The following is a 230,686-nucleotide window of genomic DNA, read 5'->3' as shown; positions in this document are numbered from 1 at the left end:
TGCGCCAGCTCCAGCACGCTACGCTGTTCTCCCTTTTGCAACGCCTGCTCCATCATCGTATTACGCAGCGAGTCGGGCGTGACCAAAAAGCGCAATTGTCCCCGTTTTCCGCGTCCTGAGCGTGCTTCCCATACCAGCCAGCCCGCCTCCTGTGCCTGGCGTAGCAGCGTACGGACATGGCGCTCGCTGCAAAAACAGCGTTCAGCCAGTTCGCCGACGGTGACCGACTGCGGCTCTCCGTTTGAGGGCTGCCAGAGGCGTTGGTACTGATTCAATCGATTCAAAAGTCGCATTTGCACTTCATCCTTCGGGCAACATAAACCCGGAACAATTCGTTTTATCTATTCACTATTACTTCCGTATATCTCAGGTGATACTGAACCACAAGTTAACCGCGTCACAGTGTGGAGAAAGAAATGGCTCGTCTGGCTGCATTTGATATGGATGGCACCCTGCTGATGCCGAATCACCATTTAGGTGACGAAACACTCTCGACGCTGGCGCGCCTGCGTGAACGCGACATCACCCTGACGTTTGCCACTGGCCGCCATGTGCTGGAGATGCGTCATATCTTAGGGACCCTCTCGCTGGACGCATTTTTGATAACGGGTAACGGGACGCGTATTCATTCGCTGGAAGGGGATGTACTGCATCGTCAGGATCTGGCACCCGAGGCAGCAGATATCGTCCTGCATCAGAAGTGGGATACCCAGGCCAGCATGCATGTCTTCAATGACAATGGATGGTTCACCGGGCAGGAGATCCCGTCTATCCTCAAGGCGCATGTGTACAGCGGATTCCGTTATCAGGTCGTGGATGTGAAACGTATCCCCGCGCATCAGGTGACGAAGATCTGCTTCTGCGGCGATCATGACGACCTGATACGCCTGCGCATTCAATTGAATGAGGCGCTGGGTGAGCAGGCAAATCTCTGTTTTTCCGCCGTAGACTGTCTTGAAGTGCTGCCGCTGGGCTGTAACAAAGGCTCCGCGCTGGCGGTACTGAGTGACCATTTAGGTTTTTCTATGGCTGAGTGCATGGCATTTGGTGACGCGATGAACGATCGCGAGATGCTGGGCAGCGTAGGGCGAGGTTTGATTATGGGCAACGCCATGCCGCAATTAATTGCTGAGCTTCCTGATTTACCGGTGATTGGACATTGTCGCAATCAGGCAGTATCGCACTTTTTAACACATTGGCTGGATAATCCGCATCTACCTTATTCCCCCGAATGAGAGATCCCTTCCAGCAAGCCAGACCATTAGGTCTGGCTTTTTTTTGCCGGTTTACTGGGTATTCAGCAGTTGGGTGATTTCCGCTTTCCATGGTGTCAAATCGCCAATATGCGCATTAACCCACTCTGGGTTGTAGTAGGTCTCAAGATAACGTTCGCCGCTGTCGCACAGTAGCGTTACCAGTGAACCTGTTTCTCCAGCCTCACGCATGCGGGCGGCAAGTTGCAGCGTACCCCACATATTGGTCCCGGTTGAAGCACCGACTTTGCGGCCCAACTGCGTTTCCAGCCAGTGCGCGGTAGCGACGCTGGCGGCATCCGGCACGCGCAGCATTTCATCAACCACGTCCGGAATGAAAGAGGGCTCGACGCGCGGGCGACCGATACCTTCGATTTTACTGCCCACCGGGCTGCGTAATGTGGCGTCACGCGCCTGCCAGTATGGCAGAAAAACAGAGTTTTCCGGATCGACCACCATCAGCCTGGTGTCGTAACCCTGGCAGCGAATGTAGCGCCCAATGGTTGCTGACGTGCCGCCGGTTCCGGCGCTCATCACAATGTGGCGGGGAACGGGATGTGGCTCGCATGACATCTGGCGGAAGATACTGTCGGCAATATTGTTATTGCCGCGCCAGTCGGTAGCGCGCTCGGCGTAGGTGAACTGATCCATATAATGGCCGTTGAGTTCACGGGCCAGCTGTTCAGACGCGGCATAAATTTCGCAGGCGCTTTCCACGAAATGGCAGCGACCGCCGTAAAACTCAATCTGCTCAACTTTGCGTTTTGCCGTGCAGGACGGCATGACGGCGATAAACGGTAGCCCCAGCAGGCGGGCGAAATAGGCTTCAGAAACCGCCGTGGAGCCGGAAGACGACTCAATAATGGTGGTGCCTTCTTTGATCCAACCATTGCACAGTCCGTACAGGAACAGTGAACGCGCCAGTCGATGCTTCAGGCTACCGGTCGGATGTGTACTTTCATCTTTCAGGTACAGCTGAATCCCCGGGAACGCCGGAAGTGACAGGCGGATAAGATGAGTATCTGCGGAGCGTTGATAATCCGCATTGATTTCATTGATGGCGTTTTTAACCCAGGAGCTATTCATCATTAATATCCATTTGTCATTTTGTGCCTAGAGTAACGAAAAGCACGGAAAAAATTGTTGCCATTTAGCCTTTAAAATAGAATGTAGGGAGAAAATTCTTCTCTGTGGAGTGGATATGTTAGACAAAATTGACCGCAAGCTGCTCAGCTTGCTGCAACAGGATTGCACCCTTTCTTTGCAGGCACTCGCAGATGCCGTTAATCTGACAACCACCCCCTGCTGGAAACGACTCAAGCGACTTGAGGATGACGGCGTTCTGCTTGGCAAAGTCGCGCTGCTGGATCCCGAAAAGCTGGGACTTGGGTTAACGGCCTTTGTGCTGATCAAAACGCAGCATCACAGCAGTGAATGGTACTGTCGCTTTGTGACTGAAGTGACCGGGATGCCAGAGGTACTGGGATTCTGGCGCATGGCCGGGGAGTATGACTACCTGATGCGAGTGCAGGTCGCCGACATGAAACGCTATGATGACTTCTACAAACGGCTGGTGAACAGCGTGCCGGGGTTGTCGGACGTTACCTCAAGCTTTGCGATGGAACAGATTAAATACACAACTGCTCTACCTATTGAATAATTCTCCCGGCGCTCATTGTCGGAAATCATGTCAGGACATAACGCGTGCGATTATTTGCTCAATTAAGCTGGTACTTTCGCCGGGAGTGGCGTCGCTACCTCGGGGCAGTGGCCCTGCTTATCATCATCGCTATCCTTCAACTTATTCCGCCTAAAGTGGTCGGTATTATTGTTGATGGCGTGACGGCTCAACGCTTCACGACCGAACGCCTGCTAATGTGGGTTGGCACAATTGCGCTGATTGCGGTGGTGGTCTATTTGCTGCGCTACGTCTGGCGCGTGCTGCTGTTTGGGGCATCCTACCAGCTGGCAGTTGAGCTGCGCGAAGATTATTACCGTCAGTTGAGCCGTCAACATCCTGAATTTTATCTGCGCCATCGCACGGGCGATCTGATGGCGCGCGCCACCAACGATGTTGACCGGGTGGTGTTCGCCGCCGGAGAAGGTGTGCTGACGTTGGTCGACTCGCTGGTGATGGGCTGTGCGGTGCTTATCGTCATGTCTACGCAAATAAGCTGGGAGTTGACGCTATTTGCCTTGCTACCGATGCCGGTGATGGCGCTGATGATTAAGCGTTACGGCGATCGGCTTCATAATCGCTTTAAGCAGGCGCAGGCGGCATTCTCCAGTCTCAACGATCGTACTCAGGAGAGCCTGACCAGCATTCGCATGATTAAAGCCTTTGGTCTGGAGGACCGGCAGTCGGCCTTATTTGCCGCAGATGCGCAGGATACCGGTAAGAAAAATATGCGCGTCGCGCGCATCGACGCCCGCTTCGATCCCACCATTTATATCGCTATTGGTATGGCGAACCTGCTGGCGATTGGCGGTGGAAGCTGGATGGTGGTTCACGGTTCGCTGACGCTCGGTCAGCTGACCAGCTTTATGATGTATCTCGGTCTGATGATTTGGCCGATGCTGGCGTTGGCGTGGATGTTTAATATCGTCGAGCGCGGTAGCGCTGCCTACAGCCGTATTCGCGCCATGTTGGCGGAAGCTCCCGTGGTTAATGATGGCACGGAACCCGTGCCGGAAGGGCGCGGGGAACTGGCGGTTGCGATTCGTGAGTTCAGCTACCCGCTGATGGCGCGCCCGACGTTGGAAAACGTTAATTTCCAGCTTAAGCCTGGGCAGATGCTGGGTATTTGTGGGCCGACCGGTGCGGGAAAAAGTACCATTCTGTCGCTGATCCAGCGCCACTTTGATATTACCCAGGGCGACGTGCGCTTTCATGATATTCCGCTGACGCGCTTACAGCTTGATAGCTGGCGCAGTCGGCTGGCGGTTGTTAGCCAGACGCCGTTTCTGTTTTCGGACACCGTCGGCAACAACATTGCACTTGGACGCCCGCAGGCGACGCAGGCCGAAATCGAACATGTGGCGCGCCTCGCCAGCGTGCATGAGGATATTTTACGTTTGCCGCAGGGATATGACACCGAAGTGGGCGAGCGGGGCGTGATGCTCTCGGGCGGGCAAAAACAGCGAATTTCTATTGCCCGAGCGCTGCTGCTTAATGCGGAAATTCTGATTCTTGACGATGCGCTGTCGGCGGTAGACGGCCGTACCGAACATCAGATCCTGCATAACCTGCGCCAGTGGGGCGAGGGAAGAACGGTTATTATCAGCGCCCACCGCTTGTCGGCGCTGACAGAAGCCAGCGAGATTATCGTGATGCAGCACGGACATATTGCCCAGCGTGGCGACCATGACACGCTGGTCCAGCAACCCGGTTGGTACCGCGATATGTATCGCTATCAGCAGCTGGAAGCGGCGCTGTCTGATGCCCCTGCGTTAAATGAGGAGGCGGCGAATGCGTAGTTTTGGGCAATTATGGCCGACGCTGAAACGGCTGCTGCGCTATGGTTCACCGTGGCGAAAACCACTGGGCATTGCGGTGGTGATGCTGTGGGTGGCGGCGGCGGCAGAAGTCAGCGGTCCGCTGCTGATAAGCTACTTTATTGATAACATGGTGGCGAAAAACAATTTGCCGTTGGCGATGGTGGCTGGTCTGGTTGCGGCTTATGTCGGTCTGCAACTGCTGGCGGCGGGACTGCACTATGCGCAGTCACTGTTGTTTAACCAGGCTGCCGTCGGTGTGGTGCAACAGCTACGCACGGATGTAATGGATGCTGCGCTGCGCCAACCGTTGAGTGAATTTGACATCCAGCCCGTCGGACAGCTTATCTCTCGTGTAACCAACGATACCGAAGTGATCCGCGACCTGTACGTGACGGTCGTGGCGACGGTACTGCGCAGTGCGGCTCTGATTGGTGCCATGCTGGTGGCGATGTTTAGCCTCGAATGGCGTATGGCGCTGGTGGCGATGGCTATATTCCCGGCGGTGATGGTGGTGATGGTGATTTATCAGCGCTACAGCACGCCGATTGTGCGCCGCGTTCGTGCCTATCTGGCTGATATCAACGATGGCTTCAATGAAGTCATTAACGGTATGAGCGTGATCCAACAGTTTCGCCAGCAGGCGCGCTTTGGGGAGCGCATGGGCGAGGCCAGCCGTTCGCACTATATGGCACGCATGCAGACCTTGCGGCTGGACGGTTTTTTACTGCGTCCGTTGCTGAGCCTGTTTTCCGCCCTGATCCTCTGCGGTTTACTGATGTTGTTCAGCGTGACCTCTGGCACGTCCATCGAGGTTGGCGTGCTGTATGCGTTTATCAGCTATCTCGGGCGTCTGAACGAGCCGCTGATTGAGCTGACGACCCAACAATCTATGCTGCAGCAAGCGGTTGTCGCCGGTGAGCGCGTCTTCGAACTGATGGACAGACCGCGTCAGCATTATGGCGATGATGATCAGCCGCTGAAGAGTGGCAACATTGAGGTTGATAACGTGTCATTTGCTTATCGCGATGACAATCTGGTGCTGAAAAATATTAGCCTGTCCGTGCCTTCACGCAGTTTTGTGGCGTTGGTTGGGCATACCGGTAGTGGCAAGAGTACGCTTGCCAGCCTGATGATGGGCTACTATCCGCTGACGCAAGGGGAGATCCGTCTGGACGGGCGCCCCCTCTCCTCGTTGAGTCACGGCGTCTTACGTCAGGGCGTCGCGATGGTGCAGCAGGATCCGGTTGTGATGGCGGACACCTTCCTGGCAAACGTCACGCTGGGCCGCGATATTTCTGAAGATCGAGTGTGGCAGGCGCTGGAGACCGTACAGCTGGCTGAGCTGGCACGCGGTCTGAGTGACGGTATTCACACCCGATTGGGCGAACAGGGCAATAATTTGTCCGTGGGGCAGAAACAGCTGCTGGCATTGGCGCGGGTTCTGGTTGAAACGCCGCAGGTACTGATTCTGGATGAAGCCACCGCCAGTATTGACTCCGGCACGGAGCAGGCCATTCAGCAGGCGCTGGCTGCTGTGCGCGAACACACTACGCTGGTGGTGATTGCCCATCGACTCTCCACGATCGTGGAAGCAGACACCATTCTGGTGCTGCACCGGGGGCAGGCCGTCGAGCGCGGCACACATCAGCAATTACTGGCGGCGCAAGGCCGCTACTGGCAAATGTATCAGCTGCAACTGGCCGGTGAAGAGCTGGCGGCCAGTGCGCATGAGGATTCCATTATTGCCTGATGGCGCAGTGCGTATCAGGCCTACGGCTAAATTGGTTCGAGAAGCATCAACAATCTGGTGCAAAAATGTAACGCACTATGCACCGTTATAGTGCGTTTTTTCTTTTTCTACCCCGGCCGTGCCCTGCGAGCCTGAATCACCCCGCGTTTTTCATTTCTGGCACACCCCTTGCAATATTCATCCTGTGTATCTGCAGCCACTACTGAATTCTGACTGGAGGGGATCTATGAAGCTGGTTACCGTGGTAATCAAACCGTTCAAACTGGAAGACGTCCGTGAAGCACTGTCTTCTATTGGTATTCAGGGGCTGACCGTCACCGAAGTGAAGGGCTTTGGTCGACAGAAAGGCCATGCCGAGTTGTATCGGGGAGCCGAATACAGCGTCAATTTTTTACCGAAGGTGAAGATTGATGTGGCGATTGCCGACGATCAGCTTGATGAGGTGATCGACGTCATCAGCAAGTCGGCCTACACCGGAAAAATTGGCGACGGCAAAATTTTTGTCGCCGAGCTGCAACGTGTGATTCGTATTCGTACCGGCGAAGCCGACGAAGCCGCACTGTAACTTCTGGCACACAGTGATAGGAAACCAAAAAATGAAGATAGCAACGATGAAAACGGGTATCGCTTCACTGGCACTGCTGCCGGGGCTGGCGATGGCAGCGCCAGCCGTCGCGGACAAAGCTGATAACGCCTTTATGATGATATGTACCGCGCTGGTGTTGTTTATGACCATTCCGGGCATCGCGCTGTTTTACGGCGGTTTGATTCGTGGCAAGAACGTTCTGTCGATGCTGACGCAGGTGACGGTGACGTTTGCACTGGTCTGCATTTTATGGGTGGTGTATGGCTACTCGCTGGCCTTTGGCGAGGGGAATAGTTTCTTCGGCAACTTCAACTGGGTGATGCTGAAAAACATTGCCCTGACGGCGGTAACGGGGAGTTTCTACCAGTACATTCACGTTGCGTTCCAGGGCTCATTTGCTTGCATCACCGTTGGACTTATCGTTGGGGCGCTAGCTGAACGCATTCGCTTCTCTGCGGTACTGATTTTTGTGGTGGTATGGCTGACGCTGTCCTACATTCCGATTGCGCATATGGTCTGGGGCGGTGGTCTGTTGGCCTCCCATGGCGCGCTGGATTTTGCGGGCGGGACGGTGGTGCATATCAACGCCGCGATCGCCGGGCTGGTGGGTGCTTATCTGATTGGCAAGCGTGTGGGTTTTGGCAAAGAGGCTTTCAAACCGCATAACCTGCCGATGGTCTTTACCGGGACCGCAATTCTCTACATCGGCTGGTTTGGTTTTAACGCAGGTTCTGCGGGGACGGCAAATGAAATCGCTGCACTGGCCTTTGTGAATACCGTGGTGGCGACCGCTGCTGCCATTCTCGGCTGGATCTTCGGTGAGTGGGCGCTGCGCGGTAAACCGTCGCTGCTGGGGGCGTGTTCTGGTGCCATTGCGGGCCTGGTTGGCGTGACCCCTGCTTGTGGTTACATTGGCGTCGGCGGTGCGTTGATCATCGGGGCAATTGCCGGTCTGGCGGGACTGTGGGGCGTGACGATGCTGAAGCGCTTTCTGCGCGTTGATGACCCGTGCGATGTGTTCGGTGTGCACGGCGTTTGCGGCATTGTCGGCTGTCTTCTGACCGGGGTGTTCGCCGCCAGTTCGCTGGGTGGCGTAGGTTTTGCTGAGGGCGTGACCATGGGGCATCAGGTGCTGGTGCAGCTCGAAAGCGTGGCGATTACCATTGTCTGGTCCGGTGTGGTGGCCTTCATCGGCTATAAGCTGGCGGACATGACGGTAGGGCTGCGCGTACCGGAAGAGCAGGAGCGCGAAGGGCTGGATGTGAACAGCCACGGTGAAAACGCCTACAACGCTTGATATTTCACTCTGCCGGATGGCGCTAAACGCTTATCCGGCCTACGACAGACGTAGTCTGTAGGCCGGATAAGACATCAGTTGCGATTGCGCATCACCCCTTCCTGTACGGTAGAGGCAACCAGCACGCCGTCCTGTGTATAAAATTCCCCGCGCACAAAGCCCCGTGCACCGGAGGCAGAGGTGCTCTCGACGTTATACAGCAACCACTCATTGATATTGAAAGGACGATGGAACCACATCGAATGGTCGATAGTGGCTATCTGAATCCCTTTCTCCAAAAAACCAATTCCGTACGGTTGTAGCGCCACAGGCAGGAAGTTCAGGTCGGAGGCGTAACCCAGCAGATACTGATGCACGCGTAGGTCGTCCTGCACCGTACCGTTGGCGCGGATCCACACCTGGCGTGCTGGTTCGGCGACATGGCCTTTGAGCGGGTTATGAAACTCCACCGGACGCACTTCCAGTGGGCGGTCATTGATAAATTTCTCTTTCAACAGCGGCGGCAGCAGATGCGCCACTGAACGGGCAATTTCGGTTTCGGATTTCAGCGCGTCGGGCCCAGGTGCGTGCGGCATGGTTTTTTGATGTTCAAAGCCATCTTCCGGCGCCTGAAAAGAGGCGGTCATGTAGAAAATGGGCTTTCCGTTCTGGATGGCGGCAATGCGGCGAGCGCTGAAACTGTTACCATCGCGCAGCACTTCGACATCGTAAATTATCGGTTTTTGGCTATCGCCAGGACGTAAAAAGTAGCTGTGAAAGGAGTGCACCAGCCGCTCTTCCGGCACGGTTTCTTTAGCGGCATACAGCGCCTGTCCGACGACCTGCCCGCCAAAAACCTGGCGTAATCCTAAGTCTTCACTTTGGCCGCGAAAGAGTCCTTCTTCAATTTTTTCCAAATTCAACAATGTCAGCAAACTTTTTAGTGCCAGACTCATAGGTGCTCTCCAGGTCATGTCGATGTCGCAGCGAAGTAGGCAGAGTATAACGCAATTTTGAAAGTGGTCCGATGGGTGCAATTGTCTGAATTACCGGTCGATTGCAGGCAAAAATAGCTACTTTGTGCCACACTTAGTCACGTTATGTTTTTGTTAACCACTCTTCTGGCGAGGAAAGTTCTCGCTGGTGCATTGACGATAAGGAGAATTTAATGAAACTCGTGCACATGGTAAGTGGTTTAGCCGTTGCGGTCGCGCTGGCGGCCTGTGCTGATAAAAGTGCAGATATTCAGACGCCTGCGCCAAGCCCTACTACGTCAATTGCTGACACACAGTCAAAAATTCAACAGCCGAATGTTTCTGGTACGGTGTGGATCCGCCAGAAAGTTGCGCTGCCACCGGATGCCGTACTGACCGTCACACTGTCGGACGCTTCGCTGGCGGATGCCCCGTCAAAAGTCCTGTCGCAAAAAGCGGTGCGTACTGAAGGGAAGCAGGCGCCATTTAGCTTTGTGCTGCCGTTTAACCCGGCAGATATTCAGCCGAACGCCCGTATTTTGTTGAGTGCAGCCATTATGGTGAACGACAAACTGGTGTTTATTACCGATACCGTGCAGCCGGTTATCAACCAGGGCGGTACCAAGGCCGATCTGACGCTGGTTCCTGTTCAGCATACGGAAGTTCCGGTTCAGGCCAGCGGTGGTGCGGCAACTACGGTGCCGTCAACGTCTCCCACGCAGGTGAATCCGTCTTCAGCCGTCCCTGCACCTACGCAGTACTAAGACTGGCATGACCCTCTCCGCCAGGGGAGGGTTAATACACCCAGCGATAACGTTGTAAATCGATGTGCCCACTTCCCGAAACCGCCACCCCTTCAGCCAGCAATGCCTGACGCTGGCGCTGTAAATCCGGCCCGGTCAGCGATATAGCACCATGGCGATTAACGACTCGATACCACGGCAGGGTGCTGCCTTCGGGAAGCCGTTTGAGGACGCCGCCGACCTGACGTGCTGCACGCGGAGATCCGGCAAGTCTGGCGACATCACCATAGGTAGTGACGAATCCTTCGGGGATTGAGGCGACAATTTGCCAGACGCGTTGGGGGAAAGAGTCTTGTATATCCATCATTTATTCCTGCGCTAATTCCCCAGCATAATCTGGAATGGCGGGTGAGTGAAGCCGCATTGCACAAGAAAACAGCATCTGGTGCTGGATGGGTTGCAATTACACGGTGCAGCAGTGATAATGCGCCTGCGCGTTGGTTAACAACGCTCTCAATGGGGGCTCTGTTGGTTCTCCCGCAACACTACTCTGTTTACCAGGTCAGGTCCGGAAGGAAGCAGCCAAGGCAGATGACGTGTGTGCCGGGATGTAGCTGGCAGGGCCCCCACCCAATTCTGCCGTTCGGCAATCTTTTTCACCTTTCCTCGTCACTTAGATTATTTTACGTATTTTCCCATGACTTGCCTGTGAACGCAGAGTGTCCCAGATCGGCTGCAATGTGTTGAAGGCGGCGCGCATCGTGTCATCCGGCAGCGCGAAGGGCATGCGTAAGAAACGATCGAATGCACCCGCTAACCCAAAGCGCGTTCCGGTACCTAACTGAATACCGGCGCTGTCGGCGCGAGTGGCAAACAGCGTCGCCAGCGTATCGGGCAATTCTACCCAGAAAGATAACCCGCCCTGCGGTTGGGTAAATTGCCATTCCGGGAAATGCGATCGCATCAGAGTATGGCACTGGTCGCGTCTGGCGGTGAGCAGTTGTCTTCTGTCCGGGAGAAACTGCGCGGCGTTATCCAGCAGCCAGCCGGTAGCGAGCTGTTCCAGCACCGGAGAGCCTAAATCGAACGTGTCGCGGGTTTGCACCAGTGCGGCAATAGTCCGTGATGACGCCCGCACCCAGCCAAGACGTAATCCTCCCCAGAAACTTTTACCGGCAGACCCCAACATAATGATGGGTGAATAGCGATTGAAGGCGGCAAGCGGCGGTGGTGGCGGGGCGTCATACCACAGATTGACCATGGTTTCGTCCACCACCAGCGTGGTGTGCGTTTTGGCGGCGATATCGGCCACCACCTGGCGTGTGGCGGCGTCCATGCAACGTCCGGTAGGATTGTGAAAATCCGGCATCAGGTAGGCCATGCGTGGGGCGGTTTGTGCGATGGTGGCGACAAGACCCGCAGTATCCCATCCCTGTTCAGGCAGCGACACCCCCACGGGTCGGCAGGAGGCCCCCTGAATCGCCGCAATAGCGAGCGGGTAAGTAGGATGATCAACCACTACGCGATCGCCTGGACCGGTAAGCAACCGCAGGATCAGCGCCAGCCCGCTGACTGCACCATTGACCACCATAACCTCATCCGGCTGCGTGGGTAATCCGCGTTCGCAGTAATGCCGGGCAATGGATTCGCGCAAAGACGGTAGCCCCTGGGGCAGATACCCGGAACTTAATAGATGCTGCGGTATGGCAAACAGCGCCTGCTGGTAAGCCTGATGAATTTCGGGACCTGCGCTGAGCGCGGCGGTGGACAGATCGAGTGCGGTACCGGTGACGGTGCGAGTCGGTACATGGCGAATATGTTCCGGCAGGATCACCCGTGAGCCGCTACCCTGGCGGCTTTCCAGATATCCTTCTTCCCGCAGCTGTGCCATTGCGCTGGCGATAGTTGTTCGGCTGACTTCCAGCACCGTAGCAAGTTCGCGCTCGCCGGGAAGCCGGCTATCCAGCGCCAGCCGGCCATCCAGTATCAGCAGACGCAAGGCTTCGGCCAGCTGTCGCCAGATTGGGGTACGTGAGGGACTCTCCTGCCAGTGCCCGAGCAGGCGCTGGAGAGACTGACTTCCATAACGACGAGATGACATTGCAGTCCACTTTTTGGAAACTGGTCATTAATCATAGTGCCAATTGCGTTGAAGATGAAGACTGTCTGCGCAGGGAGAGGAGAAAAGCATGCTGCGTCGTTTACTGCAATTGTTTATCGGGCTGACGCTTTACGGCGTGTCGACGGCGATGTTTGTGCGTGCGGATTTAGGCGCTGATCCCTGGAACGTTTTTCATCTGGGTGTGGCAAATCTGTTGTCGATGAACATCGGCTTGGTGATTATTGCCGTGGGCGTATTGGTCCTGTTGGCATGGATTCCACTACGCCAGCGTCCGGGGTTTGGCACATTAAGTAATGTCATTATGATTGGGCTGGCGGCTGATGTGGCGCTGATGGTAATCCCGGGATTTGAATCCCTGTTTGCCCGCAGCGGTCTGTTGGTATCTGCGGTGATACTGAACGCCTTAGCGACCAGTCTGTATATCGGTGCGGGGTTCGGTGCTGGCCCACGTGATGGTCTGATGACCGGCATTCACGCGCGTACTGGTTGGCCGGTGAGGCGAATTCGAACGGCCATCGAAGTGTCGGTGTTGTTTATCGGTTGGCTACTCGGGGGAACCCTGGGCGTTGGTACGGTGCTGTATGCACTGGCGATTGGTCCGCTCATTCAGCTTTGCCTGCCGTGGTTTCGGCATCAGCCGCAGTCACGCATTCGGGTTCGGAATGAACCTACGGCATGATCGCGGGCTGACGACTAAACTTAATCTCGACTGACGCGGCCAGAATTGGCTTGCCGCGCAGTAAACTTCGGAGGCTTTTCTCATGAAGTATGTTGATGGTTTTGTGGTTGCCGTACCCGCTGAAAACAAGGAGGCGTATATCGCGATGGCGGCAAAAGCGGCTCCGCTTTTCAAGGAGTTCGGTGCATTGCGCGTGGTGGAATGCTGGGCAGACGATGTCCCTGACGGCAAATTGACCGATTTTCGCATGGCGGTAAAAGCGCAGGATCATGAAGAAGTGGTATTCAGCTGGATTGAGTATCCTTCAAAAGAAGTCCGTGACGCGGCGAATCAGAAGATGATGTCCGATCCCCGAATGAAGGAATTTGGCGAATCGATGCCCTTTGATGGCAAGCGCATGATCTACGGTGGATTCTCGCCCATTATGGATGACTGACGTGACTGGCTGTGCGGCGTGCCGCCAGCCATCTCAATCTTTTCGCATGTCGGCTACAGTCGTGTCTCCGCCCACAGGATAAACTCTGCCTTTGGCAATGCCTTACTGTATAGCCAGCCCTGGCCGTACTGCACGCCATGCAGTCGTAGCCACTCTTCCTGATTTTTCGTCTCGATACCTTCTGCCACCATTTCCAGCTTCAGCGTTTTTGCGATCTCGATAATATGCGGCGTCACGTTGTTGTATCCCAACGCATCCACGAACGATTTGTCGATCTTCAGAATATCGACATCCAGATCCTGCAAGTAACTGAGACTGGAATAACCGGTGCCAAAATCATCAATGTAAATCGAATGGCCGGCCTGGCGGTACTTGGCGATGAACGGAGCGCTGGTTTTCGGATCGGCAAAGGCGCGTTCTGTGAGTTCGAGTGCAATTTGCGACGGGTTTATCTGATAGTGATTCACCTTCCGGCTGAGCAGACCTGGCAGCGTTTCTGATGTTAGATTATCGGCTTCAAGATTGATGGAGATATGCTGCTCCGGATGGTGATGAAGCCATTTGCCCAGATCGTCAAACACGCTTTCGATAATCAGGCGAGTGAGAGGGGTTGTCAGGCCGGTCTGCTGTGCCAGCGCGACGAAAATTTCTGGTGAGAGAAAACTGCCATCGGGCTGCGGCCAACGGGCCAGCGCTTCGGCACCTACCACTTTCCCGGTACGAAGAGAAATGATCGGCTGATAGTACACCTTAATTTCACGGCGCTGGATAGCCTCCTGCAACTGATGATGGGGAGACTGCAAACGACGTAAAATACGCAGAACAAAGGCGGCGGTCAGCAGACCGATAAGAATTCCCGCCGGGAGCCAGATAAGCGCCTGTCGGTGCCATATTTTTTTCAGCGGCAGCGTAGATGCCCAGCTGACGACGGTAATACCTAATGCAGGGAAGGGGCGGGCGTTGTAAATAACGCCCTCTTTTTGCAAATGCGTAGTGGCATTATCTTGTTGAAAATTTTGCAAAATATCTTCTGGTAGCGTTCCGCTACTGGTGACAATCCTGCTTTTATCGGCGCCAATAATGGCGACATCAATCGGCCACGAACCAAACGGAACAACGTCAATGAACGTGGCGGGATCGACCATCACCACATAGTTTTCGCTGCCTAATGCAGCCATAAAACGCTGGATACCTAAGTCGTTATCCGTGGTTAACCAGGCACGGTAGCCATCCTCGGTGACTTTCATCGCCGCAGGGAAGGCGACAGCACGGCTTTTATTCTCGAGGGAAGAGCATTGCGGGACGTTGTCCTTGAGGTACACCACTTCCTGAATGTAACGATAGCTGTATGACAAACGACGCATTTCCAGTAAATGTTCCGTTCCGCAAGGTTCTCCCTTGAAGGTCTCAATCTGGCGTAATGCTTTTTTCGCCTGCTCGCCGACCCTTTCTGTGCGCAAAGCAACCCGGCTGGTGTAAGAATCAAGCTCGTCCATAAATTTAGTTTCAACCTGACGATACGCCAGCCACAGACTCAAACCCACTGGCGCAAGGATGGACAGAATCAGTATTCCGGTCACCAGGCTGATCAAATGTCGTGTTGTCACAGTGATATCCTTATTTACACAGCGTAGGGAAAGTATATCCGAAAGTGAAAAATCTATTCGAATGACCTAATAGATTTAAGAGGGGTATTTCCAGATTAATTACCCACTGTGTAAATGAGGTTGAGCCAGGGACGAGAGTAGTGTACTTTATTGTTATGTTATAATGTAACAATTAGAGGTTGCTATGAAACCGGATATCCATCCTTTTTATCGTACTGTGGTATTCCACGACACCAGTGCCAATGAGTACTTTAAGGTCGGTTCGACCATCAAAACGGAACGTGAGATTGAATTTGAGGGGCAAACGTATCCCTACGTGACCCTTGATATTTCGTCTAAATCACACCCGTACTACACCGGGAAGCAGAAGACGTTCGACAACGAAGGCAGTGCGGCGCGTTTCCAGAAACGTTTTGGCCATTTTATTGGCACTAAGCGAGGTTAATATGCAGGTTCTTAATTCACTTCGAAGTGCCAAACAGCGCCACCCTGACTGTCAGATAGTCAAACGCAAAGGGCGTTTGTATGTTATCTGCAAAACGAATCCGCGATTTAAAGCGGTGCAGGGCAGGAAGAAAAGACGTTAGACATTTTGCCAACATTTCAGGGAAACCAGTGCGTGCCAGCGGGTACGCACTTTTTTATTGGCTGGTCGGCAAGCTACTGACCGGCAGCTTCTGCGCGAGTTAGCGTGAAGACGTCGTAGAAAGAGAGTTCGCCTTTCCGCGCCATCATTTTTTGCAATTGGGCTTTACGTTCGCCATCCACCCGCGGTGAATGCAGAATGGTCTCGATAAGCGCTGGCGGAACAAAACGGGTGTTATACCATTCGCCGTTATAGCAGACTCTGAAGTCCAGCACGTCGATGTCTTCGAAACGGTAACGCGGCGCGACGTCAAAAAAGAAAAAACCATTGAGGATGACAAACAATACCACCAGCAGCCACACTGAATCGACCAGCGTTTCTGATTGCAGCATAACCGCCAGCGTGGCGAACCAGGCGACATACATGCCAATAAACAGTCCCGGATACTTGCGAATGAAGCTGATGCTAAAACGCGGTCTGTTATCGCGCTTTTCGCGCACATTTAAGTCGTCAATTGTTTCGGTGAGCAGGCGCTGTATTTCTGTCATCTCTTGCCTTCGTGATGTCTTCAATATTCAGGTGGGATCGACCCATTTTAAGAGGGGATAGTGCCTGAAAAAAGTAACAGATTAACCACAATTTAGCATAACAGTTACATTTGAACGTATAGCGTTTTGATGAGGCGCGCAGGATTGCCGCCTACAACGGTGTTTTTGACCCAACAGGTTATGCAGGACAGTCTGCATCTTCTGTTTGCCGAACGTTCATTATGGCAAAACAATAAAACGCAATGCGCACAGGGGAGCGTTCCCATTACCTTATTGTGATCGAAGTCACCTGATTTGAATTAAATAACTATTGTAAATATGAGGAGGTGGTCAGCCAGACAAACAAATCTAACGCGATACCTGACTTAACCTCGTGAACAATTAGCGAATAAATTTCCAAACGGAAGTTGGAATCTTGTCGTACAGCTTATTCATCGTCAATTCAGCAAGGCGATGATCTGCTGCTGAGTAAAATACAGCCAGTTCATTGTCGGACAATTCATATTTATTTTTCTCAATAACGCGCTCGAGCGTGTCAATTGTCTGGCAGCGTCGAAGACGCATCAAATAATCTGTTTTAGTTAATGGTTTATCAGACATAACTCTTACCTATGATTGTAATATTTTTTAACAAGACAAACTAACAGGATTAGCCCTGGTGGCATTGACAAAACAGCGAAACAGTCGATTTCCGGACTTTCGCCATTTCTGCAAATCCTGCGTATTAATACCATAATTGCTGAACAACATAAAAGTGTCATCCAGGTATTCATCAATCTGCGCAATCAGCTTATTGTCCTCATTGTACTTAATTTTATAATTAAGTGCGAAGGTTGCAATATGCTCTATCAGTTCGTTGAGCTGCAGGCTGGTTGCTGAAGTCGGGTCATTAACCCAGCCATGGTTGCTTTGTTCAAGGTTTGCAAGACAGTCATGATACAAGGTTTCGCAGAGAAATTTAAGCTGCGCGATATCATGCCGTTTGGGTGAGTACTCGTCCATAGCGCATCCCCTTCTTAGTGGTTTAAACTAACCGAACACCTTCGGGGTGGATACAACAAACTACCTGAAACTTGCCCGTGACGCCTGATGATTTAACTATAATCTACTCTAAAAAAGATTTCATCGTCATATCATGAAAAATTACAATTGCGTAAAATTATGATGTGGCACCCTTTTTACATTTTACCTTAAAAATGAAGGTATTCGAAATGGAACAACTTCTTTATTGTTCGGGCAATCATCAGGTTAACGGAGTTAGCTTTAGCAATCAAAGGCAACCTCTAACAATGCAGATTAGCTGCTAGGATTAATCTTAATAATTATTCAGGTAAAATAAGAAACCTCAAGAATTCTTAAGAATAGCCTTTAAGCCTACAGGGATTATATCGCTTATTCACTCGGCAGAAAATAAACGTAATCACAATAAGTGATTTTTATGATTTTTCCAGAAAAAAGGCCGCTTGCGCGGCCTTTTCATTAGCGATGAATCAATGGTGATCAACCGGGTGGCTGTGTTCAACATCTTCATTCTTGCGGCTAAAGCGGCGGCGAACCACCACAAAGAACACTGGAACGAAGAAGATAGCCAGTACGGTTGCTGTAACCATCCCGCCCATTACGCCAGTACCAACGGCGTTCTGCGCGCCACTCCCTGCGCCGGAGCTGATAACCAACGGCATAACGCCAAGAATAAAGGCCAGCGAGGTCATCAGGATCGGACGTAAACGCATACGAACTGCATCCAGCGTCGCCTCGATCAACCCTTTACCCTCTTTATCCATCAAGTCTTTGGCGAATTCGACGATCAATATCGCGTTCTTCGCCGACAACCCAATGGTTGTGAGCAGGCCTACCTGGAAGTAAACGTCGTTAGTTAATCCGCGGAACGTCGCGGCCAGCAACGCACCGATAACCCCCAGCGGAACCACCAGCATAACGGAGAACGGAATTGACCAGCTCTCGTACAGTGCTGCCAGACACAGGAAGACGACGATCAGTGAAATGGCATACAAGGCCGGAGCCTGGTTGCCAGACAGTCGTTCCTGATAGGACATCCCGGTCCAGTCATAGCCGATACCGGACGGCAGTTTGCTTGCCAGTTGCTCCATCATTGCCATGGCTTCACCGGTACTTTTACCCGGTGCAGCCTGGCCTAAAATTTCCATGGAAGGCAGACCGTTATAGCGTTCCAGTCGCGGTGAACCATATTCCCAACGTGAGGTAGAGAAGGCGGAGAACGGTACCATTTGTCCATCGCTACCGCGAACGTACCAGTTTCCAATATCTTCCGGCAACATACGGTATTCCGCTTCAGACATGACGTAAACTTTCTTCACGCGACCACGGTCGATGAAGTCGTTCACGTAGCTTCCGCCCCATGCTGCACCCAGCGTTGTATTAATATCACTAATGGAAACGCCCAGCGCCTGCGCTTTTTCCTGATCGATATCGATCTTGAACTGCGGCGTATCTTCCAGGCCATTAGGACGAACACCGACCAACAGATCCGGATGCTTGGCCACTTCACCAAACAGCTGGTTACGCGCCTGTGTTAGTTTGTCATGGCCCAAACCCCCCTGGTCAATCAACTGGAAGTCAAAACCAGTTGCGGTACCCAGTTCGACAATCGCGGGCAGGTTAAAGGCGAAGACCATCGCATCTTTAATCTTCGAGAACGCCCCCATCGCGCGAGCGGTGATTGCCTCGACCTTGTTCTCATCACCCGGACGTTCGCTCCAGTCTTTTAACGACACGAAGGCAATACCGGTGTTCTGACCGCGTCCCGCAAAACCGAAGCCGTTAACGGCAAATACCGATTCAACGTTATTTTTTTCTTTGGTCAGATAGTAATCCGTCATTTCGTCCAGCACCTTCTGGGTACGCTCTTGCGTAGCACCTGCAGGTAGCTGAGCCATGGACAGGAATACCCCCTGGTCTTCATCCGGCAAGAAGGAGCTTGGCAGGCGAACGAACAGATAAGCCATGCCGACGACAATGATCAGATACAGCGCCAAATAACGACCCGTACTGCGCAGAATGCCGCCAACGCTGTCGGTATAGTGGTTGGTGCTCTTATCGAACATGCGGTTAAACCAGCCGAAGAAGCCTTTTTTGCCTTCTCCGTGATCGCCCTTAGCGATCGGTTTGAGCATGGTGGCACAAAGAGCCGGCGTCAGAATCAACGCCACCAGTACTGACAACGCCATTGCAGAAACAATGGTGATGGAGAACTGACGGTAGATTGCCCCGGTAGATCCGCCAAAGAATGCCATCGGGATAAATACCGCTGACAGCACCATCGCGATGCCCACCAGTGCGCCCTGAATCTGGCCCATTGATTTACGCGTCGCTTCTTTCGGCGGCAGTCCTTCCTCCGCCATAACGCGCTCAACGTTCTCGACCACCACGATGGCGTCATCCACCAACAGGCCGATGGCGAGCACCATCCCGAACATCGTCAGGGTGTTTATCGAGAAGCCGAAAATGGCCAGCACTGCAAAGGTACCCAGCAAGACCACCGGTACGGCAATGGTCGGAATCAACGTCGCGCGGAAGTTCTGCAGGAACAGATACATAACCAGGAACACGAGGATGATTGCTTCCACCAGCGTTTTCACCACTTCGTGAATTGAGATTTTCACGAACGGCGTGGTGTCATACGGGTAAACAATTTTCAGGCCTGATGGGAAGAACGGCTCCATCTTCGCCAGTTCAGCGCGGATGGCGCTAGCGGTATCCAGGGCGTTAGCACCTGTCGCCAGTTTGATACCCAGACCGGAAGCCGGTTTGCCGTTAAACTTCGCAATGATGTCGTAGTTTTCGCCACCCAACTCCACTTTCGCCACGTCACGCAGACGAACCTGAGAACCGTCCTGATTCACTTTCAGCAGAATTTTGCTGAATTCATCGGCAGAGGTCAGACGGGTTTGCGCGATGATTGACGCGTTAAGCTGCTGGCCTTTCACCGGTGGCGTACCACCTAACTGACCGGCTGCAACCTGGGCGTTCTGCGCTTTAATGGCGTTGATCACATCAACCGGCGTCAGCTGGAAGTTGTTCAGTTTGTTCGGATCCATCCAGATACGCATTGCGTACTGGGAACCGAACAGCTGAACGTCACCCACACCTGAAGTACGGCTGATGGCGTCCTTCATGTTAGCGCCCACGTAGTCTGAAATATCTTCCTGGGTCATGGTGCCGTTGGTGTTGATAACACCGACAACCATCAGGAAGCTACTTGAAGACTTCTCTACGCTAACCCCTTGTTGTTGAACTTCCTGAGGCAGTAACGGCATCGCCAGCTGCAGTTTGTTCTGTACCTGCACCTGTGCGATATCCGCATCCGTACCTGACTGGAAGGTAAGGGTGATCTGCACGGTACCCGTGGAGTCACTGTTGGAGGACATGTACATCAGGTTATCGATACCGTTCATATTCTGTTCGATAACCTGCGTAACAGTATCCTGTACTGTTTTCGCATCAGCGCCAGGGTAGGTCGCGGAGATCGTCACTGCAGGCGGTGCAATAGTTGGATATTGCGCTACCGGCAATTTGAGGATCGCGAGCCCCCCTGCCAACATGATGATAATGGCGATCACCCACGCAAATATGGGGCGATCGATAAAGAAATTAGGCATGTCTTAACGGCTCCTGTTTAAGTTAAGACTTGGACTGTTCAGGCTGGCTACCGCTTGCGGCTTGCTGGTTGTTATCCGCGGTGACTTCCTGCGCTTTTACCTGCGCGCCTGGACGTACTTTTTGCAGCCCCGTGACAATCACGCGGTCGCCTGGCTTAAGTCCTTCTGTGACCAACCATTTATCGCCAATTGCTTGTGCTGCCACAATCTGGCGGGTTTCCACTTTGTCATCAGCACCGATAACTAACGCGCTGGCTTCACCGCGCGGTGTACGGGTTACGCCTTGCTGCGGAACCAGTATTGCCGTTGGGTTGATCCCTTCTTCCAGACGAGCACGGACGAACATACCCGGCAGTAAGGTGTGATCCGGGTTAGGGAAGATGGCGCGCAGCGTGATAGAACCGGTGGTCTGATCAACTGTCACGTCAGAAAACTCCAGCGTACCGGACTGCGGGAATTTAATGCCGTCGCTGGTCACCAGTTCCACTTTCGCTTTACCGTTCTCTTGCTTCAGCTTGCCGTTCGCCAGCTCTTGTTTCAGTCGCAGGAAATCGTTGCTTGATTGTGTGACGTCGACATAGATCGGATCCAACTGCTGTACGGTTGCCAGCGCGGTCGCCTGACCGTTTTGCACCAGGGCACCTTCCGTAACGGCAGACTTACCAATACGGCCGCTAATTGGCGACGTGACTTTGGTATACGCCAGGTTAATACGCGCCGTTTCTACTGCGGCTTTCGCGGCAATAACGGCAGCATTTGCCTGTTGCGCATCGGCCTTGGCGGTATCGTATTCCTGTTGACTGATGTACTTGGTACCCAACAGTTTCTGATAACGATTCACCGTCAACTGAGCGATATTAGCTGCCGCCTGCGCTTTAGCCAGATCGCCTTTTGCACTTTCATATGCGGCCTGGTAAGTAGCAGGATCAATCTGATAGAGAGACACACCCGCTTCAATGTCACCGCCTTCTGTGAAATTACGCTTCAGGATGATGCCGCTAACCTGAGGGCGAACTTCTGCAATGCGGAAAGCACTGGTGCGACCCGGGAGTTCAGTTGTTATCTGTAGAGGTTCAGCTTTGAGCGTCACAACTCCAACCTCTGGCATCTGCTGGCCCCCTTGTTGGGCCTGTTTGTCGTCACATCCTGTTAGCGCTAAGCTGCCTGAGAGCATCAGAACGACTGCCAGAGGCGTTAACCCTCTGTTTTTGTTCATATGTAAACCTCGAGTGTCCGATTTCAAATTGATCAATGGCTTAAAGCCTATAAACCCATTGCTGCGTTTATATTATCGTCGTGCTATGGTACATACATTCACAAATGTATGTAAATCTAACGCCTGTAAATTCACTAACATATGGCACGAAAAACCAAACAACAAGCGCAGGAAACGCGTCAACACATTCTCGATGTTGCTCTGCGTTTGTTCTCGCAACAAGGGGTCTCTTCCACCTCGCTTGCAGAGATCGCAAAAGCCGCTGGCGTCACGCGTGGTGCAATCTATTGGCATTTCAAAAACAAGTCGGATTTATTCAGTGAAATCTGGGAGCTGGCAAAACCCAATATTGATGAACTAGAGTCTGAGTATCAGGCAAAATTCCCTGACGATCCACTATCAGTATTAAGAGAAATTTTAGTTTACGTTCTTGAAGCTACCGTGACAGAAGAACGCCGGCGTTTGCTGATGGAGATTATATTCCACAAATGCGAGTTTGTCGGGGAAATAGCCTCTGTTCAGTTGGCACAACGTAGCCTGTGTCTTGAAAACTATGATCGCATCGAGCAAACCCTTCGCAACTGTATGAACGCAAAAATGTTGCCGGAGAATCTGAACACGCGTCGTGTGGCGGTGTTACTGCGCAGCTATCTTTCCGGCATTTTAGAAAACTGGTTATTTGCACCAGAGTCTTTTGATCTGAAAAAAGACGCGCGTGAATATGTCGCTGTGCTGCTGGAAATGTGTCTGCTGTGCCCTACGCTTCGCGTGCCTGAGACCTGCTGACCAGAGGGTTTCACTCCAGGAATTTTCCTGGACATTTTCACCCCTGCTATTTTGTCCATCACAGCCGTGATATTCTAGCTGCTTGACTATTTTCGGTCACTTTTCTGGTTAGAAACATTCATCCTCATGACTATGTTGCAGCTTTATAAACGTTCACAGCATCTCATTGCTATTACCATTATTTTCTTCATTCTATTGCTGTCTTGCCAGTCATCAGCATTTGCGCGAGCGCAACAGAATGGCGAACTGCCGACGAAAGCGGATATTCAGAGCCAGCTAGACACGCTGAATAAACAAAAAGACCTTTCTGCGCAGGATAAATTGGTTCAGCAGGATCTTATCGATACCCTCGCCACGCTCGATAAAATTGAGCGCGTGAAGGACGAGACCGTTCAACTACGCCAGAAAGTGGCCCAGGCGCCGGAAAAAATGCGCGAGGCGACGGCGGCGTTAAATTCGCTCAGCGATGTCGATAATGACGATGAAACGCGAAAAACACTGAGCGCGCTCTCTCTGCGACAACTCGAGTCGCGCGTCGCCCAGGTGCTGGATGACCTGCAAAGCGCGCAAAACGATCTGGCCGCTTATAACAGCCAACTGGTCTCGTTGCAGACGCAGCCTGAGCGCGTGCAAAACGCGATGTACACCGCCTCGCAGCAAATGCAGCAAATCCGCAATCGCCTGGATGGAACCAGCGTTGGCGAGGCGGCATTACGCCCCAGCCAGCAGGTGCTGCTTCAGGCGCAGCAGGCATTGCTGAATGCGCAAATCGACCAGCAGCGTAAAAGCCTGGAGGGCAACACGGTTTTGCAGGATACCCTGCAAAAACAACGGGATTACGTGACGTCCAACACCAACAGGCTCGAACATCAGCTCCAGTTGCTGCAGGAAGCGGTGAACAGCAAACGTCTGACGTTAACCGAAAAAACCGCGCAGGAAGCAGTGACGCCAGATGAAGCGGATCGTATCCAGACCAATCCGTTGGTAAAACAGGAACTGGATATTAACCATCAGCTTAGCCAGCGCCTGATTTCCGCCACGGAAAACGGCAACTCACTGATGCAGCAAAACATTAAAGTCAAAAACTGGCTTGATCGTGCGCTGCAATCGGAACGCAATATTAAAGAACAAATCGCTGTGCTGAAGGGCAGTCTGCTGCTGTCGCGCATTCTGTATCAGCAGCAGCAAACGCTGCCGTCGGCAGACGAGCTTGCTGATATGACTAACCGCATTGCCGATCTGCGTCTGGAGCAATTTGAAGTTAACCAGCAGCGTGATGCGCTGTTCCAGAATGATGCCTTCGTTGCCAAACTGGAAGAAGGGCACAGCAATGAAGTGAACGGCGAAGTTCATGATGCGCTGCTGCAGGTTGTGGATATGCGCCGTGAACTGCTGGACCAGCTGAATAAGCAGTTGGGAAATCAGCTGATGATGGCGATTAACCTGCAGATCAACCAGCAGCAGTTAATGAGCGTGTCGAAGAACCTCAAGAGCATCCTCACTCAGCAAATTTTCTGGGTTAACAGCAACCGCCCAATGGACTGGGATTGGGTGAAATCCTTCCCGCAAACGCTCAAAGACCAGTTTAAATCGATGAAAATCACCGTGAACTGGGAAAAAGCCTGGCCGGCGGTGTTTATCGCATTCCTGGCCGGTTTGCCGCTGCTGTTGGTAGCCGGGCTTATCCGCTGGCGCCTGAAGTGGCTGAAAGCGTACCAGGCGAAACTCGCCGCCGCGGTGGGTAACTTGCGCAATGACAGCCAGCTCAACACACCTAAAGCGATACTGATCGATCTGATTCGCGCCTTGCCCGCATGCCTGATTATCCTTGCCGTGGGCTTGATTCTGCTGACTATGCAACTGAACGTCAGCGATCTGCTATGGGCATTTAGCAAGAAAATGGCCGTCTTCTGGCTGGTGTTTGGCCTGTGCTGGAAGGTGCTGGAAAAAGACGGCGTGGCGATCCGCCACTTCGGCATGCCCGCGAAACAGACCAGCCACTGGCGTCGCCAGATCGTGCGTATTAGCCTGGCACTGCTGCCGCTGAATTTCTGGTCGGTGGTCGCTGAGCTTTCGCCTCTCAATCTGATGGATGATGTGCTTGGGCAGATTGTTATTTTCTTTAACTTGCTACTTATTGCCTTCCTGGTATGGCCAATGTGTCGTGAGAGCTGGCGTGATAAGGAATCGCACGGTCTGCGCCTGGTGACGATAACCGTATTGTCGATTATTCCGATCGCGCTAATGGTGCTGACGGCGACCGGTTATTTCTATACCACGCTGCGTTTATCCGGTCGCTGGATTGAGACTGTGTATCTGGTGATCATCTGGAACCTGCTGTACCAGACGGTGCTGCGCGGATTGAGCGTTGCGGCGCGCCGAATTGCCTGGCGTCGTGCACTTGCCCGTCGTGAGAACCTGGTGAAAGAAGGGGCCGAAGGCGCTGAGCCGCAGGAAGAACCTACCATTGCGCTGGAGCAGGTCAACCAGCAAACGCTGCGTATTACCATGCTGCTGATGGTGGCCCTGTTTGGCGTGCTGTTCTGGGCTATATGGTCCGATCTGATCACCGTGTTCAGCTATCTCGACAGTATCACGCTCTGGCATTACAACGGCACAGAAGCCGGTGCCGCGGTGGTGAAAGATGTCACTATGGGCAGCCTGCTGTTTGCGATTATTGCCTCAATGGTGGCTTGGGCGCTGATCCGCAACTTACCGGGTCTGCTGGAAGTGTTGGTGCTGTCGCGCCTGAAAATGCGCCAGGGCGCATCGTATGCGATCACCACAATCCTCAACTACGCGATCATTGCTATCGGTGCGATGACGGTCTTCGGGTCGCTCGGCGTATCGTGGGATAAATTGCAGTGGCTGGCCGCGGCTCTGTCGGTCGGTCTCGGTTTTGGCTTACAGGAAATCTTCGGTAACTTTGTCTCGGGTCTGATCATTCTGTTCGAACGCCCGGTGCGTATCGGCGATACCGTCACGATTGGCACTTATTCCGGGACAGTCAGTAAGATTCGTATTCGTGCGACCACCATTACCGACTTTGATCGCAAAGAAGTGATCATCCCGAACAAAGCGTTTGTGACCGAGCGACTGATCAACTGGTCGCTTTCAGATACCACCACGCGTCTGGTGATCCGCATTGGGGTCGCTTACGGTTCAGATCTCGATAAAGTGAAGAAAGTGCTGCTGCAGGCGGCAATGGAACACCCGAAAGTGATGCACGATCCTGAGCCAGCCGTGTTCTTCACCGCCTTCGGTGCCAGCACGCTGGATCACGAACTGCGTCTGTATGTCCGTGAACTGCGCGACCGCAGCCACACGGTTGATGAACTTAACCGCGCGGTTGACCGCTTGTGCCGTGAAAACAACATTGATATCGCCTTTAACCAACTCGAAGTGCACTTGCACAACGCCAAAGGGGATACTGTGACTGAAGTTAAGCGCGACATCATCAACGGTGATGATCCGACGCCTTCAGTAGGCTAATAGGAAATGTGATTGCCTGATGGCGCAGCGCCATCAGGCAATCCTGCTACCGTTCTTTTTTGGATGATGTGAGCTGTTTCGTTTCATAATCCCGCTTAACGATCTCTAGTGCTTTCAGCACGGTTTCAGGCGCAACCTGATTCTCTTCAAGTAAGACAATCAAATCGACGGCCAGTTTGACTTCGTCCGGGGCGCTTTCAAGTGACATACATTCTCCGACGATTAACGGGTGATACGTGCGAGCACGTTTTCTATTCTTTCCAGCGCATGGCGACAGCGTGCCAGACGCGCCTCGAAGGCTTCCACTTCTCGTAGCAGGCGCTGCTGCTCCTCAAAATTAGTTGCCCGAGCCAGTTGAGCCTTACGTTCGCGTGTCATCTCGACCAGTCGGCGCTCATATTCCTGATGTTGAACGCGTTTGCGCTGCCAGCGGGCAAGCCCTGGCGACGCGCTGTCCCATTCTCTGAGCGACCAGGTGGCGGTCTCACGGGAAATGGCTTCCAGTTGAGACGCTAAATGTTCAGCCAGCCAGGCTACCTGGGGACGCTGCTGGTGTTCAACGGCATGGCGTAACGCGCTCAGGTTAGCATCGGCTTCATCCAGGCAGGCCTGTAACCGTGTGCTGCGGGTGCGAAAAAGCTGGCGATCGAAGCGGGCGCTAAGCGTTGCGTGATGCGCAAGAGGGGCGCAACGCTGCCGCAGGCTGTTGAGCTGGCTTTCGAGCGTCTGAAGCAGCAGGGCGGTTTTCACGATAACACTCCGATGAAAATGAGAACCGTTATGCTAAAGTAGCGATTCTCTGTGTTAAGTATTGATATTATGCGACGCATTATTCTAATCATCATTGGCTGGATAGCGGTAGTGTTAGGCACGCTGGGTGTGGTTTTGCCCCTGTTGCCCACAACACCGTTTATGCTGCTGGCCGCCTGGTGCTTTGCCCGCTCATCGCCGCGTTTTCACGATTGGCTACTGTACCGTTCATGGTTCGGCGGTTATCTGCGCCACTGGCAGAAACACCGTGCGATGCCGTCAGGGGCAAAGCCGCGCGCCATTGTGTTTATTTTGCTGACGTTTGGCGTTTCGCTGTGGCTGGTTGAGATGATGTGGGTACGCGGACTGCTGTTGGTTATTCTCGCGTGCTTGTTGATTTTTATGTGGCGGATCCCGGTGATTGATGAAGAGCAACAAAAGCACTGAAGCATAATAATCGCTGTTGCAATTGTCTCCCGCAGCCAGTAAATTTGACCGTTTTCGAGCACGGGCGCAGGCGGTCAAAGGTTAAACAGATGTAACCTTTGCTCTTTATATATACACAAAGTCATTCAAGACGCGTCGAGGATGAAGTATATAGTGCGCCGTGAAGTAATACCGTATCAATCAGGCACAAACTTATGACCGCAACTGCACAGCAGCTTGAGTTTCTCAAAGATAGCATCAAAAGCATCAACGACTACCCAAAACCGGGCATTCTTTTCCGCGATGTCACCAGCTTGCTGGAAGACCCGAAAGCTTACGCACTCAGCATTGAACTGCTGGTTGAGCGTTACAAAAATATGGGTATCACGAAAGTTGTCGGCACCGAAGCGCGCGGCTTCCTGTTTGGCGCACCAGTCGCCCTGGGGTTGGGCGTTGGGTTTGTTCCGGTGCGTAAACCCCATAAACTGCCACGCGAAGTGATTGCTGAAAGCTATGAGCTGGAATACGGCACAGATCAGCTGGAAATCCATGTTGATGCTATCAAACCGGGCGACAAAGTTCTGGTTGTAGACGATCTGCTGGCGACCGGCGGAACCATCGAAGCGACCGTGAAGCTGATCCGCCGTCTGGGTGGTGAAGTGACCGATGCGGCGTTCATCATCAATTTGTTCGATCTGGGTGGCGAACAGCGCCTGGAAAAACAAGGGCTGACCTGCTACAGCCTGGTCCCTTTCCCGGGCCACTAAGTCGGACTATCTTTTTTGCCATTTTGGCCCCGGTCAGTGCTCAAAATCCTCACGTACTACGTGTACGCTCCGGTTTCTGTGCGCTGCCCGAAACCAAACTGACTGCAACGATAACGCCCGAATATAACGTGTCAACCTCGCCGTCGCTGCGAGGTTGTGTTAGCATTACTCCCCTGTGAATCCACCCTCCAGCCTTTCAGAGCCTGCCAATGAGTTATCAGGTCTTAGCCCGAAAATGGCGCCCACAAACCTTTGCTGACGTCGTCGGCCAGGAACATGTGCTGACGGCACTGGCTAACGGCTTGTCGTTAGGGCGTATTCATCATGCTTATCTTTTTTCCGGCACCCGTGGCGTCGGTAAAACCTCTATCGCCCGTCTGCTGGCGAAGGGGCTCAACTGTGAAACCGGCATTACCGCCACGCCTTGCGGGGTGTGTGACAACTGCCGTGAAATCGAGCAGGGACGTTTTGTCGATCTGATTGAAATTGACGCCGCGTCGCGCACCAAGGTCGAAGATACCCGTGACCTGCTGGATAACGTCCAGTACGCGCCCGCACGTGGACGCTTCAAAGTCTATCTGATCGACGAAGTGCACATGCTGTCGCGCCACAGTTTTAACGCCTTACTGAAAACGCTCGAAGAGCCGCCAGCGCACGTTAAGTTCCTGCTGGCGACTACCGATCCGCAGAAGCTGCCGGTCACTATCCTGTCGCGCTGCCTGCAATTTCATCTTAAAGCGCTGGACGTTGAGCAGATCCGCCATCAGCTTGAGCATATCCTCAATGAGGAACACATCGCCCACGAACCGCGTGCACTGCAGCTGCTGTCGCGCGCGGCGGACGGGAGCCTGCGCGATGCGCTAAGCCTGACCGATCAGGCGATTGCCAGCGGCGACGGCCAGGTCTCTACTCAGGCGGTGAGTACCATGCTCGGTACGCTTGACGACGATCAAGCGCTGTCTCTGGTTGAGGCGGTGGTTTCCGGGAATGGCGAACGCGCCATGACGCTGGTTAATGACGCTGCCGCGCGTGGTATTGAATGGGAAGCGCTGCTGGTTGAGATGCTGGCGTTGCTGCACCGGATTGCGATGGTTCAGCTCACGCCTTCCGCGCTCGGTAGCGATATGGCCGCCATTGAACAACGTATGCGCGAACTGGCGCGGACCGTGCCGCCGACCGATATTCAGCTGTATTACCAGACTCTGTTAATTGGACGTAAAGAGCTGCCGTATGCGCCGGACAGGCGTATGGGCGTAGAAATGACGCTGCTGCGGGCGCTGGCTTTTCACCCGCGCGTCCCGCTACCGGAACCCGAAGTCCCTCGCCAGTCGTTTGCACCCGCGGCTCCTACCGCGATCATGGCACCGACACAGGCCCCGGAGCAACAACCTGCGCCTGCGCATCAGGACGTGCCGTTGTCTGAGGCAACCAGCCAGGTGCTGGCTGCGCGTAGTCAGCTGCAGCGTGCTCAGGGAGCGACCAAAGCAAAAAAGAGTGAACCGGCAGCCGCATCCCGCGCGCGGCCGGTGAATAATGCTGCGCTGGAAAGACTGGCGTCGGTGACGGAACGCGTTCAGGCGCGCCCGGCGGCCTCTACGCTGGAGAAGGCACCGGCGAAAAAAGAAGCCTATCGCTGGAAGACGACCAATCCGGTTGCAGAAGTCAAAGAAGTTGTTGCCACGCCAAAGGCGCTGAAAAAAGCGCTGGAACATGAAAAAACACCGGAACTGGCGGCAAAACTGGCGGCGGAAGCCATTGAACGCGACCCGTGGGCCGCGCAGGTCAGTCAGCTTTCATTGCCTAAGCTGGTGGAGCAGGTGGCGCTCAATGCCTGGAAAGAAGAGAATGGCAACGAGGTTCGCCTGCACCTGCGTTCCACGCAGCGGCACCTCAATTCCAGCGGTGCGCAGCAACGACTTGCTGAAGCATTGAGCAGCTTAACGGGCTCAGCGGTTGAATTGACCATCGTTGAAGATGATAATCCTGCGGTGCGCACGCCGCTGGAGTGGCGTCAGGCCATTTATGAAGAAAAACTTGCGCAGGCGCGTGAGTCAATTATTGCGGATAATAACATTCAGACGCTGCGTCGTTTCTTCGATGCGGAGCTGGACGAAGAGAGTATTCGCCCCATTTGATCGTAAGCCATTTTCCATGGTTTTATGGTTGTCATCCCTTAACGTGATTGAGAGAGAAGCCTATGTTTGGTAAAGGCGGTCTGGGTAACCTGATGAAACAGGCCCAGCAGATGCAAGAAAAAATGCAGCAGATGCAGGAAGAAGTGGCCAAGCTGGAAGTGACCGGCGAATCGGGAGCGGGTCTGGTGAAAGTGACCATCAACGGCGCGCATAACTGCCGTCGTGTAGAAATCGACCCAAGCCTGTTGGAAGACGACAAAGACATGCTGGAAGATCTGGTTGCTGCGGCATTCAACGATGCGGCTCGTCGCATTGAAGAGACCCAGAAAGAGAAAATGGCCTCCGTTTCCTCTGGTATGCAGCTGCCGCCTGGCTTTAAGATGCCGTTCTGATGCAAACCAGCCCGCTGTTAACTCAGCTTATGGAAGCACTGCGCTGCCTACCGGGCGTTGGCCCGAAGTCAGCGCAGCGCATGGCGTTCGCGCTACTTCAGCGCGATCGCAGCGGCGGGATGCGTCTGGCGCAGTCGTTAACGAAGGCGATGTCGGAAATCGGCCACTGTGCTGATTGCCGCACCTTCACAGAACAAGAAGTATGCAACATCTGTGCGAATCCGCGTCGCCGGGAAAACGGCCAAATTTGCGTGGTAGAGAGTCCTGCGGACATCTACGCCATTGAGCAAACGGGGCAGTTTTCCGGCCGTTATTTCGTGCTGATGGGACACCTGTCGCCGCTGGATGGCATCGGGCCTGATGATATCGGGCTTGATCGTCTGGAGCAGCGACTGGCGTCTGAGCACATCAATGAAGTGATCCTGGCGACCAACCCGACGGTCGAAGGCGAGGCTACCGCCAACTACATTGCCGAGCTGTGCATGCAATATGACGTTGAAGCCAGCCGTATCGCCCACGGCGTACCGGTTGGCGGTGAGCTGGAAATGGTCGATGGCACCACGCTGTCGCACTCTCTTGCCGGGCGTCATAAGATTAAATTCTGAACAAACGGAAGCCGCGACGGCGGTTTCCGCTTGAAATTATCATTCCCTGTCCCCATTTCACTCTCAACGTGTTTTTACCATTAAAAATGGCATTGTTGAGGTAGATCTACATGAAAGGACAAGAAACTCGTGGTTTTCAGTCAGAAGTAAAACAGCTTCTGCACCTGATGATCCATTCTCTGTATTCCAATAAAGAAATCTTCCTGCGTGAGCTTATCTCTAACGCCTCCGATGCGGCAGACAAGCTGCGTTTCCGTGCGCTGTCTAACCCGGACCTGTATGAAGGTGACGGTGAACTGCGCGTGCGTGTCTCCTTCGATAAAGATAAGCGTACGTTGACCATCGCCGACAACGGCGTGGGGATGAACCGCGATGACGTTATCGATCATCTGGGGACCATTGCTAAATCCGGTACCAAATCTTTCCTCGAATCTATGGGTTCCGATCAGGCGAAAGACAGCCAGTTGATCGGCCAGTTCGGGGTGGGTTTCTATTCTGCATTTATCGTGGCTGACAAAGTCACCGTGCGCACCCGTGCAGCGGGCGACAAGCCGGAGAACGGCGTGTTCTGGGAGTCTGCGGGCGAAGGTGAATACACCGTGGCCGACATTACTAAAGACGATCGCGGCACCGAAATCACCCTGCACCTGCGTGAAGGGGAAGATGAGTTCCTCGATGACTGGCGTGTACGCTCCATCATCAGCAAATATTCTGACCATATCGCCCTGCCGGTAGAGATTGAAAAACAGGAAGAGAAAGACGGTGAAACCGTGGTTTCCTGGGAGAAAATCAACAAGGCGCAGGCGCTGTGGACGCGTAACAAGTCGGAAATCAAAGACGACGAGTACAACGAATTCTACAAGCACATCGCTCATGACTTCACCGACCCGCTGACCTGGAGCCACAACCGTGTGGAAGGTAAGCAGGAGTACACCAGCCTGCTGTACATCCCGTCGCAGGCTCCGTGGGATATGTGGAACCGCGATCACAAGCACGGTCTGAAGCTGTACGTCCAGCGCGTGTTCATCATGGACGACGCCGAGCAGTTCATGCCGAACTACCTGCGTTTTGTGCGCGGTCTGATAGATTCCAACGATCTGCCGCTGAACGTGTCCCGTGAGATCCTGCAGGACAGCACCGTCACCCGTAACCTGCGCAGCGCGCTGACCAAACGCGTACTGCAGATGCTGGAAAAACTGGCGAAAGACGATGCAGAAAAATACCAGACCTTCTGGAAACAGTTTGGCCTGGTCCTGAAAGAAGGTCCGGCGGAAGACCACGCCAACCAGGAAACCATCGCCAAGCTGATGCGCTTTGCTTCTACGCACACCGACTCTTCTGCACAGACCGTGTCGCTGGAAGACTACGTGTCGCGGATGAAAGAAGGACAGGAGAAGATTTACTACATCACCGCTGACAGCTATGCGGCGGCGAAGAGCAGCCCGCACCTGGAACTGCTGCGTAAGAAAGGCATCGAAGTTCTGTTGCTGTCCGATCGCATCGACGAATGGATGATGAACTACCTGACCGAGTTCGACGGCAAGCCGTTCCAGTCCGTTGCTAAAGCTGACGAGTCTATCGACAAACTGGCGGATGAAGTCGACGAATCGGCAAAAGAAGCTGAAAAAGCGCTGACTCCGTTCGTTGAGCGCGTGAAAAACCTGCTGGGCGATCGCGTGAAAGAAGTGCGCCTGACGCACCGTCTGACCGACACACCGGCTATCGTAACCACCGATGCGGACGAAATGAGCACGCAAATGGCGAAGCTGTTTGCCGCTGCGGGCCAGGCCGTGCCGGAAGTGAAATACATCTTTGAACTCAACCCGGACCACGTGCTGGTTAAACGCACGGCGGATACCCAGGATGATGAGCAGTTTAAAGAGTGGGTTGAACTGCTGCTGGATCAGGCGCTGTTCGCAGAACGCGGCACGCTGGAAGATCCTAACCAGTTTATCCGTCGCATGAACCAGCTGCTGGTGTCCTGATAGCGGTTGCGTTATGTGATGCCGGATGGCGCTAACGCTTATCCGGCCTACAAAATCTCGTATACCGTAGGCCGGATAAGGTATTTACACCGCTATCCGGCATTTTCTCTTCTTATTTTCAATTTTCCCACCGTTAAACGTTTCAGCGTCAAGCGCCTTTCTTGAGCCAATTGCGTGATGGTGGTATCGTTTAGCGCTTTTTTAAAATATCGACAACCTTTAAGGGGATTTTCGTAATGCGTATCATTCTGCTTGGCGCTCCGGGCGCGGGTAAAGGGACTCAGGCTCAGTTCATCATGGAGAAATATGGTATTCCGCAAATCTCCACCGGTGATATGCTGCGTGCTGCCGTGAAATCTGGCTCCGAGCTGGGCAAACAAGCGAAAGACATCATGGACGCCGGTAAACTGGTGACCGATGAGCTGGTGATCGCGCTGGTCAAAGAGCGTATTACACAGGAAGACTGCCGTAATGGTTTCCTGCTGGACGGCTTCCCACGTACTATTCCGCAGGCTGACGCCATGAAAGAAGCGGGTATCGTTGTGGATTACGTTCTGGAATTCGCGGTACCGGACGAACTGATCGTTGACCGTATTGTTGGTCGTCGCGTTCACGCGGCATCTGGCCGTGTTTATCACATCAAATTCAACCCACCTAAAGTTGAAGGCAAAGACGATGTGACCGGCGATGAACTGACCACCCGTAAAGATGACCAGGAAGAGACCGTGCGTAAGCGTCTGGTTGAATACCATCAGATGACTGCCCCGCTGATTGGTTACTACCAGAAAGAAGCTGAAGCGGGTCAAACCAAATACGCGAAAGTTGACGGTACGCAGGCTGTTGCCGCTGTTCGCGCTGACCTGGAAAAAATCCTCGGTTAAGTTTTAGCGTTGTGAACCCCTTATCAGGCCTGCCATTATCTCGTAGGCCTGATAAGCGCAGCGCCATCAGGCAATCGGTGCCGGATAGCGGCGTAAACGCCTTATCCGGCCTACCGGTATCGTTAGCGCCATCAGGCATATTCTTACCTCTCGCAGCAATTAGTTCTTCTTCCTCGCTTTTCCGCTACAATTATCAACAATTTGAATCAATACGAGGCGGTAATGCGTCAGACGAAAACCGGTATCCTGCTGGCAAATCTCGGCACCCCCGATGCCCCCACACCCGAAGCAGTTAAACGTTATCTGCGCCAGTTTTTAAGCGACACACGCGTGGTCGATACTCCCCGTCTGCTGTGGTGGCCGCTGCTGCGCGGAGTGATCCTGCCGCTGCGCGCGCCGCGCGTCGCGAAGCTATACCAGTCAGTCTGGATGGATGAAGGCTCGCCGCTGATGGTCTACAGCCGCCGTCAGCAACAGGCGCTGGCAAAATGCCTGCCGGATACGCCGGTTGCGCTGGGGATGAGCTACGGTTCCCCCTCGCTGGAAAGCGCGGTCGACGAACTGCTAGCGAGCGGCGTTGAGCACATTGTGGTGTTAACGCTGTATCCGCAATACTCCTGCTCAACGGTGGCCGCGGTGTGGGATGAACTGGCGCGCATTTTAGCGCGCAAGCGTGCGATCCCCGGCGTCTCCTTTATTCGCGATTACGCAGACGACAGCGCGTATATTGATGCGCTGGCCAAAAGCGCCCGTGATGCGTTTGCCCGGCACGGCGAACCCGATTTACTGCTGCTTTCTTACCACGGTATTCCACAGCGCTACGCTGATGAAGGCGATGATTACCCGCAACGCTGTCGCGACACCACGCGGGAGCTGGTGTCGGCGTTAGGGCTGCCGCCGGAAAAGGTGATGATGACCTTCCAGTCACGCTTCGGTCGGGAACCATGGCTGACGCCGTATACCGACGAAACGCTCAAAATGCTGGCGGAAAAAGGAACCCGACATATCCAGGTCATGTGTCCGGGATTTGCTGCTGATTGCCTTGAAACGCTGGAGGAAATCGCCGAGCAAAACCGAGAAATTTTCCTCGAAGCGGGCGGGCAGAAATACGAATATATTCCGGCGCTGAATGACGCACCGGAACACATCGAAATGATGCTGAAACTGACCGCTGCCTATCGCTAAAGCTGCGCTCTGAAGAAACGCGCGCCATCCCGCAAGGCATCGTCGGCGGTTTTCATCATCCGCGAGTAATGCAGGAAGGCGTGCAGCGTGCCGAGGTACATTTTGTACTGACAGGGCTGCCGATGCGCCTGGAGCGTCTGGAACAGTAAGCGGCTGTCGTCAATCAGCGGGTCAAACTCTGCACTGGCGATAAAACACGGCGGCACATCGCGGGTGAGATCGTTGTTAAATAAACAATAGTACGGCGACTCGCGGTCATCGACGCTGCGCAGATAGGCGTCTTCGTACATCTGCAGATCGTCTCGCGTTAAGCTATCCCATTCTCCACCCATCAGTCGTCGGCTGATCGAATCCCGTAAACCGTACAGCCCGTACCACAACAGCACGCCCGCGACCTTACCGCAGGCAATTTGCTTATCGCGTAGCCACAGTGCGCTGGCAAGCGCCAGCATGGCGCCTGCGGAATCACCGGCAAAACCGATATTCTCTACGTTCAGCGCATAGTCAGCGGCATGGTGATGAAAGTACTGGCAGGTCGCGACAATTTCTTCGATGGCCTGTGGAAAGCGCGCTTCCGGCGAAAGTGAATAGTCGATGCCAATTACCGTGCAGCGCGTGTAACTCGCCAGCAAGCGCATAATGCGATCGTGCGTATCCAGATTACCGAGAATAAAACCGCCGCCGTGCAAATAGTACAGCGTGGCCTGGCTATGGGGTTGGGGGGAGTAAATCCGCGTCGCCACCGGGCCGCACGCGGTAGAAATGACGCACTCCCGGGTACTCATCTGCGGAGCATCGGCATTCCAGAACTGACGCTCATGTACGTAGTGTTGGCGTTGGGCAACGAAATCATCCGCGGCGGGCCACGGCGGCAGGTCATCGCGATGAAAGTTCACCACGCTTTTCATTTCGTCTGAAATAAGGTCGAGGACGGGGATCTTGTTTTCCGGCTGCATAAAACGCTCCTTGTAAAAGGTGATGTATTGTAGAAATTAACGGCAGATAAACTGCGATCTCACCGCCCGATATTGAAAATTAGCACCGCATCGCGCGCGCAGGAGGGAATGTGCTACCATGCATCGCTCAGTTAACCACCCGTAAAATCGACCATGAAATTTCCCGGCAAACGCAAATCCAAACACTATTTTCCCGTCAGCGCGCGCGATCCGTTGCTGCAACAAATTCAGCCTGAAAACGAGACCAGCGCCGCCTGGGTCGTCGGTATCGACCAGACTCTGGTGGATATAGAAGCCAAAGTCGATGACGACTTTGTGAAGCGTTATGGATTAAGCGCCGGGCATTCTCTGGTGATTGCTGATGATGTTGCTGAGGCGCTCTATCAGGAACTGGTGCGTGACAATTTAATCACCCATCAGTTTGCGGGCGGAACCATCGGTAACACCATGCACAACTATTCGGTACTGGCGGATGACCGCTCTGTATTGCTGGGCGTCATGTGTAGCAACATTGAGATTGGTAGCTACGCGTATCGCTATTTATGCAATACCTCCAGCCGTACCGATCTGAACTACCTGCAGGGCGTTGACGGGCCGATTGGTCGCTGCTTCACGCTGATTGGCGAATCCGGCGAGCGTACCTTCGCCATCAGCCCCGGTCACATGAACAAACTGCGGGCAGACAGCATTCCCGAGTCGGTGATTGCCGGTGCCTCTGCGCTGGTGCTGACCTCATATCTGGTGCGCTGCGAACCGGGCGAGCCGATGCCGGAAGCGACCATGAAGGCCATTGAGTTCGCCAAAAAGCACAATGTCCCGGTGGTGCTGACCTTAGGAACCAAATTCGTTATTGCGGATAACCCGCAGTGGTGGCAGGAATTCTTGAAAGAGAATGTCTCCATTCTGGCGATGAACGAAGAAGAAGCCGAAGCGCTGACCGGCCTGAATGACCCGCTGCTGGCATCTGACAAAGCGCTGGATTGGGTGGATTTGGTGCTGTGTACCGCCGGTCCGGTGGGCCTGTATATGGCTGGGTTTACGGAAGATGAGGTCAAACGCAAAACGCAGCATCCGCTGCTGCCGGGCGCTATTGCCGAATTCAACCAGTACGAGTTCAGCCGCGCGATGCGCCATAAAGACTGTATCAACCCGTTGCGCATTTATTCGCACATTGCCCCGTACATGGGTGGCCCTGAGAAAATCATGAACACCAACGGCGCGGGTGACGGTGCGTTGGCGGCCTTGCTGCATGATATTACGGCAAACAGCTACCATCGCGGCAATGTGCCGAACTCCAGCAAGCACAAGTACACCTGGCTGACCTATTCCTCGTTAGCGCAGGTGTGTAAATATGCCAATCGCGTGAGTTATCAGGTGCTGAACCAGCATTCACCGCGCCTGACGCGCGGATTGCCGGAGAAGGAAGACAGCCTCGAAGAGGCTTACTGGGAGCGTTAAGCGGTATTGCGCGACATTGCCCGGTGGCGTTATTGCTTACCGGGCCTGCATAATGCGGTGTACCCGCAGGCCGGATAAGCGCTAGCACCATCCGGCACACAACATTAACTGGCGGTAGCAACGTTACCCGCTGGTGGCGTTTCAATAAGTTCCAGCATGGTGCGCGCGATTTCACGTTCACCCATCACCACCTGATTAGCACCGCGCTCGGTAATGTATTCCACTTCATCGTCATAATGCGCGCGGGCGATAATCTCAATCGTCGGGCACTTCTCACGCGCGGAAGCCACAATCTCACCGGCTTCATAACCATTCGGGATGGTCAGCAGCAGCCAGCGCGCACAGTCCAGATGCGCCAGGTTCATGATCTCTTCGTTGGCTGCATTGCCCAGTACTGCGCGGATCCCACGTTCACGTAGCTCGTCCACGCGAGTCCGCGACGTTTCGATAACCACCAGCGGGATACCCGCAGCCATCAGTTTTTCACCTAACAAGCTACCGACGCGGCCAAAACCGACCAGCAGGGCATGATTACAGATATCGACCGGGATTTGCTTCTCTTCTTCGATAGCTTCTTCCAGCGTCTGCTCTTCCAGCGTTTCGGTTTTTGCGAGGTATTTTTCCAGCACGGCGAACAGCACTGGATTTAGCATGATGGACAGGATGGCCCCGGCCAGCACCAGGTTTTGTCCCGCCTGTGGTAACAGGTTAAGCGCCATGCCAAGGCCGGCGAGGATAAAAGCAAATTCGCCAATCTGCGCCAGGCTGGTGGCAATGGTGAGCGCTGTGCGCTGAGAGTGACCGAACAGGCGCACCAGGAAATAGGCGGCGAGGGATTTACCAAAGATGATAATTGCCAGCGTGCCCAGCACAGCCAGCGGTTGCTGGATCAGGACCAATGGGTCGAACAGCATGCCGACGGAAACAAAGAACAGCACCGCAAATGCATCACGCAGCGGCAGGGTGTCATGCGCCGCACGGTGGCTCAGTTCAGATTCGTTCAGCACCATACCGGCGAAGAACGCGCCCAGTGCGAAGGAAACATCGAATACTTCTACGGCACCAAACGCGATACCTAATGCGAGTGCCAGTACCGACAGGGTAAACAGTTCACGCGAGCCCGTGGCGGCGCTACGGGCCATGATCCACGGCACCAGGCGACGACCGACCAGCATCATAATGGCGATAAACGCGATTACTTTACCGATGGTGATGCCCATATCAACGGCCAGTGACGCAAAGCCAACGTTGTCTTTTTCCAGCATACCGGCGATGGCTGGCAGGAGAACCAGCGTTAGCACCATCATCAGGTCTTCAACAATCAGCCAGCCAATGGCGATCTGCCCGCGCTGGCTGTCAATCAACTGTCGTTCTTCAAGCGCGCGCAGTAGCACCACGGTACTGGCGGTAGACAGACATAATCCAAAGACGATACCGACCATCAGCGACCAGCCCAGCACAGCTGAAAGCGCCATACCCAGCAGCGTCGCCACGGCTATCTGGGCTATCGCACCGGGAATGGCGATGGACTTTACCGCCATTAAATCCTTCAACGAAAAGTGTAGCCCCACGCCGAACATCAGCAGGATCACGCCAAGTTCTGCCAGTTCCGGCGCAAGCTTGGTATCCGCAACAAAACCAGGTGTAAATGGACCGGCCAGAACGCCCGCTAACAGATATCCCACCAGAGGAGAAATACGCAGTTTATTGGCAAGCATGCCAAATATAAAAGCGAGCACAAGGCCGCCAACAATGGTGGTGATAAGCGGGGTGGCGTGATGCATTCCGTCTCCTTTGATTGCTGTGGTGATCCTGAAAACCCTAATTACGAGTAATAGTTTATGACAATTTTAATGTTTATGTTTATGAATAATTATTGAAATTTGATGAAAACAGGAATTTAGTCGTAAAAAAGCACGGATCGGATAACTGCGGGGGGGAGCATAGAGCAAACGCTGATGGTCACTGTAAGTGATGGCGGCCAAAGTTTACTTTTGGCCGCCATAAAATCAGGCTTTATGTCGGTTATCAGGTAAGAATATGGTCAGTATCCCCAGAAGAGGCAGGAAAGCACATATTTTATAGACCAAATCAATACTGGTATGGTCGGCAACCAGCCCTAACACCGCGGCCCCTAAGCCGCCCATGCCAAAGGCAAAACCGAAAAACAGCCCAGAAACCATGCCGATACGCCCCGGAAGCAGCTCCTGAGCGTATACCAGAATGGCAGAAAAGGCCGATGCCAGGATAAAACCAATGATCACGGTTAAAATCCCGGTCCATTCCAGCGTTGCATAGGGTAAAACGAGGGTAAACGGCGCTACGCCGAGGATAGAGCCCCAAATGACATATTTTCTACCGATTTTATCACCTAGCGGTCCGCCAATAACCGTCCCTGCCGCAACGGCAAACAGGAACGCAAACAGGTGGAACTGCGCATTTTGTACCGATAATCCGAATTTTTGCATCAGATAAAAGGTGTAATAGCTGCTGATGCTCGCCATATAGAAGTATTTGGAGAAAATCAGCACCAGCAGGATGCTAATCGCCAGCACCACCTTGTTGCGCGGTAGCGGGTTAACGATGGCGACTTTCGGCTTACCTTTACTCATCCGATGTTGGGCCGAATACCAACGGCTGATTTGCGCCAGTACCACAATCGCTAACAACGCGGCCAGCACGAACCACGCTACATTACCCTTACCGTATGGCGCGATGATGACAGCCGCCAGCAATGGCCCCAGAGAACTGCCGAAGTTACCGCCCACCTGGAAAATAGACTGGGCCAGACCATGGCGACCGCCGGAAGCCATCCGTGCCACGCGAGACGATTCCGGGTGAAACACCGATGAACCTGTGCCGACCAGCGCAGCGGCGAGCAGCACCATATGGAAATTACCGGCCATTGCCAGTAATACCAGTCCACTCAGCGTGAAGCACATGCCAATAGGCAGTGACCATGGCATCGGATATTTGTCTGTCCAGTAACCTACCACCGGTTGAAGTAACGAGGAGGTGAGCTGGAAAGTCAGGGTAATCATCCCGATCTGCATAAAGCTCAGCGAGAACTCTGACTGCAACAGCGGATAAATCGCCAGGATCAGCGACTGGATCATATCGTTGAGCAGGTGAGAAAGGCTGATCGCCCCTAAAATGCCAAACGAGGTGCGTGCTTTTTGCGACGGCGCAGCAGAGCCGGGGAGCGGTTGAGCGGTTTGATTGGTAGCCATAGGTCCACTTCAGTAATGATGAGACAGGAACAGGTGTAATTATTATCCGACTAACATACCTGCGGAAGGTGTTTGAAGGAAGTCTCATTTCTGAAAACATTTTCGGCTATTATTTCATATCATTGTAATTTCAGCGGTTGATATTGGGTCAGGGAGAGAAGCATGAAATTTTTGAAACGGGGCGTGACGCTGGCATTATTTGCCGCCTTTGCGCTGGCAGGTCAGCCTGCTCAGGCTTACGAAAAAGATAAAACCTATAAAATAACCATTCTGCATACCAACGATCATCACGGCCACTTCTGGCGCAGCGAATACGGCGAATACGGGCTGGCGGCGCAAAAAACGCTGGTGGACGGTATTCGTCATGAGGTGGCAGCCGAGGGCGGAAGCGTCCTGTTGCTTTCCGGCGGTGACATTAATACCGGTGTACCGGAGTCCGATCTTCAGGATGCTGAACCGGATTTTCGCGGCATGAACCTGATTGGCTATGACGCGATGGCGGTGGGAAACCACGAATTTGATAATCCACTGACCGTGTTGCGACAGCAGGAAAAATGGGCCAAATTCCCGCTCCTCTCCGCCAACATCTACCAGAAAAGCACCGGTGAGCGTTTATTCAAACCCTGGGCCATCTTTAAGCGTCAGGATTTAAAAATTGCCGTTATCGGTTTAACCACCGACGACACGGCGAAAATTGGCAACCCGGAGTTCTTCATCGATATCGAGTTCCGTAAACCTGCGGATGAAGCCAAGCTGGTGATTCAGGAACTCAATATGGGTGAAAAGCCCGATGTCATTATTGCCACCACGCACATGGGGCATTACGACAACGGCAACCACGGCTCCAACGCTCCAGGCGATGTGGAAATGGCGCGTAGCCTGCCCGCAGGCGCGCTGGCGATGATTGTGGGTGGTCACTCACAGGATCCGGTGTGCATGGCATCGGAAAACAAAAAGCAGGTGGATTACGTACCAGGTACCCCGTGTGCGCCAGATAAACAAAATGGTATCTGGATCGTCCAAGCGCACGAGTGGGGAAAATACGTAGGCCGCGCGGACTTTGAATTCCGCAACGGCGAAATGAAAATGGTCAACTACCAGCTCATTCCGGTAAACCTGAAGAAGAAAGTGACCTGGGATAACGGCAAAAGTGAGCGCGTACTTTTCACCCCGGAAATCGCTGAAAACCCGCAAATGCTTTCCCTGCTAACGCCGTTCCAGAATAAAGGCAAAGCGCAGCTGGAGGTCAAAATTGGTAGCGTTAATGGGCGTCTGGAAGGAGACCGCAGCAAAGTCCGTTTTGTTCAGACCAATATGGGGCGTCTGCTACTGGCGGCGCAAATGGCGCGCACCGGTGCTGATTTTGGCGTGATGAGCGGTGGTGGCGTCCGTGACTCCATTGAAGGCGGCGATATTACCTATAAAAGCGTGCTCAAGGTTCAGCCGTTTGGCAACATAGTGGTCTATGCCGATATGAGTGGTAAAGAGGTGGTTGACTATCTGACCGCCGTCGCGCAAATGAAGCCGGACTCGGGGGCCTATCCGCAATTTGCCAACGTTAGCTTTGTGGCGAAAGACGGCAAGCTTAACGATTTGAAAATCAACGGCGAGCCCGTCGACCCGGCCAAAACCTATCGCATGGCGACGCTGAGTTTCAACGCCACCGGCGGTGATGGCTATCCGCGAATTGATAACAAACCGGGTTATGTGAATACCGGGTTTATCGATGCGGAAGTATTGAAAGAGTATGTGCAGAAGAATTCACCGTTGGATGCCAGTGCGTTTGAGCCGAAGGGTGAAGTTAGCTGGCTGTAACTGAGCGCAGTGCCGGATGGCGGTGCAAGCACCTTATCCGGCCTACGAGTCAATGCGGTTTGTAGGCCTGATTAGCGTAGCGCCATCAGGCAATCATTCCAAAACAGGTTAATCGCGGCGTGCGATATCGGCGAATTTCGCATCCAGAATTTTGGCCAAATCGTCCGCCGCCAGTTCAATATCCAGCCCGCGTTTGCCGCCGGAAACATAAATGGTGTCAAACGTCCGGGCGGGGGCGTCGATAAGCGTCGGCAATCTTTTTTTCTGCCCTAATGGGCTGATGCCGCCCACCAGATAGCCGGTGGTACGCTGCGCCACCATCGGGTCGGCCATGTCGACCTTTTTCGCGCCCAGCGCCTTGGCGACCTTTTTCAGATCCAACTGTCCGGCTACCGGCGTGACGGCGACGGCCAGATGTTTCATATCGCCATTCACGGCAACCAGCAGCGTTTTATAGACCTGATCTGCATTCAGACCCAGTTTACGCACCACTTCATCACCAAAATTAGTCTCTGACGGATCGTGATCATAGGTATGGATCTGGAACGAAATGTTGTTTTTTTCGAGTAAGTTAACGGCGGGTGTCATAGCAATTTTTCCTGGCTCAGACAAAATACGACTAAAGCATACGCCTGATGGCGGTCGAAAAAATAGTACCATCTTGCGCAATAGTATTGGCAGGATGCTGACTTTGAGCGACAATCGACCTACACCGATGCTTTAAGCGTCGGCATAATAATAATGATGAAATTCCTCTTTGACGGGCCAATAGAAATATTGGCCATTTTTTTATCGCAACATCTCCGGCAGATTCCCTTCTCCATAAAGATGCAGTGCGCCTACTGCCACCACATAATGGCCTGCGGGCAACGCGTTAAGCTTGTCCCGCCATGCCTCATTTCGCTGGTGCATCAGGACGTCATATAACGACTGACTGAACGTATTGGGTAACGTGAGATCGTTATTCTGCGGCGGTGTTTTTAACCACCAACCCATCATCTGTTGCAGCAGACGGGCATTGGTATGCCAGTGTGTCAGGGTATCGTCCAGCAACGCCAGACCGTTATCCGGTAGCTGACACAAAAGATCGATTTGGCTGGCAGCACCTTCCAGCTCGATAACCGGCTTTTGCACCTGCTTCGCCTGTTTCAGCAGTTGGTAATCAATTCCGTATTCCGCACGTAACCCCAACTGCTGCGCCTGGGTTGCCTGCAATATCATGGCGATTTGCCACAAAGGTTGGGTGGAAAACAGGGAAGGGGAAATGCCCAACTCAGCGCTGACTTTTTGCACGTGGCGGAGCTGCTCGTCGCTGATGCGGTCTTCCAGAGCGGCAAACGTGGGCAGGTTAGCAAACGGCGCATCGTCACCGGAAACATCGGCTTCGACGATCAGCGCATCGGCGCGGTAGAGCTTTTTCAGGAGTTTGGCGGGCAGAGGGGCCATTTCACGGCTGCCCATATGAATACTGCCAATCAGATGAAAATGGCGATCGCCGGGCAACGAGATGTCGATAGCAGGCCAGGTATAATGGTGACCGCGTAGTGCAGACCATAATGCTTTTACCCGGTATAACAGATCCATACGACCTCCCGTTGAAAAATCCCATGCTAGCGCGTGGTCCAGGAAGGTGCAATGCGTGAATCGCCGGATGGCGACGCGAAAGCGTCTTATCCGGCCTACGATATCACCTGCATTTTGTAGGCCGGATGAGCGTTAGCGTCATCCGGCACAGGGTTACTCTTTGGGTTTAAAGCGCAGCAGTCGGTTTGCGTTGCTTACCACGGTGATGGAAGAGAGCGCCATCGCCGCCCCGGCCACCACTGGGTTAAGCAGGGTACCGGTAAACGGCCACAGGATCCCGGCGGCAACGGGAATACCAATGCTGTTGTAGATAAATGCGCCGAGCAGATTTTGCTTCATGTTCCGCAGGGTGGCCCGCGAGATAGACAGCGCATCCGCCACGCCCATCAGGCTATGGCGCATCAGCGTAATCGCCGCGGTTTCAATGGCGACATCGCTGCCACCGCCCATGGCAATCCCTACGTCGGCCTGGGCAAGTGCTGGCGCATCGTTGATCCCATCACCGACCATCGCCACCTGATGTCCCTGGCTTTGCAGGCGTTTAATCGCCTCTGCTTTTCCGTCCGGCAGAACGCCCGCGATCACCTCGTCGATGCCTGCTTCTTTGGCAATAGCGTTAGCGGTGGTTGGGTTGTCCCCGGTGAGCATCACCAGACGATACCCGGCGCGGTGCAAGCGCTGCAGTGCCGCCACGCTGTCGCTGCGCAGCGGGTCACGTACCGCGAGCAGTGCGGCCGCTTTGCCGTCAATCGCCAGCAGCACCGGAGTCGACCCCTGAGTGGCTTGCGCGGTGATTTCAGCTTCCATCTCTGTGGTGATCACCTGCTGTTCATGGAGCAGCGTCTGGTTGCCCAGCAGCAGCCTATGACCTTCCGCTTCACCGCTAACGCCTAAGCCGCGCAGCGTACGGAACCCATTGACCTGCGGCAGGGCCGCATCGCCGGCTTTATCCAGAATCGCGCGGGCCAGCGGGTGGCTGGAACCCTGTTCAAGGGCTGCGGCCAGACGGATGGCCTGCGCTTCATCGATATCACCGAAAGTTTTGATGGCGACAACCTGCGGTTTCCCTTCGGTCAGCGTCCCGGTTTTATCAAACACCACGGTATCAAGCGTACTGGCACGCTGCAGCGCATCGGCATCGCGGACCAGAACACCAAACTCTGCGGCACGACCGACCCCGGAAATAATCGACATCGGTGTTGCCAGACCCAGCGCACACGGGCAGGCGATAATCAGTACGGTGGTGGCAATCACCAGCGTATAGACAATCTGCGGTGCCGGGCCAAAGAAATACCAGATTGCGGCGCTGACCAGCGCAATCACTACCACCACCGGAACGAACACCGAGGAGATGCGGTCAGCCAGCTTGCCAATCTCTGGCTTGCTGCTTTGCGCCTGACGGACCATGCGAATTATGCGCGACAGGGTGGTATGGCTGCCGACAGCGCTGGCGCGAAACAGCACGCTGCCATCCTGAACCACCGTACCGGCGTGGACGCTGTCGCCTTCGCCTTTTTGTTGTGGGATTGGCTCGCCGGTGAGCATGGCTTCATCCAGCCAGGCTTCGCCTTGGGTGATATCACCGTCCACCGGGACGCGGTCACCGGTGGTCAGGCGCAGTAACATGCCAGCCTGAACATCGGCCAGTGGGACGTTTTTTTCGCCTTCTTCTGTTACCACGCGCGCGGTCGGTGGCGTGAGGTCGAGCAGTTTTTCCAGTGCTTTGGAGGAGCGTTGACGGGCGCGCGCCTCCAGCATATGTCCGAGGTTAATCAGACCGATAATCATCGCACTGGCTTCATAATAGAGGTGGCGTGCTTCCATCGGGAACCATTGCGGCCAGAGGTTAACGCTCATTGAATAGAGCCAGGCCACCCCGGTTCCGAGCGCCACCAGGGTATCCATGGTGGCGGTGCCGTTCATCAGGCTTTTCCATGCGCTGCGGTAAAAGTGACCGCCTGCGAAGACCATCACGGCGAGCGTCGCCAGACCGATGACCAGCCACAGGCTACGGTTATCGGCGGTGACCATCATGTTATCGCCCATCATGCCCCACACCATCACCGGTACGCCCAGCAGCAGCGCAACGGCTGCCTGCCAGCGAAAGCGTTTCATGGTGGCAACGGCCGTTTCCTGCTGGCGTTCACGACGTTTAACATCGTCTTCGATGGCTTCAGCACCGTAGCCGGCCTTCTCTACGGCCTGGACTAATTCTTCGGCGGAAGCGCTGCCCATTACCAGCGCAGTACGCTCCGCCAGATTTACCCGTGCCTGCGTGACGCCCGGTACGTTTTGCAACGCATTTTGTACCCGGGAAACACAGCTGGCGCAGCTCATGCCGCTCAACAACAACTGTTGGCTGTCATCTTCAGCCGTCGCTACCGGAAGCTCAGAAGAGACCGCTGTCAGCGCTTCCGACGGGATTGATGACTCCGCCAGCGGTTTAGCCTTTGGGTGGCTTAACTCTGCGCCATAGCCAGCTTGTTTGATGGTTTCAATTAACGCTTCGGCGCTGGCGCTACCGGTAACGTGTGCTTCGGTAACAGTGACATCCGCTTGCTCAACGTCCGGACGTTGTTCGAGACTTTCTTTGACGCGTTTAACGCAGTGACCACAGGACAATCCGTCCAGGGTCAGGTCGATGGTTTGAGACATAACAATAATCCTCTATGATTGGTCGGTGGTTTATTGACCTTGGCAATCGTTTTGACTAACTGTTATAAAGGTTAAACCTTCCATCAAGGGGAAGGTCAAGGGGGAAGATGTGAATATATCCGATGTTGCTAAAAAAACCGGTTTAACCAGTAAAGCTATCCGCTTTTATGAAGAGAAAGGGCTGGTGACGCCGCCGCTGCGCAGCGAAAACGGATACCGCACCTATACGCAGCAACATCTGAACGAACTGACGTTGCTGCGTCAGGCGCGGCAGGTTGGCTTTAACCTTGAAGAGTGCGGTGAGCTGGTAAACCTGTTTAACGATCCGGCACGCCACAGCGCAGATGTGAAAAAGCGCACCCTGGAAAAAGTGGCGGACATTGAGCGGCACATTAACGAACTCCAGGCGATGCGCACACATTTGCTGGCGCTGGCGGACAGCTGTCCCGGCGATGACAGCGCCGAATGCCCGATCATCGATAATCTCTCCGGCTGCTGCCACCACAAAGCGAAGGCCTAAAGGCGAGGCGGTTGCAGCATAAAGACCACCGTGCCGCGATACCACGGTGATGTCTCCAACTGCGCTTCCGCCTGCACATCCCGACTACCGTGTTGTACCAGCCCGAGCTTAAACGGAATGCGTAACCGGGTGAGTGCGGGCAGATACGCCTGATAATTGGCTACCGTGTGACGTCCCTGATAGCTTTGCACCACCAGTTCATCAACCGGTAGCGCATTCAGCGTGGCGACATCGCCGGTCTTGGCCCAGTCCAGCAGTCCGGTTACCCCAAGAGCGAACTCCGGCGGCAGCTGTTGGCGCAGCTGTTGCAGAAATCGGGCGTAATCGGCGAGCTGATGGGTTGCCGCGTCAAAATCAACCTGTAGACCGACCACGTGGTTGCCTGCGGCCTGCCAGCGCTGCAACAGCCGCACGATACGTGCCGGGATCGCATCCGGTACGTCGAGGGTAGTAAAACGCACGGTCAGCCAAATTGACGGAAAGGTAAGGCGGCTGACCGGCAGACCCAGACGCTGAAAAACCACCTGGCCCGAGCGGGTCAGCACTTCCCCCTGGTGCAGATACACCGTTTGCGCGTCCCGCAGCTCGTCGCTGGCTTTTACCCCGGACCATAACCAAAAGGCCTGATGTTCACGGGCAGCTACCGTTTCTGCGGCCTGAGCCTGTCCGCTCAGCAGCGCAATTACCAGTAGTATTTGAGTTTTTGCGCCCACGGGCTTCCTGGATACTGCGTCTTCAACTGTGTGTACCAGTCTTTACGCTGCGACTTGTCCACCTCTTCACCGCCGCATTCGTTATAACCCGATGGTGCATAGCACATGATGGCCCGGTACAGCGCAAAACTCTTGTCTTCGACTTCTGCGTTGGGGGAAGCGATCACCTGCTGATAATAACGCTGGCGGTCAAACTGCCCGAACGGCTCTTTGCGTGAGATGGCCGTGCCCAGCACGTCGTTACCGGCACTGTCTGCCTGCAGATCCACATGGGTTTGCGAAGTACGGAAGAATTCCCCCAGACAGTTCAGCGCGTGGGCATCATCCGCTTTTTTGCTTAGCACAGTGACCGTTTCATCGAGGCTACGGCAGGTGTAACCGGCCTGGGCGGCGTCGCCGTTCCAGTCAAAGGTACTCAGATTCACATCAGCAAACGACTCGCCAATCACCGGTGGCGTAATCGCGCCAGCCAGCTTTTTGTCATTCAACCAGTCGCTAAAACGATTCTCGGTGAGATCGCGTACCAACAATGTATGCAGGGCGATGGTGCGTTCTTCGTTGCTGGGGCCGCGAGTGGCCTGCTGGCGCAGCAGCTCTGGTGTTGCCTGTGCTTTTAACACCTGCGAACGAAAACGCAGGTTCGTCACCGCGCTGTCCGGGGCGAAAATAGACGCAATGTCGCCGCTGTAAACCAGCGTTGCCGCCAGCTTGGCCTGTACATACTGCTGCTGTTCGGGGTCCTGACTGATTTTCAGTAGCTGCTGCCAGAACGCGCGGGCGGCGGGCCACTGCTGTTGCCCCATCAGCGCTTCGCCGTACATCACCTGCTCACTGAAGGCGAGAATGTCGTGTGCGGGGAGTTTTTGCGCCGGGGTCACCGCCTGCACAATGGCCGCGTAATTGCCCGTTGCCATCCACAGATTCAGCTGTAGATCCTGCCACAGGGCGAGTTTGCCCCCCTTTTCAAACACCGGTTTGCTGGCATCAAGCTGGGCCTGCGTCAGCGTCGGTTTGTTGTCGTTGTTCAGACGCAGCGCGCGCAGCAACTCGATATAGCTGACCAGCGGCGCGTCGGGGAAGGCCTCCACCACGGGGCCTTCAAAGAATTGCATACCGAAAACATTATCGTATTCGATGACCGTATCGCGCAGCTGCTGTGCGTCGGTTGTCTGCTGGAAGGCTTGTTCATACAGCCCAGCCAGCGGCGGCCATGCCTGCAAATACCAGTTAATCCGGCGCAGCATGCCGCGTGCGGAGTCGGCGTACAGCCCTTGGGGAAATCGCTGCAGATAGGCCTGCGCCAGCGTTTGAGCCTGAGTAGCGTCTTCGCGGTTAATTTTTGCGATATCAAAATCGCCGAATTGGCCAATGCTGTTCTGACTGCTCTTGTTCAACGCGGTGCGCATCAGCATGTATTGCGCGGTTTCTGCCAGCCACGGACTACTGCTGGTGGCTAGCTGCGTGAAATCCTGTTCGGCAGTGACGTAGTCGCCTTCATAGAAACGGGCGGCGGCGATCAGATAGGTTTTGTATTGTTGCGCAGAGGCGTCGGCAGGGATGGTGGCAAGCGAGGATGTAATTTGCTCAGCGCTCGCGCCGGACAGTAGTCCCAGGCGTGCCCGGGCTAACGCCTGGCGTTGTTCAGCTGTTAACGTAGTATCCGCCAGCAGTGCGGCAAAGAACTGGCTGACGCTGGCTGTCGTATTCGACACATGGCGGTTCTCATGCTCTGCGTCGTCGGCGTTTGTCTCTTCGACGGTAATCTGCAGTTCGGCCATCTGGCGGGCAAGCGCATCATCTTTGCTTTGCACTGGGGCGTCGGCTGGCGGCGGAGATATTTCATCCCACTGTGGATGATATGCAAAATAGTAATCGCGGGAGCGGGTAACATCCGCAGGCAGTGACTGCACCGGCAGGGTGAATGATTTTTCCTGGCTCAACAGACGCAGCAGGTTATCACGGGTGTCGTTTTCCGGGCTGAGTACCGGGATGCCTTTCAGCAGACAGCTCGCATCGCTCCATTTGCAATCTTCCATATCAAAAGAGGCGAATGCCTGTGGGGCACCCGCCAGCAAGGTACACACGGCAAAGGCGAGGGATGTCTTCCTGACCATAATCTTTATTCCTGTCATTATGTGGGTTATAAGGCTCTGATAATCAGGGTAATGCCTTCAACGGCAATCACCTCAACCTGTGTTCCTGCACTCAAATCGTCACGCGCGCTGACCGGCCAGGAGCTGTCTCCCACGCGCATATGTCCGCGCCCGTTCACCAGCGCCGTTTCCAGCACAAACCGGCGGCCGACCAGTTGCTGTCCGCGCTGGTTGAGATGGCTGTCTGCCGGTTTTTGTTCCTGCACACGCTTTGCCAACCACTTCCACCACAGCCAGGCTGCCAGCAGCGTTAAGACGGCGAACATCGCGCCCTGCCATGCCCAGTCGAGCGGCAATAGCCAGACGACCAGACCGGTGATGACTGCCGCCACACCGCTCCACAGCAGATAGCCGTTGCCGCCCAACATCTCAGCGGCCAGTAACAGACCGCCGAGGCTGAGCCAGAAGAGGTGTGGATGAACCAGAATCATCGCAATCATGATTTGTTCCGCTCGCTGGCGCTGTCCTTAATCAGTTCGCTAATACCGGCAATGGAGCCCATCAGGCTGCTGGCATCCAGCGGCATCATCACCACTTTGCTGTTATTGGACGAACCGATTTGTTGCAGCGCTTCGGTGTATTTCTGTGCCACGAAGTAGTTCACGGCTTGAATATCCCCGGCGGCAATGGCCTCAGACACCATCTGCGTTGCACGGGCTTCAGCTTCGGCGGAACGTTCGCGCGCTTCGGCCTGCAAGAACGCGGACTGGCGTTCACCTTCCGCTTTCAGGATTTTCGACTGCTTCTCACCTTCGGCCTTGACGATTTCGGCCTGGCGGATCCCTTCGGCCTCAAGAATATAGGCGCGCTTGGTTCGTTCGGCTTTCATCTGGGCGTTCATGGCGTCGATAAGCTCGGCCGGTGGGCGCACATCGCGGATTTCAATACGGGTAATTTTGATGCCCCACGGGTTGGTGGCTTCATCAACGATATGCAGCAAACGCGTATTGATGTTGTCGCGCTGGGAAAGCATTTCGTCCAGCTCCATCGAGCCGAGAACGGTACGGATGTTGGTCATCGTCAGGTTGATGATCGCCAGTTCCAGATTGCTGACTTCATACGCCGCTTTTGGCGCATCGATCACCTGAATAAAGCACACCGCATCGATGGATACGTTGGCGTTATCTTTGGAGATAACTTCCTGCGACGGGATATCGAGAACCTGCTCCATCATATTGATCTTACGACCAATCCTGTCCATGAACGGTACCACGAGGCTTAAGCCTGGCTGTAGGGTTTTGGTGTAACGACCAAAGCGTTCCACCGTCCACTGGTATCCCTGAGGGACGATTTTGACGCCTGCGCCAACAATCACCAGCGCGACAAAAATGAGAATGGGGATGAAAATGAGCATCGATAAAACCTCCTGTTACGCTGTCCTTTACTGCCTGATAAGTCAAATTATACCCGATTTATCAAGGTGGCTCCCCAATAATAAATTACAGGGATAGACTGTCTGCACGAAAGCGGTGAAAAGGGAATGATAATGGAAGAAAGCAGTATTTTGCTCCAGCTCAACGATGTCGGCTGGCAGGCGGGTAACACGAAGATTCTCAATAATATCTGTTTTAATCTCCACGCCGGGGAATTTAAGCTTATAACAGGCCCATCCGGCTGCGGTAAAAGCACATTGCTGAAGATTGTGGCCTCGTTAATTAGCCCAAGCAACGGTGAGATCCTCTTTGAGGGAAAGGAGATATCCACGCTCAAACCCGAAGCGTATCGACAGCAGGTCTCGTATTGTGCGCAAACCCCCGCATTGTTTGGCGACACCGTTTACGACAATCTCATTTTTCCGTGGCAAATTCGGCATAAACACCCACAAGAAGAGGCATTTCTCGACGATCTGGCGCGCTTTGAGCTGCCCGAGACGATCCTCAAAAAAGGCATCAATGAACTGTCCGGCGGTGAAAAGCAACGCGTCTCGCTCATTCGTAATTTGCAGTTTTTGCCCAAAATTCTGCTGCTCGATGAAATCACCAGCGCGCTGGATGAAACCAATAAGCGGAATGTAAATGAGCTTATACATCGCTACGTTCGCGAGAAAAATATGGCGGTGTTGTGGGTGACGCACGACAAAGATGAAATTAATCATGCGGATAATGTCATAACCCTCCAACCGCATGCCGGAGAAATGCAGGAAACACGCAATGAACGAGCATAATATTACCAATGAGTCGCTGGCATTAGCGATGATGCTGGTGGTGGTGGCTATTCTGATTAGCCATAAAGAAAAACTGGCGCTGGAAAAAGATATTCTCTGGAGCGTATGTCGGGCGGTTATCCAGCTTATTATCGTCGGCTACGTGCTGAAATATATCTTTGGCGTGAATCACAGTATTCTGACCTTATTGATGGTGCTGTTTATCTGTCTTAACGCCGCCTATAACGCGCAAAAACGCAGTAAATATATCGGCAACGCCTTTATCTCGTCGTTTATTGCAATAACGGCAGGGGCCGGACTGACGCTGGCGGTACTGGTGCTGTCAGGCTCCATTGCGTTCACGCCGATGCAGGTGATCCCGATTTCCGGCATGGTTGCGGGCAACGCGATGGTGGCGGTCGGGCTGTGTTATAACAATCTGGGCCAGCGATTTAACAGCGAACAGCAGCAAATTCAGGAAAAGTTGAGTCTCGGCGCCACGCCGAAGATTGCCTCCGCGCCGTTAATTCGCGACAGTATTCGTGCGTCGTTGATCCCAACCATTGATTCCGCGAAAACCGTCGGTCTGGTGAGCTTGCCGGGGATGATGTCGGGGTTAATCTTTGCCGGTATCGATCCGGTAAAAGCGATCAAATATCAGATTATGGTGACCTTCATGCTGCTTTCTACCGCCAGCCTGTCGACCATTATCGCCTGCTATTTAACCTATCGGAAGTTCTATAATTCGCGTCACCAATTAGTCGTAACGCATCTGAAGAAGACGTAATGTGAAGCCGGATGGCGGCTACCGCCTTATCCGGCCTACGGGATCGGTATTTGTAGAATTTGTAGGCCCGATAAGCGCAAGCGCCATCGGGCAACATCACGCGGATTAGTACAACAACGCGTACAGCTGACGACGATACTTCGACGCCAGCGCATCGCCGGTGCCCAATGCGGCGAGGATCTCCTGGAAGGTCTTACGCGCCTGGCCGTCAGCGGCAGCAAGATCTTTTCTCAGGTGGCTGAACAGCAGCTCCAGCGCTTCTTCGTTACGTCCGACCTGATGCAGTTGGATCGCCAGTTGGGTGGCCAGTGTGGCATCCTGCGGGTTGTCTGCTACCTGCTGCTGCAACAGTTGGATTTCCGGCGTGTCCGCTGCCTGCTTAAGCAGTTCAATTTGGGCGACCAGACCCTGATAGCGGGTGTCCTGATCCTGTAACGGAATGGTTTTCAGCACCGCTTCGGCATCGTCGGAGCGGTTCAGGGCGATTTGCGTTTCTGCCAGCAGCAGGCCAATTTCGCTGCTCTGGTTGGACATCTGCCAGGCTTCTTTCAGCAGCGGCAGTGCGTCAGCGTGGTTGCCAGCTTCAATGAATTCGATGGCCTGGCGTGCTTTCAGCTCTTCTTCACTTGGCAGGACTTTCTCGAGCAGCGCACGGATCACCTCTTCCGGCTGCGGACCCTGGAAACCGTCCACCGGCTGACCGTTCTGGAATAGATACACCGTTGGGATGGCACGCAGGCCAAACTGCGAGGCGATCATCTGCTCGGCGTCGCAGTCCAGCTTGGCGAGAATAAACTGACCGTTGTACTGCGCGACCAGGCTTTCCAGCACCGGCGTCAATTGCTGACAGTGCTGGCTGCGTTCAGACCAGAAATAGAACAGGACCGGCGTGGTCATCGACAGTTCAAGGGTCTGCTGCAGGTTAGATTCGTTAATATTGACAATATTTTGTACGGACATGGAGTCACTCTCTATTCGTCGATTTGTTTTTACATGGGGGCAGACGCGCTGGCTTCAACTCAGCCCTGTAAAATTTTGTCCATTACGCGACCTGGCAACAGGCGCTTTAACAGCATGACTGCCCAGGTCACCAGGGTGACGGGGTAGCGCAGTTTCGGTTTATCGCTCTCAAAAGCATGACGCACTTTGGCGACCACGGCCTCAGGTCCTAACGTAAACCGTGCGGCAATACCGGGGTTTTCTACCGGGGAATCGCTCTGTGTCTGGTTAACGTTCTCGGTGAAACGGGTGCGGATAGGGCCGGGTTCAATCAAGCTGACTTTGATGCCGCTGTGGCGTAACTCCATACGCAGTGCATCGGACCAGGCTTCCAGCGCGTATTTGCTGGCGGCATAGGCCCCACGTCCCGGCGTGGAGATCAGGCCCATCACCGATGACGTCATCACAATACGCCCTTCGCCGTGGGGCACCATGGCGGGCAGTAGGCGCATGGTCAACTGATGCGCACCAAAGAAGTTGGCGGAAAACTGCTGTTCCATCTGCTCACGGCTGATGGTCGGCAGCGGGCCATACACGCCGAATCCGGCGTTATTAAAGATCCCATACAAACGATTATCGGTCAGGGCGATCACCTCATCGGCTGCGCGATCCACGCTTTCTGTAGAGTCCAGATCCAGCAAGATGCCGGTGAATCCCATGCCGTTCATGCGTGTGACATCGTCGGGTTTGCGGCAGCCTGCCAGAATTTGAAAACCCTGGCGCTTTAGCTCAAGCGCGCTTTCCAGGCCGATTCCACTGGAACATCCTGTTATTAAGACCGATTTTTGCATAACTTTACCTGTCAGGATCTCCGTTGTTTTACGAGTCGTGATTTACTAGAGGTGTGAGATGTTGCGCCATCCAGTCGGCAATAAACGGCTGGGCGTCACGATTAGGGTGGATACCATCATCCTGCATCCATTGGGGTTTCAGATAGACCTCTTCCATAAAAAAGGGCAGCAGAGGAATATCAAACTCGCTGGCGAGCTTTGGATAAACTGCGCTAAAGGTTTCATTATAACGGCGACCGTAGTTGGCTGGCAGACGAATTTGCATCAGCAGCGGTTCGGCCTTTGCCGCTTTGACGTCGTGTAAAATTTTACGCAAGGTTTGTTCAGTTTGCGCAGGTGAAAACCCGCGCAGGCCGTCATTGCCGCCCAGTTCGACCAGCACCCAGCGTGGCTGGTGTTGTTGCAGTAATGCGGGCAGACGCGCCAGGCCCTGTTGTGAGGTGTCGCCACTAATGCTGGCATTCACCACCGATGTTTTGTTTTGCCATTTGTCATGCAGCAGCGCTGGCCACGCTGCGCTGGCCGACATTCGGTATCCGGCACTCAGGCTGTCACCCAAAATTAATAACGTGTCCGCCGCGGCGGCGCGGAAAGTTAACAGAACCAGGAACAGGAAGGGCAAATGCCAGCGGAAAACATTGTTGAAGTTCATCATCTTAAGAAATCCGTCGGTCAGGGTGATCAGGAGCTATCCATCCTTACCGGAGTTGAACTGGTTGTCAAACGCGCCGAGACCATTGCGCTGATTGGTGAGTCGGGTTCGGGGAAATCCACGCTGCTGGCGATCCTCGCCGGGCTGGACGATGGCACAAGCGGCGAAGTCAGCCTGGTCGGGCAACCGTTGCACAGTATGGACGAAGAAGCCCGGGCGCAGCTGCGCGCGCAGCATGTCGGCTTTGTCTTTCAGTCCTTCATGCTCATTCCGACCCTCAACGCACTCGAGAACGTCGAACTACCCGCGTTATTGCGCGGGGAAAACAGTGGCAGCAGTCAGGCTGGAGCCAAAGCTTTGCTGGAGCAATTGGGGTTAGGCAAACGCCTTGACCACCTTCCGGCCCAGCTGTCCGGCGGGGAGCAGCAGCGTGTGGCGCTGGCGCGGGCGTTTAACGGACGCCCGGACGTGCTGTTTGCCGATGAGCCGACGGGCAACCTCGACCGGCAAACTGGAGACAAAATTGCCGATCTGCTGTTCTCTCTCAACCGTGAACACGGCACCACCCTGATTCTGGTCACGCATGACCCGCAGCTGGCGGCGCGCTGCGACCGGCGTTTACGTCTGGTTAACGGGCTGCTACAGGAGGAGGCATGATTGCACGCTGGTTCTGGCGCGAATGGCGCTCGCCCTCATTATTAATTGTCTGGCTGGCACTCAGCCTGGCGGTGGCCTGCGTGCTGGCGCTGGGGAATATCAGTGACCGCATGGAAAAAGGGCTGAGCCAGCAAAGCCGCGAATTTATGGCGGGCGACCGGGCGCTGCAAAGCTCGCGGGACGTGCCGAAAGCCTGGATTGACGAGGCGCGACAGCGCGGCCTGAAGGTGGGCGAACAGCTGACCTTCGCCACCATGACCTTTGCCGCCGATACTCCGCAACTGGCGAACGTCAAAGCGGTGGATGACGTGTACCCCCTGTATGGCGCGCTGCAAACCAACCCGCCAGGGCTGAAACCGCAGCCCGGTTCAGTGCTGCTGGCCCCGCGTCTGATGGCGCTGCTCAATTTGAAAATCGGTGATGCCATTGATGTCGGGGACGCCACGCTGCGTATTGCTGGCGAGGTGGTACAGGAGCCGGATTCCGGGTTTAACCCATTTCAGATAGCACCGCGTCTGATGATGAATCTTGCCGATGTCGAAAAAACGGGGGCCGTCCAGCCTGGAAGCCGTGTGACCTGGCGTTATAAATTTGGCGGCACGCCGCAGCAGTTGGAAGATTATGAAAAGTGGCTGTTGCCGCAGTTAAAACCGGAGCAGCGTTGGTACGGGCTGGAACAAGATGAAGGCGCGTTGGGGAAATCTCTCGAACGCTCGCAACAGTTCCTGCTGCTGTCAGCACTGTTAACGTTGCTGCTGGCGGTTGCCGCCGTTGCCGTGGCGATGAATCATTACTGCCGCAGCCGCTACGATCTGGTGGCGATACTAAAAACGCTCGGTGCGGGCAGGGCGCAGCTACGCAAGCTGATTGTCGGCCAGTGGCTGATGGTGTTGGCGTTGTCCGGTATCACCGGCGGGGCGTGTGGTCTGCTGTTTGAACGCATACTGGTGCTGCTGCTCAGGCCCGTTTTACCGGGTGAATTGCCGCCTGCCAGCCTGTGGCCGTGGCTGTGGGCGTTCGGCACCATGACCGTCATTTCACTGCTGGTCGGGCTGCGTCCCTATCGTCTGCTGCTGGCCACGCAGCCGCTGCGGGTGCTGCGCCGCGACGTGGTGGCCAACGTCTGGCCGCTGAAGATCTATTTGCCCGTGGCGACGATCGTGGTGGTTGCGCTGCTGGCCGGGCTGATGGGCGGAAGCATGCTGCTGTGGGCGGTGCTGGCCGGTGCGGTGGTGCTGGCGCTGCTGTGCGGCGTGCTGGGCTGGATGCTGCTCAACCTGCTGCGCGGCCTGACGCTCACCTCGCTGCCGCTGCGTCTGGCGGTCAGTCGCTTACTGCGCCAGCCGTGGTCAACGCTGAGTCAGCTGTCGGCCTTTTCGCTCTCTTTTATGCTACTGGCGCTGTTGCTGGTGTTACGGGGCGATCTGCTCGACCGCTGGCAGCAGCAAATGCCACCGGAAAGCCCGAACTACTTCCTCATCAATATTGCCACTGAACAAGTGGGGCCGCTGAAGGCGTTCCTGTCCGAGCATCAGGTGATCCCTGAGTCGTTCTACCCGATTGTGCGGGCGCGTCTGACCGCCATCAATGACAAGGCAACCGAAGGCAATCAGGATGAGTCGCTAAACCGCGAACTGAACCTGACCTGGCAGGATACCCGTCCGGATCATAACCCGTTAACCGCCGGAAGCTGGCCGCCAAAAGCAGGTGAAGTGTCGATGGAAGAAGGGCTGGCGAAGCGACTGAACGTCAAACTTGGCGATCGCGTGACCTTTATGGGTGACACCCAGGATTTCAGCGCTACGGTCAGTAGCCTGCGTAAGGTGGACTGGGAAAGCCTGCGGCCTAACTTCTTCTTTATCTTCCCGCAGGGCGCGTTGGACGGGCAGCCGCAAAGTTGGCTGACCAGCTTCCGTTGGGAAAATGGCAACGGCATGCTGACGCAGCTTAACCGCGAGTTTCCGACCATCAGCCTGCTGGATATCGGCGCGATCCTCAAACAGGTTGGCCAGGTGCTTGAACAGGTCAGCCGGGCGCTGGAGGTGATGGTGGTGCTGGTTACCGCTTGTGGCATGCTGCTGCTGCTGGCACAGGTGCAGGTCGGCATGCGTCAGCGGCATCAGGAACTGGTGGTCTGGCGGACGCTGGGGGCGGGCAAGAAATTGCTGCGCACCACGCTTTGGTGCGAGTTCGCCATGCTGGGGATGGTCTCCGGCCTGGTCGCGGCCATTGGCGCAGAAACCGCGCTGGCGGTTCTGCAAACCCGCGTGTTTGATTTCCCGTGGGAGCCTGACTGGCGGCTGTGGGTCATCTTACCGGTTTGCGGGGCGTTGCTGCTCTCATTATGCGGTGGGTGGCTCGGCGCACGTCTGCTAAAAGGCAAGGCCCTGTTTCGTCAGTTTAACAATTAATTCATTTTAGTGATGATTACGCACCGGTTTTTACACCGGTGCGTATTTTTCGTTTATCCCGCACAAATTGATAACTCCTTGATATTTAACCGCACGGAACAATAAAAACCCGCCAACACGCGAGTATTAATAAACGTTAATATTTGCGTGCTGAATAATTGGCGGGCTATCTATCAAGGTAAAACAATCCATGACTATAAAAAAAACAGCGCTGGCGGTATCGATCGGCGCAGCAGTGGCATTAACGACGTTCGCCGCCCAGGCGGAAATCACCGTCCTGAAACAAGATCCGCAGGCGGGTAATCCGCTGAGCCGTCTTAACTTCACCGTCGGTGGCAGTATCCGTCCCCAGTTCCAGAACATGGCGGGCGACGATGGCAAGAATGGCTACAAGCGTAACGGTTTCGATGGCGGTACCCGTTTCCGCTTTGCCGCAGACTACTATCTGTTTGATGACATCAGTTGGGTGAGCTACTACGAACTGGGCGTTAACTTCCCGGCGATGTTCGACTGGGATAATCACCATGCAGACGGCGCCAACGACACCACGCGTCGTATGTTGTACACCGGGCTGAAGAGCGCGACCTGGGGTACGCTGACCTTCGGTCAACAGAACAGCATTTACTATGATGTGGTCGGTGCGAAAACAGATATCTGGGACTACGACATGATCGGTCAGGCACCAGGTAACGGGATTAATGGCGACTACGATGGTTCATATCGTACGCGTAAATCACTGAAGTATAAGAAAACCGTGGGCGATGTAGATCTCTATGCCTCTTATCTTTTCAGCGATGATTACAACCCGAACAACGGTCTGCGCTACAAACGTAAAGGCGGCGGCTCGCTGGGTGCCGATTACCACATTACCGATGACTTAACCTGGGGTACGGCGTGGAACTACACCCGTGCGGAAATGCGCGGCAATGGCAGCAAAACGTACGATCAGAACATCGTGGGTACTGCGCTGAGCTGGAAACCGGACAACTGGACCTTCTCCCTGGGGGGCGGCTGGTATCAAAACTTCATGACCACCAAGAAAGTGTCGGTTAACGACTATTTTGCCGGTGACGCGTGGGGTCTGGAATATTTTGCCGGTTACACTTTCCCGGTTGGTCAGTATGCGCTGAAATCCGTTCAGCCTTACTTTATGGGCGATCGTATTGAATACGTGAATGGCCGTAACTACCTGCGCACCGACAACGGTGTGGGGATCAGCTTCCAGCTGGACTACGGCTTCCGTGTAGATTACGAACACGTCTTTACCTCCAGCACCGACAACCTGGGCGACATGAACCTGGTGCGTCTGCGTTACGATTTCTAATCGAACACCTGCCAAACGGAATGCCCGACGCGCGTGTGCTATCGGGCCTACGAGAGCAGCGTAATCGAGTTATTTGTAGGCCGGATAAGGTGCTTGTGCCGCCATCCGGCTTTTTTCATGCCTTCCCCTTCAATTACACACTCTGCAACATCATGAAATAATTTCAAGGACAGCAGGTTGTGATCTGTGTCATGTTAACAATCAGCCTGTTAGGCAGGTCAACAACAACAACGCCGCATGAACGGCGTGAGATACCACATCACAACGTTAAAATGGAGAGATTATGGGATTGCGCCACAATTTACGCATCGCGACCGGAGCATTATTACTGGCCTGCGGCTTACAGTTTGCTCACGCCAATAGCGATCCACAGACTATCGTTTTCGGCGTCGCGCCGGGTCCGTATGGTGACATGGTAAAACAGGCTATTGCCCCGACGCTGAAAGAAAAGGGCTACAAGGTGGTGGTGCGCGAATTCAGCGACTACGTCCAGCCCAATATGGCGCTTTCCAACGGTAGCATTGACGCTAACCTGTTCCAGCACTCGCTGTACTTTGACAAATTCACTGCCGACAAAGGCCTGAAGCTGAGCAAACTGATTGTGGTCCCGACGGCCGGAATGGGGTTCTACTCACATAAAATCAAAAGCCTGGATGAGCTGAAAAAAGGGGACGTGATTACGCTTTCCAACGATCCCACCAACCTGGCTCGCGGGCTGCGCTTCCTGCAATCTATCGATTTGATCACCATTAAAGATAATATCGATCCCACTAAAGCTTCCGAGCGTGATATCGCCAGCAACCCGAAAGGGCTGATTTTCAAACCGCTGGAAGCTGCGCAGTTGCCGCGTACGCTCGACGGCGTGACCGGCGCGCTGGTCAACGGTAACTTCGCCGTTGCCGCAAAACTGGATCTCGCGAGTGCGTTGAAGCAAGAGCACCTGGATGAAAACCTGAAAAACATCATCGCGGTACGCAGTGAAGATGCGGATAAACCGTTCGCCAAAGACATTGTTGAGGCGGTGAAATCACCGGCTTATCGCGCGGTGATTGACGACCCGAAAAATATTTACAGCGCCTTCCAGAAACCGGAATGGATGTCGGCAGCCCAGTAATCGCTGCGCCAATGGGTTAACAGGGCAGCGATGACTGCCCTTTTCGCATTTCTGAGGTGGCTATGATTGAGATAGAGAAGGTTTGCGTGGACTTTACCGCAGGCCGTGGGCCGTCAACCCGCGCGGTGGATGACGTCAGCCTGCGGATCGGCGCAGGCGAGATATTCGGTATTGTTGGGACCAGCGGCGCGGGAAAAAGTACCCTGCTGCGTACCCTGAACGCCTTAACGCGCCCGAGCGAGGGACGCGTAAAAGTGAATGGCGTGGAAATCTCCGCGCTTGAGGGACGTCAATTACGCAAGGCGCGTCAGCGTATCGGCATGATCTTCCAGCACTTTAACCTGATGCATACCCGCACCGTGGCGCAAAATGTGGCCTTCAGCCTGAAGGCTGCAGGCTGGGAGGGCAGTAAAATTGCCCCACGCGTGACGGAGATCCTGGCGCTGGTGGGTTTGTCTGATAAGGCCAACCGTTATCCGGTGCAGCTCAGCGGCGGGCAAAAGCAGCGTGTGGGTATTGCCCGTGCGATTGCCAACCACCCGGATGTGCTGCTCTGCGATGAACCGACTTCGGCGCTGGATCTGGAAACCTCCGCTACCATTCTGGCACTGCTCAAGCAGATCAACGCCCAACTGGGGATCACGATCGTCCTGATCACCCACGAGATGAACGTGATCAAATCTATCTGCGATCGCGTGGCGGTGATGTCCGGTGGCAAGGTGGTGGAATCCGGCGAGGTGTTTGATGTTTTTGCCCATCCGCAGCACGCGTTTACCCAACAGCTGGTATCACACACGCTCAACCTGACGCTACCGGATCGCCTGCGGCAACATTTGCCGGGGCAGCTGTTAAAAATTCTGTTTATTGGCGATTCGGCAGAACAGCCGGTGCTGTCCGAGGTGGCGGTGAAATTTGGCGTGGCAGTGAATATCCTACACGGCAAAATTGAATATATTGGCGAGCGGGCGCTGGGGATTTTGGTGGTGCAACTGACCGCGCCGCATAATCCTGCGGCGGTCGATGTCGCCGTGGAGCACATTCGTCAACGTACCGCACAGGTGGAGGTGATTCGTGGATGATTTATTGCCGGATTTGACGCTGGCGTTCAATGAAACCTTCCAGATGCTGAGCATCTCAACGGTGCTGGCAATTGTTGGCGGCCTGCCGCTGGGTTTTTTAATCTTCGTAACCGACCGTCATTTATTCTGGCAGAACCGTTTTGTGTATCTGCTCAGCTCCGTGCTGGTGAATATCATCCGTTCGGTGCCGTTTGTGATCCTGCTGGTGCTGCTGCTGCCGTTAACTCAGTTTCTGCTCGGCAATACCATCGGGCCGATTGCGGCGTCGGTACCGCTGTCGGTAGCGGCGATTGCATTTTATGCCCGACTGGTGGACAGCGCCCTGCGCGAGGTCGATAAAGGCATTATTGAAGCGGCGGAGGCCTTTGGCGCCAGCCCGATGCGCATCATTTGTACGGTGCTGTTACCGGAAGCCAGTGCCGGCCTGCTGCGTGGGTTGACGATAACGCTGGTCAGCCTGATCGGCTATTCCGCGATGGCCGGGATTGTTGGTGGCGGCGGCGTTGGTGACCTGGCGATTCGCTTCGGTTATTACCGCTACGAAACCCAGGTCATGATCGTCACCGTGGTGGCGCTGATTATTCTGGTACAGGTTGTTCAGGTGCTGGGCGACTGGCTGGCGAAACGCGCGGATAAGCGCGACCGGCATTAATGCGTCTGAACCCAGTCATTCACCTCCTGCCATGTGCCGCGAAAGACAATTTTCGCGGCTTTCTTCTCTAACTGGTAACGATACATCGGATCGTAATATTCGTTGAGTAACGGCACCAGCCAGCCCATGTGACCGTCGGTGCTGCCGCTGGCCTGTTGCTCGTTCAACGCGACGTCGAGCAGCTCGGTCAGTTCCGCAAAACGTTGTAACCCTAAACGACGGCGGATGGCGAACAGACCGTGGTGCAGGTATTCGCTGTATTCCTGCCAGCCCTGGGTTTCCCCGTACGCTTGGGTGAAATCGTGGTGCATGCGCACGAAATACTCTTCACGCAGTCGTTCGAGGCGCAGTTCAAAGGGATCGTCGACCACCGCAATCGTGGCCTGAGTCATGCGCTCGCGCAAGCACTCGGGCAAATGATTGGCGCCAATCATGCGGCCTTCATCTTCCAGCACCCAGCGATGCAGGTCCTGACGGCTGTCGGTTTTCAGCATCTCGACCGCCAGCAGGTTTTCAAAACTGGCCTGGCTCAGTTGCGGCTCAACCGTGCGACCAAAAGAAGAGCCGCGATGGTGCGCCAGACCTTCGAGATCCACGCCGTTTGGCTGCAATTGCACCAACTGCGTTTTACCGCTGCCGGTACAGCCGCCAATTAAGACAATTGGTTTTTGCACCAACTCTTCAGTTATTTGTATCGCAGCCTGACGCAGGGCTTTATAACCGCCGCTGACCAGCGGGTAGTCAATGCCGGATTCACGCAGCCATTGCTGCACAATGTGTGAACGCTGACCGCCGCGTGCGCAGCATAAAATTCCCTCAGGGTGTTGGCGACAGGCCGCTTGCCAGGCATTCATTCGCTGCTGGCGGATGTCACCGCTCACAAGCTGATGTCCCAGTGCCAGTGCAGCGTCCGGTCCCTGACGTTTGTAACAGGTCCCGACCGCGGCACGTTCGTCATCGTTCATCAGGGGAAGGTTGATTGCACCCGGCATCGCACCTTGTTGAAACTCAACGGGGGCGCGTACATCGATTAAGGGCGTACCGGCGAGCAGAATCGCGCGATAGTCCGTTCCATCGTTCATGTTCAATCCTGAAAATACAAAACAGCAATGGAGGGGATTTTACGCGCCAGAGGAGGGGCCGGGGAAGGACAAATTCCATTCCCCGGCATTAATGGCTTATTTCAGTTTGGACTGTGCCCAGATAATGCCGCTGGCATATTCCGGCGGTAGCAGGGGAATCAGTGCTTCCAGCGTGGCGCTCAGGCGAGCGGTATCGTTGTCGGTCAGGTTCAGGTGACCAACCTTACGACCTGCGCGCACCTCTTTGTCATACCAGTGCAGATGCATCAGTGGCAGTTTCAGCCAGTCATAATTCAGGTCGCTGCCAATTAAATTCACCATCACTGACGGACTGTTCACCACCGGCACAGGTAACGGCAGGTCGGTAATGGCGCGCAGGTGAAGTTCAAATTGGCTGATGCTGGCGCCGTTCTGTGTCCAGTGTCCGCTGTTGTGTACGCGCGGGGCCAGTTCGTTGATCAGCAAGCCTTCCGGGGTGATAAAACACTCCATCGCCATTACGCCAACATAGCCCAGCTCGTGCATGATGGCAGACAGCATCGCCTCGGCCTGATCCTGCTGTTTGGCATTGGCCTGCGGGAACGCGACGCTGGTGCGCAGAATGCCGTCCTGATGCAGGTTATGAGTCAGCGGATAGAAGACGGTGCTGCCGTCGTGGGCGCGGGCGCCAACCAGCGATACTTCGCCGGAGAAGTTAATACCCTGCTCGACGATACACTCGCCGTAGCAGTCATCCGGCAGTTGTTCTGTTTCGTGGGCGCGTAAACGCCACTGCCCGCGACCGTCGTAGCCGCCGACGCGGCGTTTGACGATCGCCAGCTCTCCCAGCGTTTCAAATACCGCAGACCATTCGCTTTTGTCTGCCAACAGCTGCCACGGCGCGGTAGCCAGCTTCAGTTTGTCAAACAGCTGTTTTTGCGTCAGACGGTCGGCAATAATCGGGAAAATATCACGGTTGACGAACGCCGGATGGCGCGCCAGTTCGCGGGTTAGTGCGGTTTCCGGCCAGCGTTCAATCTCGGCGGTAATCACGCTTTGCTGAAAGGGAACGGCAGCGGGTTCGGCATCCAGCCCGACGGGCCAGACCGCAATTCCCAGCGGCTCACCGGCCTGGCGCAACATGCGTCCTAGCTGACCGTTGCCGAGTACGCAAACCTGCTTCATGCCGCACCTCGCGGGTCCGGGTTCTCCAGTACTTCGTCGGTCTGTGCTTTACGCCAGTCATGCAGACGCTGATGCAGTTCTTTATCGTGTGTCGCCAGAATTTGTGCCGCCAGCAGGGCCGCATTCGCCGCGCCCGCTTTACCAATCGCCAGCGTGCCCACCGGAATACCGCGCGGCATCTGCACGATGGAGTACAGGCTGTCTACGCCGCTCAGCGCTGCGCTTTGCACCGGAACACCTAATACCGGTACCAGCGTTTTGGCGGCAATCATACCGGGCAGATGTGCTGCGCCGCCTGCGCCTGCAATAATCACCTGATAGCCGTTCTCTTCAGCACTTTCGGCGAAGCTAAACAGTCTGTCGGGGGTGCGGTGGGCAGAGACCACTTCAACGTGGTGCGGGACATTCAGGATTTCGAAGATTTCGGCGGCGAACTGCATGGTAGCCCAGTCGCTTTTGGACCCCATCACGATGGCGACACGCGCCGGATTATTGCGGGAAGACATGCGTCTGAAAACTCCTGTGGGTGTGCTTCACACTGCGTTAGAGGCCACAGAGAATAGCATAATTCACCGCCAAGGAAAACGATTGCGCAGGAGGAGGGAACGCGTAGTTATCCCTCTTTATTTACACATAACGCAAAGGGTGACTGCAGGTTTCCGATTAACCACGCATTACCTGACGGACTCAGGTGCATTTGTCTACTTGTTCCTTTCTGAGCATAAAAGAAGCTATTTCTAAATAACTCATCGTTTGCGGTATCGCGCGCGTTCTTCATATATTCCACATTATAGATTGAAATCTCGTTTGGGGAGGTTATTTCATAATCAAACACGGCCATTCGCGAGATGGTTTGTACATTGCTACCCGTTTTGATATTTCCTGATAATATTACTTTACCATTGTGATCCTTACCCAGACGAAAGTTCATTTCAATAGTAGAGATAAAGATGGGATCTAGATGATCGTAATGTATAATTGTTGCACAGTTAATATCTAAACCGGGAGTCTGGTATCGATTGAATATAAATCTGTAAAATGAGAATGCTAATAGCAATAACAGCATAAAGGGGAACAGCCATTTTTGTTTATATATTACTTTCATGACCGCTCCAGTAATAGTTCAGGCAAGATATATAGTTTCTATCTTTAGAGGTGCAGCGACTAATAAATACACGCCCTTCTTTACCATACAAATAAGATTCAGAAGCATGGTAAGTAAAAGAAGCACCGGTAAGACATGATATATTTTCTCGTCTAACGAGTTCCAGAAACAATCTTTTTTTCTTCTCTGTAAGTGAAATTGAATTTTTCTGAATGGTGTAGACTGGACACGTTTCATAGTTAAATAAAAAATATCTCGGGGTATCTTTTATGTCTGCGGTTCGGTTCTCGGGATACCAGTATTTCTCTGTTAACATGATAATGCTCATTATTACAATAATTAACGATAATATTGTGTATCTGAATCGCTGATAGGGTGTTTGTTTTTTTTCTACCAGATCGCTACGGCTTTCTTCTGCTTGTTTGCTTATCTGTAGGGTGTTTTCCTGTTGCAATACCGTTTCAGACTGAGAGAGGCTTTCAGGAATATCATTATCGATAATCTGGACGTCAATATTACGGCTGAACATAAAACCAACCCGGGGTACGGTCGTAATACATTCGGCAGAAATACCTAAACGGGAAAAACATTTTCTGAGTTCGGATATGTATTTATTCAGTGTATGATTTGATGAACGCAGACCATGGGCATCCCAAACATCATCAAGCAGTTCATTACGGGTCAGGACTTGTCCATGGCGATTAAGAAGACATGCCAGGAGTCGGTTCATGGTGAGGGTCAAAATGACAGTTGATTCCTCATCGCCCAACGGCCATATTGAGCCATCCTCAGTACGATATTTTATCCGTTTATCAATCAAATAAACCATTCCCGCCTCTCCGTGCCTCATGGTGACATAATGGCTTAAACCACCTGCATTCCTCGTGCTGTTTTCTTATCAGCATTGATGTTGGCATGATAGCACATTTAGATAGCCCTCACATTTTCGTAGTTAAATTGTTTGTACTTTAACTGTATTTAAGTTTATGTGTCTGTAAATGCTTAAATTTTCGATACAAGTATCTTATTGCGGCATTGAGTTGTTAGGATTAGTCGTATAAGTAAATGAGTAAGGACTGAACGGTTTTAGCTGAGGGCGTGTCTCTAACGTTCACACTTCTCGCCACGCCTGAGTTAGTGCGTATAAGGAGCAACACAATGACAATCACCAGACCACTCGGGAGAACAACTCAGGTTTTTGATGGTCTCTTTAAGTCTTTCAGACAAAGGTTTTTATCTGCTTTCATTGTTAATGAGTTGTATTGTTGTTATGAGGTATAAAATTCTGTCGAAAAACACATATATAAAATTAGCATTTAGATATGTGCTTAAAAAGTGTGATTTTAACTACAAAATATGCATTGTTGATATCGACTCGTTTTATTCGTTTGGTGAGTTATTGGATGTTATTGAGTATATGGATATTGAACAGAATGTCTTTCTGATGAAAGGTATTAGCGTTCATTCTAAGGTTCTGGCACCTATTACAGCTTTTGATCGAGATGATGGTTTGAGTGAAATATTGTGTTGTATCAAGAATGGCCGCTCGATGACCTGGACAGATATTGAAGATTATATAGCCAGGGTGCAGGAACTTTCCATGATGACTGAAAAAGAGAAGAAGATTGCTATTGCAGTTGCGCAGCATTCGAATATATCTGCAGTGGCAACATTTCTTAATGCGAATAACAAGACGGTTTATTCGCGAGTGGGAGTGATCGCCCGCAAACTCAATCTACAACATGTTACTGAAGTCAGGCAATTTATCGGAATTGAAATAGCTTAGTTTATAATGTGTAAATAATGGTTGACGGTATCGCGGCCATGCTGGCCAACTTTTATATAAACGACGTAATTATATCCTTTCTGTCAAGGAGGGGATGGTGCATTCCTTTTATACAGGTATTTTAATGTATGCGAAATTTTTTTCGACGTTTTGTTTGGATTAATATAATAACCCAGTTCTTATTCCCCGTGACGGTTGCGTTCACGCCAGCGATTGCTGGTACGGGAAGCGAACGGCGATTTCTTAATACACCATCGGCAAATTCTACAGTAGATATTCCAACCCAGGTGTATATTCTCCAGCCTGGCGAAAGTGTGGATTCCGTTGCGGCGAAATTCAACATGAGTACGGATGCGCTGAAAAGACTCAATCAATTACGTACTTTTTCGCGCGGTTTTAATGCATTGCAGGCGGGTGATGAACTGGATGTGCCGTTAACCCCGTTTCCTGAGATAGCCTGGGGTGAAAACGACCCGCTCCCTTCAGTTGACAATGAACGCGAGAAAAATATTGCCGGAATTGCGTCCCGCGCCGGGAGCTTTTTGGCTAACAACCCTGATACGGATGCGGCCGTTACCCTGGGCAACAGCATGGCAACCACCGCGGCCAGTAGTGAGGTGCAGGAGCTCCTGAACCGCTTCGGAACCGCCCGCGTGCAGCTGGAGACTGACAAAAAACTGTCGCTGAAAAATTCTCAGCTTGACCTGCTGGTTCCACTTTACGATCGGGGGGATAGGGTGGTGTTTACCCAGGGAAGTCTCCATCGTACGGATGACCGCAACCAGTCGAATCTGGGGGTGGGGATTCGTCACTTCATCTCTGATTATATGCTGGGCGTTAATACGTTTGGCGACTATGACCTCTCCCGCGAACATGCCCGCGCCGGTATTGGTGCGGAATATTGGCGTGACTTTGTTAAATTAAGTGCGAATGGTTATTTCAGACTCACCGGCTGGAAGGATTCCCCGGATGTCAGAGATTATGATGAACGCCCGGCGAATGGCTGGGATGTTCGGACACAAGGCTGGTTACCGTTTGCTCCGCAACTGGGGGGGAAGCTGACCTGGGAGCAGTACTATGGCAAAGACGTTGCACTATTCGGAAAGAATAATCGCCAACGTAACCCGTTTGCGGTCACGGCCGGCCTTGAATACACGCCGATCCCGTTACTGAGTTTAAACGCTGAGCAGCGTCAGGGGCAGTCGGGCAAAAATGATACCCGTATGGGGATCGGTTTTAATTATCAACTGGGTATGCCGTGGCATCAGCAGATCGATCCGTCATCAGTGGCGGCAATGCGTAGTCTGGCTGGCAGCCGATACGATCTGGTTGATCGTAACAACAATATTGTTCTTGAGTATCGTCAGCAGGAAGTGCTGCGTATCAGTTTGCCGGATGTTACAGAGGCGCGCTCTTCAGAGCTGATCCGTATTCCTGTTACCTTGCACAAGGATAAATATGGGCTGAAAGAGACGCAATGGACGTCATCGCCAGGATTCGTAGAGCAGGGAGGGACCCTGCAGAAACGTTCAGAAAGAGAAATTGACGTTCGTATCCCTGCTTATACCCAAGGGACACGTAGTGGGGCTGCGCAGGAATACACGCTGACTGCGGTAAGCTTTGATAATAAAGGTAATCGTTCGAATACAGCCAGCACAATTATCCGTGTTAGCCCCTCTCACCACGAGATGGGGGAACTTGTCGTCACGCCGAAGAGCCCCGTTGTCGCAGATAACAGCAAGTTTGTTTCACTGACGGCCGCCGTAAACGATGAGTCTGGTTTAGGCGTGCCTGGGCAACAGCTGACTTTCAGCGTATCGGGCCTGACGGATGAGAATAACAACCCCTCGGCCACGCTTTATACCGATACGCAATCGAACAGCAAAGTACTCTCTGTTACCACGGATGCGGATGGAAAGGGAACGGTTATGCTACGCAGTAAGGTAGCAAAAAAGGGTTCTGTGACGGTCACAACGGATGACGGGAGTACCAGGGAAGCACAGGTATTATTTGCCGCTGATGCTAATACTGCAATGATCAGTGGTCTGAACGTGACCAGAAATCATGCTCATGCGGATGGTTTAAGTTCGAACGAAATTGAAGCTGTTGTTCTGGATGCGCAGGGTAATCCGCTGGCGAATTTTACCGTTGAAGCGGATGCAGATAATGATGGTGTGGTCGATACATCATTGTTAACCGATGCAAAGGGTAAAACGACGCTGAAGATCACCAATGAGCGTGCCGGAGAAACGAATGTTGCCGTTCGCTCAGGATCGGCAACGCGAGCTGCGTTGTCGACTACGGTGCACTTTGTCGTAGACAAATCAGCCGCGCATATTGCTGAAGGTGATCTGAGGGTTACGGCGGGTGCCAAAGCCAACGGAATGGACAGCAATGCGGTAACGATAAAGGTGACGGATACCCGGGGAAATATTGCCGGGGGGGTGATCGTGGATATTAGCGCCGTTGGCGAAACGGCGGAAGCGACGGTTACGGCAGACACGTTTGCAAGTAATGATGAGGGTCTGGTGAATGCGATTATCAGAACTCAGACTGCCGGAGAGTATAAGGTCAACGCATCTATACGTGAATCCGGAAGTTCAACCGACACGACAACGCACTTTATCGCCGACCAGGACTCCGCCAATATCACCGACAGCAATCTGACTGTCGCTTCCGGAGCGAAGGCGGACGGGCAGGTAGGCAACACCGTAGTGGCGCTGGTGACGGATGCGCAGGGCAATCCGGTGGCAAAGGCCGACGTGACGTTCACGGCCGATAATACAGGGGCCTCGTTTGCGCCTGCGGTGGTGACCACGGGCGATGACGGCAGGGCCAGCACCACGCTGACCAGCACCGTGGCCGGGAAAATTATCGTGACGGCAACGGTAGGCAATAATGCCGCCAGCAAGGAGACGGCATTTATCGCCGACCGGGACACCGCCAACATCACCGACAGCAACCTGAGCGTCACCTCCGGAGCGAAGGCGGACGGGCAGGCAGGCAACGCCGTTGTGGCGCTGGTGACGGATGCGCAGGGCAATCCGGTGGCAAAGGCAGAGGTGACGTTCACGGCCGATAATACAGGGGCCTCGTTTGCGCCTGCGGTGGTGACCACGGGCGATGACGGCAGGGCCAGCACCACGCTGACCAGCACCGTGGCCGGGAAAATTATCGTGACGGCAACGGTAGGCAATAATGCCGCCAGCAAGGAGACGGCATTTGTTGTTGGAGAGGCGGCGTTCTCGAGGTCAGAAGTGGCTGTGGATAAGGATACCTATACCTCTGGTGATGATGTTGTTGTGACCGTAACACTTAATGATGAGCATGGAAATGCTGTTATTAATCAAGTGGATAAGCTGAGTTCGAGTACCGTTGACGTAAACAATGCAACCATAAAAGAGGGAAGTAGCTGGCAGGACGAAGGGCGTGGGAAATATATCGCGACGTTCACCGCCGTGAAGGTGACGAGTAGTGCTACCGCAAAGCTTCAGCTTAGCGACTGGGACACTGGCGTGACGTCGCTGCCTTATAGCATTGTTGCCGGAGAACCTGTTGCCTCAACGTCAACATTAACCCGCAACGCTAATGGTTATTTGGTGAATCAAGAGATGATATTCACCCTAATTCTACGAGATGGAAATCGAAATGTGGTCAGGATGGACCCTGAGAGCGTTTTAAGTGATGCAACATTCAAAACGCCTGGTTCAGATACCGTAATAAATAAACTGGAGATGAATAGTAATGGTTCTTACTCATTCACGATAACGGCGAGCGTTAAAGGTGAAGATCTACAGGCATCATTTAGACTCAATGGCTGGGCGTCAGATATTGTTACAACAAATTATGATGTTATGCCAGTTTTTCGTAATGTGAGGGGACTCCATAGCAGAGATACAAATATGGGCTTGAATCACCCCAAAGAGGGTTTCTACGGTGCTCAGTTTGTCCTGGACTTACAGGGGGGCGGCGATCGCACGGATTATAACTGGCGTACCAATGCGGATTGGGCAACGGTTGATGGGAGCGGCGTGGTGATGCTAAAAACGACGATAGCAAGCCATCAGGCCAGGGAGGTCACTGTGACGGCCACACCTAAGAATGGGAAAACGTTTGGCATTATTCGCCATACCTTCAAACTTGATAGATGGATTTCGGTTTATGACAATGAGGTATTCTATCCCGATGCCCTGGAAGCATGTGCTTCACTGAACATGAGACTCCCGGCAGATGCGAGAGATGGTTTTAGTGATTTCTGGGGTACTAAGTCTAAATATGAGCAATCTGTAATTCCGTCTCATATTTATCTCGATAGCGTACGTTTTTGGATAAAAACGACTAATAATGCAGCCCCCTATCTGTGGGTACGTTATCTTATTAACGGAGTCTATTCCGGGGGGGCAGGAATATCTGCTAAATCACGTTTCCTGTGCATTGAGGATTTCTAAATATACAGGGAACTGACGACGTAACCATCACACCTCCCTACGTTATGTGGGGAGGTGTAGTCAGTTCTGTTTGGCCAAACGGCTAAAGTCTGACAATTAGCGTCTTCGTGGTAAAACGGTGGCGAGATGAGGATGAGGATGAGGTACTGAGTTGTTGCGACAGTGAGCGAACATTTTGCTAACCGGAGCCAGATTGTGTGATGTATTTAAAATGCAAACGCGATCAGCTCAACGTCGTCGGGCGTGACCTTAACCATCGAACCTTCGCTGTGCCACGCACCTAATACTACGCGGAACGCAGGTTGTCTATTGGCAGCCAGTTCATGCACCGCCGGGCGATGGGTATGCCCGTGAATTAACCACTGGACCTGGTGTTTTTCCATCTCGGTAACCACGGCCTGCGGATTCACATCCATAATTTCCAGCGATTTGCTGCTGTTGGCGGCTTTGCTGTTGGCGCGCATCTTTGCGGCAATGCGTTGGCGAACAAACAACGGCAGAGCAAGAAACAGTGTTTGTAGCCAGGGCTGATGCACTTTAGCGCGAAATGCCTGATAACCGGCATCATCGGTACACAGCGTGTCGCCATGCATGATCAGCACCTTGCGGCCATACAGGTCGAGCACTTTTTCCTCGGGTAACAAGGTCATGCCGCTCTCGCGGGCAAAACGCTTGCCGAGCAGAAAATCACGGTTGCCGTGAATGAAGAAGCAGGGGACGCCGGAATCAGCCAGCGATTTTATTGCGACGGCGATTTCATGGTGCAGCGGAGTGGGGTCATCGTCACCTATCCAGGCTTCGAACAGATCACCAAGAATATACAGCGCATCGGCTTTTCGTGCTTCACCGGCTAAAAAACGCAGAAAACCGGCGGTAATCGCCGGTTCTTCCGTGCAGAGGTGAAGATCTGCAATAAACAGTGTCGCCACGATTACTCGCTGACGGTCACGTTTTCGATAATAACGTCTTCTTTCGGTACGTCCTGGTGCATGCCGCTGCGACCGGTAGAAACGTTTTTGATTTTATCAACCACGTCCATGCCTTCAACCACTTCAGCAAATACACAGTAACCCCAGCCCTGCATGCTTTCGCCGGAGAAGTTCAGGAAGTCGTTGTCGGCAACGTTAATGAAGAACTGCGCCGTTGCGGAGTGCGGAGCCTGAGTACGGGCCATCGCCAGCGTACCACGGGTGTTTTTCAGACCGTTGTTGGCTTCGTTTTTGATAGCCTCTTTGGTTTCTTTTTGCTTCATGCCAGGCTCAAAACCGCCGCCCTGAATCATGAAACCATTAATCACACGGTGGAAAATGGTGTTGTTATAGAAACCTTCGCGGCAGTAGTCCAGGAAGTTTTTAACTGTTTCAGGCGCTTTATCATCAAATGTTTTGATTACGATATCGCCGTGATTAGTGTGGAAAGTAACCATTTTTGCATCCTGTTCCGATAGAGTGGTGCTTCGACCCTGGTCAGGGTCAGTGTTAGGGGTGTGTTATAGCATAACCGCAAGATTCGATCACCTTGCAAAGTGTGCTGCTTCGGGGCCAATTTATAGGTATTATAGGGCTTTGTTATCCACACACGTCTACACGGAATCTTCGATGTTAAAAATCTTTAATACACTGACGCGCCAAAAAGAGGAATTCAAACCTATTCATGCCGGGGAAGTCGGCATGTACGTGTGTGGTATCACCGTTTACGATCTCTGTCATATTGGTCACGGACGTACCTTCGTCTCTTTTGACGTGGTTGCGCGCTATCTGCGCTTCCTCGGCTATAAGCTGAAGTACGTGCGTAACATTACCGATATCGACGACAAAATCATTAAACGCGCTAATGAAAATGGCGAAAGCTTTGTGGCGTTGGTCGACAGGATGATCGCGGAAATGCACAACGACTTCGACGCGCTGAATATCCTGCGCCCGGATCTTGAACCACGTGCGACGCATCATATTGCGGAAATTATTGAAATCACCGAACAGCTGATCGCCAAAGGTCACGCTTACGTGGCTGATAACGGCGACGTGATGTTCGACGTGCCGACCGATCCGCACTACGGTCAGCTGTCGCGCCAGGATCTGGATCAGCTGCAGGCGGGTGCCCGCGTGGATGTGGTGGATGTGAAACGTAACCCGATGGACTTCGTGCTGTGGAAGATGTCCAAAGAGGGCGAGCCGAGCTGGCCGTCCCCGTGGGGAGCAGGCCGTCCGGGCTGGCACATCGAATGTTCTGCGATGAACTGCAAACAGCTGGGCAACCATTTCGATATTCACGGCGGCGGCTCTGACCTGATGTTCCCGCATCATGAAAACGAAATTGCCCAGTCCACCTGTGCGCACGACGGCGAATACGTCAACTACTGGATGCACTCCGGGATGGTGATGGTTGATCGTGAGAAAATGTCCAAATCACTGGGCAACTTCTTTACCGTGCGCGACGTGCTGAAATACTACGACGCCGAAACCATTCGCTACTTCCTGATGTCCGGCCACTATCGTAGCCAGCTGAACTACAGCGAAGAGAACCTGAAGCAGGCACGTTCTGCACTGGAGCGTCTGTACACCGCGCTGCGCGGTACTGACAAATCCGTGGCTCCAGCCGGTGGTGATGCCTTTGAAGCGCGTTTCATTGAAGCAATGAACGATGATTTCAATACGCCGGAAGCCTACTCGGTGCTGTTTGATATGGCGCGTGAGGTCAACCGTCTGAAGGGTGAAGATATGGCGGCGGCTAACGCCATGGCCGCGCATCTGCGCAAGCTGTCCGGCGTGCTGGGCCTGCTGGAGCAGGATCCGGAAGCGTTCCTGCAAAGCGGTGCGCAGGCGGATGACGGTGAGGTCGCTGAGATTGAAGCGCTTATCCAACAGCGTTTAGATGCCCGTAAAGCGAAAGACTGGGCGGCGGCCGACGCGGCACGTGACCGTCTGAACGAGATGGGTATTGTGCTGGAAGATGGTCCACAAGGCACCACCTGGCGTCGCAAGTAATTCTCTCAATTGCCGGATGGCGGCTAACGCCTTATCCGGCCTACGATGGAATGATCGGTAGGCCTGATAAGCGTAGCGCCATCAGGCACTATTAGTGACGTCTGTACCACCACAGCACACCCATCATGACGGCTCCCGGCAGCCACACCCACATTAATTCCGAGATAATCACCTGATGCCCATACGGCGTGGCGTAGCGTGACAGCGCGAACGGCGCAACCTTAATCACCTGCCACGGCGCAAAGAAGCGCTCATCTGACCATGGCCACAGCCAGCCAACGCCTTTACCTCCGGTGGTCACCGAATCCAGCAGGCTGTGTGACAGCAACGACACCGTCAAAAATAACCAGCAGCGAACCAGCCCGGCTTTAAACCATCGTCTACCTATCATGATGCACAGTAACGGCACCGCGAAGGCGAACAGTAGCGAGTGGGTAAATCCGCGGTGACCGAATACGTTGCCGTAGGCAATACCGAACTTAAACGACAGGACGTCGGCGTCAGGCAGCATTGCCAGTACAACCCCGGCAAACAACAAGCGTGGGGGAATGACTTTGAGCCCCAGACCCAATCCTAAACAAAGAGGTACAGCTGCGTGGGTAACGATGGTTGGCATGATAGTCGCTTCGTATAAGAAAACGATAGGCTAACAGCCTGGCGTGAAGTGAAGGTGAAGTTAATTATCTGAAAATCAGGGGGAACGGACCGGATGTGGTGTGAACCGCCATCCGGCCCTGGGATCATGCCACGACGTTAATGCTTTGACCTTCAAAGCTCACGGTCTGTCCGGCAACGATTTTGCAGCGTTTACGTGTTTCTACTACTCCATCGACCTTCACTAACCCTTCGCCAATGGCAATTTTTGCCTGGGCGCCGCTTTCGCTCCAGCCTTCCAGCTTTAGCAGATCGCAGAGTTCAACGTGTGGGTGTTTACCCAGTGAAAATGTGGCCATCTTAAACGTCCTTTACATCATGGTATTCAACGCACGCCTGAAGCGTGTTTTCGATAAGTGTGGCGACCGTCATCGGGCCAACGCCACCCGGCACCGGTGTAATATACCCGGCGCGCGCAGCGGCATCTTCAAAGACCACATCGCCAACAACCTTGCCATTCTCCAGACGGTTGATGCCGACATCAATCACAATCGCACCTTCTTTGATCCATTCACCGGGAATAAAACCCGGTTTGCCGACGGCGACAATCAGCAGGTCAGCATGCTCTACATGGCGACGCAGATCTTTGGTAAAGCGGTGGGTTACCGTGGTGGTACAGCCCGCCAGCAGCAACTCCATGCTCATCGGACGACCGACAATGTTTGAGGCGCCAATCACCACGGCATTCAGGCCGTAGGTATCGATGTTGTAACGCTCAAGCAGGGTCACGATGCCGCGAGGCGTACACGGACGCAGGCGCGGTGCACGCTGGCACAGGCGACCGACGTTATACGGGTGGAAGCCGTCGACGTCTTTATCCGGTGCAATGCGTTCCAGCACCTTAACGTTGTCGATCCCCGCCGGTAACGGCAGTTGGACCAGAATACCGTCGATGGCGGCATCCGCATTGAGCGTATCAATGAGCTCAAGAAGTTCCGCCTCGCTGGTGGTTTCAGGCAGGTCATAGGAGCGGGAGACGAACCCCACTTCGTCGCAGGCTTTGCGTTTACTTGCTACGTAAATTTGCGAAGCCGGGTTGCTACCTACCAGCACAACAGCCAGGCCTGGGGCGCGTAATCCAGCCGCTAAACGCGCCTGAACTTTTTGAGCCACCTCAGAGCGTACCTGCTGCGCAATCGTTTTACCGTCAATAATCTTTGCTGCCATCAGAGAGAGGATTCCGTCTGTTACGTTAAATCGAAGGGGATGTCACTATTTTGTCAGAAGCGCGGCGTGCTGTCAGTTTTCGTTTGCATTTTTAGGTGAGATTAGGAACGTCTCGCTGTGCGAACGGGTGAGGTGTCAATATCGTAAAGACAGGAATAATTACTGAGTACGCTAATTAATTTTAACGTTAGTGAAACAACTCATCACCCTTCTGTTTTCATGGGTAATGCGTCATAAACCAGTCTGTTACGTACCATTGTGGTGGTGTTTAAGTAATATTTACCCAGACATTTCTTAGATCCCAATAAGAATTAGCCAGGGCCATTACAAGGATTTGCAGGTATTTTTCATTAATTGAAATGTTTAATTTATCCCTGTGACGAATTGTCATATTCGTAAAGATTAATTAGTGAATCTCGCGCTCAGGAGAGTTGGGGTCAAGCATCATTAATTCTCTTTCGATATATATCTTTACAGGATGCAGAGATAATTTGCCTGACATTTTATGTCGATAATGATTCAAACGGAGCCGGCAGGATACCGGAACCGGATGTGTGTAATTCAAGGGAAATCCATGAAACGTAAATTAATAAATACTTCTGTTATTGCCAGCTTGATGTTAGTTGCAGGGGCCGCCGTCGCAGCCGATCCGGTCAGCGTGAGCGGCGGTACCGTTCATTTTGAAGGTGAACTGGTCAATGCAGCTTGTGCGGTAAGCACACAGTCAGCCGATCAGGTGGTGACATTAGGGCAATATCGTACCGCCAGCTTTGCAGCCATCGGCGATACCACGGCACAGATTCCGTTCTCCATCGTGCTGAACGACTGCGATCCTGCGGTTGCCGCGACGGCAGCTGTGGCGTTTTCGGGTCAGGCGGATGCCTCCAACTCAGCTCTGCTGGCGGTATCTTCAGGGAATAACACCACCACCGCTGGCGGTGTAGGCATCGAAATTCTGGACAACGCGTCTACCGCGCTGAAGCCAGATGGTGCCACCTTCTCTACTGCCCAGGCGCTGGTAGAAGGCACCAACACCCTGCGTTTCTCCGCACGTTATAAAGCGACCGCTGCAAGCGCCACGCCAGGCCAGGCAAACGCCGACGCCACCTTCATCATGAAGTACGAATAAGCCGTTCTGATTGGCGCAAGGAAGACGACAGCCTCAATGGATGAGGCAATATCCGGGGATGACGAAGGATGTGGCAACTGATTTTCAAAGGCATGACGCTGGCGGGAATGCTGTGCGTAATGCCTGCGCTTGCACACACGGTAATACTGGAAAGCGGTCGCCTTCACCTGCGTGGGCAACTGGTCAATGGGGCCTGTACGGTGGCCACCGATAGCCAGAACTTGCGGGTACAGATGGGGCAGTATCGCACCAACGCATTTGGCGAACCGGGAAGCTTTGCCTCGACCAGCGTACCGTTTTCACTGCGCTTAACGTCCTGCAGTGCCGACGTTTATGACCATGTTGGGATTGCGTTTGCCGGCGTCACGCCTGCAGAAGATCCGCAGGTCTTTCTGGCCAGCGGTGAGACGTCTGCGGCCTCGGGTATTGGCCTGGCATTATTTGATGAGGGGCAACGACAAATTATTCCGAATGCGCTGCCGCGTCATTACGCCCCAATTTTAACGCAGGAAATGACGTTTCACTTCACCGCGCGCTATCGGGCTGTCTCGGAAAAGATAACGCCAGGAACGCTTCGTTCAGACGTGTGGTTTACGTTGGTCTATCCCTGATTTATTTACCAACGATAATCACACCAAAGGTATTTGTAGCCATGTTTAATTATCTTAAATCAGGTTTTATTATTTTCCTCACCTTATTTGTTTCCTGCAGTGCTCAGGCTGCTGGGGGAATTGCATTAGGTGCTACCCGCGTTATTTATCCCGCCGAGGCTAAACAAACATCGCTGGCTATTAGCAATAGCGATACTAAAGAACGTTTCCTGGTTAATTCATGGATTGAGAATAGCGCAGGCGTTAAAGAAAAAGCCTTTGTGGTGACGCCTCCACTGTTTGTCAGCGAGCCCAAAAGTGAAAATACGCTGCGCATTATCTATGCCGGTCAGCCACTGCCTACAGACCGCGAATCGCTGTTCTGGATGAACGTGAAGGCGATCCCGTCAGTCAATAAAGACAGCCTTGAGGGTAAAAACGTTCTGCAACTGGCGATTTTGTCGCGTATTAAACTCTTTGTCCGCCCAAATAACCTGCCACAGGTACCGGAAGACGCGCCCGGCATGTTGCAATTTTCCCGTTCCGGCACACAGCTGAAAATTACGAATCCGTCAGCGTATTACGTCACGCTGGTTAACCTCAATGTGGGAAAAACGAAGGTTGATAACGTCATGGTGGCACCGAAGAACGCGGCGCAGATCCCGCTGCCTGCGGGCGTTCAGGGCAGCGTGACGTTCCAGACGGTTAATGACTACGGCGCAGTGACACCTGCCAAAACGGTTAGCGTGCGTTGATAAACGATGAATAAGACAACGTACTTACCTGGCCGGTTACCGGGGATTACGCCACCGCTGGCGGGCGTGGCGTTGTCCACGCTGGCTGCCTTATTTCCGCTGTCAGGCCACGGGGAAAGCTATTTTAACCCGGCATTTTTATCTGCGGATACGGCGTCCGTGGCGGATTTGTCGCGTTTTGAAAAAGGGAATCACCAGCCTGAGGGCGTCTACCGCGTGGATATTTGGCGCAATGATGAATTTATTGCCACCCAGGATGTTCATTTCGCCACCAGTAAGGCGGGTACCGGCGAGAAATCTGGTGGGCTGACGCCATGTTTTGGTCTCGATTGGGTTAAGCGCCTGGGGGTCAACACGGCGGCGTTTCCGGCGCTCAGTCAGGACCCGAACAGTACCTGTATTAATTTGCCCGAGGCTATCCCCGGCAGCGAAATCGCCTTCGATTTCTCTACGCTGCGCCTGAACATCAGCTTGCCGCAGGCCAGTATGCTGAATAGCGCGCGGGGATATATTCCGCCTGAGGAATGGGATGAAGGGATCCCGGCTGCGCTGGTGAACTACAGCTTTACCGGCAGTCGTGGCAGCGATTCTGACAGCTATTTCTTAAGCATGTTGAGTGGCCTGAACTATGGCCCCTGGCGGCTGAGAAACAACGGCGCCTGGAGCTATTCCAAAGGCGACGGATATCACTCGCAGAGCTGGAAAAACATCGGTACCTGGCTTCAGCGCGCCATTATCCCGCTGAAAGGTGAGCTGGTGATGGGTGACAGCAACACCGGTAACGACGTCTTTGACAGCGTCGGGTTTCGCGGGGCGCGGCTCTACTCGTCAGACAGCATGTATCCGGATAGCTTGCAGGGGTACGCGCCAACGGTTCGCGGCATTGCCCGTACGGCGGCGAAACTGACCATTCGCCAGAACGGTTATGTTATATACCAAAGCTATGTGTCGCCTGGGGCGTTCTCGATTACCGATCTCAACCCGACGTCGTCCAGCGGTGACCTGGAGGTGACGGTAGATGAAAAAGATGGCAGCCAGCAGCGCTATACCGTCCCGTACTCCACGGTTCCACTGTTACAGCGCGAAGGGCGACTGAAATACGACCTGGTGGCCGGGGATTTCCGCAGCGGTAACAGCCAGCAGTCATCACCGTTTTTTGTCCAGGGCACGTTAATCGCCGGGCTACCTGAAGGCTATACGGCCTATGGCGGCACGCAGTTGGCCTCTCGTTACCGCGCGCTGGTGTTCGGTACCGGGCGCAACCTCGGCGACTGGGGCGCGGTCTCCGTCGATTTAACCCATGCGCGCAGCCAACTGGCGGATGACAGCACCCACCAGGGGCAATCGCTGCGTTTTCTGTACGCAAAATCACTGAATAATGTCGGCACCAACTTCCAGTTACTGGGATATCGCTATTCGACCCGGGGGTTTTATACCCTCGACGACGTGGCGTATCGCAATATGGAAGGTTACGAATACGAATACGACAGCGAAGGCAATCGCCATAAAGTGCCGGTGGTCCAGAGCTATCACAATCTGAGCTACAGCAAAAAAGGCCGTTTTCAGATCAACATCTCGCAGAATCTCGGAGATTACGGATCGCTGTATGTCTCAGGCAGTCAGCAAACTTACTGGAATACGTCCGATACCAATACCTGGTATCAGCTCGGCTACGCCAGCGGCTGGCAGGGGATTAGCTATTCGCTCTCCTGGTCGTGGAACGAATCGGTAGGGATTGCCGACACCGACAGGATTCTGGCCTTCAATATGTCGGTGCCGTTTAGCCTGTTGACCGGGCGACGCTACACGCGCGATAACGCGCTTGATCGCACCTATGCCACCTTCAACGCTAACCGCAATAGCAACGGACAAAACAGCTGGCAGAGCGGGATTGGCGGGACGTTGCTTGACGGGCGCAACCTGAGCTACAGCGTAAACCAGGGGCACAGCAGCACCAACGGTTACAGCGGTAGCGCCAGCGCAAACTGGCAGGCGACCTATGGCACGCTGGGTATGGGATACAACTACGACCGCGACCAGCATGACTATAACTGGCAGCTCTCCGGCGGCGTGATTGGGCATGCGGACGGAATCACCCTGAGCCAGCCGCTGGGCGATACCAATGTGCTGATCAAAGCACCAGGCGCCCAGGGCGTAAGGATAGAGAACCAGACCGGGGTGCAGACCGACTGGCGTGGTTACGCGGTCATGCCGTACGCCACCGTCTATCGCTATAACCGTGTGGCGCTGGATACCAATTCAATGAACAACCATACCGATGTGGAAAATAACGTCAGCAGCGTAGTACCGACACAGGGGGCGCTGGTAAGAGCGGCGTTTGATACACGTATCGGCGTGCGCGCGTTAATTACGGCGCAACAGGCGGGTAAACCGGTACCGTTTGGCTCCATTGTGCGTGAAACCGCCAGCGGCGTAACCAGCATGGTGGGAGACGATGGACAAATCTACCTGAGCGGTTTGCCGCTAAAAGGCGAGTTGCTGATCCAGTGGGGCGAAGGCGCGAACGCGCGCTGTACGGCGCACTATGCCTTGCCTGAGGAGAGCCTGAAACAGGCGGTAACGCTCACCAATGTGACCTGCGAACGCCCGTCGGCATGAAAGGAATAATACGATGAAACGACAAACTGGTTGGTTACTCGGGAGCGCTTTACTGCTGCTGGCAAATTCGTCATGGGCCACGGTCTGCCAGAATTCGAATGGCACGCCGACGGATGTGTTTTACGATCTGTCGAACGTCTTTAACAGCAGTAATAACCGCCCCGGTCAGGTCGTGACGTTGCCGGAAAAGTCCGGCTGGGTTGGGGTTAATGCGACCTGTCCTGCGGGGACGACGGTAAATTACACCTACCGCAGCTACGTGACGGAACTCCCGGTGCAAAGTACGGAAGGGGGCTTTCAGTATTTGAAGCTGAATGATTACCTGTTGGGGGCTATGAGTATCACCGACAGCTATGCCGGGCTGTTTTATCCTCCACGTAACGATATTCGTATGGGAACTCACCCAAACGTACCTAAGCAGAAACCCTTTGGCGTCATGGATTCAAAGCTGGTATTCAAATTAAAAGTGATCCGCTCATTTATTAACATGGTACCAATCCCCCGCCAAACGATGTTTAGGGTCTATGTCACGACCAGCATCGGCGATGCCCTGAGTGTGCCGGTATACACCATCAGCTACAGCGGCAAGGTCGAGGTGCCGCAAAACTGCGAAGTGAATGCCGGACAGGTTGTCGAGTTTGATTTTGGTGATATCGGCGCGTCGTTGTTTAGCAAAGCTGGGGCTGGAAATCGGCCAGAAGGCGTTAACCCGCAGACTAAAACGATGGCCATAAAATGTACCAATGTTGCCGCGCAGGCCTACCTGACCATGCGCGTGGAGGCTGAAAGATCTTCGGGGCAAATGATGGTGTCGGACAACGCCGATTTAGGCTTTATTGTTGCCGACAGCAGCGGCGTACCGCTAACACCTAACAACCTGTCCAGCACCATTCCGTTTCGCCTAGATGATAACGCCGCGGCGAGCGTCAGTATCCGGGCGTGGCCGGTTAGCGTGACGGGCAATAAACCGGCGGAAGGGCCATTTACTGCCCGTGGATATCTGCGAGTAGATTATGACTAAGAGGCGCGCAATGGTCATTCGCATACTGTTGGTGGTTGCTGCCTTGCTGTCGTTTACCTCGCTAAGTCGGGCGGATACGTCGTTGGGCGAGATCAATATTGAGTTGCGCGGTAATGTAGTGGACTTTACCTGTGCCGTGATTGCCAGCGACAGCAATAAATACGTGGACCTCGGTACCTGGCCGACAAAGCAGTTAAAAACCAGTGGTGATACCACCCAACCGGTTCCTTTTTCGCTAAAGCTGGAAGGCTGCCCGCCTGGGTCGGCGTCAATCACCTTTTCCGGTACGCCGGCAGCGGGTACCACGCTACTGGCGCTGGATAATACGGCGATGGCGCAAAAGGTGGCGATTGAACTGCATGACAGCGATCGTACACGGTTGCCGCTCGAACAGGCGAGCCAGACGGTGAGTATTGACGAAAATGGCAATGCCACACTGACCTTTTTCGCCAACTATATTGCCTTAGCGGATGGGGTCCAGCCCGGACTTGCCAGGGCTGATGCGACGTTTATGATCAACTATAACTGACCACTCACTCCCGAACGACATCTCGTCGGGAGTGGTGTTACATTAATTCATGCATTTTCGCATAATCGATCAGCTCGACAATGGTATGCAAACCAAGTTTGGAGTAGATATTGGCTTTGTGCGCACTGATCGTTTTATTGCTGAGTAATAGCTGCTCTGCAATTTCTTTATTGGATAACCCATTTGCCAGATAACGTAGCACCGTGACCTCGCGATTGGAAAGCGGCATGTCATTCAGCTCTCCTTTACGTATATTAATGTTATTAATAAAGTTAAGCGTATCTGACGGGAAAAAAGAATAACCGGATAAGATCATTTTCACCGCATTGTAGATATCATTCAGGTCCTTGCGTTTACTGACAAAACCATTTGCACCTGCCCGGATAGCGCGTCCGGCGTAAAAAGATTCTGATTTTGAGGACAGAAACAGAACCCGCGTCTTTTCCTGCAGTGATTTAATTCTCTTGAGTAGGGTAAATCCATCGGCACCAGGCAGTTCAATGTCCAGAATGACGAGATCGACAGGATAGGTGCGCAGGTGATCAATTGCTGTACGACTGTCGTCAGTTTTCAGTACCACTTCGATATTACTATTTTTTTCGAGCAGCACTTCTATCGACATTCTGACAATAGGGTGTTCGTCCATAATGATAACGGATGCTGGTTTCATTGTTGTATGCCTCAAACTGTTCGTGTATCTTGCGATTTTGATAAAACATCAGGCGTTATTAATATTGTCAAATAGCCAAGGGTTGTTCTGCGAGAAGAACCGAATAAATAAGACTTCATCCTTGTTTATTCAGCCGTTCTTGGTAAGAACAATGAGTGTGTGGAATATCCATTTCACACCAGGAAAAATTTACAATTAATCATTAAACAGTAGGGATTATACCTACTCTACTCATTCGGAAAAGTCTTGCGGTAAGTAACTTCTTAATGGCTGTTACGATATCCTGAAAGAACCCAATATGCTTACGATTGTTAGTATTATTTTCCTTCTGTTTTAATTATGGCAGATTGAAAGTTTTTTTAAAATACTAAAAACAACACAACAGGCTGATTGTTTAGGTTTTGTTAAGGAGGTCTTAGATGGCCATTACGACGTAATGCACAGAGTTCGTAGGGTTAAGTGCTTTGTACGCCGCAGGCATAATACCAGGATTAGTTGTAAATATTAAATTTATGTAAAAATTACATGGGGCGTCTCAGTAATAAATAAGTAATTTCCTAAAAAATCTTATTTCACAAAGGTTTATGGTGTTAAATTAAATGATGAGAGGTAGCGTTAAGACGGTGTATCAGATGCAAAAAACGTTGGCGGTGTGGCAATCCGAGGTACGTAATCAGTTGATTCAGACGATAGATAACCCGGTGGTAAGGCCGGTTTTGTATGCAGGCAATCTTTTTTAAGGATTCACCTTGCAATAGTAATGAAACCATCTCCCAGTCAGCCAGGTTTAAACGCGAAGAATGAATATTATTTAGATTTGGCGATAATAAAGCGTGACGTATGTCTGCAAGGCGCTGACGGCGGGGGAGAACATAAAAAGGACCGGTCATGGCAATAAATTTACCCAGACTTTCGTCATTATCGTTGAGTAATAAAAAAATCTGTATGTCATTACGCTGTTTAACCAGCAGGCGTAACTGTTGGAGCGTCTCGAAATACGAGAATGGCAGTCCTTCCATATCAATCACTAACTGACTGGATTCAGGGGATTGCAGACTGTCGAGCGCCGACTCAAAATTCTGGAAAACAGCCGTACGGGTACCTGAAAATAAATAGCGGTTCAGTGTAAATGCGAGATAGTAATCAGTGGTGATAATTGCCTGAGATACAGTGTCTCCCGGTAATGTATAATTGATTTTTTGTGCCAGATACTCAAGCCGGTCAAATACCTGCGGCGCACAGTGATGATATTGATGGGTACAGTGAGTGTTTTGTAAACGGCGATGTCGTTCCCGACGTAGTACGCTGCGCATCCTTCCTGTTTTCCTTTCCGTTTTATTTCTCCTGCCCTGGATAAATGGCGGGCCATAAATACCCCTGCCCCAATTTTGCGCCGGCTCGCTGGGCAATTTCCTTGTGCGTTTGGGTTTCAATCCCTTCGATAATCACCTGATTTGCGATAGCTTGTCCTTTCTTAATGATCTGCTGGAGCCTGCTGGGTTTTTTACTCAGTGTCCAAAAAGTATTTTTATCCAGTTTAATGCCTGACAGGTGCCAATTAGCCTCAATGAATGCGATGAGTAATTCTTCATTGATGTCATCCATCCAGATAGGGGTGCCTGACGCTTCAACATGCTGCATAGCGTTATACGCCACATGGCGTTGAGCAACATTGAGCAAAAGGAATGTAGCAGGGTCCTGTATTTCGATGACAAGGTTAGGTGGATACGTAACATCACGCCAATGAAATGACGTCCAGTTCAGAAAGGCCTTCATCGGCAGGTTCAGTGAATAAACGTAGCCGGGCTGATAATGTACGATGTTGGCTATTTGGCGATAAAATAGGCTTTGTTGTTGTGCGAAAGAAAGCTGGCGAAAATAGTACTCGCTATTCATTTTTCGCGGGAGGTGGGTCAGGACTTCAAAGCCGTATCGGTGCGAAGTCGATAACTCGACAATGGGTTCTAATTTCAGTGTTGAAAGTAGAACGTTAGCATCATTTTTTATTGAAGGATGTGCGTACTCATATTTATCGTTGCACAATAACAGGCTCGGCATCATGATATTCTCCCACGCGGAGCAAATATTACCGAGAGTGTTTTATTTTTACCCCGGAAATAACACATAGGCATTATTGTGGCAGCATAGAAATGGGGGCAGTAGGCGCATATACTTAATTGCACATGAGACATTTCTCATAAAGTTTCCAGCGCATAAGAAACGGTTCAATTTTGTAGAAAACTCAGGTTAACCCTGATGTATCTTAAGAATTGTTGTTCATTTTTCACCTGCAGTTTTCTCATAATACTCCGACGCGTTACCTTCGCTTCTACCTCACTGAGTGCAAGAAGCTGTGCGGTTTCGGCGAAGGTATATCCGCTGGCGAGGAACATTAAAAACTGACGCTCTGCAATGGAAAAGTTGCGGGTGGTGCAGTAGTGACAGATGGTGGCAGGGACGCTGGTACGGAGTGCGCGTTTTTGCAAAATGAGTACCATTTTTTTGCCGATCTCTTCGACATCATCTTCGCGATAAATCAGCGGTAGCATGTACAGGCAGGGCCTGAACATCAGCTTATCTTTATCGCATTTTCTGCAAATAATGACCCGATGCTGGTGACGGGTGTGGAGGGGGATTTCGTAACAGCCCGCGCTGAGCCACTCTTCATCCAGCGATAAAAAGGCGATGTCTGCACGATCGATATCGTCGACAGGCAAGAAGCAAATCTCCTGACGCCACTGATTCGTCAGACGAGTAATGATGATTTTCAGACCATGTTCGAAGTGACTATTTTCGTCTTTGATGGCGATACTTAACATAGAAGGGATCCTAAACCGCAGGGAAGGGTGTAGGAGAATGTTAAGCAAAATCATTAATTTTCTAAATACATTTAACCTTAAACCGGGCTTTACGGCGCCTCAGTTGTTACCAGGTGATTTCCTGGATACCCGTGGACGAGCAGAAAAAACCACCATTCGTACACTTCGCAAGCAACCAGAACAAAAGGCATTGACTCAGCAGGCGCTGACCGTATAATTCACGCGTTTCATCCGCATGAAGTCTTCACTTCGCAATGCGCCCTTAGCTCAGTTGGATAGAGCAACGGCCTTCTAAGCCGTAGGTCGTAGGTTCGAATCCTACAGGGCGTACCATTTTACAGCATTCCTCTCTAATCATCCCTGTCGTATTCGCCATTGCAACAAACCACCATTCGCTCCGTATTTGACTTTTTCTGCGAGACTCAGGAAATCCGAAACGAATAAGAACGGGAGCTGATTCGCTCCCGTATGTATGGTCTTTTGTCGGCATGTCACCGCACTACAAGCACCGGGCATTTTGCGTGGCGCACCACGGCGGAGGCCGTTGAACCCAGCAGATAAGTGCTAAAACCCGGCTTATGCGAACCGATGATGACGAGTTCTGCATCTACCGCTTCCGCTAACTTTAAGATCTGATCTTTAGGCGGGCCGTAAACGACGTGCAGTTCCGTCCTGCCGGCAGGAATGTTGAATTGTTTAACAATCTCTTGCAGCTTTTCGGTGGCCTTAGCTTGAATGCCACTTCTGTCCGGGAATTCATTGGAGTAGGCCAGTCCCAGTGATGCGTAGAATGGGACAGTAGGGATAACGGCTAAAAAATGGACCTTTGCGGTTTTTGCGTGCGCCTCGACCTGTGGGATCACCTGACGCGTTACATCGGTTTCAGAGATATCAATCGGCACCAGAATAGAACGATACATATTCACCACCTCTTGTTTGTTATACCGCCATCCTGAGTGTAGCGAATTGATAACCTGTATAATAAGCAGCCAGATCAAGAATAGGTGCTTATCTCCCTATCTCATACCTGGTGAAAGAGATTCATTTTTTTCCTTTCCATTATGTATTTATTTATATAACGTAGTATTTTTTGGGGGGGATAGATGCCCCTGGACTGGGTCTTCCACTTTTTACACTGATATTTTATTTAATAATGGGTTATTAAACTTATCGCTAGGTTTATTGTTCTGTTTTTATGTTGAATTTTAAAGAAAAACCTCTGTTGTAATAAATATGCGATCGCCTTCAAACTTGCCTATCTGCTGATTCTCATTTCCTTCTGGCCTTGATGAATATCAATAAGTAACCCAGCCAGTGTAATTACTGTCTACCTATTAAAGGGTAGGTTGCCTGTGGGAATGAAAAATGAGAAAAATAAATAAAACTATTCTATGGACAATGCTGCTGTGCATTGTTCTGGGGGCTGTGATCGTTTTGGCTGGGCAATGGACATTACATAAAACATCGAGTACTGAATTTTGTCTGTCATGCCATACGATGCAAGCACCTTATGAGGAATATACCGGTTCGGTCCATTTTCAAAATAAGAAAGGTATTCGCGCTGAATGTGCGGATTGTCATATTCCACAAGGAGGACTTGATTTCCTGGTTGCCAAACTCCGGGCAACAAAAGATGTTTATCATCAGTTCGTTACTAAGAAAATTGATACCCCAGAAAAGTTTGAAGAACATCGCCTGGAAATGGCGCAAACCGTGTGGGCGCAACTGAAAGCCAGCGACTCGGCGACTTGTCGCAGTTGCCACAGTATGGATGCGATGGATCTTGCTGCACAAAGCGCCGATGCGCAGAAAATGCACAAAATGGGGGTTGCGGAAAAACAAACCTGTATTGATTGCCACAAAGGCGTCGCTCATTTCCCTCCTGAAATAAAAATGGATGACAGTGCCCTAAAAGGGCTCGAAGCACAGTCTGCCTCTACGCCTGCAACGGCAGAAAAACTTTATGCCGTCAGTAATACCCCGCTCGGGGATCTGGGAACGGTTTATCCGGCGACCCAAATGCAGGTACTGAAATCAATGGAAAATTCACGGCTGGTGGAGATCCGCGGCAGCCAGATGCAGGGAAGTGAACAGGTTATTTACTACGCGGCTGGGCAGCGTTTGATCCTTGCAAGCCTCAGTGAAAAAGGACAGCAATCGCTCAAGGTTCTCTCCGACTGGAAAAAGGATGACTACGGCAATACGTGGCGGGACGTTGCTCTGCAAGGAGAATGGAGTGGCTCCGCGCTCGCCAGTCGCGAACCGATGTGGGATTACGCCCGCAAGCTCGACAATGTGTATTGCGCAGGTTGCCATGCACCGATTCCTGCTAATCACTTTACGCTCAACGCCTGGCCTTCAGTGGCAAAAGGGATGGGCGCGCGCACCAATATCAGTGAAAACGAACTGGATATCCTGAGCCGTTACTTCCAGTACAACGCGAAAGACATGAACAAATAAGCGATAACACCAGGAGAAATCATGAAACTCACAAGACGTGACTTTATCAAGACGGCTGGCGCGGCAACCGGGACTATGGCGATTTCTTCGGTGATCCCGATGCCAGCCTGGGCGGAAGGCCAAAATGGCGGGGCAATCCTGACGGCCGCACGTTGGGGAGCTGTGTATGTGGAAGTAAAAGACGGCAAGGTTGTTTCTTCAAAAGGTGCATTACCGAAAACAGTACCGAATTCATTACAACAAACTGCGCCGGACCAGGTGCACACCAATATCCGCGTAAAATATCCGATGGTGCGCAAAAGCTATCTGGAAAATCCGGGTAAAGCGGACGGCAAACGCGGCAGCGATCCTTTTGTGCGGGTGAGTTGGGAGCAGGCGCTAAAACTGATTCATGAACAGCATAGCCGGATCCGCAGCAGTTACGGTCCAGCCTCGGTGTTTGCTGGCTCTTACGGTTGGCGCTCCAGCGGGGTTTTGCATAAAGCACAAACGTTGCTGCAACGTTATATGAGCATGGCGGGTGGATATGCCGGGCATACCGGGGATTATTCCACCGGGGCCGCGCAGGTCATCATGCCCTACGTTGTGGGATCGGTTGAAGTCTACGAACAGCAAACCACCTGGCCTATGGTGCTGGAACACAGCCAGGTCGTAGTGCTGTGGGGTATGAACCCGCTGAATACATTAAAAATTGCCTGGAGCAGTACGGACGAACAAGGTATCGAATATTTTAATCTGCTGAAGAAATCAGGGAAAAGCGTCATCGCAATCGATCCGATGCGTTCTGAAACGATTGAATTCTTTGGGGACAATGCCACCTGGATCGCGCCTAACATGGGCACTGACGTTGCGATGATGCTCGGCATTGCCCATACGCTGGTGAAGAAAAATCTCCACGACAAAGCATTCCTGGAAAAATACACCACCGGATATCCGCAGTTTGAAGAGTACCTGCTGGGCAAGAGCGACAGTATTGAGAAAACCGCTGCATGGGCATCAGGTGTGTGTGGCGTACCTGCGGAACAGCTGGAGAAACTGGCAGACATTTTCTCCAGTAACAAAACCATGCTGATGGCTGGGTGGGGGATCCAACGTCAGCAATACGGTGAGCAAAAACACTGGATGCTGGTGACGCTGGCGGCAATGCTCGGGCAAATTGGTACCGAAGGCGGTGGTTTTGGTTTCTCTTATCACTACTCCAACGGTGGAAACCCGACGCGTACCGGCGGGGTATTACCGGCGATTTCGGCCAAAATTGAGGGCGGCTCGTCAGCAGGAAATGACTGGGCGGTTTCTGATGCCGTGACGAACCTGCCTGTAGCGCGCATCGTCGAAGCGCTGGAGAATCCGGGCGGAAAATATCAGCATAATGGTAAAGAGCAGACCTTCCCGGAGATCAAAATGATTTGGTGGGCGGGTGGCGCTAACTTTACTCATCATCAGGATACCAACCGCTTAATTAAAGCCTGGCAGAAGCCCGAACTGGTTGTTATCTCGGAGTGCTACTGGACGGCCGCAGCCAAACATGCCGATATTGTCCTGCCGATCACCACCTCGTTTGAGCGTAACGATCTGACCATGACCGGCGATTACAGTAATCAGCACCTGGTGCCGATGAAGCAGGTCATTGAGCCGCAATTTGAAGCGCGGAATGACTTTGACGTATTTGCTGATCTGGCCGAAATGCTCAAGCCTGGCGGAAAAGCAGTCTATAGCGAAGGCAAAGACGAAATGGCGTGGCTGAAGCAATTCTACGACGTTGCGCAAAAAGCCGCCCGCGCCCAGCGTGTGGCTATGCCGCAGTTCAACGCATTCTGGCAGCAGAATAAACTGATAGAAATGCGGGAAAATGAGAAGAACAACAAATATGTGCGCTACGCCGATTTCCGCAGCGATCCGGTGATGAACGCGCTCGGTACGCCGAGCGGTAAGATTGAAATCTACTCGAAAACGATTGAGGGCTATAAATACAAAGACTGTCCGCCGCATGCGTCATGGATTGAACCGGATGAGTGGAAAGGTTCTGCGGATAAGGATCAGCTGCAGTTACTGACGGCGCATCCGGCGCATCGTCTGCATAGCCAGCTGAACTACGCTGCGCTGCGTAAAGAGTACGCGATTGCTAATCGCGAACCGGTGACTATTCACCCGGACGATGCAAAAGCCAGAGGTATCGTCGAAGGGGATTTGGTACGCGTCTGGAATGGTCGTGGACAGGTGCTGGTTGGGGCGCACGTCAGCGATGGAATCAAACCAGGGATCATCTGTATTCATGAAGGGGCCTGGCCAGATATTGAAAACGGTATCTGTAAAAACGGCGGCGCCAACGTATTGACGGCAGATATTCCAACCTCAAGACTGGCGAATGGCTGTGCAGGCAATACCAGTCTGGTGTATGCAGAAAAATATACCGGCGAAGCGCCAAAACTGACCGTATTTGATGAGCCCGCTATCGTTACGATGTAGTGATAGTTAACTCACTCCTGTTACGAAGATAAAACGGGAGCCGCGAGGCTTCCGTTTTCCTTATTGGGTATGCCGTTTTTACTCAGCCAGAACAATCACATCTCCCGTTGCTGGCGCGTCTGTTCCGGGCAGCCAAAAACGTCCCCACGAACCGGTGCAATGACAGCCGAGCAACTTTTCGGGCTTTTGTTGACGGAGAAACCGACGCGTTTTCCACAATTTTTGCGGCGACGCCGCGCGTAAATGAAAGCCGCCGATCAGGGCGTAGATCCTGGTGATACCCGTAATGTTTTGACAATGGCGGACGATGTTCTCTATTCCTCGATGCCCGCAGCCGGTAATAATGATCAGTCCACGCTCAGACTGATAAATCAATACGCCTTCGTCGGTGATGTAATCCGGTTGGGGTGTTTGCTCCTGAATAACGCCGTAAGCCTGTGGCGTCGGCACGTTTATTTCTCCGGACCACAGAAAGCGCTCACTAATCGGGAATGGCTCGCGGGTATAGGTCATATGCAGGCGAGAGTAATCATTCTCGCGTGATAATTTTTTGATTTTTTGGCTATATCCGGCAACGGTGATTGCAGAATAACGCTCGCAGGCAATGTGCGGATGGCAGATGACGTGCGTATTATCCGCCAGCCACGGCACGCCGCCACAGTGATCGTAATGCCCGTGCGAGAGTACCACGGCGGTAAGTTGAGACAGGTCAACGCCCATTCTCGCGGCATTCAGCTTAAAGCTGTCATCCGGCCCGGTATCAAACAAAACAGAGGTTGTTTCATCCTGGACGAGCAGGCTTAACCCAGGGGCTGCCTGCAATGATTTGTCAGCACCGGCAGCGCGCGTGTTTTCAAGCAATACCGTAAGGGTTAAAGCCATACCAGACTCCGGCGTTAAAGCATCATACTGTAACGCACGGAAGGTAAGAGCGCTGTGATCTCAGCGCTCTTCGGGGCTACTCAGCGGCGATAGTACTGGTCGTTGTCGTCGTCATGGCGGTGGTGATGTCGCCAGGCGTGCTGGTTTTCTCTGTCTTCCTGCTCCTGGCGTTTATGCTCTTTATCGCGTTTGGATTCACGATTCTTGTGGTTAGCAATCGCCGTGGCTACCGCTGCAGCGCCTACACCTGCGGCTGCGGCAGACAGGTACGGATGCTCAGCACAGCCTGCCAGGCTGGCCATGATTACCAGTGCAGATATCAGTTTTTTCATTGTGGTGTCATCCGTTATTCACGCACAATCTTGCCAGCGTTACTGGCGTCGCTATCGTTCCAGCTACCGCGGCCGTTCGCTTTCAGGGTGTAAGTGGCATACCCCACGCGGAAGGTCATCGTATCTTTATAGGTATTCACATCGCGTACTTCATTGCCGTTGATGTAAACGCCGGAATCTTCTACGTGAATATCAACGCTGCGTTGACCGTTTTCAAATTTAGCCACGTAATTACCGGTGAACTTACCGTCGATACCGGCCTGGTCATGATTATCCTGATTACCGCTGTTCTGGCGGTCTTCATCATGACGATGATGGCGCTGATGATGGTTTTCCGCATTGTCGATAAACCCGTGATCGCGGTTCCACTCATAGGATTTATTCACATCGCAACCGTTGAGTTCACTCATTTGTGTACAGCCTGAGCGTTCATATTTTTTCTGCATCGCCGGGGTAATGGCGCATGCAGTTGTCGCGGTTGTCAGACCCAGAACAAAGATGGCCAGCAGACGTTTATTCATTCTGTTACTCACTATCATCATTAAATTTATTTATAGGAATATTGATTTTATTGCTGTCATGTTTATGACGAAGAAAGTTTCCCATTAAATATTAACGGTGAATACCAGGGGGAATCCTAATTTATATTTTTTGAGGGCGTTAAATTATGGGGGTATACAACATAATACGTAGGTATTTTACGTATTGTATACAATTCATTTATTATTCTGGAGGTTGTTTAATTTTTGATGTGCGATTTAATGGAATATTAATATTGACATTAATCGTGGAGAGAAAGAATGAAGGAGGTAATGAGAAATGCAGACTTATTGAACAATAAGCCTGCGTGTGTGACTCAGTCAATGCTGGCAATGCTTTGTTCTACAAGATTTTCCAGTTTTTTTAGTGCCTGAATAGCATGCGTATCCAGCCCGTATTTCTCCAGCGTTTCGACCGGATGAAAACCGACCCAAACCAGCCCGTCCGGTTGCTGGCTAATTAATACTCTGAAGGGTAAGTCGAGCGCTAATTCTGGATGCTGCAACATTAGCGCTGTACCCCCTTTGGGGTTACCAAAAATAAGTACCGTAGTGGGTGGAAGTATTAATTCCACCTCGGCAGCAGCTTTGGCATGATCAAACTCGCCAAATAAAACAAGGCCATGTGATTTTATGTTGGCCAGCAGGCGCTGACGTGTTTGCTGAAAATCAAAGGCGCTGAATAGCTTATTCATGGAATTTCCATCCGTAATGGGAGAGTGGTGTTATTCATCCAGAATAGTACATGAGTTATCCCTGTGCGGGGATCTGTTGGCGATGTTTTTCTGCCTGTTGCTGATGTGAAAACGCATGACCGTTATTCATTGACTCATGTACAACCATTGCTTTTTCATGCTCATCCATTTGTGAAAATGACGGCGCAACGGCCTTAGTGGACTGACTATTACGTACTTGCATCTGATGTGCCTGCACCATTTTCTGATGGGCAGAGGCATCGCTATTATTCATCATGTCATGGGCCATCGCCGCCTGTTGATGGGTATCAACACTTTCTGCGGCATTCACGCCAGCTGAGATAAAAAATGCAATAGCAAAAAAAGAAGACATCTTGTTCATCATATTTCTCCAGTATGGGTTTACGGAAGAAATGATAATAAGCAGGCGCGCTCAGCGAGGTGACAGAATTATGACGGTTACGTCAGAGAATCAATAAAGATGCCAGCAGGTCAGCGGATGGCACATTCGTGCCACCCTGCAGGGCTAATTTGCGTGTTTTGGCAGTGTCAGAATAAAGCGGGTAGCGTGGGTGTCAGAGGTGACCGCCACCTTTCCCTGATGGGCCGCGACAATTGATTTCACAATCGCCAGGCCAATGCCGCTCCCTTCACCTTTACGCTGTCGTGATGGGTCTACGCGATAGAAACGGTCGAACAGTCGCGGCAGATGCTCCGCGGCGATGGGCGTGCCGGGATTCTCGACAATAATGTGTACCTGTTCGTCCGCCTCTTTTACCCGTACGGTCACCGACTGGCCCTTGGGAGTGTAACGCATGGCGTTCGACAGCAAATTGCTCAGGGCTCTGCGCAGCATTAACGGATCGCCAGACACCCAGCATGCGCGGCCCTCAAAGCGTAAACTTACCTCGCGCTCTTCTGCCCACGCCTCGAAGAAGTCAAACACCTTACCGACCTCATCCGCCAGGTTGAGTACCGTCTTTTCCGGGATCAATTGATTATTGTCCGCCTGTGCCAGGAACAGCATGTCGCTCACCATCTTCGACATTCGGCCAAACTCTTCGAGATTGGAATAGAGCACATCTTCCAGCTCTTTCTGGCTACGGGGCTGGCTAAGTGCTATTTCCGTTTGGGTGACCAGATTGGTGATGGGGGTGCGGATCTCATGGGCAATATCCGCTGAGAAATTAGACTGGCGTTTAAACACATCCTCGATGCGTTCGATCATATGGTTAAACGACCCGACCAGCTGCTCCAGCTCTATCGGTACGGCCTGGGGATCGAGGCGGACATCGAGATTCTTGGAGGTAATGTTCTGGATACGGCGACTGACGTTACGGATCGGTTCATGACCTTTATAGACGGCGAACAATACGATGAAAATAATCATCATGCTGATCAGCGATGCCGTCATAATCAGCTTGTTTTTCAGATCGTTAATATAGTGCAGATGAAAGTCTATTGATAACGCCATATACAGCGTCCAGGCCGGTTTGCCGTCCGCTAACTGGCCTACCGGCAAACGAATCATGCGCCAGTTGGAGGGCGTGTTTTCTCCGTGATCGTGATTTTGCGTGCGTAGCATGGGGCCGGAGATTAAAAAGACATTATTATTACCGGCGTTTTTATCCGGTTTCGCATGGGCAATAAACTGACGCAGATCCGGCGCACCAGGTGAATGGAAAATGGCTTTTTGGTTAGCATCTTCCAGTGAAATAATAACGTTAGAGTAACCGGAAACCACGTTTTTTAAGATTTCCAGCCGCCGGGATTCCGGTTCGTTGGGTTGATTAAGGATCCGTTCCAGCGTGGTGCTGATCTCTCTTAAATCGTTGATATCCTGCTCGGCAAAATGGACTTTCACCGAGTGGATCATTATCCAGGCGAAGGCGAAAAACGAAGCGATGGTTGCCAGGCTGATAAAAAAGGTCAGTCGCGTGGCCAGCGAAAAAGGGCGCTGCAGGCGTTTAATAGCCATCCGGTACCTCAAGCATATATCCCACACCGCGTACGGTCTGAATCAGCTTCGGTTCAAAGTCATTATCAATTTTGGCACGCAGGCGCTTTACGGCGACGTCAATCGCATTGGTGTCGCTGTCAAAATTCATGTCCCAGACCTGTGAGGCAATCAGCGAGCGGGGTAATACTTCCCCTTGATGGCGCAGGAAAAACTCGAGCAGCGTAAATTCTTTGCTGGTAAGGGTAATGCGGGTGCCACTGCGGGTGACTTTTCGGCTGACCAGATCAACCATTAAATCCGCAACCTGAAACTGACTTTCGACAATCACTGCCGCGCCACGGCGCAGCAGCGTTCTGACCCGAGCCAGCAGTTCGGCAAAGGCGAAGGGTTTCACCAGATAATCATCCGCCCCCAGTTCCAGGCCTTTGACCCGGTGTTCAATCGTGCCCAGCGCGGTAAGGAGAAGAATCGGCATGCCTTTGTTAGCGCTGCGCAACATACGCACGATATCCCAACCGTTCACGTCAGGCAGCATGATGTCGAGGATGATCAGGTCATAATCGCCGGTCATGGCCAGGTGATACCCGTTCAGGCCGTTATCCGCCAAATCGACAACAAAACCGGCTTCCGTCAGGCCCTTCGTCAGGTATTCGCCGGTTTTTTTCTCATCTTCGACGACCAAAATCTTCATCACATTCTCCTTCACCCACTGGCTGTGCGGGTTTCAATTCTAGAGAAGCGGGATCGGATAGCAATGAGTTATTGGGAAAATGACAGCTTTGTCATTTTCCTGTCACCGCTTAAACAGAGTCGATTCGGTAAGGTGCACGGTAATAAATTCACATTCCAGTCCGGTTTGGACGAAAAGAACTATGTGCAAATTTAAGCTTCTTACTCTCAGCGTTGTTTTTATTCTGGCCGGTTGTTCGCTGGCGCCGGAGTATCAGCGTCCGGCAATGCCGATACCGCAGCAATTTTCGTTGAGCCAGAATGCGCTGGTGCCGGCACCACAGGGATACCAGGATACGGGCTGGCGCACCTTTTTCGTTGATGATCAGGTGAAAGCGCTGATTGGCGAGGCATTGCTGAATAACCGTGATCTGCGCATGGCCACCCTCAAGGTTCAGGAAGCGCGAGCACAATATGGGGTGACGGATGCAGACCGCTATCCGCAGCTTAATGCTGGCTCCAGCGGTACCTATAGCGGCAAATTTAAAGGTGAAACCAGCACGCAGAAAGAATTTGAGGCCGGACTGAATCTCAGTTTCGATTTGGATTTCTTCGGCCGCCTGAAAAATATGAGTGAAGCCGAACGACAGAATTTCTTTGCCAGTGAAGAAGCGCGTCGGGCGGTGCATATCTTATTAATTTCCAACGTCTCGCAAAGTTATTTCAACCAGCGACTGGCTTACGCGCAGCTGAAAATTGCCGAAGAGACGCTGCAAAACTATCAGCGTTCATACGCTTTTGTTGAGAAACAACTGTTAACCGGTAGCACCAACGTGCTGGCGCTGGAACAGGCGCGGGGCGTAATTGAAAGCACGCGCGCCGATATCGCCAAACGTAAAGGCGAACTGGCGCAGGCGAATAATGCGCTGCAACTGTTGCTTGGCTCCTACGGGAAATTACCGGATGACCGGGCACGCAGCCACGGTGATATCAACGCGGTGACGCTGCCGCCATCGCTGCCATCGCAAATACTGCTTCAGCGACCGGATATTTTAGAAGCCGAGCATGCATTAATGGCGGCAAATGCCAACATCGGTGCTGCACGGGCGGCCTTTTTCCCGTCCATTACCCTCACCAGTTCGCTATCGGGTAGCAGCAGTGACCTCTCCAGCTTATTTAATGCCGCCAGCGGCATGTGGAATTTCGTACCCAAAATCGATATTCCGATTTTTAACGCCGGACGTAATCAGTCAAACCTCGATTTGGCCGAAATTCGTCAGCAGCAGTCGGTGGTGAATTACGAACAAAAAATCCAGAACGCGTTTAAAGAAGTGGCGGATGCGCTGGTGTTGCGCCAAAGCCTGGCAGATCAAATTACCGCTCAACAGCGCTATCTGGACTCTTTGCAAATCACGCTGCAACGCGCCAGAGTGCTCTATCAACATGGTGCGGTGAGTTATATCGAAGTACTGGACGCAGAGCGTTCTTTATTCGCTACCCGGCAATCACTGCTCGATCTTAATTACGCCCAGCAGGTTAATGAAATTAAGCTGTTTGCTGCCTTAGGCGGCGGCTGGGTTGAATGATATTGAATTATAAATTCTCAGGAGTATATGACATGAAAAGTACCGCTAAAGCCGCTTTGTTTACTGTGTTGTCTGTGGTCATGTTTAACGCTCAGGCCAATGAGCATCAGCATGGCGAGATGATGAATATGCAGCCCGCTACCCAGCAGGAGCAAGTCATCAGCGCCACGGGCGTGATTGAATCTATTGATATGGCGAGCAAAAAAATCACCATCAAGCACGAACCTATTCCGGCGGTGAACTGGCCTGCGATGACCATGCGATTTACGCTGGTCCCGGAAACGAAGGCTGATGATATTAAGCCCGGCGATAAGGTCGCCTTTACCTTTGTTCAACAGGGAAATCTCTCTGTATTACGTGATATTCACGTCAGTCAATAACGCAGTCGCAGGTCTCTTTTATTCTCACCCGTTTTCTCTGAACGCGGGTGAGACACTCGCGCAATGGAAATCACTATGGCGTCTTTAAATATTAAAAATACCGCGCTTATTCTTGCCAGCATGATTGTCGGTGGGGTTATTGCCGTCGGTATCTATCCTTATTTGTCATCAGCAAACGTCCCGACTGACAGTGGCCCCGATGCGCAAAAAGAAGCGCGTAAAGTCCTGTTCTGGTATGACCCGATGTATCCGAATACCCGTTTTGATAAGCCGGGTAAATCGCCGTTTATGGATATGGATCTGATCCCGAAATATGCCGATGAAGAGACCGCGAGCGACGCCGCCGCAGGGGTGCGAATCGATCCGACGCAAACCCAAAATCTGGGGCTAAAAACCGAGGCCGTACGTCGTGGACCGCTGCAGTATGCACAAACGTTCCCGGCCAACGTTAGCTATAACGAATATCAGTTTGTGATTGTGCAAGCCCGCTCAGCGGGATTTATCGAAAAAGTGTATCCGCTGACCGTTGGCGATAAAATTAAGCAAGGCGCGCCGCTGATTGATCTGACCATCCCCGACTGGGTTGAAGCGCAGAGCGAATATCTTCTGCTGCGCGAGACCGGCGGTACCGCCACTCAAGTCGACGGTATTCTCGAAAGATTGCGTCTGGCCGGGATGTCCGAACAGGACATCCAGCGCTTAAAATCGACGCGGAAAATTCAAACCCGCTTCACCCTGCGCGCGCCCATCGATGGGGTGATCACCGCCTTTGATTTGCGCACCGGCATGAACATTTCGAAAGATAACGTGGTAGCAAAAATTCAGGGCATGGATCCGGTGTGGGTCAGCGCATCGGTCCCGGAGTCTATCGCCTGGCTTATTAAAGACGCCTCGCAGTTTGCGATTACCGTACCCGCCTGGCCGGATAAAACATTCACCATCAGCAAGTGGAGTATTTTACCGAGCGTGGATGCCACGACGCGTACCCTCCAGTTACGTTTGCAGGTCGAAAACCCTGACGAGGCACTCAAGCCGGGGATGAATGCTTACCTCAAGCTGAAAACACAAAGTGAGCCGATGCTGCTGATCCCGTCCAAAGCGCTGATTGATACGGGCAGCGAGCAGCGGGTGATCACCGTGGATAACGACGGACGCTTTGTGCCGAAGCAGGTTGCCGTATTCCATGAATCTCAGGGGCTAACGGCTATCCGCTCCGGTCTGACGGAAGGTGAGAAGGTGGTCTCCAGCGGCCTGTTCCTGATTGATTCCGAGGCGAATATCGCCGGGGCGTTGGACCGCATGCGCGCCCGGAAGAGTGGGACGCCAGACGCCGCGGCTATGCCCGCAATGCCGACCCCGGCGACCCATTCACACTGAGGATATAACACATGATTGAATGGATTATTCGCCGCTCAGTGGCTAACCGTTTTCTGGTGATGATGGGGGCGTTGTTCCTCAGTATTTGGGGAACATGGACCATTATCAACACCCCAGTAGATGCACTGCCGGATCTCTCAGATGTGCAGGTGATTATTAAAACCAGCTATCCGGGACAGGCGCCACAAATCGTTGAGAATCAGGTCACTTATCCTCTGACCACCACCATGCTGTCGGTGCCTGGCGCGAAAACGGTGCGCGGTTTCTCGCAGTTTGGTGACTCTTACGTGTATGTCATTTTTGAAGACGGCGCCGACCCTTACTGGGCACGCTCCCGCGTACTGGAATATCTCAACCAGGTGCAGGGAAAACTGCCCGCAGGCGTCAGCGCGGAAATGGGGCCAGATGCCACCGGCGTCGGCTGGATCTTTGAATATGCGCTGGTGGACCGCAGCGGCAAACACGATTTGGCCGAGCTGCGTTCTCTGCAGGACTGGTTTTTAAAGTATGAGCTGAAAACGATTCCCAATGTTGCAGAAGTGGCGTCGGTAGGCGGCGTGGTCAAAGAGTACCAGGTGGTTATCGACCCGATGAAGCTGACGCAATACGGTATCAGCCTGGCTGCGGTGAAATCGGCGCTGGATGCGTCTAACCAGGAGGCGGGTGGCTCATCCGTGGAGATGGCGGAAGCGGAATACATGGTGCGTGCCAGCGGGTATCTGCAAACCCTCGATGACTTCAATACTATTGTACTGAAATCCGGGGCTGACGGTGTGCCGGTTTACCTGCGCGATGTTGCCCGCGTGCAAATTGGACCGGAAATGCGCCGTGGCATCGCCGAACTGGATGGTGAAGGTGAAGTGGCGGGCGGCGTGGTGATCCTGCGCTCGGGTAAAAATGCACGTGACGTAATCTCCGCCGTCAAAGCCAAACTTGAGACGCTGAAAAGCAGCCTGCCGGAAGGCGTTGAGGTAGTTACAACATACGATCGCAGTCAGCTTATCGACCGCGCGATTGATAACCTGAGCTACAAGTTGCTGGAAGAGTTTATCGTTGTGGCGCTGGTGTGTGCGCTGTTCCTGTGGCATATCCGCTCGGCGCTGGTCGCCATTATTTCCCTGCCGCTGGGGCTGTGTATTGCGTTTATTGTGATGCATTTCCAGGGACTGAACGCCAACATTATGTCGCTTGGCGGCATCGCCATTGCTGTAGGGGCGATGGTTGATGCCGCGATTGTGATGATTGAGAACGCGCATAAGCGGCTGGAAGAGTGGGCGCATCAGCATCCGGGAGAAAAGCTGGATAACGCCACGCGCTGGCAGGTGATCACAAACGCCTCGGTGGAAGTGGGACCGGCGCTATTCATCAGTTTGCTGATTATTACCCTGTCGTTTATCCCTATTTTCACCCTTGAGGGGCAGGAAGGGCGACTGTTTGGCCCGCTGGCGTTCACCAAAACCTATGCCATGGCTGGGGCCGCATTGCTGGCGATTGTGGTGATCCCAATCCTGATGGGATTCTGGATCCGCGGCACGATCCCGGCGGAAAGCAGTAACCCGCTTAACCGTTTTCTGATCCGCATTTATCATCCGCTGTTGCTGAAGGTGCTGCACTGGCCGAAGGCCACCCTGCTGGTGGCGGTGTTGTCGATCCTGACGGTTATTTTCCCGCTCAATAAAGTCGGCGGCGAGTTCTTACCGCAGATCAACGAAGGTGACCTGCTGTATATGCCGTCGACCCTGCCGGGGATCTCGGCGGCGCAGGCGGCGGATATGCTGCAAAAAACCGACAAGCTGATCATGACCGTGCCGGAAGTGGCGCGGGTATTTGGTAAAACCGGTAAGGCCGAAACCGCCACCGATTCCGCGCCGCTGGAAATGGTTGAAACCACCATCCAGTTGAAACCGCAGGATCAGTGGCGTCCGGGGATGACGATGGACAAAATCATCGAGGAACTGGATAAAACGGTCCGGCTGCCGGGCCTGGCGAACCTGTGGGTACCGCCGATTCGTAACCGCATCGACATGCTGTCTACCGGGATCAAAAGTCCAATCGGGATTAAGGTCTCGGGCACCGTGCTGGCGGATATTGACGCCACGGCGGAGCAAATCGAAGAGGTGGCGAGGACCGTGCCGGGCGTCGCGTCTGCGCTGGCGGAACGTCTGGAAGGCGGGCGCTATCTCAGCGTCGATATTCAACGTGAAAAGGCCGCGCGTTATGGCATGACCGTAGGCGATGTACAGCTGTTTATTACCTCGGCGGTCGGCGGTGCGATGGTGGGCGAAACGGTGGAAGGGATTGCCCGCTATCCGATCAATCTTCGCTACCCGCAAAGCTATCGCGACAGTCCGGAAGCGTTACGACAATTGCCGGTCCTGACGCCCATGAAGCAACAAATCACGCTGGCGGATGTGGCGGATGTGAAGGTTGTTTCAGGCCCGTCGATGTTGAAAACCGAGAACGCACGCCCGACCAGTTGGATCTACATCGATGCCCGCGATCGTGACATGGTCTCGGTGGTAAACGATCTGAAAAAAGCGATTGCCGAAAACGTCCAGCTAAAACCAGGGACCAGCGTGGCGTTTTCGGGCCAGTTTGAGCTGCTTGAACGCGCCAGCCATAAGCTCAAACTGATGGTGCCGATGACGCTGATGATCATATTCGTGCTGCTGTATCTGGCGTTCCGTCGTTTTGGTGAAGCGTTGCTGATTATCACCAGCGTGCCGTTCGCACTGGTGGGTGGGATCTGGTTCCTCTACTGGATGGGGTTCCATATGTCGGTGGCGACCGGCACCGGATTCATTGCGCTGGCAGGTGTTGCCGCTGAGTTTGGCGTGGTGATGTTGATGTATTTGCGTCACGCCATTGAGGCGGAGCCCGCGCTGGAAAATCCGCAGACCTTTACGGTGGCTAAGCTGGATGAGGCGCTGTATCACGGGGCGGTGCTTCGCGTGCGCCCCAAAGCGATGACCGTGGCGGTGATTATTGCCGGCCTGCTGCCGATTTTATGGGGCACCGGGGCCGGGTCGGAGGTGATGAGCCGGATTGCCGCCCCGATGATTGGCGGTATGATCACCGCGCCGTTGCTGTCGCTGTTTATCATTCCGGCGGCGTATAAGCTGATGTGGCTGCACCGCCATCGTCCGCAGAAATAACGCCTGAATAGCGTTGCGCCGGAGAACGTAATACGGCGCAACGCTATTTTTCCAGCGCCTTGACCCGCTTTCTGTACTCACCCGGCGTGCAGCCGTATTCACGCAGAAAGACTTTGTGAAACGATGATTCGCTGGCATAGCCCACCGCCTCAGCAATCACGATCAACGGCCGTGAATCACGCGCTAACATCTGGGCGGCGAATTGCAGACGCAATGTGGTTAAGACCGCGAGCGGCGTGGAGTTTGAGACTTCACGAAACAGTTGCGCGAAGCTGGCCCGCGACATATGCGCGCGCTGCGCCAGCTCTTCGACAGTCCACGGATGAGCGGGCAACTCCAGCATCAGGTTAGCGATAACCCCCAGTTTGGGATGCAGCAGCAGATTCAACATGTTTTTACCTGGTGCGGCCCGTGTCAGCCACTCGCGTACAGCAAGGGTAAACAACGTGGCGCATTGCTGGCTGCATACCACCTCAGAACCTGGCAGCGTGCTCATTGATTCCCGTTGCAGCAGTTCAATCATGGCTCTCAGCCACTGACCAACAGGGCTATTTTCCTCGGGGGCCAGAATGAGCAATTCCGGCAGTGCGGTTAAAAAATAGCGTGAAGATGCCTGCAACCGTAGGCTTCCGCAGACGAGATGCGTTTGTTCCTCGCCTGACTGGCACAGCCGGTGGGCGGAGTTTTGTGCCAGCATAACCACTGCGCCAGGATGCAGCGTGTAGGACGAGCCGTCCGGGAGATCAAGCTGAGCCGCACCCTGAGTTACCGTATGCCAGCGAATAACCGACAGCTCTCCCGCCGCATGTGGCAACTGCCAGTCTCTGCTCAACAAGCAGTTTTTATCAATAGACCCCTGCGGGTCATTAAGCGTTAATAATCGGCTAAGCGCGTCCATCAAGACTCCTGAACAATTTTATACCCTTAGGGAGATATCGCCATTATCGCTATAATTTTATATTAAATTAATACCATCAAATGGTTAGTTGGTAATATGGTTTGTGCTTTCACAAATTTGCATGGTTCACTTTAGACGATTTGACATAAATAAGCGCGTTATGGATACGCTGTTCATGTTCGTCAGTCCTTATACTTCGGGTTAACAAATGAACAGTGATTTTGCAAAGAGGCAGTATGAATCAGTATCAGGCGATCATTATTGGTTTTGGCAAAGCAGGTAAAACGCTGGCGGCGACGCTGGCAAAAGCAGACTGGAAGGTGGCGATTATTGAGCAGTCCAACACCATGTATGGCGGGACATGTATCAATATCGGCTGTATACCCACTAAAACACTGGTGCATGATGCCGAAATGCAGCATGACTTTGCCGCCGCAATGCAACGCAAAACAGACGTTGTTCGCTTTCTGCGTGATAAAAACTTCCATAACCTTGCCGGTCTGGACAATGTCGATGTGATTGAAGGGCGCGCTGAGTTTGTTGACAACCATACTGTGCGGGTCATCCAGGCGACCGGCACGCGTGAACTTCGCGGCGAGAAGATTTTCATTAATACCGGTGCGCAGTCGACGATACCTGATATTAAAGGATTATCCAGCACACCTGGCGTATTCGACAGCACTGGATTGCTGAATCTGGCGCAGCGTCCTCAGCGGTTGGGGATTTTGGGCGGCGGGTACATTGGCGTGGAATTCGCGTCCATGTTTGCCAATTTTGGAAGCAAGGTCACTATCTTTGAAGCCGCGCCGCTATTTTTACCGCGTGAAGACCGGGATGTCGCTGATGCCATTGCCCGCATTTTGCGCGACAAAGGTGTCGAGCTGATTCTGAATGCCAATGTACACTCTGTATCGTCCCAGGACGGTGCGGTACAGATACAGATGCCAGAAGAGACGCATTCGGTGGACGCGCTACTGATCGCCTCGGGGCGTAAACCGGCAACGGAAGCACTGCAACTGAAAAATGCTGGCGTGGACGTCAACGATCGGGGCGGAATTATCGTGAATAGATATCTGCGCACCTCGGCAGATAATATCTGGGCCATGGGCGACGTGACTGGCGGATTGCAATTTACCTATATCTCGCTGGATGATTTCCGCATTGTGCGCGACAGTTTATTGGGCGATGGGTTGCGCAACACCGGCGACCGCCAGAATGTGCCGTATTCCGTGTTTATGACACCGCCGCTTTCTCGCGTGGGGATGAGTGAAGCGCAGGCCAGAGCCAGCGGGGCGGAGGTTCAGGTCGTGACGTTACCCGTTACGGCGATCCCGCGGGCTCGGGTGATGGATGATACGCGCGGTATGCTCAAAGCCGTGGTTGATGTGAATACCCAACGGATATTAGGTGTATCGCTATTGTGTGTAGATTCACATGAAATGATTAATATCGTTAAAACCGTTATGGATGCCGGATTACCCTATACCGTTTTACGTGACCAAATATTTACCCACCCGAGCATGAGCGAATCATTAAACGATCTATTCGCATTAGTTAAATAATAAAACGCTGTGTCTGCCTTTTTGCCCCACCCGTGTGGGGCTTTTTTTATGCGTGTAGCACAGTACCTAAATAATACGTATGAACAGTTATTCTGGCGTTACGGATGGCAATAAATAGAATGTGTGAGTTTATTATATTAACACTGAATTGACTGGTTAATGGAAATAGAAATGAATATGTTGAAAGCAACTTTACTGATGACCTCTTTACTGACTGCACCTGTCACGTTTTCCGCGCTGGCGCAGTCGCCAACCGAAATTGCCCACGTTAGCGTGTCAGCCGTCTCCGCCGCGCCTTCTGTGATTGAGGAGGCCATTGCAAAACTGGCGCAGGAGAAACAGGCATCATCGTGGAAAATCACCTCAATGCGTATTGACAGCAGCACTTACGCTACGGCGATTTTGTACAAGTAAGGGCGGTTGGTATGGAAAAATATCTTCGCTTACTGGGCAAGGCCGATCGCATCGGATTAACCCTGATTCGCCTGAGCATCGCCATTGTGTTTATCTGGATTGGATTATTAAAATTCGTTCCATACGAAGCCGACAGTATTACGCCATTCGTGGCCAACAGTCCGCTAATGTCATTTTTTTATGAACATCCGCAAGAGTATCAGCAGCATTTGACGCATGAAGGGGAATTTAAACCGCAGGAGCGGGAATGGCAAGCAGCGAATAATACCTACAGCTTCTCTAATGGACTGGGCGTGGTTGAGATAATTATTGCCTTGTTGGTGCTGGCAAATCCGCTCAGCCGCAGGTTGGGATTAATCGGCGGGATTCTGGCATTCGCCACACCGATTGTCACCCTGTCTTTTTTAATCACCACGCCGGAAGCATGGGTTATGCCGCTAGGCGATCTGCACCACGGTTTCCCGTATTTATCGGGGGCCGGGCGGCTAGTGTTAAAAGATACATTAATGCTGGCGGGTGCAGTAATGATTATTGCGGATTCAGCTCGGACCCTCGTTAAGCAGCAGTACTGATTTTCTCACGTTGTACCCTCTGTAAGATAGTATGCCACTAGAGTTTAATACGGTAATTACCGGAGCCAGCATGATGCTGGCTTTTTTTTGCCATAAGCTAAATTCGTTATCCCCAAACCCCTGCTGAAAACGTCTTGTTATTCTTTTTTGTTATGCTTGTTGCGCAACTTCGCGTGGTTTTAGACTTCACTTCAGCTAGAATTAACCCGTATCAAACGTTTTTACATATCAATAAAACATTAAAGATAGTTAAAAACTTAAATTTTTATCAACAGTTTGACATGGAATCCACTAAGGTAATTAAGCGCCAGGAGTGGATGCTGATTTCGTGTTTTTGTCTGCGAACAAGACCGGAACATTTCTTAAATATGGAAATAAGGGTTTGAGAATGAGCTTTGGATTAGCAAAGGACAACAAGTTTGAAATCATAGCGATCCTGCGCGAAGAGTTGCACAAGAAGACTAAACTGGAAGTCTTATGTGAAAACAACAGCGTTATCACACAGTTAGAAAAGATTGATTTCGAGCGCTTTGTGCTTTCTCCGCACAAAGACATCGTTCCTGAAAAGGTCCAATACTTCATCCTGCACAGTGATAGCGGGATTGTTAAATTTAGCGCCAGATACGAACAGGCGTCCGCAGGTGATGCGCAAGCAGGGTTGTCGTACCTTATCCCGGATATGATTTTCTTTGCGCAACAGCGACAAAATCAGCGTTTCTCCTTCCTCAAGGGCTATGATTTTTTCTGTTCTGGTCGTTACAAAAACGGCGAAAATTACTCACTGAAGGTTAAAAATATTTCTCAGGGGGGCTGCGCATTAATCGTTAAGGATGTGAATGCACGATTCCTTTATAAAGATGCGGTTATTAAAGGTGCCGCCCTGGATTTTGATGTGTTTGGCAGTTTACTGCTTGATCTCAAAGTGATTGATGTCGTCATGATCAATGAGTTTGATGATGATAATCAGTTGTACTCCTGCTACCAGATATCGTGCGAGTTTGACTATAAGAACCGTCGTGAAGAGGCGGAAGTCGAGAAAATAATCATCAAATTTTTAATGAGTAATAAGATTCGAAGTTTATAAGGAACGGTGAACAGGATGTTGATGTGCGGCACTGATAATTTTGTGGGCAGCGGTATGTTCGCCTATCTGACAAGTAAACATGTCCCTATCAAAACATTCCCGTTTGAGGATATGTTGCAGCAATCATCATTGTGCCAACATCAAACAATGGTTTTTAATATCATTAACAATGAACAACCGTGTTCTGCAATTGTGCAGTTTTTGAATAAAAACCGATTTAAATTTTATAATAACGTTATTGTCATTGTCGCTGACAGTTTGGTGGCGAAATTATGTGTTGAGTTATTATATGTGGAAAAGACCATTGTCCTGACGGAAAAATCATCACTGCGTGATTTTGGACAACTGGCTACGCTGGCGGTTGGGAAATGGAATCCCCGACTGTATCGGTCGCAGAAAAGGCTCACGGAAAGAGAACAGCAGATCCTCAATCTGTTGGTAAGTGGTTATACTGCCAGAGAAATTTCTGAATTAGTCAGTTTGAATTATAAAACGATTCAAGCGCACAAGATGCGGGTCGTTACGAAACTGGGACTGGCCAATACCTCTGATTTAAATAAATTAATTATTAGGTTTACCCATAGCTTGTCTTTTTTACCCTGATCTGAATATTCTTTTCTGATGTGAAATACGTAAAAGTAGATACAATTTGGGAGTGATTTCGACTGGTTTTTGTTGTGGTGATGGGGGGGAAGGGGTGTGTTAGATTCCAGTGATGTGCTAACGGCGCTTGAAAAAGCATTCAATACCAGTCAGCTTTATATGGTTTATCAACCTATTTTTAACTTACAAACCCACACTATTAGTGGGTTTGAAGCGTTAATGCGTTGGAATAGCCCACAGATGGGCATGATCTCCCCTGATGTTTTTATTACGGTGCTGGAAAATAGCGGCAATATATTTTCCATAGAGGAGATGGTAAGCAACCCTCCATGGGACATTGCCGCCTCCTGGCCAGACCCTCTTTCTCTCTCTGTTAATATTTCTGCCCTTGAATTCTGCGATCCACTGCTCCCACAACGTGTCAGACAAAATCTCGCCGCCAGTGGACTACCTGCTCATCGATGCCAAATAGAGATCACGGAAACGTCGCCGCTGTGCGACAGCCAGATAGCCGCTAAAAACATGACAGAACTGAAGGCGATTGGGGTGAAGCTGGCGCTTGATGATTTTGGTACCGGGCACGCGAACCTTAATTATCTGCTGAAGTATCCGTTTGATACCTTAAAGATTGATAAAGAATTTGTTGCAGGCATCGAGCCCGATACCCGATCGGCAAAGATCGTTGAGGGTATTATTACATTAGCGCACAATTTTGGCATTGAAGTGCTGGCTGAAGGGGTAGAAACCCATGCCCAGTTAGAACGTTTGACGCTGATTGGCTGCGATAAAATTCAGGGTTTTTTTATCTCTCCTCCGGTGATGGCCGAAGACATTCCCGCACTGTTAACCCAATTTAGCCGTTAATCACTCTCTCCCTGGGCTATAACGCCTTTTCCTGATGGAGGCGCACGCGCGTTATCCGGACAACCGCCGGACAACCGATGTTGATTCCCTCGCGCATAAAAAAGCCCCCTGTAATTACAGAGGGCTGGCTACGTTTACGTTAGATTAAAACGATTTCTTAAAGCCAATAGAAGCATTCACCGGGGCTTCAATCTGCGACTTACTGCTGCCGTTGCTGAATTGCGTACCCAATTCACCGTAGACCTGCACATTCCGGTCAATAGACCAGCTCAGACCGGCGGCGACTTCGGTGCTGGAGTACTGCTGTGACGATTCCAGCGTAGTGGTGGCAACCGCATTGCTAAACTGCGTCTTGTCTTTTGAACCCAGACCCTGCCAGACGTTCACCCGGCCGTAAGGCTGGAATTTGCCGTGGTTGGTATCATAGTCTGCGACCAGACGCACACCCAGACGCGCGGTAAACGAATCGGCGGTATCCATCTTGACCTTCGTTTGGGTGACGCCATCCAACGTACTGTTATCGAAGTTGCTGTACTGATAGATCAACTGCGCCTGAGGCTCCAGACTCCAGGCGCTGGCGCCTAAACGGAATGACTTGCCCACTTCCGTTGAGGCCGTCAGCGTATTGCCTTTCACCGTGTGCGAGCCGTTATTTCCGGATGCCGACAGACGGGATTTATGGTTACCGTACTGCAGGACGTTGTCGACATACATTCCGTCATCCGAGAACCAGGTGGCATAACCGCCAACGTAAAACGCGTTGTCATCGATATTACCGCCTTTGCCATCGCTGCCAGTTTTGGTGCCTTTAACACTGCTGTCGATGTCGAGCACGCTGGCATACATCCCGGCTTTCCAGCTTTCATTGGCGTACATATCGACGCCGACCTGGATGCCCATGGTATGTGAACTGGTTTGTGTCCCTGTCGCATCATCCAGTTTGGTTTTGCCGGAGTAACCAATCATTCTGGCCCACGCACGGTTATCTTCATCAATACCCGGTTTCACCTCGTCACCCATACGCTGGTGCATGTTACCCAGCAGGCTGATGTCACCCTGGCGAACGACGCTGGCGAGGCCAGAGTACAGCATGGTTTCCGGACGGTATTCGCTTCTCAGATACCAGTTTTCACCCTGACCTTGCGCGTTACCGGCGTGCAGTTGGTACTCAAATGCACCCGCAGCCATGCGTTCAGCGGCAAGATGGAAGGCGTCTCGCGAGGTCTGCGCGGTGGTGGTGGCGCCATTCAGCGCGGTGACCACTTCGATGCCGTCACCCACGGTAGGCGCGCCGAGGCCGGAGCCGTCAACATCAAGCAACGTTTTCCCGCTGGCTTTACCGCCGTCGATAATCAGGCGATCGGCAATACCCGCGCCGCGACCATTCTGCGTGGCTGCCATGTTGATAGTGCCTTTCTCGCCGGTGTAGTCTCCTTTGACGGTTAAGGTTGTACCAATTTGCTGACCGATAAGCGACACATCGCCGCCGTTACTCAGCCTGGCTACCGTCTGGTTGTAGCCTTGGGTGTTAAGCGTAGTGTCCGCAACCACATAGTGGTGCGACGCCGCGCTCAGGGTGTTGGTATCACCCGCTTGCAGCACGCCGTGGGTAATCAGCGTTGCGCCGCTGTAGCTGTTTTTACCCTGCAACTCGGTGGTGCCGTTGCCGGTCTGGTGCAGTTGACCTTTGCCGCTGATATCACCGGTTAATGCCAGGGTATCAGCGCGATTGACGCTGAGTACGCCATTATCAACGATATCACCCTGAATGCTGCCGATATCGCCGCCGGTGCCGAGTTGTAATACGCCCTGGTTGATGGTGGTACCGCCGGTGTAGGTGTTATCCAGCGTCAGGGTGAGTGAACCTTTGCCGGTTTTAATCAACTGACCATGACCTTCGACTTCGGTCAGCAGGGATACATCGTGCCCGTTGGTGTCGAACGTCCCGCCACCGGATTCCAGCGTTACCTGACGTGCGGTATCGAACGCGTCGCCATATTTCAGCGTACCACCATTAAAGGTGATGCCAGTATCTGCTGCGCCAAGGTGGGTATCACCGGCTACCTGAAGCGTACCTGAAGTGATAGTGGTGCCACCGCTGTAGGTATTGTCGCCCGTGAGGATCAGCGTACCAAGATCGCCTTTATTCAGGCCGCCGGTGCCACGGATCACGCTGTCAATGGTGGCGGTGTAGTTAACGCCGTCTACCGTACCATCGCCAACGCGGATCAGCGTATTGGCGGTATCGGTGGTGATAGCCTCCCCGCCGACGCGATAGCCGTCGGTGGCGAACTGTGCACCGCTGATGATGACGTCGCCTTTGCTGTTATCGACCGTCACATTGCCTGCCTCGCCCTGGAAGACGGCAAACGCGGCATCGGTAAATGGCGCGTTCAGCGCGCCTTCTGGCGTGGATTCATCGGTGGTCCAGTTGTCATTCCCCTGGCTGGATTGCCAGATCCCGTCGCCACCGTTAATCACGCCGTTGTTTTTCAGGTTGCCGTTCTCACCGCCGGTGCCGTCCCAGAAGCGCAGCGTCAGCCCGGCATGGTTGACCAGGTTTACCTGATTTTTAACCGAGGTTTGTACATACAGGCTGTCCGCGGCTTCCGGTGCGTTAGCAATATCCATCACGTTATTGGTCAACGTGCCGGTATAGTTGATCACGCGATAAACCCCAACGTCAAAACTGCCGTTCGGTGAGGTCTCGATGTTGAGCTTGCCGTCAAGCGTCAGATCGCCGTTGACATCAATCAGATCGTTGAAAGCTCCGCCTGGGGTATAGGCCTGACCAAACTGATAATCCAGCTGTGCGTTATCGCTTAGCGTCAGCGAACCGGTGGTCAGTTTACCGACGCTGTTGATGGCCGCACCGGCGGTAATGTGACCGTTATCCTGCACATCCACCGCGCCGCCGATAATGCCGTTACCGCCGAGCGTAGCGCCGGTTTTCACCGTGACCTGGCCGGTTGCGGCAGACTGATTACCGTTGACCAGCAGCACGCCCTGGTCAACATCCGTGATGCCGGTCCAGGTGTTGTCGCCGGTCAGGGTCAGCGTACCGTCGCCGATTTTCACCAGGCTGCCGTCGTTGCCGCTGATAACGCCGCTGATAGTGTCAGCCAGATTTAGATTACCCAGCGACAGTTGCTTGTTACCCAGCTCGACATTACCCGCACCGGACAGTGAACCGATGGAGGTGGCGCTGTTGACTGCGCTGACATCCACCAGGCCGTCCGCCAGGTTTTTGACCACCGTATTTTCCGCCATCGCGTTATCAGCCGCGGTCATCAGGCCGCTGTTGTTTACCGTGGCATTGCCGCCGCTGGCGTTGTCTTCCAGTGCCAGGGTGCTGTCTTTCGCTACGTTGACCGTCGCGTTAGCGGCGGTGGTTTTATCGCGTAATACTGCTTTCGCTTTACCTGTCAGATTCAGGTTGGCGCTGGCGGCAGTGACGGTATCGGCCAGCGTTAACAGACTGTCGGCGATGTTCATGGTCAGCGATGTCAGGCTGGTGTCTGCACCATTGATATTCAGCGTTGCGCCGTTATTGACGTTAACAGTGCTGCTTTCATTGCTGCCGAACGCTCCGGTTTTGCTGACGTTAACCGTCACATTATTACTATTCCCGGTCCCGGCAATTTCGGTTTCCCCTTGGTAGCTGTTGGCGCGGTCAAGCGTTAAGCTGCTGCCCGCATCGCTCGAGCTACTGGTCACTTTCAGCTTGCCATCTCCGGTAATATCGCCGGTTGGGGTGAAATGGTGCGAATTGAGATCAAACACCGCCGCGTTAGCATTGGCGCCCAGCTCGATGGTACGGTCGCTGGTCAAATCAGCGCCCAGTTGCAGCGTGGAGGCGTTATTGATGACCAAATCCGTGCCACTCTGGCCGAGGTTGCTGTCGGCGGAGATTTGCAAGGTGCCGCCGTCAATACGCGTGCCGCCGCGATATTCGTTATCACCGCTGAGGATTAGACGGCCGAGGTCGGTTTTCACCAGCGTCAGCCGATCGCGGGCGCTGGCCTCGCGAAGGATAGATTCAATGGTCGCGGTATAGTTTTGTCCCGCGCCACCCGCCCCGACGCGCAGCAGCAGTTCACCGGTGCCCGGCGTTTGACCCGCATGTGTGGCCGTTTCGGTGGTGGCATAAGCGTTGAGCGCATCGCCTTTCACGACATAGCCGTCGGCGTCAAACTGTGCTCCGGAGAAATTGACGTCACCTTTGGCGTCATCCACGGTGACGGTACCGCCTTTGGTGGTAAACACGGCGAAGGATTTCTGCGCCCACGGCGCGTTGCCCTCGCCGGTGGCCGTTGTCCAGTTGTTGTCGCCCTGATCGCCAATCGCCATCCATTTGCCATCGCCGCCGTCAATCTTGCTGTCGCCTTCAATGCCCGATTTACCGTGACTTTGGTTGACGGTTGCGCCGTCCCAGAATTGCAGCGTGACGCCGTTGGCGTTGACCAGGTTGACCTGTTTGTCGATAGAGGTCTGGACAAAAATGTTGTTCTTATCCTGACTGTCTGGCACCGCGCCCAGCTCCAGCGTCCGGTTATCCAGCGTGCCGCCGTAGTTATAAATACGGTACACACCCGGTCCAAAATTACCGCCCTGAGACGTGGTGACGTCCAGCGTCCCGTCCAGTTGCAGGTTGCCGGTGAGAGTAATCAGGTCATTCAGCGCGCCACCCGGCGTATAAGCCTGACCCAGCTCGAAGGCGGAGGTGGTTTTGCTGCCCAGTTGCAGGCCGCCGTTAATGGTTAACGTTCCCGCACCGCCGTCACCCGCGCTGAGGGTCGAGGCGTCGTTCATCAGCACGTTGCCGCCGATAATACCGTTACCGCCAAGCGTGGACATGCCGCTGACGGTGGTTGCGCCCGTAGCCGCACTCTGATTACCGTTTACCAGCAGCGTACCGTGGGTGACGGTGGTGTCACCGGTATAGGTGTTATTGCCCGCCAGGCGCGTAATGCCACCGCCGATTTGCTGCAGCGCGCCGATACCCGAAATCACGCCGCCGAGCAGCACATTATTGGCGCGATTAATCGCCAGTACGCCGTTGTCGAGGATGTTTGATACGGCGCTGATTTCGCCGGTATCGCCGCCGGAACCTAACTGCAGCGTCCCCGTTTGATCAATGGTGGTAGAACCGGTGTAGCTGTTATTGTTGGTAAAGACCGTGGTCCCGCCTGCCTTACGTTCAAATTTCCCGTCACCGCTGATGACGCCGTCGTAAATTTGCGCGGCTGACGTATCGCCCTGGGTATCAAAGATAACCCTGCTGCTGGTGCCCTGGGTTTTCACGTCATAATTGCCAATGGTCGCGGCGGTGCTGGTGGACTCGACGTGGTCGCCGGTATGCAGCGTTGCACCATCGTTTACGGCAATGGTTTTGCTCGCCAGACTCAGATTTTCAACGACGCGGACATCCGCGTTTGACCCGGTAATGGTCAGCGAGTCCCAGCCGGTGCCAATGTTGGTGCCGGTGGTCTGGTTGTCGCTGTTCAGGCTGCCAATTTTTGCACTGTCGCCGTGGGTGTTGGTGAAGGTGAGGGCGTTGCCCGTACCCGCAGCGGTAATGATGTGGCGCGTTTTATCCAGCATCACATTGCCGATGCTGGCTTTATTGTTGCCGCCGGTGCCGGCGAAATTCACCTCGCCCGCAAAGGTGCCGTTTTGCCAGTTAAAGGTGTCCTTACCTTCACCGGTGTTGATCACGCCGCTGGTCACACCGCCGCTGATATCAATGGCGTCATTACCTTTACCAGACTGAATGGCTACGGCCGTGTCGTTGATGGCCTGCAGGGTGCCGGTGTTGGTGATTTTTTTATTGCTGTCACCGCTGGCATCAATCACCGGTGCGCTGGTGCTGGCAGAGATAATTTTGCCGCTATTGCTGACGGCGAGGACGTTCTTCGCGATGATCGCTGAGCCGCCTGCGCCGTCACGTACATTGATATCGGCATTGGTGGTGAGCGCGCCATCAGTATTTGCGCGAATACCGCTACCTTCAGCCTTAAGGACCTCAATGGTATAGCCTTTGCCTATGCTCAGGTCGCCCGATGTTTCGCCGCCATCGCGTTGTTCAAAGGCGAAGCCGGTACCTTTCCCGTGAACGTTGAGGATATTTCCCTCGCTGTAGAGATCGGTCATGGTGAGTGCCACGCTGGTGCGGATCCCTGCGCCATCGTTGGAGTCAATGGTCACGTTGCGCAGCAGGATATTGTTGTTGTTGGCATCGTTTTGAATGCCTGCGCCAGTTCCATCGGCGCGGATCATCACGCTTTGCGCGGACAGCGCACCGGCTTTATCGGCGAGGCGAATACCGTCAGCGGAACCGTTGGTGGTAATACTGTCACCGGAAATGCCATTAATCAGTAAACTGGCACCTTCAGTCAGTAGAACCCCGGCAGTACCATCATCGACCAGGATTTGGCCCAGTTTATTAATCTGCGCACTGGCTCCCGAAGCCTGAACACCGATACCGTCACTGACATGCAGGGCTTTGTCGGAATTGTTGGTGAAACGCCCGCCTTGCTGTACATCAACACCGATGCTGTCGGTGCTGGCTAGATCGATAATGGCGTTGGCACCAAGGGTCAGATTGCCTTGGTTTCTTGCCACATAGGCAATAACCTCGTTACCGCCAGTTTCAGAGGTGATCTTCGCGTTTGAGGTGAGGGTAGTTGCAGTCGGGTTACCTTGCACCTCGCCATTCAACTGATGCGCCTGACCGTCAACAATCCCGGCAATGGTTCTTTCGCCGGTTAAATTGATGGTGGTTTTATCGCTGATGTTACCTGTTGCGCCGCCTTCAATCAGCAGGGCTGCGGAATCGGAGCCTTTCACGCTAAACGTGGCTTCGCCGGTGTCTACACTACTACCTGCGCCGGTGGCGAGGACGCCGACGGAGTTTTTGCCGCTTAAGGTCAGGTCGAGATTGGAACTCGAATTATCTTTCGGGTTGGTCGTATTACCTGCAAGTTTTGCACCATTAGCGATACGAAAAATAGTGGTGTTAGCCTGACCGTTGTCATTCATCACCGCCTGACCAATGTTGGCGGTAGCCCCTTTGCCATACAGGTAATAACCAATCTGGTTGGTGCTGTTGAATAGTGGACTGCTCAGGGTGTCGACATTCGCGATGGCGTTATCACGCACGTGCACGCCGATGTTCCCGGCTTTGTTAAGTGTGATAGCGGAATCGACGTTGACCGTCGCCTGACCATTAACGCCACCCTCAGCCCAGATAGCGTAGTTACGGTTACCCACACCGCCGGTACCGTCTACCACAATAGAGCCTGAGTCGCTGGTGGTCACCAGGGCATTTTTTTTCGTCGCGCTGACGTGAATGCCGACGTTGTTGGTGCCATTGACGTTGATCTTGCCGTCATTGCGAATGATCTGACCATTTTCAGCGCCACTGTCACGAACAGTGATGCCGTAGTTCTTGATATTCCCTCCACGACCATCGCCATTGACCACAATATTGCCGGTATTCAGCACGTTGCCTGTCGCGTTGCCGATCAAGATCCCCGCAGCGTTGCGTATGCCGACGCCCAGCGTGATGAGCCCCTTATTGATGACCTCGCTGGCACTTTTGGTCATGATCCCGGCGCTTGGGCTGGAGCCGCCTGGCAGGGTGGCATCCAGGGACAGGTCATTGGCGTCGCGGCCAAGATAAATAGAGGCATTCTGCGCGTTGGTAAAGGTCGCGTTGTCGGCGACTTCTACGCCAAAGGCGGTGCCTTTACCAAAGGATGCGCTGTTTTTGCTCCCGTCGACGATATTGATAACGCCGTTATTCACGCCCTGTGCAGTGTTGGACAGTTGCATGCCAATGGCCAGCGTCAGCGAGGTATCAGGATCATCTTTACTCCAGGGATCGGCGGCAGAGGCGGTACCGAAGTTATCGGTGGTGATGGCCTGGTTGATGGTGCCGTTGTTGGTAATGGTGCTGGCGCCTTGCCCCTGCATGCCAAATGCGCCGTAGCTGCTGACCTTTTGATTGCCGTCTTTATCAATAAACAACCCGGAGTTGATGGTGCCGTGGTTGGTAGCAATGGCGTCTTTCGCCAGCATGCCGATGGCCAGACTTTGCCCGCCGGAGGAACGCAATGCGTTCAGTTCGCCGAGGTTAGTGATAACCCCACCGTCAATGGCTTTCATTACGCCATTAATGCTGCCGTCAACGGCGATCATCGCACCTTGGTTCAGGGTGCCGGTAGTCCCAGCGCCGTTGGCATAGATGGCGTGCAGCTCACCACGCCCGGCGGTAGTGTTATTCGTATGCGACAGGCCGTCGGTCCAGACGTCATAATCCCAGGAGATAACGTCAGATTTTTTACCGGAACTAAGCACGTTTTCAATCAACTCGGCATACTTCGCTTGCGCAGCGGATACCGTCGTTATTTGGCTATTTTCGGCATCCAGCCACAGCTGGATCTGGCTGACTTTTTGTCCATCCGGTTTTTGTGCGGCGTCATCACTTTCGCCTAATAGCCAGCTATTGAACTCAGCCAGCTCAGCGGCCGTTGTAATCGAGATCGTTTTGGTACCTGTTTCGATAACCTCACCGGCATCGTTATAACCGTAAGCCATTAGCGTTACATCAGTGCCAAATACGGAGGTGGTTTGTGAACCGTTAAATGTTTCCGTTGGTACAACCGGGGCAGCGTTGAATTTTATGTAGTTATCGGACTGCCAGTTCACCTTGCTGTTGGCGCCCTGCGCTTGCAGCAGTGAGGAGTCCTTGGCCAACAATTCGATGGTATTGGCCTTGTCACGTACGTAAAGCGTGTCGTTGCCAATATTCAGATTGGCGATGCCTCCGTTTGTCGCCAGAGCGATACCAAATTGCTTATAGACTTGCGTTTGCTGTGGATCATAAGTGTTCAACACCGCATCACCGAGTTGTGATTCGGTGATAAACCCGGACAATGCACTGGTATCAAAGACTTTAATCGGCTCGGGTTCTCCCGGAAGCGCCGGATCAAAAACATCAAAGTCCGTGCTCTGCGAAGGTTTCGCCGATTGAGTATGAGTCAGGTATTCTGCCAGTTGCTCCACGGTGGAGATCGTTTTGACATTCTGATCGGGGCTGGTGGCTTTTAGGGTGATTTTTCCGTCTTGCAGCAGCTCTCTGATGGTGGTTGACTCCACAACGCCGCTTTGACCTGGGGCAATCGTTGGGATTGCGCCGCTGATGTTGAGCGCCTGACCGGTAGAGTTATCTTCATATAAGAAGCCATAATTATGAATTCCCTCATTTACCTCAGCTGAAATACCTCTCTGATAGTCAGTATAAATATTGTGCTCACCTGTATCGATAATCGGTGCCGCAGATGCCAGCATTGAAGCACCGCTTAATGCACTGGCCGCCAGTACCGTGACAGTTTTACGCGAACTGCTTTTTTTCTTGCCTTTGGTTAATTCGGAAACGACAACCCAGATACCGAGTACCGCGTTCCAAATAATGCTGTAAACTTTATTCATATATAACCCTTATCTGCATTTTATATTGCATGCGTTATTACGTTGAGTTGTTGGCTATGGTTGGCACGCGGGAGTGCTACCTGGCAGGTCGATTTTTAAAAATGGGGATGCCTTCCGGGTTTCGCGGAATAAAAGACGAACTGAAAGTGAGTCCCTTATTAAAAAATAATCGTTATGGTCGTCCTTAAATAAGTCAGTTACGGCTGGCTATAGTGCGAGATGGTGTACTTGAGCCGGGTATTGGTTTTGCCAAGCTTTCTGGCAATGTTGCTTTTGTACGCCCCAATGGTTTTTTCACTTTTTTGCGATGCGCCGGCGATTTGAGTCAGCGTCCAACCGCGGGCCAACATCATCATGACGTTAAATTCGTTTGCGGTTATTTTGTTATGTACTGCTTTGATAGTGCGTGATTTTTTTATTTGAGTGATAGAGGTGAATGCGTGCAAAAGTTGATCAAGAGAGTCGTCTTGATCGAGAAAATGCATGTTCATCCCGCAAACGGTTTGAAAAAGTGAAAAAGTGGCTTCATCGGCCAGAACGATAATCATCGTCGCAGGGCGTAAGGCCATGTTGCGGATAACTCTGGCATATTTTAAAAAATCAGAATTGCCAGGATTAATAATGATGCAATCCAATTTATGAGAATGTATGTTGACGGCAGAAAGCGTCTGAGAGGAGTGGTACGTGATATCCGTAAATAATGCTGAACCACGTAAAATTTCTCGCATGCCAAGCCACGGGTAAAGTGAGTCACCCAAAAATATAGCTTTAGACATAACGATCTCCTTGAAATTTTGATGCAAGCAATCGCCTCTTTTTTTTATTAAAAAGAGTTCCTCGCGATGCGTGAAATGTTAATTAAAACGAATATCCCGTTCTGTGTTTTGAACGTATCCTTATTAATTTCGGTTTCAACAGATACTTTCTGTATTTATTAAAATCTTTAACTATTCTTAATGTTGATATTACACTTTGTTAAAATTTAAGATAAATCGTTTAAATCACCTCTGGGCAGTTGATTGATAGATTTCGCTTATGAATCGAGAAAATTGGGGACTGGATAACCCTAAAAACACAGGGGATTCTGATAGGTGTGGCTAAGAAGGTCGCCAAAAAAGAGCGTAATTCAGTTGGATAGGGCTCATTTTTAGCACAATGAGAACGCTGTAAGATAATTCTTAACTTAAACCAGGCTGGCGCGGAGGGTGTATAGGGGAGGGATGAAAATATTGCCATATTCAAATTTATTTACGTTTTCATTTTATTTTATGGTGTTATGTGCTTTGATTTTATAAATTTCAAGGATTTAATTCTAAAATTGTCTTTTTGTGCTTAATTTGAAAATCACACGAAAGAATTGCGGTTCGCTTGTTTTTTGTACGTTGCCGGCTTATCCGGCCAGCAGTTCTTGCTCGACCTGGCGTACCTGATCTTCCAGCGTATTGCGGATCTCGGTTAACGCCCGTTGTTGGTCGGCAAAGTAGGCTTCCTTATCTGTCACAGAGGCGGCGAGACGCCAGGCGTTCTCAGCTTCCAGTTCGCTAATCTCGTTGAGCAAGCTGCTAATTTGCTCTCTGAGCTGCTGTATCTTGCGGCGTAAATGTTGCAGATCGTTGAGGCGGTCGCTTGCCATCATCGGTTCGAGACCGTTTTGCAACTGGGTAAGCAGCGTACGAACGGCGGCCAGATCGGCATTTTGTCGCGCCTGATTCAACTGCACCATCATCTGGTGCGCTTTCTCTTTCAGGTCATCTGCAACCACGTCCGGGTGGCACAGGCGACTGGCCTGCCGCCACAGGCGTTTTAGTTCATTGCGCTCATCATGAGAAAGTGTCCGTTCGCGGTTATAACGATGCTGCGCGTCCTGCTGTTGCTCCTGATATTCATCATATTCGTGACGGGCTTCTTCCTGCGCCTGGCGGGTGGCGCTGTCATCCTGGCGGGAAAAGTCGTTTTCCAGTTCGCGAATTTCCGCCAGCAGGGCGGTGATAAGCTCCGTTTGCTGCTGAATGCGCTGCCGGGTTTCCACTGATTCGCGCGAGTCTGAACGCTGGCTCATCCACTGCTGTTTGAGTTGCGCCAGTTGATCGACCGCCTGAGAAATAAAGTGCTGACAGGACTGATAATCTTTTTCCCGGCGTTTGCGCTCAGCGTCCTGCTTACGTTGCGCACTGGCGGCCAGATGTTTACGCAACTCGAGAATACGACTCATCAGCGGCCCAAGGTGCTGATGATACAAGTCGTTGAAGTCATCAAGGATTTGAATGCGTGCATTGCGTTTATCAATTAAGTCGCGCAACTGTGTTTCAAGTGCTTTTAGCTCAAGTTTGCTGGCAGCGATGCCGGGATCTTGCCACGTTGATACCGCTCGCTGTGATTGCAGCCAGCCGGTGATTTCATGCAGGGCATCGCTGAAGCGTCGTGCTTCAAGCGCCTGAACGATCGTCTTCGGTACGTCCGTCAACGTGTCATTTTTCAAATGCACTAGTTGCTGGAAAATGATCTCATCATCTTCCAGTTCGATGGCACTTTTGATGATTTCAAGACGTTTAATGATCTTATTCATGACGGTCGCTGCCCGGCGTGGCTTAAAGCGCGTGACAGGAACCTGACCTGGGGAACGCGTTTAAAAATGTTGAAAAACAGTAAGGTGCATTTTGTGGCCTGCGGTGCCTTTTCGTCCAGAATAATTCACGGTAATTATAAGAAAGCGGAGGTAGCGCGCGTCAGTCGCACTCTTCAAACCTCCGTTTCATCTTTTTTATTCACGAGCTAATTATTCTTGATTCAATAAAGATAATGCGTATAGTTCTCATTCTCTTTTGTTATTAACCATTTCCGTACACTCTGGTAAGGATCCCCGCAATGAAAAAAACAACATCCGCTCTGGCATTGCTGATTGCCGCAGCGCTAAGTGGCTGTGCCGCACATTCAACGCCAGCCAGTCGTACGGCGGTACAGGAAAAAGCGGTGACGCCAGCTGCTACTGATGTCCAGCAGCGTGCGTTGGCTGATGGTCTGTATGAAATGGCGCTGAGTCCGGCGGGCGATGCACTGTATGTTGCCAGTGCGGAAGGATTTAAAGATGTCCAGGGCGGGGTGGTTTACAAACTGGATCCGAAAACGCTCAAGACGCTCGGTCTAAGCCATACCGATATGAAAAACTTTGGTATGGCGCTCTCGCCAGACGGTAAAACGGTGTACGTTACCAACTCACTGGACGGCGGCCTGAGCGCCCTGAATACCGCCGATGGTAAAGTGAAAAACCGTGTACTGTTCCCGGAACGTAATGCCGAAGGTTTCCCGTACGGTGCGCGCCAGGTGCTGCTGCATAATGGCCTGCTCTATATTGGCGCGGTGGCTGACCCGGCGGTAATTTGGGTGGTGGATGCCGAAACCCTGAAGCTGAAAACCCGTATCAAAAACACCGGTAAATGGATGACCGGTCTGCATTACTCTGACGTCACTCAGCGTATTTATGCCGCCAATGGCGGCGGCGAAATACTGGTGATCAACCCGCGTAATCAGCGTATAGAGAAACGCTGGAAGCCGCTGGGTGAGAAACCTGCGCTGTTGCTGAATATGGCAGAAGACGCGCAAACGGGCCGTTTGTTTGTCACCGATAACTCGCAAGCGAAAACGACTCTGGTGCTGGATATCCACACCGGTAAATTGCTCAAGCAACTCGATGTTGGCGATTCGTTAGCGGTGAAATTCAATGCAAAGCGCAACGAAATCTATATTACCCAGCGTGATGCCGGGAAACTACTTAGCCTGAATGCAACCGACTACAGCGTGAAGAAAAGCTGGGATCTGCCGCCGAACCCGAATAGCCTGCTGCTCTCTGCGGATGGGCAAACGCTGTTTGTTACTGTGAAGCAGAAATTCAATAAAGACCACTCCACGGATGCACCCGATAACGTGGTGCGTATTGATCTGAATAAATAACAACAACGCGTTGGCTTCCGCTAACGCCCGTTGATTGGTGACTTTTTTCCTGCGCCTCGGTGCGTTGGGCAAGGATGCCCGGCGTATCCAAACGATTGCGCCTTGCGACAACCAGGTTGAAATGTTAAAAGAAGCCCCTTCAATATAAACGACACAGGGGTAGGGCGTGAAAAACGCGTCATCTGCATCCGACACCAGCGTGTCCGATGCCGCGTCAACGAGTGAGCCGACGCTTCAGCGGGGGTTGCAAAACCGCCATATTCAGTTAATTGCGCTGGGCGGCGCAATTGGTACGGGTCTGTTTCTGGGCATTGGCCCGGCGATTCAAATGGCAGGACCGGCGGTGCTGTTGGGCTATGGCGTAGCCGGGATCATCGCGTTTCTGATCATGCGCCAACTGGGCGAAATGGTGGTTGAAGAACCCGTTTCCGGATCGTTTGCCCACTTTGCCTATAAATACTGGGGACCGTTTGCCGGTTTTCTGTCTGGCTGGAACTACTGGGTGATGTTTGTGTTGGTCGGCATGGCTGAACTGACGGCGGCTGGGATCTACATGCAATACTGGCTTCCCGATGTGCCTACCTGGATTTGGGCCGCCGTATTCTTCGTGATCATCAATGCCATCAACCTGGTCAACGTGCGACTGTATGGCGAAACCGAGTTTTGGTTTGCACTGATCAAAGTGCTGGCGATTATTGGCATGATTGGCTTCGGCGTCTGGATGTTGTTTTCTGGTCACGGTGGCGAACAGGCAAGTATCGATAACCTCTGGCGCTATAACGGCTTTTTTGCCACCGGCTGGAACGGACTGATCCTCTCGCTGGCGGTGATCATGTTCTCCTTTGGTGGGCTGGAGCTGATCGGTATTACTGCGGCAGAAGCGCAGGATCCGCAAAAAAGTATTCCGAAAGCGGTAAACCAGGTGGTGTATCGTATTCTGCTGTTTTACATCGGTTCACTGGTGGTGCTGCTGGCGCTATACCCGTGGGTTGAAGTGAAATCAAACAGCAGCCCGTTTGTGATGATTTTCCATAATCTTGACAGCAACGTGGTGGCTTCCGCGCTAAATTTCGTTATTCTGGTGGCTTCTCTGTCGGTGTATAACAGCGGCGTGTACTCCAACAGCCGCATGCTGTTTGGCCTCTCCGTGCAGGGTAATGCGCCGAAGTTCTTGACCCGCGTCAGCCGTCGCGGTGTACCGGTTAACTCTCTGGTGCTTTCCGGGGCGATCACCTCGCTGGTGGTGCTGATCAACTACGCGCTGCCGCAAAAGGCCTTCAGCCTGCTGATGGCGCTGGTCGTGGCGACGCTGCTGTTGAACTGGATCATGATTTGCCTGGCGCACCTGCGCTTTCGCGCGGCAATGCGTCGCAAAGGGCGTGACACTCAGTTTAAAGCGCTGCTGTACCCGGCCGGGAACTACCTGTGTATTGCGTTCCTCGGCATGATTCTGGTGCTGATGTGCACCATGGATGAGATGCGCCTGTCGGCGATGCTGCTACCGGCATGGATCCTGTTCCTGTTTGTGGCCTTCAAACTGCTGCGCCGTAAAGCCCGCTAATCCCTTACCGATCTCATCCTTTGCGATGAGATCGGTCACTCCCTGAACTTTATCGTGATTGATCTCCCAGTTCTGTTCTTACTGACAGGATCTTTATTTTGTAATCGATTACTTTTCATTTGAACCTATTTGTAATCGATTACTTTTTTAAGGGTGGGGCAAAAAATGGTGTCGACAACCGAGAGTAGTGGAAAACAGAGCGTACAGTACCGGCTGCTGGTGCCGCGGCTGTCGCTGATGATGTTCTTACAGTTCTTTATCTGGGGAAGTTGGTCCGTCACGCTGGGGCTGGTGATGAGCCAGCACAACATGTCGCTGCTGATTGGCGATGCGTTTTCCGCCGGACCGATAGCCTCAATCTTGTCGCCGTTTGTCTTAGGTATGCTGGTGGATCGCTTTTTTGCCTCGCAAAAAGTGATGGCGGTGATGCACCTCGCCGGGGCGGCGATCCTGTGGTTTGTGCCGCAGGCGCTGGTAGCACAAAACGGTGCGCTGCTGATTGGCCTGCTGTTTGGCTACACGCTGTGCTACATGCCGACGCTGGCGCTGACCAATAATATTGCGTTTCACAGCCTGTCGGATAAAGACAAAACCTTCCCGGTAGTACGGGTGTTTGGCACCATAGGCTGGATTGTTGCGGGGATCTTTATCGGCGTGACAGGCATTTCGGATACCACCGGCATCTTTACGCTGGCGGCGGTTATCTCTGTGATTCTGGCGCTCTACAGCCTGACGCTGCCAAACACGCCTGCGCCCGCGAAAGGGTTGCCGGTAAAAGTCCGCGATCTGTTTTGCGCCGATGCTTTCGCCTTACTCAAAACCCGTCATTTCTTCGTCTTCTCACTCTGCGCTACGTTAATCTCGGTACCACTGGGGACCTACTACGCGTACACCGCATCGTTTCTGGCGGATGCGGGCGTTGGGGATGTTAGTACCGCGATGTCGTTCGGTCAGATGTCCGAAATCTTCTTCATGCTGGTGATCCCATTCCTGTTCAGACGGCTGGGCGTGAAATACATGTTACTGATCGGCATGTGTGCCTGGTTTGTGCGTTACGCCTTCTTTGCGCTGGGCATCAGCGAAGAAGGGCGCATCCTGCTGTATCTCGGTATTTTGCTGCACGGGGTGTGTTACGACTTCTTCTTTGTGGTCGGCTTTATCTACACCGACCGTATTGCCGGGGAAAAGGTGAAAGGCCAGGCGCAAAGCATGATCGTAATGTTTACCTACGGGATCGGCATGCTGCTGGGCTCGCAAATTTCCGGTGCGCTGTATAACCGTCTGGTGGCGGGGCAGGCAGTACCTGAGTCATGGATCCCGTTCTGGTGGATCCCGGCGGTTGCAGCGGCGGTGATTGCCGTGATTTTCCTTTTCTCTTTCAAGTATGACGAGAAAGAGCAGGCGTAATATTCAGGAGGGGTTATGAGAACCATTAAGGGACCGGGGATTTTTCTGGCGCAGTTTATCGGCGGGCAATCCCCGTTCAATACCCTGGACGGGCTGGCGCAGTGGGCAGCGGGTCTGGGCTACAAAGCCATACAGATGCCGTGTAATCATGCGTCGCTGTTCGATGTTGAACAGGCCGCTGTTAGCCAGACTTACTGCGATGATATTCGCGGAATGCTGGCGCAGCACGGACTGACGATCAGCGAATTATCCACCCATCTCGAAGGCCAACTGGTTGCCGTTCATCCCACCTACGATGACGCTTTTGATGGTTTTGCGCCGCAGGCGGTACGCGGTAATCCTCAGGCCCGACAGGCGTGGGCGACGCGGACGTTACACCAGGCTGCGGCAGCCTCGCAAAAACTGGGGTTGACGGCGCACGCCACGTTTTCCGGATCGCTGGCGTGGCCCTATTTTTACCCCTGGCCGCCGCATAATGCGCAGCGTTTTGCCGAGGCATTTCAGGAACTGGCTGACCGTTGGCGGCCGATTCTCGACGGTTTTGATGAGCAGGGGGTTGATGTCTGTTTTGAAATTCATCCCGGCGAAGATCTGCACGATGGCATCACGTTCGAGCGTTTTCTTGCGCTGGTGGATAATCATCCGCGCTGCAATATGCTCTACGATCCCAGCCATCTGCTGTTGCAGCAGATGGACTATCTCGGATTCATCGACGCCTATCACTCGCGCATAAAAGCGTTTCATGTCAAGGATGCGGAGTATCGAGCCAGCAGCCGCAGCGGCGTCTACGGCGGTTACCAGCCGTGGATCGACCGCGCTGGACGCTTCCGCTCATTAGGCGACGGGCAGGTTGATTTCAAAACGATTTTCAGCAAGCTCACACAATATGATTATCCCGGCTGGGCGGTACTGGAGTGGGAATGCTGCCTGAAAGACGCAGAAACCGGCGCCCGCGAAGGCCGTGAGTTTATTCAGCGGCATATTATTCCGGTTTCATCCCACGCATTTGATGATTTCGCCGCAGGCGATGAGGTACGCAAATGATCCAGGTTGGCATTATTGGCAGCGGGTTTATTGGGCCTGCGCATATTGAGGCGCTGCGTCGACTGGGGAATGTGCAGGTGGTGGCACTCTGCGACAGTTCGCTGGCGGTGGCTCAGGCGCGGGCCAGCGTGCTACAGGTGCCTCATGCCTATGGCAGTGTGGAAGCGCTGTTGGCGCACCCGGGGCTACAGGTGGTCCACAACTGTACGCCGAATCATCTGCATGCCGACATCAACCGGCAGATACTGCGTGCCGGGCTGCACGTATTTTCTGAAAAACCGCTGTGCATGACCCCCGAAGAGGCCCATGAACTGGTGACGCTGGCGGAGCAGGCGGGGGTCGTGCACGGCGTGAGTTTTGTCTATCGCCAGTTTGCGATGGTGCAACAGGCGGCCAGCATGGTACGCAATGGCAGCGTTGGACGTCTGTTTGCCGTGCAGGGCAGCTATTTACAGGACTGGATGCTGCTGGAGACCGACTACAACTGGCGGGTTGATGCGGCGTTGGGCGGCGGCTCGCGGGCGGTGGCCGATATTGGCTCGCACTGGTGCGACACGGTGCAGTTTGTCACCGGTAAACGCATTGTTGAGGTGATGGCCGATCTCGCGATCGTCTGGCCCACGCGGAAAGCGGACGTGGCCGGTGGTGCGACGTTTAATTCGCAGACGGTTGGTCGGCAGTTGGAGGATAAACCGGTGACCACCGAAGACCGCGGGTCGGTGCTGGTGCGGTTAGACGACGGCAGCAAAGGCTGCTTTAGCGTCTCGCAGGTTAGCGCCGGGCGCAAAAACCATCTTAGCTTTGAGATTAGCGGCAGCCAGTGTGCGTTGAGTTGGGATCAGGAAACGCCGCAGCAACTGTGGGTGGGCCACCGCCAGCAGGCGAACCAGATCCTGACGGACGATCCGGGGCTAATGAATGCCGATGTCGCCGCCAGCGCGCATTTCCCTGGTGGGCATATTGAGGGCTGGCCGGATGCGTTTAAAAATATGATGCTGCAGTTCTATCAGGCCGTACAGACAGGCCAAATGCCCGCGCCACAGGCCCGACGTTTTGCCTCGTTCAAGGATGGCGCAGACGTGATGTACATCATTGATGCGATTATAAAAAGCCATCAACAGCAGCGCTGGGTGTCGGTACAGCGTTAAACCGGTCCGGTTCGCCGGGCGGTGATTTTATGGTAGCCTCAGCACAAAGCGTAAAACGCAGGATGTGTCGTCGTTATGTCTATTCAAAAAATCGCCCAGCTTGCCGGTGTGTCGGTAGCGACGGTATCACGTGTGCTGAATAACAGTGAGTCCGTCAAGGCCAAAAACCGCGAACGTGTGCTGCAGGCTATTAAGGAAAGTAATTACCAGCCCAACCTGCTGGCTCGTCAATTGCGCACGGCGCGAAGCTCGATGATCCTCGTAATGGTCTCCAACATTGCCAACCCGTTTTGTGCCGAGGTGGTGAAAGGTATTGAGGAGGAGGCGGAGAAAAATGGCTATCGCATTCTGCTGTGTAATTCCGGTTCCGATACAGCGCGTTCGAAGTCAGCGCTGAAGCTGCTGTCAGGTAAAATTGTTGATGGCATCATCACCATGGATGCCTTCTCAAAATTACCGGAACTGACCACCCTGATTGGCGATGCTCCGTGGGTGCAGTGTGCGGAATATGCCGATAAAGGTGCGGTTTCCTGTGTGGGCATTAACGATGTAGACGCCGCGCAGTCGGTGATATCGCATCTGGTAGACAAGGGCTATCGGCGTATTGCGCTGATCAACCATGACCTGAGCTACAAATACGCCCGTTTGCGTGAACGCGGCTACAAGGCGGCGCTGCATGCGTTATCGCTGGAGTATCAGGCAGTGGAGTACGCCCGTGAATTAAGTTCCAGCGCCGGGATCGCGGCGATGGAAAACCTGCTGGCGGCGGGGGTGAAACCCGACGCGGTGTTTGCGGTATCGGACACGCTGGCAGCCGGTGCGATGCGTGCTATTAGCAACGCCGGGTTACAGATCCCGCAGGATATCGCCGTGGTGGGCTTTGACGGTACGGAATTGGCTGAAATGGTCTCCCCACAGCTTTCAACTATTGAGCAACCTTCGCGTGATATTGGCCGCAAGGCGGTGGGGTTATTACTGAATAAAATCGATAACCCCGATGCCCCAACAGAAAGGGTGATGATGGACTGGCGCTATATTGCACGCGCCAGTAGCTAAAGATTAACGCTGAAACGCCCCTGACAGGGCGCGAATATCATTCCCGGTCGGCGACTGATGAATACGTAATCCGAACTCTTCGACCACAGCAAAAATATGGTCGAAGATGTCAGCCTGAATACTTTCATATTCCAGCCACACCACTGTATTAGTAAAAGCATAAATCTCAATCGGCAACCCGTGGTCGTCCGGAGCTAACTGGCGCACCATTAACGTCATATCTTTGCGAATGCGCGGATGGTGACGTAAATATTCGTTCAGGTAGGCGCGAAACGTCCCGATATTGGTCATCCGGCGATGATTCAAGACGGATTCAGGCGCATCTAATTGCTGGTTCCACTCGTTAATTTCCTGAAGGCGCGTGGTCAAATACGGTTTCAGCAGATGTGCTTTATGCAATCGCTGGCGCTCATCTTCATCGAGAAAACGAATGCTGGTGGCATCGATGCTGATACTGCGCTTAATTCGCCGACCGCCGGACGCTGACATGCCGCTCCAGTTTTTAAACGAGTCAGAGACCAGCGACCAGGTGGGAATGGTGGTGATGGTATTATCCCAGTTGCGTACTTTGACGGTGGTTAAACCAATATCGATCACCGCACCATCTGCGCCGTATTTCGGCATTTCCAGCCAGTCGCCCAGTTTGAGCATATCGTTGGCCGAAAGCTGTATTCCGGCTACCAGACCGAGGATCGGGTCTTTAAACACCAGCATTAAGACCGCCGCCATGGCACCCAGACCGCTTATCAGGATGGCGGGTGATTGACCAATCAGCAGTGAAATCATCAGAATGCCGACGAGAATCGCGCCGATTAACTTGATGCCCTGAAAGATGCCTTTCAGCGGCAACTGCGAGGCGGCGGGGAGTTTTTGCGACAGATTAAGAATAACGTCGAGCAGAGAAAAGACCGACAGCAGGGCGTACATCATGATCCACAGCTGGGCGCAGGTGACTAATATCTCTGCGGCTTCGCTGCCTTTTTGTAGCCAGAGCGCGGCCTGTATATTGACGATGATACCTTGCAGCGTAAACGCCAGGCGGTGAAATAGCTTGTTCTGCGTGATGATTTGCAGCCACAGGCGGGAGCTGGCGTTGGCGCGTTTTTCAAATGCGCGTAGTACCACCCAGTGCAAAATAACGTGAACAATAATGGCGGTGATAAAAATAATGCCAAAAATCATCACCAGCGAAGTGGTGTGATTCATTTCAATGCCGAGGTCTTCTACCTGAGATATCAATTCCTGCATAACGTCTCCTTAATAAACAGCGGTCTATGATGACCGCTGTGTGGAGGTTATGCAAATGTGAGGATCAGACTTCCGTCAGGGTAGTTTCCTGCGGCAGACGTGATTTTGGCAGCGCGGCGTTGAAGTCTTCTACGCTGTGGTGGCCCACCGGGACGATAACCACGCTGGTGAATCCTTTATCTTGCAGACCAAATTCTGCATCGAGAACCGCGGCATCAAAGCCTTCGATGGGTACCGCATCGAGATCCATTGCAGCCACGCCTAACAGGAAGTTACCGACGTTCAGGTACACCTGTTTTGCCATCCAGTGCGCATCATCTTTGAGCTCTTTGCGGTGCAGATCGGCAAAGAAGGTTCGGCCTTTGTGGTTGGCGGCTTTGGCTTCCGGCGTGGCGAAACGACCATCGACTTCTTCTTGATCCACTACACGTTCCAGCCAAGCATCGTCCATCGCTGTTTTGGCGCAGAACACCACGACGTGGGACGCATCGAGGATTTTACGTTCGTTGAACACAAAACCGCCGGCGGCGGCTTTGGCTACGCGCGCTTTGCCTTCGTCAGTGCTGGCCACGATAAAATGCCACGGCTGCGAGTTGGTGCTGGACGGACTGAACTGCAGCAGCGTTTTTAATTTTTCTGCCTGCTCAGCGGTCAGTTTTTTGGTCGGATCGAATGCCTTGGTGGAGTAGCGTTTTAAGGCGACAGAAACAATATCCATAAAAACTCCTGGTCGTTTTTCTTACCCTGCGGGTGCGTTTTGTTTCAGCAGGGTACAGGGAAAGCGGCAAAAAGATAAGACAGAAAAAGGCATAAACACTTATCGGGGTTAGCGATAAATCAGACGGGACGCAGGCGTTTTTGTTCCCGCTTAGGTAGGCCGTCCACCACCCGATGCCACGAGTCGTTCACCAGGTCTGCCAGTAAGGACTCGGTAATATCGTCACCGGGATAAACTGAAATCCAGTGCTTTTTATTCATGTGGTAACCGGGTTCGATACTGGGGTAGATCTGCTGATTGAGCAGCGACTTTTGCGGGTCTGACTTCAGGTTGACCAGCGGGCGTCCGTGATGCTCTGAGACCAGCATAAAAATCTTGCCGCCGACCTTAAAGACGTCGTATTCCGGGCCAAACGGCCAGCAGTGTTCGGTAAACGGCAGTTCAAGCGCAAGGCGTTTTGCGTACGCATGTAATGTCTGACCGTCCATTATTTTTCCTCGCGGGTGAGGGCGCGCCACATGGTTTCAAACCCCATGGCAATGTATTCATCGGCGCGGGCAGGGGTGCGGGTAGCAAATTCCATTGTGGTTTCAGCCAGTGACAGGAAAAACGCGTCACCAAAGGCGCGATACTCGTCGGACATAAACTCCGGGCGCACCGAGCGATGACAAAAATCACGCAGTTCGGGGAACATATCCTCAGCCCGTTGCTCGGTTTCTTTGGTGATTTTCTCGCTGACGGCAAGCTGACGGATGGCGCGATGTCCGGCGGTGTGATGCAGGCCCCAGCTAATGTAGCTATTCCAGATGAAGTGAATCATGGTTTTGGCATCGGTCACTGAACGGTCCAGGTTAGCCATCATTGACTGGCACATATCGTGCTTTAAATGGAGGTAAAGTTCGTTGATGAGGTCATCTTTTGTCGCGAAATAGCGAAACAAAGTTCCCTCAGCAACGCCTGCATTGCGGGCAATGACGGCGGTAGAGGCCGCAATGCCGGACTGCGCAAATGCTATGGTTGCTGCTTCCAGTAATGCCAATTTTTTATCTTCACTCTTCGGACGAGCCACTACACTTTACCCTTAAGCCTGTTAAAAACACGATTGAATCACGGCCTTCGCAGCACCGCAACGGCGAATGTCAAAGATTGAAAATCATCTTGACGGCGAACTTGCGATTTCTATAATGAGTGCTTACTCACTCATAATCAAGAGTCAGTCGCGCAAACCAGCGGAAAGGGGCGCGTTTAAGGTCAGGATATGAGGCGTCTCACCGTTTGTGTGGTTGTTATTATGCTCATTGCTGCAGCTGCAAGTTTACCGTTTGTACTCAATGCCGGATTCGGTCAGGCGCCGCAAGGGGCACAACTGAGTGAGGTTGAACAGTCACCACACTACCGTGACGGACAGTTTCATAATCAGGTGCCCACGCTGGGTTACACCGGCAACAAAAGCATGCTGGCAGCCTGGTGGGAATTTCTGGTCGCGAAGCGCGAAAATGCCCGCCCTGCGCAACCATTGCCGCTGGTGGCAACCGAACTCGCGCGTCTGTCACCGCAGCAGGATACTCTCGTCTGGCTGGGTCATTCCTCGTGGTATTTGCAGCTGGCAGGTCAACGCATTCTGATCGACCCGGTATTGAGCAACTACGCTGCGCCGTTTTCATTTCTGAATAAAGCCTTTGCCGGGGAGTATCCGTGGACGGCTCAAAACATGCCCGAAATCGATCTGCTCATCATCTCGCACGACCACTATGACCATCTGGATCTTGCCACCATAAAGGCGTTGATGCCGAAGATTAAGCGGGTGATTACGCCGCTTGGCGTCGGGTCGCATCTGCGGTACTGGGGAATGAACAGCGAGATAATTGAAGAGCGGGACTGGAATCAGTCCGTCAGAGTGACGGACTCACTGATTGTGCATGTCCTGCCGGCACGGCATTTTTCAGGGCGCGGCATCAAGCGTAACCAGACCCTGTGGGCCAGCTTTATGTTGGAAACGCCAGAGCAAAATATTTATTACAGTGGAGACTCCGGCTACGGGCCGCATTTTAAAGCGATTGGCGAACAGTTCGGCACGGTCGATGTGGCGATTATGGAGAACGGTCAATATGACCAGGACTGGAAGTTCATTCATATGATGCCGGAAGAGACCGCGCAGGCATCCGCCGATCTCCATGCCAAAGCCGTTGTGCCCGGTCATGCCGGTCGTTTTGTACTGGCGAAACATAGCTGGGACGATCCCTACAAGCGTCTGGCGCTGGCCAGCCGTCTCAAAGATTACCGTCTGCTGACGCCGATGCTGGGTGAGCCGGTAGTACTGTCCGAACCGGACCAACCGTTCACGGCCTGGTGGCAGCCAGCGGCTCAATGAAAAAAGGGAGATAACGATGACGATTTCTGCACAAGTTATCGAGACGATTGTCGAATGGATTGATGATAATTTGAATCAACCATTGCGCATTGATGATATTGCCCGCCACGCGGGATATTCAAAATGGCATCTGCAGCGTCTGTTTATGCAGTATAAAGGCGAGAGCCTTGGGCGCTACATTCGCGAGCGTAAGCTGCTGCTGGCGGCGCGTGATTTGCGTGATACCGACCAGAAAGTGTACGATATCTGCCTGAAGTACGGCTTCGATTCGCAACAAACCTTTACGCGTATCTTCACCCGTACGTTCAGCCAGCCACCTGGGGCGTACCGCAAAGAAAACCACAGCCGTACGCATTAACGACGAAAGGTTCTCGCGGGGCTAATCCGCCAGCGAGAACCAGCGTCGCCAGATAAAACGTAGAATAAAATACTCAATCACCCCAAGCAGTAAAAACCACAAGCATAATAGCAACGTATAAAACTGGTTAAGATCCATCAAATGTAAAGTGGCGACGAGTTTTTGCGCCAGCACCAGGCCAAGCGAAGGCGCGGGCAGCAGCAGGCAGGACAGAAAGGCCAACAGCAGGATCCCGGCGGCGGTCATCAGTGATTCAAGCGGGTGTTTCATAACATTGTTAAACTTGAGTTAAAATACCATTGTCCGGGATCTCCTGTGCTAACGCAAACCCCTCGCTTAACGCCCCGCCCAGATTTCACAATGTTTTTTCACCAGTCCGCTTAGCGATCCGCCATCGGCCACGAAATCACGCATGCGCTGTGCTTCGTTGTGCCCATTTTTTACCTGCTGGTGTAAGGCGTCAATGGCACTGGCGGCACCCACTTTATCCGCCGAGGGGGCGACAAGCTCCAGCAATCGAAGTGTGTCATCCGCCAGTCGGTGATGAGTGCCGGTATGCACGTCGGTAACGATCCCCTCCAGACCAAAGCGGCAGGCCTGAAAACGGTTAAATTTATACAGCAGGTAATCACGCTCCTGATGTTTGAAGGGACGCTCTTTCAACAACCAGTGGGCCGTAGCCTGAATGAGCCCGGCCATGTTGATCGCATGCTCGAGGGTGAGCGGGGTGTCCATTACGCGAACTTCTACCGTGCCAAAGTGCGGACTGGGGCGGATGTCCCAGTGCAAATCCTTAATGCTGTCAACGAGGCTGGTGTAGGCCAGTCGACGAAATAATCCCTCAAACTCCTGCCAGTTGTTAACCCACGGCATCGGACCGTTATCGGGAAATCCTGAGAAGATATTGAGTCGAGCGCAGGCAAATCGCGTATCGGCTTCTTGCATATACGGTGAGGCGGCAGAGAGCGCAATAAAATGCGGCACAAAGCGTGACAGGCCGTGCAGCAGGTAAATGGCGTCGTCGCCGTGGGTACAACCTATGTGAACATGCTGGCCAAACACCGTTGCCTGCTGGATGAGATAACCAAAGTTCTCCAGGTTGCGCCGGTAGCGCTCGTCATCGCACACCTCCTGACGCCGCCATGTCTGAAACGGGTGAGTGCCGCCGCCGCAGATGTCGAGGTGATACTCCGCCGCGGTCTGCAGGATTATCTGCTGCATGGCGGAAAACTCTGCTGCCGCTTGATCAATATTACGACAGACGCCGGTTGCCATCTCCAGCATACTTTCGGTGATATCGTGCTTCACTTCTCCGGCGGTGAGCTGCGGTTTTACGGTGTCAATCAGTCGGGAAGAGTCCTGGCTCAGGTCATAGCCTGGCGGATTAACCACCTGCATTTCCAGCTCAATGCCCAATGTAAACGGTTCGGAGACATGAAAGTCGGGTAGTGACATAGCGTTCCCTCGAGCGTTGATTTTTAATCAGTATTTACTCGTCGTCTTTCGAGCCGCAGGTGCGTTGACAGCGCTTGCTCATCCTGGTCACTTACTTTAGTAAGCTCCCAGGAATTTGCAGTCTTGTCGCCTTCCTGCAACTCGAAATCCTTAGAGTATAGAAGGACTGGCGGTTTTCCGTACGATAAGGGAAATCCACATCCTGCGCTTTGAACGCAAAATGACAGGTGCTATAACTGTTTTTTGCTTTCACAACGGGGGTGAGCAGTGCCGGAAATTAATCTGTATGGACAGACGGTAGGCGATGCCCTGCCGGACTGGAATGGGGCGTCAGTGCTGCCTCGGGTTGTGCTGGAAGGGCGATATTGCCGTCTTGAGGTGCTGGATGCAGACAGCCATGCCGCCGATTTATTTGACGCCTATGCGCAAGCGCCGGACGAACGTGACTGGACCTGGCTTGCCAGCGAGCGGCCGACGAGCGTTGCGGTAGCGGCCCACTGGGTAAAAGGAAAATCTACTGACGCCGGGTTGGTTCCCTACGCGGTTATCGATTTGCGCTCGGGGCGCGCCGTCGGGCTGGTGTGCTTTATGGCGATGGACCGCGAGAACGGCTCGGTCGAAATTGGTCATGTAACCTGGTCGCCGCGGATGAAAAATACGGTGCTGGGGACGGAAACCGTCTGGCTGCTGCTGCGTCAGGCATTTGCCCTCGGGTATCGTCGTGTGGAGTGGAAATGTGACTCGCTGAACGATGCGTCGCGACGGGCGGCAGAACGCTTAGGTTTTGTCTTTGAAGGGCGTTTCCGCCAGAAAATTGTGCGCAAGGGCCGTAACCGCGACAGTGACTGGCTATCGATGATTGACGGTGAATGGCCACAACGTGATGCCGTTTTACAACGCTGGCTGGCCGCGGAAAACTTTGATGCGCAGGGTCAGCAGCGTCAGTCGCTGGCTGCGTGTCGGCAGGGATAACACCGTCATCCGCCATAACCGTTCAGACAGATTATTAGCAACGGCTATACTCTTTCGCGAAACGGTTCAACAGAGAACGTACCATGAAATCAGGTAGCCGATTCGGGTTATCCGGCAAGGCCTTAGTTCAACCCGCCGCAGTCGCCATGGCTGCGAGTCTTTTCAGCGCAGCGGTCAGCGCTGACGCGTTGCAGGAGCAGCAACAGCGCTATCAGCAACGCTGGCAACAGGAACATGGCCCGCTGACGCAAGCCCCGCCAGCACCTCTGGCGGCATTTCTCGCCGCCCAACCCGCTACGGATAAACCGGTTTACGACACGCTCAGTTCGCGAGCAGGATTAGCGGCGCTGACCAAAGCCAACGTCACCGCTTCCGACCCCATGGCGGCGGTCATCAATGATGAAGTGGATACCGGGGAGCGTCGCATCCCGGTACGTATTTATCGTCCGTCATTAGCCGGTTCGCCAGCGGTGTTGGTGTTTATTCACGGCGGCGGACACCTGAGTGGGTCAGTGGAGGTCTACGATCCCGTAGCCCGGCATCTGGCGACGGCAACCGGCAACACGGTGGTGTCGGTCGACTATCGGCGGTCACCGGAAAACCCGTATCCGGCGGGTCTCTCCGATGCCAAAGCCGCGGTTGAAAGTGTCTATTCAGTGCTCGAGCGTCAGCACATACCCTATCTGCGTCAACTGACCCTGGTCGGTGACAGCGGTGGCGGTGCTTTCAGCGCAACGCTCGCCGAGTCGCTTTCCCGTCATCAGCCGGGGCTGATTAATCGGCTGGTGTTGATCTACCCGAGTCTGGATTACACGTTAGGCTGGCCGTCCGTGAAGGAAAATGGCACAGGGAAACTGCTCGATGAAAGCAAAATACGCTGGTACTTCCAGCAGTATTTCCAGAATGATGAAGATCGTAAACTGGCATCACCGCTCTATTTTCCATTGCGTAAAGATTTTCCGGCCACATTACTCTTTAGCGGTGGGCTGGATCCGTTGCGCGATGAGAATTTTGCCTTTGTTGCCAAACTGCAGGCTGAGGGCATTCCCGTACAGCACGTTCACTTTCCGGGGATGACTCATGCCTATTTGATGCTGGAAGATAAAGTCCCGCAGGAAGCGCAGGCCACGTATCAGGCGATTGGTGAGTTTGTTAAAAAGTAGCGTCACACAGGGTAATGACGCTGTTATCGCGTGAGGTCCAGCGCACGTTGATGTTCAATCCGCCGAGGTTTGCCGAAAATGACGGCATTATTTGCACCGTTAAGTGCGTGGCGGTGAGGGCGATGATTTTGGCGCTGGCAAAGCCCGGCAGTCCGCGAGTTTGCGCACTGAACGCTTTATATACGCTCTCTTTGGCGGAGAACGCCAGGGTTAAGGCGAGCGGAAAGGGGACCGGGCAACCTTGCAAAACCTGTTGTTCATGGTGGTCGATAATGCTGTCGGCCAGTTCGGCTGCGGTGTCGGGTGTAAAAATAGCGTCAATGTCTAGCCCTATGGGGCGCGGCGAGACAACTGCTAACGCGGTCGAGGCGCTATGGCTGATGCTGCCAAACAGACCCGGTGGCCACAGCGGTTGGCGGCGCTCGCCGATGCCGGGCACGGCTTTACTGCCATATTCTCGCAGCGCATAGACGGCGGCAATACGCCCCGCTAAATGCTCCGCTTGTCGTTTACGCCCGCAGGCTGCGAGCTGGGCATAATGAGGAAGCCACAGCAGATCGTGTTCATGCAGGCTGTCGGGGGCAAATTCAACGAGATGCAGCGTATGGCTGGCGAAGGACAGTGGAATGTGGGTTGTGTGCATGATGGCTCACGAATTCCCTCTCCTCGATGGAGGAGAGGGAAAAACGTTATCAGAAGTGCGTGTTAACGCTCATATACCAGGTGCGGCCCGGTTCGTTATAGGTGTATGCGCCTGCGCCCGCCATATAATTTCCGGTCACAATATCACCCGTGGTCTGGGCATTCCCTTCGCGCCATAGGCGTTTGTCAAAGACGTTATCCACGCCACCGGTCAGGCTGACGTTTTTGGTGACATCCCAGGTCGCGCTCAGGCCGACAATGCTGTACGGGCTAACTTCATCAGCCGAGCTGCCGGTCACTGGTTTGCCCTGGTAATCGTATTTCTTCGGCTGCTGTTTGCCATACCAGGTGAGGGTGGACTGCAAGGACAGATCGTCGCGCGCCTGCCAGCTCAGCGTGGAGTTCAGCGTGTACTGCGGAATAATCGACAGACGTTCACCGGTCTCTTTATTCTTACTTTGCAGCATGTAGGTGATGTTGTTGGTCCAGTTAACGGTTTGGCTAACCGGGACGTTCAACGTACCTTCCAGGCCTTCTACTACCGCTTTAGGAATGTTTTCCCACTGGTAGATATCTGTTTTACCGTTGTTAATACGGTTCAACGGTACGGTACCGGCTTCGATTTTATCTCGGTAATCGTTGCGGAACCAGGTGACTCCAGCCAGCCAGCCGTCGCGTTTGAACTCCAGGCCAATTTCTTTGTTGATGCTGGTTTCCGCTTTCAGGTCGTCGTTGCCCATCATGTAGCAGCCGATGCCGCTGGCGGAACCGGTGGCGTAGCAGCCCTGACCTTTACTGTACAAAATATAGTTCGGGTTGAGCTGGTACAGGCTCGGCGCTTTATAGGCCCGCGCGATGCCCATTTTCAGGGTAAAGTCGTCGCCCAGTCCCTGAGACAGGTTCAGAGACGGACTCCAGTTATTGCCCACGATGCTGTGGTGATCGAAACGCAGGCCCGGCGTCAGCATAGTGCTGTCGGTCAGTTCCATGTTGTTTTCGGCGAACAGAGAGAAGATCTCGGCATCCGAGTACGGGCTGCGGTTGGTGCTGCTAAAACCAGGAATATTACCGCCCATAAAGGTTTGCGAGTTGGACAGCATGTCTTTCATACGCTGCTGGTTCCACTCGGTACCGAGCGTCAGATTTTGGTTGACCAGCAGATCCAGCGGAATGCTGACCTCACTGTGCAGCATGACGTCACTCAGGTCGGCGTCGACATATTTTTGCGACGCTTTCGGATCGAAGATCCCTTCCGTACCGCCAGCTAATCCTTCCGGGGTGCGGGAGTTACGCGTGTGTTCGTACTGTACCCAGTTGCTGGTGGTGACGCCGTTATCCCAGCCGCCGTTCCAGGTCAGGGAGTAGTTCTGGCGATAAAGACGGTTGGTCTCTTTACCGTAGTTATCTTTCACCAACTGGTTGGTGTTGGTGTTTTGGGTGTCACCCGCGTACAGGTTGCCCTGACGGCTGTAACCGGCTTCCAGTTCGAGAGACTGGAGTGGGGCAAAGTCCCATCGCACTACGCCGTTAATGTCTTTGTTGATGACCCCTTCACGACCCGCCGGTAAGGTGTTGGCATAGGTCCCGGTACGTTCTGACTGGTGACCCTGGTTGATGTCCCAGGCGTCAGCCTGCGTTTTATCAAGATTACCATACAGACGGAAGCTGAAATCCCCGCCCAGTGGGCCATTCAGGCTGAAGTTGGTGCGTTTGGTGGAGCCTTCTTCTTTGTGTTCCGGGGCGTTGAAATAGGTATCCCAGGAGCCATGCCACTCGTTGCTGCCTTTTTTGGTGATGATATTCACCACACCACCCGCAGCACCGTTACCGTAACGCGCCGCGGCAGGACCACGCAGCACCTCAATACGTTCGATCATTTCCGGCGGCACCCAGGCGGTATCGCCACGGGTATCACGCTCGCCGCGCCAGCCCTGACGTACGGAGTTGCGGCTGGTGACCGGCTTGCCGTCGATCAGAATCAGGGTGTTTTCTGGCCCCATGCCGCGAATATCAATCTGACGGTTGTTGCCGCGCTGGCCGCTGGTTGAGTTACCGGTCAGGTTAACGCCAGGCATGGTACGGATGATTTCCGCCACATCGCGCGCGGGAGGATTCTTACGGATTTCATCAGCGGTGATGGTGGAAACACCTGGCGCCTGCAGGTTCTGCTGGGCGGCGGTAACGACGATGGTATCTTCATGCGAGACGGCGGTGCTATCGGTTTTATCTTCTGCCATGGCTGGCAGCGCTATCCCGTAAATCCCTAAATTGACCAATAAGGCCAGTGAATGAATCTTGTTGTTCATTGTATGTCCTGCTTTCTTTTAGCCACGTGAACCAATGTGCCGTTGTGGGGCATTTGGCCTGATGTCGCCCGCTCCTGCGAAAACCATCCGTTCCAGAAAAAGTTCGCAGCGCCAGGTCGGTTTATGAGTGGTGAAAAACTGTACGCGCTTCCCACAGCGCGACAATACGCTATTGCAAATGCAAATAGTTATCAATAATATTATCAATATATTTCACGATTAGATTTAAAATTGCACAATAAACATGGGGTTATGACGGTGGCGGCGTTAATGATGGGAAGTGAGGCGTGGTGGCAGTCAAAAAATGGCCCGGAATGGGTGCGTGAGGACAGCGGCGATTACCGCGTGACGTTTTGGTGGCGTGACCCGCAGGGAACGGAAAAACACTCAACAATTCGTCGCGTGTGGGTCTACATTACCGGCGTGACCGACCACCATCAAAATGCCGTTCCCCAGTCGATGCAACGTATTGACGGTACAGATGTTTGGTGCTGGAGCATTACCCTGAACGCCCGCTGGCGCGGCAGTTACTGTTTCATCCCTTCTACACGAGACGACATTTTTGCCACGTTGAACGCAGGCGACACTCCGGACAGAACGTTATTACGCGAAGGCTGGCGACAGTTGCTGCCGCAGGCCATCGCCGATCCCCTCAATCCTCAAAGCTGGCAAGGCGGGCGCGGGCATGCGGTCTCAGCGCTGGAAATGCCCGACGCCCCCGTTCAGCCTGGCTGGGACAGTCCCCAACCTCCGGATTCACCAGCGCTTTGCTTGCAATGGCACAGCGAAAGGTTAGGTAATACGCGCCGCGTGTGGGTGTTTACCACCGGCGAGGCAAATCCCGGGGAACGTCCGCTGGCAGTCCTGCTGGACGGACAGTTTTGGGCGCACAGCATGCCGGTCTGGCCCGCGCTGACCTCACTGACGCGACAACATCTGCTCCCTCCTGCCGTTTATCTCCTGATTGATGCCATCGATACGCCTCATCGCAGTCGCGAGCTGCCGTGCAATGCCGATTTCTGGCTGGCGGTACAACAGGAGTTACTGCCGCTGGTGAACGCGACTGCCGCGTTCAGTGACGATCCGCAGCGCACGGTCGTCGCCGGGCAAAGCTTTGGGGGCTTGTCCTCGCTGTATGCCGGTCTGAACTGGCCGGAACGTTTTGGCTGCGTGCTCAGTCAGTCCGGATCTTACTGGTGGCCGCATCGCGCAGGGCATCAGGATGGGATCGTGATTGAACAACTGAGGGCAGGAACGTTGAGCGCGCAGGGGCTGCGTATTGTTCTGGAAGCCGGAATTCGTGAACCGATTATTTTTCGCGCGAATCAGGCGCTCTTCGCACAGTTACCGCATGCACCACGGTCTATTTTCTGGCGTCAGGTTGAAGGTGGACACGATGCGCTTTGCTGGCGCGGCGGCTTAATGCACGGGCTGATGACGCTCTGGCAGCCGCTCACCGACGCGATTTAACCGGACGATGTTCCACGACAGGAGTTGAGTATGGAATTCAGTAACCCTTTCGATAACCCGCAGGGTCAGTTTTACATTCTGCAAAATCCCCAACGTCAGTTTAGCCTTTGGCCGCAGCAGTGCTCGCTTCCTGCTGGCTGGGCCATCGCATGCGAACCGCAATCCCAGGAAGCCTGCCAGCAATGGCTCGCGGAAAACTGGACCACGCTAACACCTGCAAATTATGCCGATGTACAGGAGGCAGAATGACTCAGCGCTTACCGTTAGTCGCGGCCCAGCCGGGGATCTGGATGGCGGAAAAACTCTCCACGTTGCCTTCAGCATGGAGCGTCGCGCACTACGTGGAATTAACCGGGGAACTGAACGCACCGCTGCTGGCGAAAGCGGTTGTCGTCGGTCTGGGGCATGCTGATACCCTGCGTATGCGGTTTTGCGAAGACAACGGCGAGGTTTGGCAGTGGGTTGATCCAACGTTCACTTTTACGCAACCCGAGATTATCGATGTCCGTGACATGGTCAGTCCGCACGACGCCGCTCGGGCGTTGATGCAGGCTGACTTGCAGCAAGACATTCGTGCCGATGGCGCAAAACCCCTGGTCTGCCATCAACTTATTCAAGTGGCAGATAACCGTTGGTACTGGTATCAGCGCTATCATCATTTGCTGGTGGATGGTTTCAGTTTTCCTGCCATCACCCGCCAGATAGCCGCCATTTACCGCGCATGGCAGCACGGCGAACCGACGCCGGAATCACCTTTTACCCCTTTTGCCGAGGTGGTGGAAGAGTATCAGCAGTATCGCCACAGCGAGGCGTATCAACGTGACGGCGCATTCTGGGCCGGGCAGCGAGAGCAGTTGCCGCCACCGGCTTCGCTGTCGGGCAAACCCCTGCCGGGCCGGGCGACCAGCGCGGATATTATTCGCATGCAGTTGACCGCCCCCGACGGCGTATTCCGCCAGCTTGCCGCGCGCATGCCTGACATTCAGCGTGCGGATTTAGCACTGGCGCTGGTGGCACTATGGTTGGGGCGTTTATGCAGCCGGATGGATTATGCCGCCGGGTTTATTTTCATGCGCCGCATGGGGTCGGCGGCGCTAACGGCAACCGGGCCGGTGTTGAATGTGCTGCCATTCGGTGTGCATCTTGATGCCGCGGAAAGCCTACCTGAACTGGCGAAACGACTGGCCGGGCAGCTCAAGAAGATGCGTCGTCATCAGCGTTATGATGCGGAGCAAATTGTGCGCGACGGCGGCCGAGCGGCCGGTGAAGAGGCGCTGTTTGGTCCGGTACTGAACGTGAAAATCTTTGACTACCAGCTGGATCTTCCCGGCATCCAGGCACAAACCCATACGCTGGCGACCGGGCCGGTTAACGATCTGGAACTGGCGCTGTTCCCGGATGAAAACGGCGGTCTGAGCATTGAAATTCTCGCCAATAAACAGCGTTATGATGAGGCGACGCTGGCGCAACATGCGTCGCGTTTAACCGCGCTGATGGGCCAGTTTGCCGACAACCCGGCGCTGCGCTGCGGCGATGCCGATATGTTGTTGCCGTCAGAGCAAGAACAGCTGGCGCAAATAAACGAGACGGCGATTGATATTCCGTTCACCACGCTCAGCGCGCTGGTGGCGGAACAGGCCGCGAAAACACCGGATGCGCCGGCGCTGGCCGACGCTCGCTATCAGTTCAGCTACCGCGAAATGCGTGAGCAGGTTGTTGCACTGGCGCAGGTGCTGCGTGAACGCGGCGTGCGACCAGGCGACAGTGTTGCTGTGGCCTTACCGCGCTCTGTGTTCCTGACGCTCGCATTACACGGCATTGTGGAAGCGGGTGCCGCCTGGCTGCCGCTGGATACCGGCTATCCGGACGATCGTCTGCGGATGATGCTGGAAGATGCACGTCCTACGTTGTTGATCACTACCGAAGAACAGCTGTCCCGCTTTCGCGATATTCCTGGGCTGGACAGTGTGTGCTATAACGCGCCGCTGCCAACGGAAAATAGCGTCCCGCTGGCGTTATCGCGTCCAGAGCATACCGCTTACATCATCTTTACCTCGGGTTCGACCGGCAGACCAAAGGGGGTGATGGTGGGGCAAACCGCCATCGTTAACCGCCTGTTGTGGATGCAAAATCACTATCCGCTGACCGCCGATGATGTGGTGGCGCAAAAAACGCCATGCAGTTTTGATGTCTCGGTGTGGGAGTTTTTCTGGCCGTTTATTGCGGGCGCAAAGCTGGTGATGGCGGAGCCTGAGGCGCATCGTGACCCGCTGGCGATGCAGCAGTTCTTTGCACATTATGGCGTGACCACCACGCACTTTGTACCGTCGATGTTGGCGGCGTTTGTTGCCTCGCTGACGCCGGAGACGGCGCGGGAAAGCTGCGCCACGTTGAAGCAGGTGTTCTGCAGCGGTGAAGCCCTGCCAGCAGAACTATGCCGCGAGTGGGAACAGTTGACCCACGCACCGCTGCACAATTTGTACGGCCCGACCGAAGCGGCGGTGGATGTCAGCTGGTACCCGGCATGCGGAGATGCGCTTGCCGCCGTGACCGGTAACAGCGTGCCGATTGGCTATCCGGTCTGGAATACGGGCCTGCGGATCCTTGATGCCATGATGCGCCCGGTGCCCGTCGGCGTGGCGGGCGATCTGTACCTGACAGGGATCCAACTGGCGCAGGGGTATCTGGGCCGCCCGGACCTGACGGCAAGTCGTTTTATTGCCGATCCGTTTGCGCCCGGTGAACGCATGTACCGTACCGGGGACGTGGCGCGCTGGCTGGATAATGGTGCGGTGGAATACCTCGGGCGCAGCGATGACCAGCTAAAAATTCGCGGGCAGCGCATTGAACTGGGTGAGATTGATCGGGTAATGCAGACGCTACCGGATGTCGAGCATGCCGTGGCTCATGCCTGCGTATTCAATCAGGCGGTAGCTACCGGCGGCGATGCGCGCCAGCTGGTCGGGTATCTGGTGTCGCATTCGGGGTTACCGCTGGATATTCCCGCACTACAGGCGAGACTGCGTGAAACGCTGCCTGCGCATATGGTGCCGTCCGTGTTATTGCAGCTGGCGGAGTTACCGCTCAGCGCCAACGGTAAGCTGGATCGTAAAGCCTTACCGATGCCGCAGTTGACGCCGCGCACGGCAGGACGCGCGCCATACCCGGGCACGGAGACCACCATTGCCGAGGCCTTTTCCGCGCTGCTGGGCTGTGAAATTAATGATGTAGCAGCAGACTTCTTCGCGCTCGGCGGTCATTCGTTACTGGCGATGAAGCTGGCGGCGCAGTTGAGCCGCGTATTTGAACGTCAGGTGACGCCAGGGCAGGTGATGGTTGCTTCCACCGTTGAACAACTCAGTACGCTGTTGGACAGCAACGATGACGCACAGTCACAGCAACTGGGGTTTGAAGCGCTGCTACCGCTGCGCACCAGCCACGGCCCAACGCTGTTCTGTTTCCATCCAGCGTCCGGCTTTGCCTGGCAGTTTAGCGTGTTATCGCGCTATTTGAACCCTGAGTGGTCAATTACTGGCATTCAGTCGCCACGGCCTAGTGGGCCGATGCAGACGGCAGCAAATCTCGATGAGGTCTGTGAATACCATCTTAAAACGTTGCTGGAGCAGCAGCCTCACGGCCCCTACTATTTACTGGGGTATTCGCTGGGCGGCACGCTGGCGCAGGGTATTGCGGCACGCTTGCAGGCCAGGGGAGAGAAGGTTGCATTCCTGGGGTTGCTGGATACCTGGCCGCCGGAAACGCAAAACTGGCAGGAAAAAGAGGCCAATGGGTTGGATCCTGCCGTATTGGCGGAAATCGAACGCGAACGCGAGGCGTTTCTGGCGGCCCAGCAGGGCAATGCGTCCGACACGCTGTTTAGCACCATTGAAGGTAACTATGCCGATGCGGTGCGTCTGTTAACCACCGCGCACAGCGTGGCTTTTGACGGTCATGCTACGTTGTTTGTGGCCGAACGTACGCTACCGCAGGGCGTCAGCCCTGAACACAGCTGGTCGCCGTGGATAGCCAGTCTGGATATCTACCGTCAGGACTGCGCGCACGTTGATATTATTTCCCCGACAGCGTTTGAGAGTATTGGGCCGATAATAAATGGACTAATCGATAATCATCCATAGGAAATATTTGGTTATTGTATGATTTTAGTAACTCCATAATGCAAGATAAATGTTATGGAGTTGTTTTTTTGTGTCAGTGAGACTTGATTGCAGGCATTAATAAATGCTGAATGTTATTTTTGGTAGCCAGTATGAAGAAAAGAGTGTTTCGGAAATTTCTGACTAGCTGGTAGACTTCGCCTACAGAAGCACATTTCTATAGCGAAGACTTCAGGTTACACAACATGTCATCATTAAAAATAAAGAAAGATAATGATTCAGAATTAGCTGCGTATCCGCAGACTACGGTAAGCGGTAATGAAATTGATTTATTCAACCTGCTCGAGATTTTGTGGCGCGCCAGGAACAAGATTATTGCTACCGTCTTCGCGTTTGCCTGTGTGGGGATTCTGGTGTCTTTCCTGCTTCCGCAGAAATGGACCAGTGAGGCAATTGTCACCCCGGCCGAAGCTGTACAGTGGCAAGGACTCGAGAATACGTTGACCAGTTTACGCGTACTCGATATGGATATTAACGTAAGCCGTGATGATGTATTTAACCTGTTTATCAAGAAATTTCAGTCGCCATCGCTGCTGGAAGAGTACCTGCGCTCTTCACCTTATGTGATGGATCAACTGAAAGGCGCTGATATAGACGAAATGAATTTGCATCGGGCGATAGCACGCCTCAGTGAAAAAATGAAAGCGGTTGATGCAAATCAGGGTAAGAAGAATGAAACCTCGCTGTATACCGCGTGGACGCTAAGCTTTACCGCACCGCTGGCTGAAGAAGCGCAGGCCGTGCTGGCAGGGTATATCCAGTTTATTTCTGACCGTGTTGTGAAAGAAACGCTGGAGAATATTCGCAATAAACTGGCCATCAAAACCAGCTTTGAGAAAGAACGACTGGCGATGGACCGAATCAGACTGAAGAATCAATTGGATGCAAACATTCAGAGATTGAATTACTCACTCGAAATTGCGAATGCGGCTGGGATCAAAAAACCGGTTTACAGTAATGGACAAGCCGTGAAGGACGATCCTGATTTCTCTATTTCGCTGGGTGCGGATGGCATCGCGCGTAAATTAGAAATCGAAAAATCAGTAACCGATGTAGCAGAGATCAACGGTGAATTGCGTAACCGCCAGTATCACGTTGAACAGCTCTTGGCGATGAATGTCAGTGACGTCAAATTCTCACCGTTTAAATATCAACTTGCCTCGTCTCTGCCAGTGAAAAAAGACGGCCCCGCGAAATCCATGATCGTTATTCTGGCGGCGCTGTTGGGGGGAATGACGGCGTGCGGTGGGACGCTGCTGAATTATGCCATGCTATCGCGTAAACGTGATATTGCGATCCTTGGGCAGCAACTGGTGTGATTTATTATTGTATGGCGACGAACACGTCGCCATACAATAAATAACGTTATTTCTGACGCCCGAGAGGCACCACCAGTGGCGTTCCGGCCACCGGGTCGTCAATAATCATGCAGCGCAGTCCGTAGATCTTTTCGATAAGCTGCGGCGTAACAATTTCCTTCGGCGCACCCTCGGCAATAATCTTCCCTTCACGAAGCGCGATTAAATGCGTGGCATAACGGCAGGCCTGGTTGAGATCGTGCAGCACGGCGGCCAGCGTATAGCCCTTCTCGCGGTTTAACTCGCTGAGCAGTTCCAGCAGATCTATTTGATGGCTGATATCCAGCCAGGTGGTCGGCTCGTCAAGCAGCATGATTGACGTTTCCTGCGCCAGCACCATGGCGATCCACGCTCGCTGGCGCTGTCCGCCGGAAAGCGTATCTACGCTTTGTGCTGCCAGGTGGGTGATCCCGGTAGCTTTCATGGCGTTCATCACCGCGTCTTCATCTTCTTTACGCCAGCGGGTGAACAGCGGCTGATGCGGATAACGGCCTCTGGCAACAAGCTCCTGAACGGTAATATCGCCCGGCGTAGTGGCGTTTTGCGCCAGCAGGCCAATGCGGCGCGCCACCTCTTTACTGGCGTAATGTTGAATATGTTCGCCATCCAGCCACACCTTGCCGTGCGCCGGCGTCATCAGACGGCTCAATGTGCGCAGCAGCGTTGATTTCCCGCAGCCGTTGGGGCCAATAATGGCGGTGAAGTGGCCATCGGGGATCGATACGTCGAGGTTTTCTGCCACGGTAAACTTGCCATACCCTAGCGTTAACTGGTCGCCACGCAAACGGGCTACTGATTCGGTCATTTTTTGCGGGACTCCTGAATTAACAAGACGATAAGATAAATACCGCCGAGGCTTACGGTGACAACGCCGACCGGAAGCTGATAAGGCAAAAATAGCTGCTGGGCGCATAAATCGGCTGTCAGCAGTAACAGTGCGCCGCACAGCGCTGACTGGGTTAATCCCCAGCGAGCAGTGCCGCTAAGGCGACGGGCAATATGCGGTGCGACAAGGGCAATAAACGAGATAGGCCCCGCCAGCGCAGTGGCGGCGGCGGTCAGTACTACCGCCACCAGCATCATCATTAAACGCGATCGTTCGACGCTGACGCCCAGCGCACAGGCGCTGTCATCACCCATTTCCAGCAAGCGCAGGCGGCGCACCAGCAGCGTGGCGCACACCAGCATCAGAATAATCAGCGGCGCGGATGGCCAGGTTTTCGCCCAAGTCAGACCATTGAGCGATCCGGCGTTCCACAGTCCGGCCGTCAGCGCGGTTTCTAAGGAGGCTTTCAGTAGCAGCCAGGTGTTAAACGCCACCAGCATGGCGCGAATGCCGATGCCGATGATAATCAGGCGGAACGTTTCTATACCGTTGCGCCAGGCCAGCGCCCAGACGACCAGCGAGGTCAGGACCCCGCCGAGCATGGCCGCCAGCGCAATGGCGGTAAGATGCTGGCCAAACAGCACCATCGCCCCCAGCACGCCGCTCCAGGCGCCGGTATTGAAGCCCATCACGTCCGGGCTGCCCAGCGGGTTACGCATCAGTGACTGGAATATTGCGCCACTGACACCCAGCGCCGCGCCAATCAGTAGTGCCATCAGCACGCGCGGTAAACGCCATTCCGTCACTACCAGCGTAATGTTGCGCGGTGCATCGCCCAGCAGGGCGGCAATGATCTGCTGCGTTTCCAGCGTTACAACGCCGCTACGCAGGCTCCATAATCCGACGGCGATACAACCCACAACCAGCAGCAGGCAACTGATCATCAGTCGACGAGAAAGGTGCATCATGCGCCACCTCCACGCTGCTTACGGCGTACCAGAAAAATAAGCACCGGCGCGCCGATAAACGCACTGACCACCGATACGCGCAGCTCACCGGGCACAAGCAGGCGACCGATAATATCGGCAATTAACAGCAGGGAAGGCGTTGCCAGTAAGGTGACGGGCAGCGACCAGCGGTGATCGGCTCCCACCAGCCAGCGCGCCATATGCGGCATCATCAGGCCGATAAAAGCGATAGGGCCGACAATCGCGGTCGCGCTTCCGCACAGGACGGTGATTACCAGCAGACCGATAAACTGCGTACGGGCGACTTTACTGCCCAGCGCAGTGGCGGTATCTGTGCCCAGACTCAGACTGTTCAGACCACGGCTGAGGAACAGGGCTACGGCTCCGGCGATCAGTACCGGGATCAGGACCACTTTCAGGGTTTGCAGACTGCGAATGTCCAGCGAACCGGCCTGCCAGAAACGCAGTTGATCGTAGACGTCAGGGTTGAGCAGGGCGATGCCGCTGGATAATCCCTCCAGCACTGCCCCCAGCGCCACGCCAGCCAGCGTCAGGCGAACCGGGCTGAGCTGACCACCCCCCTGGCTGCCGGTAAAGGCGACAATCAGCGACGCGGCTAGCGCCCCGGAAAAGGCCATCAGCAGTTGCTCTTGCGGGGAGGAGAAACCGAACAGCGAGGCCCCCAGCACAATGGCGAAGCTGGCACCAGAATTGACGCCAAGAATACCGGGGTCGGCCAGCGGATTCCGGGTCAGCGTTTGCATCAAGGCACCCGCCAGTCCCAGCGCGCCGCCTGCGAGCAATCCTGCCAGCGTACGCGGGAGCCGCGCGTCCAGCACAATGGTGCAATCAGCGCTATGACAACTGCCGGTGAGCGCATCCAGCACCACGGAGGCAGGGAGCGACCTGGCGCCAATAACCAGACTTAATACCGTGGTGACAACAAGTAATAACAACAGTCCGGGCACGGCAAAGGCGCGTGTCGCGGAAACAGAGCATGACATATCAACTATCCTTGATAATGATAGTAATTATCGTTATCGATCTTATTTAGGTATGTTAGCATGTGCAGCCATTGAATGGATATTGAAAAAGTACCTGGTAAGGCTCTGTAATGAATCGACAATCCTGGCTGCTCAATCTCAGCCTGCTAAAGACCCACCCTGCATTTCGCGCCGTTTTCCTTGCCCGTTTTATTTCCATCGTCTCTCTGGGACTACTCGGCGTGGCGGTGCCGGTACAGATCCAGATGATGACCCAGTCGACCTGGCAGGTTGGTTTGTCGGTAACGCTCACCGGCAGCGCGATGTTTATTGGCCTGATGATCGGCGGCGTGCTGGCCGACCGCTATGAGCGTAAAAAAGTGATCCTGCTGGCGCGTGGTACCTGCGGCATTGGTTTTATTGGTCTGTGTCTGAACGCGCTGCTCCCGGAACCGTCGCTGCTGGCAATTTATATCCTCGGTTTATGGGACGGCTTTTTTGCTTCATTGGGCGTTACGGCGCTGCTGGCGGCAACGCCGGCGCTGGTTGGGCGTGAAAACCTGATGCAGGCGGGGGCCATCACCATGCTGACGGTGCGCCTGGGATCGGTGATATCGCCGATGGTAGGTGGGGTACTGCTCGCCACCGGCGGCGTGGCCTGGAACTATGGTCTGGCGGCGGCAGGCACTTTTATTACCTTACTGCCGTTGTTGAGCCTTCCTGCATTACCGCCGCCGCCCCAGCCACGTGAACACCCATTGAAATCCCTGCTGGCAGCATTTCGTTTCCTGCTTGCCAGTCCGCTGATTGGCGGCATTGCGCTGTTGGGCGGCCTGCTGACCATGGCCAGCGCTGTGCGCGTACTTTACCCGGCGCTGGCGATGAGCTGGCAGATGTCGAGCGCCCAGATTGGTCTGCTGTATGCGGCGATCCCGCTGGGTGCCGCCATCGGCGCATTGACCAGTGGGCAGCTGGCGCACAGCGTGCGTCCTGGTTTGATTATGCTGACGTCGACCGTGGCGTCCTTCCTCGCAATTGGTCTGTTTGGACTGATGCCGGTCTGGCAATTGGGCGTGGTCTGCCTGGCGCTGTTTGGCTGGCTGAGCGCGGTGAGTTCTCTGTTGCAGTACACCCTGTTACAGACGCAGACGCCGGAAGCGATGCTCGGGCGTATTAACGGTTTGTGGACCGCACAGAACGTCACCGGTGATACCATCGGCGCAGCGCTGTTAGGCGGTTTGGGTGCGATGATGACGCCGGTCGCGTCGGCAAGCGTCAGTGGATTCGGCCTGGCTATCGTTGGTCTGTTGCTGCTGTTGCTGTTGAGTGAGGTCCGTCGTTTTCGGCAGATGCCGGTGAATGCCGGATAAGGCGTAAACCTCATCCGGCACTAAAGATTAAAACAGTGCGGAGAGGCGTTGCAGCAGCAGCGTGGCGCTGTAGTAATCCAGACGGAAGGTTTCAGTGCCCAGTGCGTAGACGCGTTTATTCTGCACGGCTGGCAGGTGTGCCAACAGCGGGTTCGCGTAAATGGCGTCGGCATCTTTGCTGTCGCCCGCAAACAGGAACAGCGCCTCGCCGTTCAGTCCGGTTGCCAGGTTTTCACCGCCAAGTTGCACAATGTCGTGACGTTTACCCTGACTCTGGCTGGTATGCAGTCCGGCAGGCAGCGGTGCCAGCGTGAAGCCGAGCTGCTCCATCAGTTGGCCCTGCGCAGACTCTGGCGTCCACAGGTTGGCGCTGTGCGCGGCGGCGGTGTACACCAGCGCGCTGACCGGCTGTGGCGGCAGGGTAATGCGCTGCTTAACCGCCTGCAACTGCTTATCAAACTCGGCAATGCGTGCCGCCGCCTGTTGTTCATGCCCGGTGATCTCACCTAACTGCGTCAGCAGCGACTGCCAGCTTTTGTCGTCGTAATTAATAATAAGCGTGGGGGCAATGGTGGACAGCTGATCGTACAGGGCGAGGGCAGAATCACCGCCGGTGGCGCTGATCAGAATCAGGTCCGGCATTTGTGCGGCAACGGCCTCGGCGCTCGGTTCGCCAATATACAGACGGCTCAGCTTGCGGGCTTTTGCCACCTCGCTCCACTGGCGTAAAAAACCCTGTGCGTCGCCGATGCGGTTATTCGGCGTGGTGGCCCCGCTGGCGATAATCGGCGCATCAATGGCCAGCAGCGACCCGGTCAGCGTCACGCTGGTGGAGACAATGCGCTGTGGCTTCTGTTCCAGCGTATGAGTCCCACGGCTGTCGGTGACCTGACGCGGCCAGTCAGCAGCATGGCTTAAAGAAATTCCTGAAAGAGACAGCCCAACCAATAAGAGCGCCGTTCGGTAAAACGCGGGGAGTTGCACGAATAAGCTTCCTGTTATCAATATAGTTAATGCTTCTCATTTTCATTGTTAGCGGGCAGGGATGCAAGCCTAAGTCGCACATTGTGTGACGGCAAGAGTTGACATACCGGCGCTTTGCTTTTAGGTTAGCGACCGAAAATATAAATGATAATCATTATTAAAACCTTTATCATTTTTGGAGGATGATATGGATACGTCACTGGCCGAGGAAATACCGCAGACTATGGCAACACTTGCTCCCGACAGTTTTTTCTTTATGTCGCCGTACCGTAGCTTTACGACGTCAGGATGCTTTGCCCGCTATGCGGAACCGGCAGTTGATGGGGATTCACCGGACAGCCCGTTCCAGCAAAAAATGCACGCCCTGTTTGCCGATGCCAAATCGCAGGGTATCGCTAATCCCATCATGGTTGGGGCCATCCCCTTTGATACCCGCCAGCCATCGTCGCTGTTTATCCCCCGATCCTGGCAGAGCTTCTCCCGCACGGCGAAGCAACAATCGTCGCGCTACTTTACCGCGCATCAGTCACTGAGCGTCGTGGAACGTAAAGCGATTCCCGAGCAGGACGTATTTGAACACATGGTCGCCCAGGCGGCGGCCCGGACCGCCACCCCGGAAGTGGACAAAGTGGTGTTGTCGCGGCTGATCGATATCACCGCCGACGCCAACATTGACAGCGGTGCGCTGCTGGAGCGTCTGGTGGCGCAAAATCCGGCAAGTTACAACTTCCATGTGCCGATCGAAGATGGCGGCGTATTGATCGGCGCCAGTCCGGAGTTGCTGTTACGTAAAGACGGTGACCATTTCAGTTCATTGCCACTGGCGGGTTCGGCGCGGCGTCAGCCGGATGACGTATTGGACAGAGAAGCCGGGATCCGCCTGCTGGCCTCCGAGAAAGACCGCCATGAACACGATCTCGTGACGCAGGCTATGAAAACGGTACTGCGCGATCGCAGTCGTGAATTGCAACTGCCGTCTTCTCCTCAACTGGTCACCACACCCACGCTCTGGCATCTCGGTACGCCATTTGAGGGTCAAGCTAATCCCGAGGAAAACGCCCTGACGCTGGCCTGCCTGCTGCATCCGACGCCAGCGCTGAGCGGTTTTCCACATCACGTTGCGCAGAAACTGATTGCCGAGCTGGAGCCGTTCGAGCGCGAACTGTTTGGCGGCATTGTCGGCTGGTGTGATGCGCAGGGCAATGGCGAGTGGGTGGTGACGATCCGCTGCGCGAAGCTGTTGCGTAATCAGGTGCGTTTCTTCGCCGGTGCCGGCATTGTGCCTGCCTCTTCCCCGGTTGCCGAATGGCGTGAAACGGGTGCCAAGCTTTCGACCATGTTGAATGTTTTTGGACTGCATTAAGAGCCTTATTGACCAGGCCTCTAAGGAGCGATAATGAGTATTCCTTTCACCCGTTGGCCGGAAGAATTTGCCCGCCGTTACCGTGAAAAAGGCTACTGGCAGGATCTGCCGCTGACCGACATTCTGACCCGTCATGCCGACAGTGACCATACGGCGGTGATTGATGGAGCGCGGCATCTGAGCTACCGCCAGCTTAACCAGGCAGCAGACAATCTTGCCAGCAGCCTGCGTCGTCAGGGCATTAAACCCGGTGAAACCGCGCTGGTGCAGTTGGGCAATGTGGCGGAGCTGTATATCACCTTCTTTGCGCTGCTCAAGCTGGGCGTGGCTCCGGTTTTTGGGTTGTACAGCCATCAACGCACTGAGCTCAACGCCTACGCGACGCAAATCAAACCGGTGCTGCTGATTGCTGACCGCGCACATGCGCTGTTTGCTGCGGATGATTTCCTGAACGCATTTGTGAGTGATCACAGCTCGCTACGCGTGGTGCTGCTGCTCAATGACGAGGGTGAACACAACCTGCAAAATGCGATAAGCCAGCCTGCTCACAATTTTACCGCCACGCCATCGCCTGCCGATGAAGTGGCGTATTTCCAACTTTCCGGTGGCACCACCGGGACGCCGAAGCTGATCCCGCGTACCCATAACGATTATTACTACAGTGTGCGGCGCAGCAACGAAATTTGCCATTTTACCGAAGAAACGCGCTATCTGTGTGCGATCCCGGCCGCGCATAACTACGCCATGAGCTCACCGGGCGCGCTGGGCGTGTTCCTCGCCGGTGGAACCGTGGTGCTGGCGACGGACCCGAGCGCCACGCTGTGCTTCCCGCTGATTGAGAAGCATCAGGTTAACGTCACGGCGCTGGTTCCCCCGGCGGTAAGCCTGTGGCTGCAGGCGATTGCAGAATGGGGCAGTCATGCGCAACTGGCATCGCTGAAACTGTTGCAGGTCGGTGGGGCGAGGCTTTCTGCTTCGCTTGCCGCCCGTATTCCGGCAGAGATCGGCTGTCAGTTACAGCAGGTCTTCGGCATGGCGGAAGGGCTGGTGAACTACACCCGTCTGGACGACAGTCCTGAGCGAATCATCAATACCCAGGGACGTCCGATGTGCCCGGATGACGAGGTCTGGGTGGCCGATGCCGACGGTAATCCTTTGCCGCAGGGTGAGACCGGACGCCTGATGACGCGCGGGCCGTATACCTTCCGCGGCTATTTCAACAGTCCTGAACACAACGCCAGCGCCTTTGATGCCAACGGGTTCTACTGCTCAGGCGACCTGATCGCCATCGATCATGATGGTTACATCACCGTACAAGGGCGCGAGAAGGATCAGATCAACCGGGGCGGGGAGAAGATCGCCGCCGAAGAGATAGAAAACCTGTTACTGCGCCACCCGGCGGTGGTTCATGCGGCGCTGGTCAGCGTGGACGATGAGTTGATGGGCGAGAAAAGCTGTGCCTGTCTGGTGGTGAAAGAACCGCTGCGCGCAGTTCAGGTGCGTCGTTTCCTGCGTGAGCAGGGCGTGGCGGAGTTCAAATTACCGGACCGCGTCGAGTGCGTGGCGTCGCTGCCGCTAACCCCGGTTGGGAAAGTGGATAAAAAACAATTACGTCAGTGGCTGGCATCACGTTCACTGGCCTGAAGGAGAAAAGAGATGGCAATTCCTAAACTGCAGGCTTATGCGCTGCCCACCGCGCTTGATGTTCCCGCCAATAAAGTTGACTGGGCGTTTGAACCCGAGCGTGCTGCGCTGCTGATCCACGACATGCAGGACTATTTTATCGGTTTTTGGGGCGATAACTGCCCGATGATGGAGCAGGTAGTGGCTAATATCGCCGCGCTGCGCCAGTACTGCAAAGCGCATAACATTCCGGTCTATTACACTGCCCAGCCGAAAGATCAAAGCGATGAAGACCGTGCCCTGTTGAACGATATGTGGGGACCGGGGCTGACGCGCTCGCCGGAACAGCAGAAGATTGTCGACGCGCTGGCCCCGGACGAAGCGGATACAATCCTGGTGAAATGGCGCTACAGCGCGTTTCATCGCTCCCCGCTGGAACAGATGCTGAAAGAAACTGGGCGTAATCAGCTGATTATTACCGGCGTCTACGCGCATATTGGCTGTATGACCACCGCAACCGACGCGTTCATGCGCGACATTAAGCCGTTTATGGTGGCCGATGCGTTGGCTGACTTTAGCCGCGACGAACACCTGATGTCGCTGAAATATGTTGCCGGACGCTCTGGTCGGGTGGTGATGACGCAGGAACTCTTGCCAACGCCGGTGCCTGCCAGCAAAGAGGCGCTACGCAGCGTTATTCTGCCGTTGCTGGATGAATCCGATGAGCCGCTGGATGACGAAAATCTGATCGACTACGGTCTGGATTCGGTACGGATGATGGCGCTGGCCGCCCGCTGGCGTAAAGTGCATGGCGATATCGACTTCGTGATGCTGGCGAAAAATCCGACCATTGACGCCTGGTGGAAACTGCTTTCCCGCGAGGTGAAGTAATGGTTGGGTTTGATTTCACAGGCAAAACCGTCTGGGTTACCGGCGCAGGAAAAGGCATTGGTTACACCACGGCGCTGGCGTTTGTTGACGCGGGTGCGCGGGTGACTGGCTTCGATCTGGCGTTTGACGGTGAAGCTTATCCGTTTGCCACCGAGGTAATGAATGTGGCGGATGCACCGCAGGTGGCGCAGGTGTGCGAGCGCTTGCTGGCGAACACCGAGCGGCTGGACGTGCTGGTCAACGCCGCCGGGATTTTACGTATGGGGCCAACCGACGCGCTGAGCGCTGAGGACTGGCAGCAGACCTTCGCTGTCAATGTGGGCGGCGCGTTCAATCTGTTTCAGCACACCATGGCGCAGTTTCGCCGCCAGCAGGGCGGGGCGATAGTCACCGTTGCATCGGATGCGGCACATACGCCACGCATCGGTATGAGCGCTTACGGCGCGTCAAAAGCCGCGCTGAAAAGCCTGGCATTGACCGTCGGTCTGGAACTGGCTACGAGTGGCGTGCGCTGTAATGTGGTTTCGCCGGGGTCGACCGACACCGATATGCAACGTACGCTGTGGGTCAGTGACGACGCCGAACAGCAGCGTATTCGCGGATTTGGCGAACAGTTTAAGCTCGGCATTCCGTTGGGTAAGATTGCTCGTCCGCAGGAAATCGCCAACACTGTCTTATTTCTCGCCTCCGATCTGGCCAGCCATATCACCTTGCAGGATATCGTGGTGGACGGCGGCTCGACGCTGGGAGCGTAATGATGATCTGGAAACGACACCTCACGCTCGATGAACTCAATGCCACCAGCCAGAACACGTTGGTGGCGCATTTAGGCGTGGTCTATACCCGGCTGGGCGATGACGTGTTGGAAGCTGAAATGCCGGTGGACCATCGTACCCATCAGCCGTTTGGTCTGCTGCACGGTGGCGCGTCGGCGGCACTGGCGGAAACGCTGGGATCGATGGCGGGCTACATGATGACCCGTGACGGACAGTGCGTGGTTGGTACGGAACTCAATGCTACCCACCATCGTGCGGTATCGCAGGGAAAAGTGCGCGGCGTTTGTCAGCCGCTGCATCTCGGGCGGCAGAACCAAAGCTGGGAGATCGTGATTTTTGATGAGCAAGGACGGCGCTGCTGTACCTGTCGCTTAGGCACGGCGGTGATGGGGTGACATTGCCGACAACGTAAAATGAAATTGCAGGCTTAACAGGTAAATGAAGTGATCTAGTTAACAATGCAATGTAAATAGTCAGTGGAGTCTCGGGTTTATGTGGTTGTCAGGTTGTTAAATTCAGGAAAGGTGTTATAGAAACAAAATGTAACATCTTTCTGGATCACGCAAACGGACAACAACCATGAATAAATCAGGGAAATACCTTCTCTGGACATTGCTCTCCGTTATCGGAGCATTTGCCCTGGGATATATTGCGTTAAACCGTGGTGAACAGATCAACGCGCTGTGGATTGTGGTGGCGTCGGTCTGTGTCTATCTTATTGCCTACCGTTTTTATGGCCTGTACATCGCGAAAAATGTGCTGGCACTGGACCCGACGCGTATGACGCCAGCCGTGCGGCATAACGACGGTCTGGATTACGTTCCTACCGATAAAAAAGTATTGTTTGGTCACCACTTTGCGGCGATTGCCGGAGCGGGTCCGTTAGTCGGACCGGTGCTGGCAGCGCAAATGGGCTACCTGCCGGGCATGATCTGGCTACTGGCCGGGGTGGTACTGGCGGGCGCGGTGCAGGACTTTATGGTGCTGTTTGTCTCCACCCGTCGCGATGGCCGTTCCCTGGGCGAACTGGTGAAAGAAGAGATGGGCCCAACGGCGGGTGTGATTGCGCTGGTGGCCTGTTTTATGATCATGGTGATTATCCTCGCGGTGTTGGCGATGATCGTCGTGAAAGCGCTGACCCACAGCCCGTGGGGAACCTACACCGTAGCGTTTACCATCCCGCTGGCGATCTTTATGGGCATTTACCTGCGCTATCTGCGTCCGGGTCGCATTGGTGAGGTGTCGATTATCGGCCTGGTATTCCTGGTGTTTGCCATTATTTCCGGCGGCTGGGTGGCTGAAAGCCCAACCTGGGCACCGTACTTTGACTTTACCGGTGTACAGCTGACCTGGATGCTGGTGGGTTACGGCTTCGTGGCCGCCGTACTGCCGGTGTGGCTGCTGCTGGCACCGCGTGACTACCTGTCTACCTTCCTGAAGATTGGTACTATTGTCGGTCTGGCGGTGGGCATTCTGATCATGCGTCCAACGCTGACCATGCCTGCGCTGACCAAATTCGTTGACGGTACCGGTCCGGTGTGGACGGGCAACCTGTTCCCATTCCTGTTTATTACCATTGCCTGCGGGGCGGTTTCTGGCTTCCATGCGCTGATTGCGTCCGGCACCACGCCGAAGATGCTGGCAAATGAAGGGCAGGCTTGTTTTATCGGCTACGGCGGGATGCTGATGGAGTCCTTTGTCGCCATCATGGCGCTGGTCTCTGCGTGTATCATCGATCCGGGCGTGTACTTTGCGATGAACAGCCCGATGGCGGTGCTGGCACCTGCAGGCTCGGTGGATGTGGTCGCTTCTGCGGCGCAGGTGGTCAGTAGCTGGGGCTTTGCCATTACCCCGGATACCCTGCATCAAATCGCTAACGAAGTGGGCGAGCAATCCATTATTTCTCGTGCGGGCGGTGCGCCTACGTTGGCGGTAGGGATGGCGTACATTCTGCACGGTGCGCTGGGTGGCATGATGGATGTGTCGTTCTGGTATCACTTCGCTATTCTGTTCGAAGCCCTGTTTATTCTGACCGCGGTCGATGCCGGTACGCGTGCTGCACGCTTTATGTTGCAGGACCTGTTGGGCGTGGTGTCACCAGGCCTGAAGCGTACTGATTCACTGCCTGCGAACCTGTTGGCAACGGCGCTGTGCGTGCTGGCCTGGGGTTACTTCCTGCACCAGGGCGTGGTGGATCCATTAGGCGGTATCAACACCCTGTGGCCGCTGTTTGGTATCGCCAACCAGATGCTGGCTGGCATGGCGCTGATGCTGTGTGCGGTGGTACTGTTCAAGATGAAACGTCAGCGCTACGCATGGGTGGCGCTGGTGCCAACCGCCTGGCTGCTGATTTGTACTCTGACCGCCGGCTGGCAGAAAGCGTTTAGCCCGGATACCAAAATTGGCTTCCTGGCGATCGCCAACAAGTTCCAGGCGATGATCGACAGCGGTAACATTCCGGCGCAATACACCCAGTCGCAGCTTTCACAATTGGTGTTTAACAACCGTCTGGATGCTGGACTGACCATCTTCTTCATGGTGGTGGTGGTGGTTCTGGGTCTGTTCGCCATTAAAACGGCGAGGGCTGCGCTGAAAGAGGACAAACCGACGTCAAAAGAAACGCCGTACGAACCGATGCCAGAGAATGTCGAAGAGATCGTGGCGCAGGCGAAAGGCGCGCACTAATATTCTCATAACCCACAAGCCCTCTCCGCAGCGGGGAGGGCGTTTGCATGACAGGGAATGACTATGTTTGAAACACTCGCAAAAGCCGGGAAATATTTAGGTCAAACCGCCCGCCTGATGATTGGCGTGCCGGATTATGACAACTATGTTGAGCATATGCGCGTCACGCACCCGGAGCAGGCGCCGATGACCTACGAAGAATTCTTCCGTGAGCGTCAGGATGCGCGCTATGGGGGCAAAGGCGGCGCGAAGTGCTGTTGATTTTTTGCCGGATGGCGCTGACGCTTATCCGGCCTACAACACCGCATTGCGTAGGCCTGATAAGGCGAAGCCGCCATCAGGCAACCCACATCGCACTCACACCGTAAACGATTCCACCTTCTCAAACGCCGCGCGCAGGGTTTCTGGTGTTAACGTGACCGGCAGTGCGTGAATGGATTCCACCGGGCGCAATGTGTGCGCAATCACCTTATCGATCTCAGCACGGTTATTTATATCCACGTCTAACTGGGCCAACCGGGTGGGTAAATTGAAACGCTGGTAGGCTGAAGTGAGTTGAGCCAGTACATCGTCTTGCCCCAGCAGCGCACTCTGTACCAGGATGCCGTAGGCCACTTTGGTACCGTGTAAAAACGCCTCCGTCTGCGGGAGCACCGTCAGACCGTTATGCACCGAATGTGCCGCCGCCACGCGGGTGTAACGCTCGCCCAGACCGCCCACCATGCCGCCGCCGGCAATGATTGCATCCACCACATCGCAAAACGCCTGACTCAGTTTCCCCTGCTTTTTATCAGCCAGCGCCTGTTCGCTGTATTCCAGCAGCACGTCGCGAATAGCCAGCGCGCCGTTGATCCCCAGACGCACGGTCAGCGGCAACGTTTCAGGCTGCGGTGCCAGCACGACTGCTTCGTACCACTTCGCCAGCGTGTCGCCGATGCCCGCCAGTAAGTATTCCTCTGGTGCATTGAGGATTATCTGCGGCTCCACCAGCACCAGAAAGTTGGCGTCATCGAAAATGTCGAAGTGCAGCGCCTGACCGGCATCGTTGTACCACACGGAGAGCGGCGTCCAGGCCGCGCAGGTCGCGGCAATGGTTGGGATCGCCACGAAAGGCAAACCGAGACGACGGGCCAGTGCTTTGGCGGTGTCGAGTAATGTGCCGCCGCCCACGCCAATCACCACGCTGCGGTGATCACCGGCATCTTCTGCCAGTTGCTGAACGTCTGTTTCGCTGCAATGACCGGTAAACAGCAGGTGCTTTGCCCCGTCACAATTAAATGCGCCAGGCAGATAGGGACGGGCAGCGGCGATAGCACGCTCGCCATACACCCAGACGGCGCGCGACAGTATGTCGGCGGTGAAGAAATCATGCAGTCTGGACAGGCTGCCGGTATGGGAAAAGTAATTGGCCGGGCCGACGACGACGCGAATTTCGCTCTGACTCATGTTGTGTTGTCCTTTTGGCTGTCCTGTCCACGCAGGTTATTTTTATATGGACGTCTAAACGTCTTGATTGCCAAATACTAACATCGTGTTATAGTGGCTTCAACCACAACATCACACGTCAGGATAACAATAATGAGTAATAACTCGCTGATTGTGCAAAGCAAACTCCCCAATTTAGGCACTACCATATTCTCGCAAATGAGCGCCCTGGCACAGGAACATCAGGCGATTAACCTGTCGCAGGGATTCCCGGATTTTGACGGTCCGCACTATCTGCAAGAACGCCTGGCGTACCATGTAGCGCAAGGGGCGAACCAATATGCCCCCATGACAGGTGTGCAGTCGCTGCGTGAAGCCATCGCCGACAAAACCGCCGAGTTATACGGCTATAAACCGGATGCTGACAGTGAGGTTACGGTGACGGCGGGAGCGATGGAAGCATTGTACTCGGCGATTACGGCCTTAGTGCGACCCGGCGATGAGGTGATTTGTTTTGACCCGAGCTATGACAGCTATGCGCCCGCGGTGGCGCTATCTGGTGGCGTGGTTAAACGTATCGCGCTGCAGCCGCCATCTTTTCGCGTGGACTGGCAGGCATTTACCGCGTTGTTGAGCGACAGGACCCGACTGGTGATCCTCAACACACCGCATAACCCCTCTGCCACCGTCTGGCAAAAAGCAGACTTTGATGCTCTGTGGCAGGCCATTAAAGCACGCGATATTTTTGTGGTAAGCGATGAAGTCTATGAACACATCTGCTTTGCCGCGCAAGGGCATGCCAGCGTGCTGGCACATCCGCAGCTGCGCGAGCGTGCGGTTGCGGTCTCATCATTCGGCAAAACCTACCATATGACCGGATGGAAGGTTGGGTACTGTGTGGCGCCAAAAAACATCAGCGTCGAATTACGTAAGGTACACCAGTATTTGACCTTCTCGGTCAATACGCCAGCGCAGTTGGCACTGGCGGATATGCTGCGGGCCGACCCAACGCATTACCGCGACCTGCCCGCGTTTTATCAGCGAAAACGTGATGTGCTGGTGAACGCACTCCGTGACAGTCGTTTGGACATTTTGCCCTGCGAAGGGACGTATTTTTTGCTGATCGATTACAGTGCCGTCTCGGATCTCGATGATGTGGCGTTTTGCCAGTGGCTGACCAAAGAGGTGGGGGTAGCAGCGATCCCTCTGTCAGTTTTTTGCGCCGATCCTTTCCCACACAAGTTGATTCGCCTGTGTTTTGCCAAGCAGGAATCGACGCTGTTGGCGGCAGCAGAACGCCTGGCCGCGCTGTAGTTACTTCACCGTCCAGGCTTTGGAGAATCGGCGGTCGGCGAACAATTCTTGCAGACCGTTGATTTGCTTGAGACGTAATACCTCATCACTGTCCATCCCGAGGTCTTTACCGATTTTTTCTTCACTCCAGCCGAGGAGTGATAATTCACGGACAATTTCAGACATGGCGTGGATTTGATGCCGTCCGCGAGCACGGTTGTGACGAATCGTTGCCGCCATGCGTTCATGGCGTTCACGCTGCAAGCAAGTGATGGGTAAATAACCTTTTAGTCGGGATCTCAGCGAGGGTTTGCTTTTGCCTAATTCATGTCGATGAAAACCATCAATGATTTCATATTCTTCTTCCGTTGAGTGAACCACAACGATGGGTTGGGTAAATCCATCTGCCTCGATGGATTTCAGCAGCAGTCTTTTCTCCGGCGGCGCCACGTTATTAGGGTTGTAGTCGTTAGGCGTAATATGATTTCCTTCGACCCATAACACACAATCTACCGGCTCTTCGCGAAAAGGACTGACGCTGTGGATGGCTATTCTGAATTCATTTATGGCCTCAATTCGCTCTTTTTCGGGGAGTTCAGAAAGAAAACCGAGGAGCTCCTGTGTTAATCGTTGTTGCATAAAATCCCCCATTCCTGACGTTTTGTTTTCATGCGTTCGTTATAGCGTTGGTAGCTTTTTGACTTTGTTGGACTAAAAGAAAGCGCCCGACACCAGTAATCATTATTCAGCAGGACTTTGCAGATCCGTCGCCATGAGGGGATATCTTTGGACCCAATATCACCGTCTTGATTTTGCGGGATATCGGTCATACCTTTTTTCTTATACCACTGAATATAGACGGCGATTTTGTTGCGATAGTGCTCAGCTGTCTGTTCTGGCATGCTGTTTAGTAGCAGCATGGCGTACTCTTGCCAGCTTAAATGATCCGGTTTTAATATTTTCCGGTGTCCGTAAAAATGGTTGTCATGACCGGCATAAATACCCCCACTTTTAACGCCGCTCACGCGGGCGCACATGGCTGCCCATCGCTGCGGTTCAATAACGTGATAGAGCCAAAGGCCCTGGCGTTGTTCCGGGCCAAAGGGTTCGCAAATGCGCATGTATCGCGTCGGGACACCGGCCTGGTACATCAGGTTATACAAGGGGTTGCATGTCATATTTGTTTTAGCAAACCAGGTCCAGATATCGGCCGTTTTCCAATCATAGATGGGATAAATGTACCAGGTATGTCCCCCAGGAGCAGCGGTGGTCCAGGGTTTATCATCGGCAAACCGCTGCTTATGTGAATTGGCAATCGCGACAAAGCGATTATATGACTCGTCGGCACGGATCCCGACCAGCATTGCGGCCGGCCGCTTTTCTGAAAACCAGTCAGCGAACTCGCGAACGAATTGTTCAAAGGTCATTCCGGTCTGATAGAAATGGAAGAACTGGGGATCGGTAATGGCATCTGCTGGCGGTTGGCGAACCCATTGCGTATTCGGCTCCCAGCACTGCCATTCCGGCTGAAATTGCGAGAGTGAATTTTGCGTGGTTAACGGCAAGGCGACCCAATAAAACCGTTCAATAACGTCGGAGTAATGTTCGCGCAATGCCTGCACATAGTCGATAGTGCAGGAAAACTGGGCCTCCCAGTCGATAAATAATACGTGAATTTTTTTATGCATCTGACGGGCCAGTGTGGCCGTCAGATGCAACATCACCCCTGAATCTTTGCCACCTGATAATGAAACACAAATGCGCGGCAGCGTTTCCAGCGTCCACGTAATGCGCTCCTGAGCGGCTTCAAGTACATTTTTACTTAGCGGTATTTTATAAACAGACATATCAAGCTCAGGTCGTAACTTTATTATTTTTATACATAATAAATGGTTGCAATAAGATATGCTAATTTACGGGTCACGCAACTTTTTTAAATATATTTACTTGGTGTATGGGTTCCATTGATTCATATCGCGCATGCATTGAATTAAAAAATAAACGATGTTGGCTCATTCGCTCTCGGGTATAATTCTTTTTATATATTCAGCAAAACCGCTGTTGTTAAGTGAGGCGCGATTATACATCAGAAAAAGTTCGGCTGACGGTATCTTTATACCAATATCTATTTCTTTTAGATTGAAAATAGGTGCGTAGTGCTCGAAAATGACTCTGGGAATAATACCGATGATATCAGTGCTGGAAATGACGTTGGTAATTGAAATAAGAGAGTCGCTGCTAAACCCTATATTACGATTGGCCATAAATTCGTTAGTTTTTGACTGGTACTCTTTCATACCCAGTTCTTCAGAGAGAAGAGAGGTAAACTGTTCTTCCAGTACTTGTTTAAGTGTGCTTGAAGCATTTATTCTGGGGTGGTTGCTACTGCAAACCAATACACCTTCGATGGTTTTGAACGGGGCGCAGATAATGGAACGATTGCGCACGGGTACAATAGTAGCGACCAGATCTGCTTTGCGATAAGCCAATATGTTTTCAGCCGTTTCTGCTGACATTAATATATCATGATGTTCAATTTCGACATCGGCATCCTCTCTCAGATAATGAATTAACTCTCTTATATTAAAACCGGTAACAAGTTGTGGGCAGTAAATGACAAACTTCTTTTTCAGGCTGGAGCTATGCATGATATTTATCGTTTGCTCCAGATTGTTAAGATTTTGCTCAAGATGATGGTGCAGGTTGATGCCTGTCACCGTAGGCGTGATCCCTTTACCAGACCGAATAAATAGAGGGTCATTAAACTGTGTGCGTAGTCTTTGCAACGACTGACTTACGGCGGATGGCGTGATATACAGCGTTTCGGCGGCCTTACTGATACTCAAATGTTGATAAATACACTCAAAAATAACCAATAGGTTGAGATCGAATTTTTTAAGGTCATAGAGGTTAGCCATATGTATATTCTCATTGTTATTTTATGTGGAAATATTTCATTTTTATATATTTGAATTGCAAATTATTTCTTTTAAGAATCTTTTATACGCTTAATGAATAGTTAACTTAAACTAAAGTATCACAGTCAGTATTAATTTGACGAGTAGAAAATGCATCATGAGTGATTGAAATGAGAACGATAACAATCACTCATAATATTAGTTTTAGTTATTACCCATTATAATGTCCAGTTTTTCTTTATCCGGCAGCCCGACGGCCTGTTGTAATGTGTTGTCTTTGCTCATGTAGTAGATTGCCGGCGTGACGTTAGCGCCCAAGTCATCCATCAATTTTTGGTTGATATTCAATACCTTCAGCTGCCCGGAAGGGGGCGTCTCTGGCATTTTCAGCGTGAGTTTACCGCCAGAGGCCTCATAGTCATGCCATGTTTTAGCCGGATCTTTGCTGGCCAGAATTGCTGCGGCGGTTGCCGGACTCTCGGGCTTGATTACGCCGACCAACAATGTCCGGAGTTGTACTTTTCCTGAATCAACCCATGGACGTGCCTGTTGCCAAAATTGTTTGCAATATGGGCAGAAGGGATCGGCGAAAACATAGACAATAACCGGCGCGTCTTTTTTCCCGTCCAGAATCCACGACGCTTTTTCCATGCGCTGCCACATTTCACGGCCTGCAGGTGCATAGATTTCTTTTTCTATCAATGTATTACTGAGGTTTTCGCCTTTTTCATTATACATGTAGCCGGAAATGGCGTGTTTCCCGTCAGGCGTGACATAGATAGTCACTCCCATATCCTGGTATTTTCCCAGGTAACCTTTCATTCCACCTGGCGCGTCAAACGGCTTGAGGATGGTAATGCCCTGTTTTTCGATGGCTTTTACCGGGGCAGGGAGTTCTTCGGCGTGCACGACGGCAGGGAGCAAAGCGAAGAGTAATGTACGTTTAAACATTGATTTTCCTTATAAAATCAAAAGGAAAGGGGGCTGAATTGCAAAACCTATCACAGCCATAGGTAAGACCGACGGTCTGTCGATTGCCCTTTCTTGAGTGGGGTGATGTAATCCCAATCGCTGTTACAACCTTTGTTAAGGTAATGTAGAGCGCAACACTTAGCCAGTCTGCTGGCACTGAAGTTATCTGCGGGTAACTCGGGTAATGGGCTCCCTGCAAAGGGGGCCTTTTTACTTTTTGCTACGGTTTCACAACATTTTGTTGAGTCGGTTGTTAGTTAACGCTTATTGATTTGATAAAGGAAACGCATTAGCCCTGATGAAAGATTTTCGTTAACTTATCCCTCAACGAAAACACGGAGGAAGTACAGATGTCTTTGATTAATACCAAAATTAAACCTTTCAAAAACCAGGCGTTCAAAAACGGTGAGTTCATCGAAGTTACCGAGAAAGATATCGAAGGTCGTTGGAGTGTTTTCTTCTTCTACCCGGCTGATTTTACGTTCGTATGCCCGACTGAACTGGGCGACGTGGCAGACCATTACGAAGAACTGCAGAAGCTGGGCGTAGACGTTTACTCTGTATCTACCGATACCCACTTTACGCATAAAGCCTGGCACAGCAGCTCTGACACCATCGCCAAAATCAAATACGCGATGATCGGTGACCCGACTGGCGCCCTGACCCGTAACTTCGACAACATGCGTGAAGATGAAGGTCTGGCTGACCGTGCAACGTTCGTTGTTGACCCGCAGGGTATCATCCAGGCGATCGAAGTTACCGCTGAAGGTATCGGCCGCGATGCGTCTGACCTGCTGCGTAAAATTAAAGCCGCGCAGTATGTCGCTTCTCACCCTGGCGAAGTGTGCCCGGCGAAGTGGAAAGAGGGTGAAGCGACATTAGCGCCGTCCCTGGACCTGGTCGGTAAAATCTAAATTTCCGTCGTCTTTCACGTCATAGCCGTGTTGGCGTCACCTGCTTACCCCGGTCACTTACTTCTGTAAGCTCCCGGGGATTCTCAGGCTAGCCGCCTTGCTCTGACGCGAAATACTTAGGAAATTACGTCAGTCATGGGCGCAGGCGCGCCCATTTTATTCCAGCATCATGACGCAAGTTGCATTGATGCAGTCCCGTGAAATCGGCTTGCATGATGATGTTTTCAGAGAGGGAAGAACAATGCTCGACACAAATATGAAAACCCAGCTCAGGGCTTACCTTGAGAAACTGACCAAACCTGTTGAGCTGATTGCTACGCTGGATGACAGCGCTAAATCGGCAGAAATCAAGGAACTGCTAACTGAAATTGCTGAACTGTCAGAGAAAGTAACCTTTAAAGAAGACAACACGCTGGCAGTACGTAAGCCATCGTTTCTGATTACTAATCCAGGTTCTCACCAGGGACCGCGTTTTGCCGGTTCTCCACTGGGCCACGAGTTTACGTCTCTGGTTTTGGCGCTGCTGTGGACCGGTGGTCATCCGTCAAAAGAAGCGCAGTCTCTGCTGGAGCAGATCCGCGATCTCGATGGCGATTTTGAGTTTGAAACCTATTATTCACTGTCCTGCCACAACTGTCCTGACGTGGTGCAGGCGCTGAACCTGATGTCGGTGCTGAACCCGCGTATCAAGCATACGGCGATTGATGGCGGTACTTTCCAGAATGAGATTACCGATCGCAACGTGATGGGTGTTCCGGCCGTGTATATGAACGGCAAAGAGTTTGGTCAGGGGCGTATGACGCTGACGGAAATCGTCGCCAAAGTCGATACCGGTGCTGAGAAGCGCGCGGCAGAAGAGCTGAATAAACGTGATGCCTATGATGTGCTGATCGTCGGTTCGGGTCCTGCAGGGGCGGCGGCGGCAGTGTATTCCGCACGTAAAGGTATTCGTACCGGCTTGATGGGTGAACGCTTTGGCGGTCAGGTGCTGGATACCGTTGATATCGAAAACTATATCTCGGTGCCGAAAACCGAAGGTCAAAAACTGGCAGGCGCGCTGAAAGCACATGTTGATGACTATGATGTTGATGTGATTGATAGCCAGAGCGCCAGCAAGTTGGTTCCTGCTGCGCAGGAAGGCGGCTTGCACCAGATTGAAACGGCCTCCGGCGCGGTGCTAAAAGCACGCAGCATTATTATTGCCACCGGTGCCAAATGGCGCAACATGAACGTACCGGGCGAAGATAAGTATCGGACCAAAGGCGTAACCTATTGCCCGCACTGTGATGGCCCACTGTTTAAAGGCAAACGCGTGGCGGTGATTGGCGGCGGTAACTCGGGCGTTGAAGCGGCAATCGATCTGGCCGGTATAGTTGAACATGTGACGCTGCTTGAGTTTGCGCCGGAAATGAAGGCTGATCAGGTTCTGCAAAATAAAGTGCGTAGCCTGAAAAACGTCGACATTATTCTGAATGCGCAAACTACTGAAGTGAAGGGTGACGGTAGCAAGGTGACCGGTCTGGAATACCGCGATCGCGTCAGCGGCGACGTCCACAATGTGGAACTGGCGGGTATTTTTGTGCAGATTGGCCTGCTGCCAAACACCAACTGGCTGGAAGGCGCCGTTGAGCGTAATCGCATGGGCGAAATCATTATTGATGCCAAATGTGAAACCAGCGTGAAAGGGGTTTTCGCTGCGGGTGACTGCACCACCGTGCCGTACAAACAGATAATCATAGCTACCGGCGAAGGTGCAAAAGCATCACTGAGCGCCTTTGATTACCTGATTCGCTCCACCGTACAATAAGAAAGTAAGACTCACCTGCAAAAGAAGGAAAATGCCTGAGGTCGCAAACGCGTTTCAGGCTTACCGATTCGATGAAATAACATCGATGCGGAATAAAAAGGGGCTACCGAAAGGTAGCCCCTTTTTTTAACGAACGACCAGCACCGGCAGGGTGGCGTGGCGGACTACGCTGGAGGCGTTAGAACCCAGCAGATGGGTGCTGATTGATGGGTTGCGCGATCCAATGACCACCACATCGGCGTTCAGCTCTTCGCCCAACTCGTTGACTACATCACGTACGCTACCAAAGCGAACGTGCTGTTTGATGCGAGAAGGATCAATACTGAAGTGACCGACCATCGTTTGCAGGCGGGTTTCCGCTTCGTGCTGCAGATGTTCCTCAAAACGGCGAACGTCAGCAGCAAAACGATGCAGGCTCAGGCTGGCGGAGCCAGGAAGCACATGCAGAAGATGGATAATCCCATTTTCCTGTGCCAGAAATTCTGCATGGCGAACAGCCTTGTCGCTCAGTTCCATTTCGAATACATCAACAGGCATTATGATTGTGTTGTACATAAACATTCTCCTTGTCATTACATGAACACATAACAGCATAGTATTAAAAATGATTCTGTCAGTCACGACACAGATTTATGTTTTGCGAACAGGAAAGGGAAAGCAGCAATAATGTCAATGAGGGGCGGGGATATCATCGGAAAGAGGATGCGTAAGCATCCCCTGTAAGATAAAGCGAGTAGCTTTGCTATAACAGAGTTAGCGCAGGTAGTCGCCCGCAGCTTCAGGCTGGTACTCAAGTTCGATGACTTCGAGATGGGTTGATGTACCACCTGGTAGTTCCCAGTGGATCGTGTCGCCAACGCGCAGACCCAGAAGGGCAGCACCTACCGGGGCCATCACCGACAGTTGAGTACTGCTGTCGGTCATCGTGGCCGGATACACCAGGGTACGCACTCGGACTTCACCATCGCTCAGATTGCGGAATTTCACGCGGCTGTTCATGGTGACGACATCGTGCGGCATGGTTTCTGGAGAACACATTTGGGCGCGATCCAGCTCGGCGTTTAAGGCGTCAGCAATTGGTAAACCCGCAAACGCAGGTTGCTCCAACAGGCGGTCAATGCGCTCAGCATCGAGGTCGTTAATGATGATAGTTGGTCTGGACATTTATTACTCCATGTCGTCGATACTGCGGGTGCGCAGGTAAATAATCCCAAAAGAAAACCCTCACCGTCAGGCGGCAAGGGTTTAGCTTTTATGATGATACTGAGACTTACCCCAGGTTTGAAGTGATTTAGTTCACATTCAGGCGATCAATAACCGACTTTGTCGAGGATAAACTGCTTGCCGCAGTTTCCAGGATGCGCTTGCGGCAGGAACGATGCTGCGGAAAGCGGGGCATTAATGGTGGCTGCCTTGAGCGTAAACTGGATTTCAGTCAGGTAGGCCGGATTACCATGACAGCTTAACTTCACTGCCTTCACGCTTTTTGTACCCCAGGTTTTCGCGACGGCGTCGTCAAATGCGTTGCGGCTGACGGTTTTTCCGTAATTGTCGGCAATAAATTTGCCGAGTTCGGTATTTTTTATCTCACTATTCATTCGCACCATAGTGCCAAAGTACGCGTCAGGATCGAAACCAAAACAGGCGCCGTGCTTGGCATATTCGTAACGTTCGAGACACGATGTTCCGCCAGCGCCGGGCATCACAGCGCTCAGTTTTGCGGCGCTTTCCAGCGAAAGCCCCGTTTCTGGCGCGGCGCATTTGCGACTGGCACGAGCCTCCGGCAGGTTTGGTATAGGGCGCGTGGCGCAGCCAAAGCGCATCCACCGACGATTATCTACACCGCGGGCAGCAATCGATTTTGGCAGGCCAGGCCACAGACCGTGAACGGTCAGGAAATCTGCTTTATTTGCGGTTTCTTTTTGCAGGCGGCATTCGTCGGGTTCCTGACGATTACGTTCGTGTTGGCTCTGACAAAAACCGGTTTGCCAGGAGAGCGCCAGCACATAGCGATCAAAGTCACCGTACTGTTTTGCCTGAAGTTGTTCGGCCTGGGCCGCAGAAACCGGCAGCAGAAGTGCCACCAGCAAAGAGCAATAACGCCATGTCGATGTCATGATGAATTCGGATACTTATATAATTTCTGAATGTCATCTATTAAATCATAAAAAAAGCCGCTCAGGTTTAGCTGAGCGGCATCATTTTCGTTACGCGTTTTTGCTAAGGACTAAGAAGTACGATTAGCTCCACATTGCCAGAATCGGCCAGCCGACCAGCAGAAGCATGGCGATATAGATAACGCCGAAGATGGCGCCCAGACGCCAGTAGTCTTTGGACTTCACATAACCACAGCCGTAGATGATCACGCCAGGGCCGGTGGCATACGGTGTCAGACAACCCATGATACCGATGGACAGCACCAGCAGAATACACAGATGCTCCATTGGCACGCCCGGGATCCCTTTACCGACCGCCAGAATTACTGGCAGCATGGTCGCGGTATGCGCAGACAGGCTGGCAAACAGGTAGTGAGCAAAGTAGAACACCAGTACCAGCACGATCACGGTCGCGTTAGGCGAGAAGCCTTCCAGGTGTGAGCTCATGGTGTTAGCGAACCAGTCGATAAAACCGGAACGGGTTAAGCCGTTGGCCATTACCACCAGGGTGGCAAGGTTGACCAGCGTGTTCCATGCGCTGTTATAGCGGGTAATGTCTTTCCACGGTACTACGTGCAGAGCCAACATTAGAGAAACCGCCAGCAGACCCACGGCGGTGGCATCAATCAGCTTGCCGCCGAATACCCACAGACCCAGGCTCAGCAGCACCAGACCGATCAGGGTCATCTCTTTACGGGTCAGTTTACCCATGGTTTTCAGTTCGTCACCGGCCCATGCGGCAACTTCTGCACTGTGAGTGACTTCGGGTTTGTACAGAACGTAGGATAACCACGGCGCAACGATCAGCAAAATAATACCGACTGGCAGGAAGCTGAGGAACCATTGCAGCCAGCTGATCTGAATACCGGCAATTTTGTTAACGAATTCCAGACCCAGTACGTTTGGCGCAGCGCCGGTAACGAACATAGAGGAGCTCAGGCTGGTACTGATCACCATCATCCACATCAGATAACCGCCGATACGGCGAGCTGACGGATCGTTCGGGAATGATTTAAACAGCGGCGGCAGGTTCTTGATAACCGGGAAAACGGTACCACCGGTACGCGCGGTGTTCGACGGTGTAAATGGCGCCAGCAGGATGTCGATTATAACAATCGCATAGCCCAGTGTCAGGGTACGTTTCCCCATGAACTTCACCAGGAACAGCGCGATACGACGACCCAGACCGGTGACTTCATAACCCAGTGCGAAGATGAACGCACCAAACACCAGCCAGACGGTGGTGCTGGAGAAGCCAGCCAGACCCCACTTCAGCGCCTGTTTGCCGGCGTGAAAGGTGGGGTCTGCCAGTTCTGTGGCATCAAACAGCAGGTAGTTGCTGCCGATCACGCAAATTGTCACGGCGATAAAGCTGATCGCTGTTGCCGGGATAGGCTCGAGGATCATACCGACAATCATGGCCACAAACACGGCAAAGTAGTGCCAGGCCTGCGGGGGCATTCCATCAGGGACGGGGATAAGAAACATGACACCCATGACGACCAGCGGGGCCAGTAACTTCCATATACTATCTTTTGATAAAGACATGAATGATTCTCCGGAAAGGATCTTTAATGGTGATAATGATGAACTTGTGAAATCTGAGCTAAGAACCAGGTGACAATCAGCAGATCGGCACAGCCTCCAGGACTGAGGTTGCGTTCAATGCACTGTTGGTCGAACTGGTGCAGGTAATTGAGATCGGCGGGGGTGCGAATTCCCCCTTGCTGCAATAATGTGGCAGATTGCTGCTGTAACCAGCGCAGACCCTCAGCGCCACCGCGGGAAGCGACGTTGGTATCGCCGTTGATTGCCATAAGCAGCAGTAAGGTATCGAGCAATGCCAGTTCAGGATCGCGACCCTGAGCCAGCAACGCGCGGTAGTGCGGTAACGCGTGGTGGATCACTAATGGATAGCCCGCTTCGGCTTCACCGCGAGCCCCGGTTAAACCCAGTTGTTGATACAGACGTTGGCCAGCCGTGAGTTGTTGATTGTTCTGGCGCAGTTCGCGCTCGGTCAGGCCGCGGCAAAAGGCTGCTGCTGTAGAGCAAATGGTTTCAGGTGTGACGGTCTGGCCGAGCTGGTGCAGGCGACCAATGGCGGCGCACAGCAATCCCAGCGAAAAGATACTGCCTTTATGGGTGTTCACCCCGGCAGTGGCGCGAAACATCTCGGCCTCGCAGGCCATCCCCACCGGACGCAGTCCTTTCAGCACATCTTCAGGTACCAGTTGCGCGCTGAAGGCCCCGTATTCGACGAAACGCGGCAGCCAGGCGTGGATCGCCTCGGCGCTGCGGTGAAAGTCATCCAGCGCCATGTCTTTGTGCGCGCCGTTGTTAATACGATCCACCAGACCGGGTTTGGGAGACAGGTTGACTTCCGTCAGCATGGCACGCCACGCGAGCGTCGCGTACGCTTCTGGTAAATCCTGAGGAAGAACGGCGGATTTAGTCGATGTTGCGGGAATCGGCATCATGCAGCAGTTCCTCCATGCGAATAAGTAACTCGGAAAGCGTGTGGGTTTTACCCCGCGCGCAGTCGGCTGCGCTTTGCTCGCACAGCAGGCAGCGGCGGGCAGGGAGCGTGAAATGACGGCGAGACAGGATTTCTCCTTCCGGAGTCAGGACATCGAGGTCCCATAACCGTCCCAGCGGGTGTGAATGCTCAAGCTCTATGGTGGCGAGCTTGAGGTCGTGTGCCGGGGCCTCTATAGACAACAGACCTTCCGGCCCGCTGGCAGAAACCCGCGTAACTTGCTCCCTGACTATCCAGCCCGATTTTTCCGCCAGCGTGAGCAAGGCAGTGATACCGTGATTAAAAATGCGACGAGTGAGTTCGCTGTCTTTAATCGGACCCGGAGCGACCACGGTAAAAGAGACCAGTGGCGCGCAGTGGCGGGTGAGCCAGGCATGCTGCCGTGCTTGTCTCTCATCGCGGCTGGCGAGCAGCTCGGGAATAGAAACCGCGTGGCAGGTGGCATGTTCAGGGAGCAGGTGCATGGCTTATTCCTTCACCTGATGCACAACATCAATCACTGAACCGTCGCGGTAACGCACAACGGCAATCACCCGGTCGGTGAATTCGATGGCGCGTGGCTGACCGGTAAGCTGCTGTGCACGCTCGCGCAGCCAGTCGATGGAGACCACTTTCATCCCCGCTTCCTGCAAACGTTCAGCCAGTTCAGGACGTGCAGGGTTGACGGCGATACCGTGGTCAGTGACCAGGATGTCAATGCTGGAGCCAGGGGTGACGCAGGTCAGCACGTTATCAACCAGCGTCGGGATGCGACCGCGAACCAATGGGGCGACGATAATCGACAGTGCAGCACCGACAGCGGTATCGCAGTGGCCACCGGATGCGCCGCGCAGCACACCGTCGGAGCCGGTCAGCACGTTGACGTTGAAGTTCGTATCCACTTCCAGTGCGCTCAGCACTACGACATCCAGACGGTCAACCGATGCGCCTTTCGAACCCCAGTTAGCGTACTGGTTAGCGCTGATCTCAATATGGTTTGGATTGCGGGCCAGGGATTTTGCGGCGGCACTGTCGAAGCTCTGTACATCCAGCAGTTTGCGGATTAACCCTTTTTCATGCAGGTCAACGATGGTGGCAGTGATGCCGCCCAGTGCGAAGTCGGCGCGGATGTCGCGGCTGCGCATTTTGTCTTCCAGGAAGCGGGTTACGGCCAGCGAGGCGCCACCGGTACCGGTCTGCAAAGAGAAGCCCTCATTGAAGTAACCGGAATTGGCAATCACCTCTGCCGCGCTGCGGGCGATCAGCAGCTCACGCGGGTTGGTCGTCATGCGGGTTGCATCAGCGCCAATTTTGTCCGCATCACCGACCTGCTCGATCTGCACGATCAGATCCACCTGATCCTGGGTGATACTGGCCGGATTATGCGGGTAGCTCAGCAGTTGTTCGGTCAGCAGGACCACCTGTTTAGCGTTATCGGCATCGACACGGGCGTAGCCGAGTGAGCCACAGCAGGCTTTACCGGTGTAGCCGTTAGCATTACCAAACTGGTCGCAGGACGGTACGCCGAGGAAGGCGACGTCAATGCTTAACTCACCGCTTTGTACCAGGTGTACGCGACCGCCGTGAGAGTGGACCTGCACAGGTTCAGCCAGTAAACCGCGGGAGATCTCTTCCGCCAGCGGACCACGCAGACCGGAAGTATAAATGCGGCTGACGACGCCCTGACGAATGTGTTCCACCAGCGGAGCGTGACAGTCGCTCAGGGAGCTGGACGCCAGCGTCAGGTTTTTAAAGCCCATGGCGGCAATGGTATCCATCACCAGGTTAATGGTCAGGTCGCCACCGCGGAAAGCGTGGTGGAAAGAGATGGTCATTCCATCCTGTAAACCTGAACGGCGAATAGCGTCTTCCAGGTTAGCGCACAGTTTTTTGTCGCGGGGTTTTTGCGCCTGTAACGCGACTTTTGCGCTGCTGTGGAAAGCGGAAAGGTCGCTTTCAGCATGACGGCTCCAGGTCGCCACGCGATCCTGTCGTTGAGACTGTTCGATTTTCTGCGTCATTTTTTTGCCTTATTCTTCGCGAATGCCGGAAAGTTCTGCACGGGAGATAACCAGAAGGGCGCGCTCGATAACCGGGCTGTCGACCATCTTGCCGTTCAGGGAGACAACGCCACGGCCTTCGCGAGCGGCGGCTTCAGCGGCTTCTACAACCAGACGGGCGTGCGCCAGTTCTTTGCGCGTTGGCGCATACAGGTTGTGCAGGAGGTCGATCTGACGCGGGTTGATGAGCGATTTACCGTCAAAACCCAACTGCTTGATGTGTGCGGCTTCATGCAGGAAACCGGCTTCGTTATTGGCATCGGAATAAACGGTGTCAAATGCCTGAATGCCCGCAGAGCGTGCCGCCTGCAAAATAGAGCAGCGGGCAAACAGCAGTTCGGTGCCTTCCGGTGAACGCTCGGTGCGCAGGTTACGCACGTAATCTTCTGCACCCAAGGCAATACCGATCAGACGTTCAGAGGCGTGAGCGATTTCAACGGCGCGGGTGATGCCCAGCGGTGATTCAATAGCAGCGAGCAGACCGGTGCTGCCAGGTTCGCGACCGCAGGCGTTTTCGATACGCAGAATTTCGCTTTCGATGTCGATAACATCCTGCGCAGTATCCGTTTTAGGTAAACGCACGATGTCAGCGCCACCGCGAACGACCGCTTCGAGGTCATTGATACCCCATTCAGAATCGAGGGCATTTACGCGAACAATGGTTTCAACGTCGTGATACAGCGGGTGCTGCAGCGCGTGGTACACCAGACGACGCGCGGTATCTTTCTCGCGCAGTGCGACGGAGTCTTCCAGGTCGAACATCAGCGCATCTGCCGGGTAGATAAACGAGTTGCTGATCATTGCGGCATTGGCGCCCGGTACGAACAACATGCTACGGCGTGTGCGGGATTTACGTTGTTGCAAAGATTCAGAAATCACTGGCAATCCTCCCATGGCAGTGCCGGAATGCCGCTGGCGCGGGCCAGTAATGCTTCCAGTCGCGCACGTAAAATGCAGTCCAGTGCGCCTTTATCATCAACATTTAATTGCACGCCGCGTACGTTGTAGCGGGACAGAACGTCGAGGATGGTGGTGCGAATGGCATCACCAAATTGTTTTTCAACGCTACTGTTAACCTGCAGGTCGATATCCTGCGTATCGAGCGGGGCGATGCGAATCATCACATCACCGGACTCGAGAGTGCCTGCGACGGCTGCCTGCTTTATTTTCATTTTTCACCTGTTGCTAATGCGGGGGTATTTTGGCGGACTACCGCGCCTGGCGAGGTTCTCTCAAGCATGTTTTGCAGGTAGTGCAACGTGGCTTCAGGAACCAGAGGGGCGATAGCCGTGAGATCTTTTTTAACCAGCAGCTTGCGTACCCAGGAGGCGGAAATCGGCATCTCCTGGAAGCACAGCCGCTCAATTTCCACCAGTTCAATCGGTGGGGCGGGGAGCGTTGGGGTCTCCAGCCAGTAGCGCATGTCGTTGTTGTACTGGGAGGTGACGGTGCAATACGGTTCGGTACCGACGAAGCGGTGCGTGACGCCAAGTGCCGGGGCCAGATACTGGCGGAAGATTTTCAGGTCTATTTCGGTGTAGCAGTGGTTAATGACGCTCTGCTCTTTAATGAAGTAGCACGGGAACGTGGCGCGAGAAATGATGTATTCCGATCCGCGATGCACAGTTAAATGCGGAATATCTTTTGTTCCCTTAAGTACCAGATCCAGACGGTCTTCATACGGGAAGCGTGAGGTGTCTTCTTTTACTAGAAACAGATGTAGCCAGTCGCACTGTGCCGCTGCCTGTTGGATCAGAAAACGATGACCGTTGGTAAAAGGGTTGGCGTTCATGACGATACAGCCAATTTTTTTTCCTTCGCGACGCTGTTTTGTCAGCGATTCGGCGTAACGCTTCAGACGCGTGGTGCTGTTTTCCATCAGCACCATAATGCCTGGTACGCTGGTCAGCGTAGAGAAGCCACACTGCTTAAACAGCGCTTCGTATTCGGTTTTGGTATAAATGAAGAGATGCGTACAGTGACGCTCATACGCGAGATTGATCAGCTCAGTGGCGAGCGTCAGGGCTAAGCCTTCGCCGCGCACGGTTTCGCTGATAGCCACGCATTTAATGATATTTCCGGCAATACCGCCGCAGGCAATCAGGCGGTCATCACGGGTGACGGTGATAAATATTTCAACGGTCGTATCCACGCTCAAATCATTCTCTTTCAGAAATTGAGCGATAGCCGCCATCTTTTTATTTTCTGAGCGCTTCACGTGCGAGAATATATTATTACCGAACATAGTAAAAAGTGTCCTGATGGTATATTTGTTACTGGCTTTTAGGTTTTGTTGCCAGGTTTAGCAACCTGATAACGTTTTGTTTGCAAGTGAAGGGAAGGTTTTTTTATTACGGAGTATTTCTTTTTTTCCCTACTGCATACATCGTAAGGGGTATTTTAGAGGTAAATTTTGATTTATTTCACAATACGTTAGAAGGTTTTTATGTGTTTTATGGTTTTAAGTTTTTTAATTAATTTAACCCTGAAATAGCGCGTGGTTTTAATTTGTTTAATTGATTTAAGGTGGGGAATCTGTAACGATCCTATTTTATGCCGTGACTTGTAAATAAAACATTTTCATTACAAATACAAAAAAATAAGTTGCGGTTAACGTCGTTGAGGAAAAATTATGTCACAACATAAAAATAAAACACGGTTTTCTTTTTTCCGCAGACTGGCGTTTCCATTGCGTATTTTCCTGCTGATCCTGGTCGTTTCCATTTTTATCATCGCCGCGCTGGCGAAATACTTCACCGCCAGTTTTGAAGACTACCTGACAACGCACGTCCGTGATATGGCAATGAACCAGGCGAAAATCATCGCCTCTAACGACAGTATCATCACTGCGGTGAAGCATCGCGATTACACGCGTCTGGCGACCATTGCCGACAAGCTTCAGAGCGGGACTGATTTCGATTATGTGGTGATCGGTGATGAGAACTCTATTCGTCTCTACCATCCGAATCCGCAAAAAATTGGCTACCCAATGCAGTTCACCAAGCCCGGTGCGTTGGCAAATGGGGAAAGCTACTTTATTACCGGGACGGGATCTATTGGGTTGGCAATGCGCGCTAAAACGCCCATTTTTGATGATGATGGCAAGATTATTGGCGTGGTTTCGATAGGTTATTTGATCAGTAAAATCGACAGTTGGCGATCGGATTTTTTACTGCCGATGGCGGGTGTGTTTCTTCTGCTGCTGTTGTTACTGATGCTGCTCTCCTGGTTTTTTGCCGCCCATATTCGCCGCCAGATGCTGGGAATGGAGCCCAAACAAATTGCCCGTGTGGTGCGCCAACAGGACGCATTATTTAGCTCGGTATACGAAGGCTTGATTGCCGTTGACCTGGACGGGTGCATAACTGCTATCAATCGCAGTGCGCGAAAAATGCTGGGGCTTCCGTCGCCAGGGCGGCAGTGGTTGGGGAAACCCATTGATGAGGTTGTTAATCCGTCGGACTTTTTTACGCAGCAGATTGCGGAGCAACGTCAGGATGCGATGGTGAATTTTAACGGGCTAAGCGTTATCGCCAACCGTGAGGCTATTCGTTCCGGCGATGAATTACTCGGGGCGATTATCAGTTTTCGTAGTAAAGATGAAATAGCCACCCTCAATGCCCAGCTGACACAAATCAAACAATATGTTGAGAGCCTGAGAACACTGCGTCATGAACATCTGAACTGGATGTCGACCATTAATGGCCTGCTGCAAATGAAAGAATACGATCGCGTGCTTGAGATGGTGCAGGGGGAATCCCAAGCCCAGCAGCAGCTGATTGATGACCTGCGCGGTGCCTTTGCCGATCGCCAGGTTGCCGGTCTGCTGTTTGGTAAAGTCCAGCGTGCGCGGGAATTGGGGCTCAAAATGACGATTGTTCCCGGAAGTCAACTTCATCAACTTCCCGAAGGGCTGGATAGCACAGAGTTTGCAGCAATTGTTGGCAATCTGCTTGATAATGCATTTGAGGCCAGCTTACGTACCCAGCAAGGGAATAAGGTTGTTGAACTGTTTCTGAGTGATGAAGGGGATGAGGTCATCATTGAAGTTGCCGACCAAGGGTGCGGCGTACCGGAAGCGTTACGTGAAAAAATATTTGAACAGGGTGTGAGCACCCGTACCGATGAACCAGGTGAACATGGCATCGGTTTGTATCTGATTGCAAGTTATGTGAGGCGCTGTGATGGGGTTATTACGCTTGAAGATAACACCCCCTGCGGCACTTTATTTTCTCTATTTCTTCCGAAAGTGAAAAAAAACGATGACGGAACCATTAACGCTATTGATCGTTGAGGATGAAACGCTGCTGGCGGAGATGCATGCTGAATATATCCGCCATATACCCGGTTTCAGCCAGATCTGGTTGGCGGGGAACCTGGAGCAGGCGCGGATGATGATCGCGCGTTTTAAGCCCGGTCTGATTCTTCTGGATAACTATTTACCGGACGGTAAGGGCATTACCCTTCTACATGAGTTGACTCAGGCACGCTACCCTGGCGGCGTGGTGTTTACTACGGCTGCCAGTGACATGGATACGGTGTCAGAGGCGGTGCGCGGCGGGGCGTTTGATTATCTGGTCAAACCGATTGCCTACGAGCGACTGGGGCAGACGCTAACGCGCTATCAGCAGCGCAGACGCATGCTGGCGGGTAACGACAGTGCCAGTCAAAAGCAGATTGATGAAATGTTTAACGCTTATGCGCGGGGTGAACCAAAAGGGGATTTGCCTACGGGTATTGATGCGCTAACGCTGAATGCGGTGCTGAAATTATTCGCTGATCCGACGGTACACCATACTGCGGAGACCATTGCACAGGCGTTGACCATCAGCCGCACAACCTCCAGGCGTTATCTGGAGTACTGTGCCAGCCGGCATTTGATTATTGCGGAGATTATTCACGGGAAGGTTGGGCGGCCGCAGCGTATTTATCATGGCGGCTAAATGCGGATTTCTGACGTAGGCCGGATAAGATGCTTTAGCATCGCCATCCGGCAACGTGCGGTTGCAATGCCGGATAGCGGTGTAACCGCCTGATCCGGCCTACATTTTGTTCGCTATCAACCTCCAATCACGGCGGTTGTAGCGGGCACCATCACTTCCGTGGCGATAATGACAATCAGTAGCCCGACCATCACCGGCACAGACGTGCGCTTGACCACTTCAAACGGTGAAATCTTCGCCATACCCGCAACGGCAACGACCACACCAGAGACCGGGGAGATCGTACGCCCCAGGTTCGACGCTTGCAGCATCGGGATGGAGAGGTAAGCGGGGTTAATGCCTGAAGAGTGCGCCAGTTTTGGGATCATCTCAACGAAGGCATAGAACGGGGCATTACCGGAGCCGGTGGTCATTGCTGCCAGCATGGTCAGAATAACCAGCACCAGCATCAGAATAATGCTTGCGGAGCCAAACGAGGTGGCGATCGAGATCAGGCTCTGAATAAAGCCGATAGTGCTCAGACCCTGGGCGAAAACTCCGGCGGCAACTAACAGCATTACCACGTTAGCAAAGGCATCAGCCATGCCGCGGTAGGCCACTTCCAGACCTGAGAAAACCTTCTGGGTATTGAACCCGCGGACAAACTCCAACACTGCGGCAATAAGCATGCACAGCACCAGAATGGTAATGATGTGCAGTTGCGGTCCCCACTTACCATCAAAAATGAGAACCCCGACAATCGGAGTAAACGGCAGGATGGCGTAAAACGATGGCGCGGTGGTGGTGATTTCGGCCACGTCTAACATTTCGTGAGAAACGTTCTCTTTTTTGTCCAGATAGCGCTGCCAGAAAAAGTGGGCAATCGCCATGCCGATAATGGCGGCAATGGAAATCGGCAGCGTGGTTTTAAATGCGAAGTCGATCAACGGCATTTCTGCGGCTTTGGCGGCGAGAACCACATCACCAGAAGTGGGGGATAGAATGATGGCGGCAGGGGAGGCGCAAATGGCCGCCGCAGCACCACGGCTGATACCCACGTTAACCATGACCGGAAAGAGGGTTGCCATCAGCAGTACGCCCAGCCCCGTCGCTGAAGAAACCGCCAGTGACATCAGGCAGGCGACAAAGTAGGCGGCAATCATTAACACATAGGGTGAGTTGATATATTGCAGTGGTTTGGAAGCCAGTTTAACCACCATATCGTTTGCACCAATATGCGTCATGTAGGCGGCAAAACCACACAGCATCATGATCATCATGCCGAGATCGCCACCGCGGCTCATCAGCAAAATTTTAATGTATTCAACGATGTCTGTTGCTGTGTAGCCTGTGCTTTCGGCACTACCGGGCAAAACTTTATGACCCATCAGGGCGCTGATAATCAGTAAAACCAGGCCACCGACAAACAGTACGCCGGTCGCGGAATAACCTTTAATGATGTAGCGCGCTACACCCACAATAACCATAACTCCGATAAGGAGTTCTATAAATGTCAACATTATTTCCCCTGTCACATTGACGCCCAGAAAGTAAAAAAACTAAAAAAAGCATAAAACGGTGAGAGAATGTGCCTAATAAACGGATAACCCTCGCTGATTGAAATCAATAAAAATACGGATTAAACCAATGGCTGAGCCATTTTTTCAACATAGCGGATGAACCGGGAATGCTGCAATCAAAAAGTGTGAAGTCGTCTGTGGTTGTGTGGGATTTGACATTGAATTGATCTTGTTTTGTTTTCTAATTGTTAATTTATTTAACTTTTGCATGTAAAATGAACAATTTATTGATATTAATAGAGTAATGACCGTTTCAGATAAGGCTCGGGAAATATAAGGGAAATAAACTACGCGCATACGAAGGGAATATTCTGATTTTTAACCCTAAGCATTTTCGTTAAGTTAACATTAAGGATGGCTTTGCTACAATTAATGCAGAACCCCAGAATGGTAATTACGTTGTGATTGTCGCGAAGCGCTATTTCCTGTTTATTTCATTTGTTTTTATTCAGTTGGCTGTTATTCCACAGGCCACAGCTGAAGATAAAGGTTGGTTTGATACCTTCACAGATAATGTCAGTGAAACCTGGCAGCAGCCGGAGCATTATGACCTGTACGTGCCCGCCATTACCTGGCATGCGCGATTTGCCTACGATAAAGATAAAACAGATCGTTACAATGAACGCCCCTGGGGAGCGGGATTTGGTCAGTCCCGTTGGGATGATAAAGGCAACTGGCACGGGCTGTATATTATGGCCTTTAAGGATTCCTACAATAAGTGGGAACCCATCGGAGGATATGGCTGGGAAAAAACCTGGCGCCCGCTGGCCGATGATAACTTCCATACTGGTCTGGGTTTTACCGCCGGTTTCACCGCGCGTGATAACTGGAACTACATTCCTGTGCCGGTGATACTGCCACTGGCATCGATAGGTTATGGTCCGGCAACGTTTCAGATGACCTACATACCCGGTACGTATAATAACGGGAATGTCTATTTTGCCTGGATGCGTTTCCAGTTTTGATGAACGATGTGTATTGTTATACAGCTAAGTATAAACAATTAAAAAACAATTGGTTACGAACGTTACTGCAAAAATAACGCGACATTTATCACTTTTTGGCAAAGTTCGACTGGACAAAGTCCACCACAATTGTTGTACTGATACCCGACACAGCATTTGTGTCTATTTTTCATGTAAAGGTAATTTTGATGTCTAAGATTAAAGGTAACGTTAAGTGGTTTAATGAGTCCAAAGGATTCGGTTTCATTACTCCGGAAGATGGCAGCAAAGATGTGTTCGTACACTTCTCTGCAATCCAGACCAATGGTTTTAAAACTCTGGCTGAAGGTCAGCGTGTAGAGTTCGAAATCACTAACGGTGCCAAAGGCCCTTCTGCTGCAAACGTAACCGCTCTGTAAGCATACGACAGCAAGAATTCAAAACCCGCTTAATTGCGGGTTTTTTTATCTTCAGTGTGCCGAAGAAGCGGAAACCAGCCAGAACGCCAGGGCGGTCATCGCAAAAGACCCCAACAGATTGATCAGTACGTTCACCATTGCCCAGCCAAAACGTCCGTCTTGCAGTAAAAACACCACCTCTGCTGAGAACGTTGAGAAGGTGGTCAGCCCGCCGCAAAAGCCTGTCGTAATCAATACCTTCCACATAGGGTCAATGTGGGTCATGCGATTGAACCACGCCAGCCCCATACCAATGATAAACGCCCCAATTAAGTTTGCAGCCATCGTGCCGAAGGGAATCGCTTGATGAAGGGGGTTAAATCGCATACTCAACAGCCATCTGGCTACGCTACCTGTACCACCGCCAATAAAAACCGCTAAAAGGAGTTGTGACACTGCATAATCCTGCTATTTGATTGTATATAGTGTGAGTGTAACGCTGAATAATCATTATTGGCGAGCCTAACCGTTTTTTCAGGAGGGAGTATGTTCGTTGCTGCAGGGCAATTCGCCGTGGGTCCCTCATGGGAGAAAAATGCCGAAACGTGCGTATCATTGATGTCCCAGGCCGCGGGCGAGGGCGTCTCATTGTTGGTCTTACCCGAAGCGTTGCTGGCCCGTGACGATCTTGACCCTGACCTGTCAGTGAAATCTGCTCAATGGCTGGAAGGGGGATTTCTGACGCGATTACTGCGAGAAAGCGTGCAGAATGAGATGACAACGATCCTGACGATTCATGTTCCCTCGCTGCCGGGACGGGCGTTTAACATGCTGGTGGCGCTACGAAGAGGTCAGGTTGTGGCTCATTACGCCAAATTACATCTCTATGATGCTTTTTCGATTCAGGAGTCGCGTAATGTTGATGCAGGCGATGTCGTACCGCTGCTGTTGGACGTGGAAGGTCTTAAAGTCGGTTTGATGACCTGTTACGATTTACGTTTCCCTGAGCTGGCATTAGCACATGCTTTGCAGGGGGCAGATATTCTGGTACTCCCTGCGGCCTGGGTACGCGGTGCACTAAAAGAACATCACTGGGCTACGCTGCTGGCGGCCAGAGCGTTGGATGCGACCTGCTATCTGATTGCTGCCGGTGAGTGTGGCAATAAGAATATTGGTCAAAGCCGGATAATCGATCCGTTTGGCGTGACGATTGCCGCTGCCGCAGAAACACCCGCGCTGATTGTTACTGAGGTTTCTGCCGAGCGAGTGCGACAGGTCAGGGCGCAACTTCCGGTGTTACGCAACCGACGCTTTGCGCCACCGCAATTATTATGACGTTTTTTTAAACAAGACTTGATTCACCTTGTTACAGATTGCTATTGTGTGCCCGCGTCGAAAGGCCGTTAAAATTCTCAGGTTAATATGGCGCTTTATGCAGCCTGGTTTAAGTGAAGAAGGTATCTATGGGTGAGATTAGTATTACCAAACTGCTGGTGGTTGCCGCACTGGTCGTTCTGCTGTTTGGTACCAAGAAGTTGCGTACTCTGGGTGGAGACCTGGGAACGGCAATTAAAGGCTTCAAGAAAGCGATGAACGATGAAAATGCCGATGCGAAGAAAGATGCAGATGGTAGCGTTCAGGCTGAGAAGCTTTCTCATAAAGAGTGATGTCAGGAGCATGATGCTCGTACTGCAAACTCTGCATGAAAAAAACCGGCAATTTGCCGGTTTTTTTATTGCTGAAATGTAAGTGAGTATTACGCGATTACTTCACTTCCAGCCCTTTTGCCTGCATGTCTGCATGATATGAAGAACGTACAAATGGACCGCAAGCTGCATGGGTAAAGCCCATTGCCATAGCTTCTGCTTTCATTTCATCGAACTCATCCGGGCTAACATAGCGCTGAACCGGCAGATGGTGACGGCTTGGCTGTAAATACTGCCCCAGCGTTAGCATGGTAACGCCATGACGACGCAGGTCACGCATGACCTCAATGATTTCCGCGTTGGTTTCACCCAGACCCACCATCAGACCTGATTTGGTTGGGATCTCCGGATGGGCTTCTTTGAAACGCTCCAGAAGCTTCAGTGACCAGTTGTAATCTGCACCCGGACGTACATTGCGGTAAATACGCGGTACGTTTTCAAGGTTGTGGTTAAACACGTCTGGCGGCGTTGCGGTGAGGATATCCAGCGCGCGGTCCATTCGACCACGGAAGTCAGGTACCAGCGTTTCGATTTTAATCGACGGGCTTTTCTCACGGATAGCTGTGATGCAGTCCGCAAAGTGTTGAGCACCGCCATCGCGCAGATCGTCGCGATCGACGGAGGTGATGACGACATAGCGCAGCGCCATGTCCGCAATAGTTTGAGCCAGTTTTAACGGTTCGTTGACATCCGGGGCAACCGGACGACCATGGGCAACGTCACAGAATGGGCAGCGGCGGGTACAAATCGCGCCGAGGATCATAAAGGTTGCGGTGCCGTGATTGAAACATTCAGCCAGGTTAGGGCAGGACGCTTCTTCGCAGACAGAGTGCAGGCCATTTTTGCGCATTGCCGCTTTGATGCCCTGGATGCGAGTGGAGTCCGCTGGCAGTTTTATTTTCATCCATTCCGGTTTACGCAGCAGGGCTTCACGCTCTGTTGCCACATTTTTTACCGGGATAAGAGCCATCTTATCGGCATCGCGGTATTTAACACCGCGTTCCATCACAATGGGTTTACTCATAGCTTGCGTGTTCCAGTTGCGAATAACGAAGGAAAGCGTTTCAATTCAAGGGAATGTTGTATTTATCAACTATTTTTGAATTAGTGATACGCAGTATATCATTGAAACGGGCCAGAAAGCAGCCTGACAGGCTGGCAAAATGTAAAATAGTTGTTGTTTTGTGCCATTTGCCACAACATATGCTGCGGCAATGTCTGCCCCGTTTTTAGTCTGCGACGTACTCGTGTGGTGGGTTACCGAGTAGCGATAATATGTTTGCCAGCAAACGAGGACGAACGCTTTCGGTGGTGGCATGACTGTCCCACTGTGAAACTTTCGCCATCTCCATTCCGGCGTAGCCGCAAGGGTTGATGCGCAGGAAAGGCGACAAATCCATATCCACGTTAAGCGCTAAGCCATGGAATGAACATCCTCTACGAATCCGTAACCCTAACGAACAGATTTTCTTTTCACCGACGTAAACGCCTGGCGCATCGGCTCGTGGGTGTGCATCGATACCCATTTCTGCAAGCGTGTTTACCACGGTTAGTTCCAGCAGCGTGACCAGTTCGCGAACGCCCAGTTTTCGGCGTTTGAGGTTCAACAGGACATACATCACCTGTTGCCCTGGGCCGTGGTACGTTACCTGACCGCCACGATCGCTCTGAATAACGGGGATATCACCCGGCACCAGAACGTGTTCTGCTTTGCCTGCCTGCCCCTGAGTGAAGACCGGATAATGCTCTACCAGCCAGATTTCATCATGACTGTTTTCATCGCGGGTATCGGTGAATTCGTGCATGGCCTGAGAGACGGGCTCGTAAGGCTGAAGACCGAGCTGGCGGACAAGAATTTTATCCTGATACAAAACGGTATCTCCGTAGATACTCACATCGAGTAGAGAATATAAAGAGGGGAAAGTATATCACAGGGGAAGGAGAGAGAGGTTACCCGAGCAGAATGCAACGGGTAACCGACAGGCTGTTACAGCACCATACGTACGATGTCGATGTTGCCTAATTCTTCGTACAGGGTTTCAACCTGCTCAATGTGCGTAGCAGTGATGGTGATAGAGACCGAGTGGTAGTTGCCTTTGCTGCTCGGTTTTACTGTTGGAGAGTAATCACCTGGCGCATGGCGCTGTACCACTTCAACCACCTGATCAACCAACTCCGGCAACGCCTGCCCCATTACTTTGTAAGTAAATGGAGTAGGGAATTCAAGCAGTTCGTTAAGTTTGGTTTTCATGTCAGCTCCGGCGTTACATCAAAAAATAATAACTCCCACGCTGAGTGGGAGTTATCTGGATACCTAGTATATGGGGACGTAAATCACACTTTCAAGTGCTCAATTTTTAGCCAAACCAGTGATGAAACATTAATTTAATGTAATCAATGATTTTACCAAAGAAGTTGCCTTCAGGGATTTCCTGCAGGACCACCAGCGGGCGCTGTTCAATGGTTTTGCCGTCGAGCTGGAAATTGATGGTGCCGACAACCTGGTTTTTCTGCAGCGGCGCGTGCAGTTCAGTGGTGTTCAGCACATAGCTCGCTTTCAGATCTTTCATACGGCCGCGCGGAATGGTCAGGTAGACATCTTTATCAACACCTAACGAGGCACGATCGGTATTACCAAACCAGGCCGGTTCAGAGGCAAATTCTTTGCCGACCTTCAGTGGGTTCACGGTTTCAAAGAAACGGAAGCCCCAGGTCAGCAGCTTTTTGCTTTCGGTTTCACGACCTTTATAGGTACGACCGCCCATGACGGCAGAGATCAGACGCATCTGACCTTCGGTTGCGGATGCCACCAGGTTATAGCCCGCTTTATCGGTGTGACCGGTTTTAATCCCGTCAACATTCAGGCTGTTATCCCACAGCAGGCCGTTACGGTTTAACTGACGAATGCCGTTGAAAGTGAACTCTTTTTCTCGGTAGATAGAGTATTCGTTAGGCACGTCGCGAATCAGCGCCTGACCAATCAACGCCATGTCACGTGCTGAGCTGTACTGACCTTCAGCATCCAGACCGTGGACGGTCTGGAAGTGGGTGTTTTTCAGTCCCAGCGCATTAACATAGCTGTTCATCAGGCCGACGAAAGCATCCTGACTACCGGCAGCAAAGTCAGCCATTGCCACGCAAGCGTCGTTGCCGGATTGCAGGTTAATACCACGGATCAATTGTGAAACGGGAACCTGCATTCCCGGTTTCAGGAACATCAGCGATGAACCTTTAAACACCGGGTTACCGGTAGCCCACGCGTCATTGCCCACGGTGACCAAATCGGTTTCTTTGAATTTCCCGGCTTTCATGGCCTGACCGATGACATAGCTGGTCATCATTTTGGTCAGGCTGGCGGGGTCGCGGCGAGTGTCCGCATTCTGTTCGGCCAGAACCTTTCCTGAATTGTAATCAATCAGGATATAGGACTCCGCGTCGATCTGCGGAACGCCCGGGATCATGGTTTTAATATTCAGGTCATCGGCATGGGCAGCAGAGAGAGAGGCTGCGCAGAGAGCAGCGGTGAGCGCGATGCGCTGCACGAAACGAGCGGAAAAAGTGGTCTTCATGGTCTGAACTACGACGTCCGTGATGAAAGTAAAAAAAGTGCCCTACTATAGCAAATGCGTAACTTACAGGCATCCGACTTTCCACATGACTTTGTTAATGTCATTGACAGAAATTGACAGAACGGGTGCCTGCTTTACGTTACTACACGCCGGTGATGAAGGACTGTAATTGCGCTTCGGATTGCAGGCGCTGCTGCAATGTACTGGCTTCCGCTTTGCTGGTGAACGGCCCCATCTGGATACGCCATACGGCACCGTTTTGTACCACGCGGCCCGGCACGCCAAACTGCTGGCTCAGTCGTTTTTGGTACTGCTGCGCACGGGCCTGCTCGCTGACGGCACCCACCTGAACGACATAACGGCCATTGGTTGCAGCAACGGGTGTAGCAGCGGCCGGAGCAGATACCGGTGCTGACACTGTTGCAGGCGCTGTTGTTACGGGCTGTGGAGGCGGTGTGGGTTCGTTGCCTTCGAGCACGCCTGCGGCGAGCGTGGTTGGCGCACCAAGGAAACCATTGCTGTTAACTGGCGCACCGGTAGCGTCATCGCTTTTCAGCGTTGAATTACTGATAGGACGAATATCGCCTTGCGGCTGGTCTGCGTCCGGTGCAGAAGGCATAGTGTTACCCCCGCTTAAATCAGGACGAGACGGCAGGGCGTAAGTCTGTTTTGCAACCGTCGTACACGCCATACCGGGGCCTGACAACGAACCGTCTTGCGCGACGATTATCGGATCAATACGCACTTTCGTATTGTTCGAGGTGTTCAGACGATCGGCCGCAGCGCGTGAAAGTGAAATCACGCGATCGTTGCCATAAGGACCACGATCGTTAATCCGTACGACGATCATCCTGCCGTTTGCCAGGTTGGTAATTCGGGCGTAGCTGGGAACCGGTAATGTCGGATGCGCAGCGGTGAGCTGCATGGGATCAAATGCCTCACCGGATGCGGTTAAATTGCTGCCGGGTTCCGCATCATAGATTGCGGCCAATCCGGCCTGGCTAAAGCGAGAGGGATCCTGAACAATTTTATAGCTTTTACCATCACGTTGGTAATCCTGATTAGCCGTTGGGTTCAGGGGTTCAAAACGCGGATCGGCTCCGCTGATTTCAACAATCGGACCATTACACACCGCTGGTTGCGGCGCGACAGCACCCTGTTGCTGACCATCATCATTCGAACACGCCGCGAGCATTCCTGCTGCGATGCAGATTCCAAGCCACTGCTTACGCATTGCGTACCCCTTACACGCTTTTCGACAACATTTTTCTATGGGTGTGGATCGACATCACAATCCCGAACCCGGCCATCAGCACAATCAGTGCAGAGCCTCCGTAACTGACCAGCGGGAGTGGAACCCCTACTACGGGCAGAATACCGCTCACCATACCAATATTTACGAAGACATAAACGAATAATATCAACATTAAACCACCGGCCATGACGCGACCAAAAGTGGTTTGCGCTCGGGCGGCAATCCATAGCCCACGCATAATCAGCAAAATGTACAGCGCCAGCAGAATTAAGATCCCTACTAGCCCAAGCTCTTCGGCTAACACCGCAAAGATAAAGTCGGTGTGGCGTTCGGGTAAAAATTCAAGCTGTGACTGCGTACCGTGCAGCCAGCCTTTGCCGCTCAGACCACCGGAACCAATAGCAATTTTAGACTGAATAATGTGATATCCCGCGCCCAGTGGGTCGGTTTCAGGGTCGAGAAGCATCATCACGCGCTGACGCTGGTAATCATGCATCAAGAAGAACCACAGTATCGGGATAAATGCGGCGACCAGAACCACGGCCACGCCGATTAAGCGCCAGCTTAAGCCCGACAGGAACAGCACAAACAGGCCGGAAAGGGCAACAAGGATAGAGGTCCCGAGGTCAGGTTGCGCGGCAACCAGCAGCGTAGGCATGAAAATCAACACCAGCGCGATAGCGGTATTCTTCAGCGACGGCGGACAAACATCACGGTTGATAAAGCGTGCTACCATCAGCGGGACTGCAATTTTAGCAATTTCAGACGGCTGAAAACGCACAATGCCGAGGTCCAGCCAGCGCTGTGCGCCTTTAGAAATGGCCCCAAAGGCATCTACCGCTACCAGCAGAATAATACAGACAATATAGAGATAGGGAGCCCAGCCTTCGTAGACCCTGGGAGGGATCTGCGCCATCACCACCATGATGACCAGACCCATGGCTATTTGGCCGACCTTACGCTCCATCATGCCAATATCCTGGCCGCTGGCGCTCCAGATAACCAGCGAGCTGTAAACCAGCAGTGCCAGCAAAATAAGCAACATCGTGGGATCGATGTGAATTTTATCCCAGAACGTTTTTTTGTTCGGATTATCCGTCACGATTATTGGTCCTCAGCTGCGGCAGCCACCGGGTTTTCCGCAGGCAGATTGGTGTTGTTGTCGCCCAACATAATATGGTCAAGGATCTGGCGCATGATGGTACCTACAGGCGCACCGGCCCCGCCGTTTTCGAGGATAATCGCGACAGAGACCTCGGGTTTATCGTAGGGCGCAAATGCGATCATCAGCTTATGGTCGCGTAAACGTTCGGCAATTTTATGCGCATTATAGGTTTCATTGGCTTTCAGACCGAAGACCTGAGCGGTACCGGATTTTGCCGCAATTTTATACGGTGCACCGGCAAAATATTTATGCGCGGTACCGTTAGGACGGTTTGCAACACCGTACATACCGTCTTTGGCAATTTCCCAGTAACCGGAATGAATATCACCCACCGGCGGCTCATGCGGCTGAACCCATGGCACCTGCTTGCCGTTTTCCGTGGTGCTCATCAGCAGATGCGGGACTTTTACCACGCCGTCGTTGATAAGAATCATCAGCGATTTGCTCATCTGAATAGGGGTTGCTGTCCAGTACCCCTGACCGATGCCCACCGGAATAGTATCACCCTGGTACCATGGCTTTTTAAACCGTTTTTGCTTCCATTCACGCGTTGGCATATTACCGGCTCGCTCTTCGGCCAGATCGATCCCCGTATAATGGCCATAGCCGAATTTACTCATCCACTCTGAAAGACGGTCTATCCCCATATCATAGGCGATTTGGTAGAAAAACGTATCCGCAGATTCCTCCAGTGAGCGGGTTATGTTCAGATGACCATGCCCCCACTTTTTCCAGTCGCGATAACGTTTTTCAGAACCGGGCAACTGCCACCAGCCTGGATCGAACAGCCCGGTATTACGGGTAATCACGCCCGCGCTTAGTGCGGATACCGCCACGTAAGGCTTAACGGTTGAGGCAGGGGGGTAAACACCTTGCGTCGCGCGGTTAACCAGTGGGGTATTGGGGTCATTGAGCAACCCTGCATAATCTTTGCTGGAGATACCGTCCACAAACAGGTTGGGATCGTAGCTGGGCATAGAAACCAGCGCCAGCACGCCGCCGGTACGCGGGTCAGTGACCACCACGGCGGCACGACTGCCGGCCAGCAGGGTTTCAATATACTGCTGGAGCTTTAAATCCAGCGTTAAATAGATATCGTGCCCGGCCTGAGGCGCCACTTCTTTCAATTGGCGAATCACGCGACCACGGTTGTTGACTTCAACTTCTTCGTAACCGGTCTGACCATGCAGAACGTCTTCGTAATAACGTTCAATACCCAGCTTGCCGATATCGTGGGTAGCGGCGTAGTTGGCGAGCTTGCCGTCTTTGTCCAGGCGTTCAACGTCTTTATCGTTAATTTTTGAGACGTAACCAATGACGTGAGTTAGCGCAGAGCCGTAGGGATAGTAACGGCGCTTATAGCCTTTGACTTCCACACCGGGAAAACGATATTGATTGACGGCAAAGCGTGCTACCTGCACTTCCGTCAGATTGGTTTTCACCGGAATGGACGTAAAGCGGTGGGAACGTGCTCGTTCTTTTTTAAAGGCGGCAATATCGTCGTCATTGAGATCAACCACTTCCCGCAGCGCATCCAGCGTTTGCTGAACGTTATCGACCTTCTCAGGCATCATTTCTATCTGGTAAATGGTGCGGTTGAGGGCCAGGGGGATGCCGTTACGGTCATAAATGATGCCGCGACTGGGGGCGATCGGCACCAGTTTGATGCGGTTTTCGTTTGAACGGGTCTGATAATCGGTGAAACGAACGATTTGCAGGTTATACAGGTTGGCGATCAGCACGCCAGTGAGCAGCAAAATCCCCAAAAAAGCAACCAGCGCCCGACGCACAAACAGCGCGGACTCAGCCGTATAGTCGCGAAAAGAATTCTGTAGTTTCATCCGCTGCTTAATCTACTCAAGACTCAATGATCACTCACGGTGATAAGGGTGGTTGGTGGTAATGCTCCACGCTCTGTACAGACTCTCTGCCACCAGAACCCGAACAAGAGGGTGGGGAAGGGTTAATGCAGAGAGTGACCAGCTTTGCTCCGCGGCAGCCTTACAGGCTGGAGACAATCCTTCCGGTCCGCCAATCAGCAGACTGACGTCACGACCATCCAGTTTCCAGCGTTCCAGCTCGGTTGCCAGTTGTGGCGTGTCCCAGGGTTTTCCTGGGATATCAAGGGTGACGATGCGATTTTTGCCAGCGGCAGCCAGCATCTGTTCACCCTCTTTATCGAGTATGCGTTTAATATCCGCGTTCTTGCCGCGTTTTCCTGCCGGGATCTCGATAAGCTCAAAAGGCATGTCTTTTGGAAACCGACGGAGATACTCCGTAAAACCGGTTTGCACCCAGTCAGGCATTTTCGTACCCACAGCGACAAGTTGCAGCTTCACGCATTAACTCCAGAGTTTTTCCAGTTCATACAGGCGACGGCTTTCTTCCTGTAAAACGTGGACAATCACCTCGCCGAGATCAACGACGATCCAGTCGGCCACGTTCTCACCTTCAACGCCAAGCGGCAGCAGGCCAGCGGCGCGAGATTCCTGAACAACGTGGTCAGCGATAGACATGACATGGCGGCTGGATGTGCCGGTGCAGATAATCATGCAGTCAGTGATGCTGGATTTGCCCTGAACGTCTAAGGCGATGATGTCTTGACCTTTAAGGTCATCAATTTTGTCGATTACAAAATCCTGAAGTGCTTTACCCTGCAAGTGTTCCCCCTGGGTGAAAAGAGTTAAAAAGGCTTGTTAGTATACCTGAACCAGAGGCGATATCGGGACAAATGTCTCCGAAAGCGCTTTTGAGGTGCGCTATCATCCCACCCCACGCAACAGAATGCATCGCCATTTTTGTAAAACAATTTCTGCAAAGCTCTGAAAGGCGGGAAAAGTCAGGCTGCGGAGAATAGCAGCCTGTCATGGGGTGTCAATGGGCGCGAGCCCCTTCGACAGAAAAAACCGTGTATTCACTCCCCCTCGCGCCAGATGGCTCGGCTGTTTAACACTTTCAGCACCGCAAAATCGTCGCAGAAATCAATTGCGCTCCAGCACCCCTGTTCAACGCGGAAATGCCACATTGATGCCGCGGGCATTGACATGAGCCGGGCGATCAGCACGCTGAGTACGCCCTGATGGCTGACCACCAGAAGGTTCTGCGAATTTTTATAATCAGCAAGTTGGGCAATGAAGCGCTCAACTCGCTGTGAAAATGCCTGAAAACCTTCGCCGTTGGTGGGGGTCGCATTCTGCCAGTCGTTACACCACAGCGCATAGTTTTCTGCGTCCTCACGCGCCAGATCGCGATGGTGGCGCATTTCCCAGTCGCCAAAGAACATTTCATTAAGCTCGGGCATGATCCGCAGTGGAACGTCGCGCCCTGCTAAGAGCAACTGCGTGGTATGGCGCGCGCGTTCAAGCTCGCTGCAGAGGACGTGGTCGAAAGGAACGTTGTGTAATAGTGCGGCCAGTGTTTCAGCTTGGGTTATTCCCCGCTGAGTGAGCGATGTAGGGGCATGACCGCTGTATAACCCGGCAACGTTGGCATCGGTTTCTCCATGACGTACTAACCAGAGTCTCATTTTTCCCTCGTGAGGCTATTCGCATAAAACATGATGTTTGCCCTGATTACGCAGAGATTTTTCAATAAAATACCCTTTTTAAACTGGAGCGGCACGATGTCTTTATTGAAAAGCGCGCATGGCGGTAACACCCGGGAAGCCGCCGCATTGTTGGGTATCCCGCCTGAGCAATTGCTGGATTTTAGCGCGAATATTAACCCGCTGGGTATGCCGGCAAGCTTAAAACGCGCACTAATCGACAATTTGGACCGTGCTGAGCGCTATCCGGACGTGGATTACGCCCACTTGCATGCCACGCTGGCGGAGCACCATCATGTTCCTGCGTCGTGGATCCTCGCCGGTAACGGGGAGACGGAGTCGATCTTTACGTTGGTTGATGGTCTTAAGCCGCGTCATGCGATGATCGTCATTCCCGGATTTGCGGAATATCGCCGGGCACTGCAATGGGGCGAATGCGCAATACACGAGTTTGCGCTGCGCGAAGAGGACGGTTGGCAGTTGACCGGAGAGATTCTCGATGCACTTACCTCGGAGCTGGATTGCCTGTTCCTGTGTACACCTAACAATCCCACCGGGCTGTTGCCCGAACATCACCTGTTGCAGGAGATAGCACGGCGTTGTAAACAGCTCGGGATCGCATTGATCCTCGATGAAGCGTTTATCGATTTTATCGCCGGGGAACAGGGGTTTATTCCGCTGTTGCAAGAGAATCCGCACATCTGGGTTTTGCGCTCACTCACCAAATTTTATGCGATACCCGGCCTGCGCCTGGGATATCTGGTTAACAGCAACGAGCAGGCGGTAGCACACCTGCGCAGCCGGCAAATGCCCTGGTCAATCAATGCCTTTGCCGCACTGGCGGGCGAAATGATTCTCCACGATAGTGTCTATCAGCAGGCGACATGGGAATGGCTGGCGCATGAGGGGAGCCGATTCGATCAACAACTGCAAAATCTGCCTGGCCTGACGGTGTATCCCGGACGGGCAAATTATCGCTTGTTACGCTGCGATCGACCGGGTTTAGATTTGCAAAAATCATTGCTGGAACAGCATGTGTTGATCCGCAGTTGCGCTAACTATCCGGGGCTGGATGCGCGTTACTACCGGGTGGCTGTCCGTGGCGCTGAAGAGAACAACCGCCTGCTGGCGGCATTACGCTACACGCTTAGCGGTACAACCCTTGCTGATTGATATAGTCCAGCACGGAGTCTGGCATTAAATCGTCACACGGCTCACCGTGTTCCAGTCGTTCGCGGATAAGGGTAGCGGAGATATTGAACCAAGGGGTTTCTGCCAGGTAAATTTTCCCGGCAGGAAGCTGGTGCAGGTCATCTGGCGAATGAGTCAGATGACGTTCGAGCCACTGCTGGTGCTGCGCCTGCGCCATCTCCAGCGGATACCCCGGTCGTCGGCAGACGATGAGATGGGTATTGTCCAGAATGGTGTCGGAATTGTGCCAGGAAGGAAAGGTGAGCAGTGAGTCCTGACCAATAATAAACGCCAGCGGCGCGAGTGGCCCTTGTTCCTCGCGCCACTCCTTGAGAGTTTGGGCGGTGTAAGAGGCCGTATCTCGTTTTAGCTCACGTTCATCCAGGATAAACAAAGGCTTGTCAGCAATTGCCAGCTCAAGCATCTGTTTACGCTGTGCGCTGGAGGCTTCGGGTTGCGCACGATGCGGCGGCACATTATTAGGCATGATAATCACCCGTGATAGGCCAATCAGATTAGCCAGAATTTCCACGGGTTTAAGATGACCATAATGCACCGGATCAAAGGTGCCACCGAACAAAGCCTGTAATGATTTCATATCAACCATCAATAAAAACATCTGCCAGTGATTTATGGCAGAGCAGAAGAGAAAGTCCCTCAAGCTCGGCCCATACTGACTGACCATAATCTTGTTTAAGCGTAATTTCCGTGCGCGTTAACAACTGTACCGCCTGGCGTAATTGCTCAGATGACAGCCGGTTTAGCGCATCACCCATCATGCCGCGGCGGTTTTGCCATACCCGATGCTTATCAAACAAGGCGCGTAATGGTGTGTGGGCTGATTGCCTTTTCAAGTTGACCAGTAACAGTAATTCACGCTGTATCGTGCGCAGCAGAATAACCGGCTCACTGCCTTCAAGGCGCAGTTGCTGCAGGATATGTAGCGCGCGTTTACTTTTGCCCATCAACAGCGCATCGACCCAATGGAAGGGGGTAAAGTGCGCCGCATCGTTAACCGCTTGCTCCACACGAGGCAACGTGAGTTTTCCATCAGGCCACAGCAATGATAACCGCTCCAGCGCCTGCGCCAGGGCTAATAGGTTACCTTCATAGCAATAACATAATAGCTGATTGGCGGCTTCGTCCAGTTGCAGGTTGCTTTGTTTCGCTCTGGCGGCAACCCAGCGAGGGAGCTGCGCCTGCTCTGGCGTCTGGCAGCTCACCTGAACAGCATGGCTCGCCAGACTGGTATACCACGCGGCATTTTCCTGTGCTTTGGTCAGCTTGTTGCCGCGAACAATCAGCAGCAGATCGTCATGCAGCAGGGTAACCAGCGTGGCGAGTTGTTCGTTAATGGCGGCATTAGGGCCGTTTTCAGGCAGTTGTAGAAGTAATGTCTGCCGGCTGGCAAATAGGCTCATGGCCTGGCAGAGGGAAAAAATAACCCCCCAGTCAGTGCTGGTATCGAGGGTGAACGTGTGGTGTTCTTCGAATCCTTGCACAGTGGCGGCCAGACGGACGGCATCCTGGCTTTCCTGCAACAAGAGGGGATCGTTGCCCAGTAATAAGTACGCCGCGCGCAGCCCTTCTTTGAGCTGTGCGCGGAGTTGTTCAGGGTACAACTTGAGCATCAGTTACCCAGCGTGGTGGAAACACGCGCCGGAGAAGACGTTGGCGCGGATGTTTCATTCTCAGCAGGCTGTACGTCATCACTGGATGACTGAGTATCAGCAATATGTATGCTTGGCAGCTTACGAATCAACTGTTCGGCCGCTTTATCATACATTTCTTTAACGATCATTTCCTGCTCGTTATCCTTCGCCAGTGCAGCCTGTGAGTTATCAAAGAACGAACGATAGACCTTGGCACTGATCGGATAAATGTCATGGCCTGGAATCAGAACGGAGGCACTGACCGACATCACCATCTGATATTCAGCCGTTTGACCGTTCTGGAATACAGATGCCGTATCCTGAGAAATGCTGACCGCACCCAGACGCAGGGACGGCACGTCTTTACGCATAGAACCGCTTTCGAGCAGTTCGATGTCGTTCAGACGTAACTGGTTGCGTACCGCGCGGCTTAACGGGCCGTTCGGATCGCCAGAGTCCAGGATCATAGTTTTCATTGTGGGCGGTACCTGCGTAGTACTACGCAGATGCCAACCACACCCAGCGGTGACCAGCACCACCAGGGATAACAACAGAGTTGTCAGATGTCGCACGCTTCCTCCCGCGCTTAGCCAACGACCAGATTGAGGAGTTTACCCGGTACATAAATCACTTTACGTACGGTAACGCCATCAAGATATTTTGCTACCAGATGCTCCTGGCCAGCACGCTCACGAACTTGCTCTTCGGTGGCGTTGACTGGAACGGTGATTTTGCCACGTACTTTACCGTTCACCTGCACCACAACCAGCGTTGAGTCTTCGACCATTGCGCTGTCGTCAGCAACCGGCCACGGTGCGTTGTCGATATCGCCTTCGCCCTTCAGCGCATGCCACAAGGTGAAGCATACGTGCGGGGTGAACGGGTTGAGCATACGCACAACGGCCAGCAACGCTTCCTGCATCAGGGCTCTGTCCTGCTCGTCTTCCTGCGGTGCTTTCGCCAGCTTGTTCATCAGTTCCATAACCGCCGCTATCGCGGTGTTAAAGGTCTGACGACGGCCGATATCATCGGTCACTTTCGCAATAGTTTTGTGAACATCGCGACGTAGCGCTTTCTGATCGTCGCTCAATGCGTCAACGTTCAGGGCCGCAACATCACCTTTGCTGGTGTGTTCGTAAACCAGTTTCCAGACACGTTTCAGGAAGCGGTTAGCTCCTTCAACACCGGATTCCTGCCATTCAAGCGTCATATCAGCCGGAGAGGCGAACATCATGAACAGACGCACGGTGTCTGCGCCGTAACGCTCAACCATCACCTGCGGGTCGATACCGTTGTTTTTTGACTTGGACATCTTGCTCATGCCGGTATAGACCAGTTCATGACCTTCGGCGTCCTGCGCCTTCACGATACGGCCTTTTTCATCGCGCTCAACGATAGCATCAACCGGAGAAACCCAGTTACGCTCGCCGTTGGCACCGACGTAGTAGAAGGCATCCGCCAGCACCATGCCCTGACACAGCAGCTGTTTAGCCGGTTCGTCAGAGTTTACCATGCCCGCGTCACGCATCAGCTTGTGGAAGAAACGGAAATAGAGCAGGTGCATGATGGCGTGTTCGATACCGCCAATGTAGATATCAACCGGCAGCCAGTAGTTGGCAGCCTTAGAGTCCAGCATGCCTTCCTGATACTGCGGGCAGGTGTAGCGCGCATAGTACCAGGATGATTCCATAAAGGTATCAAAGGTGTCGGTTTCACGCAGAGCCGGCATACCGTTAACGGTGGTTTTTGCCCACTCTGGGTCGGCTTTAATCGGGCTGGTGATACCGTCCATCACCACATCTTCCGGCAGAATAACCGGCAGCTGATCTTCTGGGGTTGGCAACACGGTGCCATCTTCCAGCGTGACCATTGGGATTGGAGCGCCCCAGTAACGCTGACGGGAAACGCCCCAGTCACGCAGACGGTAGTTAACTTTACGCTCACCCACACCTTTTTCGACAAGCTTGTCGGCAATGGCGTTGAAAGCCGCTTCGAAATCGAGACCGTTAAACTCACCAGAGTTAAACAGCACGCCTTTCTCGGTCAGTGCCTTCTCAGACAGATCCGGTTCTGAACCGTCCGCCGCCAGGATAACTGGCTTGATGCTCAGACCATATTTGGTTGCGAACTCGTAGTCGCGCTGATCGTGACCCGGCACGGCCATCACGGCACCTGTACCGTATTCCATCAGCACGAAGTTTGCAGCCCAAACCGGGATCTCTTCACCGGTCAGCGGATGAATCGCTTTAAAGCCAGTGTCGACGCCTTTCTTCTCCATGGTCGCCATTTCAGCCTCGGCAACCTTGGTGTTGCGGCATTCGTCAACAAACGCCGCCAGTTCCGGGTTATTCGCCGTGGCTTTCTGCGCCAACGGGTGACCTGCGGCAACGGCCAGATAAGTGGCACCCATAAAGGTGTCCGGGCGGGTGGTGTAAACGGTCAGCGTGTTGTCATAACCGTTGACATCAAAGGTGATCTCCACGCCTTCAGAGCGGCCAATCCAGTTGCGCTGCATCGTTTTTACGGTGTCAGGCCAGTGATCCAGACGGTCCAGGTCGCGCAGCAGTTCGTCAGCGTATGCGGTGATTTTGATGAACCACTGCGGGATCTCTTTTCGCTCAACTTTGGTATCACAACGCCAGCAGCAGCCGTCAATAACCTGTTCGTTCGCCAGTACTGTCTGGTCGTTAGGGCACCAGTTGACCGCAGAGGTTTTCTTGTACACCAGACCTTTTTTGTACAGTTCAGTGAAGAACTTTTGCTCCCAACGGTAATATTCCGGGGTGCAGGTCGCCAACTCACGGCTCCAGTCATAGCCGAAGCCCAGCATTTTGAGCTGGTTCTTCATGTAAGCGATGTTGTCGTACGTCCACGGAGCAGGCGCGGTATTGTTTTTCACCGCCGCGCCTTCAGCTGGCAGGCCGAATGCATCCCAGCCAATCGGCTGCAGAACGTTTTTGCCCAGCATACGCTGATAGCGGGCGATCACATCACCGATAGTGTAGTTACGTACGTGGCCCATGTGTAGTCGACCAGAAGGATAGGGAAGCATAGACAGGCAGTAATACTTCTCTTTGCTCTCGTCTTCGGTAACTTCAAATGTGCGCTTCTCATCCCAGTGAAGCTGTACTTTGGATTCTATCTCTTCCGGGCGGTATTGCTCTTGCATGGCAGCCAGTGGTCCTGTTTTCAATACAGCTACAAACGTAGCTTTAGATGTGGTGTTTCAGATCCGCATAGCATAGCCCAAACGTCCGCGTCAAAACAGCCTTTCGCGCATTCAGCATTGAATTCCCGCAAGGATAAATATTGCACGAATTTACATACTCTGTGGACAGTCTTGCAAAGCGTAGTGTAAATAACGTCTATTATTATAGACAGTTAACGACCCAGGAGGCGAAGCGATGAACAAGGTTGCTCAATATTACCGTGAACTGGTGACGTCACTTAGCGAACGTCTGCGCAATGGTGAACGCGATATCGATGCGCTGGTGGACCAGGCACGTCAGCGAGTTATGCAGACCGGGGAGTTAACGCGAACCGAGGTAGAAGAACTCACCAGGGCCGTCAGACGCGACCTTGAAGAGTTCGCGATCAGTTATGAAGAGAGTCTTGATGAGGAGACTGACAGCGTTTTTATGCGGGTCATCAAAGAGAGTATCTGGCAAGAACTGGCGGATATTACCGATAAAACCCAGCTTGAATGGCGCGAAGTATTCCAGGACCTGAGTCATCACGGGGTTTATCACAGTGGTGAGGTGGTCGGGTTGGGGAATCTGGTCTGTGAGAAATGCCACTTCCATTTAGCCGTTTACACGCCAGACGTGCTGCCGCTATGCCCGAAATGTGGTCACGATCAGTTCCAGCGCAGACCATTTGAGCCGTGATTTTTGTGCCGGATGCGACGCGACGCGTCTTATCCGGCCTACGCACTTAATGATAAATGTCAGGCGTAAAACCTGAGCCGTTCGGCCAGCAGATCGACAAAACCTTGCCGGTCAACGTCAACCATAACCGTGGCGTTGGGTTTATTTCCGCTCAGGAAATAGTAATCCACTACGGTCATGCCCTGCGTGTATTTTCCCTGCGTCTCTACGCCGACCCAGCGTTCAACGGTGGTAAACAGTTCGGGCTTCAGTAACCAGGCAATGGTGCATGGATCATGTAGCGGTGCGCCTTTGAATCCCCATTTCTCGTCTTTGTGATATTCGAAGAAGAAATCCAGTAACTCAGCGACAATGCTCGCCACAGGATTGCCAATCGCGCGCAATCGCTCGGTGTCTTCACGATGAATTTGTGCTTTATGTGTGACGTCCAGCCCGGCCATCACTACCGGAATACCTGATTGAAACACCATCTCTGCCGCTTCGGGATCAACATAAATATTGAACTCAGCAGCCGGTGTCCAATTTCCGAGTCCCATCGCGCCGCCCATAATCACAATACGGGCGATTTTCTTATGCAACTCGGGGTGGCTATTCAGCAGCAGTGCTACGTTAGTTTGGGGGCCAGTTGATACAATCGTGACTGGTTCCGGACTTTCGCGCAGGGTTTTCGCCATTAACTCCACGGCTGTACAACTTTGCGGGGCAAATGCTGGCTCCGGCAGTACGGGGCCGTCCAGGCCACTTTCTCCGTGAACGTTATCGGCAATTATCAACTCGCGCATCAGGGGCTTCAACGCGCCTCCGGCAACGGGAATATCCGAGCGGTTGAGCAGCGTTAACATACGCAACACATTACGCAGGGTTTTATCAGGCGTCTGGTTGCCCGCTGAGGATGTTATGGCTTTAACATCAAGTTCCGGTGAGGCGAGGGCGAGAACCATTGCGATAGCGTCGTCATGACCTGGATCGCAATCAAAAAGGATCGGAAGTGCCATTGTGACTCCTTGTGGGTGGGACTTCGTGACAAGGTTAACGCCGGGCTGTATGTGATTCGAGATGCGAAGAAAGAAAGCGTGATTTGGCGCGCACTTTGATGTGCGCGCCGGAAAGATTAATGCAATATTTTGGCGAGGAAGTCTTTGGCGCGATCTGATTTTGGATTGGCAAAGAACTCTTCTTTCGGCGAGTCTTCCACAATCTTACCCTCATCCATAAAGATTACCCGGTTCGCCACTTTCCGAGCGAAGCCCATTTCGTGGGTGACCACCATCATGGTCATCCCTTCATGAGCCAGCTCGACCATGACGTCCAGCACCTCGTTGATCATTTCTGGATCGAGCGCTGAGGTGGGTTCATCAAACAACATGGCGATAGGATCCATACACAGCGCCCGGGCAATGGCCACGCGCTGCTGCTGTCCACCAGAAAGCTGGGCCGGAAACTTATCGGCATGGGCCGACAGTCCTACGCGCTCAAGCAGTTTTTGTGCTTTGTCGCGAGCAGGCTTTTTATCGCGTTTAAGTACTTTTACCTGGGCCAGGGTCAAGTTTTCGATGATCGACAAATGTGGGAACAGTTCAAAGTGCTGGAAGACCATGCCCACGCGAGAACGCAGTTTGGCCAGATCGGTTTTTTTGTCATTCACGACGGTACCGTCAACGGTGATCACACCCTGCTGCACTGGCTCCAGGCCGTTTACCGTTTTGATCAGCGTCGATTTACCGGAGCCTGACGGACCGCAAACTACCACCACTTCACCTTTTTTAACTTCCGTGGAGCAGTCGGTCAGAACCTGAAAGTGACCATACCATTTAGAAACATTTTTCAGGGTAATCATTAAACTGTCCTTTTCTTCAAATAGCTGACCAACAACGATGCGCTCAGACTGAATACAAAATAGACGGCGCCAGCGAACAGGATCATCTCGACCTGTGTGCCGTCACGCTCGCCAATGGTGGAGGCGGTACGGAAGAAATCTGCAAGACTTAATACGTAGACCAGCGAGGTGTCCTGGAATAGAACGATGCCCTGGGTCAGCAGCAACGGCACCATCGCGCGAAATGCCTGCGGCAGAATAATGAGCTTCATCGACTGCCAGTGGGTCATCCCTAACGCCAGCGCGGCGCTGGACTGTCCACGAGAAATACTCTGGATCCCGGCACGGATAATCTCTGAGTAGTACGCCGCTTCAAACATCGAAAACGCCACCATCGCTGAGATCAGACGAATATCGGTTTTCGGTGACAGGCCTAATACGTTCTGTAAGAACCCTGGTACAATCAGATAGAACCACAGCAGCACCATGACCAGCGGAATAGAGCGGAATACGTTCACGTAGATCTTCGCAAACCAGGCAATGGGCGCGAAGCTGGACAGACGCATTACCGCAAGGATAGTTCCCCAAACGATGCCAATAATGACCGCCGTAACGGTAATTTTCAGCGTGATCATCAGCCCATCCAGCAGATACGGCAGGGAGGGGACAATGGAACTCCAGTCAAATTCGTACATTATTTGCCTCCCAAATTGCCAGGCAGGCGAGTTTTACGTTCAACCAGATTCATCACCAGCATAATAAAGGCGTTAATCAAGACGTAGGCAAGGGTGATAGCCGTAAACGACTCCCAGGCGTGGGCAGAGTAATCCAGCAGCTTGCCTGCCTGTGCTGCCATATCGACCAGACCGATGGTTGAGGCGATGGCGGAGTTTTTCACCAGGTTCATCATTTCTGATGTCATCGGCGGTACGATCACGCGGTAGGCGTTGGGCAGCAGAACATAGCGATAGGCCTGCGGTAGCGTCAGCCCCATCGCCAGCGCGGCGTTTTTTTGTCCGCGAGGCAAAGACTGAATCGCGGCGCGCACCTGCTCACAAACGCGGGCGGCGGTAAACAGCCCCAGGCAGAGCATTGAGGAGAGGAAAAACTGGATGTTGGGATCCAACTCAGCCTTGAACCACATGCCAATGTTTTCTGGGAGCAGTTCCGGGATTACCAGATACCAGGTAAAAAATTGTACGATCAGCGGAACGTTACGAAACAGTTCAACATACAACGTGCCTATCCCGGAAAGGAAACGGTTGGGAACGGTGCGTAAGATGCCGAATAGGGAACCTATCAGGAAAGCAATAATCCAGGCGGTGATTGAAAGCGCGACGGTGACCTGGAAACCACTCCAGAGCCAGCCGAGATAGGTGGTGTTGCCGAACGGGGCTTCTTGTAAAAAAATCCCCCAGTTCCAGTCTATAGACATAAATCTACTCCAGAAAAAAAAAGGGTAGCAGCGCTACCCTCGAAGATTGTTGAGAAGCTCATTTTTCGCGCTGAGTGGGGAACGGCCACTCAGCGTATAGTCTGTCCATGCTTCCCGACAATCGTGAGGGCCAGGTGAACTCGCCCCATTTATTTTAGTTAGTTGAGTGCTTTATCATTTGGTTCTTTGAACAGGGCCTTCATCTCGCTCGACAGTTCGAAATTCATATTCAGGTTCTTTGGCGGAATAGGGTTTTTAAACCATTTATCAAACCACTTCTCTGCTTCACCTGAAGTTTGTGCCTGTGCAATGGTGTCATCCATCAGCTTTTTGAACGCGACGTCGTCTTTACGCAGCATACAGCCGTACGCTTCCTGAGATTGTGGCTTGCCGACGATCTCCCAGTTGTCCGGTTTCTTCGCCTTCGCGCGTTCACCAGCCAGCAGGGCGTCATCCATCATAAAGGCGACGGCGCGACCGCTTTCGAGGGTACGGAAAGAGTCACCGTGGTCTTTCGCACTGATGATGCGCATATCCATTTTTTGTTCTTCGTTCAGCTTATGCAGCAGCACTTCCGAGGTGGTACCGGAAGTCACAACCACCGCTTTGCCTTTCAGGTCAGCGAAATCTTTGATGTCGCCGCCTTTTTTCGCCAGCAGGCGGGTGCCGACAACGAAAATGGTGTCAGAAAATGCCGCTTGTTTCTGGCGTTCAACGTTGTTGGTGGTGGAACCACATTCAAAGTCGAAGGTGCCGTTTTGCAGCAGCGGAATGCGGTTCTGGGAGGTAATCGGAATCAGCTTCACCTGCAGGTCAGGTTTGTTCAGCTTTTTCTTCACGGCCTCAACAATTGCGTTGGAGTAATCCTGTGAATAACCGACCACTTTCTGCTGATTATCGTAGTAGGAAAACGGGACCGAGGATTCACGGTGTCCGACGACGATGACGCCATTTTTAGCGATCTTGTCCAGGGTGCTGCTTGCCGCAGGGGCGGCATCTTCCGCGTGCGCCAGACCGGCAGACATTCCCACGACCAGCATGGCAGTGGCGAGCTTACGTAATTGCATATCCAACTCCTTTATCGTCTGCGTCAGGGACGCATTGATACCCATTGTGATGTTGTTATTGTTTGCTACTTAAAAGTGCAGTCTTGTATGTGTTTGTTAACATTTAGTTTGGATGAATGTAAAGAATTTGCTGTGTTATTGTTTATTTTTGCGAAGTGCGCCGCACCGTTTGAGGGCAAAAATATCTTGTTGCACATTTCAGGTGCTACCTGTGCTCAAATTTGGTGCGACCAGGTTGCACATTCAACCAAAACAGCGTTTGCCTTGTATAACAAAGCAATAGGCGTGCCAGAATGGGAGAGAAGAGGGGGGATGTGTTAGCCGGACAAGGCGCGTGAGCGCCAACATCCGGCAATATGACGAGAGCTGAGATTATTTACGACGCTGGCGCAGACTCATGATGATCGCGCCAAAGCCTAACAACGCGGTAATCAGCCATAACGGCCAGTTTCCGGTACGCGCATACGGCGTAAGACCCGTTGTCGGGGTAACGCTGGTGGTCAGTACCTGTCGGGTAAACTGCGGGATCATGGCCTGCACTTCACCTTGCGGGCCAATCACCGCCGTGATGCCATTATTAGTGCTACGCAACAGCGGACGCGCCAGCTCCAGTGACCGCATGCGCGCCATTTGGAAGTGCTGCCATGGACCGATGGATTTACCAAACCAGGCATCATTGGAGATGGTCAGCAAGTAGTCCGTATCCGGGCGGAAGTTATCCCGTACCTGTTCGCCAAGAATAATTTCGTAGCAGATTGCCGCCGTCAGCTTAAAGCCGTGCGCCTGCAGCTGTGGCTGCACATACGGTCCTCGGCTGAAGGATGACATGGGTAAGTCAAAGAACGGCGCCAGCGGGCGTAGAATCGATTCCAGCGGCACAAACTCACCAAACGGGACAAGGTGATTTTTGTTGTAACGATTGCTGGAGTCATAGCTGTACGGACTGTTTTTACCCAGCGTGATGATGGTGTTGTAAGTATCGTAGCGGTTTTGCTTGTTAAGGCGCGCGTCAACAATACCGGTGATTAGCGTGCTGTTTTTAGATTTTAGCAGGTCATCCATCATGCCGAGGAAACGCTGCTGATTGATCTCCAGATCAGGAATAGCGGACTCTGGCCAGATGATCAGCTGTGATTTGCCCATTTCAGGCTGCGTGGCATCAAGGTAAATCTTCAACGTGTTGATGAGCTGACCTTCATCCCACTTCAGCGACTGCGGAATGTCACCTTGCACCATCGAAACTTGGGTGGTTTTTTCTGGCTCCAGCGTATACCACTGGATGTAGCGCAGCGGGAAGGGCAGAGCGAACAATACCACGGCAGTAACCAGAGGACGCCAGTTACGTGTGACTAACGCCAGCGCCAGCAGGCCGCTGACCATCATCAGCAGGAAGTTAATCGCCTCGACGCCCATTACCGGCGCCAGGCCTTTCAGCGGGCCGTCAATCTGGCTGTAGCCAAACTGTAGCCATGGGAAGCCGGTCAGCACCCAGCCGCGCAGGAATTCGGTTATCTGCCAGACTACCGGGGCTGCAATCGCCACCCGCAGCCAGCTGGTTTTTGGACACAGGCGCGACAGAACGCCCGCAAACAAACCTGTGTACAGCGAGAGGTATGCCGCAAGCAATACCACAAGGAATACGTTAACCGGGCCTGGCATACCGCCAAATTGCGCAATGCTGACATAGACCCAGTTGATGCCGGAGCCAAAAAGACCCATTCCCCAGACATAGCCGATAGCGGCAGACTGGAGTGGGCGACGGTTGAGAGTTAAGGCCTGCAGACCCATCAGCGAAATAATCGCCGCAGGCCAGATGTCATACGGAGAGAACGCCAGCGTCCCGCAGGCACCGAATAATAACGCCAGCAGCAGGCGAATGCGCTGGCGTTCAATTAAGGGGGCAAATGCCATGTAGTCTTTGATCCAGTTTCGGGTTTATTCGTCCAGTTTTGGCTGGGGTGAGTCGTCCGGAATTCTGACATGAACCTGAATAATACGACGGCTGTCGGCCATGGCAACTTTGAACTGGTAGCCATCAATGTCGATAGTCTCTCCACGTGCGGGCAGATGACCAAAGGCCTGCATCACCAAACCGCCAATAGTATCGACTTCTTCGTCGCTAAAGTGGGTGCCGAAGGCTTCGTTGAAGTCTTCGATCGGGGCCAGCGCACGAATGGTCCAGGTGTGGCGACTGAGCTGACGGAAATCGATATCGTCTTCTTCGTCGTATTCATCTTCGATTTCACCGACGATCAGTTCAAGAATGTCCTCAATGGTCACCAGACCCGAGACACCGCCGAACTCGTCGATAACGATAGCCATATGGTACCGCTGAGAGCGGAACTCTTTCAGCATGCGGTCAACACGCTTGCTCTCAGGTACGACAACCGCCGGGCGTAACACTTTTTCCATGCTGAAAGCTTCGGCATCACTGCGCATAAACGGCAGCAAGTCTTTCGCCATCAGAATCCCTTCAATGTGATCTTTGTCTTCGCTGATCACCGGGAAACGCGAGTGGGCGGACTCGATGATGACATCAAGACACTCATCCAGAGTCTGGTTGCGTTTCAGTGTGATCATCTGGGACCGGGGGATCATGATGTCGCGAACACGTTGGTCCGCAATGTCCATCACCCCTTCGAGCATATCGCGCGTATCTTCATCGATAAGGTCGTTTTGCCCGGAATCACGGATCAGCTCCAACAGTTCGTCGCGGTTTTTTGGTTCACCGTGGAAAAGTTGGCTCAGTAACAGGGAAAAGAATCCCTTTTTGCTGTGTAAGGTGTCACTACTGTGTGAATTGTCGTCGCTCATGGCGTCGTATGGGTTCTCATGTTAGTTAATAGATTGCTCAAGGCACGTAAACTCAGTGCCCGGCGTCGTGACCTGTCACCGGCTTGACCGGCAGCAGGTTATTCCTTCTCGGCAATGTACGGATCCTCATAGCCCAGAGCAAGCATAATCTCTGTTTCGAGGGATTCCATTTCTTCCGCTTCGTCGTCTTCGATATGGTCGTAGCCTAAGAGATGCAGGCTACCGTGTATAACCATGTGTGCCCAGTGGGCTTCAAGAGGCTTACCTTGCTCCTGCGCTTCTTTTTCGACCACCTGACGACAGATGACCAGATCGCCCAGCAGCGGCAGTTCGATGCCCGGTGGGGCCTCAAACGGGAAGGACAGCACATTGGTTGACTTGTCTTTCCCGCGATAGGTCAGATTCAGTTCGTGGCTTTCAGCGTCATCGACCAGGCGAATGGTGACCTCTGACTCTTCCTGAAACTGCGGGATCACCGCATCCAGCCATGCCTGAAACTGGCGCTCATCCGGTAAACCGGCGTTATCTTCACATGCCAGCTGTAAATCGAGAATAACCTGACTCATTTTTGTTCCTGTTCCTGGGCTTCACGCTTGCGTTCCGCTGCCTGTTCGGCTTTACGTTTTTGTTCTGCTTCTTCCCAGGCTTCATACGCCGTCACGATACGGGCAACCACCGGGTGGCGTACCACGTCTTCGCTATGGAAGAAATTAAAGCTAATCTCATCGACCTCAGCCAACACTTCGATGGCATGACGCAGACCGGATTTGGTGCTGCGCGGCAGGTCAATTTGGGTAATGTCGCCGGTGATCACCGCTTTGGAGTTGAAGCCAATACGGGTCAGGAACATTTTCATCTGTTCGATAGTCGTGTTCTGGCTCTCATCAAGGATAATGAACGCATCGTTCAGCGTACGACCGCGCATATAAGCCAGCGGGGCGACTTCAATGACGTTACGCTCAATAAGCTTCTCCACCTTCTCAAAGCCGAGCATTTCGAACAGCGCATCATACAGCGGACGTAAATAAGGATCGACTTTCTGGCTGAGATCGCCCGGCAGGAAGCCCAGTTTTTCACCGGCTTCAACCGCCGGACGGGTCAGCAGAATACGGCGAATTTCCTGACGCTCGAGCGCATCGACCGCGGCGGCTACCGCCAGGTAGGTTTTACCCGTCCCTGCAGGACCGACGCCGAAGGTGATGTCGTGGTCGAGAATATTGGCGATGTACTGCGCCTGATTCGGCGTACGCGGTTTGATCACGCCACGCTTGGTTTTGATATTCACCGCTTTGCCAAACTCCGGCACGCTGTCTGCGCTCTGCTCAAGGACACGCGCTTCTTTGATTGCCAGGTGAATTTGTTCCGGCTCGATGTCCTGCGTCTTGCCGCGCATTGGCGCGGTATCGACGTACAGGCTGTGTAAAATATCTGCCGCAGCGGTAACGCAAATCGGGCGACCGGTCAGCTTAAAGTGGTTGTCGCGGCGGTTAATTTCGATACCAAGGCGACGTTCCAGCTGTTTGATGTTGTCATCAAAAGGACCGCACAGGCTCAACAGACGGGCATTGTCTGCGGGCTCAAGGGTAATTTCGCGAGTGTCTATGTTCAAACCGTTCCTCTTATGCAGATATCGCCGGACGTCGAACATTTACCGGCATGTAGGGAAATTATTCACGCCACAGGGAAAAGGCGCAAGCATTGCAATGAAGATGGGGGCGTAGAGAGGAAATACAAGACCCTCCCTGTCATACTTCAAGCCGCAGAGGCGTTGCCTGCACTCGCGCACCCCAGTCACATAGTTATCTATGCTCCTGGGGATTTGCTCGTTTGTCGCTTTAGGGGATAGAGGAGGGGTTATGGTAATTACGGCTGATAAATGCCAACACCCAGATCGTTCTCTTTGCGGGTACGCGCAATGACCGACTCCGGACTTTCTGCGATGCGCAGGCCCATTTCGTCCTCGGTACGCACGACTTTACCGCGCAGGGAGTTAGTCCAGACGTCGGTAATTTCAACATCCACAAACTTACCGACCATATCCGGGGTGCCTTCAAAATTCACCACACGGTTATTTTCAGTACGACCCGACAGCTCCATTACGCTTTTACGCGACGTGCCTTCGACCAGAATACGCTGGGTGGTGCCGAGCATACGGCGGCTCCAGGCCATGGCCTGCTGGTTGATGCGATCCTGCAGGATATACAGACGTTGCTTTTTCTCTTCTTCCGGGACGTCGTCAACCATATCGGCGGCAGGCGTGCCAGGACGAGCTGAGAAGATAAAGCTGTAGCTCATGTCGAAGTTAACGTCGGCAATCAGCTTCATGGTCTGCTCGAAATCTTGTGTGGTTTCTCCAGGGAAGCCCACGATGAAGTCGGAGCTAATCTGAATATCCGGGCGTGCAGCGCGCAGTTTGCGGATGATTGCCTTGTATTCCAGCGCGGTATGGGTACGTCCCATCAGGTTTAGTACGCGATCTGAGCCACTCTGTACCGGCAGGTGCAGGAAGCTTACCAGCTCCGGGGTATCGCGATAGACTTCAACGATATCGTCGGTGAACTCAATTGGATGACTGGTGGTGAAACGGATACGGTCAATGCCGTCGATCGCCGCTACCAGACGCAGTAAATCTGCGAATGAGCCGGTCGTGCCGTCGTAGTTCTCACCGCGCCAGGCGTTAACGTTTTGCCCCAGCAGGTTGACTTCACGTACGCCCTGCGCCGCAAGTTGGGCAATTTCAAGCAGGATATCGTCCGCCGGACGGCTGACTTCCTCACCACGGGTGTAGGGCACCACGCAGTAAGTGCAGTATTTGTTACAGCCTTCCATGATGGACACAAACGCGCTTGGACCTTCAGCACGCGGTTCCGGCAGGCGGTCGAACTTTTCGATTTCCGGGAAACTGATATCCACCACTGGACTACGGCTGGTGCTACCGCGCACTTTGTTGATCATTTCCGGCAGGCGGTGCAGGGTTTGTGGCCCAAAAATAATGTCGACGTAGTGTGCACGTTGACGAATATGGTCGCCTTCCTGGGAGGCGACACAGCCGCCCACGCCGATAATCAGATTCGGGTTTTTCTCTTTTAAGAGTTTCCAGCGACCTAACTGATGGAAAACTTTTTCCTGAGCCTTCTCGCGAATTGAGCAGGTATTCAGCAGCAGCACATCCGCTTCTTCCGCCACGTCGGTCAGTTGATACCCGTGAGTGGCATCCAGCAGATCGGCCATCTTCGATGAATCGTATTCGTTCATCTGACAGCCCCAGGTTTTAATATGGAGTTTTTTAGTCATCGACTTGCTCTTGCGAAATTGTGGCTGAAATGCAGGGCGCATAGTGTACTGCGTTGGCGCGGTTGTGACCAGTATGACGGATGTCAGCCTCAAGGGGTAAAAAATCCTGTAAACTTACACAATACATGTAACAGGATGATTGACCATGACAAATCAACCAACGGAAATTGCCATTGTCGGCGGGGGGATGGTCGGCGGCGCGCTGGCGCTGGGACTGGCGCAGCATGGATTCAGGGTGACGGTAATAGAGCACGCCGCGCCCGTGCCGTTTGTGGCTGACAGTCAGCCCGATATCCGTATTTCAGCCATTAGCTCCGCGTCTGCATCGTTGCTGAAAGGGTTGGGTGTCTGGGATGCGGTGCAGGGCATGCGCACTCATCCATATCGTCGTCTGGAAACCTGGGAGTGGGAGAATGCCCATGTGGTGTTTGATGCGGCAGAGCTAAAACTCCCATTGCTGGGCTATATGGTCGAAAACAGCGTCCTGCAACAGGCGTTGTGGCAGGCGATGGAGGCGCATCCCAACGTGACCCTGTGCGTGCCGGCATCACTGATTTCTCTGCATCAACATAACGATCGGCATGAGCTTGAACTGACTGGCGGTGAAAAGATAACGGCAAAACTGGTGATTGGTGCCGATGGCGCGAATTCTCAGGTACGTCAAATGGCCGGGATTGGCATCCATGCCTGGCAGTACGCGCAATCCTGCATGCTGATTACCGTGCAATGTGAGAATTCACCGGGAGACAGTACCTGGCAGCAGTTTACCCCTGACGGACCGCGGGCGTTTTTACCGCTGTTCGATAACTGGGCTTCGCTGGTGTGGTATGACTCTCCGGCCCGCATCCGCCAGTTGCAGAGTCTCGATATGGCGCAGCTCCAGGCGGAAATCGCAAAATATTTCCCTTCACGTCTGGGTGACGTTACGCCTGTTGCCGCAGGGGCGTTTCCACTTACTCGTCGCCACGCGTTGCAGTATGTACAGCCAGGACTGGCGCTGGTGGGCGATGCTGCGCACACCATTCATCCGCTTGCCGGGCAGGGGGTGAATCTGGGGTACCGTGATGTCGATGCGTTAATTGATGTGCTGGTGAACGCCCGTAGCTATGGTGAGCAGTGGGCCAGTCAGCGGGTACTGAAGCGCTACCAAACGCGTCGTATGACCGATAACTTCATCATGCAAAGTGGTATGGATCTGTTTTACGCCGGATTCAGCAACAACCTGCAGCCGCTGCGTATTATGCGCAATCTTGGTCTAATGGCCGCCGAGCGTGCAGGCGTGTTAAAACGTCAGGCGCTGAAGTATGCATTAGGGTTGTAGCTCAAGTGGTGCCTGATGGCGCTGCGCTTATCAGGCCTACGCGTCATGTAGGCCGGGTAAGGCTTGCCGTCACCCGGCGTTAGAAAAGCAAAAAGCTCGCCGAAGCGAGCTTTTCTAAAATGGCTGGGGTACGAGGATTCGAACCTCGGAATGCTGGTATCAGAAACCAGAGCCTTACCGCTTGGCGATACCCCAACGGGTGCACCCACAAAGTGGACGACTTTTTGAAATTGGCTGGGGTACGAGGATTCGAACCTCGGAATGCTGGTATCAGAAACCAGAGCCTTACCGCTTGGCGATACCCCAACAATTTTTTGGATTTACCGAATTAAATCGATACGCCCTTAATATGGTGGCTACGACGGGATTCGAACCTGTGACCCCATCATTATGAGTGATGTGCTCTAACCAGCTGAGCTACGTAGCCAAATACTATCATATTCTTCGATGGCTGGGGTACCTGGATTCGAACCAGGGAATGCCGGTATCAAAAACCGGTGCCTTACCGCTTGGCGATACCCCAATGACCGTTGCGGTGAACCGCTATATCGAAGAAAAGTGGCTGGGGTACCTGGATTCGAACCAGGGAATGCCGGTATCAAAAACCGGTGCCTTACCGCTTGGCGATACCCCATCCGTGCAACGCTTACGGGTGAATGGTGCGGGAGGCGAGACTTGAACTCGCACACCTTGCGGCGCCAGAACCTAAATCTGGTGCGTCTACCAATTTCGCCACTCCCGCAAAAAAGATGGTGGCTACGACGGGATTCGAACCTGTGACCCCATCATTATGAGTGATGTGCTCTAACCAGCTGAGCTACGTAGCCATCTTTTTTTCGCGTTACCTTATCGGCGTTGCGGGGCGCATTATGCGTATTGAGCCTTGAAGCGTCAACCCCTTTTTCATTGAAAATAGCTGGAATGTGACTGTTTGGTTAGGTTGCGAACAGCGTGACGCAATATTCGGCAATTATTCGTTATTAATTGTTTTTCCGCACGTAAAACCGACATAAAAAAAGAGCCCCTCAGGGCTCTTAGTGGATGATGGGCTTACTTATAAGCCGACTGGTGCACGCCAACTGCACGGCCTGATGGATCGTTCATGGTTTTGAACGCTTCGTCCCATTCGATGGCTTTGGCAGAAGAACAGGCGACGGACGGGCCACCTGGCACACACTCGGCGGCGCTGGCTACCGGGAACAGCTCTTCAAAAAGCTCACGGTATAAATACGCTTCTTTAGACGATGGTGTGTTGTACGGGAAGCGGAAGCTGGCGGTTTCCAGTTGTTGATCGGAAACGTGCTCTGCCGCCACTTCTTTCAGCGTGTCAATCCAGCTATAACCGACGCCGTCAGAGAACTGCTCCTTCTGACGCCATGCAATGCTGGCTGGCAGGTAGGATTCAAAACATTCACGCAGGACATGTTTTTCCATCTTTCCGTTACCGCACATTTTATCCTGTGGGTTGATGCGCATCGCGACATCGAGGAATTTCTTGTCGAGGAACGGTACGCGGGCTTCAACGCCCCAGGCCGACATGGCTTTGTTGGCTCGGGCGCAGTCGAACATATGCAGTGCCTGCAGTTTACGTACTGTTTCTTCGTGCAGTTCTTTTGCGTCCGGCGCTTTGTGAAAATAAAGATAGCCGCCAAATACTTCATCAGAACCTTCGCCTGACAGCACCATTTTAATGCCCATCGCTTTGATTTTTCTTGACATTAAGTACATCGGTGTTGAGGCGCGAATGGTGGTGACGTCATAGGTTTCAATGTGATAAATCACATCGCGGATGGCATCCAGGCCTTCCTGTACGGTGAAATGGATCTCGTGGTGTACGGTCCCCAGGTGGTTGGCGACTTCCTGAGCGGCTTTCAGATCCGGTGCGCCTTTCAGGCCCACGGCGAAGGAGTGCAGTTGCGGCCACCAGGCTTCACTGCGCTCTTGATCTTCAACACGGCGCGCTGCATATTTTTTGGTGATAGCGGAAATCACGGACGAATCCAGGCCACCAGACAGCAGCACACCATAAGGCACATCTGACATCAGATGGCTTTTAACCGCATCTTCCAGCGCCTGACGCAGTTCGTCTTTATCCGTCACATTGTCTTTTACGGCATCGTATTCGAACCAGTCGCGCTGATAGTACTGACGGATTTCTCCGTCTTTGCTCCACAGGTAGCTACCGGCCGGGAATTCTTTAATGGTGCGGCAAACAGGAACCAGCGCTTTCATCTCAGACGCCACGTACAAGTTGCCGTGTTCATCATGACCCATGTACAGAGGGATAATCCCAATGTGATCGCGGCCGATCAGATACGCATCCTGCTCGCTGTCGTACAGTGCGAAGGCGAACATGCCCTGCAGGTCGTCAAGGAATTCAGGCCCTTTTTCCTGGTACAGCGCAAGGATAACTTCGCAGTCGGAACCGGTCTGGAACTGATAGCGATCGCCGTATTCAGCACGTAACGCCTGATGGTTATAAATCTCGCCATTTACCGCCAGGATATGCGTCTTTTTCACGTTGTATAGCGGTTGAGCACCGGCGTTAACGTCGACAATGGACAGACGTTCATGTGCCAGGATCGCGTTATCACTGGCGTAAATACCCGACCAGTCCGGGCCGCGGTGGCGCATCAGACGAGACAGCTCGAGGGCTTTTTTACGCAGCTCAACTGCGTCGGTTTTAATATCAAATACGCCAAAAATAGAACACATAACCTTCTCCGTTAACCCGTTGCGTGATGCTTTTTATGTTTGCTTAATAAAGAAAATGCCGTAAAGCCGCAGAGGGCGCAAGGAGTTTGGTGAGGAGAAAAGAAAAAACTCAATGATGATTGTTGAATAGTGAAAAAAGAGTATGTAATGAGCGTATTTATTGATGAATCGCCAGAAAAATGGCGGTTTTATTAGATGGGGTTATTTAGTGTGCCGGTTAACGTGTTCTTAGGGTTATCCGGCACAGCGTTGCTTAAATAACATCTATCTCGGCAACGGACGGGTAGATCCAGCTTGGTCGGAACGGCATGCTGTCGATATCATCAAGGGTGGAAATGCCAGACAGTACCAGGATAGTTTCAAGACCGGCCTGGAAGCCAGCCAGAATATCGGTACGCAGGTTGTCGCCAACAATGACGGTCTCTTCCGAGTGCGCCTGCATTTTGTTGAGTGCCGCGCGGATAATCCACGGGCTGGGTTTACCTACGTAGAAGGGCTCACGGCCTGAAATCTTCTCAATACCAGCGCACAGCGCACCACAGGCAGGATAAAAACCGCGACCGTGCGTATCCGGGTTGGTGGCAATGAAACGTGCGCCATTGGCCACAAAGTATGCCGCTTTATGCATCATGTCCCAGTTGTAGGAACGCGTCTCGCCGACGATCACAAAATCGGGGTTAACGTCGGTAATGGTGAAGCCCGCTTTGTACAGTTCGTGGATCAGTGCGCCTTCACCGACAACATAGGCTTTTTTTCCTTCCTGGCGACGCAGGAAATCGGCGGTAGCCATGGCGGAGGTATAAAACACGCTGTCAGGAACATTGACACCTGCGGTGGCAAAGCGGTTTGCCAGATCCTGTCCGGTCTGCGAAGGGTAGTTAGTCAACAGGACTAACGGCAAGCCTTTCTCCATCACGCCGGTCAAAAATTCTGCCGCACCCGGTACGGCAACATTGTCGTGCATCAGCACGCCGTCGATATCACAAATTACATTCTTAATGGCCATGGACAATCCGACATCAAAATAAGAAGGCGTTACTATACATAAAATACACTCAATTATTCGAGTTGCCTCAGCGATACAGAGGCAGCTTGAAGAGTGAGGTGTATTAGCTTTCCAGCAAACGTTGTAGCAACGTTCCGTTGAGCATGGCGCGTTTCACCAGCGCAAATGCGCCAATGGCGGAACGGTGGTCCAGCGTGGAGCGAACCACGGGTAAATTGTGGCGAAATGCCTTCAACGCTTGGGCATTAATGCAGCTTTCGATCGCTGGCAGCAGGACCTTATCTGCCTCTGTAATCTCACCAGCAATAACGATTTTTTGTGGGTTAAACAGGTTGATGGCTATAGCGATAGTTTTACCCAGGTGGCGGCCCACGTGCTCAATCACTTCCGATGCCAGGTTATCGCCTTTGTTGGCAGCCTTACAGATAGATTTGATACTGCAATCATCAAGCGTTAGCCGACTTGGATAACCTTGCTTGAGTAAGTTTTGCACGCGATGCTCGATGGACGCGTTGGCCGCGATAGTTTCCAGACAACCAAAGTTACCGCAGTGACAGCGCTCGCCCAACGGCTCTACCTGAATATGGCCAATCTCGCCAACGTTGCCGTTACGGCCAATAAAAATGCGGCCATTGGAGATGATCCCGGCACCGGTTCCGCGATGCACTCGCACCAGAATGGAGTCTTCGCAGTCCTGACTTGCCCCGAAATAGTGCTCGGCAAGTGCCAGACTACGGATATCGTGACCAACAAAGCAGGTCACCTGGAACCGTTTTTCCAGCGCCTCGACCAGCCCCCAGTTTTCAACCTGAATATGCGGCATATAGCGAATGACGCCACTTTCTGGGTCAACCAGGCCTGGCAGAATAACGGAGATGGCAATTAGCTCACGGACTTTCCGTTGGCAGCTGTCCATAAAGGTGGCAATGGTATTGAGTAGCGCATGTTCCAGCGTTTCCTGGGTGCGCTCGGGTAAGGGGTAGTGCTCCTCAGCGACGGCTTTGCTGCTCATATCGTACAGCGTTAGCGTAGTGTCATGACGGCCAAGACGCACGCCAATGGCGTGGAAATTGCGTGTTTCAGTGACGATAGAGATAGCGCGGCGGCCCCCGGTGGAGGCCTGCTGATCCACTTCTTTGATCAGCCCGCGTTCAATAAGCTGGCGCGTAATTTTAGTTACGCTGGCGGGAGCAAGCTGGCTCTGTTCGGCAATCTGGATGCGCGAGATTGGCCCATGCTGGTCAATCAGGCGATAAACTGCCGCGCTGTTAAGCTGTTTTACGAGATCAACATTACCTATTTGAGCTTGTCCGCCTGGTGTCATTCTTTCTCTTACTCTGTAACGACCTCGTTGCCATTAACGATGGTCTTGATGATTTTAAAGTCGTGTGTGAACGCGGTCAGGTTGGCGACTTTGCCAGGGGCGATACTGCCGAGTTGCTTGTCCACGCCGATGGCGCGAGCGGGGTAGAGTGTTGCCATACGCAGCACTTCATCCAGCGCAATGCCGCAATGTTCAACCAGATTACGTACACCTTCAATCATGGTTAATGACGAGCCGCTCAGTGTGCCGTTCTCATCCACACACAGTCCATTGCGGTAGTATATTGTTTTACCAGCGAAAATGAACTGTTCAATATTTGCACCCGCCGGCGCGGTGGCGTCGGTCACCAGGCACAGCTTGTCACCTTTCAGGCGTTTAGCGTTACGGATGTTAACGTAATCGACGTGCAGACCATCGGCGATGATACCGCAATAAATATCGGCTTCATCAAGGATGGCACCAGCCAGACCCGGTTCGCGGCCAGTAATGTAAGGCATGGCGTTGAACAGGTGTGTTGCAAAGGTAATGCCCGCACGGAAACCGATTTTGGCTTCTTTTACCGTCGCGTTTGAGTGACCCGCTGAAACGACAATACCGGCATTGACCAGTCGGGTGATCACGTCAGCAGGAACCATTTCTGGTGCCAGCGTAACTTTGGTGATCACATCGGCATTATCGCACAGGAAGTCGACCAGCGCAGCGTCAGGCTGACGAACAAAACTTGGGTTATGGGTACCTTTTTTCACCAGATTCAGCCATGGGCCTTCAAGGTGAAGTCCTAATGCCTGATTCGGGTGTTTTGCCAGGTATTCACGCATCACGCGAACGCCTTGTTTCATCAACTCATCGCTGGTGGTGATAAGCGTAGGCAGGTAGTTAGTGCAGCCCGATTTCTCGTTAGCTTTCTGCATGATTTCCAGCGTTTCAACGGTCACAGCTTCTGCCGTATCGTTGAACTGCACGCCGCCGCAGCCGTTTAACTGCACATCAATAAAACCGGGGGAAAGAATGGCCCCATTCAATGAGCGTTGTTCAATCTCCGGCGGTAATTCAGCCAGTGGGCAAACGCTGGCTATCAGGCCATCAGCGACGACAATCGCATGGTCATCAAGAATTTCGTGACCGGTAAAGATCCGGCCCTGGGTTAAAGCATACATTCCGACCCCCGATTTCAAAAAATGCCGCCCTGCAACGCTTTCGGCTGGGCGGAAACAGCATTACAGACCTTTAATATTTTCGGCTTCTAACTCGTTAAAGTATTTCAGCGTCTTCACTTTCAGTTCCATTGTGGAAGGTTCATCGCAAACCACAACGGCTTTTGGATGCAGCTGCAGGCAGCTGATGGTCCACATATGGTTGACGTTACCTTCAACGGCAGCCTGCAGAGCCTGCGCTTTCTGGTGGCCCAGCACCAGAATCATCACTTCTTCGGCATCAAGCAGTGTACCCACGCCAACGGTCAGCGCATATTTCGGCACCTGGCTTACGTCACCGTCAAAGAAACGAGAGTTAGCCACGCGTGTGTCGTGGGTCAGCGTTTTGATACGCGTACGAGAGGCTAAAGACGACGCCGGTTCGTTAAATGCGATGTGCCCGTCGTTGCCTACACCACCCATAAACAGGTGGATTTTACCGTAGGAACGGATTTTTTCTTCATACTGACGGCATTCTGCATCGATATCTGGTGCGTTACCATTGAGGAGGTTGATGTTTTCTGCTGGAATATCAACATGATCAAAGAAGTTGCGATGCATGAAGCTGTGGTAGCTTTCTGGATGCTCTTTCGGCAGGCCAACATACTCGTCCATATTAAATGTGACAACATGTTTGAAGCTAACCTGGCCCGCTTTGTGCATTTCGACTAATGCTTTATAGGCTGTCAGTGGGGTGCCGCCAGTCGGCAGGCCCAGAACGAACGGACGATCTGCCGTTGGTTTGAACGCGTTGATACGGTTAACGATATGGCGAGCAGCCCATTTGCCGACTTGTTCAGCGGTATTCAGGGGGATCAGTCTCATTCTTCACCTCAGTAGTCAATGTAAGCAGTTGGCGGATTGAGTCGCTGTGCAGTATTAAGCGTAACCTGGTTTTGCATCGGTAAGGATCAATCCGTTTCGATTTTTTGAATGATAAAATAAGTTTTCGTAGTTAGCCAGTGGAAGGGAGGGTTAATAACGATATTTGGTGACTGTAATCACAAAAAACACGCTTTTAATTTGCGATACGAATTAATTTTCCACACACTCTGAATGTAGATGAATGGTTAATATCGTTGTTCCAGAATATCTTGCTGTCAGAATTGGTCGCACAATAAAAATATGGCTTCAAAGGAGCCTAATCGGGGTCTCGTAGGGGGAATAAAATGAATATTTTAGGTTTTTTCCAGCGGCTGGGTAGGGCGTTACAGCTCCCCATCGCTGTGCTGCCTGTCGCGGCACTGTTGCTGCGATTTGGCCAACCAGATTTGCTTAACGTCGCCTTCATCGCGCAAGCGGGTGGGGCCATCTTTGATAACCTCGCGTTAATATTTGCCATCGGTGTGGCATCCAGCTGGTCTAAAGACAGTGCGGGTGCGGCAGCGTTGGCAGGTGCCGTTGGTTATTTCATATTGACCAAAGCAATGGTTACCATTAACCCGGCGATCAACATGGGTGTGCTGGCAGGTATCATTACCGGTCTGGTCGGCGGTGCCGTGTATAACCGCTGGTCTGGCATCAAACTGCCTGACTTCCTGAGCTTCTTCGGCGGTAAACGCTTTGTGCCAATCGCCACCGGTTTCTTCTGTCTGGTTCTGGCGGCTATCTTCGGCTATGTATGGCCGCCGGTACAAAATGCCATCCATGCGGGTGGTGAGTGGATCGTGGGCGCAGGCGCGCTGGGTTCCGGTATTTTTGGTTTCATCAACCGTCTGCTGATCCCAACCGGTCTGCATCAGGTTCTGAACACCATCGCCTGGTTCCAGATTGGTGAATTCACCAACGCGGCAGGTGCGGTCTTCCACGGTGACATCAACCGCTTCTACGCGGGTGACGGCACTGCAGGTATGTTCATGTCCGGCTTCTTCCCGATCATGATGTTTGGTCTGCCGGGTGCGGCACTGGCAATGTACTTTGCCGCTCCGAAAGCGCGTCGTCCGATGGTTGGCGGTATGCTGTTGTCCGTGGCCATCACCGCGTTCCTGACCGGTGTGACCGAGCCGCTGGAATTCCTGTTCATGTTCCTGGCACCATTGCTGTATCTCCTGCACGCATTGTTAACGGGTATCAGCCTGTTCGTTGCGACATTACTGGGGATCCACGCGGGCTTCTCCTTCTCAGCAGGTGCTATCGACTACGTGTTGATGTACAACTTGCCGGCTGCAAGTAAGAACGTCTGGATGCTGGTCGCGATGGGGCTGGTGTTCTTCGTCATCTACTTTGTGTTGTTCAGCGCGGTTATTCGTATGTTTAACCTGAAAACGCCGGGCCGCGAAGATAAAGACGATGAAATTGTTACTGACGAAGCCAACAGCAACACCGAAGAAGGTTTAGCACAACTGGCCACCAGCTACATTGCTGCGGTTGGCGGTACCGATAACCTGAAAGCCATTGATGCCTGTATCACTCGCCTGCGTCTGACCGTTGTCGACTCCGCGAAAGTGAGCGATGCAATGTGTAAACGCCTGGGTGCTTCCGGTGTGGTTAAGCTGAACAAGCAGACTATTCAGGTCATCGTCGGCGCGAAAGCGGAATCTATTGGCGACGAAATGAAGAAAGTTGTCGCACGTGGTCCAGTTGCCGCAGCGTCTGCTGACAGCGCGCCTGCAGCAGCCCCGGCTGCAAAACCGCAGGCTGTGGCGAATGCTGTCACCGTTGAAGCGCTGGTTTCTCCGATTACCGGTGACGTGGTTGCGCTGGAGCAGGTGCCTGATGAAGCCTTCGCCAGCAAAGCGGTCGGCGACGGCGTGGCGGTGAAACCAACCGACAAAATCGTGGTTTCTCCGGCAGCGGGTACCATTGTGAAAATCTTCAATACCAACCATGCGTTCTGCCTGGAAACGCTGAAAGGCGCGGAGATCGTGGTCCACATGGGTATCGATACCGTGGCGCTGGAAGGTAAAGGCTTTACGCGTCTGGTGGAAGAAGGTGCGGAAGTCAAAGCAGGTCAGCCAATCCTGGAAATGGATCTGGAATACCTGAACGCCAATGCTCGTTCAATGATTAGCCCGGTTGTCTGCAGCAACAGCGATGACTTCGGTGGCCTGGTGATTAAAGCCGAAGGCCATGTGGTTGCCGGTCAAACGCCACTGTACGAGATTAAAAGTAAGTAATCGCGCGTAGGCCGGAGAAGGCGTAAGCGCTGCCATTCGGCAACATGAAATGCGTCACCAGCGGCGGGGAGCAATCTCCGCCGCTTTTTTTTGCAGCAAATGCCCGCATAATGACTGTCTGATACGTATTTTGCGTAACTAAAGGTTGTCAGTCAGTCCTGCTTATAAGATCATACGCCGTTATACGTTGTTTACGCTTTGAGGAATCCACGATGAGTGAGGCTGAAGCCCGCCCGAGTAACTTTATTCGTCAGATCATCGATGAAGATCTGGCCAGTGGTAAGCACACCACTATCCATACCCGTTTTCCGCCGGAGCCAAATGGCTATCTGCACATTGGCCACGCGAAATCCATTTGTCTGAACTTTGGTATTGCGCAAGATTACCAGGGCCAGTGCAACCTGCGTTTTGATGATACGAACCCGGTTAAAGAAGACATCGAGTACGTTGAATCCATCAAAAATGACGTTGAATGGTTAGGTTTCCACTGGACTGGCGATATTCGCTACTCGTCGGATTACTTCGACCAGCTGCATGCCTATGCGGTAGAGCTTATCAACAAAGGCCTGGCGTACGTCGACGAACTGTCAGCTGACGAGATCCGTGAATACCGTGGCACCTTGACGCAGCCTGGTAAAAACAGCCCGTACCGCGATCGTAGCGTTGAAGAGAACCTCGCGCTGTTCGAAAAAATGCGTACCGGTGGTTTTGAAGAAGGGAAAGCCTGCCTGCGCGCGAAAATCGATATGGCCTCGCCGTTTATCGTCATGCGCGACCCGGTGCTGTACCGCATTAAATTTGCCGAGCACCACCAGACCGGTAATAAGTGGTGCATCTACCCGATGTACGACTTTACCCACTGCATCAGCGATGCGCTGGAAGGCATCACGCATTCCCTGTGTACGCTGGAGTTCCAGGACAACCGTCGTCTGTACGATTGGGTACTGGACAACATCACCATTCCGGTTCACCCGCGCCAGTACGAATTCTCGCGCCTGAATCTGGAATATACCGTGATGTCCAAGCGTAAGCTGAACCTGCTGGTCACCGACAAGCACGTTGAAGGCTGGGACGATCCGCGTATGCCGACTATCTCTGGCCTGCGTCGCCGTGGTTATACTGCTGCCGCTATCCGTGAGTTCTGTAAACGTATTGGCGTGACCAAGCAGGATAACACCATTGAGATCGCCTCTCTGGAATCCTGTATTCGTGAAGATCTCAACGAAAACGCACCGCGCGCGATGGCGGTTATCGATCCAGTGAAACTAGTTATCGAAAACTATCCGCAGGGTGAAAGCGAACTGGTTACTATGCCGAACCATCCGAATAAACCGGAAATGGGCAGCCGTGAAGTGCCGTTTAGCGGTGAGATTTGGATCGATCGCGCAGATTTCCGCGAAGAAGCCAATAAGCAGTACAAGCGTCTGGTGATGGGCAAAGAAGTGCGTCTGCGCAACGCGTATGTTGTTAAAGCCGAGCGTGTTGAGAAAGACGCAGAAGGCAATATCACCACTATTTTCTGCACCTATGACGCTGACACGCTGAGCAAAGATCCGGCCGATGGGCGTAAAGTCAAAGGCGTTATTCATTGGGTCAGTGCGGCACATGCACTGCCAATTGAAATCCGTCTGTACGATCGTCTGTTCAGCGTGCCGAACCCAGGGGCGGCGGATGACTTCCTGTCCGTTATTAACCCGGATTCACTGGTTATCAAACAGGGCTATGGCGAACCATCGCTGCAGGCTGCCGTTGCGGGTAAAGCCTTCCAGTTTGAACGTGAAGGGTACTTCTGCCTCGATAGCCGCTATACAACGGCGGATAAGCTGGTGTTTAACCGTACTGTGGGTCTGCGTGATACGTGGGCTAAAGTGGGCGAGTAAGCTGCAATACCCCCTGTCAAACGCCGCGCTCTGCGGCGTTTTTTTTATCTCGACATCCTGCATTACTGGCTCTGTTTGCAGAGCGAATTAATTATTATTACGTCGTGTCCTGAGAATTAGTTAATTACCTATCAAAACCTTATGCCCGAGGACGACTCTGACTGTAACCGCTTTCATCCATATGGAAAACAAGCATTTTTTTCATTTTTCAACGTTTTTATATCTGCACATGAAAATGTAACAGAAAGCAATCAAATATGTGCGGTTGCTCATATTCTTACATACTGGTTACAAAAAGAGATTGATAATTCGCGTCGCGAAAAATAGTCTATTCATTGTAGTCAATGAGGTTTTCTCAGCGCTACTTTTTTTACTTTTTGTTTTTTCGCTGACCGCTTTTACCGGCAGCATTTTATACCCAATGGATTTCGAGTTGCATCAAGGCGGCGACGCAGCGAATTCCCAAGAGCGTACATCAGTACGTGACTGGGATGAGCGAGGAACGCCAACGCAGATGCGGCTTGAAAGACGAAGGGTTATACGTCAAAGAGGATTAACATATGCGTACGTTTAGTGGCAAACGTAGTACGCTGGCGCTGGCTATCGCCGGTATCACAGCAATGTCGGGTTTTGTTGTCGCTCCCCAGGTACATGCCGAAGGATTTATTGATGACTCAACCTTAACCGGCGGCATCTATTACTGGCAGCGTGAGCGTGACCGTAAAGATGTGACCGATCATGACAAATACAAAACCAACCTTTCGCACTCCACCTGGAACGCCAACCTCGACTTCCAGTCCGGTTACGCGGCTGATATGTTTGGTATTGATATCGCTGCATTTACCGCTATTGAAATGAACGAAAGTAGCGAAAGCGGTCATCCAAACGAAATCGCATTCTCTTCCAAAAATAAAGGCTATGACGAAGATTACTCCGGCGATAAGAGCGGGATTAGCCTTTATAAAGCAGCAGCTAAATTCAAATACGGCCCAACCTGGGCGCGCGCTGGTTATATTCAACCCACCGGGCAGACGTTGCTGGCTCCGCACTGGAGCTTTATGCCGGGTACTTATCAGGGTGCTGAAGCCGGTGCTAACTTTGACTATGGTGATGCCGGTGCGCTGAGCTTCTCCTACATGTGGGCTAACGAATATAAAGCACCGTGGCACATCGAAGTCGATAAATTCTATCAGGCCGATAAAAAGACCAAGGTAGATTACCTTCATTCGGTCGGCGCGAAATATGACTTCAAAAACAACCTGTTGCTGGAAGCGGCATTTGGTCAGTCCGAAGGCTATGTCGATCAATACTTCGCGAAAGCCAGTTACAAATTTGATTTAGGCGGCAATCCATTCACCACCAGCTATCAGTTCTACGGCGCACGCGATAAGGTTGATGACCGTACCGTTAACAATATTTATGACGGTACCGCCTGGCTGCAGGCGCTGACCTTTGGCTACAAAGTGGCAGAAGTGGTTGATCTGCGTCTGGAAGGTACCTGGGTGAAAGCGGACGGACAGCAGGGCTATTTCCTGCAGCGTATGACGCCAACCTATGCCTCCTCAAACGGTCGTCTGGACGTGTGGTGGGATAACCGCTCTGACTTCAACGCCAACGGCGAAAAAGCGGTTTTCTTTGGCGCAATGTATGACCTGAAAAACTGGAACCTGCCGGGTTGGGCTGTGGGTGCCTCCTATGTTTACGCCTGGGACGCGAAGCCATCGACCTGGCAGACTAACCCGGATGCATACTACGACAAAAATCGTACCATCGAAGAATCGTCTTACAGCCTGGATGCGGTCTACACCCTGCAGGACGGTCGTGCGAAAGGCACGATGTTTAAACTGCACTTCACCCAATACGACAACCATTCAGACATCCCAAGCTGGAGTGGTGGTTACGGCAACATGTTCCAGGATGAGCGCGACGTGAAGTTCATCGTGATTGCACCATTCACCATCTTCTAATGCCAACCGCGGCAGGCCAGGTGCCTGCCGCAACGTTGAGGACTGTTCTATGAAAAAACTGATACTCATCGCCGTCATGGCATCTGGGCTGGTGGCCTGCGCACAATCTCCGGCGCCAAAAGAAGACAGCCGTTTGAAAGAAGCCTACAGCGCCTGCATCAACACCGCACAGGGATCGCCAGAGAAAATCGAGGCCTGCCAAAGCGTGTTAAACGTGCTGAAGAAAGAAAAGCAGCACCAGCAATTTGCCAATGAAGAAAGTGTTCGCGTACTGGATTATCAGCAGTGTATCCAGGCGACGCGTACGGGCAACGATCAGGCCGTTACGGCTGATTGCGACAAGGTATGGCGGGAAATCCGCAGCAAGAACACAGCGCAGTAAAATGACAGGTAAAAAACGGGCGGATAGTCTCCGCCCGTTGCTGTTTTTGTTAACCCAGAATATTCAAATAGGCACCCAGTATTGATACGACAACGATGCCAATAAGAATGCGGGAAATTTGGATGTTCTTCCCTAACAGATAATACATTACGCCAAATGCCCCCATCGGTAACAGACACGGCATAATATCGTTTAAAATCTTTTGTAACGGCACGGCATAAGCACCTTCGCCAATCACAAAGGGAACGTTCAATGAGACCATGGTGGCGGTCATTCCTCCTATGACCATCAGCCCCAATATTGCCGCACCGTAGGTGATTTTCTGCATCATTCCCGACTCCTCCATTTTTTTGAAGAAATCAGCACCCAGTCGGTAACCGCCCATCAAACAGAAGTAGCGGATAAAGTAGTGGGGAATGTTAAACACCAGCAGGAACAGTAGCGGTCCCAGAATATTGCCGGATGATGCTAATGAAATCCCCAACCCCGCGGCGATAATACGCAGCGTTCCCCAGAAGAATGAATCACCAATACCCGCTAATGGACCCATCAGCGATGCCTTCACGGCGTTGATTGAGCTGGCGTCGAAGTCATCGTCGAGCATCCGGCGCTCTTCCATGGCTGACGTAATCCCCAGCGGCAGCGTCGACAAGTGAGGCGTGGTATTAAAAAACTCCAAATGCCGGACCAGCGCGTCGGAGATTTCCTGGTCGGTTTTACACGTTTTACGGATAATGGGCACCATCGAAAAGGTATAACCCATATGCATCATACGCTCATAGTTCCACGACGATTCCATGGTCAATGAGCGGAAATAGACGCTCCAGAGATCGCGTTTGGTAATTTTGACATCAGAATTCGTTGTCATCGATGACCTCTTGTTTTTTTGCTTCGTTATTAACGAGTACGATTGCGAGGAACAGGCCAAACAGGGCGATCCCGACCAGCGGTAGTTTTAAATATGCCGCTAGTAGAAAACCAAAGAAGAAATAGGGGAATACTTTTTTGTTGATGATCATTCTCGCCAGCATGGCAAAACCGAGCGCCGGTAAGATGCCCGTGGCGATAGTCATTCCCGTCATAATATCTTTGGGGATCGATTCGAGAATGGCATTAACCACCGGCGTCCCAACATAAAAAGCAAAACCAACCAGAATCGCAAACGGCACGGAACAGGCGAGGGTAGAGTAAATATGCATGCGGACCACGCCGCTGATATTGGCATTTAACGCATGTTTGTCTGCGCGACGGCAAAATATCGGCAAGACAAAGATATACACGGCGTTTTGTAATACCAATACCAACGTAGCAATAGGTACCGCAAGAGCTACGGCAGTGGCCACGTTTTGCCCAGAGGCAATGGCAAAGGCGGTGCCTAAAATACCGCCAGACGTCACATCAGGGGGATTAGATGCGCCAATCTGGAATGCGCCTAACAGCACAAGTTCAATGGCCGAACCAATAATGATGCCATTGGTGAGATCGCCCATAATTAGCCCCACCAACGGCCCCATTACGATCGGACGTCGGAGCATGGCGGTACCGAAGATGGAGTCCAGGTAACCGACACAGGATAAACCACCCAATAAAAAGGATTGCATTAGTAAGCTCATATCCACTACCTCATCCCAGTAAGGCGATAGCTTTCAGTCGGGTATCGTTCGGTACTTGCCTGATCTCAAGTTCGACACCTTTGTTATCCAGTTCTTTTAATTGTGTAACGTCGTGGTCGGTAATAAATATGGCTTTTGATATTTGACGCGTGCCCGGTGCAGATTTAATCCCACCCAGATTGATACTGACAATTTTTTCGTATTCCATTGCCAACGCGTGTGCATCATTAATCGATGCAACAACAATAAAGAGGTTATATTTTTCTGTCGCGCCGCTTTGTAAGGCTTTGATCGAATCTGCAATATTTTTAATAACCAATTTAACGTTATTCGGTCGCGCCAGGCGCATGGCCGTCATTTTTAACTCATCATTGATGATGTCATCATTGGCAATAAGAATGCAATCGGCCTGCAGCGCCGCAGTCCAGGCAAAAGCTACCTGGCCATGTAATAAGCGATGGTCTACACGTAATAATTTAATCATTTTGTTTAACCTTTTGCATTAGCTGTGAAACGTGTTCGGCACAGACATCGCCGGTGTCTTTATAGGTATCTTTGAAATAACTTCCTACCACTGCACCTGAACCCATGGTCAACTGATGCTGACAATTGTCGAGGGTGATCCCGGCACCAATAATTAATGGAAAGTCACCAATGATGGCCCTGAATTCGCGGATTTTATCTTCATCTGTTTCCTGTCCGGTGGCATCACCGGTGACGACAATGGCGTCACAGCGTTGCATCCCTAGCGTCAGGTCTTCCTGCAAGCTGCGTCCAGATTTGTAGGGTTGATACTTGAAACGTACACCACCGAATACGGCAAAAGAAGCATTGCGACGATTTTCCTCAATAAATTGGGCAAATGAGAGGTCTTCATCGACAGGCAAATGTCCGGCAACAGAATCTAACTGGATAAAGCTGGCGTGATATTTTTTGGCTAACTGAAACCCTTTCTTATCATCGTCTAACAGATTGACGCCGTAGGTAATACCCGGTTGAGTGCTGTCGAGGTAATGCAGCACGCTTTCAACTTGCGCAGGGGTGCCAAAATAGTTTTCAACAATCACCGCATCTACGCCATTTTGTTGATAGATAGCGATCTCTTTTTTTGCATTTTCGAGGACATCACGGTCGTTTTCACCTTTCAAATGCAGCATGGCAAGAATGAATTTATTGTCACCAAATAACGTTTCAACTTTATTTTTCATGTTCGCTCCTGGCATTAAAAATCATCTGATTTTGGGGTACTGTTGAATAACACATCATTGCAGTACTGGATGGTTTCTTTGGATTCCAGAACGGCGGTTCTAATTAGCGCTTGGGTGTCGTCGGTATCGGGGTTTTCCAGAATCAATGCAATCAGTAACGGTAAATTGAGTCCGGTGATTAAATGCAGGCGCGGATCGTCAAGATGAGTAATAAACTCGTTAGTCACGCTTCCCTTAGAGATATCGGTGATCACAATGGCTTCATCT

Annotated in this window: 206 protein-coding genes, 8 tRNA genes, 1 other RNA gene, 1 pseudogene and 1 other annotated feature (2 of these 217 only partly in view); of the genes and pseudogenes, 94 read left to right on the top strand and 122 right to left on the bottom strand. The window is 52.9% G+C overall.

Annotation, left to right across the window (positions count from 1 at the left end):
- On the bottom strand, positions 1–293 hold the beginning of the coding sequence (locus FDX22_RS11670) for an SgrR family transcriptional regulator (protein WP_146717228.1). The gene continues 1,408 nt to the left of window position 1, outside the view; 293 of the gene's 1,701 nt are visible here — the first part of the coding sequence; its start codon is at positions 291–293; its stop codon lies beyond the left edge, outside the window.
- Between the two features lie 123 nt (positions 294–416).
- Between FDX22_RS11670 and cof the strand changes: the two genes are divergently transcribed.
- Positions 417–1,235 carry an HMP-PP phosphatase gene (gene cof, locus FDX22_RS11660; RefSeq protein WP_115259227.1) on the top strand — a complete coding sequence of 273 codons (819 nt, stop codon included), beginning with the start codon at positions 417–419 and terminating at the stop codon, positions 1,233–1,235.
- 51 nt (positions 1,236–1,286) lie between these two features.
- Here the strand turns inward: cof and FDX22_RS11655 are convergent, their stop codons facing one another.
- Positions 1,287–2,342, bottom strand: a complete 1,056-nt coding sequence (locus tag FDX22_RS11655) for a PLP-dependent cysteine synthase family protein (RefSeq protein ID WP_222592519.1) — start codon at positions 2,340–2,342, stop codon at positions 1,287–1,289.
- Between the two features lie 112 nt (positions 2,343–2,454).
- On the opposite strand from FDX22_RS11655, the gene decR reads away from it, so the two are divergent.
- The 5 genes from decR to amtB all read left to right on the top strand — a co-directional run bounded on the left by decR (position 2,455) and on the right by amtB (position 8,384).
- Complete coding sequence (gene decR / locus FDX22_RS11650) at positions 2,455–2,913, top strand: DNA-binding transcriptional regulator DecR (protein WP_164496612.1); 459 nt, start codon at positions 2,455–2,457, stop codon at positions 2,911–2,913.
- Positions 2,914–2,957: 44 nt separating this feature from the next.
- Positions 2,958–4,730, top strand: coding sequence for a SmdA family multidrug ABC transporter permease/ATP-binding protein (locus FDX22_RS11645; RefSeq protein ID WP_135912458.1), 1,773 nt, complete (start codon positions 2,958–2,960; stop codon positions 4,728–4,730).
- Positions 4,723–6,501 carry a SmdB family multidrug efflux ABC transporter permease/ATP-binding protein gene (locus FDX22_RS11640; RefSeq protein WP_096758052.1) on the top strand — a complete coding sequence of 593 codons (1,779 nt, stop codon included), beginning with the start codon at positions 4,723–4,725 and terminating at the stop codon, positions 6,499–6,501. Before FDX22_RS11645 ends, FDX22_RS11640 begins: the two co-directional genes overlap by 8 nt.
- 226 nt (positions 6,502–6,727) lie before the next feature.
- Entirely contained in the window at positions 6,728–7,066 is a 339-nt protein-coding gene (glnK, locus tag FDX22_RS11635) for a P-II family nitrogen regulator (RefSeq protein WP_096758051.1), read from the top strand.
- Positions 7,067–7,097: 31 nt separating this feature from the next.
- Positions 7,098–8,384 (top strand): ammonium transporter AmtB, encoded by a 1,287-nt coding sequence (gene amtB, locus FDX22_RS11630; RefSeq protein ID WP_096758050.1) that lies wholly within the window; start codon positions 7,098–7,100, stop codon positions 8,382–8,384.
- Between the two features lie 74 nt (positions 8,385–8,458).
- Here amtB and tesB read toward each other — a convergent pair whose 3' ends face one another.
- Positions 8,459–9,319, bottom strand: coding sequence for an acyl-CoA thioesterase II (gene tesB / locus FDX22_RS11625; RefSeq protein WP_115259224.1), 861 nt, complete (start codon positions 9,317–9,319; stop codon positions 8,459–8,461).
- Between the two features lie 212 nt (positions 9,320–9,531).
- On the opposite strand from tesB, the gene FDX22_RS11620 reads away from it, so the two are divergent.
- A complete protein-coding gene (locus tag FDX22_RS11620; protein WP_096758048.1) occupies positions 9,532–10,101 on the top strand; it encodes a YbaY family lipoprotein in 570 nt (189 codons plus the stop codon).
- A gap of 31 nt (positions 10,102–10,132) precedes the next feature.
- Here FDX22_RS11620 and FDX22_RS11615 read toward each other — a convergent pair.
- Positions 10,133–10,522, bottom strand: a pseudogene (locus FDX22_RS11615) (MGMT family protein).
- Between the two features lie 84 nt (positions 10,523–10,606).
- On the opposite strand from FDX22_RS11615, the gene ffs reads away from it, so the two are divergent.
- An RNA gene (gene ffs, locus FDX22_RS11610) (signal recognition particle sRNA small type) lies at positions 10,607–10,703 on the top strand.
- 50 nt (positions 10,704–10,753) lie between these two features.
- Here ffs and FDX22_RS11605 read toward each other — a convergent pair.
- Complete coding sequence (locus FDX22_RS11605) at positions 10,754–12,181, bottom strand: PLP-dependent aminotransferase family protein (protein WP_146717227.1); 1,428 nt, start codon at positions 12,179–12,181, stop codon at positions 10,754–10,756.
- A gap of 88 nt (positions 12,182–12,269) precedes the next feature.
- On the opposite strand from FDX22_RS11605, the gene FDX22_RS11600 reads away from it, so the two are divergent.
- On the top strand, positions 12,270–12,881 hold the full coding sequence (locus FDX22_RS11600; protein ID WP_146717226.1) for a YitT family protein: 612 nt from the start codon (positions 12,270–12,272) through the stop codon (positions 12,879–12,881).
- Between the two features lie 82 nt (positions 12,882–12,963).
- Positions 12,964–13,317 (top strand): DUF1428 domain-containing protein, encoded by a 354-nt coding sequence (locus tag FDX22_RS11595; RefSeq protein WP_115259217.1) that lies wholly within the window; start codon positions 12,964–12,966, stop codon positions 13,315–13,317.
- Between the two features lie 53 nt (positions 13,318–13,370).
- On the opposite strand, the gene FDX22_RS11590 is transcribed toward FDX22_RS11595, so the two are convergent.
- Positions 13,371–14,924: an EAL domain-containing protein gene (locus tag FDX22_RS11590; protein ID WP_146717225.1), complete on the bottom strand. Its 1,554-nt coding sequence runs from the start codon at positions 14,922–14,924 to the stop codon at positions 13,371–13,373.
- Positions 14,925–15,108: 184 nt separating this feature from the next.
- Here FDX22_RS11590 and FDX22_RS11585 point away from each other — a divergent pair, with 184 nt between their 5' ends.
- Both FDX22_RS11585 and ykgO read left to right on the top strand, forming a co-directional pair.
- Positions 15,109–15,369, top strand: coding sequence for a type B 50S ribosomal protein L31 (locus FDX22_RS11585; protein WP_115259215.1), 261 nt, complete (start codon positions 15,109–15,111; stop codon positions 15,367–15,369).
- Position 15,370: 1 nt separating this feature from the next.
- Positions 15,371–15,511, top strand: coding sequence for a type B 50S ribosomal protein L36 (gene ykgO, locus FDX22_RS11580; protein WP_005125190.1), 141 nt, complete (start codon positions 15,371–15,373; stop codon positions 15,509–15,511).
- Positions 15,512–15,584: 73 nt separating this feature from the next.
- Here the strand turns inward: ykgO and FDX22_RS11575 are convergent, their stop codons facing one another.
- The 5 genes from FDX22_RS11575 to acrA all read right to left on the bottom strand — a co-directional run bounded on the left by FDX22_RS11575 (position 15,585) and on the right by acrA (position 21,914).
- Positions 15,585–16,058 carry a YlaC family protein gene (locus FDX22_RS11575; protein WP_096758041.1) on the bottom strand — a complete coding sequence of 158 codons (474 nt, stop codon included), beginning with the start codon at positions 16,056–16,058 and terminating at the stop codon, positions 15,585–15,587.
- A gap of 381 nt (positions 16,059–16,439) precedes the next feature.
- Positions 16,440–16,658, bottom strand: coding sequence for an HHA domain-containing protein (locus tag FDX22_RS11570; RefSeq protein ID WP_002892050.1), 219 nt, complete (start codon positions 16,656–16,658; stop codon positions 16,440–16,442).
- A 27-nt stretch (positions 16,659–16,685) separates the two neighbouring features.
- Positions 16,686–17,060: an Hha toxicity modulator TomB gene (gene tomB / locus FDX22_RS11565; RefSeq protein ID WP_115259201.1), complete on the bottom strand. Its 375-nt coding sequence runs from the start codon at positions 17,058–17,060 to the stop codon at positions 16,686–16,688.
- Between the two features lie 488 nt (positions 17,061–17,548).
- Positions 17,549–20,698, bottom strand: coding sequence for an efflux RND transporter permease AcrB (gene acrB, locus FDX22_RS11560; RefSeq protein WP_096758039.1), 3,150 nt, complete (start codon positions 20,696–20,698; stop codon positions 17,549–17,551).
- Positions 20,699–20,720: 22 nt separating this feature from the next.
- Positions 20,721–21,914: a multidrug efflux RND transporter periplasmic adaptor subunit AcrA gene (acrA, locus tag FDX22_RS11555; protein WP_096758038.1), complete on the bottom strand. Its 1,194-nt coding sequence runs from the start codon at positions 21,912–21,914 to the stop codon at positions 20,721–20,723.
- A 141-nt stretch (positions 21,915–22,055) separates the two neighbouring features.
- Here acrA and acrR point away from each other — a divergent pair, with 141 nt between their 5' ends.
- Positions 22,056–22,700, top strand: coding sequence for a multidrug efflux transporter transcriptional repressor AcrR (gene acrR / locus FDX22_RS11550; protein ID WP_096758037.1), 645 nt, complete (start codon positions 22,056–22,058; stop codon positions 22,698–22,700).
- 126 nt (positions 22,701–22,826) lie between these two features.
- Complete coding sequence (gene mscK, locus FDX22_RS11545) at positions 22,827–26,192, top strand: mechanosensitive channel MscK (protein WP_115259200.1); 3,366 nt, start codon at positions 22,827–22,829, stop codon at positions 26,190–26,192.
- 46 nt (positions 26,193–26,238) lie between these two features.
- Here the strand turns inward: mscK and rsmS are convergent, their stop codons facing one another.
- Positions 26,239–26,400 (bottom strand): pleiotropic regulatory protein RsmS, encoded by a 162-nt coding sequence (rsmS, locus tag FDX22_RS11540; RefSeq protein ID WP_137362740.1) that lies wholly within the window; start codon positions 26,398–26,400, stop codon positions 26,239–26,241.
- Between the two features lie 14 nt (positions 26,401–26,414).
- Positions 26,415–26,942, bottom strand: coding sequence for a primosomal replication protein N'' (gene priC / locus FDX22_RS11535; RefSeq protein ID WP_096758033.1), 528 nt, complete (start codon positions 26,940–26,942; stop codon positions 26,415–26,417).
- 69 nt (positions 26,943–27,011) lie between these two features.
- On the opposite strand from priC, the gene FDX22_RS11530 reads away from it, so the two are divergent.
- The 8 genes from FDX22_RS11530 (at position 27,012) to hemH (ending at position 35,318) form a co-directional block, all read left to right on the top strand.
- Positions 27,012–27,389 (top strand): DUF454 family protein, encoded by a 378-nt coding sequence (locus tag FDX22_RS11530; protein ID WP_096759456.1) that lies wholly within the window; start codon positions 27,012–27,014, stop codon positions 27,387–27,389.
- 194 nt (positions 27,390–27,583) lie between these two features.
- Complete coding sequence (gene apt / locus FDX22_RS11525) at positions 27,584–28,135, top strand: adenine phosphoribosyltransferase (protein WP_146717224.1); 552 nt, start codon at positions 27,584–27,586, stop codon at positions 28,133–28,135.
- A 209-nt stretch (positions 28,136–28,344) separates the two neighbouring features.
- Positions 28,345–30,270, top strand: a complete 1,926-nt coding sequence (gene dnaX / locus FDX22_RS11520; protein ID WP_117342133.1) for a DNA polymerase III subunit gamma/tau — start codon at positions 28,345–28,347, stop codon at positions 30,268–30,270.
- Positions 29,603–29,667 (top strand) — a sequence feature (DnaX frameshifting element). (Overlaps the previous gene by 65 nt.)
- A 62-nt stretch (positions 30,271–30,332) precedes the next feature.
- A complete protein-coding gene (locus FDX22_RS11515) occupies positions 30,333–30,662 on the top strand; it encodes a YbaB/EbfC family nucleoid-associated protein (protein ID WP_046276079.1) in 330 nt (109 codons plus the stop codon).
- Complete coding sequence (gene recR / locus FDX22_RS11510) at positions 30,662–31,267, top strand: recombination mediator RecR (RefSeq protein WP_096758029.1); 606 nt, start codon at positions 30,662–30,664, stop codon at positions 31,265–31,267. The genes FDX22_RS11515 and recR overlap by 1 nt, the downstream gene beginning before the upstream one ends.
- A gap of 110 nt (positions 31,268–31,377) precedes the next feature.
- Complete coding sequence (gene htpG, locus FDX22_RS11505) at positions 31,378–33,252, top strand: molecular chaperone HtpG (protein WP_117342134.1); 1,875 nt, start codon at positions 31,378–31,380, stop codon at positions 33,250–33,252.
- A 236-nt stretch (positions 33,253–33,488) separates the two neighbouring features.
- Positions 33,489–34,133: an adenylate kinase gene (adk, locus tag FDX22_RS11500; RefSeq protein WP_115259192.1), complete on the top strand. Its 645-nt coding sequence runs from the start codon at positions 33,489–33,491 to the stop codon at positions 34,131–34,133.
- A gap of 222 nt (positions 34,134–34,355) precedes the next feature.
- Positions 34,356–35,318, top strand: a complete 963-nt coding sequence (gene hemH / locus FDX22_RS11495) for a ferrochelatase (RefSeq protein ID WP_115259982.1) — start codon at positions 34,356–34,358, stop codon at positions 35,316–35,318.
- Here hemH and aes read toward each other — a convergent pair.
- Positions 35,315–36,274, bottom strand: a complete 960-nt coding sequence (aes, locus tag FDX22_RS11490) for an acetyl esterase (RefSeq protein ID WP_146717223.1) — start codon at positions 36,272–36,274, stop codon at positions 35,315–35,317. The two genes, hemH and aes, sit on opposite strands and share 4 nt — an antisense overlap.
- 153 nt (positions 36,275–36,427) lie before the next feature.
- Between aes and FDX22_RS11485 the strand changes: the two genes are divergently transcribed.
- A complete protein-coding gene (locus FDX22_RS11485; RefSeq protein WP_135912448.1) occupies positions 36,428–37,732 on the top strand; it encodes an inosine/guanosine kinase in 1,305 nt (434 codons plus the stop codon).
- Between the two features lie 104 nt (positions 37,733–37,836).
- Here the strand turns inward: FDX22_RS11485 and ybaL are convergent, their stop codons facing one another.
- The gene (gene ybaL / locus FDX22_RS11480; protein WP_115259190.1) at positions 37,837–39,516 is read right to left on the bottom strand and encodes a YbaL family putative K(+) efflux transporter; all 1,680 of its coding nucleotides are present in this window, start codon (positions 39,514–39,516) and stop codon (positions 37,837–37,839) included.
- Positions 39,517–39,741: 225 nt separating this feature from the next.
- Complete coding sequence (locus tag FDX22_RS11475; protein WP_115259189.1) at positions 39,742–40,962, bottom strand: MFS transporter; 1,221 nt, start codon at positions 40,960–40,962, stop codon at positions 39,742–39,744.
- A gap of 162 nt (positions 40,963–41,124) precedes the next feature.
- Here FDX22_RS11475 and ushA point away from each other — a divergent pair, with 162 nt between their 5' ends.
- Positions 41,125–42,777, top strand: a complete 1,653-nt coding sequence (ushA, locus tag FDX22_RS11470; protein WP_146717222.1) for a bifunctional UDP-sugar hydrolase/5'-nucleotidase UshA — start codon at positions 41,125–41,127, stop codon at positions 42,775–42,777.
- Positions 42,778–42,885: 108 nt separating this feature from the next.
- Here ushA and ybaK read toward each other — a convergent pair whose 3' ends face one another.
- From ybaK to copA, 3 genes are all read right to left on the bottom strand, one after another.
- Positions 42,886–43,365, bottom strand: a complete 480-nt coding sequence (gene ybaK, locus FDX22_RS11465; protein ID WP_146717221.1) for a Cys-tRNA(Pro)/Cys-tRNA(Cys) deacylase YbaK — start codon at positions 43,363–43,365, stop codon at positions 42,886–42,888.
- Between the two features lie 201 nt (positions 43,366–43,566).
- Positions 43,567–44,361 carry a TraB/GumN family protein gene (locus tag FDX22_RS11460; protein WP_146717220.1) on the bottom strand — a complete coding sequence of 265 codons (795 nt, stop codon included), beginning with the start codon at positions 44,359–44,361 and terminating at the stop codon, positions 43,567–43,569.
- A 153-nt stretch (positions 44,362–44,514) separates the two neighbouring features.
- Positions 44,515–47,016, bottom strand: a complete 2,502-nt coding sequence (copA, locus tag FDX22_RS11455) for a copper-exporting P-type ATPase CopA (RefSeq protein ID WP_146717219.1) — start codon at positions 47,014–47,016, stop codon at positions 44,515–44,517.
- 109 nt (positions 47,017–47,125) lie between these two features.
- Here copA and cueR point away from each other — a divergent pair, with 109 nt between their 5' ends.
- Complete coding sequence (cueR, locus tag FDX22_RS11450; protein WP_096758018.1) at positions 47,126–47,536, top strand: Cu(I)-responsive transcriptional regulator; 411 nt, start codon at positions 47,126–47,128, stop codon at positions 47,534–47,536.
- On the opposite strand, the gene FDX22_RS11445 is transcribed toward cueR, so the two are convergent.
- From FDX22_RS11445 to FDX22_RS11430, 4 genes are read right to left on the bottom strand one after another with little or no spacing between them, the layout of a single operon-like run.
- The gene (locus FDX22_RS11445; protein WP_146717218.1) at positions 47,533–48,249 is read right to left on the bottom strand and encodes a DUF3142 domain-containing protein; all 717 of its coding nucleotides are present in this window, start codon (positions 48,247–48,249) and stop codon (positions 47,533–47,535) included. The genes cueR and FDX22_RS11445 overlap by 4 nt on opposite strands.
- Positions 48,219–50,363, bottom strand: coding sequence for a hypothetical protein (locus tag FDX22_RS11440; RefSeq protein ID WP_146717217.1), 2,145 nt, complete (start codon positions 50,361–50,363; stop codon positions 48,219–48,221). Before FDX22_RS11440 ends, FDX22_RS11445 begins: the two co-directional genes overlap by 31 nt.
- Positions 50,364–50,389: 26 nt before the next feature.
- Complete coding sequence (locus FDX22_RS11435) at positions 50,390–50,842, bottom strand: NfeD family protein (RefSeq protein ID WP_117342146.1); 453 nt, start codon at positions 50,840–50,842, stop codon at positions 50,390–50,392.
- Positions 50,839–51,756: an SPFH domain-containing protein gene (locus FDX22_RS11430; RefSeq protein WP_096758014.1), complete on the bottom strand. Its 918-nt coding sequence runs from the start codon at positions 51,754–51,756 to the stop codon at positions 50,839–50,841. The genes FDX22_RS11435 and FDX22_RS11430 overlap by 4 nt, the downstream gene beginning before the upstream one ends.
- A 132-nt stretch (positions 51,757–51,888) precedes the next feature.
- Here FDX22_RS11430 and fetA point away from each other — a divergent pair, with 132 nt between their 5' ends.
- On the top strand, positions 51,889–52,566 hold the full coding sequence (gene fetA, locus FDX22_RS11425; RefSeq protein ID WP_137362753.1) for an iron ABC transporter ATP-binding protein FetA: 678 nt from the start codon (positions 51,889–51,891) through the stop codon (positions 52,564–52,566).
- Positions 52,553–53,332 carry an iron export ABC transporter permease subunit FetB gene (gene fetB / locus FDX22_RS11420; RefSeq protein ID WP_146717216.1) on the top strand — a complete coding sequence of 260 codons (780 nt, stop codon included), beginning with the start codon at positions 52,553–52,555 and terminating at the stop codon, positions 53,330–53,332. The genes fetA and fetB overlap by 14 nt, the downstream gene beginning before the upstream one ends.
- Before the next feature lie 105 nt (positions 53,333–53,437).
- Here fetB and FDX22_RS11415 read toward each other — a convergent pair whose 3' ends face one another.
- From FDX22_RS11415 to tesA, 3 genes are read right to left on the bottom strand one after another with little or no spacing between them, the layout of a single operon-like run.
- Positions 53,438–54,292 (bottom strand): co-chaperone YbbN, encoded by an 855-nt coding sequence (locus FDX22_RS11415; RefSeq protein ID WP_146717215.1) that lies wholly within the window; start codon positions 54,290–54,292, stop codon positions 53,438–53,440.
- A gap of 59 nt (positions 54,293–54,351) precedes the next feature.
- Positions 54,352–55,122, bottom strand: coding sequence for an SDR family oxidoreductase (locus tag FDX22_RS11410; RefSeq protein ID WP_146717214.1), 771 nt, complete (start codon positions 55,120–55,122; stop codon positions 54,352–54,354).
- A gap of 28 nt (positions 55,123–55,150) precedes the next feature.
- Positions 55,151–55,777 carry a multifunctional acyl-CoA thioesterase I/protease I/lysophospholipase L1 gene (tesA, locus tag FDX22_RS11405; RefSeq protein ID WP_115259981.1) on the bottom strand — a complete coding sequence of 209 codons (627 nt, stop codon included), beginning with the start codon at positions 55,775–55,777 and terminating at the stop codon, positions 55,151–55,153.
- Here tesA and ybbA point away from each other — a divergent pair.
- The 6 genes from ybbA to FDX22_RS11375 all read left to right on the top strand — a co-directional run bounded on the left by ybbA (position 55,745) and on the right by FDX22_RS11375 (position 63,011).
- Positions 55,745–56,431, top strand: a complete 687-nt coding sequence (gene ybbA, locus FDX22_RS11400; protein ID WP_137362755.1) for a putative ABC transporter ATP-binding protein YbbA — start codon at positions 55,745–55,747, stop codon at positions 56,429–56,431. The two genes, tesA and ybbA, sit on opposite strands and share 33 nt — an antisense overlap.
- The gene (gene ybbP / locus FDX22_RS11395) at positions 56,428–58,842 is read left to right on the top strand and encodes a putative ABC transporter permease subunit YbbP (protein WP_117342151.1); all 2,415 of its coding nucleotides are present in this window, start codon (positions 56,428–56,430) and stop codon (positions 58,840–58,842) included. Before ybbA ends, ybbP begins: the two co-directional genes overlap by 4 nt.
- Before the next feature lie 190 nt (positions 58,843–59,032).
- Positions 59,033–60,166, top strand: coding sequence for a porin (locus tag FDX22_RS11390; RefSeq protein WP_117342152.1), 1,134 nt, complete (start codon positions 59,033–59,035; stop codon positions 60,164–60,166).
- A 283-nt stretch (positions 60,167–60,449) separates the two neighbouring features.
- Positions 60,450–61,280, top strand: a complete 831-nt coding sequence (locus FDX22_RS11385; RefSeq protein WP_096758006.1) for a MetQ/NlpA family ABC transporter substrate-binding protein — start codon at positions 60,450–60,452, stop codon at positions 61,278–61,280.
- Positions 61,281–61,342: 62 nt separating this feature from the next.
- Positions 61,343–62,359, top strand: coding sequence for a virulence-associated ABC transporter ATP-binding protein SfbB (gene sfbB / locus FDX22_RS11380; protein WP_146717213.1), 1,017 nt, complete (start codon positions 61,343–61,345; stop codon positions 62,357–62,359).
- Positions 62,352–63,011, top strand: a complete 660-nt coding sequence (locus FDX22_RS11375) for a methionine ABC transporter permease (RefSeq protein ID WP_005125237.1) — start codon at positions 62,352–62,354, stop codon at positions 63,009–63,011. Before sfbB ends, FDX22_RS11375 begins: the two co-directional genes overlap by 8 nt.
- Here the strand turns inward: FDX22_RS11375 and mnmH are convergent.
- The 5 genes from mnmH to FDX22_RS11350 form a co-directional block, all read right to left on the bottom strand.
- The gene (gene mnmH, locus FDX22_RS11370; RefSeq protein WP_135912436.1) at positions 63,008–64,093 is read right to left on the bottom strand and encodes a tRNA 2-selenouridine(34) synthase MnmH; all 1,086 of its coding nucleotides are present in this window, start codon (positions 64,091–64,093) and stop codon (positions 63,008–63,010) included. The two genes, FDX22_RS11375 and mnmH, sit on opposite strands and share 4 nt — an antisense overlap.
- A 96-nt stretch (positions 64,094–64,189) precedes the next feature.
- Entirely contained in the window at positions 64,190–65,257 is a 1,068-nt protein-coding gene (purK, locus tag FDX22_RS11365) for a 5-(carboxyamino)imidazole ribonucleotide synthase (protein WP_146717212.1), read from the bottom strand.
- Positions 65,254–65,763: a 5-(carboxyamino)imidazole ribonucleotide mutase gene (gene purE, locus FDX22_RS11360; RefSeq protein WP_096758002.1), complete on the bottom strand. Its 510-nt coding sequence runs from the start codon at positions 65,761–65,763 to the stop codon at positions 65,254–65,256. The genes purK and purE overlap by 4 nt, the downstream gene beginning before the upstream one ends.
- Positions 65,764–65,870: 107 nt before the next feature.
- On the bottom strand, positions 65,871–66,362 hold the full coding sequence (locus FDX22_RS11355) for a hypothetical protein (protein WP_135912434.1): 492 nt from the start codon (positions 66,360–66,362) through the stop codon (positions 65,871–65,873).
- The gene (locus tag FDX22_RS11350; protein WP_117342275.1) at positions 66,346–67,191 is read right to left on the bottom strand and encodes a winged helix-turn-helix domain-containing protein; all 846 of its coding nucleotides are present in this window, start codon (positions 67,189–67,191) and stop codon (positions 66,346–66,348) included. Before FDX22_RS11350 ends, FDX22_RS11355 begins: the two co-directional genes overlap by 17 nt.
- 588 nt (positions 67,192–67,779) lie before the next feature.
- On the opposite strand from FDX22_RS11350, the gene FDX22_RS11345 reads away from it, so the two are divergent.
- Together FDX22_RS11345 and FDX22_RS11340 are read left to right on the top strand one after the other, a co-directional pair.
- The gene (locus FDX22_RS11345; protein WP_146717211.1) at positions 67,780–68,148 is read left to right on the top strand and encodes a hypothetical protein; all 369 of its coding nucleotides are present in this window, start codon (positions 67,780–67,782) and stop codon (positions 68,146–68,148) included.
- Positions 68,149–68,276: 128 nt separating this feature from the next.
- Positions 68,277–72,596 carry an inverse autotransporter beta domain-containing protein gene (locus FDX22_RS11340; RefSeq protein ID WP_146717210.1) on the top strand — a complete coding sequence of 1,440 codons (4,320 nt, stop codon included), beginning with the start codon at positions 68,277–68,279 and terminating at the stop codon, positions 72,594–72,596.
- Positions 72,597–72,802: 206 nt separating this feature from the next.
- On the opposite strand, the gene lpxH is transcribed toward FDX22_RS11340, so the two are convergent.
- Complete coding sequence (lpxH, locus tag FDX22_RS11335) at positions 72,803–73,525, bottom strand: UDP-2,3-diacylglucosamine diphosphatase (protein ID WP_137399042.1); 723 nt, start codon at positions 73,523–73,525, stop codon at positions 72,803–72,805.
- Between the two features lie 2 nt (positions 73,526–73,527).
- Complete coding sequence (ppiB, locus tag FDX22_RS11330) at positions 73,528–74,022, bottom strand: peptidylprolyl isomerase B (RefSeq protein ID WP_115259171.1); 495 nt, start codon at positions 74,020–74,022, stop codon at positions 73,528–73,530.
- A gap of 172 nt (positions 74,023–74,194) precedes the next feature.
- Between ppiB and cysS the strand changes: the two genes are divergently transcribed.
- Positions 74,195–75,580, top strand: coding sequence for a cysteine--tRNA ligase (gene cysS / locus FDX22_RS11325; protein WP_115259170.1), 1,386 nt, complete (start codon positions 74,195–74,197; stop codon positions 75,578–75,580).
- 91 nt (positions 75,581–75,671) lie between these two features.
- On the opposite strand, the gene FDX22_RS11320 is transcribed toward cysS, so the two are convergent.
- The 3 genes from FDX22_RS11320 to folD form a co-directional block, all read right to left on the bottom strand.
- Positions 75,672–76,196, bottom strand: a complete 525-nt coding sequence (locus FDX22_RS11320; protein ID WP_096757998.1) for a metal-dependent hydrolase — start codon at positions 76,194–76,196, stop codon at positions 75,672–75,674.
- A 124-nt stretch (positions 76,197–76,320) separates the two neighbouring features.
- Positions 76,321–76,533 carry a ribosome-associated protein YbcJ gene (gene ybcJ / locus FDX22_RS11315; RefSeq protein ID WP_096757997.1) on the bottom strand — a complete coding sequence of 71 codons (213 nt, stop codon included), beginning with the start codon at positions 76,531–76,533 and terminating at the stop codon, positions 76,321–76,323.
- A gap of 1 nt (position 76,534) precedes the next feature.
- Positions 76,535–77,401, bottom strand: coding sequence for a bifunctional methylenetetrahydrofolate dehydrogenase/methenyltetrahydrofolate cyclohydrolase FolD (gene folD / locus FDX22_RS11310; RefSeq protein WP_096757996.1), 867 nt, complete (start codon positions 77,399–77,401; stop codon positions 76,535–76,537).
- A gap of 574 nt (positions 77,402–77,975) precedes the next feature.
- Between folD and fimA the strand changes: the two genes are divergently transcribed.
- From fimA to sfmF, 6 genes are all read left to right on the top strand, one after another.
- On the top strand, positions 77,976–78,530 hold the full coding sequence (gene fimA, locus FDX22_RS11305) for a type 1 fimbrial major subunit FimA (protein WP_115259167.1): 555 nt from the start codon (positions 77,976–77,978) through the stop codon (positions 78,528–78,530).
- A 77-nt stretch (positions 78,531–78,607) separates the two neighbouring features.
- Entirely contained in the window at positions 78,608–79,141 is a 534-nt protein-coding gene (gene fimI / locus FDX22_RS11300; RefSeq protein ID WP_146717248.1) for a type 1 fimbrial protein subunit FimI, read from the top strand.
- Positions 79,142–79,182: 41 nt separating this feature from the next.
- Positions 79,183–79,875 carry a type 1 fimbria chaperone FimC gene (gene fimC / locus FDX22_RS11295; protein ID WP_117342161.1) on the top strand — a complete coding sequence of 231 codons (693 nt, stop codon included), beginning with the start codon at positions 79,183–79,185 and terminating at the stop codon, positions 79,873–79,875.
- Positions 79,876–79,881: 6 nt separating this feature from the next.
- The gene (locus FDX22_RS11290; RefSeq protein WP_146717209.1) at positions 79,882–82,494 is read left to right on the top strand and encodes a fimbrial biogenesis usher protein; all 2,613 of its coding nucleotides are present in this window, start codon (positions 79,882–79,884) and stop codon (positions 82,492–82,494) included.
- A gap of 13 nt (positions 82,495–82,507) precedes the next feature.
- Complete coding sequence (fimH, locus tag FDX22_RS11285) at positions 82,508–83,515, top strand: type 1 fimbria D-mannose specific adhesin FimH (protein ID WP_117342163.1); 1,008 nt, start codon at positions 82,508–82,510, stop codon at positions 83,513–83,515.
- A gap of 10 nt (positions 83,516–83,525) precedes the next feature.
- Positions 83,526–84,044 carry a fimbria assembly protein gene (gene sfmF, locus FDX22_RS11280; RefSeq protein ID WP_117342164.1) on the top strand — a complete coding sequence of 173 codons (519 nt, stop codon included), beginning with the start codon at positions 83,526–83,528 and terminating at the stop codon, positions 84,042–84,044.
- 37 nt (positions 84,045–84,081) lie between these two features.
- Here the strand turns inward: sfmF and fimZ are convergent, their stop codons facing one another.
- The 4 genes from fimZ to fimW all read right to left on the bottom strand — a co-directional run bounded on the left by fimZ (position 84,082) and on the right by fimW (position 87,533).
- Complete coding sequence (gene fimZ, locus FDX22_RS11275) at positions 84,082–84,714, bottom strand: fimbria biosynthesis transcriptional regulator FimZ (protein ID WP_117342165.1); 633 nt, start codon at positions 84,712–84,714, stop codon at positions 84,082–84,084.
- Positions 84,715–85,304: 590 nt separating this feature from the next.
- Positions 85,305–86,027: a fimbriae Y protein gene (locus FDX22_RS11270; protein WP_117342166.1), complete on the bottom strand. Its 723-nt coding sequence runs from the start codon at positions 86,025–86,027 to the stop codon at positions 85,305–85,307.
- A 22-nt stretch (positions 86,028–86,049) separates the two neighbouring features.
- Positions 86,050–86,775 (bottom strand): EAL domain-containing protein, encoded by a 726-nt coding sequence (locus FDX22_RS11265; protein ID WP_146717208.1) that lies wholly within the window; start codon positions 86,773–86,775, stop codon positions 86,050–86,052.
- Between the two features lie 164 nt (positions 86,776–86,939).
- The gene (fimW, locus tag FDX22_RS11260) at positions 86,940–87,533 is read right to left on the bottom strand and encodes a fimbria biosynthesis transcriptional regulator FimW (RefSeq protein WP_137400226.1); all 594 of its coding nucleotides are present in this window, start codon (positions 87,531–87,533) and stop codon (positions 86,940–86,942) included.
- Between the two features lie 37 nt (positions 87,534–87,570).
- Here fimW and FDX22_RS11255 point away from each other — a divergent pair, with 37 nt between their 5' ends.
- Positions 87,571–87,750 carry a hypothetical protein gene (locus FDX22_RS11255; protein WP_115259164.1) on the top strand — a complete coding sequence of 60 codons (180 nt, stop codon included), beginning with the start codon at positions 87,571–87,573 and terminating at the stop codon, positions 87,748–87,750.
- A 39-nt stretch (positions 87,751–87,789) separates the two neighbouring features.
- A tRNA-Arg gene (locus FDX22_RS11250) sits at positions 87,790–87,866 on the top strand.
- Between the two features lie 158 nt (positions 87,867–88,024).
- On the opposite strand, the gene uspF is transcribed toward FDX22_RS11250, so the two are convergent.
- Positions 88,025–88,453, bottom strand: coding sequence for a universal stress protein UspF (gene uspF, locus FDX22_RS11245; RefSeq protein WP_096757984.1), 429 nt, complete (start codon positions 88,451–88,453; stop codon positions 88,025–88,027).
- Positions 88,454–88,898: 445 nt separating this feature from the next.
- Here uspF and FDX22_RS11240 point away from each other — a divergent pair, with 445 nt between their 5' ends.
- Both FDX22_RS11240 and FDX22_RS11235 read left to right on the top strand, forming a co-directional pair.
- A complete protein-coding gene (locus FDX22_RS11240; RefSeq protein WP_146717207.1) occupies positions 88,899–89,993 on the top strand; it encodes a NapC/NirT family cytochrome c in 1,095 nt (364 codons plus the stop codon).
- A 21-nt stretch (positions 89,994–90,014) separates the two neighbouring features.
- Entirely contained in the window at positions 90,015–92,459 is a 2,445-nt protein-coding gene (locus FDX22_RS11235) for a trimethylamine-N-oxide reductase 2 (RefSeq protein ID WP_146717206.1), read from the top strand.
- Positions 92,460–92,537: 78 nt separating this feature from the next.
- Here the strand turns inward: FDX22_RS11235 and FDX22_RS11230 are convergent, their stop codons facing one another.
- The 7 genes from FDX22_RS11230 to cusR form a co-directional block, all read right to left on the bottom strand.
- On the bottom strand, positions 92,538–93,341 hold the full coding sequence (locus FDX22_RS11230) for an MBL fold metallo-hydrolase (protein WP_137400225.1): 804 nt from the start codon (positions 93,339–93,341) through the stop codon (positions 92,538–92,540).
- An 80-nt stretch (positions 93,342–93,421) separates the two neighbouring features.
- The gene (locus FDX22_RS11225; protein WP_096757980.1) at positions 93,422–93,673 is read right to left on the bottom strand and encodes a membrane lipoprotein lipid attachment site-containing protein; all 252 of its coding nucleotides are present in this window, start codon (positions 93,671–93,673) and stop codon (positions 93,422–93,424) included.
- A gap of 14 nt (positions 93,674–93,687) precedes the next feature.
- Positions 93,688–94,194, bottom strand: coding sequence for a hypothetical protein (locus FDX22_RS11220; RefSeq protein ID WP_146717205.1), 507 nt, complete (start codon positions 94,192–94,194; stop codon positions 93,688–93,690).
- A gap of 335 nt (positions 94,195–94,529) precedes the next feature.
- Positions 94,530–94,907, bottom strand: a complete 378-nt coding sequence (locus FDX22_RS11215; RefSeq protein WP_117342171.1) for a DUF302 domain-containing protein — start codon at positions 94,905–94,907, stop codon at positions 94,530–94,532.
- Between the two features lie 55 nt (positions 94,908–94,962).
- Positions 94,963–95,289: a copper-binding protein gene (locus tag FDX22_RS11210; RefSeq protein WP_135912891.1), complete on the bottom strand. Its 327-nt coding sequence runs from the start codon at positions 95,287–95,289 to the stop codon at positions 94,963–94,965.
- 144 nt (positions 95,290–95,433) lie between these two features.
- Positions 95,434–96,885 carry a Cu(+)/Ag(+) sensor histidine kinase gene (locus FDX22_RS11205; protein ID WP_146717204.1) on the bottom strand — a complete coding sequence of 484 codons (1,452 nt, stop codon included), beginning with the start codon at positions 96,883–96,885 and terminating at the stop codon, positions 95,434–95,436.
- Positions 96,875–97,558, bottom strand: a complete 684-nt coding sequence (cusR, locus tag FDX22_RS11200) for a copper response regulator transcription factor CusR (protein WP_096757976.1) — start codon at positions 97,556–97,558, stop codon at positions 96,875–96,877. The genes FDX22_RS11205 and cusR overlap by 11 nt, the downstream gene beginning before the upstream one ends.
- A 181-nt stretch (positions 97,559–97,739) precedes the next feature.
- Here cusR and FDX22_RS11195 point away from each other — a divergent pair, with 181 nt between their 5' ends.
- The 4 genes from FDX22_RS11195 (at position 97,740) to FDX22_RS11180 (ending at position 104,034) form a co-directional block, all read left to right on the top strand.
- Complete coding sequence (locus FDX22_RS11195; protein WP_146717203.1) at positions 97,740–99,122, top strand: efflux transporter outer membrane subunit; 1,383 nt, start codon at positions 97,740–97,742, stop codon at positions 99,120–99,122.
- A gap of 32 nt (positions 99,123–99,154) precedes the next feature.
- Entirely contained in the window at positions 99,155–99,502 is a 348-nt protein-coding gene (gene cusF, locus FDX22_RS11190; protein WP_115259162.1) for a cation efflux system protein CusF, read from the top strand.
- A 75-nt stretch (positions 99,503–99,577) separates the two neighbouring features.
- On the top strand, positions 99,578–100,879 hold the full coding sequence (locus FDX22_RS11185; RefSeq protein ID WP_146717202.1) for an efflux RND transporter periplasmic adaptor subunit: 1,302 nt from the start codon (positions 99,578–99,580) through the stop codon (positions 100,877–100,879).
- A gap of 11 nt (positions 100,880–100,890) precedes the next feature.
- Complete coding sequence (locus FDX22_RS11180; protein ID WP_146717201.1) at positions 100,891–104,034, top strand: CusA/CzcA family heavy metal efflux RND transporter; 3,144 nt, start codon at positions 100,891–100,893, stop codon at positions 104,032–104,034.
- A gap of 43 nt (positions 104,035–104,077) precedes the next feature.
- Here the strand turns inward: FDX22_RS11180 and rclR are convergent, their stop codons facing one another.
- Positions 104,078–104,932, bottom strand: coding sequence for a reactive chlorine-specific transcriptional regulator RclR (rclR, locus tag FDX22_RS11175; RefSeq protein WP_115259159.1), 855 nt, complete (start codon positions 104,930–104,932; stop codon positions 104,078–104,080).
- Between the two features lie 236 nt (positions 104,933–105,168).
- Here rclR and rclA point away from each other — a divergent pair, with 236 nt between their 5' ends.
- From rclA to FDX22_RS11145, 6 genes are all read left to right on the top strand, one after another.
- Entirely contained in the window at positions 105,169–106,494 is a 1,326-nt protein-coding gene (rclA, locus tag FDX22_RS11170; protein WP_146717200.1) for a reactive chlorine resistance oxidoreductase RclA, read from the top strand.
- Between the two features lie 177 nt (positions 106,495–106,671).
- On the top strand, positions 106,672–106,908 hold the full coding sequence (gene rclB / locus FDX22_RS11165; protein ID WP_170973021.1) for a reactive chlorine resistance periplasmic protein RclB: 237 nt from the start codon (positions 106,672–106,674) through the stop codon (positions 106,906–106,908).
- A gap of 11 nt (positions 106,909–106,919) precedes the next feature.
- The gene (rclC, locus tag FDX22_RS11160; RefSeq protein ID WP_115259157.1) at positions 106,920–107,480 is read left to right on the top strand and encodes a reactive chlorine resistance membrane protein RclC; all 561 of its coding nucleotides are present in this window, start codon (positions 106,920–106,922) and stop codon (positions 107,478–107,480) included.
- Between the two features lie 388 nt (positions 107,481–107,868).
- The gene (locus FDX22_RS11155; protein WP_117342180.1) at positions 107,869–108,564 is read left to right on the top strand and encodes a pilus assembly protein PilZ; all 696 of its coding nucleotides are present in this window, start codon (positions 107,869–107,871) and stop codon (positions 108,562–108,564) included.
- A gap of 21 nt (positions 108,565–108,585) precedes the next feature.
- Positions 108,586–109,167 carry a LuxR family transcriptional regulator gene (locus FDX22_RS11150; protein ID WP_170974163.1) on the top strand — a complete coding sequence of 194 codons (582 nt, stop codon included), beginning with the start codon at positions 108,586–108,588 and terminating at the stop codon, positions 109,165–109,167.
- A 96-nt stretch (positions 109,168–109,263) separates the two neighbouring features.
- On the top strand, positions 109,264–110,031 hold the full coding sequence (locus FDX22_RS11145) for a bifunctional diguanylate cyclase/phosphodiesterase (protein WP_146717199.1): 768 nt from the start codon (positions 109,264–109,266) through the stop codon (positions 110,029–110,031).
- A 144-nt stretch (positions 110,032–110,175) separates the two neighbouring features.
- On the opposite strand, the gene FDX22_RS11140 is transcribed toward FDX22_RS11145, so the two are convergent.
- From FDX22_RS11140 to FDX22_RS11130, 3 genes are all read right to left on the bottom strand, one after another.
- Positions 110,176–119,526, bottom strand: coding sequence for an autotransporter outer membrane beta-barrel domain-containing protein (locus FDX22_RS11140; protein ID WP_146717198.1), 9,351 nt, complete (start codon positions 119,524–119,526; stop codon positions 110,176–110,178).
- Between the two features lie 197 nt (positions 119,527–119,723).
- Positions 119,724–120,302: a LuxR C-terminal-related transcriptional regulator gene (locus FDX22_RS11135; RefSeq protein ID WP_146717197.1), complete on the bottom strand. Its 579-nt coding sequence runs from the start codon at positions 120,300–120,302 to the stop codon at positions 119,724–119,726.
- A gap of 614 nt (positions 120,303–120,916) precedes the next feature.
- Positions 120,917–122,092, bottom strand: coding sequence for a DnaJ family molecular chaperone (locus FDX22_RS11130; RefSeq protein ID WP_146717196.1), 1,176 nt, complete (start codon positions 122,090–122,092; stop codon positions 120,917–120,919).
- A gap of 299 nt (positions 122,093–122,391) precedes the next feature.
- On the opposite strand from FDX22_RS11130, the gene FDX22_RS11125 reads away from it, so the two are divergent.
- The 6 genes from FDX22_RS11125 (at position 122,392) to FDX22_RS11100 (ending at position 129,690) form a co-directional block, all read left to right on the top strand.
- The gene (locus tag FDX22_RS11125) at positions 122,392–123,474 is read left to right on the top strand and encodes a YncE family protein (RefSeq protein ID WP_115259151.1); all 1,083 of its coding nucleotides are present in this window, start codon (positions 122,392–122,394) and stop codon (positions 123,472–123,474) included.
- A 166-nt stretch (positions 123,475–123,640) separates the two neighbouring features.
- The gene (gene pheP, locus FDX22_RS11120) at positions 123,641–125,035 is read left to right on the top strand and encodes a phenylalanine transporter (RefSeq protein ID WP_096757960.1); all 1,395 of its coding nucleotides are present in this window, start codon (positions 123,641–123,643) and stop codon (positions 125,033–125,035) included.
- Between the two features lie 165 nt (positions 125,036–125,200).
- Positions 125,201–126,442 carry an MFS transporter gene (locus FDX22_RS11115; RefSeq protein ID WP_115259150.1) on the top strand — a complete coding sequence of 414 codons (1,242 nt, stop codon included), beginning with the start codon at positions 125,201–125,203 and terminating at the stop codon, positions 126,440–126,442.
- A gap of 15 nt (positions 126,443–126,457) precedes the next feature.
- On the top strand, positions 126,458–127,486 hold the full coding sequence (locus FDX22_RS11110; RefSeq protein ID WP_117342187.1) for a sugar phosphate isomerase/epimerase: 1,029 nt from the start codon (positions 126,458–126,460) through the stop codon (positions 127,484–127,486).
- A complete protein-coding gene (locus FDX22_RS11105) occupies positions 127,483–128,634 on the top strand; it encodes a Gfo/Idh/MocA family protein (RefSeq protein ID WP_146717195.1) in 1,152 nt (383 codons plus the stop codon). Before FDX22_RS11110 ends, FDX22_RS11105 begins: the two co-directional genes overlap by 4 nt.
- A 75-nt stretch (positions 128,635–128,709) precedes the next feature.
- On the top strand, positions 128,710–129,690 hold the full coding sequence (locus FDX22_RS11100; RefSeq protein WP_115259147.1) for a LacI family DNA-binding transcriptional regulator: 981 nt from the start codon (positions 128,710–128,712) through the stop codon (positions 129,688–129,690).
- Between the two features lie 3 nt (positions 129,691–129,693).
- Here the strand turns inward: FDX22_RS11100 and FDX22_RS11095 are convergent, their stop codons facing one another.
- The 4 genes from FDX22_RS11095 to FDX22_RS11080 all read right to left on the bottom strand — a co-directional run bounded on the left by FDX22_RS11095 (position 129,694) and on the right by FDX22_RS11080 (position 132,725).
- A complete protein-coding gene (locus tag FDX22_RS11095; RefSeq protein WP_115259146.1) occupies positions 129,694–130,938 on the bottom strand; it encodes a mechanosensitive ion channel family protein in 1,245 nt (414 codons plus the stop codon).
- Between the two features lie 64 nt (positions 130,939–131,002).
- Positions 131,003–131,656: an oxygen-insensitive NAD(P)H nitroreductase gene (nfsB, locus tag FDX22_RS11090; RefSeq protein WP_115259145.1), complete on the bottom strand. Its 654-nt coding sequence runs from the start codon at positions 131,654–131,656 to the stop codon at positions 131,003–131,005.
- A gap of 119 nt (positions 131,657–131,775) precedes the next feature.
- On the bottom strand, positions 131,776–132,144 hold the full coding sequence (locus FDX22_RS11085) for an MmcQ/YjbR family DNA-binding protein (RefSeq protein WP_146717194.1): 369 nt from the start codon (positions 132,142–132,144) through the stop codon (positions 131,776–131,778).
- Positions 132,144–132,725: a TetR/AcrR family transcriptional regulator gene (locus FDX22_RS11080; RefSeq protein WP_115259143.1), complete on the bottom strand. Its 582-nt coding sequence runs from the start codon at positions 132,723–132,725 to the stop codon at positions 132,144–132,146. Before FDX22_RS11080 ends, FDX22_RS11085 begins: the two co-directional genes overlap by 1 nt.
- A 189-nt stretch (positions 132,726–132,914) precedes the next feature.
- Between FDX22_RS11080 and FDX22_RS11075 the strand changes: the two genes are divergently transcribed.
- Together FDX22_RS11075 and FDX22_RS11070 are read left to right on the top strand one after the other, a co-directional pair.
- Entirely contained in the window at positions 132,915–134,027 is a 1,113-nt protein-coding gene (locus tag FDX22_RS11075) for an MBL fold metallo-hydrolase (protein WP_117342189.1), read from the top strand.
- 16 nt (positions 134,028–134,043) lie between these two features.
- Positions 134,044–134,385, top strand: coding sequence for a RamA family antibiotic efflux transcriptional regulator (locus tag FDX22_RS11070; protein WP_045440915.1), 342 nt, complete (start codon positions 134,044–134,046; stop codon positions 134,383–134,385).
- Positions 134,386–134,406: 21 nt separating this feature from the next.
- On the opposite strand, the gene FDX22_RS11065 is transcribed toward FDX22_RS11070, so the two are convergent.
- A complete protein-coding gene (locus FDX22_RS11065; protein WP_146717193.1) occupies positions 134,407–134,655 on the bottom strand; it encodes a DUF1158 domain-containing protein in 249 nt (82 codons plus the stop codon).
- 66 nt (positions 134,656–134,721) lie between these two features.
- A complete protein-coding gene (locus FDX22_RS11060) occupies positions 134,722–135,840 on the bottom strand; it encodes a YbdK family carboxylate-amine ligase (protein WP_117342190.1) in 1,119 nt (372 codons plus the stop codon).
- Between the two features lie 267 nt (positions 135,841–136,107).
- Between FDX22_RS11060 and FDX22_RS11055 the strand changes: the two genes are divergently transcribed.
- Positions 136,108–136,812 (top strand): GNAT family N-acetyltransferase, encoded by a 705-nt coding sequence (locus FDX22_RS11055; protein ID WP_117342191.1) that lies wholly within the window; start codon positions 136,108–136,110, stop codon positions 136,810–136,812.
- Between the two features lie 146 nt (positions 136,813–136,958).
- A complete protein-coding gene (locus FDX22_RS11050; protein ID WP_186805293.1) occupies positions 136,959–137,975 on the top strand; it encodes an alpha/beta hydrolase in 1,017 nt (338 codons plus the stop codon).
- Here the strand turns inward: FDX22_RS11050 and entD are convergent.
- Both entD and FDX22_RS11040 read right to left on the bottom strand, forming a co-directional pair.
- Positions 137,965–138,618, bottom strand: a complete 654-nt coding sequence (entD, locus tag FDX22_RS11045; RefSeq protein WP_186805292.1) for an enterobactin synthase subunit EntD — start codon at positions 138,616–138,618, stop codon at positions 137,965–137,967. The two genes, FDX22_RS11050 and entD, sit on opposite strands and share 11 nt — an antisense overlap.
- Positions 138,619–138,667: 49 nt before the next feature.
- On the bottom strand, positions 138,668–140,923 hold the full coding sequence (locus tag FDX22_RS11040; protein WP_115259136.1) for a TonB-dependent siderophore receptor: 2,256 nt from the start codon (positions 140,921–140,923) through the stop codon (positions 138,668–138,670).
- Positions 140,924–141,175: 252 nt separating this feature from the next.
- On the opposite strand from FDX22_RS11040, the gene fes reads away from it, so the two are divergent.
- The 4 genes from fes to wzz(fepE) all read left to right on the top strand — a co-directional run bounded on the left by fes (position 141,176) and on the right by wzz(fepE) (position 147,887).
- The gene (gene fes / locus FDX22_RS11035; RefSeq protein ID WP_146717247.1) at positions 141,176–142,393 is read left to right on the top strand and encodes an enterochelin esterase; all 1,218 of its coding nucleotides are present in this window, start codon (positions 141,176–141,178) and stop codon (positions 142,391–142,393) included.
- Positions 142,394–142,423: 30 nt separating this feature from the next.
- Positions 142,424–142,642, top strand: a complete 219-nt coding sequence (locus tag FDX22_RS11030; protein ID WP_096757939.1) for an MbtH family protein — start codon at positions 142,424–142,426, stop codon at positions 142,640–142,642.
- A complete protein-coding gene (entF, locus tag FDX22_RS11025; RefSeq protein ID WP_146717190.1) occupies positions 142,639–146,529 on the top strand; it encodes an enterobactin non-ribosomal peptide synthetase EntF in 3,891 nt (1,296 codons plus the stop codon). The genes FDX22_RS11030 and entF overlap by 4 nt, the downstream gene beginning before the upstream one ends.
- 224 nt (positions 146,530–146,753) lie before the next feature.
- Positions 146,754–147,887 (top strand): LPS O-antigen length regulator Wzz(fepE), encoded by a 1,134-nt coding sequence (gene wzz(fepE) / locus FDX22_RS11020; RefSeq protein ID WP_146717189.1) that lies wholly within the window; start codon positions 146,754–146,756, stop codon positions 147,885–147,887.
- Positions 147,888–147,933: 46 nt separating this feature from the next.
- On the opposite strand, the gene fepC is transcribed toward wzz(fepE), so the two are convergent.
- Genes fepC through fepD form a run of 3 tightly spaced genes read right to left on the bottom strand, consistent with a single transcriptional unit; the run spans position 147,934 to position 150,724 of the window.
- Positions 147,934–148,731, bottom strand: coding sequence for an iron-enterobactin ABC transporter ATP-binding protein (fepC, locus tag FDX22_RS11015; protein WP_115259131.1), 798 nt, complete (start codon positions 148,729–148,731; stop codon positions 147,934–147,936).
- Positions 148,728–149,720, bottom strand: a complete 993-nt coding sequence (gene fepG, locus FDX22_RS11010) for an iron-enterobactin ABC transporter permease (protein ID WP_186805291.1) — start codon at positions 149,718–149,720, stop codon at positions 148,728–148,730. The genes fepC and fepG overlap by 4 nt, the downstream gene beginning before the upstream one ends.
- On the bottom strand, positions 149,717–150,724 hold the full coding sequence (gene fepD / locus FDX22_RS11005; protein ID WP_146717188.1) for a Fe(3+)-siderophore ABC transporter permease: 1,008 nt from the start codon (positions 150,722–150,724) through the stop codon (positions 149,717–149,719). The genes fepG and fepD overlap by 4 nt, the downstream gene beginning before the upstream one ends.
- A 110-nt stretch (positions 150,725–150,834) precedes the next feature.
- Here fepD and entS point away from each other — a divergent pair, with 110 nt between their 5' ends.
- Positions 150,835–152,073 carry an enterobactin transporter EntS gene (entS, locus tag FDX22_RS11000; RefSeq protein ID WP_146717187.1) on the top strand — a complete coding sequence of 413 codons (1,239 nt, stop codon included), beginning with the start codon at positions 150,835–150,837 and terminating at the stop codon, positions 152,071–152,073.
- 27 nt (positions 152,074–152,100) lie between these two features.
- Here the strand turns inward: entS and fepB are convergent, their stop codons facing one another.
- A complete protein-coding gene (fepB, locus tag FDX22_RS10995) occupies positions 152,101–153,057 on the bottom strand; it encodes a Fe2+-enterobactin ABC transporter substrate-binding protein (RefSeq protein WP_117342199.1) in 957 nt (318 codons plus the stop codon).
- 187 nt (positions 153,058–153,244) lie between these two features.
- On the opposite strand from fepB, the gene entC reads away from it, so the two are divergent.
- The 7 genes from entC (at position 153,245) to FDX22_RS10960 (ending at position 160,656) form a co-directional block, all read left to right on the top strand.
- Complete coding sequence (gene entC / locus FDX22_RS10990) at positions 153,245–154,420, top strand: isochorismate synthase EntC (RefSeq protein WP_117342200.1); 1,176 nt, start codon at positions 153,245–153,247, stop codon at positions 154,418–154,420.
- A gap of 33 nt (positions 154,421–154,453) precedes the next feature.
- Positions 154,454–156,064, top strand: a complete 1,611-nt coding sequence (gene entE, locus FDX22_RS10985; protein ID WP_146717186.1) for a (2,3-dihydroxybenzoyl)adenylate synthase EntE — start codon at positions 154,454–154,456, stop codon at positions 156,062–156,064.
- Positions 156,065–156,076: 12 nt separating this feature from the next.
- Positions 156,077–156,934: an isochorismatase gene (locus FDX22_RS10980; RefSeq protein ID WP_115259126.1), complete on the top strand. Its 858-nt coding sequence runs from the start codon at positions 156,077–156,079 to the stop codon at positions 156,932–156,934.
- Positions 156,934–157,689, top strand: coding sequence for a 2,3-dihydro-2,3-dihydroxybenzoate dehydrogenase EntA (gene entA / locus FDX22_RS10975; protein ID WP_117342203.1), 756 nt, complete (start codon positions 156,934–156,936; stop codon positions 157,687–157,689). The genes FDX22_RS10980 and entA overlap by 1 nt, the downstream gene beginning before the upstream one ends.
- Before the next feature lie 2 nt (positions 157,690–157,691).
- On the top strand, positions 157,692–158,105 hold the full coding sequence (gene entH, locus FDX22_RS10970; protein WP_115259979.1) for a proofreading thioesterase EntH: 414 nt from the start codon (positions 157,692–157,694) through the stop codon (positions 158,103–158,105).
- 184 nt (positions 158,106–158,289) lie between these two features.
- On the top strand, positions 158,290–160,395 hold the full coding sequence (cstA, locus tag FDX22_RS10965) for a pyruvate/proton symporter CstA (RefSeq protein ID WP_146717185.1): 2,106 nt from the start codon (positions 158,290–158,292) through the stop codon (positions 160,393–160,395).
- A gap of 63 nt (positions 160,396–160,458) precedes the next feature.
- Positions 160,459–160,656 carry a YbdD/YjiX family protein gene (locus tag FDX22_RS10960; protein WP_096757928.1) on the top strand — a complete coding sequence of 66 codons (198 nt, stop codon included), beginning with the start codon at positions 160,459–160,461 and terminating at the stop codon, positions 160,654–160,656.
- A gap of 96 nt (positions 160,657–160,752) precedes the next feature.
- On the opposite strand, the gene FDX22_RS10955 is transcribed toward FDX22_RS10960, so the two are convergent.
- Positions 160,753–161,841 (bottom strand): oxidoreductase, encoded by a 1,089-nt coding sequence (locus FDX22_RS10955; protein WP_146717184.1) that lies wholly within the window; start codon positions 161,839–161,841, stop codon positions 160,753–160,755.
- A gap of 132 nt (positions 161,842–161,973) precedes the next feature.
- On the opposite strand from FDX22_RS10955, the gene FDX22_RS10950 reads away from it, so the two are divergent.
- A complete protein-coding gene (locus FDX22_RS10950; protein WP_146717183.1) occupies positions 161,974–163,134 on the top strand; it encodes a pyridoxal phosphate-dependent aminotransferase in 1,161 nt (386 codons plus the stop codon).
- Here FDX22_RS10950 and FDX22_RS10945 read toward each other — a convergent pair whose 3' ends face one another.
- The 4 genes from FDX22_RS10945 to dsbG form a co-directional block, all read right to left on the bottom strand.
- Positions 163,135–163,752 carry a ParB/RepB/Spo0J family partition protein gene (locus tag FDX22_RS10945; protein ID WP_096757924.1) on the bottom strand — a complete coding sequence of 206 codons (618 nt, stop codon included), beginning with the start codon at positions 163,750–163,752 and terminating at the stop codon, positions 163,135–163,137. It lies immediately after the preceding gene.
- Positions 163,737–164,960 carry a phosphoadenosine phosphosulfate reductase gene (locus FDX22_RS10940; RefSeq protein ID WP_146717182.1) on the bottom strand — a complete coding sequence of 408 codons (1,224 nt, stop codon included), beginning with the start codon at positions 164,958–164,960 and terminating at the stop codon, positions 163,737–163,739. The genes FDX22_RS10945 and FDX22_RS10940 overlap by 16 nt, the downstream gene beginning before the upstream one ends.
- A gap of 165 nt (positions 164,961–165,125) precedes the next feature.
- Positions 165,126–166,031, bottom strand: coding sequence for a LysR family transcriptional regulator (locus FDX22_RS10935; protein ID WP_117342209.1), 906 nt, complete (start codon positions 166,029–166,031; stop codon positions 165,126–165,128).
- A gap of 204 nt (positions 166,032–166,235) precedes the next feature.
- On the bottom strand, positions 166,236–166,982 hold the full coding sequence (dsbG, locus tag FDX22_RS10930) for a thiol:disulfide interchange protein DsbG (protein ID WP_146717181.1): 747 nt from the start codon (positions 166,980–166,982) through the stop codon (positions 166,236–166,238).
- Positions 166,983–167,353: 371 nt separating this feature from the next.
- On the opposite strand from dsbG, the gene ahpC reads away from it, so the two are divergent.
- Positions 167,354–167,917, top strand: a complete 564-nt coding sequence (gene ahpC / locus FDX22_RS10925; RefSeq protein WP_115259117.1) for an alkyl hydroperoxide reductase subunit C — start codon at positions 167,354–167,356, stop codon at positions 167,915–167,917.
- Between the two features lie 241 nt (positions 167,918–168,158).
- Positions 168,159–169,724, top strand: coding sequence for an alkyl hydroperoxide reductase subunit F (gene ahpF / locus FDX22_RS10920; protein ID WP_115259116.1), 1,566 nt, complete (start codon positions 168,159–168,161; stop codon positions 169,722–169,724).
- Positions 169,725–169,850: 126 nt separating this feature from the next.
- On the opposite strand, the gene uspG is transcribed toward ahpF, so the two are convergent.
- From uspG to citC, 10 genes are all read right to left on the bottom strand, one after another.
- Positions 169,851–170,279 carry a universal stress protein UspG gene (gene uspG / locus FDX22_RS10915; RefSeq protein WP_096757918.1) on the bottom strand — a complete coding sequence of 143 codons (429 nt, stop codon included), beginning with the start codon at positions 170,277–170,279 and terminating at the stop codon, positions 169,851–169,853.
- A 198-nt stretch (positions 170,280–170,477) separates the two neighbouring features.
- On the bottom strand, positions 170,478–170,888 hold the full coding sequence (gene rnk / locus FDX22_RS10910; RefSeq protein WP_003022104.1) for a nucleoside diphosphate kinase regulator: 411 nt from the start codon (positions 170,886–170,888) through the stop codon (positions 170,478–170,480).
- Positions 170,889–171,034: 146 nt separating this feature from the next.
- Positions 171,035–171,841, bottom strand: coding sequence for a ribonuclease I (gene rna / locus FDX22_RS10905; protein ID WP_146717180.1), 807 nt, complete (start codon positions 171,839–171,841; stop codon positions 171,035–171,037).
- 123 nt (positions 171,842–171,964) lie between these two features.
- On the bottom strand, positions 171,965–173,428 hold the full coding sequence (gene citT / locus FDX22_RS10900; protein ID WP_115259113.1) for a citrate/succinate antiporter CitT: 1,464 nt from the start codon (positions 173,426–173,428) through the stop codon (positions 171,965–171,967).
- Positions 173,429–173,451: 23 nt separating this feature from the next.
- The gene (citG, locus tag FDX22_RS10895; protein WP_146717179.1) at positions 173,452–174,357 is read right to left on the bottom strand and encodes a triphosphoribosyl-dephospho-CoA synthase CitG; all 906 of its coding nucleotides are present in this window, start codon (positions 174,355–174,357) and stop codon (positions 173,452–173,454) included.
- Positions 174,329–174,880, bottom strand: coding sequence for a citrate lyase holo-[acyl-carrier protein] synthase (gene citX, locus FDX22_RS10890; protein ID WP_146717178.1), 552 nt, complete (start codon positions 174,878–174,880; stop codon positions 174,329–174,331). Before citX ends, citG begins: the two co-directional genes overlap by 29 nt.
- A gap of 3 nt (positions 174,881–174,883) precedes the next feature.
- Positions 174,884–176,416, bottom strand: coding sequence for a citrate lyase subunit alpha (gene citF, locus FDX22_RS10885; RefSeq protein ID WP_137362436.1), 1,533 nt, complete (start codon positions 176,414–176,416; stop codon positions 174,884–174,886).
- A 9-nt stretch (positions 176,417–176,425) separates the two neighbouring features.
- The gene (locus FDX22_RS10880; protein ID WP_115259109.1) at positions 176,426–177,334 is read right to left on the bottom strand and encodes an aldolase/citrate lyase family protein; all 909 of its coding nucleotides are present in this window, start codon (positions 177,332–177,334) and stop codon (positions 176,426–176,428) included.
- Entirely contained in the window at positions 177,331–177,627 is a 297-nt protein-coding gene (gene citD, locus FDX22_RS10875; RefSeq protein ID WP_096757911.1) for a citrate lyase acyl carrier protein, read from the bottom strand. Before citD ends, FDX22_RS10880 begins: the two co-directional genes overlap by 4 nt.
- Positions 177,624–178,700: a [citrate (pro-3S)-lyase] ligase gene (gene citC, locus FDX22_RS10870; RefSeq protein WP_115259108.1), complete on the bottom strand. Its 1,077-nt coding sequence runs from the start codon at positions 178,698–178,700 to the stop codon at positions 177,624–177,626. The genes citD and citC overlap by 4 nt, the downstream gene beginning before the upstream one ends.
- A 387-nt stretch (positions 178,701–179,087) precedes the next feature.
- On the opposite strand from citC, the gene dpiB reads away from it, so the two are divergent.
- Positions 179,088–180,749, top strand: a complete 1,662-nt coding sequence (gene dpiB, locus FDX22_RS10865) for a sensor histidine kinase DpiB (RefSeq protein WP_115259107.1) — start codon at positions 179,088–179,090, stop codon at positions 180,747–180,749.
- Positions 180,718–181,398 (top strand): two-component response regulator DpiA, encoded by a 681-nt coding sequence (gene dpiA, locus FDX22_RS10860; RefSeq protein WP_096757908.1) that lies wholly within the window; start codon positions 180,718–180,720, stop codon positions 181,396–181,398. The genes dpiB and dpiA overlap by 32 nt, the downstream gene beginning before the upstream one ends.
- Positions 181,399–181,514: 116 nt before the next feature.
- On the opposite strand, the gene dcuC is transcribed toward dpiA, so the two are convergent.
- The gene (gene dcuC, locus FDX22_RS10855; RefSeq protein WP_096757907.1) at positions 181,515–182,897 is read right to left on the bottom strand and encodes an anaerobic C4-dicarboxylate transporter DcuC; all 1,383 of its coding nucleotides are present in this window, start codon (positions 182,895–182,897) and stop codon (positions 181,515–181,517) included.
- A gap of 461 nt (positions 182,898–183,358) precedes the next feature.
- Here dcuC and pagP point away from each other — a divergent pair, with 461 nt between their 5' ends.
- The gene (gene pagP, locus FDX22_RS10850) at positions 183,359–183,922 is read left to right on the top strand and encodes a lipid IV(A) palmitoyltransferase PagP (RefSeq protein ID WP_117342216.1); all 564 of its coding nucleotides are present in this window, start codon (positions 183,359–183,361) and stop codon (positions 183,920–183,922) included.
- Positions 183,923–184,110: 188 nt separating this feature from the next.
- Positions 184,111–184,320: a transcription antiterminator/RNA stability regulator CspE gene (gene cspE, locus FDX22_RS10845; protein ID WP_000034826.1), complete on the top strand. Its 210-nt coding sequence runs from the start codon at positions 184,111–184,113 to the stop codon at positions 184,318–184,320.
- Between the two features lie 51 nt (positions 184,321–184,371).
- On the opposite strand, the gene crcB is transcribed toward cspE, so the two are convergent.
- On the bottom strand, positions 184,372–184,755 hold the full coding sequence (gene crcB, locus FDX22_RS10840) for a fluoride efflux transporter CrcB (RefSeq protein ID WP_146717177.1): 384 nt from the start codon (positions 184,753–184,755) through the stop codon (positions 184,372–184,374).
- Positions 184,756–184,845: 90 nt separating this feature from the next.
- Between crcB and FDX22_RS10835 the strand changes: the two genes are divergently transcribed.
- Both FDX22_RS10835 and tatE read left to right on the top strand, forming a co-directional pair.
- Positions 184,846–185,634, top strand: coding sequence for a deaminated glutathione amidase (locus tag FDX22_RS10835; RefSeq protein WP_146717176.1), 789 nt, complete (start codon positions 184,846–184,848; stop codon positions 185,632–185,634).
- A gap of 128 nt (positions 185,635–185,762) precedes the next feature.
- Complete coding sequence (gene tatE, locus FDX22_RS10830; RefSeq protein WP_045441030.1) at positions 185,763–185,966, top strand: twin-arginine translocase subunit TatE; 204 nt, start codon at positions 185,763–185,765, stop codon at positions 185,964–185,966.
- Between the two features lie 97 nt (positions 185,967–186,063).
- Here the strand turns inward: tatE and lipA are convergent, their stop codons facing one another.
- From lipA to FDX22_RS10780, 10 genes are all read right to left on the bottom strand, one after another.
- Positions 186,064–187,029, bottom strand: coding sequence for a lipoyl synthase (gene lipA, locus FDX22_RS10825; RefSeq protein ID WP_117342218.1), 966 nt, complete (start codon positions 187,027–187,029; stop codon positions 186,064–186,066).
- Positions 187,030–187,234: 205 nt separating this feature from the next.
- On the bottom strand, positions 187,235–187,876 hold the full coding sequence (gene lipB / locus FDX22_RS10820) for a lipoyl(octanoyl) transferase LipB (RefSeq protein WP_146717175.1): 642 nt from the start codon (positions 187,874–187,876) through the stop codon (positions 187,235–187,237).
- A gap of 116 nt (positions 187,877–187,992) precedes the next feature.
- Positions 187,993–188,256, bottom strand: coding sequence for a DUF493 family protein YbeD (ybeD, locus tag FDX22_RS10815; protein WP_003022706.1), 264 nt, complete (start codon positions 188,254–188,256; stop codon positions 187,993–187,995).
- Between the two features lie 106 nt (positions 188,257–188,362).
- On the bottom strand, positions 188,363–189,574 hold the full coding sequence (dacA, locus tag FDX22_RS10810) for a D-alanyl-D-alanine carboxypeptidase DacA (protein ID WP_096757902.1): 1,212 nt from the start codon (positions 189,572–189,574) through the stop codon (positions 188,363–188,365).
- 142 nt (positions 189,575–189,716) lie between these two features.
- On the bottom strand, positions 189,717–190,808 hold the full coding sequence (gene rlpA / locus FDX22_RS10805; protein ID WP_146717174.1) for an endolytic peptidoglycan transglycosylase RlpA: 1,092 nt from the start codon (positions 190,806–190,808) through the stop codon (positions 189,717–189,719).
- A gap of 10 nt (positions 190,809–190,818) precedes the next feature.
- Positions 190,819–191,931, bottom strand: a complete 1,113-nt coding sequence (gene mrdB / locus FDX22_RS10800; protein WP_096757900.1) for a peptidoglycan glycosyltransferase MrdB — start codon at positions 191,929–191,931, stop codon at positions 190,819–190,821.
- Positions 191,932–191,933: 2 nt separating this feature from the next.
- Positions 191,934–193,835: a peptidoglycan DD-transpeptidase MrdA gene (gene mrdA, locus FDX22_RS10795; RefSeq protein ID WP_135912397.1), complete on the bottom strand. Its 1,902-nt coding sequence runs from the start codon at positions 193,833–193,835 to the stop codon at positions 191,934–191,936.
- A gap of 30 nt (positions 193,836–193,865) precedes the next feature.
- A complete protein-coding gene (gene rlmH, locus FDX22_RS10790) occupies positions 193,866–194,333 on the bottom strand; it encodes a 23S rRNA (pseudouridine(1915)-N(3))-methyltransferase RlmH (protein WP_003022725.1) in 468 nt (155 codons plus the stop codon).
- A 3-nt stretch (positions 194,334–194,336) separates the two neighbouring features.
- Positions 194,337–194,654, bottom strand: a complete 318-nt coding sequence (rsfS, locus tag FDX22_RS10785) for a ribosome silencing factor (protein ID WP_096757898.1) — start codon at positions 194,652–194,654, stop codon at positions 194,337–194,339.
- Positions 194,655–194,908: 254 nt separating this feature from the next.
- Positions 194,909–195,520, bottom strand: coding sequence for an adenosylcobalamin/alpha-ribazole phosphatase (locus FDX22_RS10780; RefSeq protein WP_117342222.1), 612 nt, complete (start codon positions 195,518–195,520; stop codon positions 194,909–194,911).
- 96 nt (positions 195,521–195,616) lie between these two features.
- Between FDX22_RS10780 and cobD the strand changes: the two genes are divergently transcribed.
- Complete coding sequence (gene cobD, locus FDX22_RS10775) at positions 195,617–196,711, top strand: threonine-phosphate decarboxylase CobD (protein ID WP_146717173.1); 1,095 nt, start codon at positions 195,617–195,619, stop codon at positions 196,709–196,711.
- On the opposite strand, the gene nadD is transcribed toward cobD, so the two are convergent.
- The 4 genes from nadD to leuS are packed head-to-tail and all read right to left on the bottom strand — an operon-like array spanning position 196,686 to position 201,550.
- Positions 196,686–197,327, bottom strand: coding sequence for a nicotinate-nucleotide adenylyltransferase (gene nadD, locus FDX22_RS10770; protein WP_096759450.1), 642 nt, complete (start codon positions 197,325–197,327; stop codon positions 196,686–196,688). The genes cobD and nadD overlap by 26 nt on opposite strands.
- A 1-nt stretch (position 197,328) precedes the next feature.
- Positions 197,329–198,360: a DNA polymerase III subunit delta gene (gene holA, locus FDX22_RS10765; RefSeq protein WP_146717172.1), complete on the bottom strand. Its 1,032-nt coding sequence runs from the start codon at positions 198,358–198,360 to the stop codon at positions 197,329–197,331.
- Entirely contained in the window at positions 198,360–198,953 is a 594-nt protein-coding gene (gene lptE, locus FDX22_RS10760; RefSeq protein WP_146717171.1) for an LPS assembly lipoprotein LptE, read from the bottom strand. Before lptE ends, holA begins: the two co-directional genes overlap by 1 nt.
- Positions 198,954–198,967: 14 nt before the next feature.
- Positions 198,968–201,550, bottom strand: coding sequence for a leucine--tRNA ligase (gene leuS / locus FDX22_RS10755; RefSeq protein ID WP_146717170.1), 2,583 nt, complete (start codon positions 201,548–201,550; stop codon positions 198,968–198,970).
- Positions 201,551–201,785: 235 nt separating this feature from the next.
- Between leuS and FDX22_RS10750 the strand changes: the two genes are divergently transcribed.
- Positions 201,786–202,268, top strand: a complete 483-nt coding sequence (locus tag FDX22_RS10750) for a zinc ribbon-containing protein (RefSeq protein WP_115259097.1) — start codon at positions 201,786–201,788, stop codon at positions 202,266–202,268.
- A gap of 59 nt (positions 202,269–202,327) precedes the next feature.
- Here FDX22_RS10750 and rihA read toward each other — a convergent pair whose 3' ends face one another.
- The 10 genes from rihA to miaB form a co-directional block, all read right to left on the bottom strand.
- On the bottom strand, positions 202,328–203,263 hold the full coding sequence (rihA, locus tag FDX22_RS10745) for a pyrimidine-specific ribonucleoside hydrolase RihA (protein ID WP_117342226.1): 936 nt from the start codon (positions 203,261–203,263) through the stop codon (positions 202,328–202,330).
- 116 nt (positions 203,264–203,379) lie between these two features.
- Complete coding sequence (gene gltL / locus FDX22_RS10740; protein WP_096757890.1) at positions 203,380–204,105, bottom strand: glutamate/aspartate ABC transporter ATP-binding protein GltL; 726 nt, start codon at positions 204,103–204,105, stop codon at positions 203,380–203,382.
- The gene (gene gltK / locus FDX22_RS10735) at positions 204,105–204,779 is read right to left on the bottom strand and encodes a glutamate/aspartate ABC transporter permease GltK (RefSeq protein ID WP_096757889.1); all 675 of its coding nucleotides are present in this window, start codon (positions 204,777–204,779) and stop codon (positions 204,105–204,107) included. The genes gltL and gltK overlap by 1 nt, the downstream gene beginning before the upstream one ends.
- Entirely contained in the window at positions 204,779–205,519 is a 741-nt protein-coding gene (gene gltJ, locus FDX22_RS10730; protein ID WP_096757888.1) for a glutamate/aspartate ABC transporter permease GltJ, read from the bottom strand. The genes gltK and gltJ overlap by 1 nt, the downstream gene beginning before the upstream one ends.
- A 158-nt stretch (positions 205,520–205,677) precedes the next feature.
- Complete coding sequence (gltI, locus tag FDX22_RS10725) at positions 205,678–206,586, bottom strand: glutamate/aspartate ABC transporter substrate-binding protein GltI (protein ID WP_096757887.1); 909 nt, start codon at positions 206,584–206,586, stop codon at positions 205,678–205,680.
- A 372-nt stretch (positions 206,587–206,958) separates the two neighbouring features.
- Complete coding sequence (gene lnt, locus FDX22_RS10720) at positions 206,959–208,497, bottom strand: apolipoprotein N-acyltransferase (RefSeq protein WP_146717169.1); 1,539 nt, start codon at positions 208,495–208,497, stop codon at positions 206,959–206,961.
- A gap of 24 nt (positions 208,498–208,521) precedes the next feature.
- The gene (corC, locus tag FDX22_RS10715) at positions 208,522–209,400 is read right to left on the bottom strand and encodes a CNNM family magnesium/cobalt transport protein CorC (RefSeq protein ID WP_096757884.1); all 879 of its coding nucleotides are present in this window, start codon (positions 209,398–209,400) and stop codon (positions 208,522–208,524) included.
- A 98-nt stretch (positions 209,401–209,498) separates the two neighbouring features.
- Positions 209,499–209,966: an rRNA maturation RNase YbeY gene (gene ybeY, locus FDX22_RS10710; RefSeq protein ID WP_096757883.1), complete on the bottom strand. Its 468-nt coding sequence runs from the start codon at positions 209,964–209,966 to the stop codon at positions 209,499–209,501.
- Complete coding sequence (locus FDX22_RS10705; RefSeq protein ID WP_167456046.1) at positions 209,963–211,009, bottom strand: PhoH family protein; 1,047 nt, start codon at positions 211,007–211,009, stop codon at positions 209,963–209,965. Before FDX22_RS10705 ends, ybeY begins: the two co-directional genes overlap by 4 nt.
- Before the next feature lie 254 nt (positions 211,010–211,263).
- Positions 211,264–212,694, bottom strand: a complete 1,431-nt coding sequence (miaB, locus tag FDX22_RS10700; protein ID WP_096757880.1) for a tRNA (N6-isopentenyl adenosine(37)-C2)-methylthiotransferase MiaB — start codon at positions 212,692–212,694, stop codon at positions 211,264–211,266.
- 145 nt (positions 212,695–212,839) lie between these two features.
- Between miaB and ubiF the strand changes: the two genes are divergently transcribed.
- Positions 212,840–214,015, top strand: coding sequence for a 3-demethoxyubiquinol 3-hydroxylase (gene ubiF, locus FDX22_RS10695; RefSeq protein ID WP_146717168.1), 1,176 nt, complete (start codon positions 212,840–212,842; stop codon positions 214,013–214,015).
- Positions 214,016–214,135: 120 nt separating this feature from the next.
- Here the strand turns inward: ubiF and FDX22_RS10690 are convergent.
- The 12 genes from FDX22_RS10690 to nagB form a co-directional block, all read right to left on the bottom strand.
- Positions 214,136–214,210, bottom strand: a tRNA-Gln gene (locus tag FDX22_RS10690).
- 36 nt (positions 214,211–214,246) lie between these two features.
- Positions 214,247–214,321, bottom strand: a tRNA-Gln gene (locus FDX22_RS10685).
- A gap of 44 nt (positions 214,322–214,365) precedes the next feature.
- Positions 214,366–214,442: transfer RNA gene (locus FDX22_RS10680), tRNA-Met, on the bottom strand.
- A gap of 21 nt (positions 214,443–214,463) precedes the next feature.
- Positions 214,464–214,538, bottom strand: a tRNA-Gln gene (locus FDX22_RS10675).
- A gap of 36 nt (positions 214,539–214,574) precedes the next feature.
- Positions 214,575–214,649, bottom strand: a tRNA-Gln gene (locus FDX22_RS10670).
- A 23-nt stretch (positions 214,650–214,672) separates the two neighbouring features.
- Positions 214,673–214,757: transfer RNA gene (locus FDX22_RS10665), tRNA-Leu, on the bottom strand.
- A gap of 8 nt (positions 214,758–214,765) precedes the next feature.
- Positions 214,766–214,842: transfer RNA gene (locus FDX22_RS10660), tRNA-Met, on the bottom strand.
- Between the two features lie 223 nt (positions 214,843–215,065).
- Positions 215,066–216,730, bottom strand: a complete 1,665-nt coding sequence (gene asnB, locus FDX22_RS10655) for an asparagine synthase B (protein WP_146717167.1) — start codon at positions 216,728–216,730, stop codon at positions 215,066–215,068.
- Positions 216,731–216,983: 253 nt separating this feature from the next.
- Entirely contained in the window at positions 216,984–217,736 is a 753-nt protein-coding gene (gene nagD, locus FDX22_RS10650; protein ID WP_096757877.1) for a ribonucleotide monophosphatase NagD, read from the bottom strand.
- A gap of 103 nt (positions 217,737–217,839) precedes the next feature.
- The gene (locus tag FDX22_RS10645) at positions 217,840–219,060 is read right to left on the bottom strand and encodes an N-acetylglucosamine repressor (protein WP_115259091.1); all 1,221 of its coding nucleotides are present in this window, start codon (positions 219,058–219,060) and stop codon (positions 217,840–217,842) included.
- 8 nt (positions 219,061–219,068) lie between these two features.
- A complete protein-coding gene (nagA, locus tag FDX22_RS10640; RefSeq protein ID WP_115259090.1) occupies positions 219,069–220,217 on the bottom strand; it encodes an N-acetylglucosamine-6-phosphate deacetylase in 1,149 nt (382 codons plus the stop codon).
- 60 nt (positions 220,218–220,277) lie between these two features.
- Positions 220,278–221,078 carry a glucosamine-6-phosphate deaminase gene (nagB, locus tag FDX22_RS10635; protein WP_003022803.1) on the bottom strand — a complete coding sequence of 267 codons (801 nt, stop codon included), beginning with the start codon at positions 221,076–221,078 and terminating at the stop codon, positions 220,278–220,280.
- A 344-nt stretch (positions 221,079–221,422) separates the two neighbouring features.
- Between nagB and nagE the strand changes: the two genes are divergently transcribed.
- The 4 genes from nagE to chiQ all read left to right on the top strand — a co-directional run bounded on the left by nagE (position 221,423) and on the right by chiQ (position 227,598).
- Positions 221,423–223,369 (top strand): PTS N-acetyl glucosamine transporter subunit IIABC, encoded by a 1,947-nt coding sequence (gene nagE, locus FDX22_RS10630; RefSeq protein WP_117342231.1) that lies wholly within the window; start codon positions 221,423–221,425, stop codon positions 223,367–223,369.
- A 212-nt stretch (positions 223,370–223,581) separates the two neighbouring features.
- Positions 223,582–225,249, top strand: a complete 1,668-nt coding sequence (glnS, locus tag FDX22_RS10625) for a glutamine--tRNA ligase (RefSeq protein ID WP_117342232.1) — start codon at positions 223,582–223,584, stop codon at positions 225,247–225,249.
- Between the two features lie 560 nt (positions 225,250–225,809).
- Complete coding sequence (gene chiP, locus FDX22_RS10620) at positions 225,810–227,216, top strand: chitoporin (protein ID WP_115259087.1); 1,407 nt, start codon at positions 225,810–225,812, stop codon at positions 227,214–227,216.
- 49 nt (positions 227,217–227,265) lie between these two features.
- Entirely contained in the window at positions 227,266–227,598 is a 333-nt protein-coding gene (chiQ, locus tag FDX22_RS10615) for a ChiQ/YbfN family lipoprotein (protein WP_146717166.1), read from the top strand.
- A gap of 49 nt (positions 227,599–227,647) precedes the next feature.
- On the opposite strand, the gene FDX22_RS10610 is transcribed toward chiQ, so the two are convergent.
- The 5 genes in view from FDX22_RS10610 to FDX22_RS10590 are tightly spaced (at most 14 nt apart) and all read right to left on the bottom strand, a layout consistent with a single transcriptional unit that may run on beyond the window.
- The gene (locus FDX22_RS10610; RefSeq protein WP_115259085.1) at positions 227,648–228,466 is read right to left on the bottom strand and encodes a PTS system mannose/fructose/sorbose family transporter subunit IID; all 819 of its coding nucleotides are present in this window, start codon (positions 228,464–228,466) and stop codon (positions 227,648–227,650) included.
- Positions 228,450–229,211 carry a PTS sugar transporter subunit IIC gene (locus FDX22_RS10605; RefSeq protein WP_115259084.1) on the bottom strand — a complete coding sequence of 254 codons (762 nt, stop codon included), beginning with the start codon at positions 229,209–229,211 and terminating at the stop codon, positions 228,450–228,452. The genes FDX22_RS10610 and FDX22_RS10605 overlap by 17 nt, the downstream gene beginning before the upstream one ends.
- Positions 229,212–229,221: 10 nt before the next feature.
- Positions 229,222–229,695: a PTS sugar transporter subunit IIB gene (locus FDX22_RS10600; protein WP_115259083.1), complete on the bottom strand. Its 474-nt coding sequence runs from the start codon at positions 229,693–229,695 to the stop codon at positions 229,222–229,224.
- Positions 229,688–230,419 carry a BtpA/SgcQ family protein gene (locus FDX22_RS10595; RefSeq protein ID WP_222592518.1) on the bottom strand — a complete coding sequence of 244 codons (732 nt, stop codon included), beginning with the start codon at positions 230,417–230,419 and terminating at the stop codon, positions 229,688–229,690. Before FDX22_RS10595 ends, FDX22_RS10600 begins: the two co-directional genes overlap by 8 nt.
- A 14-nt stretch (positions 230,420–230,433) precedes the next feature.
- Positions 230,434–230,686, bottom strand: partial view of a PTS sugar transporter subunit IIA gene (locus FDX22_RS10590; protein ID WP_115259080.1) — the 3' portion only. 170 nt of this gene lie beyond the right edge of the window; only the last 253 of its 423 coding nucleotides appear in the window; its start codon lies beyond the right edge, outside the window; the stop codon is at positions 230,434–230,436.

This window comes from Citrobacter sp. TBCS-14 (assembly GCF_005280805.1).
GTDB classification, from domain to species: domain Bacteria; phylum Pseudomonadota; class Gammaproteobacteria; order Enterobacterales; family Enterobacteriaceae; genus Citrobacter; species Citrobacter gillenii.
This window is presented reverse-complemented; position numbering and strand designations above follow the sequence as displayed.

What these genes read in the sequence shown, in the direction of transcription:
- cof (WP_115259227.1), top strand. Translation starts at nt 417, where the DNA reads ATGGCTCGTCTGGCTGCATTTGATATGGATGGCACCCTGCTGATGCCG.
- FDX22_RS11655 (WP_222592519.1), bottom strand. Translation starts at nt 2,342, where the DNA reads ATGATGAATAGCTCCTGGGTTAAAAACGCCATCAATGAAATCAATGCG.
- decR (WP_164496612.1), top strand. Translation starts at nt 2,455, where the DNA reads ATGTTAGACAAAATTGACCGCAAGCTGCTCAGCTTGCTGCAACAGGAT.
- FDX22_RS11640 (WP_096758052.1), top strand. Translation starts at nt 4,723, where the DNA reads ATGCGTAGTTTTGGGCAATTATGGCCGACGCTGAAACGGCTGCTGCGC.
- glnK (WP_096758051.1), top strand. Translation starts at nt 6,728, where the DNA reads ATGAAGCTGGTTACCGTGGTAATCAAACCGTTCAAACTGGAAGACGTC.
- amtB (WP_096758050.1), top strand. Translation starts at nt 7,098, where the DNA reads ATGAAGATAGCAACGATGAAAACGGGTATCGCTTCACTGGCACTGCTG.
- tesB (WP_115259224.1), bottom strand. Translation starts at nt 9,319, where the DNA reads ATGAGTCTGGCACTAAAAAGTTTGCTGACATTGTTGAATTTGGAAAAA.
- FDX22_RS11620 (WP_096758048.1), top strand. Translation starts at nt 9,532, where the DNA reads ATGAAACTCGTGCACATGGTAAGTGGTTTAGCCGTTGCGGTCGCGCTG.
- FDX22_RS11605 (WP_146717227.1), bottom strand. Translation starts at nt 12,181, where the DNA reads ATGTCATCTCGTCGTTATGGAAGTCAGTCTCTCCAGCGCCTGCTCGGG.
- FDX22_RS11600 (WP_146717226.1), top strand. Translation starts at nt 12,270, where the DNA reads ATGCTGCGTCGTTTACTGCAATTGTTTATCGGGCTGACGCTTTACGGC.
- FDX22_RS11595 (WP_115259217.1), top strand. Translation starts at nt 12,964, where the DNA reads ATGAAGTATGTTGATGGTTTTGTGGTTGCCGTACCCGCTGAAAACAAG.
- FDX22_RS11585 (WP_115259215.1), top strand. Translation starts at nt 15,109, where the DNA reads ATGAAACCGGATATCCATCCTTTTTATCGTACTGTGGTATTCCACGAC.
- ykgO (WP_005125190.1), top strand. Translation starts at nt 15,371, where the DNA reads ATGCAGGTTCTTAATTCACTTCGAAGTGCCAAACAGCGCCACCCTGAC.
- FDX22_RS11575 (WP_096758041.1), bottom strand. Translation starts at nt 16,058, where the DNA reads ATGACAGAAATACAGCGCCTGCTCACCGAAACAATTGACGACTTAAAT.
- FDX22_RS11570 (WP_002892050.1), bottom strand. Translation starts at nt 16,658, where the DNA reads ATGTCTGATAAACCATTAACTAAAACAGATTATTTGATGCGTCTTCGA.
- tomB (WP_115259201.1), bottom strand. Translation starts at nt 17,060, where the DNA reads ATGGACGAGTACTCACCCAAACGGCATGATATCGCGCAGCTTAAATTT.
- acrB (WP_096758039.1), bottom strand. Translation starts at nt 20,698, where the DNA reads ATGCCTAATTTCTTTATCGATCGCCCCATATTTGCGTGGGTGATCGCC.
- acrA (WP_096758038.1), bottom strand. Translation starts at nt 21,914, where the DNA reads ATGAACAAAAACAGAGGGTTAACGCCTCTGGCAGTCGTTCTGATGCTC.
- acrR (WP_096758037.1), top strand. Translation starts at nt 22,056, where the DNA reads ATGGCACGAAAAACCAAACAACAAGCGCAGGAAACGCGTCAACACATT.
- mscK (WP_115259200.1), top strand. Translation starts at nt 22,827, where the DNA reads ATGACTATGTTGCAGCTTTATAAACGTTCACAGCATCTCATTGCTATT.
- rsmS (WP_137362740.1), bottom strand. Translation starts at nt 26,400, where the DNA reads ATGTCACTTGAAAGCGCCCCGGACGAAGTCAAACTGGCCGTCGATTTG.
- FDX22_RS11530 (WP_096759456.1), top strand. Translation starts at nt 27,012, where the DNA reads ATGCGACGCATTATTCTAATCATCATTGGCTGGATAGCGGTAGTGTTA.
- apt (WP_146717224.1), top strand. Translation starts at nt 27,584, where the DNA reads ATGACCGCAACTGCACAGCAGCTTGAGTTTCTCAAAGATAGCATCAAA.
- dnaX (WP_117342133.1), top strand. Translation starts at nt 28,345, where the DNA reads ATGAGTTATCAGGTCTTAGCCCGAAAATGGCGCCCACAAACCTTTGCT.
- FDX22_RS11515 (WP_046276079.1), top strand. Translation starts at nt 30,333, where the DNA reads ATGTTTGGTAAAGGCGGTCTGGGTAACCTGATGAAACAGGCCCAGCAG.
- recR (WP_096758029.1), top strand. Translation starts at nt 30,662, where the DNA reads ATGCAAACCAGCCCGCTGTTAACTCAGCTTATGGAAGCACTGCGCTGC.
- htpG (WP_117342134.1), top strand. Translation starts at nt 31,378, where the DNA reads ATGAAAGGACAAGAAACTCGTGGTTTTCAGTCAGAAGTAAAACAGCTT.
- adk (WP_115259192.1), top strand. Translation starts at nt 33,489, where the DNA reads ATGCGTATCATTCTGCTTGGCGCTCCGGGCGCGGGTAAAGGGACTCAG.
- hemH (WP_115259982.1), top strand. Translation starts at nt 34,356, where the DNA reads ATGCGTCAGACGAAAACCGGTATCCTGCTGGCAAATCTCGGCACCCCC.
- aes (WP_146717223.1), bottom strand. Translation starts at nt 36,274, where the DNA reads ATGCAGCCGGAAAACAAGATCCCCGTCCTCGACCTTATTTCAGACGAA.
- FDX22_RS11485 (WP_135912448.1), top strand. Translation starts at nt 36,428, where the DNA reads ATGAAATTTCCCGGCAAACGCAAATCCAAACACTATTTTCCCGTCAGC.
- ybaL (WP_115259190.1), bottom strand. Translation starts at nt 39,516, where the DNA reads ATGCATCACGCCACCCCGCTTATCACCACCATTGTTGGCGGCCTTGTG.
- FDX22_RS11475 (WP_115259189.1), bottom strand. Translation starts at nt 40,962, where the DNA reads ATGGCTACCAATCAAACCGCTCAACCGCTCCCCGGCTCTGCTGCGCCG.
- ushA (WP_146717222.1), top strand. Translation starts at nt 41,125, where the DNA reads ATGAAATTTTTGAAACGGGGCGTGACGCTGGCATTATTTGCCGCCTTT.
- ybaK (WP_146717221.1), bottom strand. Translation starts at nt 43,365, where the DNA reads ATGACACCCGCCGTTAACTTACTCGAAAAAAACAACATTTCGTTCCAG.
- FDX22_RS11460 (WP_146717220.1), bottom strand. Translation starts at nt 44,361, where the DNA reads ATGGATCTGTTATACCGGGTAAAAGCATTATGGTCTGCACTACGCGGT.
- copA (WP_146717219.1), bottom strand. Translation starts at nt 47,016, where the DNA reads ATGTCTCAAACCATCGACCTGACCCTGGACGGATTGTCCTGTGGTCAC.
- FDX22_RS11440 (WP_146717217.1), bottom strand. Translation starts at nt 50,363, where the DNA reads ATGGTCAGGAAGACATCCCTCGCCTTTGCCGTGTGTACCTTGCTGGCG.
- FDX22_RS11435 (WP_117342146.1), bottom strand. Translation starts at nt 50,842, where the DNA reads ATGATTGCGATGATTCTGGTTCATCCACACCTCTTCTGGCTCAGCCTC.
- FDX22_RS11430 (WP_096758014.1), bottom strand. Translation starts at nt 51,756, where the DNA reads ATGCTCATTTTCATCCCCATTCTCATTTTTGTCGCGCTGGTGATTGTT.
- fetA (WP_137362753.1), top strand. Translation starts at nt 51,889, where the DNA reads ATGGAAGAAAGCAGTATTTTGCTCCAGCTCAACGATGTCGGCTGGCAG.
- fetB (WP_146717216.1), top strand. Translation starts at nt 52,553, where the DNA reads ATGAACGAGCATAATATTACCAATGAGTCGCTGGCATTAGCGATGATG.
- FDX22_RS11415 (WP_146717215.1), bottom strand. Translation starts at nt 54,292, where the DNA reads ATGTCCGTACAAAATATTGTCAATATTAACGAATCTAACCTGCAGCAG.
- FDX22_RS11410 (WP_146717214.1), bottom strand. Translation starts at nt 55,122, where the DNA reads ATGCAAAAATCGGTCTTAATAACAGGATGTTCCAGTGGAATCGGCCTG.
- ybbA (WP_137362755.1), top strand. Translation starts at nt 55,745, where the DNA reads ATGCCAGCGGAAAACATTGTTGAAGTTCATCATCTTAAGAAATCCGTC.
- tesA (WP_115259981.1), bottom strand. Translation starts at nt 55,777, where the DNA reads ATGATGAACTTCAACAATGTTTTCCGCTGGCATTTGCCCTTCCTGTTC.
- ybbP (WP_117342151.1), top strand. Translation starts at nt 56,428, where the DNA reads ATGATTGCACGCTGGTTCTGGCGCGAATGGCGCTCGCCCTCATTATTA.
- FDX22_RS11390 (WP_117342152.1), top strand. Translation starts at nt 59,033, where the DNA reads ATGACTATAAAAAAAACAGCGCTGGCGGTATCGATCGGCGCAGCAGTG.
- FDX22_RS11385 (WP_096758006.1), top strand. Translation starts at nt 60,450, where the DNA reads ATGGGATTGCGCCACAATTTACGCATCGCGACCGGAGCATTATTACTG.
- sfbB (WP_146717213.1), top strand. Translation starts at nt 61,343, where the DNA reads ATGATTGAGATAGAGAAGGTTTGCGTGGACTTTACCGCAGGCCGTGGG.
- mnmH (WP_135912436.1), bottom strand. Translation starts at nt 64,093, where the DNA reads ATGAACGATGGAACGGACTATCGCGCGATTCTGCTCGCCGGTACGCCC.
- purK (WP_146717212.1), bottom strand. Translation starts at nt 65,257, where the DNA reads ATGAAGCAGGTTTGCGTACTCGGCAACGGTCAGCTAGGACGCATGTTG.
- purE (WP_096758002.1), bottom strand. Translation starts at nt 65,763, where the DNA reads ATGTCTTCCCGCAATAATCCGGCGCGTGTCGCCATCGTGATGGGGTCC.
- FDX22_RS11355 (WP_135912434.1), bottom strand. Translation starts at nt 66,362, where the DNA reads ATGAAAGTAATATATAAACAAAAATGGCTGTTCCCCTTTATGCTGTTA.
- FDX22_RS11350 (WP_117342275.1), bottom strand. Translation starts at nt 67,191, where the DNA reads ATGGTTTATTTGATTGATAAACGGATAAAATATCGTACTGAGGATGGC.
- FDX22_RS11345 (WP_146717211.1), top strand. Translation starts at nt 67,780, where the DNA reads ATGGATATTGAACAGAATGTCTTTCTGATGAAAGGTATTAGCGTTCAT.
- FDX22_RS11340 (WP_146717210.1), top strand. Translation starts at nt 68,277, where the DNA reads ATGCGAAATTTTTTTCGACGTTTTGTTTGGATTAATATAATAACCCAG.
- ppiB (WP_115259171.1), bottom strand. Translation starts at nt 74,022, where the DNA reads ATGGTTACTTTCCACACTAATCACGGCGATATCGTAATCAAAACATTT.
- cysS (WP_115259170.1), top strand. Translation starts at nt 74,195, where the DNA reads ATGTTAAAAATCTTTAATACACTGACGCGCCAAAAAGAGGAATTCAAA.
- FDX22_RS11320 (WP_096757998.1), bottom strand. Translation starts at nt 76,196, where the DNA reads ATGCCAACCATCGTTACCCACGCAGCTGTACCTCTTTGTTTAGGATTG.
- ybcJ (WP_096757997.1), bottom strand. Translation starts at nt 76,533, where the DNA reads ATGGCCACATTTTCACTGGGTAAACACCCACACGTTGAACTCTGCGAT.
- folD (WP_096757996.1), bottom strand. Translation starts at nt 77,401, where the DNA reads ATGGCAGCAAAGATTATTGACGGTAAAACGATTGCGCAGCAGGTACGC.
- fimA (WP_115259167.1), top strand. Translation starts at nt 77,976, where the DNA reads ATGAAACGTAAATTAATAAATACTTCTGTTATTGCCAGCTTGATGTTA.
- fimC (WP_117342161.1), top strand. Translation starts at nt 79,183, where the DNA reads ATGTTTAATTATCTTAAATCAGGTTTTATTATTTTCCTCACCTTATTT.
- FDX22_RS11290 (WP_146717209.1), top strand. Translation starts at nt 79,882, where the DNA reads ATGAATAAGACAACGTACTTACCTGGCCGGTTACCGGGGATTACGCCA.
- fimH (WP_117342163.1), top strand. Translation starts at nt 82,508, where the DNA reads ATGAAACGACAAACTGGTTGGTTACTCGGGAGCGCTTTACTGCTGCTG.
- sfmF (WP_117342164.1), top strand. Translation starts at nt 83,526, where the DNA reads ATGGTCATTCGCATACTGTTGGTGGTTGCTGCCTTGCTGTCGTTTACC.
- fimZ (WP_117342165.1), bottom strand. Translation starts at nt 84,714, where the DNA reads ATGAAACCAGCATCCGTTATCATTATGGACGAACACCCTATTGTCAGA.
- FDX22_RS11270 (WP_117342166.1), bottom strand. Translation starts at nt 86,027, where the DNA reads ATGCGCAGCGTACTACGTCGGGAACGACATCGCCGTTTACAAAACACT.
- FDX22_RS11265 (WP_146717208.1), bottom strand. Translation starts at nt 86,775, where the DNA reads ATGATGCCGAGCCTGTTATTGTGCAACGATAAATATGAGTACGCACAT.
- fimW (WP_137400226.1), bottom strand. Translation starts at nt 87,533, where the DNA reads ATGTTAAGTATCGCCATCAAAGACGAAAATAGTCACTTCGAACATGGT.
- FDX22_RS11255 (WP_115259164.1), top strand. Translation starts at nt 87,571, where the DNA reads ATGTTAAGCAAAATCATTAATTTTCTAAATACATTTAACCTTAAACCG.
- uspF (WP_096757984.1), bottom strand. Translation starts at nt 88,453, where the DNA reads ATGTATCGTTCTATTCTGGTGCCGATTGATATCTCTGAAACCGATGTA.
- FDX22_RS11240 (WP_146717207.1), top strand. Translation starts at nt 88,899, where the DNA reads ATGAGAAAAATAAATAAAACTATTCTATGGACAATGCTGCTGTGCATT.
- FDX22_RS11235 (WP_146717206.1), top strand. Translation starts at nt 90,015, where the DNA reads ATGAAACTCACAAGACGTGACTTTATCAAGACGGCTGGCGCGGCAACC.
- FDX22_RS11230 (WP_137400225.1), bottom strand. Translation starts at nt 93,341, where the DNA reads ATGGCTTTAACCCTTACGGTATTGCTTGAAAACACGCGCGCTGCCGGT.
- FDX22_RS11225 (WP_096757980.1), bottom strand. Translation starts at nt 93,673, where the DNA reads ATGAAAAAACTGATATCTGCACTGGTAATCATGGCCAGCCTGGCAGGC.
- FDX22_RS11220 (WP_146717205.1), bottom strand. Translation starts at nt 94,194, where the DNA reads ATGAATAAACGTCTGCTGGCCATCTTTGTTCTGGGTCTGACAACCGCG.
- FDX22_RS11215 (WP_117342171.1), bottom strand. Translation starts at nt 94,907, where the DNA reads ATGAATAAGCTATTCAGCGCCTTTGATTTTCAGCAAACACGTCAGCGC.
- FDX22_RS11210 (WP_135912891.1), bottom strand. Translation starts at nt 95,289, where the DNA reads ATGAACAAGATGTCTTCTTTTTTTGCTATTGCATTTTTTATCTCAGCT.
- FDX22_RS11205 (WP_146717204.1), bottom strand. Translation starts at nt 96,885, where the DNA reads ATGGCTATTAAACGCCTGCAGCGCCCTTTTTCGCTGGCCACGCGACTG.
- cusR (WP_096757976.1), bottom strand. Translation starts at nt 97,558, where the DNA reads ATGAAGATTTTGGTCGTCGAAGATGAGAAAAAAACCGGCGAATACCTG.
- FDX22_RS11195 (WP_146717203.1), top strand. Translation starts at nt 97,740, where the DNA reads ATGTGCAAATTTAAGCTTCTTACTCTCAGCGTTGTTTTTATTCTGGCC.
- cusF (WP_115259162.1), top strand. Translation starts at nt 99,155, where the DNA reads ATGAAAAGTACCGCTAAAGCCGCTTTGTTTACTGTGTTGTCTGTGGTC.
- FDX22_RS11185 (WP_146717202.1), top strand. Translation starts at nt 99,578, where the DNA reads ATGGCGTCTTTAAATATTAAAAATACCGCGCTTATTCTTGCCAGCATG.
- FDX22_RS11180 (WP_146717201.1), top strand. Translation starts at nt 100,891, where the DNA reads ATGATTGAATGGATTATTCGCCGCTCAGTGGCTAACCGTTTTCTGGTG.
- rclR (WP_115259159.1), bottom strand. Translation starts at nt 104,932, where the DNA reads ATGGACGCGCTTAGCCGATTATTAACGCTTAATGACCCGCAGGGGTCT.
- rclA (WP_146717200.1), top strand. Translation starts at nt 105,169, where the DNA reads ATGAATCAGTATCAGGCGATCATTATTGGTTTTGGCAAAGCAGGTAAA.
- rclB (WP_170973021.1), top strand. Translation starts at nt 106,672, where the DNA reads ATGTTGAAAGCAACTTTACTGATGACCTCTTTACTGACTGCACCTGTC.
- rclC (WP_115259157.1), top strand. Translation starts at nt 106,920, where the DNA reads ATGGAAAAATATCTTCGCTTACTGGGCAAGGCCGATCGCATCGGATTA.
- FDX22_RS11155 (WP_117342180.1), top strand. Translation starts at nt 107,869, where the DNA reads ATGAGCTTTGGATTAGCAAAGGACAACAAGTTTGAAATCATAGCGATC.
- FDX22_RS11150 (WP_170974163.1), top strand. Translation starts at nt 108,586, where the DNA reads ATGTGCGGCACTGATAATTTTGTGGGCAGCGGTATGTTCGCCTATCTG.
- FDX22_RS11140 (WP_146717198.1), bottom strand. Translation starts at nt 119,526, where the DNA reads ATGAATAAAGTTTACAGCATTATTTGGAACGCGGTACTCGGTATCTGG.
- FDX22_RS11135 (WP_146717197.1), bottom strand. Translation starts at nt 120,302, where the DNA reads ATGTCTAAAGCTATATTTTTGGGTGACTCACTTTACCCGTGGCTTGGC.
- FDX22_RS11130 (WP_146717196.1), bottom strand. Translation starts at nt 122,092, where the DNA reads ATGAATAAGATCATTAAACGTCTTGAAATCATCAAAAGTGCCATCGAA.
- FDX22_RS11125 (WP_115259151.1), top strand. Translation starts at nt 122,392, where the DNA reads ATGAAAAAAACAACATCCGCTCTGGCATTGCTGATTGCCGCAGCGCTA.
- FDX22_RS11115 (WP_115259150.1), top strand. Translation starts at nt 125,201, where the DNA reads ATGGTGTCGACAACCGAGAGTAGTGGAAAACAGAGCGTACAGTACCGG.
- FDX22_RS11110 (WP_117342187.1), top strand. Translation starts at nt 126,458, where the DNA reads ATGAGAACCATTAAGGGACCGGGGATTTTTCTGGCGCAGTTTATCGGC.
- FDX22_RS11105 (WP_146717195.1), top strand. Translation starts at nt 127,483, where the DNA reads ATGATCCAGGTTGGCATTATTGGCAGCGGGTTTATTGGGCCTGCGCAT.
- FDX22_RS11100 (WP_115259147.1), top strand. Translation starts at nt 128,710, where the DNA reads ATGTCTATTCAAAAAATCGCCCAGCTTGCCGGTGTGTCGGTAGCGACG.
- FDX22_RS11095 (WP_115259146.1), bottom strand. Translation starts at nt 130,938, where the DNA reads ATGCAGGAATTGATATCTCAGGTAGAAGACCTCGGCATTGAAATGAAT.
- nfsB (WP_115259145.1), bottom strand. Translation starts at nt 131,656, where the DNA reads ATGGATATTGTTTCTGTCGCCTTAAAACGCTACTCCACCAAGGCATTC.
- FDX22_RS11085 (WP_146717194.1), bottom strand. Translation starts at nt 132,144, where the DNA reads ATGGACGGTCAGACATTACATGCGTACGCAAAACGCCTTGCGCTTGAA.
- FDX22_RS11075 (WP_117342189.1), top strand. Translation starts at nt 132,915, where the DNA reads ATGAGGCGTCTCACCGTTTGTGTGGTTGTTATTATGCTCATTGCTGCA.
- FDX22_RS11070 (WP_045440915.1), top strand. Translation starts at nt 134,044, where the DNA reads ATGACGATTTCTGCACAAGTTATCGAGACGATTGTCGAATGGATTGAT.
- FDX22_RS11065 (WP_146717193.1), bottom strand. Translation starts at nt 134,655, where the DNA reads ATGAAACACCCGCTTGAATCACTGATGACCGCCGCCGGGATCCTGCTG.
- FDX22_RS11060 (WP_117342190.1), bottom strand. Translation starts at nt 135,840, where the DNA reads ATGTCACTACCCGACTTTCATGTCTCCGAACCGTTTACATTGGGCATT.
- FDX22_RS11050 (WP_186805293.1), top strand. Translation starts at nt 136,959, where the DNA reads ATGGCTGCGAGTCTTTTCAGCGCAGCGGTCAGCGCTGACGCGTTGCAG.
- entD (WP_186805292.1), bottom strand. Translation starts at nt 138,618, where the DNA reads ATGCACACAACCCACATTCCACTGTCCTTCGCCAGCCATACGCTGCAT.
- FDX22_RS11040 (WP_115259136.1), bottom strand. Translation starts at nt 140,923, where the DNA reads ATGAACAACAAGATTCATTCACTGGCCTTATTGGTCAATTTAGGGATT.
- fes (WP_146717247.1), top strand. Translation starts at nt 141,176, where the DNA reads ATGACGGTGGCGGCGTTAATGATGGGAAGTGAGGCGTGGTGGCAGTCA.
- FDX22_RS11030 (WP_096757939.1), top strand. Translation starts at nt 142,424, where the DNA reads ATGGAATTCAGTAACCCTTTCGATAACCCGCAGGGTCAGTTTTACATT.
- entF (WP_146717190.1), top strand. Translation starts at nt 142,639, where the DNA reads ATGACTCAGCGCTTACCGTTAGTCGCGGCCCAGCCGGGGATCTGGATG.
- fepC (WP_115259131.1), bottom strand. Translation starts at nt 148,731, where the DNA reads ATGACCGAATCAGTAGCCCGTTTGCGTGGCGACCAGTTAACGCTAGGG.
- fepG (WP_186805291.1), bottom strand. Translation starts at nt 149,720, where the DNA reads ATGATGCACCTTTCTCGTCGACTGATGATCAGTTGCCTGCTGCTGGTT.
- fepD (WP_146717188.1), bottom strand. Translation starts at nt 150,724, where the DNA reads ATGTCATGCTCTGTTTCCGCGACACGCGCCTTTGCCGTGCCCGGACTG.
- entS (WP_146717187.1), top strand. Translation starts at nt 150,835, where the DNA reads ATGAATCGACAATCCTGGCTGCTCAATCTCAGCCTGCTAAAGACCCAC.
- entC (WP_117342200.1), top strand. Translation starts at nt 153,245, where the DNA reads ATGGATACGTCACTGGCCGAGGAAATACCGCAGACTATGGCAACACTT.
- entE (WP_146717186.1), top strand. Translation starts at nt 154,454, where the DNA reads ATGAGTATTCCTTTCACCCGTTGGCCGGAAGAATTTGCCCGCCGTTAC.
- FDX22_RS10980 (WP_115259126.1), top strand. Translation starts at nt 156,077, where the DNA reads ATGGCAATTCCTAAACTGCAGGCTTATGCGCTGCCCACCGCGCTTGAT.
- entA (WP_117342203.1), top strand. Translation starts at nt 156,934, where the DNA reads ATGGTTGGGTTTGATTTCACAGGCAAAACCGTCTGGGTTACCGGCGCA.
- entH (WP_115259979.1), top strand. Translation starts at nt 157,692, where the DNA reads ATGATCTGGAAACGACACCTCACGCTCGATGAACTCAATGCCACCAGC.
- cstA (WP_146717185.1), top strand. Translation starts at nt 158,290, where the DNA reads ATGAATAAATCAGGGAAATACCTTCTCTGGACATTGCTCTCCGTTATC.
- FDX22_RS10960 (WP_096757928.1), top strand. Translation starts at nt 160,459, where the DNA reads ATGTTTGAAACACTCGCAAAAGCCGGGAAATATTTAGGTCAAACCGCC.
- FDX22_RS10955 (WP_146717184.1), bottom strand. Translation starts at nt 161,841, where the DNA reads ATGAGTCAGAGCGAAATTCGCGTCGTCGTCGGCCCGGCCAATTACTTT.
- FDX22_RS10950 (WP_146717183.1), top strand. Translation starts at nt 161,974, where the DNA reads ATGAGTAATAACTCGCTGATTGTGCAAAGCAAACTCCCCAATTTAGGC.
- FDX22_RS10945 (WP_096757924.1), bottom strand. Translation starts at nt 163,752, where the DNA reads ATGCAACAACGATTAACACAGGAGCTCCTCGGTTTTCTTTCTGAACTC.
- FDX22_RS10940 (WP_146717182.1), bottom strand. Translation starts at nt 164,960, where the DNA reads ATGTCTGTTTATAAAATACCGCTAAGTAAAAATGTACTTGAAGCCGCT.
- FDX22_RS10935 (WP_117342209.1), bottom strand. Translation starts at nt 166,031, where the DNA reads ATGGCTAACCTCTATGACCTTAAAAAATTCGATCTCAACCTATTGGTT.
- dsbG (WP_146717181.1), bottom strand. Translation starts at nt 166,982, where the DNA reads ATGTTTAAACGTACATTACTCTTCGCTTTGCTCCCTGCCGTCGTGCAC.
- ahpC (WP_115259117.1), top strand. Translation starts at nt 167,354, where the DNA reads ATGTCTTTGATTAATACCAAAATTAAACCTTTCAAAAACCAGGCGTTC.
- ahpF (WP_115259116.1), top strand. Translation starts at nt 168,159, where the DNA reads ATGCTCGACACAAATATGAAAACCCAGCTCAGGGCTTACCTTGAGAAA.
- uspG (WP_096757918.1), bottom strand. Translation starts at nt 170,279, where the DNA reads ATGTACAACACAATCATAATGCCTGTTGATGTATTCGAAATGGAACTG.
- rnk (WP_003022104.1), bottom strand. Translation starts at nt 170,888, where the DNA reads ATGTCCAGACCAACTATCATCATTAACGACCTCGATGCTGAGCGCATT.
- rna (WP_146717180.1), bottom strand. Translation starts at nt 171,841, where the DNA reads ATGACATCGACATGGCGTTATTGCTCTTTGCTGGTGGCACTTCTGCTG.
- citT (WP_115259113.1), bottom strand. Translation starts at nt 173,428, where the DNA reads ATGTCTTTATCAAAAGATAGTATATGGAAGTTACTGGCCCCGCTGGTC.
- citG (WP_146717179.1), bottom strand. Translation starts at nt 174,357, where the DNA reads ATGATGCCGATTCCCGCAACATCGACTAAATCCGCCGTTCTTCCTCAG.
- citX (WP_146717178.1), bottom strand. Translation starts at nt 174,880, where the DNA reads ATGCACCTGCTCCCTGAACATGCCACCTGCCACGCGGTTTCTATTCCC.
- citF (WP_137362436.1), bottom strand. Translation starts at nt 176,416, where the DNA reads ATGACGCAGAAAATCGAACAGTCTCAACGACAGGATCGCGTGGCGACC.
- citD (WP_096757911.1), bottom strand. Translation starts at nt 177,627, where the DNA reads ATGAAAATAAAGCAGGCAGCCGTCGCAGGCACTCTCGAGTCCGGTGAT.
- citC (WP_115259108.1), bottom strand. Translation starts at nt 178,700, where the DNA reads ATGTTCGGTAATAATATATTCTCGCACGTGAAGCGCTCAGAAAATAAA.
- dpiB (WP_115259107.1), top strand. Translation starts at nt 179,088, where the DNA reads ATGTCACAACATAAAAATAAAACACGGTTTTCTTTTTTCCGCAGACTG.
- dpiA (WP_096757908.1), top strand. Translation starts at nt 180,718, where the DNA reads ATGACGGAACCATTAACGCTATTGATCGTTGAGGATGAAACGCTGCTG.
- dcuC (WP_096757907.1), bottom strand. Translation starts at nt 182,897, where the DNA reads ATGTTGACATTTATAGAACTCCTTATCGGAGTTATGGTTATTGTGGGT.
- cspE (WP_000034826.1), top strand. Translation starts at nt 184,111, where the DNA reads ATGTCTAAGATTAAAGGTAACGTTAAGTGGTTTAATGAGTCCAAAGGA.
- FDX22_RS10835 (WP_146717176.1), top strand. Translation starts at nt 184,846, where the DNA reads ATGTTCGTTGCTGCAGGGCAATTCGCCGTGGGTCCCTCATGGGAGAAA.
- tatE (WP_045441030.1), top strand. Translation starts at nt 185,763, where the DNA reads ATGGGTGAGATTAGTATTACCAAACTGCTGGTGGTTGCCGCACTGGTC.
- lipA (WP_117342218.1), bottom strand. Translation starts at nt 187,029, where the DNA reads ATGAGTAAACCCATTGTGATGGAACGCGGTGTTAAATACCGCGATGCC.
- ybeD (WP_003022706.1), bottom strand. Translation starts at nt 188,256, where the DNA reads ATGAAAACCAAACTTAACGAACTGCTTGAATTCCCTACTCCATTTACT.
- dacA (WP_096757902.1), bottom strand. Translation starts at nt 189,574, where the DNA reads ATGAAGACCACTTTTTCCGCTCGTTTCGTGCAGCGCATCGCGCTCACC.
- rlpA (WP_146717174.1), bottom strand. Translation starts at nt 190,808, where the DNA reads ATGCGTAAGCAGTGGCTTGGAATCTGCATCGCAGCAGGAATGCTCGCG.
- mrdA (WP_135912397.1), bottom strand. Translation starts at nt 193,835, where the DNA reads ATGAAACTACAGAATTCTTTTCGCGACTATACGGCTGAGTCCGCGCTG.
- FDX22_RS10780 (WP_117342222.1), bottom strand. Translation starts at nt 195,520, where the DNA reads ATGAGACTCTGGTTAGTACGTCATGGAGAAACCGATGCCAACGTTGCC.
- cobD (WP_146717173.1), top strand. Translation starts at nt 195,617, where the DNA reads ATGTCTTTATTGAAAAGCGCGCATGGCGGTAACACCCGGGAAGCCGCC.
- nadD (WP_096759450.1), bottom strand. Translation starts at nt 197,327, where the DNA reads ATGAAATCATTACAGGCTTTGTTCGGTGGCACCTTTGATCCGGTGCAT.
- holA (WP_146717172.1), bottom strand. Translation starts at nt 198,360, where the DNA reads ATGCTCAAGTTGTACCCTGAACAACTCCGCGCACAGCTCAAAGAAGGG.
- leuS (WP_146717170.1), bottom strand. Translation starts at nt 201,550, where the DNA reads ATGCAAGAGCAATACCGCCCGGAAGAGATAGAATCCAAAGTACAGCTT.
- FDX22_RS10750 (WP_115259097.1), top strand. Translation starts at nt 201,786, where the DNA reads ATGAACAAGGTTGCTCAATATTACCGTGAACTGGTGACGTCACTTAGC.
- rihA (WP_117342226.1), bottom strand. Translation starts at nt 203,263, where the DNA reads ATGGCACTTCCGATCCTTTTTGATTGCGATCCAGGTCATGACGACGCT.
- gltL (WP_096757890.1), bottom strand. Translation starts at nt 204,105, where the DNA reads ATGATTACCCTGAAAAATGTTTCTAAATGGTATGGTCACTTTCAGGTT.
- gltK (WP_096757889.1), bottom strand. Translation starts at nt 204,779, where the DNA reads ATGTACGAATTTGACTGGAGTTCCATTGTCCCCTCCCTGCCGTATCTG.
- gltJ (WP_096757888.1), bottom strand. Translation starts at nt 205,519, where the DNA reads ATGTCTATAGACTGGAACTGGGGGATTTTTTTACAAGAAGCCCCGTTC.
- gltI (WP_096757887.1), bottom strand. Translation starts at nt 206,586, where the DNA reads ATGCAATTACGTAAGCTCGCCACTGCCATGCTGGTCGTGGGAATGTCT.
- lnt (WP_146717169.1), bottom strand. Translation starts at nt 208,497, where the DNA reads ATGGCATTTGCCCCCTTAATTGAACGCCAGCGCATTCGCCTGCTGCTG.
- corC (WP_096757884.1), bottom strand. Translation starts at nt 209,400, where the DNA reads ATGAGCGACGACAATTCACACAGTAGTGACACCTTACACAGCAAAAAG.
- ybeY (WP_096757883.1), bottom strand. Translation starts at nt 209,966, where the DNA reads ATGAGTCAGGTTATTCTCGATTTACAGCTGGCATGTGAAGATAACGCC.
- miaB (WP_096757880.1), bottom strand. Translation starts at nt 212,694, where the DNA reads ATGACTAAAAAACTCCATATTAAAACCTGGGGCTGTCAGATGAACGAA.
- ubiF (WP_146717168.1), top strand. Translation starts at nt 212,840, where the DNA reads ATGACAAATCAACCAACGGAAATTGCCATTGTCGGCGGGGGGATGGTC.
- asnB (WP_146717167.1), bottom strand. Translation starts at nt 216,730, where the DNA reads ATGTGTTCTATTTTTGGCGTATTTGATATTAAAACCGACGCAGTTGAG.
- nagD (WP_096757877.1), bottom strand. Translation starts at nt 217,736, where the DNA reads ATGGCCATTAAGAATGTAATTTGTGATATCGACGGCGTGCTGATGCAC.
- FDX22_RS10645 (WP_115259091.1), bottom strand. Translation starts at nt 219,060, where the DNA reads ATGACACCAGGCGGACAAGCTCAAATAGGTAATGTTGATCTCGTAAAA.
- nagA (WP_115259090.1), bottom strand. Translation starts at nt 220,217, where the DNA reads ATGTATGCTTTAACCCAGGGCCGGATCTTTACCGGTCACGAAATTCTT.
- nagB (WP_003022803.1), bottom strand. Translation starts at nt 221,078, where the DNA reads ATGAGACTGATCCCCCTGAATACCGCTGAACAAGTCGGCAAATGGGCT.
- nagE (WP_117342231.1), top strand. Translation starts at nt 221,423, where the DNA reads ATGAATATTTTAGGTTTTTTCCAGCGGCTGGGTAGGGCGTTACAGCTC.
- glnS (WP_117342232.1), top strand. Translation starts at nt 223,582, where the DNA reads ATGAGTGAGGCTGAAGCCCGCCCGAGTAACTTTATTCGTCAGATCATC.
- chiP (WP_115259087.1), top strand. Translation starts at nt 225,810, where the DNA reads ATGCGTACGTTTAGTGGCAAACGTAGTACGCTGGCGCTGGCTATCGCC.
- chiQ (WP_146717166.1), top strand. Translation starts at nt 227,266, where the DNA reads ATGAAAAAACTGATACTCATCGCCGTCATGGCATCTGGGCTGGTGGCC.
- FDX22_RS10610 (WP_115259085.1), bottom strand. Translation starts at nt 228,466, where the DNA reads ATGACAACGAATTCTGATGTCAAAATTACCAAACGCGATCTCTGGAGC.
- FDX22_RS10605 (WP_115259084.1), bottom strand. Translation starts at nt 229,211, where the DNA reads ATGAGCTTACTAATGCAATCCTTTTTATTGGGTGGTTTATCCTGTGTC.
- FDX22_RS10600 (WP_115259083.1), bottom strand. Translation starts at nt 229,695, where the DNA reads ATGATTAAATTATTACGTGTAGACCATCGCTTATTACATGGCCAGGTA.
- FDX22_RS10595 (WP_222592518.1), bottom strand. Translation starts at nt 230,419, where the DNA reads ATGAAAAATAAAGTTGAAACGTTATTTGGTGACAATAAATTCATTCTT.